Annotated in this window: 171 protein-coding genes and 9 pseudogenes (1 of these 180 cut by a window edge); 93 read left to right on the plus strand and 87 right to left on the minus strand. The window is 61.7% G+C overall.

Annotated features, from left to right (window positions below; translation table 11 throughout):
* Positions 1-839 carry the 3' portion of an NADH-quinone oxidoreductase subunit D gene (locus FJ543_RS23000; RefSeq protein ID WP_140877395.1) on the plus strand. 349 nt of this gene lie to the left of the window's left edge, so the window shows 839 of its 1188 coding nt (coding positions 350-1188); its start codon lies beyond the left edge, outside the window; the stop codon is at positions 837-839.
* An 813-nt stretch (positions 840-1652) separates the two neighbouring features.
* Here FJ543_RS23000 and FJ543_RS23010 read toward each other — a convergent pair.
* Both FJ543_RS23010 and FJ543_RS23015 read right to left on the minus strand, forming a co-directional pair.
* Complete coding sequence (locus tag FJ543_RS23010) at positions 1653-2009, minus strand: helix-turn-helix domain-containing protein (protein WP_224682178.1); 357 nt, start codon at positions 2007-2009, stop codon at positions 1653-1655.
* A gap of 36 nt (positions 2010-2045) precedes the next feature.
* A complete protein-coding gene (locus FJ543_RS23015; RefSeq protein ID WP_140877397.1) occupies positions 2046-2462 on the minus strand; it encodes a metalloregulator ArsR/SmtB family transcription factor in 417 nt (138 codons plus the stop codon).
* Between the two features lie 291 nt (positions 2463-2753).
* Here FJ543_RS23015 and FJ543_RS23020 point away from each other — a divergent pair, with 291 nt between their 5' ends.
* On the plus strand, positions 2754-3002 hold the full coding sequence (locus tag FJ543_RS23020; protein WP_181174073.1) for a hypothetical protein: 249 nt from the start codon (positions 2754-2756) through the stop codon (positions 3000-3002).
* A 101-nt stretch (positions 3003-3103) separates the two neighbouring features.
* Here the strand turns inward: FJ543_RS23020 and FJ543_RS23025 are convergent, their stop codons facing one another.
* On the minus strand, positions 3104-3643 hold the full coding sequence (locus tag FJ543_RS23025; protein ID WP_181174054.1) for a class I SAM-dependent methyltransferase: 540 nt from the start codon (positions 3641-3643) through the stop codon (positions 3104-3106).
* Between the two features lie 745 nt (positions 3644-4388).
* Here FJ543_RS23025 and FJ543_RS23030 point away from each other — a divergent pair.
* From FJ543_RS23030 to FJ543_RS23045, 4 genes are all read left to right on the plus strand, one after another.
* Positions 4389-4772, plus strand: coding sequence for a transposase (locus FJ543_RS23030; protein ID WP_140877403.1), 384 nt, complete (start codon positions 4389-4391; stop codon positions 4770-4772).
* Complete coding sequence (gene tnpB, locus FJ543_RS23035; RefSeq protein ID WP_140877405.1) at positions 4769-5116, plus strand: IS66 family insertion sequence element accessory protein TnpB; 348 nt, start codon at positions 4769-4771, stop codon at positions 5114-5116. Before FJ543_RS23030 ends, tnpB begins: the two co-directional genes overlap by 4 nt.
* A gap of 96 nt (positions 5117-5212) precedes the next feature.
* A protein-coding gene (locus FJ543_RS23040) for an IS66 family transposase (RefSeq protein WP_246678875.1) occupies positions 5213-6794 on the plus strand; the annotation gives its coding sequence in 2 pieces (ribosomal slippage) (positions 5213-5820 and positions 5819-6794; 1584 coding nt in all).
* A gap of 9 nt (positions 6795-6803) precedes the next feature.
* Complete coding sequence (locus FJ543_RS23045) at positions 6804-7100, plus strand: hypothetical protein (RefSeq protein ID WP_224682177.1); 297 nt, start codon at positions 6804-6806, stop codon at positions 7098-7100.
* A 1162-nt stretch (positions 7101-8262) separates the two neighbouring features.
* On the opposite strand, the gene FJ543_RS23050 is transcribed toward FJ543_RS23045, so the two are convergent.
* Positions 8263-8424: a hypothetical protein gene (locus FJ543_RS23050; RefSeq protein ID WP_318012973.1), complete on the minus strand. Its 162-nt coding sequence runs from the start codon at positions 8422-8424 to the stop codon at positions 8263-8265.
* 1596 nt (positions 8425-10020) lie between these two features.
* On the opposite strand from FJ543_RS23050, the gene FJ543_RS23060 reads away from it, so the two are divergent.
* Complete coding sequence (locus FJ543_RS23060) at positions 10021-11556, plus strand: FAD-dependent monooxygenase (protein ID WP_140877407.1); 1536 nt, start codon at positions 10021-10023, stop codon at positions 11554-11556.
* 559 nt (positions 11557-12115) lie between these two features.
* Here the strand turns inward: FJ543_RS23060 and FJ543_RS23065 are convergent.
* The 11 genes and pseudogenes from FJ543_RS23065 to FJ543_RS23120 form a co-directional block, all read right to left on the minus strand.
* A pseudogene (locus FJ543_RS23065) lies at positions 12116-12688 on the minus strand (LysE family translocator); the annotation flags it as partial.
* Positions 12685-13137, minus strand: a pseudogene (locus FJ543_RS31970) (phenylalanine--tRNA ligase beta subunit-related protein); the annotation flags it as partial. The pseudogenes FJ543_RS23065 and FJ543_RS31970, both read right to left, overlap by 4 nt.
* Entirely contained in the window at positions 13118-13510 is a 393-nt protein-coding gene (locus FJ543_RS23075; protein ID WP_140877726.1) for an AraC family ligand binding domain-containing protein, read from the minus strand. The pseudogene FJ543_RS31970 and the gene FJ543_RS23075, both read right to left, overlap by 20 nt.
* Positions 13511-13643: 133 nt before the next feature.
* Positions 13644-14084: a DUF302 domain-containing protein gene (locus FJ543_RS23080; protein ID WP_140877409.1), complete on the minus strand. Its 441-nt coding sequence runs from the start codon at positions 14082-14084 to the stop codon at positions 13644-13646.
* Positions 14081-14443, minus strand: a complete 363-nt coding sequence (locus tag FJ543_RS23085) for a carboxymuconolactone decarboxylase family protein (protein WP_140877728.1) — start codon at positions 14441-14443, stop codon at positions 14081-14083. Before FJ543_RS23085 ends, FJ543_RS23080 begins: the two co-directional genes overlap by 4 nt.
* A gap of 87 nt (positions 14444-14530) precedes the next feature.
* Positions 14531-15442, minus strand: a complete 912-nt coding sequence (locus tag FJ543_RS23090) for a LysR family transcriptional regulator (RefSeq protein WP_181174055.1) — start codon at positions 15440-15442, stop codon at positions 14531-14533.
* Between the two features lie 1008 nt (positions 15443-16450).
* Positions 16451-17044, minus strand: coding sequence for a TetR/AcrR family transcriptional regulator (locus tag FJ543_RS23095; protein WP_224682176.1), 594 nt, complete (start codon positions 17042-17044; stop codon positions 16451-16453).
* A 666-nt stretch (positions 17045-17710) separates the two neighbouring features.
* The gene (locus FJ543_RS23100) at positions 17711-17953 is read right to left on the minus strand and encodes a hypothetical protein (RefSeq protein WP_140877415.1); all 243 of its coding nucleotides are present in this window, start codon (positions 17951-17953) and stop codon (positions 17711-17713) included.
* 308 nt (positions 17954-18261) lie between these two features.
* Positions 18262-18492 (minus strand): DUF6074 family protein, encoded by a 231-nt coding sequence (locus FJ543_RS31975; protein WP_140877417.1) that lies wholly within the window; start codon positions 18490-18492, stop codon positions 18262-18264.
* Positions 18493-19885: 1393 nt separating this feature from the next.
* Positions 19886-20728, minus strand: coding sequence for a YihY/virulence factor BrkB family protein (locus tag FJ543_RS23115; protein ID WP_140877421.1), 843 nt, complete (start codon positions 20726-20728; stop codon positions 19886-19888).
* Between the two features lie 995 nt (positions 20729-21723).
* Positions 21724-22026: a hypothetical protein gene (locus FJ543_RS23120; protein WP_140877438.1), complete on the minus strand. Its 303-nt coding sequence runs from the start codon at positions 22024-22026 to the stop codon at positions 21724-21726.
* A 294-nt stretch (positions 22027-22320) separates the two neighbouring features.
* Here FJ543_RS23120 and FJ543_RS23125 point away from each other — a divergent pair, with 294 nt between their 5' ends.
* Positions 22321-23154 carry a Ku protein gene (locus FJ543_RS23125; protein WP_140877440.1) on the plus strand — a complete coding sequence of 278 codons (834 nt, stop codon included), beginning with the start codon at positions 22321-22323 and terminating at the stop codon, positions 23152-23154.
* 529 nt (positions 23155-23683) lie between these two features.
* Here FJ543_RS23125 and FJ543_RS23135 read toward each other — a convergent pair.
* Positions 23684-23902, minus strand: a complete 219-nt coding sequence (locus FJ543_RS23135) for a hypothetical protein (protein ID WP_140877442.1) — start codon at positions 23900-23902, stop codon at positions 23684-23686.
* Positions 23903-24121: 219 nt separating this feature from the next.
* On the opposite strand from FJ543_RS23135, the gene FJ543_RS23140 reads away from it, so the two are divergent.
* Positions 24122-24463 (plus strand): hypothetical protein, encoded by a 342-nt coding sequence (locus FJ543_RS23140; protein WP_140877444.1) that lies wholly within the window; start codon positions 24122-24124, stop codon positions 24461-24463.
* Positions 24464-24610: 147 nt separating this feature from the next.
* On the plus strand, positions 24611-24928 hold the full coding sequence (locus FJ543_RS23145) for a YMGG-like glycine zipper-containing protein (RefSeq protein ID WP_015316698.1): 318 nt from the start codon (positions 24611-24613) through the stop codon (positions 24926-24928).
* Between the two features lie 351 nt (positions 24929-25279).
* On the opposite strand, the gene FJ543_RS23150 is transcribed toward FJ543_RS23145, so the two are convergent.
* Complete coding sequence (locus tag FJ543_RS23150) at positions 25280-26722, minus strand: PLP-dependent aminotransferase family protein (protein WP_224682175.1); 1443 nt, start codon at positions 26720-26722, stop codon at positions 25280-25282.
* 271 nt (positions 26723-26993) lie between these two features.
* Here FJ543_RS23150 and iolE point away from each other — a divergent pair, with 271 nt between their 5' ends.
* The 7 genes from iolE to FJ543_RS23185 all read left to right on the plus strand — a co-directional run bounded on the left by iolE (position 26994) and on the right by FJ543_RS23185 (position 34119).
* Positions 26994-27902, plus strand: a complete 909-nt coding sequence (gene iolE, locus FJ543_RS23155) for a myo-inosose-2 dehydratase (protein WP_140877448.1) — start codon at positions 26994-26996, stop codon at positions 27900-27902.
* Between the two features lie 28 nt (positions 27903-27930).
* Positions 27931-29022 carry an ABC transporter ATP-binding protein gene (locus tag FJ543_RS23160; protein WP_140877449.1) on the plus strand — a complete coding sequence of 364 codons (1092 nt, stop codon included), beginning with the start codon at positions 27931-27933 and terminating at the stop codon, positions 29020-29022.
* A gap of 1 nt (position 29023) precedes the next feature.
* Complete coding sequence (locus FJ543_RS23165) at positions 29024-30343, plus strand: extracellular solute-binding protein (protein ID WP_015316702.1); 1320 nt, start codon at positions 29024-29026, stop codon at positions 30341-30343.
* Positions 30343-31251, plus strand: a complete 909-nt coding sequence (locus tag FJ543_RS23170) for a sugar ABC transporter permease (RefSeq protein WP_140877451.1) — start codon at positions 30343-30345, stop codon at positions 31249-31251. Before FJ543_RS23165 ends, FJ543_RS23170 begins: the two co-directional genes overlap by 1 nt.
* A 26-nt stretch (positions 31252-31277) precedes the next feature.
* Positions 31278-32066 (plus strand): carbohydrate ABC transporter permease, encoded by a 789-nt coding sequence (locus FJ543_RS23175; protein WP_181174056.1) that lies wholly within the window; start codon positions 31278-31280, stop codon positions 32064-32066.
* A gap of 97 nt (positions 32067-32163) precedes the next feature.
* Positions 32164-33156 (plus strand): inositol 2-dehydrogenase, encoded by a 993-nt coding sequence (gene iolG / locus FJ543_RS23180; protein ID WP_140877455.1) that lies wholly within the window; start codon positions 32164-32166, stop codon positions 33154-33156.
* 24 nt (positions 33157-33180) lie between these two features.
* Positions 33181-34119 (plus strand): sugar phosphate isomerase/epimerase, encoded by a 939-nt coding sequence (locus FJ543_RS23185; RefSeq protein ID WP_140877457.1) that lies wholly within the window; start codon positions 33181-33183, stop codon positions 34117-34119.
* Here FJ543_RS23185 and FJ543_RS31555 read toward each other — a convergent pair.
* On the minus strand, positions 34106-34273 hold the full coding sequence (locus FJ543_RS31555) for a hypothetical protein (protein WP_181174057.1): 168 nt from the start codon (positions 34271-34273) through the stop codon (positions 34106-34108). The genes FJ543_RS23185 and FJ543_RS31555 overlap by 14 nt on opposite strands.
* 655 nt (positions 34274-34928) lie before the next feature.
* A complete protein-coding gene (gene ligD / locus FJ543_RS23190) occupies positions 34929-36701 on the minus strand; it encodes a DNA ligase D (RefSeq protein ID WP_140877458.1) in 1773 nt (590 codons plus the stop codon).
* Positions 36702-37108: 407 nt separating this feature from the next.
* Here ligD and FJ543_RS23195 point away from each other — a divergent pair, with 407 nt between their 5' ends.
* On the plus strand, positions 37109-39319 hold the full coding sequence (locus tag FJ543_RS23195; RefSeq protein ID WP_140877460.1) for an EAL domain-containing protein: 2211 nt from the start codon (positions 37109-37111) through the stop codon (positions 39317-39319).
* A gap of 232 nt (positions 39320-39551) precedes the next feature.
* Here the strand turns inward: FJ543_RS23195 and FJ543_RS31560 are convergent, their stop codons facing one another.
* Positions 39552-39713, minus strand: coding sequence for a hypothetical protein (locus tag FJ543_RS31560; protein WP_181174058.1), 162 nt, complete (start codon positions 39711-39713; stop codon positions 39552-39554).
* Between the two features lie 69 nt (positions 39714-39782).
* The gene (locus FJ543_RS23200; protein WP_140877462.1) at positions 39783-40259 is read right to left on the minus strand and encodes a hypothetical protein; all 477 of its coding nucleotides are present in this window, start codon (positions 40257-40259) and stop codon (positions 39783-39785) included.
* A 538-nt stretch (positions 40260-40797) separates the two neighbouring features.
* Between FJ543_RS23200 and FJ543_RS23205 the strand changes: the two genes are divergently transcribed.
* From FJ543_RS23205 to FJ543_RS23225, 5 genes are all read left to right on the plus strand, one after another.
* Positions 40798-41682: a DUF3991 and toprim domain-containing protein gene (locus tag FJ543_RS23205; RefSeq protein WP_140877464.1), complete on the plus strand. Its 885-nt coding sequence runs from the start codon at positions 40798-40800 to the stop codon at positions 41680-41682.
* A gap of 964 nt (positions 41683-42646) precedes the next feature.
* Positions 42647-43234 (plus strand): hypothetical protein, encoded by a 588-nt coding sequence (locus FJ543_RS23210; protein ID WP_140877466.1) that lies wholly within the window; start codon positions 42647-42649, stop codon positions 43232-43234.
* Between the two features lie 562 nt (positions 43235-43796).
* Positions 43797-43982, plus strand: a complete 186-nt coding sequence (locus FJ543_RS23215) for a hypothetical protein (protein ID WP_140620436.1) — start codon at positions 43797-43799, stop codon at positions 43980-43982.
* 225 nt (positions 43983-44207) lie between these two features.
* Entirely contained in the window at positions 44208-45131 is a 924-nt protein-coding gene (locus FJ543_RS23220; RefSeq protein WP_140877468.1) for a zincin-like metallopeptidase domain-containing protein, read from the plus strand.
* Positions 45132-45541: 410 nt separating this feature from the next.
* On the plus strand, positions 45542-45838 hold the full coding sequence (locus FJ543_RS23225) for a DUF736 domain-containing protein (RefSeq protein WP_140877470.1): 297 nt from the start codon (positions 45542-45544) through the stop codon (positions 45836-45838).
* A 419-nt stretch (positions 45839-46257) separates the two neighbouring features.
* Here the strand turns inward: FJ543_RS23225 and FJ543_RS32310 are convergent, their stop codons facing one another.
* The 4 genes from FJ543_RS32310 to FJ543_RS23245 all read right to left on the minus strand — a co-directional run bounded on the left by FJ543_RS32310 (position 46258) and on the right by FJ543_RS23245 (position 48436).
* Positions 46258-46557: a WGR domain-containing protein gene (locus FJ543_RS32310; RefSeq protein ID WP_348643276.1), complete on the minus strand. Its 300-nt coding sequence runs from the start codon at positions 46555-46557 to the stop codon at positions 46258-46260.
* A gap of 187 nt (positions 46558-46744) precedes the next feature.
* Positions 46745-47227, minus strand: coding sequence for a helix-turn-helix transcriptional regulator (locus FJ543_RS23235; RefSeq protein WP_140877472.1), 483 nt, complete (start codon positions 47225-47227; stop codon positions 46745-46747).
* A 175-nt stretch (positions 47228-47402) separates the two neighbouring features.
* Positions 47403-47738, minus strand: coding sequence for a hypothetical protein (locus FJ543_RS23240; RefSeq protein WP_140877474.1), 336 nt, complete (start codon positions 47736-47738; stop codon positions 47403-47405).
* Positions 47738-48436: a ParA family protein gene (locus tag FJ543_RS23245; RefSeq protein ID WP_140877476.1), complete on the minus strand. Its 699-nt coding sequence runs from the start codon at positions 48434-48436 to the stop codon at positions 47738-47740. The genes FJ543_RS23240 and FJ543_RS23245 overlap by 1 nt, the downstream gene beginning before the upstream one ends.
* 381 nt (positions 48437-48817) lie before the next feature.
* On the opposite strand from FJ543_RS23245, the gene FJ543_RS23250 reads away from it, so the two are divergent.
* Together FJ543_RS23250 and FJ543_RS23255 are read left to right on the plus strand one after the other, a co-directional pair.
* Entirely contained in the window at positions 48818-49105 is a 288-nt protein-coding gene (locus FJ543_RS23250) for a plasmid mobilization relaxosome protein MobC (protein ID WP_224682172.1), read from the plus strand.
* Positions 49105-51249 (plus strand): conjugal transfer protein TraA, encoded by a 2145-nt coding sequence (locus FJ543_RS23255; protein WP_140877480.1) that lies wholly within the window; start codon positions 49105-49107, stop codon positions 51247-51249. The genes FJ543_RS23250 and FJ543_RS23255 overlap by 1 nt, the downstream gene beginning before the upstream one ends.
* A 35-nt stretch (positions 51250-51284) precedes the next feature.
* Here FJ543_RS23255 and FJ543_RS23260 read toward each other — a convergent pair whose 3' ends face one another.
* Positions 51285-53681: a 1-deoxy-D-xylulose-5-phosphate synthase N-terminal domain-containing protein gene (locus FJ543_RS23260; RefSeq protein ID WP_140877482.1), complete on the minus strand. Its 2397-nt coding sequence runs from the start codon at positions 53679-53681 to the stop codon at positions 51285-51287.
* Between the two features lie 124 nt (positions 53682-53805).
* Here FJ543_RS23260 and FJ543_RS23265 point away from each other — a divergent pair, with 124 nt between their 5' ends.
* The gene (locus FJ543_RS23265; RefSeq protein WP_140877484.1) at positions 53806-54279 is read left to right on the plus strand and encodes an Lrp/AsnC family transcriptional regulator; all 474 of its coding nucleotides are present in this window, start codon (positions 53806-53808) and stop codon (positions 54277-54279) included.
* A 350-nt stretch (positions 54280-54629) separates the two neighbouring features.
* Here FJ543_RS23265 and FJ543_RS23270 read toward each other — a convergent pair whose 3' ends face one another.
* The gene (locus FJ543_RS23270; RefSeq protein WP_140877486.1) at positions 54630-55001 is read right to left on the minus strand and encodes an ArsR family transcriptional regulator; all 372 of its coding nucleotides are present in this window, start codon (positions 54999-55001) and stop codon (positions 54630-54632) included.
* A 761-nt stretch (positions 55002-55762) separates the two neighbouring features.
* Here FJ543_RS23270 and FJ543_RS23280 point away from each other — a divergent pair.
* The 3 genes and pseudogenes from FJ543_RS23280 to FJ543_RS23290 form a co-directional block, all read left to right on the plus strand.
* Positions 55763-56263: pseudogene (locus FJ543_RS23280) on the plus strand (helix-turn-helix domain-containing protein); the annotation flags it as partial.
* A gap of 154 nt (positions 56264-56417) precedes the next feature.
* Entirely contained in the window at positions 56418-56669 is a 252-nt protein-coding gene (locus FJ543_RS23285; RefSeq protein ID WP_140620410.1) for a helix-turn-helix domain-containing protein, read from the plus strand.
* Positions 56669-58009 carry a type II toxin-antitoxin system HipA family toxin gene (locus FJ543_RS23290; RefSeq protein ID WP_140877488.1) on the plus strand — a complete coding sequence of 447 codons (1341 nt, stop codon included), beginning with the start codon at positions 56669-56671 and terminating at the stop codon, positions 58007-58009. Before FJ543_RS23285 ends, FJ543_RS23290 begins: the two co-directional genes overlap by 1 nt.
* Before the next feature lie 4 nt (positions 58010-58013).
* Here the strand turns inward: FJ543_RS23290 and FJ543_RS23295 are convergent, their stop codons facing one another.
* From FJ543_RS23295 to FJ543_RS23355, 13 genes are read right to left on the minus strand one after another with little or no spacing between them, the layout of a single operon-like run.
* Positions 58014-59966, minus strand: a complete 1953-nt coding sequence (locus FJ543_RS23295; RefSeq protein ID WP_140877490.1) for a type IV secretory system conjugative DNA transfer family protein — start codon at positions 59964-59966, stop codon at positions 58014-58016.
* Complete coding sequence (virB11, locus tag FJ543_RS23300) at positions 59963-60988, minus strand: P-type DNA transfer ATPase VirB11 (protein ID WP_140877492.1); 1026 nt, start codon at positions 60986-60988, stop codon at positions 59963-59965. Before virB11 ends, FJ543_RS23295 begins: the two co-directional genes overlap by 4 nt.
* Positions 60954-62177: a type IV secretion system protein VirB10 gene (gene virB10, locus FJ543_RS23305; protein WP_140877732.1), complete on the minus strand. Its 1224-nt coding sequence runs from the start codon at positions 62175-62177 to the stop codon at positions 60954-60956. Before virB10 ends, virB11 begins: the two co-directional genes overlap by 35 nt.
* The gene (locus FJ543_RS23310; RefSeq protein ID WP_140877734.1) at positions 62177-62989 is read right to left on the minus strand and encodes a TrbG/VirB9 family P-type conjugative transfer protein; all 813 of its coding nucleotides are present in this window, start codon (positions 62987-62989) and stop codon (positions 62177-62179) included. Before FJ543_RS23310 ends, virB10 begins: the two co-directional genes overlap by 1 nt.
* A complete protein-coding gene (locus tag FJ543_RS23315; RefSeq protein WP_140877494.1) occupies positions 62989-63684 on the minus strand; it encodes a type IV secretion system protein in 696 nt (231 codons plus the stop codon). The genes FJ543_RS23310 and FJ543_RS23315 overlap by 1 nt, the downstream gene beginning before the upstream one ends.
* 45 nt (positions 63685-63729) lie before the next feature.
* Positions 63730-64731, minus strand: a complete 1002-nt coding sequence (locus tag FJ543_RS23320) for a type IV secretion system protein (protein WP_140877496.1) — start codon at positions 64729-64731, stop codon at positions 63730-63732.
* A 7-nt stretch (positions 64732-64738) separates the two neighbouring features.
* On the minus strand, positions 64739-64966 hold the full coding sequence (locus FJ543_RS23325) for a hypothetical protein (RefSeq protein ID WP_140877498.1): 228 nt from the start codon (positions 64964-64966) through the stop codon (positions 64739-64741).
* Positions 64963-65658 (minus strand): type IV secretion system protein, encoded by a 696-nt coding sequence (locus tag FJ543_RS23330; RefSeq protein WP_140877500.1) that lies wholly within the window; start codon positions 65656-65658, stop codon positions 64963-64965. The genes FJ543_RS23325 and FJ543_RS23330 overlap by 4 nt, the downstream gene beginning before the upstream one ends.
* Positions 65655-66731: a lytic transglycosylase domain-containing protein gene (locus FJ543_RS23335; protein ID WP_140877502.1), complete on the minus strand. Its 1077-nt coding sequence runs from the start codon at positions 66729-66731 to the stop codon at positions 65655-65657. The genes FJ543_RS23330 and FJ543_RS23335 overlap by 4 nt, the downstream gene beginning before the upstream one ends.
* On the minus strand, positions 66728-69142 hold the full coding sequence (locus FJ543_RS23340) for a VirB4 family type IV secretion system protein (protein WP_140877504.1): 2415 nt from the start codon (positions 69140-69142) through the stop codon (positions 66728-66730). Before FJ543_RS23340 ends, FJ543_RS23335 begins: the two co-directional genes overlap by 4 nt.
* 2 nt (positions 69143-69144) lie before the next feature.
* Complete coding sequence (locus FJ543_RS23345) at positions 69145-69444, minus strand: VirB3 family type IV secretion system protein (RefSeq protein ID WP_140877506.1); 300 nt, start codon at positions 69442-69444, stop codon at positions 69145-69147.
* A gap of 3 nt (positions 69445-69447) precedes the next feature.
* Positions 69448-69786: a TrbC/VirB2 family protein gene (locus FJ543_RS23350; RefSeq protein ID WP_140877508.1), complete on the minus strand. Its 339-nt coding sequence runs from the start codon at positions 69784-69786 to the stop codon at positions 69448-69450.
* An 11-nt stretch (positions 69787-69797) separates the two neighbouring features.
* Positions 69798-70706 carry a lytic transglycosylase domain-containing protein gene (locus FJ543_RS23355; protein ID WP_140877510.1) on the minus strand — a complete coding sequence of 303 codons (909 nt, stop codon included), beginning with the start codon at positions 70704-70706 and terminating at the stop codon, positions 69798-69800.
* Positions 70707-70854: 148 nt separating this feature from the next.
* Here FJ543_RS23355 and FJ543_RS23360 point away from each other — a divergent pair, with 148 nt between their 5' ends.
* The 3 genes from FJ543_RS23360 (at position 70855) to FJ543_RS23370 (ending at position 72703) form a co-directional block, all read left to right on the plus strand.
* Entirely contained in the window at positions 70855-71469 is a 615-nt protein-coding gene (locus tag FJ543_RS23360) for a hypothetical protein (RefSeq protein ID WP_140877512.1), read from the plus strand.
* Positions 71466-71999, plus strand: a complete 534-nt coding sequence (locus tag FJ543_RS23365; protein ID WP_140877514.1) for a thermonuclease family protein — start codon at positions 71466-71468, stop codon at positions 71997-71999. Before FJ543_RS23360 ends, FJ543_RS23365 begins: the two co-directional genes overlap by 4 nt.
* 164 nt (positions 72000-72163) lie before the next feature.
* On the plus strand, positions 72164-72703 hold the full coding sequence (locus FJ543_RS23370; protein ID WP_246678859.1) for a thermonuclease family protein: 540 nt from the start codon (positions 72164-72166) through the stop codon (positions 72701-72703).
* A 121-nt stretch (positions 72704-72824) separates the two neighbouring features.
* On the opposite strand, the gene FJ543_RS23375 is transcribed toward FJ543_RS23370, so the two are convergent.
* The 3 genes from FJ543_RS23375 to FJ543_RS23385 all read right to left on the minus strand — a co-directional run bounded on the left by FJ543_RS23375 (position 72825) and on the right by FJ543_RS23385 (position 74539).
* Positions 72825-73331 (minus strand): hypothetical protein, encoded by a 507-nt coding sequence (locus FJ543_RS23375; RefSeq protein ID WP_140877518.1) that lies wholly within the window; start codon positions 73329-73331, stop codon positions 72825-72827.
* Positions 73332-73610: 279 nt separating this feature from the next.
* The gene (locus FJ543_RS23380) at positions 73611-73835 is read right to left on the minus strand and encodes a hypothetical protein (protein WP_224682167.1); all 225 of its coding nucleotides are present in this window, start codon (positions 73833-73835) and stop codon (positions 73611-73613) included.
* A gap of 365 nt (positions 73836-74200) precedes the next feature.
* Positions 74201-74539: a glycosyltransferase family 4 protein gene (locus tag FJ543_RS23385; RefSeq protein WP_140877519.1), complete on the minus strand. Its 339-nt coding sequence runs from the start codon at positions 74537-74539 to the stop codon at positions 74201-74203.
* Positions 74540-74994: 455 nt separating this feature from the next.
* Between FJ543_RS23385 and FJ543_RS23390 the strand changes: the two genes are divergently transcribed.
* Positions 74995-75261, plus strand: a complete 267-nt coding sequence (locus tag FJ543_RS23390; RefSeq protein WP_140877521.1) for a hypothetical protein — start codon at positions 74995-74997, stop codon at positions 75259-75261.
* 180 nt (positions 75262-75441) lie between these two features.
* On the opposite strand, the gene FJ543_RS23395 is transcribed toward FJ543_RS23390, so the two are convergent.
* The 4 genes from FJ543_RS23395 to FJ543_RS23410 form a co-directional block, all read right to left on the minus strand.
* The gene (locus tag FJ543_RS23395) at positions 75442-75912 is read right to left on the minus strand and encodes a hypothetical protein (RefSeq protein ID WP_140877523.1); all 471 of its coding nucleotides are present in this window, start codon (positions 75910-75912) and stop codon (positions 75442-75444) included.
* A 290-nt stretch (positions 75913-76202) separates the two neighbouring features.
* Entirely contained in the window at positions 76203-79673 is a 3471-nt protein-coding gene (locus tag FJ543_RS23400; protein WP_140877525.1) for an AAA family ATPase, read from the minus strand.
* The gene (locus FJ543_RS23405) at positions 79670-80929 is read right to left on the minus strand and encodes a DNA repair exonuclease (RefSeq protein WP_140877527.1); all 1260 of its coding nucleotides are present in this window, start codon (positions 80927-80929) and stop codon (positions 79670-79672) included. Before FJ543_RS23405 ends, FJ543_RS23400 begins: the two co-directional genes overlap by 4 nt.
* Positions 80930-81450: 521 nt before the next feature.
* Positions 81451-82359: a nucleotidyltransferase and HEPN domain-containing protein gene (locus FJ543_RS23410; protein WP_140877529.1), complete on the minus strand. Its 909-nt coding sequence runs from the start codon at positions 82357-82359 to the stop codon at positions 81451-81453.
* 335 nt (positions 82360-82694) lie between these two features.
* On the opposite strand from FJ543_RS23410, the gene FJ543_RS23415 reads away from it, so the two are divergent.
* The 5 genes from FJ543_RS23415 to FJ543_RS23435 all read left to right on the plus strand — a co-directional run bounded on the left by FJ543_RS23415 (position 82695) and on the right by FJ543_RS23435 (position 87797).
* Positions 82695-83387, plus strand: coding sequence for a response regulator transcription factor (locus FJ543_RS23415; RefSeq protein WP_181172989.1), 693 nt, complete (start codon positions 82695-82697; stop codon positions 83385-83387).
* A 241-nt stretch (positions 83388-83628) separates the two neighbouring features.
* Complete coding sequence (locus FJ543_RS23420) at positions 83629-84510, plus strand: GHMP kinase (protein WP_140716018.1); 882 nt, start codon at positions 83629-83631, stop codon at positions 84508-84510.
* A gap of 27 nt (positions 84511-84537) precedes the next feature.
* The gene (locus FJ543_RS23425; protein ID WP_140716016.1) at positions 84538-85608 is read left to right on the plus strand and encodes a pyridoxal-phosphate dependent enzyme; all 1071 of its coding nucleotides are present in this window, start codon (positions 84538-84540) and stop codon (positions 85606-85608) included.
* Between the two features lie 208 nt (positions 85609-85816).
* Positions 85817-86383: a GNAT family N-acetyltransferase gene (locus FJ543_RS23430; RefSeq protein WP_140877531.1), complete on the plus strand. Its 567-nt coding sequence runs from the start codon at positions 85817-85819 to the stop codon at positions 86381-86383.
* 76 nt (positions 86384-86459) lie between these two features.
* The gene (locus FJ543_RS23435; RefSeq protein WP_140877533.1) at positions 86460-87797 is read left to right on the plus strand and encodes an MmgE/PrpD family protein; all 1338 of its coding nucleotides are present in this window, start codon (positions 86460-86462) and stop codon (positions 87795-87797) included.
* A gap of 12 nt (positions 87798-87809) precedes the next feature.
* On the opposite strand, the gene FJ543_RS23440 is transcribed toward FJ543_RS23435, so the two are convergent.
* Both FJ543_RS23440 and FJ543_RS23445 read right to left on the minus strand, forming a co-directional pair.
* A complete protein-coding gene (locus tag FJ543_RS23440) occupies positions 87810-88247 on the minus strand; it encodes a MucR family transcriptional regulator (protein ID WP_140877535.1) in 438 nt (145 codons plus the stop codon).
* Between the two features lie 934 nt (positions 88248-89181).
* Positions 89182-89469, minus strand: a complete 288-nt coding sequence (locus FJ543_RS23445) for a hypothetical protein (RefSeq protein WP_140877537.1) — start codon at positions 89467-89469, stop codon at positions 89182-89184.
* 646 nt (positions 89470-90115) lie between these two features.
* On the opposite strand from FJ543_RS23445, the gene FJ543_RS23450 reads away from it, so the two are divergent.
* Positions 90116-90406, plus strand: a complete 291-nt coding sequence (locus FJ543_RS23450) for a hypothetical protein (protein WP_140877539.1) — start codon at positions 90116-90118, stop codon at positions 90404-90406.
* A 22-nt stretch (positions 90407-90428) separates the two neighbouring features.
* Here the strand turns inward: FJ543_RS23450 and FJ543_RS23455 are convergent.
* The 4 genes and pseudogenes from FJ543_RS23455 to FJ543_RS23470 all read right to left on the minus strand — a co-directional run.
* A pseudogene (locus FJ543_RS23455) lies at positions 90429-90652 on the minus strand (SOS response-associated peptidase family protein); the annotation flags it as partial.
* Between the two features lie 789 nt (positions 90653-91441).
* On the minus strand, positions 91442-91981 hold the full coding sequence (locus FJ543_RS23460) for a hypothetical protein (protein ID WP_246678860.1): 540 nt from the start codon (positions 91979-91981) through the stop codon (positions 91442-91444).
* Positions 91982-92108: 127 nt separating this feature from the next.
* Positions 92109-92414, minus strand: coding sequence for a hypothetical protein (locus FJ543_RS23465; protein ID WP_140877541.1), 306 nt, complete (start codon positions 92412-92414; stop codon positions 92109-92111).
* Between the two features lie 757 nt (positions 92415-93171).
* Positions 93172-93891: a Crp/Fnr family transcriptional regulator gene (locus tag FJ543_RS23470; protein WP_140877543.1), complete on the minus strand. Its 720-nt coding sequence runs from the start codon at positions 93889-93891 to the stop codon at positions 93172-93174.
* Between the two features lie 417 nt (positions 93892-94308).
* Here FJ543_RS23470 and FJ543_RS23475 point away from each other — a divergent pair.
* A pseudogene (locus FJ543_RS23475) lies at positions 94309-94907 on the plus strand (N4-gp56 family major capsid protein).
* Positions 94908-95332: 425 nt separating this feature from the next.
* On the opposite strand, the gene FJ543_RS23480 reads toward FJ543_RS23475, so the two are convergent.
* From FJ543_RS23480 to ehuB, 6 genes are all read right to left on the minus strand, one after another.
* Entirely contained in the window at positions 95333-96499 is a 1167-nt protein-coding gene (locus FJ543_RS23480) for a pyridoxal-phosphate dependent enzyme (protein WP_140877545.1), read from the minus strand.
* Positions 96492-97526 carry a succinylglutamate desuccinylase/aspartoacylase family protein gene (locus tag FJ543_RS23485; protein ID WP_140877547.1) on the minus strand — a complete coding sequence of 345 codons (1035 nt, stop codon included), beginning with the start codon at positions 97524-97526 and terminating at the stop codon, positions 96492-96494. The genes FJ543_RS23480 and FJ543_RS23485 overlap by 8 nt, the downstream gene beginning before the upstream one ends.
* A 15-nt stretch (positions 97527-97541) precedes the next feature.
* Complete coding sequence (locus FJ543_RS23490; protein WP_140877549.1) at positions 97542-98339, minus strand: amino acid ABC transporter ATP-binding protein; 798 nt, start codon at positions 98337-98339, stop codon at positions 97542-97544.
* Positions 98340-98347: 8 nt separating this feature from the next.
* Complete coding sequence (locus FJ543_RS23495; protein WP_140877551.1) at positions 98348-99007, minus strand: ABC transporter permease subunit; 660 nt, start codon at positions 99005-99007, stop codon at positions 98348-98350.
* On the minus strand, positions 98997-99656 hold the full coding sequence (locus FJ543_RS23500; protein WP_140877553.1) for an amino acid ABC transporter permease: 660 nt from the start codon (positions 99654-99656) through the stop codon (positions 98997-98999). The genes FJ543_RS23495 and FJ543_RS23500 overlap by 11 nt, the downstream gene beginning before the upstream one ends.
* 101 nt (positions 99657-99757) lie before the next feature.
* The gene (gene ehuB / locus FJ543_RS23505; protein WP_246678861.1) at positions 99758-100639 is read right to left on the minus strand and encodes an ectoine/hydroxyectoine ABC transporter substrate-binding protein EhuB; all 882 of its coding nucleotides are present in this window, start codon (positions 100637-100639) and stop codon (positions 99758-99760) included.
* A gap of 179 nt (positions 100640-100818) precedes the next feature.
* On the opposite strand from ehuB, the gene FJ543_RS23510 reads away from it, so the two are divergent.
* The 5 genes and pseudogenes from FJ543_RS23510 to FJ543_RS23530 all read left to right on the plus strand — a co-directional run.
* A complete protein-coding gene (locus tag FJ543_RS23510; RefSeq protein ID WP_140877555.1) occupies positions 100819-101583 on the plus strand; it encodes a GntR family transcriptional regulator in 765 nt (254 codons plus the stop codon).
* A gap of 33 nt (positions 101584-101616) precedes the next feature.
* Complete coding sequence (locus FJ543_RS23515) at positions 101617-102780, plus strand: M24 family metallopeptidase (protein WP_140877557.1); 1164 nt, start codon at positions 101617-101619, stop codon at positions 102778-102780.
* Positions 102781-102974: 194 nt separating this feature from the next.
* The gene (locus FJ543_RS23520; RefSeq protein WP_140877558.1) at positions 102975-103676 is read left to right on the plus strand and encodes a response regulator transcription factor; all 702 of its coding nucleotides are present in this window, start codon (positions 102975-102977) and stop codon (positions 103674-103676) included.
* Between the two features lie 475 nt (positions 103677-104151).
* Positions 104152-104574, plus strand: a complete 423-nt coding sequence (locus FJ543_RS23525) for a hypothetical protein (protein ID WP_140877560.1) — start codon at positions 104152-104154, stop codon at positions 104572-104574.
* 790 nt (positions 104575-105364) lie between these two features.
* A pseudogene (locus FJ543_RS23530) lies at positions 105365-105562 on the plus strand (helix-turn-helix transcriptional regulator); the annotation flags it as partial.
* A 204-nt stretch (positions 105563-105766) separates the two neighbouring features.
* Here FJ543_RS23530 and FJ543_RS23535 read toward each other — a convergent pair.
* The 9 genes from FJ543_RS23535 to FJ543_RS23575 all read right to left on the minus strand — a co-directional run bounded on the left by FJ543_RS23535 (position 105767) and on the right by FJ543_RS23575 (position 115495).
* Positions 105767-106135 (minus strand): hypothetical protein, encoded by a 369-nt coding sequence (locus tag FJ543_RS23535; protein WP_140877561.1) that lies wholly within the window; start codon positions 106133-106135, stop codon positions 105767-105769.
* Between the two features lie 604 nt (positions 106136-106739).
* Positions 106740-107813, minus strand: coding sequence for an ABC transporter ATP-binding protein (locus FJ543_RS23540; RefSeq protein ID WP_140877563.1), 1074 nt, complete (start codon positions 107811-107813; stop codon positions 106740-106742).
* Entirely contained in the window at positions 107810-108610 is an 801-nt protein-coding gene (locus tag FJ543_RS23545) for an ABC transporter permease (RefSeq protein WP_140877564.1), read from the minus strand. Before FJ543_RS23545 ends, FJ543_RS23540 begins: the two co-directional genes overlap by 4 nt.
* Position 108611: 1 nt before the next feature.
* Positions 108612-109472 (minus strand): ABC transporter permease, encoded by an 861-nt coding sequence (locus tag FJ543_RS23550; RefSeq protein ID WP_140877566.1) that lies wholly within the window; start codon positions 109470-109472, stop codon positions 108612-108614.
* A gap of 57 nt (positions 109473-109529) precedes the next feature.
* The gene (locus tag FJ543_RS23555) at positions 109530-110534 is read right to left on the minus strand and encodes an ABC transporter substrate-binding protein (RefSeq protein ID WP_140877568.1); all 1005 of its coding nucleotides are present in this window, start codon (positions 110532-110534) and stop codon (positions 109530-109532) included.
* Between the two features lie 58 nt (positions 110535-110592).
* The gene (locus tag FJ543_RS23560) at positions 110593-112062 is read right to left on the minus strand and encodes an aldehyde dehydrogenase (RefSeq protein WP_140877570.1); all 1470 of its coding nucleotides are present in this window, start codon (positions 112060-112062) and stop codon (positions 110593-110595) included.
* A 10-nt stretch (positions 112063-112072) separates the two neighbouring features.
* Positions 112073-113110, minus strand: coding sequence for an LLM class flavin-dependent oxidoreductase (locus FJ543_RS23565; protein WP_140877571.1), 1038 nt, complete (start codon positions 113108-113110; stop codon positions 112073-112075).
* Positions 113107-114915 carry an alpha/beta fold hydrolase gene (locus tag FJ543_RS23570; RefSeq protein ID WP_140877573.1) on the minus strand — a complete coding sequence of 603 codons (1809 nt, stop codon included), beginning with the start codon at positions 114913-114915 and terminating at the stop codon, positions 113107-113109. Before FJ543_RS23570 ends, FJ543_RS23565 begins: the two co-directional genes overlap by 4 nt.
* The gene (locus tag FJ543_RS23575; RefSeq protein WP_140877575.1) at positions 114908-115495 is read right to left on the minus strand and encodes an amino acid synthesis family protein; all 588 of its coding nucleotides are present in this window, start codon (positions 115493-115495) and stop codon (positions 114908-114910) included. The genes FJ543_RS23570 and FJ543_RS23575 overlap by 8 nt, the downstream gene beginning before the upstream one ends.
* A 134-nt stretch (positions 115496-115629) precedes the next feature.
* Between FJ543_RS23575 and FJ543_RS23580 the strand changes: the two genes are divergently transcribed.
* The 4 genes and pseudogenes from FJ543_RS23580 to FJ543_RS23595 all read left to right on the plus strand — a co-directional run bounded on the left by FJ543_RS23580 (position 115630) and on the right by FJ543_RS23595 (position 119045).
* Positions 115630-116307: a GntR family transcriptional regulator gene (locus tag FJ543_RS23580; protein ID WP_140877738.1), complete on the plus strand. Its 678-nt coding sequence runs from the start codon at positions 115630-115632 to the stop codon at positions 116305-116307.
* Between the two features lie 624 nt (positions 116308-116931).
* Positions 116932-117408: an Hsp20 family protein gene (locus FJ543_RS23585; RefSeq protein WP_140877576.1), complete on the plus strand. Its 477-nt coding sequence runs from the start codon at positions 116932-116934 to the stop codon at positions 117406-117408.
* An 83-nt stretch (positions 117409-117491) separates the two neighbouring features.
* A pseudogene (locus FJ543_RS23590) lies at positions 117492-118001 on the plus strand (Hsp20/alpha crystallin family protein).
* Positions 118002-118076: 75 nt separating this feature from the next.
* Positions 118077-119045 (plus strand): NADH dehydrogenase ubiquinone Fe-S protein 4, encoded by a 969-nt coding sequence (locus tag FJ543_RS23595; RefSeq protein ID WP_348643272.1) that lies wholly within the window; start codon positions 118077-118079, stop codon positions 119043-119045.
* Between the two features lie 191 nt (positions 119046-119236).
* Here the strand turns inward: FJ543_RS23595 and FJ543_RS23600 are convergent, their stop codons facing one another.
* Together FJ543_RS23600 and FJ543_RS23605 are read right to left on the minus strand one after the other, a co-directional pair.
* Positions 119237-120319 (minus strand): sensor histidine kinase, encoded by a 1083-nt coding sequence (locus FJ543_RS23600; protein ID WP_348643273.1) that lies wholly within the window; start codon positions 120317-120319, stop codon positions 119237-119239.
* Positions 120316-121804, minus strand: a pseudogene (locus FJ543_RS23605) (ATPase domain-containing protein). Before FJ543_RS23605 ends, FJ543_RS23600 begins: the two are co-directional and overlap by 4 nt.
* Before the next feature lie 813 nt (positions 121805-122617).
* Here FJ543_RS23605 and FJ543_RS31980 point away from each other — a divergent pair.
* Positions 122618-123022: a hypothetical protein gene (locus FJ543_RS31980; RefSeq protein ID WP_246678862.1), complete on the plus strand. Its 405-nt coding sequence runs from the start codon at positions 122618-122620 to the stop codon at positions 123020-123022.
* Positions 123023-123267: 245 nt separating this feature from the next.
* Here FJ543_RS31980 and FJ543_RS31985 read toward each other — a convergent pair whose 3' ends face one another.
* On the minus strand, positions 123268-123456 hold the full coding sequence (locus FJ543_RS31985; RefSeq protein WP_246678863.1) for a hypothetical protein: 189 nt from the start codon (positions 123454-123456) through the stop codon (positions 123268-123270).
* A 364-nt stretch (positions 123457-123820) separates the two neighbouring features.
* Positions 123821-125281, minus strand: coding sequence for a caspase family protein (locus tag FJ543_RS23630; protein WP_140877580.1), 1461 nt, complete (start codon positions 125279-125281; stop codon positions 123821-123823).
* A gap of 197 nt (positions 125282-125478) precedes the next feature.
* Here FJ543_RS23630 and FJ543_RS23635 point away from each other — a divergent pair, with 197 nt between their 5' ends.
* The 3 genes and pseudogenes from FJ543_RS23635 to FJ543_RS31990 form a co-directional block, all read left to right on the plus strand.
* On the plus strand, positions 125479-126204 hold the full coding sequence (locus FJ543_RS23635) for a hypothetical protein (protein ID WP_140877582.1): 726 nt from the start codon (positions 125479-125481) through the stop codon (positions 126202-126204).
* A gap of 312 nt (positions 126205-126516) precedes the next feature.
* Positions 126517-129165 carry an autotransporter gene (locus FJ543_RS23640; RefSeq protein WP_246678864.1) on the plus strand — a complete coding sequence of 883 codons (2649 nt, stop codon included), beginning with the start codon at positions 126517-126519 and terminating at the stop codon, positions 129163-129165.
* A gap of 428 nt (positions 129166-129593) precedes the next feature.
* Positions 129594-129710: pseudogene (locus FJ543_RS31990) on the plus strand (LysR family transcriptional regulator); the annotation flags it as partial.
* A gap of 90 nt (positions 129711-129800) precedes the next feature.
* Here FJ543_RS31990 and tssH read toward each other — a convergent pair.
* A complete protein-coding gene (tssH, locus tag FJ543_RS23650) occupies positions 129801-132542 on the minus strand; it encodes a type VI secretion system ATPase TssH (protein WP_140877587.1) in 2742 nt (913 codons plus the stop codon).
* Between the two features lie 332 nt (positions 132543-132874).
* Here tssH and tssA point away from each other — a divergent pair, with 332 nt between their 5' ends.
* The 18 genes from tssA to FJ543_RS23740 all read left to right on the plus strand — a co-directional run bounded on the left by tssA (position 132875) and on the right by FJ543_RS23740 (position 152813).
* On the plus strand, positions 132875-134050 hold the full coding sequence (tssA, locus tag FJ543_RS23655; protein ID WP_140877589.1) for a type VI secretion system protein TssA: 1176 nt from the start codon (positions 132875-132877) through the stop codon (positions 134048-134050).
* Between the two features lie 5 nt (positions 134051-134055).
* Positions 134056-134592 (plus strand): type VI secretion system contractile sheath small subunit, encoded by a 537-nt coding sequence (gene tssB, locus FJ543_RS23660; RefSeq protein WP_140620028.1) that lies wholly within the window; start codon positions 134056-134058, stop codon positions 134590-134592.
* Positions 134593-134595: 3 nt separating this feature from the next.
* Positions 134596-136101: a type VI secretion system contractile sheath large subunit gene (gene tssC, locus FJ543_RS23665; protein WP_140620043.1), complete on the plus strand. Its 1506-nt coding sequence runs from the start codon at positions 134596-134598 to the stop codon at positions 136099-136101.
* Positions 136102-136185: 84 nt separating this feature from the next.
* The gene (locus FJ543_RS23670; RefSeq protein WP_181166515.1) at positions 136186-136635 is read left to right on the plus strand and encodes an Hcp family type VI secretion system effector; all 450 of its coding nucleotides are present in this window, start codon (positions 136186-136188) and stop codon (positions 136633-136635) included.
* Positions 136622-137374 (plus strand): type VI secretion system baseplate subunit TssE, encoded by a 753-nt coding sequence (gene tssE, locus FJ543_RS23675; RefSeq protein WP_140877593.1) that lies wholly within the window; start codon positions 136622-136624, stop codon positions 137372-137374. The genes FJ543_RS23670 and tssE overlap by 14 nt, the downstream gene beginning before the upstream one ends.
* Before the next feature lies 1 nt (position 137375).
* The gene (gene tssF, locus FJ543_RS23680; RefSeq protein WP_140877595.1) at positions 137376-139250 is read left to right on the plus strand and encodes a type VI secretion system baseplate subunit TssF; all 1875 of its coding nucleotides are present in this window, start codon (positions 137376-137378) and stop codon (positions 139248-139250) included.
* The gene (gene tssG / locus FJ543_RS23685; protein WP_140877597.1) at positions 139214-140281 is read left to right on the plus strand and encodes a type VI secretion system baseplate subunit TssG; all 1068 of its coding nucleotides are present in this window, start codon (positions 139214-139216) and stop codon (positions 140279-140281) included. Before tssF ends, tssG begins: the two co-directional genes overlap by 37 nt.
* A complete protein-coding gene (gene tagH, locus FJ543_RS23690; RefSeq protein ID WP_140877599.1) occupies positions 140278-141735 on the plus strand; it encodes a type VI secretion system-associated FHA domain protein TagH in 1458 nt (485 codons plus the stop codon). Before tssG ends, tagH (FJ543_RS23690) begins: the two co-directional genes overlap by 4 nt.
* Positions 141736-141738: 3 nt before the next feature.
* Positions 141739-142191 (plus strand): type VI secretion system lipoprotein TssJ, encoded by a 453-nt coding sequence (tssJ, locus tag FJ543_RS23695; RefSeq protein ID WP_140620055.1) that lies wholly within the window; start codon positions 141739-141741, stop codon positions 142189-142191.
* 38 nt (positions 142192-142229) lie between these two features.
* Entirely contained in the window at positions 142230-143564 is a 1335-nt protein-coding gene (gene tssK, locus FJ543_RS23700; RefSeq protein WP_140877601.1) for a type VI secretion system baseplate subunit TssK, read from the plus strand.
* Positions 143564-144892, plus strand: a complete 1329-nt coding sequence (tssL, locus tag FJ543_RS23705) for a type VI secretion system protein TssL, long form (RefSeq protein WP_140877603.1) — start codon at positions 143564-143566, stop codon at positions 144890-144892. The genes tssK and tssL (FJ543_RS23705) overlap by 1 nt, the downstream gene beginning before the upstream one ends.
* A gap of 1 nt (position 144893) precedes the next feature.
* Positions 144894-148436 (plus strand): type VI secretion system membrane subunit TssM, encoded by a 3543-nt coding sequence (tssM, locus tag FJ543_RS23710; protein WP_140877605.1) that lies wholly within the window; start codon positions 144894-144896, stop codon positions 148434-148436.
* A complete protein-coding gene (gene tagF, locus FJ543_RS23715; RefSeq protein WP_140877607.1) occupies positions 148418-148960 on the plus strand; it encodes a type VI secretion system-associated protein TagF in 543 nt (180 codons plus the stop codon). The genes tssM (FJ543_RS23710) and tagF overlap by 19 nt, the downstream gene beginning before the upstream one ends.
* Before the next feature lie 2 nt (positions 148961-148962).
* The gene (locus FJ543_RS23720) at positions 148963-149796 is read left to right on the plus strand and encodes a PAAR-like domain-containing protein (protein WP_140877609.1); all 834 of its coding nucleotides are present in this window, start codon (positions 148963-148965) and stop codon (positions 149794-149796) included.
* Positions 149797-149802: 6 nt separating this feature from the next.
* Positions 149803-150195: a hypothetical protein gene (locus tag FJ543_RS23725; protein ID WP_140877611.1), complete on the plus strand. Its 393-nt coding sequence runs from the start codon at positions 149803-149805 to the stop codon at positions 150193-150195.
* Positions 150195-150683 carry a hypothetical protein gene (locus tag FJ543_RS23730; protein ID WP_140877613.1) on the plus strand — a complete coding sequence of 163 codons (489 nt, stop codon included), beginning with the start codon at positions 150195-150197 and terminating at the stop codon, positions 150681-150683. The genes FJ543_RS23725 and FJ543_RS23730 overlap by 1 nt, the downstream gene beginning before the upstream one ends.
* A gap of 4 nt (positions 150684-150687) precedes the next feature.
* A complete protein-coding gene (locus tag FJ543_RS23735; RefSeq protein ID WP_140877615.1) occupies positions 150688-151773 on the plus strand; it encodes a DUF2169 domain-containing protein in 1086 nt (361 codons plus the stop codon).
* Positions 151774-151826: 53 nt separating this feature from the next.
* Positions 151827-152813, plus strand: coding sequence for a beta-ketoacyl synthase N-terminal-like domain-containing protein (locus tag FJ543_RS23740; protein WP_140877617.1), 987 nt, complete (start codon positions 151827-151829; stop codon positions 152811-152813).
* Positions 152814-152976: 163 nt separating this feature from the next.
* On the opposite strand, the gene FJ543_RS23745 is transcribed toward FJ543_RS23740, so the two are convergent.
* The 3 genes from FJ543_RS23745 to tssI are packed head-to-tail and all read right to left on the minus strand — an operon-like array spanning position 152977 to position 156911.
* On the minus strand, positions 152977-154140 hold the full coding sequence (locus FJ543_RS23745) for a hypothetical protein (RefSeq protein ID WP_140877619.1): 1164 nt from the start codon (positions 154138-154140) through the stop codon (positions 152977-152979).
* Between the two features lie 7 nt (positions 154141-154147).
* On the minus strand, positions 154148-154600 hold the full coding sequence (locus tag FJ543_RS23750; protein ID WP_140877621.1) for a DUF6484 domain-containing protein: 453 nt from the start codon (positions 154598-154600) through the stop codon (positions 154148-154150).
* Positions 154584-156911, minus strand: a complete 2328-nt coding sequence (gene tssI / locus FJ543_RS23755) for a type VI secretion system tip protein VgrG (RefSeq protein WP_140877623.1) — start codon at positions 156909-156911, stop codon at positions 154584-154586. Before tssI ends, FJ543_RS23750 begins: the two co-directional genes overlap by 17 nt.
* Positions 156912-157138: 227 nt before the next feature.
* On the opposite strand from tssI, the gene tagH (FJ543_RS23760) reads away from it, so the two are divergent.
* From tagH (FJ543_RS23760) to FJ543_RS23790, 7 genes are all read left to right on the plus strand, one after another.
* Entirely contained in the window at positions 157139-158218 is a 1080-nt protein-coding gene (gene tagH, locus FJ543_RS23760; protein WP_140877625.1) for a type VI secretion system-associated FHA domain protein TagH, read from the plus strand.
* 408 nt (positions 158219-158626) lie between these two features.
* Positions 158627-159982: a type VI secretion system protein TssL, long form gene (gene tssL, locus FJ543_RS23765; protein ID WP_348643274.1), complete on the plus strand. Its 1356-nt coding sequence runs from the start codon at positions 158627-158629 to the stop codon at positions 159980-159982.
* Positions 159979-163521: a type VI secretion system membrane subunit TssM gene (tssM, locus tag FJ543_RS23770; RefSeq protein WP_246678865.1), complete on the plus strand. Its 3543-nt coding sequence runs from the start codon at positions 159979-159981 to the stop codon at positions 163519-163521. The genes tssL (FJ543_RS23765) and tssM (FJ543_RS23770) overlap by 4 nt, the downstream gene beginning before the upstream one ends.
* Positions 163522-163656: 135 nt before the next feature.
* Positions 163657-164436, plus strand: coding sequence for a PP2C family serine/threonine-protein phosphatase (locus tag FJ543_RS23775; RefSeq protein ID WP_140877629.1), 780 nt, complete (start codon positions 163657-163659; stop codon positions 164434-164436).
* A complete protein-coding gene (locus FJ543_RS23780) occupies positions 164433-167072 on the plus strand; it encodes a serine/threonine-protein kinase (RefSeq protein ID WP_140877631.1) in 2640 nt (879 codons plus the stop codon). The genes FJ543_RS23775 and FJ543_RS23780 overlap by 4 nt, the downstream gene beginning before the upstream one ends.
* An 82-nt stretch (positions 167073-167154) precedes the next feature.
* A complete protein-coding gene (locus tag FJ543_RS23785; RefSeq protein WP_246678866.1) occupies positions 167155-167580 on the plus strand; it encodes a DUF1036 domain-containing protein in 426 nt (141 codons plus the stop codon).
* Entirely contained in the window at positions 167577-170021 is a 2445-nt protein-coding gene (locus FJ543_RS23790; protein WP_140877633.1) for a M23 family metallopeptidase, read from the plus strand. Before FJ543_RS23785 ends, FJ543_RS23790 begins: the two co-directional genes overlap by 4 nt.
* 24 nt (positions 170022-170045) lie before the next feature.
* Here FJ543_RS23790 and FJ543_RS23795 read toward each other — a convergent pair whose 3' ends face one another.
* Entirely contained in the window at positions 170046-170585 is a 540-nt protein-coding gene (locus FJ543_RS23795) for an OmpA family protein (RefSeq protein WP_246678867.1), read from the minus strand.
* Positions 170586-170762: 177 nt separating this feature from the next.
* Between FJ543_RS23795 and FJ543_RS23800 the strand changes: the two genes are divergently transcribed.
* Positions 170763-171299: a hypothetical protein gene (locus tag FJ543_RS23800; protein ID WP_224720249.1), complete on the plus strand. Its 537-nt coding sequence runs from the start codon at positions 170763-170765 to the stop codon at positions 171297-171299.
* 61 nt (positions 171300-171360) lie between these two features.
* Here FJ543_RS23800 and FJ543_RS23805 read toward each other — a convergent pair whose 3' ends face one another.
* From FJ543_RS23805 to FJ543_RS23815, 3 genes are all read right to left on the minus strand, one after another.
* On the minus strand, positions 171361-172701 hold the full coding sequence (locus tag FJ543_RS23805; RefSeq protein ID WP_348643275.1) for a caspase domain-containing protein: 1341 nt from the start codon (positions 172699-172701) through the stop codon (positions 171361-171363).
* A complete protein-coding gene (locus tag FJ543_RS23810; protein WP_140877637.1) occupies positions 172607-173704 on the minus strand; it encodes an OmpA family protein in 1098 nt (365 codons plus the stop codon). Before FJ543_RS23810 ends, FJ543_RS23805 begins: the two co-directional genes overlap by 95 nt.
* A gap of 444 nt (positions 173705-174148) precedes the next feature.
* Positions 174149-176698, minus strand: coding sequence for a caspase family protein (locus FJ543_RS23815; RefSeq protein WP_140877639.1), 2550 nt, complete (start codon positions 176696-176698; stop codon positions 174149-174151).
* An 825-nt stretch (positions 176699-177523) separates the two neighbouring features.
* Here FJ543_RS23815 and FJ543_RS23820 point away from each other — a divergent pair.
* From FJ543_RS23820 to FJ543_RS23830, 3 genes are read left to right on the plus strand one after another with little or no spacing between them, the layout of a single operon-like run.
* Positions 177524-178282 carry a damage-inducible protein gene (locus FJ543_RS23820; protein WP_140877641.1) on the plus strand — a complete coding sequence of 253 codons (759 nt, stop codon included), beginning with the start codon at positions 177524-177526 and terminating at the stop codon, positions 178280-178282.
* Positions 178197-179720 (plus strand): DNA polymerase Y family protein, encoded by a 1524-nt coding sequence (locus FJ543_RS23825; RefSeq protein ID WP_140877643.1) that lies wholly within the window; start codon positions 178197-178199, stop codon positions 179718-179720. The genes FJ543_RS23820 and FJ543_RS23825 overlap by 86 nt, the downstream gene beginning before the upstream one ends.
* Positions 179717-182989, plus strand: coding sequence for an error-prone DNA polymerase (locus tag FJ543_RS23830; protein WP_140877645.1), 3273 nt, complete (start codon positions 179717-179719; stop codon positions 182987-182989). The genes FJ543_RS23825 and FJ543_RS23830 overlap by 4 nt, the downstream gene beginning before the upstream one ends.
* 45 nt (positions 182990-183034) lie before the next feature.
* Here FJ543_RS23830 and FJ543_RS23835 read toward each other — a convergent pair whose 3' ends face one another.
* Both FJ543_RS23835 and FJ543_RS23840 read right to left on the minus strand, forming a co-directional pair.
* The gene (locus tag FJ543_RS23835; RefSeq protein WP_140877647.1) at positions 183035-183628 is read right to left on the minus strand and encodes an SOS response-associated peptidase family protein; all 594 of its coding nucleotides are present in this window, start codon (positions 183626-183628) and stop codon (positions 183035-183037) included.
* Between the two features lie 178 nt (positions 183629-183806).
* A complete protein-coding gene (locus tag FJ543_RS23840) occupies positions 183807-184442 on the minus strand; it encodes an ABATE domain-containing protein (RefSeq protein ID WP_224682112.1) in 636 nt (211 codons plus the stop codon).
* Positions 184443-184484: 42 nt separating this feature from the next.
* Here FJ543_RS23840 and FJ543_RS23845 point away from each other — a divergent pair, with 42 nt between their 5' ends.
* From FJ543_RS23845 to FJ543_RS23870, 6 genes are all read left to right on the plus strand, one after another.
* The gene (locus FJ543_RS23845; RefSeq protein ID WP_140877649.1) at positions 184485-185432 is read left to right on the plus strand and encodes an EamA family transporter; all 948 of its coding nucleotides are present in this window, start codon (positions 184485-184487) and stop codon (positions 185430-185432) included.
* A gap of 1080 nt (positions 185433-186512) precedes the next feature.
* A complete protein-coding gene (repA, locus tag FJ543_RS23850) occupies positions 186513-187715 on the plus strand; it encodes a plasmid partitioning protein RepA (protein ID WP_140877651.1) in 1203 nt (400 codons plus the stop codon).
* Between the two features lie 80 nt (positions 187716-187795).
* Positions 187796-188761 (plus strand): plasmid partitioning protein RepB, encoded by a 966-nt coding sequence (repB, locus tag FJ543_RS23855; protein WP_140877653.1) that lies wholly within the window; start codon positions 187796-187798, stop codon positions 188759-188761.
* Between the two features lie 156 nt (positions 188762-188917).
* Positions 188918-190258: a plasmid replication protein RepC gene (gene repC, locus FJ543_RS23860; RefSeq protein WP_140877655.1), complete on the plus strand. Its 1341-nt coding sequence runs from the start codon at positions 188918-188920 to the stop codon at positions 190256-190258.
* Positions 190259-190557: 299 nt separating this feature from the next.
* Positions 190558-190893 carry an antitoxin Xre/MbcA/ParS toxin-binding domain-containing protein gene (locus FJ543_RS23865; RefSeq protein ID WP_140877750.1) on the plus strand — a complete coding sequence of 112 codons (336 nt, stop codon included), beginning with the start codon at positions 190558-190560 and terminating at the stop codon, positions 190891-190893.
* Entirely contained in the window at positions 190890-191408 is a 519-nt protein-coding gene (locus tag FJ543_RS23870) for an RES family NAD+ phosphorylase (protein ID WP_140877657.1), read from the plus strand. Before FJ543_RS23865 ends, FJ543_RS23870 begins: the two co-directional genes overlap by 4 nt.
* Positions 191409-191512: 104 nt before the next feature.
* On the opposite strand, the gene FJ543_RS23875 is transcribed toward FJ543_RS23870, so the two are convergent.
* The gene (locus FJ543_RS23875) at positions 191513-192727 is read right to left on the minus strand and encodes a site-specific integrase (RefSeq protein ID WP_140877659.1); all 1215 of its coding nucleotides are present in this window, start codon (positions 192725-192727) and stop codon (positions 191513-191515) included.
* 126 nt (positions 192728-192853) lie between these two features.
* Between FJ543_RS23875 and FJ543_RS23880 the strand changes: the two genes are divergently transcribed.
* A complete protein-coding gene (locus FJ543_RS23880) occupies positions 192854-193804 on the plus strand; it encodes a DUF1403 family protein (protein WP_140877661.1) in 951 nt (316 codons plus the stop codon).
* Between the two features lie 3 nt (positions 193805-193807).
* Positions 193808-194488, plus strand: coding sequence for an SMC-Scp complex subunit ScpB (locus FJ543_RS23885; RefSeq protein ID WP_140877663.1), 681 nt, complete (start codon positions 193808-193810; stop codon positions 194486-194488).
* Between the two features lie 213 nt (positions 194489-194701).
* Here the strand turns inward: FJ543_RS23885 and FJ543_RS23890 are convergent, their stop codons facing one another.
* The 3 genes from FJ543_RS23890 to FJ543_RS31565 all read right to left on the minus strand — a co-directional run bounded on the left by FJ543_RS23890 (position 194702) and on the right by FJ543_RS31565 (position 196094).
* Entirely contained in the window at positions 194702-195235 is a 534-nt protein-coding gene (locus tag FJ543_RS23890) for a hypothetical protein (RefSeq protein WP_140877665.1), read from the minus strand.
* Positions 195236-195237: 2 nt separating this feature from the next.
* The gene (locus tag FJ543_RS23895; RefSeq protein WP_140877667.1) at positions 195238-195741 is read right to left on the minus strand and encodes a GIY-YIG nuclease family protein; all 504 of its coding nucleotides are present in this window, start codon (positions 195739-195741) and stop codon (positions 195238-195240) included.
* 176 nt (positions 195742-195917) lie between these two features.
* On the minus strand, positions 195918-196094 hold the full coding sequence (locus FJ543_RS31565; RefSeq protein WP_181174060.1) for a hypothetical protein: 177 nt from the start codon (positions 196092-196094) through the stop codon (positions 195918-195920).
* 664 nt (positions 196095-196758) lie between these two features.
* Between FJ543_RS31565 and FJ543_RS32230 the strand changes: the two genes are divergently transcribed.
* The 3 genes from FJ543_RS32230 to FJ543_RS23915 all read left to right on the plus strand — a co-directional run bounded on the left by FJ543_RS32230 (position 196759) and on the right by FJ543_RS23915 (position 200651).
* A complete protein-coding gene (locus tag FJ543_RS32230) occupies positions 196759-197181 on the plus strand; it encodes a metalloregulator ArsR/SmtB family transcription factor (RefSeq protein WP_140877669.1) in 423 nt (140 codons plus the stop codon).
* 367 nt (positions 197182-197548) lie between these two features.
* Positions 197549-199318 (plus strand): type I secretion system permease/ATPase, encoded by a 1770-nt coding sequence (locus tag FJ543_RS23910; RefSeq protein ID WP_281405333.1) that lies wholly within the window; start codon positions 197549-197551, stop codon positions 199316-199318.
* Positions 199305-200651 carry an HlyD family type I secretion periplasmic adaptor subunit gene (locus FJ543_RS23915; protein ID WP_246678869.1) on the plus strand — a complete coding sequence of 449 codons (1347 nt, stop codon included), beginning with the start codon at positions 199305-199307 and terminating at the stop codon, positions 200649-200651. Before FJ543_RS23910 ends, FJ543_RS23915 begins: the two co-directional genes overlap by 14 nt.
* A 99-nt stretch (positions 200652-200750) precedes the next feature.
* Here the strand turns inward: FJ543_RS23915 and FJ543_RS23920 are convergent, their stop codons facing one another.
* Positions 200751-205007, minus strand: a complete 4257-nt coding sequence (locus tag FJ543_RS23920) for a calcium-binding protein (protein ID WP_210243716.1) — start codon at positions 205005-205007, stop codon at positions 200751-200753.
* Positions 205008-205053: the final 46 nt, after the last annotated feature.

A 205053-nucleotide genomic window follows, 5' to 3' on the forward strand; every position in this document is an offset into this window, starting at 1 on the left:
CCACCCAAGCCATGGACGTGGGAGCACTGACCCCGCCCTTGTGGGGGTTTGTCGAACGCGAGAAACTGATGGTCTTCTACGAGCGGGCCAGCGGCTCTCGGATGCATGCCGCGTATTTTCGTCCCGGCGGCGTGCATCAGGATCTGCCGCCAGACTTGATCACGGACATCGGCAATTGGATCGACCCGTTCCACAAAACCGTGGACGACCTGGACAGGCTGCTGACGGACAACCGCATCTTCAAACTTCGTAACGTGGACATCGGTCAGATCTCGCAAAGTGACGCCTGGGCGTGGGGTTTTTCAGGTGTGATGGTGCGGGGATCAGGTGCGGCCTGGGACTTGCGAAAGTCCCAGCCATACGAGTGCTATGCCGAGATGGGCTTCGATATACCCGTCGGCAGGAGCGGCGATTGTTTCGACCGGTATCTGGTGCGTATGGAGGAGATGCGCCAGTCGGCCAAGATCATGCGGCAGTGTGTCGACCTGCTGGTAAGCGAGGGACCTGGGCCGGTTTCGAATACCGACGGCAAGGTCGTCCCCCCTAGACGTGCGGCCATGAAGCGTTCGATGGAGGCTTTGATCCATCATTTCAAGCTCTATACCGAGGGCTTTCGTGTGCCTGCCGGCGAGGTTTACGCGGCGGTGGAAGCGCCGAAGGGGGAGTTTGGCGTCTACCTGGTGGCCGACGGCACGAACAAGCCGTACCGATGCAAGCTGCGTCCTCCGAGCTTCGCTCATCTGCAGGCAATGGACCTGCTCTGCCGTGGCCATATGTTAGCCGACGTCACCGCCATACTAGGTTCATTGGACATCGTTTTGGGCGACGTGGATCGATAGCGCTGCGAAGCCGCCCAGCCCAGCCGATAGCTAGCCGCCGGTTGTCTTTATTGGCTCTTCCGCCGGCCGGCAACAGTTCATCTCCATGCTCGCTCGTCGGCGTATGGGGAATCGGATGCGGCCAGATCGTCGAGCAAGGCGAGCCGGACAGCTTCTTCGAGAATCCCCAGCATACGCGGACCAAGCTCGCGATGTTCTTCATCCTGGACGTTTCTGAGCCAGCTTTTGAAGCACTGACACAAACTTTGCCAAGCCGCAGCCGGCGAGTTGATGTGTCCGAGACACTCACTTTCTTATCCTTTCCCTGGACATTCGGGGGGTGGCACAGCGTTCATTGTTGTCGCATGTGAGGGTGAATTGGATATCTTTGGGGGCCTCGAGGTTTTGATAGACGTGCCCAAGCGGCAGCGGTGGAGCACGTGCGAGAGCTGCTAGCATAGCTAAGGGAGAGGTCAGACGCCGCAGCCGACACGATCGAGCAGTTTCTGCTCGACCCGATAGGTTGAACTTTGTCGTCGAGTCCTGTCACCCGCAATTCCATGCGCCGGCCCATAAAATGGCGCGAATTAGACTGACAATGCTCAAATCCCGTGCGGAGCTCCCGTCTAAGGCCGCGCTGCGTTTCCGGCGCAGGCAGCCGCGCGTGCGTGATGTACGGCGCTGTGGAAAACCTCTCCTCGCGATCTGCAGGGCCTACCTCGGACATCGAGGTGGTCGGCCTCCATAGGCTAGCGGTCAAATGGCCGATGATCGCTCGGCGCATGTACGAAGAAGAGGCTCCGAGCGGAGGCAAGGGTCGGTCCACTTCAAAAATCAGCCGCTGGTGATATCGAAGTGATGTTGCTCCTCCTCGCCATAGGCACCATCCGTGAGTTTTATCATTCCGGTACGGTCGACGATCGTGATCTCGCCGCGCTTGGCATGCACCAGCCCCCGATATTCGAGCATTTGGAGGGCGGTGGTAACGCCCGGGCGCCTGGAGCCAAGCATGGTCGCCAGAAATTCATGCGTCAGGTAGATGATATCTCCTTCAGCGCGATCGTTGACCATCAGCAACCAGCGGGCGAGCCGTTCCTCGATTTTGGAATGGCCGTTGACCAGCGCCGTTCGCGACGACTGGACCAGGAATGCGTGGGCGTAGCGAAGCAGCGACGGTCTGGCTCTCGGCAATCGCAATGCGCAAAGGCGCGGCTTGGTGCCCACCGGTTAGCCCGGGCGCCAAGAAGATGACCCCTTTGCCGATCTTTTTCGCAGCGGAAGTTTGTCGCTTTCGGCGATGTCGCTAAGAAAGCCAACCACCATCTTCGCCTGTTCGGACGTACAGGAATAGAAGCGCCGTTTACCTTCGGTACGGGATCGGGCGATTCCGAGTTTGGCCATGCCGCGCAGATGCTGTGAAAGGGCGGTCTGTGTCCCGCCCACCAGAGAAAGTAGGTCCGATACGGATTTCTCGCCATCCATCAGGTGAACGACGATAAGCAAGCGCTTGCTGAAGCCTAGGGCTGCGAATAGCTGCGAGGCAACGGACACCTGCCGTCGCGAAAGTTTTCCTTTAGAGGGGCGGGTGCGAAGGGCGGGATCCGCTTTGATTTCCGCAAGGCGTTGCCGGACGTACGAGGCCAAGGAGGAGCTCCCACAAAGCGCCCGATGTGCCTTGGTGATCGAACGAGTGTCAACACTCCACACTGCAAAAGCCCGCCTTTACGACGGGCTTTCTGACCGGCCTGAGGCCAGGAGAGTGCGGCCAGAACCTCACGGCTATTTCCGCAGCCCGCTTCGGCGTCAGCGGCGTGCTATCAGCAGCCAGAGCTGGGCAGGTCACGATCATAGGTCGCCTTATTACCGACGACGTTGGCACACCACTGCCGTATTAGCCGAGGCGCGGTGCTTTTCGACGGTGCCGATCTTTTGTCAATGAGCGAAGCCCGTCGTCGGCGGCTTCGGGGCTCCCGCATTGCTTATGTGGCGCAAAGCGCAGCCGCCTGGTTCAACCCTGCTCACCGGCTCATGTACCAGGGGCAGGTGGTGGAGCAGGGTTTGAAAACCGAGGTACTCGCGCCACCCCACGCCGCCTACACCGAACTGCTTCTCTCCTCGGTGCCGCAGATGGATCCAGACTGGCTCACGGGCCTGCTTACTCGACGGAAATCAATTTGCAGCTAATCCAGCGCCACCGGCACCCCGACATTCGGCAAAGATGCTCGTAGGCCGCTGGCTCACGCCTGCGGGCCTTTTTCTTGCCGCGCTGCATCGGCTTAGACAGCTCAGTTTCGCACACCTGTCGCGACGACCCATGCCGTTTCCCTGGTCGGTCTTCGAAGCTCGGTCTCGCTGAACCCCACTCCTTGCAAAGCAGCGATGATCTCGTCAGGCTCGCGTGGCGTGAAGATATCTGCTGGCATGTTCATCCGATCCATACGCGCCTTGGGAAGGAAGCCCAACACGATTCGCCCGCCAGGCGTGAGTACTCGTGCCAATTCCGAAGATCCGGCCTTGAGGCTTTCCCAGAAGTATACGGTGTGAACACTGACGGCTTTGTCGAATGTCGCATCCCGCAACGGCAGTTTTTCAACTGCCCCGACGTGAAACTCGGCTCGTCCGGCGCGCACCGCATCGGCAAACTTGCGAGCGGCAGCGCTCGCCACATCCTGAGAGCGGTCAACACCGCAGACGAATGACGCGCCACGAAGGAGCCGCGGCAGTGCTGCGCCGCCGCCGAATCCGACTTCCAGCACTCGGTCTTCAGGAACCAACTGCAATTGGTCGAGAGCGAAGCTGTTCAGTCGGGCGTTGCCCCGGTTCATACCGGCTCGGACGAGCCACCCGCCGAACCCAGCCGGCCAAGAAAGCTGTTTTGCTATGAACCTCGGCGCCATCACATTCCCAACCCGTGCCGATGATAGGGCGCTTGGCGGGTTGCGGGCAACCGATTTGTACTTGATCCGCCGGCTACACGCCACGCGTCGGGCTTTGCCGTTTCCTAGGGGCACAGGTTCGGCACCGAGTGCCTGGTGGCATCTGCCTGGCGTACCAAGGCCGGGCGTCCCTTTACTCCGGGGACGCCTCCGCACGGCCTAATCGAGCGGAGGCAATTTTGCGGCAAAACTCGAAGTGCCATTGCGATCCAGAGTTGACGGAGCCGTCGCATCCGAATTGCTTCCAATCGCGCCTTTGGGGGCAGATGGCGCACATCTGCGGCTCAGCGGGGAATGATGATAAGCGCCGCGGTTGCTGGTTAAGCTCGGTCTTCCTGCCCATGCGCGATCAATCCACCGAGCCGCTTGTCCTGACGAACTGGCCTCCGTGCCCACGTGGGCAAACCTCAGATGAATCGCCGGCCTTGATCCTCGCCAGGTGCTCTCTTGCTTCTTAACGCGGCGCTGGGCGCCTCTTCGATGCCCACGCCGTAGCGCTTGTCCGATGTCCGCTCGACACGTTTCAGTTCCGACTCTGCTTGGCTCACACGCAGCGTACCCCTCCGGTGACGGCCGCCTTGCTGAGGTAGGCTGAAGGGCTGCAAGTGCTAGTGCAATCACTAGGAGTAGCCCTATGACGAAGCATCAGATTGAAGTGATCACCTCGGTCGAGCGGCGCCGGCGCTGGTCACGCGAGGAGAAGGAGCGGCTGGTCGGGGCGACATTTGAGCCGGGGGCCAGTGTTTCGGAGCTTGCGCGATCGGCCGGCATTCATGTGAGCCAGCTTTTCCGGTGGCGCAAGGAACTCTGCCAGATCTCCACGCCACAACTCGTTCCCGTGCAAGTCGTCGAGGCACTGCCAGCGCCGCAACCACCTGCGCAGCCACCACTGATCGTCCGAGCGCGCAAGAAGAGCATGGTGACGATCGAGCTTGGCGGGGCCCGCCGCCTGCGGGTCGAGAGTGATATCGACAGTGAGGCGCTCGGCCGGATCCTGGATGTGCTGGAGCGGCGATGATCCCGGTCCCGCGCGATGTGAAGGTGTGGCTGGCCACTGGTTATACGGACATGCGCAAGGGCTTCCCCGGCCTCGCATTGATGGTGCAGGAGACCTTGAAGCGGGATCCGCACAGCGGCCACTTGTTCTGTTTCCGCGGACGGCAAGGTGGCCTGATCAAGGTGATCTGGCATGACGGCCAGGGGGCTTGCCTGTTCACCAAGAAGCTTGAGCGCGGCCGCTTCATCTGGCCCTCGGCGGCAGACGGGACTGTGGTGATCACGCCTGCACAGCTCGGCTATTTGCTCGAAGGCATCGACTGGCGAATGCCGCAAAAAACCTGGCGTCCAAGCTCGGCTGGATGAGCAAAATCGCTGGCATGGCGAGGGCGAATATGATTCCCTCGCGCCATGACCGATGCGGCCGATCAGCTTCCCGGTGACCTTGCCAGTGCGCACGCGATGATCGTCGCCGAGCGTGCGGCCCGCCGTGAGGCGCAAGCGCTCGCCGCCCGCGCGCAGGCCGTGAACTCGCACTCGGATGCGCTGATTGCGCGGCTCAGGCTGGAGATCGAGAAGCTGAAGCGCGAGATCCATGGCAGCCGCTCGGAGCGGAAAGCCCGGCTTCTCGAACAGATGGAGCTGCAGCTCGAGGAGCTGGAGGCTGATGCCAGCGAAGACGAACTGGCAGCGGACCTGGCTGCGCGGTCTTCGGCGGTCCGGGCCTTTGAGCGCAAGCGCCCGTCAAGGAAGCCGTTTCCCGAGCACCTGCCTCGCGAGCGCGTCGTCATCGCCGCACCGTCAAACTGCCCGTGCTGCGGTTCGGGGAAGCTGGCCAAGCTTGGCGAGGATATCACCGAGACGCTGGAGGTAATTCCGCGCCAGTGGAAGGTGATCCAGACCGTTCGCGAGAAGTTCACCTGCCGCGCATGCGAGAAGATCGCGCAGCCGCCGGCACCCTTCCACGTAATACCGCGCGGCTTTGCCGGTCCGAACCTGCTAGCGATGATCCTGTTCGAGAAGTTCGCCCAGCACCAGCCGCTGAACCGGCAGAGCGATCGCTACACCCGAAGGCATCGATTTGAGTGTGTCGACGCTCGCCGACCAGGTTGGCGCGTGTGCCACAGCGCTGAGGCCGGTGCATGCGCTGATCGAGGCGCATGTGCTCGCTGCCGAGCGCCTCCATGGCGATGACACCACCGTGCCGATCCTGGCCCGCGGCAAGACCGATACCGGTCGCATCTGGACCTACGTCAGGGATGACCGGCCGTTCGGTGGAATATCGCCGCCGGCGGCACTCTACTATGCCTCGCGCGACCGGCGGCAGGAACATCCCGAGCGGCATCTGAAGACCTTTGGCGGCATTCTGCAGGCCGATGCCTATGGCGGCTACAATCCGCTGTTCAAGGGGGACCGCGATCCCAGTCCGCTGACCCAGGCGCTGTGCTGGGCGCATGCGCGCCGCAAGTTCTTCGTGCTTGCCGACATCGCCACCAATGCCAAGCGTGGCAGGGACGCCGCGCCGATTTCCCCGATCGCGTTCGAGGCGCTCAAACGCATCGACGCCCTGTTCAATATTGAGCGCGAGATCAACGGAATTTCCGCCGGCGAACGCATGGAACGCCGCCAGCAGGAAAGCCGCCTTCTCGTCGATGCTTTTGAGGAATGGATGCGGACCGAGCGGGTAAAGCTGTCGCGCAGCTCCCCCGTTGCCGAGCCGATCGACTACATGCTGAAGCGCTGGGACGGCTTCACGGCCTTCCTGAGCGACGGCCGGATTTGCCTGACGAACAATGCCGCCGAACGGGCGCTGCGTGGTTTTGCTCTCGGTAGGAAAGCTTGGCTGTTTGCAGGCTCCGATCGCGGCGCCGATCGGGCCGCCTTCATGGCGACGCTGATCATGACGGCGAAGCTCAATGGGGTGGATCCGCAGGCATGGCTTGCCGACGCTCTCGCTCACATCGCCGACATGCCGATCTCCAGGCTGGAGCAATTGCTCCCGTGGAATTGGGTGGCATCGTCAGTAAAAGCCGTTGCTGCGTAGGCTCAGCTGATGGCTCACAAAACCGACAGAGATCAGGCTGACAAAAACCGAGCTCTTGTTCGCGATGTATTGCTTCGCGATTGGGATCCGATCGGCATATCTGGCATTCCCGAAGCTAAGGACGAATATGACGGCTATGCCGACGTCGTGTTCGGGATGCTGATCAACGAAAACGCGACGGCAGAAGACATCGCCGGCTATCTCTTCAAAACCGCCACAGAGGACATGGCGCTGTCCGATCGCAAGATGGCGAAGCTGTGCGATAGAGCCGCAGAAGCGGTCGTGGCGCTCCGATCAAACTTTTAGGAACAGGTTCAAGCTACCTGCGGTCTTCACCGGATGGGTACCACGCAGCCTGGCCTCGGCTAGTTCCAGTTCGAAATGTCCAACGCTTTGGTTCCAGTCCAGCCTGCGAGTTCAAAGAATGCCCCCAGAGACACACGCCAGTAGGCTCAGCCGGAACAATAGTGTAGGCGGCCCTACAAAGGTGATGTGTCGGACGAGGTACTGAAATCTATCGGGGAAATGACCCCAGGAGCTTCGCACACGCGCGGCCCTTCCGGCCGCTACCAACTGGTATGGCCAGGCCCAGTCAGCTTCGACTGCCGAGAGTTTCCAGCCTCACGTTGACCCTTGGCAAGAATCCCGATCCGCCGCCAATTGTGTCGTTATAATACGCACATTTTGGCACCAGTCTTGCACGGCCACTTCATCTTGGGAGAAGATGAGATGGCTCTATCCAATCAGCTGCTTGACAAAAACCTGACCTTCCAGTGTCCGAGCTGCAAAACACCACTGGTCAGGAAAGGCTCCTGGGTCAAGTCCGTAACGACGTTCACCTGCAAGCGATGCGGCGAAAGGGTAAGGCTCTCTTACAGCGAGAAGCTTGAAATTTTCAAGGTGGGTGCCGCTACGCGCGACACTTGAACCTAACGCCGCGTGTCTTCTTTTGCTCGTGTGTTTGAACGACGCCGGCCAATGGCCACGATGCTAATTTCTCATAAGCTGGCAACCGTTGCCAGTTAGGCTCGGCGGTTTGCCCTGCGAGATCATGCCACCGAGCCGCCCTGGTCAAATGGGCCTTTTCACGCGGGCTGCAACATCTGGCTCCGCCGATGTTCCGGAACACACGAGGAACATCGAACTTCGGCGATGCAGGTCGCAAGGAGCAGAGACGCTCCGTGCGATACTTCAATGCGGCAGCTCACATTGATCCGATCAGCCCGCCAGCAATGCTGGCGCAAGCCACGCAGCCACTGCTGTCGGCGAGAACCCGCACCCTGAGCGTCAATCCCGAAAGGTCCAAGCGGGCCTGAACACCGCCGCAAGGATGGCAGCTGGAGGGACCCCTAGCCAGCAACTCGTCGCGGTCGGGTCCCATGACGGCGATCTGTACGCGGGCAATTCCCGCTGCCACAAGTTCGTCTGCGACTTTGTCGCTGCTTCGGCACGGGAGTCAAAGAGTCGGCTAAATGTCGGCGTGGTCGGCTGCGTTCTCCGGCGAAAGATTGTCGACAAAGGAGGCCGCGATAAGATCGTCGCCATCGATACGGCCTAGTCCGTCCTCCATGATCGCGACGACTTTCTGGAAGGCCATCAATTCGTGTTCAGTGATCTCGGCCGCCTGCATTCGGGCTCGAAGGCTGGCGACGCGCATCCCCAAGGCAGGGGATGTGACAGTTCCACTTAGCATCATTCTATATCCTTTGGCTGGCGGCGGGGAGGGCGGCGTTGTAATCGAACGCCGTGACGTGAACAGGCATCACTACGATGCAATCTGGCGGCTAGCGTGCTGAGCCTCAAGCACTGCCTCCTGCTCATGTTTGGCGAAGAGCGTGAGTTTGTCGGTATAGGTGATCCGAAACTGCTTTTGACATCCCTCGCAGCGGTGCGAGGAAACGACCTGAAACCAACTGCCTGCCCTTTTCAAAGCGAACCGCAATGAGGACATTCGAACGTCATGTTGCACATCAGCAATCGTCGAGAGAGTGCCATCTTCCACAAACACCGCACGTGACAAATTTTTTGGGCTCCGACCCAACATCACGCACAATCGAAAGTTCCGGATGCTGGTCTTCGGTCGGAAGCAACCCGGACCAAAGTCCGGTTTAGAATGCGCACGCTAATGCTCAAGCCTGTCCCAACAAACCCGATGGTCTAGTCGGAAAGGCTGTCGAATCTCGGGCCATCTGACGCGCTCGGCTTGTCCTTTCCACAACTTGATGGCGGTGGCGAGCAGTTCCCGCGAAGCTGGACATTTTCTCCATGTCCTTTGTTCGTGAGCACCGCGATGGCGCAGAAGAATGCTCCCTTTCAGATGAGTGCCGGTCCGGCGGCTCTCGCGGGCAGGTCAGCCGCGTTCCCGGAAACCATTGCCATCGACGATCGAACTGCCCGAAGAGCAGGGCGACCGACGCCGGTTGGGGGGGGCGGGGAAACGTCGGTCGCCATCAAGGACAGGGACCATGGATTCAGCAAACTGCGTTGCGACTGGTCCTTGGAAGAGGAGAGCAGATTCGGACAGGAATAGCAACTGGCCCGTAGTGTTCACTGGAGCGGGATCCTCGTCGCGGCTCCCCGGGTGGCACAGCCAGGATGGTCATTCCCACCCTCCGCTCATGTCACTTGCGGTCATTGTGCCGTGCGTCGGACACTGTTCACGCAATAGTTCTGCACCTGAGTGAAGCGCGGCTGGAATTAGCTCGTTCCATCCACGTAAGCGGTATTGATTTGTACTCTTCGGGCTATGGCACATCGAGGCGATCCTGGGCGCGGCCGCTGCGGGTGCGCTGACGTGAGCGGCAGAGCGACGATTAAGCGTTTTCCCGAACTGGTGCCCGAGAAGATCACCGCACAAGCGCATTTTAAAGACCAGAGCACGCGGTTTGCGCGTATCGAGGAGCTTGGCGACTATGACGTCAACGTCCCGTTCGCTGTCAGGTCGACGCCGCGACATCTCCCCATCTGTCCATCCCCGCTTTGTCCTTCTGCGACGCTCCGGATGTGGCCCCATGCAGTGTCGCGGCAGCGGGCGTTGTGATCCGACGCTTGCGGAGCATTTAGATATACAGTATGTATAGTGGAGCAGTCGGACGCCTGTAAAAGCCGCATGGCCCCGCATCGTGCTGAAGGTCGTGATTTTGAAATGGGCGGCGTAGCAAACTGCTCCCGCGCCCGTCACAGCGGGACCTGACGTGCGGAGGATCATGAATCAGGAAAGGCCGCAATGCCCGCTTTATTGAGCCCACGATCGACGGTGCTGGTCGTAGGAGCGGGCCCCACTGGGCTCGCCTTGGCGCTCAGCCTTGCAACGGCAGGAGTTCCGGTCCGCTTGGTCGACAGCAAGGCCGCCCCTTCGACCACCTCTCGTGCCATAGGTATTCAGGCCCGCACCTTAGAACTGCTCGACCTGTTCGGCTTGGCTGAAGCCTTCGTCTCACTCGGCCTTCGTGCACGTGCCGGCAACATCTACGCACAGTCGCGCCAACTCGTTCATCTCGACCTTAGCTGCCTGCAAAGCCGTTATCCCTTCATTCTCCTGCTCGAGCAGACGGAAACAGAGCGCCTCCTGACGGAGGCGCTCGTTCGAAAGGGCGTGCAGATCGAACGAGACGTCGCGTTGCTGTCGTTCAAGCAGGACGACGGCGGCGTCGATGTGCAGCTCTCTCAGAGCGGGGCCGGACCAGTGGCCAGCCGCTACGCCTATATGGTGGGGTGCGATGGTGCGCACAGTATTACGCGACATGGTCTAGATCTCGGCTTTTACGGGAAAACGCTGCGCCAGAAATTCGTGCTGGCAGACCTCGATGTGCGATGGCAGCTGCCAAACGACCAATTCCATATCTTTACGGCGCCAGAAGGTTTGATGGCGATTTTTCCTATGCGCAGCGGCCATCGGCTGGTCGCGGAAACGCTCAAAGAGCCCACGACCTCTGCCAACCGTCCTACGTTGTCGCAGCTCCAGGACCTTGCGGCACAGCGCACGGCGGTCGAGATGACCTTGTCCAATCTGCGATGGTCGTCTTTCTTCCAAGTGAACAGTCGCCTCGCGACGAGACTGCGACAAGGGCGCGTATTCCTTGCCGGTGATGCGGCGCACATCCACAGCCCGGCCGGCGCGCAGGGCATGAACACGGGCATACAGGACGCCTTGAACCTTGCCTGGAAGCTGGCGTTCGTTCTGCGCGGCGACGCCGCGCCGGAATTGCTCGATTCCTACCAGTCGGAGCGATATCCTGTGGAACAAGGCGTTCTGCGGAAAACGGAAATCCTCACCAAAATGGTATCGCTTCGAGCGCCGCCGTTGCGGTATGTCCGCGATTTAATCGTACCGCCGCTCGCTCGCACCCGCTTGGTACAAAGCGTCGCACGCAAAACAATAAGTCAGATCGGCATCAGCTATCGGCGCGGGCGCCTTCTGGAAGGATTGGGGGCCGGGGACCGGATGCCGGATGCCGAGGTCGAATTGGAAGCTGACGGAACCAGGCCGCTCTATTCCCTGCTGGATGGAGCGCATTTCAAGCTCCTTCTGGTTTCGTGCAACGATGTGAGCAGCTTGGGTGCGAGCATCGCAGCGCTTGTCCCTAACCAGATTGCCCAACTGATCTGCGCACGGTGTGTGCACTCCCACGAGCACCAGGACTTGAAGGGATCTTTCGTCCTGATCCGGCCTGACGCCTATGTCGCGCAGGTCGGGCCGATCTCGCGGGTCGCCGAAGCAATCGATTGGCTGAGTGCTCATCTCCAGGTGAAAAGCCATTGATGTTGATGTGAGGCGTGGCGCCGCCGCAAGCGTTACCATAGCCGCGTGCCGCTCGAACCTTCCCGAATCCCCTTTTCGCCCGAAGATTTCTGCATCAGCGAGCAAACCGCTGCGCAGAGCACCCACAAGCGCGCCGAGGGACCGGCGAGGCTGCCCAGATCGCGGCGATCATCGTAACGACCGCCAGGATATTTGGCGAACCCAATGTCGCTTGCGATTGGCGCGCGGGCAGGCTGCGGCGCCACGTTTCATCCCCAACGCGGACAGCGGAAACGTTCAGCGGCCCGTGCGTACAGCAGCGTGCACCAACTATCGCCCGCCGCACGAGTACGTACAGCACCAAGTGCCGAACATCCCGAAACTCGTTACCCGTCTGGATAAAGGAGGTAAGGGTGCCCAAGTGGGGAATATCATCCGATCAAGGCAATCTTCGTCTTGATGACGAACGAGCTGCCATCAGCCATGCCAAAATTCGGACCACCCCACGGAAATCATCATGGTCAGACTCGCGCGTGGAAGTTTTACCTGGTCGCAAGGGCGAGTTGCAAGCAAGCCCTCCGAACGCGGCCGCAAAGCCGCGCCGCATCCAGCGCTGAACGGCAAGATTCGAAACGATGTGACGGCGCAGGTAAGCGGCAAATACGCCGTAGGCCGCTAAGACGATCAAGGTCAGCGCCATGAAGACAAGGCTGAGCTTCAACATCAAGATGATCGGGCTAGCTTCACGGACCGCGATGAACTGGGGCAGGAGGCCAAGAAGAAGATCGACAGTTTCGGTTTGAGCAGGTTTATGAGGATGGCCGAGACGATTACTTGCTGGTCGCTTTTGGCGACGGGAGCGCCGTCGATGCGCAAAACGTCACGTTCGCGGAACATGGACCAGGCCAAATAAAGCAGATAGGCGACATCGAGCCATTTGAGAATCTGAAATGCGGCGATGCTGGCGTGGAGTAGCGCAGCGAGGCCGCTGACCGCGGCGACGATATGCGGCACTGTTCCCAGCGTGCAGCCGAAGGCCGCCACGAGGCTGGCTCGCACACCGCCGGACAGGCCTGCAGCGAACCTGTAAATGGCCCCTGTGCCGTGGAGAGGCGAGGATCACGAGTGTGGTCAGGAAAAACTCGATGCTCATGCCGCCACCACCTTGCTTGGCGTCCACGATGCGAGGAGCGCAGATTTCAACTCTGCTATTAGGGTCGTGAGATCTCCAACTGCCGTCGAGTGCAAAGCCTCCGCGACGATAAAGGCGGTAGCTGTATCGCTATGAACGGCGGAATAGCCGCTTTGCCGGTTTGTCCAGCGCCTGGTGTGTGCGCGGCCGCCGTTGTCCGCGAAAATTATCTCGCCCGGCTCTGGTTCTCTATCTCACCGGAAAACGTCTCGTAGACTTCCTCGCCGGTCGCGGGTCGGACTTCAAGCACGCCCTCGATCCTGGCGGTGTCGAAGACCGCGATTGGGATCGCGTAAGCAACGGACGCGGCGTTACACAGGTGGAGGAGGGGATGGAGGCGCGGCAGACGGCCTCTTACGGAACCGGCGCAACAGGGCTTCAGACGCGCATCTATATTGCCTCGACTTGATTGTTGTGAAGAAGCCCCTCAAGCATGAGAAATACACACTCTTCGGTCTGCATGTGCTGTGCGGTGCCGGAGCAGGCAGTCACGACGGAGAAAAGCGATCGATATCGGCCTGCTAAAGCCGTACCGCGAACGACGGGATGGGATAGCTCAAAGCCCCTAGCTCGACCCTCCGTCATGTCGTGGAAAATGTTAGAGACGGTCTGCGGCTCAAAATAGAGCATCCGCCAAGCCCGACCGCCATCGCCAATGGGAGCGCCGTCGTGCACTTCGCCGGGGTTGGCGGTGATGACGTCGCCTGTTTCCGCTTCGACGACGCCGCGACCGCTAGGCGAGATCTGCGCGCCGCGGTTATCAATCCCACACCCCTGCGACAGCTCGTGGCCATTCGCGGATGATCGCCATCTCTACCCGCGGCTCGCGATCCCAGCACGGCGCATCACTGAGTTCGGCCCTGCGAAGCGCTGGCTGCGGAGTGGCCGCAACCATGACGGCCCTGTCCGGCTGCCCTTACGTGAGCCTGGCTGCGATAGCAGCGTAGATCAACTCGAACTCTCGGCCCAGTGCCACCAATTCGTCATGACCATAGCGATCGAACAGTAGCCCGGGGTCGGGCCATCTCACGGTAACCGCGTTTGCATCCTCCATCACCACGATCTTCAAGGGCGCCTCCAAGAGCGCGGTCGGATCTGCACCGAGCAGGCGAACCATGTAACGCGGATGAAAGAAAAGGATCTGCCGGGTGCGCGCGATGATGTAGCCGCCATTCTTCAGCAGCATCTGCGGATCGATCTCGTGGATGATCCAGACATCCGCCTCGCGCAGCACCATGCGAATGGTCTCGAGGACCGTTTCAAACGGCGAGTTCGCGGCAACCGCGTAATGAAACGCATATCCCTCTCGCGGCTGACCGTACACGACTTTAACCAAACTTGACGGTCCGTCGCTCATCGAAGCGACTCGGCGGGAGCGGACCCGGACTTCACCGCGACAGCGTCGAGTACGCGGGCCGAGTAGACCATTGCTGCGCCCGCGCCGAGCGCGACCGCCACAGCGAGCGCCTCCGAAATCTCATCTGGCTCAGCTCCCGCCTTGAGAGCCGCATCGGCATGCACGACGATGCAGCCGTCACAGCGCGCGGTGACCGCAACGGCGAGTGCAATCAGCTCCCGCGTCTTTGCCGAAAGCTTCTGCGTCGTTTCACGGGCCGCGCTGAGCGTCCTGTAGCCCGTAAGTGTATCCGGCGAGTGCCTGCCCAATTCGCCGATGCGGCTCAGCAGCTGCTTGTGATAACCATTCCAGTCAATCATCACGACCAAGCTCCGTCGTTGGTGGAAGAGATGATCCACACAAGCGGAGGCGCTGCGCAAATGAAATTGCCGATCCTTGTTTAGCCCCTATGCATTTTTGTGGGGGCGACCGCCGGGATCGAGACCGCAGGATTTCTTCCGGATGGCGGCGGCAAGAATCCGGGCTGCCGCTTGGACGCGGGGCGTGTTGCGAACGTCCGCGTGCATGCCCATCCAGATCTCCCGCGCTGGTACGGACAGGGGCGTCTCCACCCGAGCAACGCCTATCGTGTTGTCACCGATATAGCGCGGTAGGCAGGCAAGGCCGGCGCCGGCAACCGCAGCATGCGCCTGAGCTTCGCGACTTTCCGTTCGTAGCACGGTGCCCGCCGCGTAGGCGTTCTTTTCGAGCCAAGCAAGATCGGCAATCGCGTCCAGCCCGCTCCGCATCGCGATGAGGGCATGACCTTTGCAGCCTGCTCCGATGTCCGGCTCACCATGCCGGCTGAGATAGACCGGCGCGGCGTAAAGGCCAAAGGCCAAGCCACCGAGTCGCCGCCGGAGGACCTCACGTTGTTCGAAACGAGCGAAGCGAAAAGCTATGTCCGCCTCGCCGCGCGCCAGATTGGCCCGACGCGTCTCGCCCAGGAGCTCTGTTGTGATGCCGGGATGGGCCTCGGACAGTTCCGCACAGATGGGAGCCAAAACGCGCGCACAGAACCATTCCGCCGCGCTGACCCGGACGACGCCCTCTGCTCCCGCATCGCGCCCGGAGATCGTTCGCTCGATCGCCAGTGCTTCGGTCTCAATACGCTCGAGCCTTTCCAGGATCGCAATGCCGGACTCGGTGAGCGCTAGTGACCCGGGCATGCGCCGAAAGATTTGCGTGCCAATGTCGGCTTCGAACGCAACAACGCGACGACCCACCGTAGGCTGCGTGGTCCGCAGATGCCGCGCAGCTGCAGAGAGTGAGCCGTGCTTAGCAACCGCGAGCACAAATCTCAAATCGTCCCAGTTCAATGAACCAGCCACCATTCCGGCCGGTCGCATTCCGATCGAAACGACTTCTCGTTGGTCATTGGGCTCAGCCCAACCTCCTTCTGCACCGTCGCATAATCAAATTATGGAGTGCGGCCCAAATACGTATGATATTCGTTCTCTAGATCGACGCTAGCCGAATACGCTCACCGTTGAAGAGGTGCCGGACAGGGCTCTCGGACCGGACGGGCTCATACCCGCGCCGGCCGGCCTCTTAGTCTGGCCCGTCAGCGCTTGCGTTCCTCTGGATGCCGGCCGTGAGGCACTTCAGGTTGAGAGGAGCCTTCAGGAGCCGGACCCTGCTCCCGGTTGGCGTGCATTTCTCGCCTGTTGCTCGGCGGCTTTGTTGGGTAGTGGCTCGGCACCACGCACCTGAGCAGATGGCCGGCTGATCCTGGGCAACACGTCGCCGCAGCTCGGGCCGGCAAGCTATGTCGGCGAGCAGATCGCCGGTGTGCAGCAGGCGCCGGACAGGTCAGAAACCGCCGAGGTGTTCCTCAACAACCGGTTCCCCGCGAAAATGATTGGCGGCCAAAGAACCCGTCATCACTGAATTTCGTGCGATGCTGCTGATGATCGACCGGCGAGGCCTAGCGGGTTGTTTGCGGTGTTCGCGATGCCGACTTTCGGCGCACCCGTAGCATTCATCAACCGGCCCATGATGATTGCCGGCGAGCACGACGCGGTGACGACACCCAGCGACAGGGAGCTGGTCGCCGCGACTGTACCCTGCGCGAGCTAGTTGTTGTGCCCGCGGTGCACCTGTCGAACGACGAAATACCCCGTCCGAGTTCACGGAAGTGATACAGCATTCCTGCGGTGAGGAATAAGATCGGCGGGCGCCATCAGGCCAACAGGGTTCACAATCCGAACCGCGGCGGCCCTTAGGGCTGACATATCCGAGCAAGGCTGCCGCAGGCCAGAGCTCGAACCCAGGAATTTGCGGTGGCGCGGTACCTGCGGGTTGAGAACCGGGGGTTGGGGCTCGGATCAAGCCGCGCCTATCAGCCGGTCGATGGCGTTGTTGCAGGCGCCCTTGATGATCCTCGCCACTGCCCTGCTCGATCGTCCCTTGCTGAGATGCTCGTACATCGCGCAACTCGTCAGGCCGAACATTAGGTCGATCGCCTCGGCACGCGCCGTTTTGGCGGTACCCCCGTCCAAGATGCGGCCCACCAGGGTGGCCAGATTACCTCGGCGACGCTCGTTTCTCTCAAGCAATGCCTGCGCGAACTCGTCGTCAATGGCCATTGCGGCGTGAAGGGACGCTAAGGCGGGATCACTGCCCCAGAAAGCGCAGAAGATGTCGACGAGCTGTTCGACGCCCTTGCGGCCGTCCGGATTACCGGTAGCGACGCTGAGACGCGACAAACCACCCCGCTTGGCGATCTCATCGAATGCGGCCTCGAGCAAGCCTCTCCGGGAACCGAAGTGATTGTAGACGGTGAGCCGCGTGACGCCCGCCGCTTTCGCCACCGAGTCCAGCGAAAAACCGGCAATGCCTGCCTCCCGCAGCTGGCGCTGAGCCGCCTCGACCACGTAATCGCGCTTCTGCGCCGCCGCAGCTGCGCGCAACTCACTCACATAGGGCCTTCTCGTCATTCGCCAGTCCAGCTCCCTATGGATTATCCAGTGTACATGTTGTAAATGCAATTAACAACGAAAGGACGTCCATGCACCTTGCGCTCACGATCGCCACCTCGACCCATGTTCTCGCCGTCGTTTTCTATCCGGGTTCCGGCTTTGATAGCACGCAATGGCGGCGTTGGTGCGGAGGGCCTGCTCCCGCCTCAAATGGGCGCTGCGGCCATCGTGATCTTAGTGGCGGGTAGTTTCGAAGGCGCTGCACGAGGGGGCGTGAGGCATGATGGAGAAGTTTTTTGAACTGGGCGCCGCATGTGCGGTTCTCGCCCTCACGGCATCAGCCCTTCGAACCTTGCCGGCGCAAGGCCCAGAAAAAGTCGCCCGGCCGTCTGCTTCTCGCCAACAGAATCGTAGCGATCCTGCTCGCCGCCGCGATCGTCGCCATGGGGCCGCGCGATACGCCTGACAGCGCCAGAGAGGTTGAAGGCGGTCCTGCAGAGGGAAAGGGAAGGATCGAACGTGATTATCGTCCATCGTTTGGGCGCTTATCTCGGGATGCCCGACGGAAGTCCCTTCGTAATGCGCGGGATACTTCAGCTGCGCCGTGCAAGGCTTGGACGACCGGCAACGATGACAACGCGGTTCGGCTAAAAAAGCGTGGACGGCCTACGCTGGCGCAAGCAGCGACCTTATTATTAGCGTTAAGCTCGCCTCATAAACGCAGCACCCGGTCTCGTCGCGGACCCAGACCGCAAAATCGTTGAGGTCTGCCGGCAAAGGATGATGTGCCACGATTGCAGGCAGAAGCCGCTTCGCTTCCTCGCGCATGTCGCACGGGCTCATGTCGACACCCAGATCATCGCGGGTGATCTGCCCATTCTCGATCGTGTCGAAGAAGTACAGCGGCATAACGTTGGTGAACCTGCCGGCTTGAGCTTGGTTCCATCATGGTATTCTCCGGCACTTACCGCTTCGTATCACCGTCCGCTAGGATTGTCGGGTTTCTGACGGCCCGGTATTCCGATTCCCAAGGCAGCACCTCGAATTCGGGCTGGTATCCAGACGCTCTGTAAACGTCCTGCGATAGGTAACTGCATCTGGTCCCCTCTCTCACGCACGCAATGCTGGGACGCCTGGGCACCGGTAAAGGCCAACGATATACGAAACGAAACTCTCCATAGGTGTAGGCTTTCATAGCCTGCCATTGCCGTCTCCATCTATTTTGATGAAGCCGTGGTTCGCATGCGTTGAACCGCATCGAAGAACCGGACAACCTCAGTGCGCGCCTGGTCTGCGTCATCGCCGCGTTCAATCGCGACTGACAACAGATGCTTAGCCGTTTCGTTCCAAAGCACGGCCGCTTCGTCGTTCGGAAGCCGAGCTATTGCGTCGGCGACGATTTTAACGGAGGGACGCTCTCGGCTGACGGGAAAGGCAGACAATGACATGTGGCTGAACCGTTCGGGCCTGACACACCCCGCGCGGGTATTTCAGGTGGCGGGAGCAGGCTAAAACAACAGTCTGTGCCAGAACACCTCAGCTCGACAACTATCCACCGCTTTTCATCAGCCCCCTGCCACTTGGAGGCCTCCTCATGCTCAGCAACCGCCAGGCCCGCACCGAAAGGCATGCAGCGGCCGCTAACCCAATCGGTCCAGCCGGGATCATCGGCAGGCGAAGCCCGTGCGCGGCGTGCAGGATGTAGCGCTCGCTTCGCACACGTCCACGGGCCGGGCGATCACCGTGCGCTAGTGAGTTCCTGGATCGTGTTGTGAATCTTGGTCAACGGCGTTGGAGTTCCCGACCGCGCGGCTTGTGGCTGATGGGCTCGGGTGCTCGGCCTCACCGAGCGAGGAGGGAGAGACTTGCGATTTCACGCAACCAAGTCAGTTTGCCAGCATTGTGTCTTGAAACGCCGGAGGAGGCTTATGCTACATTATAGCGTGCCCCTGGAATTTGAGATCGGTGACGAGGTCGCATTGACGGGCACCGTCACCTCGATACTGCCTAGCGGACGCGCCCAGATAAGCATTCCGTCGTATGGGCAGCCCTACTCGGTTGATCCGCCACCCAAAACCCACGCTGGAGATGAGATCGTTCTCGTGGGGGATATCATCCGCGTCGACCACGGAGCCGACAAGTTGACGGTGCGGATTGACTGTGGGGGCATAATCACTGTCCGACACTCTGCGATCACCAGGTTTAGAAGACACCGTCGGCCATCGTCGCGCTGACGCCCGCAAGCTGCAGAGTGCCCGCACGATGAGCCGCGCCGGGTGGATCTGCTGGAGCGCCACACCGCGGTAATTTTTCGTCCAGCGTGACGCTCCATGTCGCTTGCCCATCAGTGGCCTGAGGTGGCCGCAGTCTGCAAGGCTAACTTTGTTCGTAGGGCTCACCAGTCTGTGCGCTACCCGCCTCGGAGAAGGAGCGGCGTCGCGGTTGCACTGATGGTGAAAGACGGGCCTGCTCACGGCCTATTTGTTTGCCGAATTTGTAGGCCAGACATAGAGCACCGAATTGAACGAGCAAGCGTATCATGGAGGTCTCCTTTCTCGCCATCAAACCAGCCCTGTGCGTTTAGGTTCCAGTTCGGATTTGCGGAGGACGGCCTCGCCGCGCCATCCTTCGTTGCCTTGAATCGGTGTCGGTATTAACAAGCGGGATACATCGGCATTGGCGGCGGGTCCGAAACGGGCGTGCTTCCAGGTCGCGCGCGTGGTCACGTCGATAGTTCATAGCCTGGACTCCGTGCTCGCACCAGGAACGACAATCCCGCACTTTTGCGATCTTCGCCTCGTGTCGGGTCGCTCTGCGGCCGTCACTCAACCCGTTGAGGCCTCACCCAAGCCGGCTTCCGTGTTCCAAAGAGTAGGCGTGAGTGAATTCGGCACCGAGAAGAAAAATCAGCGAGGAGTAGTAGATCCAGAGCAGCACAATGATCAACGCGCTGGCGGCTCCGAATGAAGACCCCATGGCGCTGCTACCCAGGTACAGCCCGATCAGGCTCTTGCCAACCGTGAAAAGCGCGGCCGTCACAAACGCACCGAACCACACGTCGCGCCATTCCAGATGTCGGTCCGGCAGGACTTTATAGATGGTGGCGAAGAGCACTGCTATCAGCAGGTAGGAGATCAAGACATTCAGCCCTTCGATCAAGACGGATCCGAACGGCAAAAGCCGATTGATCGTGTCGCCTAGCGCAGTGATGGCGGCGCTCACAGCAAGCGAAACGATCAGCAGGAAACCGAGGGCGATCACCAGTCCCAAGCTGGCCGTGCGCGCACGGAGCAAGCGAGAGACCGAGCCTCCCTGGGGTTTGGCTTTCCAGATCTCATTCAAGGCCGTCTGCATCTCACCGAACACGCCCGATGCTGTCAACAACAACGTCACCAGGCCTACAATGGTAGCGATGGCACCAGACGATGGGTTGGATGCACTTTGCAGTGCGCTTTGTATCACATCGGCGCTTTTAGGGCCCATCAGGCCCGTCAATTGTCCCGCGACGGCATTGCGCGCCGCGCTCTGTCCAAATACCAGGCCTGCTACGGCCACGACCAACAACAGAATTGGACCCAGAGAGGTCACCGCGAAAAACGCCATTGCGGCGCCATGACTGAAAGAGCTGTCACCGATAAAGCCGGCCACACTCGATTTCGTAATTCGCCAGGTCTTGTCCAGCATCTTGTTTCCCGCTACCGAATACGAAACCCGAGTGATCAGAAGTTTCGCCCCGCTCGGTGACCGTCTCCAGGCCTCGACCACCTATGGATTTGTTCCGCGGCAGCGCCAGATGGTTAACCGCGATGGCCGTCAAACAAGAAGGTCGGTTGATTGTTCCTGGCGTTAGCCCAGTGCGGTTCAATGGCGCCGGAGAATCCCATGGAGGGCGATCACGCCGGCGCGTCCGCGGGAGTGATACGGCGAGGCGTAGCTGCCAGGTTTCGACATTTTGCCAGTTCGGCGCTGACAAGATCAGGTCTGCGAGCCACCAGTTTGGGAACGCAATTCGACGAGCGGGTTATCAGCGAACGCTGCCCAGCGCCGTGAGCTCTGAGAACTCACAAAATTTCGGTGGTGACGACCAAAACGATACCGATCGCTGCTACGGCCATGATCAAGATCATTGCGGCCTCGAAACTTCCTCCGACCCGGCTTATGTGGTCCATCATTTTGAGGCTCCGCTACGGCGGCCTCTTTCTGTTTGCGACAAGCACGGAAAGCTGCTCCAGCGGAATCACCAATGTTAGCGCCTACGAAAAATCGGGCCGCACACGACTTGGCACTCGCTCACCGCGATCTACCGATCTCTTCGGATAGGGACCACGCCCTGAAGCCACTTCCGCAATACTGTGGGTACATCATCGTGGAGCCGTTGCACTGGCTTTGGTGAACGCCGTGAGGGCAGCATTGCCGGCACTGAACTTCTGACCCTGCCATTTTGCCACCTGGCCGCCGACCGGAGAGGCAAGAACGCAAGCAGGAGGAATTCGTTTCGGCTATAATTCACGTCTCCCGCCACCGCCGTTGAGAGGGTTGGAAGCGGATCTGTGTAGGCGGCGGCTGTTCGCAAGCTGCAAGAGACACGACTGGGAACATAGCGGGTCGGTTCCAGCCGACGAGCCGCGGGGCCTGGGCTTGCCGCACCTCGAGCGCACCGGGGTACTCGGTGTCGGTGCCTATGTCAGTTCATAGTAGAAATCGCAGATCAGGTCCGCCACCTTGACGGCTTCAAAGTCCGTCATATGGGCGGTCGTCTCGATGGCGACCGTTTCAATGTCGTCCTGGTCGGCGGCAAGAAGGTCCAAAATCCTGGCGAACTTGAACTTGAGCGCGCGGTCGCCCGCGAATTCATCGAGCGTGACATGCAAAACATTCAGGTTTGCGTCGATCAATCGTGTTTGGATGGGATCGGAAGAGGCGGCTAGCGTGCGAACTGCCGCGAAAAAATGCTCACGCGCATTGGCGTATTTGTCGTCCATTTTTCAAACCTTAAGGTTAGTAGATGCGCTCTGGACGTGGGCGGGAAAGCCGGCTTACGCTTTGGCTCGAACTGAGTCAAATGAGGCAGCACGGTGCGCCCGTCACCGGCAGACGCCGGTGGTGACCGCGCATGCGCGAACGAGGTCGGCTACCGCTCCACAGCATTCCCCGGGGTGTCACCGCTGTCCTCAAACCAGCCCGATGGCGGCAACCGAGTAGCGGAGCCCGGGTGCGCCGACGGAACGGGTGGCGGCTTCGTGTGTTCTTACTGACGGCAGACAAGGAGCGATGTCATGGCGGCACCCCGCGCGGTTTGGAAAGGCTTTCTGAAGGTCGGGTCGGTTTCGTGCGGCGTGAAGATCGTCGGTGCAACCAGCGAGGCCTCCAAGATCCATTTCAAGATACTGAACCGGAAAGATGGGCTGCCCGTCAAAAGCGCGTATGTCGACGAAGAAACCGGCGATATCGTCGAGGGCGAGGACCAGGTTAAGGGATACGAGGTGGACAAGGACCATTTCATCAAGGTCGAGCCGGATGAGATCAAGAAACTCAAGCTGACATCGGCCCACACACTTGAGGTGGATTCATTTGTCGCAATTGAGGAGGTTGACACTCGATATCTGGAAAAGCCCTATTATCTGATCCCGGCGGACGGCGCCTCGCTCGAAGCCTTTTCGGTTCTTCGTGACGCGATGGCGAACAAGCGCGTGGCCGCGCGCTCTTGCGTGGTGCTCTACCAGCGCGGGCGCGAGGTGCTGATCCAACCCTTCCAGAAGGGGATGCTGCTGACCGAGCTGCGCACTCACAACGAGATGACGTCGGAAAAGACGGTGTTCAATGGCCTGGAAAGCCCCAAATACGATGAAGACCTTCTTGAGATAGCCGGGCTGCTGATCGACAAGAAAGTCACCAAGTTCGATCCGTCAAAGTTCGAAGATACATACGAGGATGCGTTGATTGCCATGATCGACGCCAAGCGCAAGGGCAAAGCACCGCCCGAGCCGGCGCCGGCGCCAAAAGAAAACGTCATCGACTTGGCCTCGGTGCTTCGCAAGAGCCTTGCCAAGGAAGGCATTAAGGGCGGCACCAAATCCAAGGGCCGAAAATCGGGTAGGGATGCTGCGTAACGTGCGTAGCCGATCTGCTCTGTTGCCGTAGAACCTCGCAGGCCACCTACGGAACCGGGTCTGCCGCGGCACACGACAGACATTCGTCCGGCTCCAGTCATACGCGCCCCGAGCGACATTTTCATGGGACGGGTTCCTGCCGTGCGGAAGAGCGCGTCCGGATCAAAAGGCGAGCCGGTGGCCAACTCCGCCCGGAAGGCGACAATTTCAATCGCCGTCTTGTTCGGCCGGCCTCTCTCCGTGGGCTGTGCGGCGCAAAAGCTCGTGACTGGCGCTTATTCCATGTCTGACATCGGCGATGACGAAGAGGGTTGTGGCCGTAGTCGCCCAATGCAGGGTCCGCATCTCGGCTTCAGGCAATCACGCCGACATGCTTCGAGGCGAGCGCCTTGGCGATCCTAATCACCCGCTCCTCGCTTCGCTGATCAGTCGGGCCGTAACCGTGAACAGTTCTCATCCAGTCCGCGGTCGAATGCCACGACAACGATGAGTTTCGGCTCTTTCTGAGAAGGCGGATCGCAGTCGGACATCAATCCAACAACTCGATCGCCGCCTTTTTGGCATCATCCATATCCTCGTCCTGCACGGGAGCTTGATCGTCGTGACAGCACGCATCGCCCCAGTTTTGAACCGCGGACATCCCATTGCTCGGAGGAGATGCGCGCCGCCGCAAACATAGCTTAGCGGCCTCGATGGCGCGCGGCTCCACTGTTGAGGAACCTCCTTCGATCTCCAGCTGAAGCCTCATCGTTCGCCTTCCTGTCGCAATTGGGCCAGCAGTGAACGAAATAGGAACAAAAAGTCAGGATGGGCCTTGACGAGACAGGAATATATTCCTTATTGCTGGAAGCAGATGAGCAGGAGAGGCTTGTGCCGGGCGCCAAAAACGGCGGCGGCGAGGCTAGTTCGAAAGACGTGGTCGTTCGGACCGGAACTCCACCCTCCGGAACCCCACAGGATGTTCAACATGCACGACCTGATCGCCTTCTTCCAAACGAATGCCGCATTGGTCATCGGCAACGCCATAGCGTTTGCCACCTTTTCAGTGCTGTTCGGGAGCGGAGGATTCGTCGCCGGCCGCTACTTTCTGACCGAGCGCATCGCGAACTTGGAAAGCCGCATCACGAGGCGCGATGAAGAAATCGCAGCGCTGAAAACTGGAGATAGGAAAAAGGCTGAAGAGCCGTCGCTCATCCCAATAATTGGCACGTCGGTGATTGAGAGCGATGCAACGCCGCTGCTGGGAAAATGGCCGGACCGGCGCCAATCAGGGAAACTATCAGCGCCGCCACGGGAACGTCGTGCCTAACAATCTGGCTGATTAGGGCCCGTTTTAGATCAACGTTCAACCAGCGAGAAACCATGTCTCACTTCGTGAGACAGCCCGCCGCCGTTCCGCCGCAATGCCGCAGCACTTGGCGCGATCGGCCCTCGCGGCCTCAAGGAGGTTCCTCAGATGAGACTCAACAAAGCGGTTTTGGCTGTCCTGATGACGGCAGCTCTGGCAGGCTGCGAAACGCAGACGGAAGGCCAGCAGCGGGCAACTACGGGCGCTCTGCTCGGCGGCGCCGGCGGCGCCCTGGTCGGCCAGGCTATTGGCGGCAACACGAAGAGCACCGTGATCGGCGCGGCCGGCGGCGCGTTGCTAGGAGCAGTGGTCGGCTCCGCCACCACCCCGCAGCGTCGTGAGGATCAGCTCTGCCGGTACCAGGACCGCTACGGCCGAATTTACACCGCGCCGTGCGATGACCGGTACTACAACGGCAATTATTGAGAAGGCGCGGTAGGCTCGCTCGATGGTATGTTAATGCGCCACGCATCTGTGGCGGATGAACAGAGACACCGCTATGCCTATACAGGAGGGGCACATGCGAGGCGGTTGACTGGATATCTGGTGGGGATTTGCTTGGCCATTGTGAGCCAATCAGGTCCTGGGCCAATGCGATGTTACGATTTGCGCAAGGGGCCAGATCGAACTGAATCGGGACAACTCCGACGTCGGACGCCGGCCCGAGACCGTTCAGCGCCCGTCCCCGCCAGGTGAGGTCAGCAGCCAGGTGTTCGGCAAGCCATGGCGAAGGATTTCGAGGTGATGCCGGATCCCGCTTCCTGGCAGGCCGACGGGTTATGACAAAGTCCGTACCTGCTCGATGGCCTGGCGCAGACGTCGGATTCCCGCTTCGCTGTCGGCCTTGTTGCAGGCGGCATAGCCAAGCACGAGGCCATTCCCGGAGGATGACCAGTAATATTTCGAAAGCGGCGATGCGTTGACACCGAGTTTGTCGGCGCATTGCACGACCGCCCGATCGTCGCAACTTCCGTGAAGCGAAGCAACGACCTGGATTCCGGCTTCCGCCGCCGAAAGGGTCATGTGATCGGCCAGTTCGGTCTGGCACAATTCGTAGAAAAGCTTGCGGCGCTCGGCGTAGATGCGCCGCATGCGCTTCAGATGGCGGGTCATGTGGCCTTCATCGATGAAATCGGCCAGTGCTGCCTGCAGCAGGAGGGGCGCGAACTGCCCAGTGGTGCTCAGCGCATGCGGAATGCCCTCGCACAAGGCGGCGGGCAGGACCATGAACCCCAGCCTGAGCGCCGGAAACAGCAACTTGGCAAACGTACCGACATAGATGACCCGGTCCGCGCAATCCATGCTCTGTATGGCGGGCACCGGCCTTCCTTGAAATCTGTACTCACCGTCGAAATCATCTTCAATGATCCAGGAATTGTTGCGCTCGGCGATTTCGAACAGCCGCAGCCGCTGGTCCATGCGCATCGTGATTCCCAAGGGGTGCTGGCAGGCGGGCGTCACATAGATCAGGCGCGGTGAAATCTCGGGCTGGCTCATTTGCCATCCATCGCGGTCGACAACAAGCGGCACAATGTTGGCGCCAGCGACGGTGAAGGTTGCCTTGGCCGCGTAGTAGCCCGGTTCCTCCAGCCAGACTGTGTCGCCCGGATCGAGCAGCAGACGCGCCAGCAGATCGAACGCCGCCTGCGCCCCCGTCGTTACGACGATCTGTTCGGGAGAACATCGCACCCCTCTGGCCGAGGTCAGGTAGCCGGCAATTGCCTCCTTGAGCGCCGGCAGGCCGGTCACATGATAGGTGCCGAACAACATGTCGGCGCCAAACGTTGCCCGGCGTGCGAGCAGCCTGCCCCAGACGCCAAACGGGAAGTTTTGTGGGTCCGGCATGCCCGGATGAAAGGCGAAGCGCCCTGGCGCTCCATGATGGAAGGGTTGCTGCATCAGGCTCTCGCCGCGCCTCGAAAGCGGGCGGCGGATCGCCACGGCAGTGGGTTTGCCACCTTGATCGGTCGAGTTCACGGGCAGGTTGATGACCACCGGTCGCGCGCCCTGCCGGTTCGTAAGATAACCTTCCGTCGCCAGTTGGTCATACGCAGCCAAGATAGTATTGCGGGCGAGGCCCAGATCCTCAGCCAGCGCGCGCGTCGACGGCAATTCCGATCCCGGTGCCAGACGACGCTCACGGATCATCGCGGCAATCTGCCGGTAGAGCTGGCGATGAATCGGTTCATACACAGTCCGATTGATCATCAGCGCGTCCATCGGAAAGCCTTGGCGCTTACGCCTCGATAGCTGCATTGGAAAAGCCTCGCGGGATGAGAGCGGATCGAGCTTAGACGAGCGCCGCGCGAAGTGAAACTGGCACCCTCACTTCTCACCGAACTGGCTCTCGCGATGGAGACAGATCGGCGCTTAAATGAAAGGAAGAGGGAACAACGGGCCCAGACACCACGAGCCGACGCCTTCACCGACCTGGTTGGTTTTGATGAGGCACCGCCAGCAAATGGCCCGGCCTGTCCGATGAGGAACGATGATGGCTGTCTGCATAGGCATAAATCCGATTACCTGGAGCAATGACGACGTGCCCGAGCTGGGCGGGGATACCCCACTCGAGGTCTGCCTTTCCGAAACGGCCGAAGCCGGCTACGCGGGAACGGAACTCGGCGGCAAGTTCCCGCGTGCCAGCAAGGACCTCGCCGTGGCTCTCGCGACCCATGGTCTTAGACTGGTCTCCGGCTGGTACGATGGCCGGATCTGCGAAAAGGAGGTCGAGGAGGAATTCGACGCCATCCTGCCGCATCTGACGCTGCTGCGCGACCTCGGCGCCAAGCACGTCGTCTACGCCGATACCTCGCGTGGCCGCCATGGCGCCATTCACGATCCGATCTCGCAGCGTCCCAAGCTCGCCGACGACGAGTGGAGATCCTACGGCAAGAAGATAACGCGACTGGCTGAACGGTTCGCCGATTTTGGCGTTGGCATGGCCTTTCACCACCACATGGGGACAATCGTCGAGACGGATCACGAGATCGGCAGGCTGATGGCCGGTTCAGGGCAAGCCGTTGGCCTCCTCTATGACACCGGCCATTGCCTGTTTTCCGGCGGCGATCCCGAGACGTTGCTGCGGCGCCACATCGGTCGCGTCGTTCACGTGCATTGCAAGGATGTGCGGCCCGATGTGCTGAAGCGCGCTCGCGCCCTGGATATGAGTTTCATGGGCGCGGTGATGGAAGGCATCTTCACTGTGCCCGGCGATGGGTCCATCGACTATCCGACGCTTTTAGGGGTGCTGGCTGACAATGGCTATACCGGCTGGCTGGTGGTCGAGGCCGAACAGGATCCGAGTAAGGCCCATCCCCTTACCTATGCGACGATGGGCTATCGCAACCTGCACGACCTGGCCCTCAGAGCCGGTTTCGAGGTCAAGGAACGGGAGAACTGATACGCTTAGGGCGCGCTGGGTAGCGGCAATGAGTTCTGTCCTGTACCAAAGTGTGGTCAAGAACTACGGCGCGCTGAACGTCTTGCGCTCGCTTGACCTCGCAGTCCCCGACCACATGTTCCTGGCCCTGCTCGGTCCTTCGGGTTGCGGCAAGACGACGGCGTTGCGCATCCTTGCCGGTCTCGACATGCCGAGCGCCGGCAAGCTCTTCATCGGTGAGCGTGACGTGACCCGGCTGCAGCCGCGCGACCGCGACATCGCCATGGTCTTCCAGAGCTATGCGCTCTATCCGCAGATGACCGTCGCTGAGAACATCGGCTATCCTCTATGGATTCGCGGCATGCCGGATGCCTCGCGCCGCGCCAAGGTCGACGAAGTCGCCACGGTCCTCGAGATCGGCCACCTGCTCGATCGCCGGCCGCGCCAGCTTTCGGGCGGGCAGAGGCAGCGCGTGGCGCTTGCGCGCGCCATTGTTCGCGATCCGGCCGCTTTCCTGATGGACGAGCCGCTGTCGAACCTTGACGCACGCCTGCGCCTGACCATGCGCGGCGAGATCAAGCGGCTTTGCCAGCGGCTTGGCGCAACGACCCTCTACGTCACGCACGATCAGGTCGAGGCCTTGACCATGGCCGACCTCGTCGCGGTCATGCACGCCGGTGAACTGCAGCAGATGGCGCCGCCGGCCGATATCTACGACCGCCCGGCCAACCGTTTCGTTGCCACCTTCGTCGGCAACCCGCCGATGAACATTCTGCCGGTCGCGCTTGCTGAACAATGCATCGCAGTCGGCGGAGCAATGGTTCCGATACAGGCGCCCCGGCTGGCGACATGCCGCGCTGCCCGCGCGGTCGAGATCGGGCTGCGGCCCGAAGACATGAGTGTTGCAGCACCCGGCACGCGGGCCACGTTGCCCGGCGAGATCTATGTCGTCGAACCGATGGGCAACGAGACCTTGGTCAATGTCCGCATCGCCAGCGGCAATGTCTCGGTTCGTGCCGGCCGCGACTTCCGGGGGGCGGTGGGCGCCAACATCGGGCTCACTTTCGATGTGTCGAATGCATGCTTCTTCAATTCCGCCGGCCTGACGGCCGTCCACAGGGTCAACAGTGATGGAGAGTGAAATGACGCAGTCCAGCATTAGCAGACTTACTCGCCGTACCGTGCTCAAGGGGGGAATTGGCCTTGCACTTGCCACGACGGCCCTTACCGCACTGGGCCTGCCTGTCCCGGCGAGCGCCGCCGGGAAGAAGGTGATCATTGGGGCCTTCGCCGATGGCGGCCTGACGCCGTTCAAACAGAAGATCATCCCACTGGCCAAGGATGCCGGCTTCGACATTGAATTTCTCGAGGATGAATATGGCGTAACGCTGGAGAAGTGGTTCGCCGACGCCAAGAACAGCGCCGGCCAGTACGACCTCTATCTTCTCGATGATCCATGGGTGCCGCAGTTCGGCGCCGCCAATGTGCTCGAGGATCTTGGAGCGGCCGGCATCGATGGCGGCGACAAGGACTGGATCGGCTCGATGATCGACATGGGCTACTGGCCGCCTCAGAAAGGCCCGCGCGTGAAGGGTTTTGAAACCGCCGCGCCGGCGCTCATCTGCGTGCCGTTCGTCGGTGATCTGCAGACGCTGACTTACCGCAACGATGTCTACACAGGCGGCGCGCCGAAAACCTGGGACGAGGTGATCGCAAAGGGCAAGGAAGGCGTGGCGGCGGGCAAAATCAAATATCCGGTCGTCTTCCGTGGCGTTTCCGGTAATCCGATCGTGACCAGTTGGTACCCGGTCTTCCTGTCGTTCGGTGGTTCCTTCTTCGACGACAAATGGAACCCGGTCTTCAATTCCGCCGAAGGCAAAGCCTCGGCCGAATTCTTCGTCGGCACCATGAAGCAAAACGCGCCGAGCGGCGTCGTCGAGTTCGACTCGGACCAGGAAGGCGCGGCGATCCTCGGCGGCGAAGCAGGTGCTATCATCCAATATTCCGGCAATGCGCTGAAGGCCGACGATCCGACGCAGACAAAGGTGGCTGGCAAGCTCGACTTCGGAGTCGTGCCGAAGCAGACTGCGGCGATTGCCCAGATGGGTATCTTCATTGCCGGCATTCCGAAATCGGCGCCCAACAAGGCCAACTCGGTCGAGTTCCTGAAATGGTATGTCAGCGCCGGCGTCCAGGCCAAGCTGTCGGAAGCAGGCTCCATCCCGGTCAAACGGAGCGCCTTCGGCGTCGCCAAGCCCGGCAACCGGCTGATCCCCGTCGCCTTGCAGCAGCTCGACGCTGGCGCGCTGCCGAGGCCGCGCACGCCAGATTGGGCCAAGGTTGAGGAACTGCTCGGCATCGAGCTCAACAAGGCGCTCCAGGCTGGCTCGGGTGGTGGGGCCGCATTGGACACCGCCGCCAAGCAGGTCAAGGATTACCTGTCTTCGGTCGGCTATTACTGATGCCAAACGGCGGGACGCAGAATCGCAAATACCGTCTGCAGGGGGCGGGGCTCGACCTCGCCCTCCCTTATCTCATGCTGGCGCCAGGCCTGCTGATCGTGCTCGGCGTGCTCGTCTATCCCTTGTGGGACGGCCTGCGCGCCAGCACCAAGGCCTATCGTTATGGCTCGGTAGTCGCCGATGTCGGCATGGGGAACTACATCAAACTGTGGAGCGATCCCCAGTTTTTGAATTCGCTGTTGGTGACGGTTAAATTCGTCGCCCTGTCGGTCACCTTCGAGGCAATTCTGGGCTTTGCCCTGGCGCTGTTTTGCCTGCGCGAATTTCGCGGCATCCGCCTGCTGAGAACCATCTTGATCATCCCAATGGTGATAACGCCGGTCGTGGTCGCCATCGTCTTCCGGCTGATCTATGCCAGCGACGCGGGCATGCTGACGGCAGTCTCCGAGTGGATGGGCGGCGGCCAGGTGCAAATTCTCGGAAACCCCGTCAAGGCCTTCCTCGGCCTTGTCGTGCTCGATGTCTGGGAATGGACGCCACTGATGTTCCTGATCCTTTTGGCCGGCCTGCAGTCGCTGCCGCATGAACCCTTCGAGGCCGCTCGCGTCGACGGCGCCGGCATCTGGCGGGTGTTTGCCGATCTTACCTTTCCTATGATGCGGCCCGTGCTGGCGATCGCCATCGTGCTGCGAACGATCGACGCCTTCGGCACGTTCGACCAGGTGTTCGTGCTCACCCGGGGCGGACCGGGCGAGGCGACGCGGCTCGTCTCGATCTATGGCTACGACACCGCCTTCAAATTCCAGCAGACGGGCTATGCGGCCGCGCTGTTCGTCACGATCGGGCTGGTCGTGCTTGCGCTGGCCTTGAGCGCCGTGCGGCTTCTGCGCAGGGTCGATGCATCATGAACAATCGTCTGGCGCGGATCGGGTTCATGAGCGCCGTATTGGCCATCGTGCTCCTGCCCGTCTACTGGCTTGTCTCGACATCGCTTAAGTCCAATCGCGAAATCACCCAGGAAGGCACGCTCTATCCACATGTTCCGACGCTGGATAATTATATCAGGTTGTTCACGGAAAAGCAGTTCGGCGCCTATCTGACCAACTCGCTGGTGGTGACGTTCTTCTCCGTGACGATCGCCTTGGTCGGTGGCGCCCTGGGCGCCTATGCGATCGCCCGCTTTCGCTTGCCTTTCATGATGGAGCGCAAGGTCGGCTTGTTCCTGCTGACGCTGCGCATCGTGCCGCCGGTCGTGATCCTGATCCCTGTCTATTTGCTGATGCTCAAGCTCGGCCTGCTCGACAGCTGGTTGGGTTTGATCGCCACCTACACCGCCTTCAACATCACCTTCTGCGTCTGGATGATGGAGAGCTTCTTTCGGGAAATCCCCGTCGATCTGGAGGAAGCCGCCATGGTCGATGGCGATTCCCGCTTCGGTGCGTTCTGGCGCATCACGCTGCCGCTGGCAGCTCCCGGCCTCGCGGCGACCGCTATCTTTGCCGTGCTTGTCACCTTCAACGAATTCCTTTTCGCTCTGGCGCTGACAGCCACGCCCCGGGCGATGACGATGCCACGCGGCACCGCCACGCTGATCGGCCGCATCGACACCGACTGGGCTTCGATGTCGGCCGCCGGCGTTATCGGCGCGTTGCCGATCGTCGTCTTCGCGCTGCTGGTGCAGCGCCATCTGGTGCGCGGACTCACCATGGGAGCCGTGAAATGACGACCTGGCTGGGCAGCCGCTCACGTCAATCAGTCGCTGTCCCGGCCAGGCTAACGGCCGCCCCGGCACCATGCTGCCTTTTAGGAAAATCAAAGAGATGATCGATGTCTGTCTGTTCGGAGCGGGCCTTATCGGCCAGGTACATGCGGCCAACCTCGCGCGCCACCCGCGCGTGCGCCTGCGCTACATCGTCGATCCGAACCCCGAGGCTGCATCGAAGGTTTCGGCCCTGACAGGGGCCGAAATCGCCGACACCCAGACCGTAATGAATGACCTATCGATCGGCATGGTGTTCATTGCTTCGGCAACGAGAACGCATGCCGACCTGGCCATGGCCGCGGCCGCCAAGGGCAAGGCGATTTTCTGCGAAAAGCCGATCGATCTCGATCTCCAGCGCACCGATCAATGTCTGGCGGCTGTCGAGAAGTCAGCTGTGCCCTTTCAGATCGGATTCAACCGTCGGTTCGACCCGAGCTTTCGGGCGCTGAAGGCGCGACTTGCGCAAGGCGAGATCGGTGCCGTCGAACAGGTCATCATCACCAGCCGGGATCCGGAGCCGGAAACCGAGCAAGCGCTGGCGGGAGGAGGGGGGGTCTTCCGGGAGATGACCATTCACGACTTCGACATGGCGCGAAACCTGTTGGGCGAGGAACCGGTCGAGCTCTTCGCGACCGGGTCGTCGCTTGTCGCGCCGCAATATGCCAAGCTGGGGGACTACGATACCGCGATGTTCGTGCTGCGCACGGCGTCGGGCCGGCAATGTCACATCAATAACAGCGTCAGGGCCGCCTACGGCTACGACCAGCGCATCGAGGTGCATGGCGCCGACGGGATGCTGCGGGCCGGCAACAGGGTGCCGACATCGGTCGAAATGTCAGGCGCGAAGGCGATATCGCACGACAAGCCCTATTACTTCTTCGTCGAGCGCTATGCCGAGTCCTACGCGGCCGAGATCGATCATTTCATTACCTGCGTCGAAACGGGGCGACGGCCCGACGTCACGGCAAGCGACGGCCGCAAAGCGATGATCCTATGCGAGGCAGCGCTTGCCTCCGCCAAGTCGGGCAGGTTCGAGACCGTCAGGTTTTAGATCAACCAAAATGAGGAGCTTCCGATGAAGATCGGCATGATTACGGACAGCCTCGGCGACCTCTCATTCGACGAGATGTTAGCCGCCTCCGCCGAGCTTGGGCTTCAGACATTGGAGTTCGCGTGCGGAAACTGGTCGTCGGCGCCCCACATCGACCTTCAGGCCATGCTCGCGAGCGCTGCCGCGCGCAAGGAGTTCGTCGCCAAGATCCGGGATCACGGGCTGACGATTGCAGCGCTCAATTGCTCGGGCAATCCGCTGCACCCAGGCCCGCAGGGGAAGGTCCATCATGGAGTGACACAGGACACAATTCGCTTGGCCGGCCTGATGGAGATCGACCGTGTCGTCATGATGTCAGGCCTGCCGGGCGGACCGGGTGACGCCAACCCGAACTGGATCGTCACCGATTGGCCGCCGGAATGCCTCAAGATCCAGCGCTATCAGTGGGAGGAGCGCATCATTCCGTACTGGCGCGACCTCGTGGCTTTTTCAAACAACCTTGGCATTCACAAGCTATGCGTGGAACTGCATGGCCACCAGGCCGTGTACAACGTCCAGACATTGTTCAAGCTGCGTGACGCTGTCGGAGAGACGGTCGGGGCCAACTATGATCCCAGTCACCCGCTGTGGATGGGGGCGGATCCGATTGCCGGCATTCGCACGCTCGGCTCGGCCATCTACTATGTCCACGCCAAGGATATCCGGGTCGAGCCCATCGTCGCAGCCATGGACGGCACACTGGACCCGCGCCCACCACACCTCTATGCCGAACGAGCCTGGAATTACATCACACTCGGATACGGTCACGGTGAGACCTGGTGGCGGCAGTTCTGTACCGCGCTCAAGCAGGTTGGCTACGACGACGTCTTGTCAATTGAGCACGAGGACATGATGCTGACCCCTATGGAGGGTATGCGAAAATCCGTTGCGCTGCTGCGCAACGTCGCAATCAACCTGTCCTAATCGGCGACTTGCCGAAGTTGGCTGCAAGCGCATCGGGCGCGACCTCGTCATTGGAACTGACCGCGATGGCAGCTTCCACGGCCGCGATTATGTCATCGGGGTTGGATGGCTTGCCGAACGCAATGCCGCGACTGAATACTTCATCCTGGCCCAAGGGGTCACTGCCGGTGTGGACAATGAACGGCACGCCGCGAGCTAACGAGCGTCTTTGCCAAGGCGGAGCATTCTCCGTCCTTCAACGAGACATCCAGCACGGCGGCGTCTGGTCTGGCTGCCGCCAAAAAAGTTTCACCTTCTGCGCATGACGCAGCACAACCGCGCTGAAGCCACCGTCATTCAGCGCGGACTCGAGATCCAAAGCGATAAGGGCCTCATCTTCCAGGATGAGGACGACGGGTTTTTCCGAAGGCATCCGTATCAGGCAGGCAGGGATTGGTTAATCGAGTTCTGCACAGTCTTGGTTGCCATTTTTCCCGCATAATCCCCATAACAAATGTTAGTATCCAGTTCTCCCGCAGACAAGGAAGATGGTTGTTCGTTTCCAGCCGAGCGCGGCTGCGGGAACCATCGGGCCAATGCACTTGGGGGGTTATCGCCGACCGCTCTGGCAGGGCATCGCTTGCACCAGCCTTGCAGCCGTGCGGACCGGTCAATGATAATTGCCGCGTAGAGGCCGCTCCGGCAGTGCTCGGCACCCGTGCGACCTCATGCGTGACCGAAGCGGCACGATTCCTTACCGCGCCGGAATCGAGGCGGCCAGGGCAGCAAAATCGGACAGCACTGCCACAGCATGCCGCACTGGCTTCACCTCAGGCTGCTTTCCTGACGACTGCCTTGAACGGGTGATCCATGGTGAAGGCGTCTGGACGCACCCCCCGTTCAACCTGGCCCCATGTCACAGGGTGTGCGATGGGAAATCCGAGGCGTGCTCGTGGAGAGAACGCGCCCACGGCCGTGTTGCCTCTCCCGTTGCGAAGATAATCGATGAAAATACGTCCCGTTCTCGCCGCCGGGGCTGCAGACAGGAGGTAGCGGTCGGGATGAGCGTCAGCGAGGCACCGGGCAAGCGATTTGGCGAGTTGCCGGGCGTTGTCGTGGGTCATCTTTGTCTCAAGAGGGGCCATCAAATGGATGCCCTTGCCACCGGTGACCTTGGGCCAACTCTTCAGACCTGAAGCCTCCAGGATATCGCGAAGCGCCAGCGCCGCTTCAATCACCTGCTCCCACTCGACGCCCTCGCCGGGGTCGAGGTCCAGCACGACGCGGTCGGCCCGCTCGATGTCATCTATGGTGGCGTTCCACGGATGAAGTTCGACAGCATCCATCTCGACCAGCCCGAGCAAACCGGCGAGATCATCCACCCACACCCGCACGCCCTCCCCACCCTCGCGCTTCTGGACGCGCAGCTGATGCACGGCGCGCGGAATATCGGGCAAGGGACCCTTGTGATAGAAAGTGGTCCCGCTCGCGTGGCGGACCAGCTTCAGTGGTCGGTGGCAGAGATGGATCAGCGCCTGCTCGGCAACCTGTCCCCAGTAGCGCATAAGGGCTTCCTTGGAAGGCGAGATCGCGTCCGGCAGCAGCTGAAGAACGTTCTCACGGGGCACTGCGTGTCCCTCGGCCCTGTTCCGCCGCTTCGATGCGGCGGGCGGCTTTGCGGGGATCGTGACGAGATCTTCACGAAGGCCCTTGAATACCGCTTCGCGCAAGATGCCACGGTCGGTGGCGCTGCTGAACTGCACCTCGGCCAGAACCTCCGGCCTAACCCAGGTGGCCTTCGGCTTGTCGATCGGCTCCGACAATGGCGAGTTGTCGACAATCAGCGGGTCCAGTCGCTCCCGGACCTGTCGCGCGATGCTCAAGCTGAAGCCACTCTGGGCTTTGCCGGCATAAAGCAGCCGGTCGCCTTCGCGCCTGCCGATGTACAGCGAGGCGATCCGGCGCGGCCGAGCGCCAAGCTTCTCGACGAAAGCCACCACAGGAAAGGTGTCGCTCTTGATGCATTTGACCTTGACCCAGCTTGTCTGGACGCCGGAGCGATAGGGGGAATCGGCGCGCTTTGACACTATGCCTTCCAAGCCCATGCGGCAGGCGTGGGCGAACATCTCCATGCCGCTCACCTCGAGATGTTCTGCATAGGTCAGCGTCGCCGCTGAATTCATGAGCAGCTTCTCCAAGGCAGCCTTGCGTTCCAAAAGCGGTTGCTGCCGAAGATCGCTGCCGTTGAGGTGAAGCAGGTCGAACGCATAGAAGATGAGCCTCGGCGAACGCGGATTGCCCAGCTCCCGTTCCAACGCTTGGTAGTCCGGAAGGCCTGTCTCGCCCAGAACAACAGCCTCGCCATCAATGATCGCGGACTTTGCCGGCAAGCTCGCCGCGGCCTCAACGATTCTCTTATACCGATGTGACCAATCGTAACCCCGGCGCGTGAAGGCTCGCGCTGTTCCGCCCTCCACAATGAGTTGGGTCCGGTATCCGTCATACTTGATCTCGTGAAGCCAGTTGCCGCCGTCAGGAGCTTTCTCGACCAGCGTTGGCGATTGGAACTCGATGAACGGCAGCCGGTATTCGGTCTTGCTCATGCGCACGCGAACTCCTGGAATCGGGAGTCAAAACGTGGGACGGCGATCAGTTCCGATAATTTTAGCGAAATTGCATATACCCGCGGTGGCGATGCGTCCGCTGAGAGACAGGTTGGGCGTCTAACCTAGCCCCGCAGTTTCACCAGGCGCTTGTCCCGATCGACGAACCGAGACGCGGATCGGTCGATCTGAAAAGCTGTTGACATTGTGGTCTCAGATGCCTGCCCGTGGCTGCCGCCGCATCGTCCAGCTCTCGCCGGTTTTCATCCTAGGCGTCGCCGGCCTGACGCGTCGGCTCCGCGGCGATACAGCGACCCCGGACAAGCCTGCCGGGCAGGGCACGCGCGGGCCCTTGTCGCGCAGGGCCTTTTAACGGTCCAGAAGTGTTCATCGCTTATAGCGATCTCATGAAACTGCTGCGACATTTTGCCGAACCGACCCGTCGTCTCTTCCTGATGCGAACGGCTTTGCCCGTCATTGGGCTGACACTGCTCATTGCAGCAGCCGCGGCAGGTCTATTGCTTTGGTCCACGATCCAGACTGACCGCGTTGCCGCGGCGCGGCAGAAAAGTCTGGTTGGACTGATCACGTCAAAGCTGGAGAGCGCAGTAGCGCACGACCAGGAGAGCGTCACGGTTTGGGACGACGCGGTCAACGCACTGCGCAGCGGCGATGCGAAATGGCTCGATACCAACCTCGGCAGCTGGATGCACACCTATTTCGGTCACGACCAGGCTTATATTCTCGATGCCAATGATGCGCCGGTCTACGCGTTCACCGATGGGTCGACGGCTGACCCGGGCAGCTACCGCGCCATACGCGCGACCACCACGCCCCTGGTCCAGACTTTGAGGGCAAGGTTGAAGCGAGGCGATACCGAAGGTGTGACGGAACAGGTGCTCACCATAGGCGCCTCCGATCTGGCCGTTGTCGCCGGCCATCCCGCGGTCGTCAGCATCAAACCCGTGGTTTCCGACAGTGGCCACATCGCGCAGGTGCCAGGCCAGGAATTCCTGCATGTGGCGGTTCGCTATCTCGACGGCAGTTTCCTCACCGCCTTGCGGCAGGACTATCTGCTCGATGGCGCCCGATTCTCCTGGGACAGTAACCTTGCTTCCGGCGAGGCTTCGTATCCCGTTGTCGACCGATCTGGACCTATCGGCTTCTTCGTTTGGCGGCCATACCGGCCCGGAGCATTTGTCCTCTTTCAACTCGTGCCCGTTCTCGTCCCTCTGTTCGGCCTGGTGCTGGCGGGCGTCATCATGGCCCTCGTCGGCTTTCGCAGGCGGACACTAAAGCTGATCGAAACCGAGGATCGGATCTACCACCTCGCTCATAACGATCTGCTTACCGCTCTGCCCAATCGCGGTCAGTTCAACGAGCGTCTGGCAGATGCGCTGGCGCGCCTGCCGTCGACGGACGAGCAGCTCGCGATTCTTTACCTCGACCTCGACCGCTTCAAGCAGGTTAATGACAGTTTTGGCCATCCGGCGGGTGACGAGCTGCTCAGGGAGTTCGCGGACCGGCTAAGACGGCTCACGACTGAAGCCGACACCGTGGCGCGTCTCGGTGGCGATGAATTCATCATCATCCGACGCTCGGTTGGCGGCGAGAATGACGTCAAGGCGCTATGCGAGCATTTGATCGAGTCTGCCCGTCGGCCCTTCGAGGTCGCCGGGGTGCAAGTCTTTGTCGGCGTAAGTGTCGGGGTAGCGGTTGCACCCAAGGACGGGGTGGACACGGTCGAGTTGGTGCGGAAAGCCGACGTGGCGCTCTACCATGCCAAAGCGGGCGGCCGGAGCAGCTACGCCTTCTTTGGGCATGAGATGGATCTGACGCTGGCGATGCGCAAAGGCATGGAACAGGACCTGCGCAACGCGCTGAATGCAACCGGTCGAATCCAGGTCCACTATCAGCCGCTATACGACGCTGACACAAACCGGATGACGGGTGTCGAAGCGCTGGCCCGCTGGTCTGATCCGGAGCGGGGCTGGGTTGCACCGGATTTGTTCATACCGCTATCGGAGGAAACAGGTCTGATTGAAAAGCTTGGCGAACTGGTTCTCAGGCAGGCGTGCCTTGACGCGGCGGACTGGCCCATCGAGACCGTGGCGGTGAATGTGTCGGCCCTGCAGCTGAACAATCCCAGTTTCGCCATGCGGGTGACCAGTATCTTGTTGGAGACGCACATGGACCCGCGGCGGCTCGAAATCGAAGTTACCGAAAGCGCTCTGTCGGAGCGCCGGAGCGAATGCCGAAACAACATCGAGGCTCTGCGCAGCATCGGGGTGCGCTTTGCACTCGACGATTTCGGCACCGGATTCTCCTCCTTGGGAAGACTGCAGACGCTGGAAGTGGACAGGATCAAGATCGATCGCAGCTTCGTGCAGGGCTTTGGCCGCTCCAATGGCGACGAGGCCATCGTTCAGGCGATTATCACCCTGGCTCGTGCGACGGGACTTAGCACCACTGCCGAAGGGGTCGAGACCGAAAGCCAATGCGATTACCTGCGCAAGCTCGGCTGTGACCAGCTCCAAGGCTTTCTACTGTCAAGGCCACTGCCCAAGGGGGAGCTTCAAGAGCTTCTCGGGGTCGTCTCAGCGCGCGCCTCTGCCTAGGAGCCTAGCCGGGCCGAGCCATAGAAGCTGCACCCAGCGGCTGGATGTCTGACCAACGCGCAGCTTAGCGTTCGTTCCAGCAATCGAAACGGCACTCTTCGCCGGGGGTAGTCTGTCCCGCGTCCCGCCTGCGGCGGCGCCCTGCTGACGCTCCTTAGGCTACCCTTTTAACCGGTCTCGTCGTTGCAGTCGGTCCCGCGTCGCGCCTGCGGCGCCGCAAGGGCTGACGCTCCTACGGCTGCCCTTGCATCCGGTGGCCGCTGGCGAGCCCGAGGTGATCGACCTCGCTGGACCCCGCTGGCAGCGCGTAGCCGATCCGCTTGAGCTTGAGCAGCGGCCGAGGCGTCAGTGCTGCGCATTGCGACGGAACAACCAGGTCGCTGACGTTCTGCATGGTTCAACACAGAAGCGAGCCGCCTGTGTCCTAAACCCAATTCGGCTGGCGCGCCAATGTAACCGGCCCTCAGCAGCCCTGGACCTTCAGTGATTTGACCATGCGAATGATAAGCGGATCATAAGGAACCTTCTCGGTGCGAGCATAGTTGACGGTAAACAATGCAGCTCTGTTCCCGCAAATCGCGATAGCCCGGACATAAAGGATCTGACCCTCCTTCACTCCTGAATAGCTGGCCCATTGCGGCGTCACTCGCTTATAGGTCACCTTCCATCCGTCGTTCTCGTTCACGGCAATGCGATGCTCGATCTCGGTGCGAAAGCTTGCCTTGCCGAGTTGCGCCCCCCAGACGGCAAGAAATGCTTTGTGTCGGCCTTCGAAGGCTGCCCCTTGATCGGTGCGTTGGGCAAGTACAAACCCCGGGGGAACGTCGAATACGAATCCGAGATGCTTGATGCCAAAGCCCTCCCATTGTGCCGCACCCAGCAGTGTTGTGGGGATCATCATGGCGCCGAAACTGAGCAGAAAAAGGGGGAGACGTTTCATGGGTGTAATCCTGTCGTCGTGTGGCCTGCGCCTGACGGCGCAGGCCGGCCGGCCCTGGCGGAGGGCAGCCACCCGCGGCTCCAAAGCCAGCGGACCTTTTCAAATCTGACTTGGCGCTCTTTGTTCCATTAGGAATCAAGAATATGCCGGGCAGCCGCGTCGGCCCTAATGGGGCGCGTCTACAGGGTAGCGCTGCGCGCCAGCACCCGGTAGCGCGAGGATAGGGCCGGGTTGCCGCGCTACGCCAAGGTGGCCGCTCAGGAGCCACGGATCGCACTGCGGCGAAAACAGACATCGCCAGTCAGTGTGCAGCGGTTGCTGACCAGGAGTGCTGCCGAAATCATTGGTCATCGCTGCCGCTTGCGTGCTGCGCCCGGCAAGGGAAGCGGCGCCGCGGTCTCGTCTGCCTCGCAAACCCGGCACAAATGCGCATCACGCCCGCGCCCTTGCCTGCCTTGCTCTTCGCGGCCTCCGGTCCCTGTCCAGAGAATATTGGGCGGACTCGAAACAGGGAGCGCGACAAGGTGCGCGAGCGAAGATGGAAAAAGTAAAGCTTGAAGAGCTGAAGGACAAGGTGCCCTGCGCCGCCGTGCTTGAACACGCGGGCTTCGCCCTCGATCTCAAGGAAAGCACGCGCAAGGCGATGAAATATCGCCGCGACGCATCGATAATCATTGTGATCCACGAGGGCAAGGGCTGGTTCGACCCGCTCTCGGATGCCAAGGGAGATGTCTTCGGCCTGCTTGAGCATCTCGAGGGCATCCCCTTCGTCAAGGCGATCAACGAAGTCGCGGACCTCGTTGGTGTCGCGGCTACCACACCGGTGTGGCAGCGCAGCTTCCGTCAGCGGCAGCCCGAACCGTCGATAGCGGATCGCTGGCAGGCCCGGCGCAAGCCATGGCTCGGATCGGCGACTTGGCGCTACCTGCGAGACCGTCGCCATCTCCCCGAGCCGATTCTGCGCGGCGCGATCATCGCCGGTCTCCTGCGCGAGGGGCCGCATGGCAGCATGTGGGCGGCGCACACTGATGCAGACGGCTCCGTCACCGGCTGGGAAGAACGGGGACCGCACTGGCGCGGCTTTGCCACCGCCGGGGCCAAGGTACTGTTCCGCTTCGGCCGCCCGGAGGCGTCCCGCCTCTGCGTCACCGAGGCGGCTATCGACGCCCTAAGTCTCGCTGCGCTGGAACAGCTTCGTCCCGACACCCTGTACCTCAGCACGGCCGGTGGCTGGTCGCCGGGCACGCACGCAGCGATCCACGCGCTTGCTGTTAGGGCAGGTGTCAAACTCGTCGCCGCCACCGACAACAATGCCCAGGGCGAGGTCTATGCCGGCAGGGTTCTAGCGCTCGCCGAGGCGGTCGGATGCAGCGCCGAGCGGCTGCGCCCGGAATTAGACGACTGGAATGCCGACCTGACATGAAGGCGCAAAAGGAGGGGAGGAGCGGTCTTGACCCCTCCGGTCGCGGTGGCAGCCGCAGGAAGCTGTCCGGAAGGGCCGAAGAAGATGGTGAGCCATAGGGGATGTGCCTGCATGAAGCCGGCCATGAGCCGCGGAGTCGTCGCGATCCGGGTCCGCCGCACTGTTCGCCAGGCCCAGCTCTGCGCTCCACCGCCATCGAGCGCCCCGAGATCGATGCGGGTCTTCGACCGGCCCGGCGACTATGTCGAACTCGTTCATATCGGCCCCGCGTCGCGCAGCCGCCAAGCATGGCTTTGGAGCTTGGCTATCCGATTGTGTGACCACAGCGTCTCGTCGGATTAGGCCCGCCGTCGAGGCGGCGTTGCGCGCCCCGTTCACACCCTTCCTGGCGGAGCGGCAGCCGGAGCTTGACGCGTTGCCGCGGCTAGCTGCGCGGCGGACAAGCAATCGCCAAGAGTTGTCGACCTGCAGGGCGAGGCGGCGATATCTGCGAGCAGGTGGGGCGATGCTGTTCTTAGCGCGAGCCCGTGCTCGCTGCCAGCGATACCGCATCCGTCAAGCACACCGGCACCGTCTTGGTAAGGGTGACCGCGTCAACGATGGGACAGGTCCAGTCCGCTGGTCTGGCAAATGGTCTTGCGCGCCTGTCCTTCCCTTTCCGTTTCGATAACCAGGCCCGTGCCGGTCCTCCCCGGGCTTGAGGCGGTCCTGAACCGGCGGTCGTTCACTTCAAGGCCGCGTTCCGCGCCGCCCCGCGGCCGGGCCGATCCAGTCTCGGCATAGCAGCCCCGCGTCCCGCGCGAGGGCTGGGAAGGAGCCCTGCTTGGCCGCAAACCTGCCCTGCTCGCCTCGGTCCCCCCGGACCTTGAAGCGAACGTCGCTCGGCCGGTTCTGTGGGTCCGCGCCCGAGGGCGGGCCGGCACGGAGCCGGTCTGCGCTTCGGAAACCGAAGAAAGGACGTGTCATGATCAAGAAAGCTGCCAATCCTCGCTCTACCGCTCGCGTGGTGCCGCTGCGCAAGGCAACCACCTTGCAGATGGTGCGGTTCGCCTGCCCCGATGCCGCGCAGTGCTCTCTCGTTTCCGAGAGCTTCGGCCTGCCTGTCCTCGACAGCGACGGCATCCGCGACCTGCACGAAAAGCTGATCGTCGACACCGCAGCAGCGCTGGACGAGGGGCTTGGCGAGCGCGCCATGCAGATCCACCTGCAGCGCGTCGTCGGGGCCTTCGTCGGGTCCGCCTACGGCTCCGGCCAGTTCTACAGCCGGGCGGTCTCCCAAGCTCGCGACGCAACAGCCAAGTCCGCCTGTGACGATCGGGACGAAGATGTCGGTGGTCCCGTTGGTTTCGACAGCGCCGCCCAGCGCCAGCGGGAGTTCGCTGCGGACATGGCACTCCAGGCCCACGCTTTGCGCATGGCCGCCGAGGGGGCCATCATCGCCTACGAGCACGTTGTTGGCGAGGTCTGGAAGCCTTTCGAGCGGTCGGTCGAGAACTCTGGCCCCACAGTCGACCGCAAGGCGGCCGAGCTGCAGATGGCAGCTCTCGGGTAGGCGCCTTCAGGGCGGGGCTCTGCCCCGCTCGTCGCTTGCCGCGCCCCAACTTCTCCCGCCTGCCTCGGCGGGGGAGGTCTACTGAACCCGGGACCCGCCAACTCAACGGATGGTCCTAGGGCGACCCGTTGGCTCGAGTGTTGGTGGCGCATGCGGATTTGCCTCAAGGATCGATAAAGATGGGTCAGGCACTACACAGCCGTTGAGAGATCACGTTGCCGCCGCAATCCCAACGCTGCTCAGCTTGGGTCCGGCAGGTCTCCCGGCCGCGCCAAATGTCCGACAGAATGGCCGCCGCGGTCACGCTGCCGATCCATGGAGCCGCCTTCAGGCCAGTGACATCGGATGCGACCGAGCACTGCCGGCCCGGACTTGAGCAATCCAATCCCGCTCTTTCGTGATGGCTTTCCTGGTGCGGCGCGGTCTTCCACGATCAACCCGCAAGGGGTCCGCTAGCAAGCTGCGGCCGCTCGGCTGTCGCCTTCGCGATGATCGCGCCCGCCGCCGCACCCCGACGCAGCCATTGAGCGGGGATTGGCCCGCTCCAAGATGGAGCCCTCAGATGTCGCACGATCTCACTCTTGCCCAGAAGGCCGCCTGGCACCTCGCCCGCACCCTCATGGCCCCAGTCGTTCTCTTCCAGGTCGACGCCGAATTCGGCATCCTGCCCGCCGACGAGCTCGATGACGCAGAGGTCGAAATCCTCTGCGAATACGATCCCTACCGGGGCGGCCGTGCGATTCGCTGAGCCGACCCTTCTTGCGAGACGTATCGAGGCGGCGCCCAGCGCCGCCTCTTTCGCGCCCCGTCTTTCCCCGCGGTCCTGGCGCAGCAAGACAGTCAGCGCAACGGCTGCGCCGTCCTTCGCTGGCGCTATGGGGCCCTGCGGGTGCGCTGCCCGTCTTCCTTCGCCACCGGCGGACCGTGACGGGGCCGCGATCGGCGCGGCCTCCAAAACCAGAGGTTCAGAGAGATGAGCAGAAAAGAAGGAAGAGGGCCGCGCGTCGACATCTATGCGCGGATCACCGATCGGATTGTCGCCGATCTCGAGAGGGGCGTCCGCCCCTGGATGCAGCCATGGCACTGCGCCACCGCCGTCGGTCGGGTGACCCGACCGGTACGGCATAACGGCATGCCCTACAACGGCATGAACGTGTTGTTGCTGTGGTCAGAGGCAATTGCGCGGGGCTTCTCCAGCCCGATGTGGATGACCTTCAAGCAGGCGCTCGAGCTCGGCGGGGCGGTGCGCAAGGGAGAGTCGGGCACCCTGGTGGTCTTCGCAGGCCGCCTCACCAAGACGCAAATCGACGCCTCGGGCGAGGAGTTCGACCGCGAGATCCCGTTTCTCAAAGCCTACAGCGTCTTCAACGCCGGCCAGATCGAGGGTCTGTCCGACCACCTTTATGAGCGGGTTGAGCCGGTTCGTGAGCCGGTCGAGCGTATCGTTCACGCCGACCGCTTCTTTGCCAACACCGGTGCGGTCATCCGACACGGCGGCGATCGCGCTTACTTTTCGCCTGCGACCGACCATATCCAGATGCCGCCGCTCCAAGCCTTCCGCGATGCGGCGGCCTATGTCGCCACGCTCAGCCACGAGGCCACACATTGGACATCGGCGCCGCAACGGGTGAACCGCGACCTCAGCCGATATGTCAAGGATCGCAGCGAGCGGGCGCGGGAAGAGCTCATTGCCGAACTTGGCAGCTGCTTCCTGTGCGCGGATCTGGGCATCGCGCCGGAACTCGAGCCGCGGCCGGATCACGCGAGCTACCTCGCCTCCTGGCTTCAGGTCCTTGCCAACGACAAGCGGGCGATCTTTTCCGCTGCCGGTCATGCACAGCGAGCCGCCGCCTTCCTGCACGATCTTCAGCCCGCGCCCTCAATGCCACCGGACTGAGCCATCCCTTCGCGGCCCCTCCGAGAGACCCGCATTTATCACCGCGACACTTGCCGGGGCCTCACGATCGCGCCTGGACATAGGACATCGCATCGCCAGCGGCGGCTTTGGCCTCGCCGAGGGTCCTCTGCTCCACGCAGTTACCAGAGGAGCGCCCACTACGGCCTTTCTTGGTGGCGTATCTCACACCGCGTCCAGCTGCTGCGCAGCCCGACTTCGATCCCGCAACAGCCCATGCCGACCTTCTTCCCCGCCGTGCTGCGCGCGGCTTCCTCGCGCGCCAAGAAGCTCGGCCCTGCGCTGCCTTCCACCCGCGTTCCAGCCCTACGGGTGCGGGCCGGTCGCGCGGTGCCCTGCGACCGCCATCAAGGCCGCGATGGTCGCGACCTGATACAGCAAGGAGAAAACCCATGGCTCAGATCGGCACTTTCACTCGCAACGAAGACGGTTCGTTTGCCGGTGTTATCAAGACGCTCAACCTCAACATCAAGGCCCGCCTGATCGCGGCCGAGAAGGAGAGCGATAAGTCGCCCGACCTTCGGGCCTTCGCAGGGACCATCGAGATTGGCGCCGGCTGGAAGAAGACGGCCAAGGAAACCAGCCGAGAATACCACTCCGTCAAGCTTGATGATCCAAGCTTCCCCGGTCCGATCTACGCGAGCCTGGTCGAGAATGACGAGGGATACGCTCTCATCTGGTCGCGCTGAGGCGGCCAGGCGTTGGACGCGGCGCTCCCCGGGGCGCCGCGATCCTGCGAAGGGACAAGGCGAGAACTCCGGCGGCGATGATCAAGCTCGACCGCAAGCCTGCTCATCCGACGGGTCGCGAGCCCTTTGTCGGCGAAGGGTCACCCACGGCGCTCAAGCCAACAGGGTCCCCGACGATCCGGGGCGTCAAGCTCAACGATCGTCGCTTCAGCGGCCCAATGCGCCAACCTGTTGGGGACAAGGACGGTAAAGGTTTTCCCTGTTCCGTTCTCAATGGCTGGCACGGCAACCGACCGCGCAGCGCCCCCCGAACAGGCCGGGGCGCTTGGCGCAAAGGCGAGGCATGAGGTCATCTGGAATTGCGCGCAGCATCGATGCGCCACGCCTGCATACTTATTTCCTGCCGGGGGTCGTGGTGATCACCTGTGATCCCTTTCCGGCAAACGGCACCGGCTGGCACGCCGGATCGGGCGCACCTGCCGGGGAAACCTCACGGGGATTGCCCGAATATCCCCGATTGGACTTTTGCGCGGCCAGCCGCCACAGCGCCGCTGCTGCTTGCAGCCATCGTCGAAAAATTCCACTTTCTGACGCCCACGTGTGCCAATGCGGCCCCATTGCCGTACAAGGACACGTCGCCGAACAGCGTGGGTTGCAATGCCATGACATAGTACCGCGCCATGGTGCGGGCACTGTTTATGCGCGCAGGGATAGTGGATGGGTCGCGTGCTTCATGCATTGGATTATCTGCGCTCGCCAAATACCGTCCAATGCATTTTTTGAATCGGTGGTTCGAGACCGATTCAAAACTTTGATCGAATAGCGGGCTTTCGGGCCGGGCCAGTTGCGGCCGGCATGAGCAGGTTGCCGCCGGCCGGGAATCGGGGATAGGGCGCGGCGATCGCATCATCGATCGCGCGGATCGTCTCCGGCATTTGCCCCGGCGAGACCCTCGACAAGGTTCAACAGGCCTGATGCCGACGAAGCCGGCATATCAAGCACACGCAAAATCAGTTTCAGCTTATCGTCAGCTTCTTGCCGGTTCTGGCCAAAAAAATGCGGGGCAGCAAAATGGATCATTTCGATCGGTGAGCAGTCGAGTATCTCGCAAACATGAACGAGTCTCGTGGCATGCAGCTTCGAAAAGGCCCGCTCATAGCGTGCAAAGATAGTCTCATGCAGGCCGACCATGGTTCCCATCTGGGCGCGATTGAGCCGCCTGGCTTCTCGGCGTTCGCGCACGAACCGACCGAAGGCCTTCTCCATATCGCCGAAGCTCCGTACGCCTTCGAAGCCGGGTTTCCTGTAGACCGGCTTTTCGGATTCGGCGTCTTCCGTTTCGGTGAGTCCGTGCTCGTGAATGTACTTCTGGAGGTCCTTGATTGCCATTTCGAGGGCTTTTGCCAGCTCCTGTGCGTGTCGAGGAAGCACGTCGATAGGACGTGCCTTTCCACCTCAAATTGCCCGATGTGAGAAAAATCAGAGCCAACTTGACCGCGAGTCTAGCAGGGGAAGGGGCTGACATCAAATTCCGATCCGCCAAGGAAGAAACCCGTGGCTGGAGTCATAGGCCTAGCTCGTCCAAATACTTGACGATCGCCGCTTCCACGATTGCCTGCATAGTTGTGTCGTCATGGAAGGCTGCCAGTTTCAACCGGCGCTTGGTTGGCCGGTCGAGGTTCACATTGACAAAGCAGCTTTGCCCCTTAACGCGCTCTCGTTTCATCCGGCGCAAGGCTTTTCGGGCCTCCTGTCGAAGGTCGCTCCGGTCCGGCGACGTGCGGTCTGAGTTAGGGTCAGTGCTGACTAGATCCGACCCACGATCTTCATCACCTCTCACCGCTTGCTTCCTGGCAGCGAGCGCGAACTCGTCGAGCGACAGGGTATCCCTGCGGCTCATCAAGCGGGCCCCGCTTCGGCGCCGGAGCTCAGCAGCGCATCGATTTCGCTCACGATCTCTTGGGTCTCGCGCCGCGCTTTGGCGACAGGCTCGGACAGCGTCTGCATCTGGAGAGTGCCGATGCCGTTTTGAATGTCCTTGTACACGTTACGCTCCATAACCTCGGTACGAAACAGATACGTTCCGACCGTGTCCTCGATGATGGGCCTAATCTTGCGATAGAGCTCTGTCTGGCGAACCGTCATCGAGATGCGGGTTCTCAAAACACCATGCCGGCATGCGCTGGCGCGAGCCTCGTTGATCCTGAGTACGGAGTGAAAGCAGTCGATCGCGCCAAGGACCTCGCGTTTAGACGGCTGCACAGGAGATATCACCAGGTCGGACCAACCAATCACCGGATCGATCGTGGAAATATCCTCTCCAGGCGTGTCGATGAGGAGGTAATCGAAACGGTGGCCATGGCGCTCAACGAACGCGTCCAAGGACTTGGCGGTCTTGTGGCTGAACACGCTGATGCCTTCCGGCTGCGCGTTCTTGTCGTGGCACTCGCTCCACCATCTGGTCAGATTGCTTCTCCCGTCCATGTCGACCATGGCCACGGCTGAACCGCGCAGTGCGTACTCGCCAGCAATGTTCATCAAGGCGGTGGTCTTGCCGGCGCCCCCCTTGCCATTGATGGCGGAGATCACGACCGGCATGAGCGAGCTCTCCTCATAAATGTGTGTTCCTACATCCACTTGAATCCAGATCTGTTCGAATGTGGACCAGTGGACAGACGGATTTCCATCAATATAGAAAAACACAGTCGAGACGGCAAGGAGAATTACCTAAATGGCGGGTAAACAGGGAAATTCAATGTCAATTCGGTTGGCAGGATACGGAAAAACGTGATACGTTTTTTCTGACGATCGAGGGACGGGCCCTCGATCCGCGGCTTCGGCCGCGAACAAGGCAGAAGCGTAATGACGAGAGCCGGCGCAGCTATCGCAAGACGGCCGCCGAGGCGGGAGAGAGTCGCGCATATCCGGTTCGCCTCGGATGAGCTTGCCGTTATTAAGTCGGCCGCGAATGGCGCCGGCATGTCAGTGTCCGCCTTCATCCGCACGCTCGCCTGCGAGGGGGCGGGCATCCGCCCGTTTCTCAATGATGCCGATCGCGCGATCCTACAACTCCTCGCTGCGGATCTGAGTGCTGTCGCCAATGCCCTCAATCAAGCCGTACGCGCGCTCAACACGGGGCGGTTAAGCACGGTTTCGGATATCGCCGCAGCTGCCGACGATGCCCGCGCCATTTCATTGACGGTCGCTGCAGAGCTGTCCCAGATGACGAAACGCGCCGGCGCGGCGCGGCGCTCGGGAGCTGGCTAATGGAATTTTTCCTGGGGGCTTTCGAACGGGAGTGGGAACGGCGTCGCGCAGCCCTGCTTCATGAAATGCAGCGGGGGCGCGACGCGCATGACTGGGACTGGCGGCGAAGGGGCGGGGTGGCGTTCGCACCGGACGAAACGACAAGGCGAGGGGACAGGGCGCGCGCTGGCCACAACGCCAGCCTGCGTTCCTGTCGCACCGGAGCTGTCGCGCCGAACCGATCGATGCGTCAACGGTTCACAGCCGTGGCTCAAGGGAGCCAGCCTGCGGTGGTCAAGCTCACGTCCTATGGTCGTGGAGCGCGTATGGGTGCGATGGTGAGCTACGTCTCCCGGAATGGCGAACTGGCCGTCGAAACCGACAAGGGCGAGCAGATCATCGGCAAGGCGGGCCTGCTGCAACTTCGCACCGAATGGGAGCATCTTTTTGACAATCGTGCCTCGAGCCGGGACGTTGGTCTGTTCCAGGTGACGGTGAGCACAAAGGCAAACGATAGCGATCGTGACCAAATGCTTCGCCATGTCCTGCGCGCCGCCTTCGGCGAGCGCCGGTTCGTTTATGCAATCGAGCAAGCGGACGGCGAGCGTTTGCGGGTGCAGGGGGTCCTGCTCCTGCGCGGGCCGGATGGCGAGCGCCTGACCGGCGACGCGAAGGCCGCGGCAATCGCCCAAGAACGGTTGAACAGGAGCAAGATCGGCAGCAGCGTCCAGGCACGCGTTCTGTTCCATGCTCACGGCAATGGCGTCGCCTTCGCAACGAGCCGGATTCGCCAAATGGTGGAGCGCTTCGCAGGGCGGGTCCGCGATGATACGGACAGCCACATCGAGACTGTCAAACAAGCCGGCGAGCTCGTCCAGAAAGACTGGCGCAAGCAGATGCAAAGCCGCACAGGACGCGACGTCATGCATCTGGTCGCCTCGGCGCGTGCGGGCACCGATCAAGCGGCATTTCGAGATGCCGTGCGGGAGTTCCTTGGCGATCAATTCGCCGGGCATCGGTATGTTTATGCTATGCACGATCCGTCTGACGACCCAAAAGTGGCGGGGCAGGGCGGCAAGCGGCCCCATGTCCACGCCCACGCGATCGTCACCATGCGTGCGGAGACAGGAGAACGCATCGAGACGAGCCCCCGGGCGTTTCGGGAATGGCGCTCACTGATAGCTGAGAAGGCGCGGGAGCACGGAATCCGCATGGAGCTGACCGATCGTCGCGAGTTTGCAAGTGCGCCGGCCTATGCTCGTACTCAGGTGCGTCCTGTCAGCTATGTCGGCAGAAGCGAGCATGAGGGCACCAGCCGGCCGGCACAGGCACGCTATGTAGCCAAGCGTTCCAATCTCCGTCACGCGGCGAGGTCCGTCCGCAGTACCACATACTTGACCGAGGTTGGTCAGGCATGGAGCGCACTTGCGCGCGATAGCCAAGAAAAGAAGGTGGCCGAGTTCGCCGCAGGTCAGCTCGAACGAATCCGGGCCGCGTCACGTTTCACCCAGATCGCGACTGCGAATGAATTCTCTCGGCAAACACCGGGCGGGAACGATCCGAAAGTCGTTTTGGCTCGGGAACTTTTTGGAGGCGAGGAAGCTGCCATGCTTGCAATGACACGTCCTGAGTTCGAGGCGTACGAAAAACGGATAGCGACTATTCTGGCGAATATTGAGCGCTCTGTCGAGCCATGGGAGCGCAAACAATTCAACGAAGTCGTTGAAGCCGCGCGCGAAGTGATGACCGTCCGCCGGGAAAACCTCCGCATTTCGGAACAACAGCTTGCCGCCATCGAAGCTGACCACAACATCCCAGTTCGCAGTGGCGAGCTTTCGCAGTTGTTTGAGAGCGGATCTCGAACTCCTCAAACCACGTCGAACTCAAAGCACGAGCCGATTTCAGGGAATGCGCCTGTGGTCCGCAGCCGGGAGGTTGCCCACGAGGATCGGCTGCGCGGCGCCCATCAAGCTCTTGATCCCCTCGATCTACGTGCTGGTGAAAGGACGGGATTGCCCAGGAAAATAGCGGGTCAACCAAGAGGGCTGCCGGAGCCGAGTTCGCCACGACAGGATCCACACCAGCAACCCGCGCAGCGTACGCCAGGATTGGAGCAGGAAATCCAAGAGAGGCACCCGCGTGACCGCAACGAGCGCGAGCGCTAGACCAATGACACCTTCGCGCCTGTAGAGCGGAGATGTTAGACGGCTGCTCGTAGGTGTCGGATTGGCCTTCCAGGTGAAAGCGACTGCGCGGCTCGCGCGATGCTTTGCGCGTCAATTCCATGGTGCCGATAAAGGTCCGCGATCGTGCCCGACTGGCCGAAATGCTCCACGCCCAGTGAACGGGTCTTGTGACCCTCGACGGATCCGAGCCAAGCAAGTGTGGCAGGATGGCCATCAAGCACGGTGATGAGCCCACAATGTGAGGGGACGCTGGCAAGCAGTCGCTCAACGGGGCTTTGCGCCTGGGCGACGCCGTGCTCCCTGGCGCGCTGCGCGGCCGTCCATCCCGCATTCAGGCGATCGGCAGACGTCACCGCCAAAAGGCCCACATCGCGGCGATCCTCTGCGATCAAACCAATTGCATCAATGGCTTCGGGTGCAACCGCTCCCGTATAGGCGATCACAATCTGGGCATTTGGCCCTGGCTTTCGCATCCAATAGCCTCCATTGAGGATGTCTTCAGCCAGCGTCTGGTCAATGACGCGTTTGGGTTGTTCAATCGGCCGCGTCGACAGTCTGAGATATACCGAGCCTCCAGTGGCATCCCTGAGCCAGGTCACGGGATCGGGTTGGGTGTCTCCATCGCGCTGGATGTAGTCGAATGAAAATCGCAGAACGGTTGCAAGCTCGTCGACGAAGGCTGGCTCAAAGCTGGCGAGCCCATCCTGAGCCATGCCGATAAGTGGAGTTGCTATCGATTGATGGGCGCCGCCTTCAGGCGCCAAACTGATACCGGAAGGGGTGGCAACGACAATGAAGCGCGCATCCTGGTAGCAGGCGTAGTTCAGCGCATCGAGCCCACGTTCGATGAACGGGTCATAAAGGGTCCCTATCGGCAAAAGCCGCTCGCCAAATATCGAATGGGAAAGCCCCAGAGCCGAGAGGTTTATAAACAAGTTCATCTCGGCGATGCCGAGTTCGATATGCTGGCCTTTGGGTGAGAATTGCCAGTTGAAGGTCGACGGGATCCGCTCCTTCTTGAACAGATCCGCCTTCTCTTCCCGGGCAAAGAGTCCCCGACGATTGACCCATGCGCCGAGATTGGTTGAGACGGTGACGTCCGGCGACGTTGTGACGATCCGTCTCGACAGATCAGTCTCCGTCTTGGCGACCTCGTGCATGAGAATTCCAAAGCCGTGCTGTGTGGAGACAGGAGATTGCACCTCGATGGCAAACGCCTCAGGGACAGCGATTTTCGGTGCCTGCTGGCGGCCACGGCGCCGGGCATTGAATGGAGCTTCCTTGAGGAAAGCAGCCAGCTCAGCGGCGGGGAGCTGAAGACCTTCAAACAATTCCCATTCGCAGCCCGGCCGTATCCGAAGACGAGCGCGCAGGTCTTCCGTCTGCGCGGTGGTCATCAACCCTGCATGATTGTCCTTGTGGCCCGCCAGCGGCAGGCCGAATCCCTTGATCGTGTAGGCGAGAAAGCAGATCGGCCGGTCATGCTTGCGGGCCTCTTCGAAGGTCCTCAACAACAGGGGCAGATCATGACCGCCAAGGTTTGTCATTAAGCGCGCAAGGTCTTCGTCCGAACGGTTTTCAATTAACCTGGAGATTTGACCCTGGTCACCGATCTCATCGAGCAGGCGTCTGCGCCACGCTCCCCCACCTTGATAAGCCAGAGCCGAATAGAGCTGGTTGGGGCAATTGTCGATCCAGGCGCGTAAAGCCTCGCCCCCAGGCTCCTCGAAGGCTTGCTCGAGCAGGGAGCCGTATTTGAGGATTACCACCTCCCAGCCGAAATCGCGAAACAGAGAGACGAAGCGCTCCCACAAGCCCTCCCTTACGACCGCGTCCAAGCTTTGGCGATTGTAATCAACGATCCACCACGTGTTGCGCAGACCGTGTTTCCAACCCTCGAGAAGAGCCTCAAAAATGTTACCCTCATCCATCTCGGCGTCGCCAATAAGCGCGACCATGCGGCCTTCCGGACGGTCCTTGGCCATGCCTTTTGCTCGAAGGTAATCCTGCACCAATGAGGAAAACAGGGTTTGCGCGACGCCCAGTCCGACAGACCCGGTCGAGAAGTCGACATCGTCCGTATCCTTCGTCCGTGATGGATAGGATTGCGCACCTCCATAAGCGCGGAAGGATTCCAGTTTCGACCGTGTCTGGTTGCCGAAGAGATACTGGATGGCGTGAAAGACCGGACTTGCATGCGGTTTCACCGCGACCCTGTCTTGTGGATGCAATACCGCGAAGTATAGCGCAGTCATGAGCGTGGTGAGCGATGCTGACGACGCCTGATGCCCTCCAACTTTGAGCCCGTCGTCATTCGGCCGAAGGTTGTTGGCGTTGTGGACCATCCATGTGGAAAGCCACAGTACCTTGCTTTCGAGTTCCTTGAGGCACGCGAGTTGAGGATCGTTCATTTTATAACTCCACCGAGAGGAGGCGAGGATAGGAAAATCCAGCGGGCGATTGCGGCTAAAAGCGCGATAAGCTAGAGCCGCTTCGGCCAGACTCAGCCAATTTTCATGCGGGAAACGAAAACTTATGCCAAAAGGTGTGATTGACGATATCGATCGAAAGTTGCTGGCTGCACTTCAGTCGGATGCTCACGCAACAACGGAAAATCTCAGCGAGATCGCCGGGCTCTCTCCATCGCCTTGCGCGCGCCGAGTGCGGATGCTCGAAAAATCAGGCGTGATCAGAGCCTACGTGGCAATCGTTGATCAGGTGAAGGTTGGATTGCCCGTTAGCGCCTTTGCTTCCGTCAAGCTTGAGCGACAACGGGAGGAAGAGCTCGATGGTTTTTCGAGCGCGGTCCGTCGTTGGCCGGAAGTCGTCGAATGTTATTTGATGACCGGAAAAATGGATTTCTTGCTGCGTGTCGTCGTCAAGGATCTAGAGGCATATGAAACCTTCCTGAAGCAGAAACTCACCAGGCTCGACGGCGTGGCCTCGATCGAATCCAGCTTTGCGTTGGGCCAGGTGAAGCATGCTCACGGGTTGCCTATCGGCGTCTGACAGCCGGCCTGTAAATCTCGCGGGCGACCAGGGCACGGTAAGCCTATGGTGCCAGATATCGAACGAATCCTATCGGGCTACGATATTGGCGACGTCGATGCCGGCGCCGTTTCGTATTTGCGCTATTGCTAATATTAGTTCATGATCCTTCTGCCCGGGGGGATCGCCGGCATGGCCCGGTCGCGGACCTTCAAGCCCAAATCAACCCCTCGGTAGCCGGGCCGCTCATCATCAATTGGTTGACGAAGGCCGCCGCACAGGCCCGGTGGTATTCCAATGGATGACTCGCTTCCTTCCCTGTCGATTCCCGCATAGACTTCAACAGTCCCTCATGCGGGGTCCGCAAGGGCTCAATCTGGAATTCCCAAGTCTGCGTTTTGCTTCGAAGGGCCACTTTCATAAGCGTGGTCCAGCATGGCAAGCAGTTTGCGGGCCGAGTCATTGCAACAGGAATAGTGAACTATGTTGTCACGGTCGCGGCGGACGCGGACCAAGCCGAGTGCGCGTAACTTGGCCATGTGCTGTGACAGTGCCGACGAGCTAAGCCCCAGTTGCTCTCGAAGCGCCTCAGCCGGCAATTCGCGGTCGAGCACGAGGTGCATGATCAACAGGCGTCGAGCATTGGCCATCGCCGTCACAAATCTTGCAGCCTCTTTAGCTTTAGTCCCAATTCGTTTCACGCGCGCCCCTGCCGAGCGAAGTTCGGCGACCGATATGCCCATGTCACGTCGGCGGGCGCCCGTCTTTGAGCCCTGTAGCCACGCCATAGGGGTCCGTCGGGGAGCGCGCGGCGGCCTTCCTGAACGCTGTTTCATCGCGGTACGCGTAAGGGCTGGACGCCTTGCCCATGAAATGCTGGTCGATGTTCCCCTACCCACTGGCGTCCTACCCACTGGCGTGCCATTGGGGCGAAGGGGACAAGGAAGTCTAGGTTCACGATTGTTCTACATTGGCTTACGGTGAAGGCATGTTCGGCAAGCATGGACCCGACGGATATGATCAGGAGCGGCGCGGTCCAAGTCCAGAAGGAATGCAAGGCGAAAAACGCCAAGCCGGCGACAGCGGCCGAAACCGCAAAGATCGCGAACCGGATCATCTGGGCCATCGTTACTCCCCGTCCAATTAGCATGATCGAGGATTAATGCAGCAAGGGGTTGCATTAGCAATGATTAAAGCAAGCTGGAAGGCCGCAGGAGCGTCATCTCAGTCGCCGAGCTGACACAAAAGCTTTTCGCTGACGCCAAAAAGGTCGGCATCAGCAGCACTGAGATCGAGGAAGATACTGGCAGCCCTCACTTGGCAGTCGGGCACGACTTACAGGCGGCGACCAGCTCAACTCTCTATCCAGTTGAATCTAAACGACAATATTCGGTTCCATAATGTATGTTATGCCGCAAATAGTTATTGCCGCAAAATAGAAATGTCTTGATTCCGCAAAGTAGGAATGTCGCCCTGCTCGTCGATGAGCGAGGGAGACGGCGGGTTGGGACTGATTTTGATGAGCGAGCGCGAGCTGCAACGCATCGAGGTGCTGTCGAAGGTTTTGGAGCGGCGCATGACGGTTGTCTCGGCCGCGCATGTCCTGGATATGACGACGCGTCAGGTCCAGCGTCTGCTGAAGGTGTTCCGGGCCGAAGGCGCCGCAGCACTTCGGCACAAGGCTCGAGGCCGACCGTCGAACCACCGATATGTCGCCGGCATCGGCGATCTGGCGGTTCAGTTGGTTCGAGAACGCTATGTCGACTTCGGGCCGACCTTGGCGGCCGAGAAGTTGGCGGCGAACCACGGCCTGGTCGTGTCGCGCGAGACACTACGCAAATGGATGACGGAAGCCGGAATCTGGACTTCGCGCCGTGAGCGGAAGCGCCAACTGCATCAGCCGCGCGGTCGGCGTGACTGTCTGGGCGAGCTCGTGCAGATCGATGGCTCTCACCATTGGTGGTTCGAGAGCCGCGGCCCCAAATGCGCCTTGCTCGTCTATATCGCGACGCGATCAGCCGAGGCATTAAGGGGGTTCCCGTGGGAGCATCTGTTATGCGCTTCCTTGGAAATTGCGTATATCCGACTTAGCAGATAAGTTCAGGATATTCGATCTAACACATATTTACAAAATATAGAAGCTGACGCATAATTCGAGCATGGTCCTCGCCCGTACCCCTGAGCAAATCGGAAATGCCATCCGCCGCGCTCGCAAGCAGAAAGGCCTCAGCCAAGCCGCGCTTGGCGATCGTGCCGGTATGCGGCAGCCCTCCGTTTCCATTATTGAGAGCGGGAACCCAGCCGCCCGACTTGACAGCGTGCTGGCTTTGCTGGCAGCCCTCGACCTGGAGTTCCAAGTCGCGCCGCGCTCCAAGCGGTCCTCCTCTGAAATAGAAGACCTGCTCAGCTGATGGGTCGGCGGCCCCTTCACGTGCCGTTGCGGGTCTATCTGAACAACCGCCTTGTCGGCCAGCTCAGCAAAGAGTCCAGCGGCGCCGTTCGCTTCCGCTACGAGGATGACTGGCTTGCGCGGCGGGGCGCGTTTCCGGTCTCCCTCTCCCTGCCTTTGCGCGAAGATGCCTACCGGGGTGAACCCGTCAACGCCGTTTTCGAGAATCTGCTGCCTGACTCGGACGCGCTGCGCCGCCGTGTGGCCGAGAAAGTCGGCGCGCGGGGTATAGACGCCTACAGCCTGCTGGCGCGGATTGGCCGCGACTGCGTGGGCGCACTGCAATTCATTGCCGGAGACGATGACTTACCAGATATCGAAGCTATCAGCGGCGAAGCCGTCGATGACAGCGAGATTGAGAAACTCCTCAAGAACCTGGCACAGGCTCCGCTCGGCTTGAGCCGCGATGATGACTTCCGCATCTCTGTCGCCGGCGCTCAGGAGAAGACGGCCCTGCTCCGGCATGACGGACGGTGGCTCAAACCGCACGGCACCACCCCCACCACACACATCTTCAAGACGCAGATCGGCACGCTGCCTAACGGCATCGACCTCACCAACAGCGTCGAGAACGAGTTTTACTGCCTGGCGCTGGCCGAAGCGTTTGGCCTGCCCGTCAACACGGCGCGCATTGCCACCTTCGGCAAGACCAAGGCGCTGGCCATCGAACGCTTCGATCGACGCTGGACCGAGAGCGGACGCCTCATCCGCCTTCCACAGGAAGACTGCTGCCAAGCCCTCTCTGTGCCGCCGACCCTCAAGTACCAACACGAGGGCGGGCCAGGCATGGCGGCAATCCTCAATCTCCTCAAAGGCAGTGATACGCCGGCAGAAGACCAGAAGACCTTCCTCGCCGCCCAGATGTTGTTCTGGATCCTAGGCGCGACTGACGGCCACGCAAAGAATTTCAGCGTGTTTCTGGCGCCCGGTGGCGGCTACCAACTGACCCCGCTCTACGACATCCTAACCGCTCAGCCGAGCCTCGACTTGAACCAGATCACGCGCAAGCAGATGAAGCTGGCAATGGCAGTGGGAACGAACCGTAACTACCGGATAGACCAAATTCACCCGCGGCATTTCCTTCAGACCGCCGCCGCGGTCAAACTGCCGGCCAGCGTGGTGAATGGGGCCATGGCGCATATCGCAGAGCGTGGCGAACGCGCCTTCACCCGGGTAACTGAACTCCTTCCTCGTGACTTTCCCGAAGCGATCCACGCCAGCGTCAGTGCCGCCGCCCTACCGCGGCTGAGGGCGTTTGAAGAGGCGGTCCTGAGTAGGACAAGAACCACCCCGGATGGATAACAAGTTAGCTCGTGCCGAAAGTTGACGGGCCCTGACTGCATGCATCGTCTTCCTGCCCGGTCGGATCGTCAGGCACGATCTCATCAAAAAGCGCGGACCAATTCCGCTTTGCCTTGCCGCTGGATCTCTCGGATGCCGTGGTGGTCAGTTGTTTCAGTTTTCGAGCTGCAGCAACAAAGCGCGCCTCTATCGCAGCTCCGGAGGGAGGCGTAGGCGGATGAGCTGTGCCGAATGCTGCAATGCGGCGATCTTCGGACGCGCCCGACTGGGAATAGGCGTCTGTGAGCGCGGGTATCGCAGCCCGCGGCAGCAGCTCCGTCGCTGGTACATCGGGGGTAGTGGATCGCGAGAACCGCTCCATTGCCTTGAATGGAGAAGTCGCAAAAAAGCGCAACTTGTCTGCCAAAACAGGCGCCTGCCCTTCTACGAGGATGACCATCTTGTCGGCGGGCATTTGCCTGACCTCCTGAGGCATCATCAGATCGCGTTCGCGCACCTGTTCGACTTTGGTGCGGCGATGCAGCCCCATCAGTTCGATCGTTCTCGACTCCGTCCTGTAACGCACTGTCTTCTTGCCCAGTCCCCTTGAAACGCTCTCGGCCGTGACCTGGTCGTTTGCGCCAAGCACTAGCTGATATCCGCAATTGCCCATAAGCGAATGGCGGGCGGTTTCGCCGTAGATCTCATCCAAGTTTTTGAGGTCTTGGATGATGAAGGCCATTTTTATGTTGTAGCCGGCCACATAGGGCAGTTTGCTGGTGATCTCGGAGACTTTTCTCAGCTGCCGAAACTCGTCCAGCAGGAAGTAGATGGGCAGCGAATTCTGGTCCTGGGTGAGCAGCAGCGTGTCCAGCGACTGTTGGACAAAAAGCGATAGCAGCGGTTTCAGCATCGCCACGTCGGTGATGTTGGGCGCCAGGTATATCGAGATCGGTCGATGCTTCAGCGCACGAAGATCCATGTCGGTGACCTCGGTGGCTGCGACCACGCGCTCGTTGCGAAAGGGACGCAGGGCCTTCTGCACGTCGAGCAGCGCGGACGCAGCGGCGCGCTCCGACAGCGCGATATAGGCGTTGAAGCTTTCGAGCGTAAAGCGCGACAGGTTCGGCTCCTTTTCTTTGATGAGGCTCATCAGGGCCTGCAGATCGACGCCGCTGTTGAAGAATGAAATCACCTCGCCAAGATTGCGGCGGCCGCGATAGGAGTCGCTCTCGTTCACGTAGCTGATAGCCCCAGCCAGGACCAGCTGCGCGGTGGCCTGCCAGATCGCGTTCTCGGAATCGGCACTCTCGGGGACGAGAATGCTTGCTATGTTCAGAATGTCCGTTGTGCGATCGCCCCGGTCGGGCCTGATGAAGTCGAGCGGATTGTAACGATGTGTTCTTTCGCTGCCCGGCGCGAACAGGAAGACCTGGTTTCCGGTTGCCTTGCGATACCCGGCCGTTGAGCGAAAGATTTCGCCTTTCAGGTCGGTAACGATCATCGACCCTTGATGAGTGAGTGCGTTCGGGATGACGTAGGAGGTCCCCTTGCCCGAGCGCGTCGGACCGATGACCAGGTGATGGCGCTCGTCTTGGACGCGAAGGACATGGCGCCCGTAACGCCCCAGAATGTGTCCGTGGCGCCGGAACCATCTGCCATGCCGCAGCGAGGTCGTATTTTGGAAACGAGCATTGCCAAGCGGTTCGGAAGCACGCTTCAAACCGAGAGAGGCGATCGCACCGGCGATGAGGACCGACACGGCGGCTGCCCCCAGACTGGTCCGCTGCAACACGGCGTTGTGAGGGTAACGGGCAAGCTGCTGGAGCGCTGCGAACGGATTGGTTGTCGCGGTGACCTGCAAGATGCGGCCGTCGCCATACAACAACTGTAGCACCACCCCGTAGGCGAGCAGCCAGACGACAAAACCAATCGCGAGGCAGAAAACGAGATAGGTGATGCGGAACGTGCCGGTCATGATCGATCCATTCTTGAGAAATAGATCTCCGACACGCCACGACGTCCGCCCTCGCGCCTCAGCTGGACAACGATCGGAATGACGCTGCGAATGTAGGAGATAAGGTCGGCTTTCGAGTAAGCTGCCGACAGACCCGATTGCGTCACCATCATGGCGAGCTGCTCATAGGCGCCGCGAGGCGTGTCGGCGTGGACTGTCGACATCGAGCCTGGATGGCCCGTGTTGATCGCACGCAGGAACGAGAACGCCTCACCTCCCCTCACTTCGCCCACGAACAGCCGGTCCGGGCGCATGCGCAACGAGGCCTCCAGCAGGTTCTGGATCGTCACACTCGCCGTGCCTTGGTCGCCTTTGGATGAAAGCAGGTGCACGGTGTTGCGGTGGGGAGGAAACAGCTCGCGCGTATCTTCCAACGTGATCAGGCGTTCGCCCTCGTGGACGGCCTTGAGGCAGGCGTTCATGAATGTGGTCTTGCCACTTGAGGTGCCACCACTGATTAGGATGGAGACGCGGCTGAAAATGGCGCTACGGACAAAGCCATAGGCGTCGTCCCTCCGCAAAAGCTCCGTCAAGCCGCGATCGGCATCGTTCATGCCGCTGGTGGCAACGGATACCTTATTGAAGGCGCCAGCGTCGCGATAATCCTCGAGCGTGAACTCGCCAACGACTTGCTTGCGGATCGAAACCGCGCCCCCCTCGGGCGCTGCCGGCGGCAGCACGAATTGTATGCGCTCCCCAGTTGGAAGGGCTGCGCTGAGGATCGGGTTTGCGGGACCAATGAACTGATTGGTGGCAGCCGCGACCCGTTCGCCCATATGGACGATTTCGGAGGCTGTCAGCTTTGGAATGTGATGGTATTCCATGTGACCGGCACCAAGGCGCTCGACATAGACATGGCCCGGTTTGTTGATCGAGATCTCGACAATCTGTGGATCTGTCAGCAGCGGCTTGAGCGGTTCGAGAGACCGGTGAAGGAAATAGTGCCGGTCATTGTTGCCAGGCTCGATCGAAGCCGTGCTCATGACGAATTTCCTCCAATGCCTCTGAAACCGGATCGTCGTAGACGGCGGAAAAGTCGAGGTCCTGGCGCACGAAGACGAAGATCCGCTCGCCTTGCGGCACGCTGATCGTCGGCGGGATTTTCAGGCTCTCGCCAAGCGCCTGGTTGGCCATGTCCGAGAACGTCTGAGCAATCGTCGAGCGTGCGATATCCTCAGCGCGCCTTGCCTCGTCGCTGCCTGTCGCGGTCTGGCTGCCGTAGCCGGTCAGGTAACTGGCGCCGCCGCCGACGATCGAAAGCAGGATGGCCGCGCCGAAGCGCTCCCGAAACTTGGTGTCGACCCGGCCGGTAAGCCCGGAGCGGCCAAGACTGTCGGCGCCGATCGAGTTCAAGCGGACGCTCACACCGTCATCGCGAAGCAATCGCGTCCAGATCACGAAGATGCGCTTCTGTCCGCGGGTGATTTCGGACTGGTATTCACCGATCAGCCGCGTGCCTGTCGGGATCAGTACACGACGGCCGTCGAATGAATAGACGTCCTCGGCGACGATGGCGCGGATCTGACCGGGAAGGTCGCTGACAACCGCGGTCTCAAGAATGCCGGGAAGGAGCGTGCCTTCCGCAATCAGTGCATCGACCCGGGCGATCTTCCTGGCCCGTGCCGAGCGATCGCCGACGTTAGCCGCTGCAGCGAGAAACTTGCTGTTACGGTCTTCGCCGGCAACGGCGCGCGCTTGCGCATCGCCGGCCGAGGCGCCTTGCTCGTCGCTGGTCGCCCCCTTTTCGTCGAAGACGATCATCTTGGAACGAAAGCGTTTGGGAAACTCATCGCCTCGGGCTGCCGGGGCGTCGGGAGCGGATACAGGCGCTGGGGGCGGTGGCACATCGAAAGGCGTGACATTGGGACTCGGCACTGGCGGCGGTGGTGGCGGTGGCGGCAATTCGATCACTTCGGGCGCGGTGGGCTTCGCCGGCTGTTCTCGCTCACGCATGAACGAAGGCGGCCGAAAACTGGTGGTCGAGAACTCCTCGTCACCGGCTGGCACGTGGCCTTGCAACGGTTGACGCCCAGCCAAGGTAAAATAGCTCGCCACAACGCCCAGCAGGATCAGGACGGCACCACCGGCAAGCTGCTTGCGACGTACGGACCCGTCCGCAACAGCGGGGTCGTCATTGCCGGCCAAAGCCTCCAGTTCGGGACTTCGCTGGATCAATTTCCGCTCCTCCTGCGGACCGTTGCCATGTCGTCCCGCACTGGCGCCAGCGCGTCGGCATCGGGCGCGCCGAAATCGGGCTTTCGAAGATTGAAGATGCACAGCCACTGATTGCCGTCGCGCAACGTGTATTGGGCGGCGACACCGTCGACGACGATGTACTCGCCTTCCTTGCGGAAGTTCCTCAGCGTCTCCGAGAAATCGGAATTGACGGCGAAGATCGCCGCGGCACGCCGGCCCAAACGGAAGAAAGTCTTTGTGCCGTCATCGAACACCAACGCCGGCTTCAGACCCGCATCGCCGGAAAATGAATAGTCGATGTTGACATTGGCCTTGTCGATCGCGGCGATGTTGGGCCAGGCCGCGCGCTGCTCAGCTTCACTCCTCAGCGCGGCGTCGCGGTCCTTCTCCGGATAAGCGAAACGAATGCCGAACACCTGCCGGCCTCCTGCGGGAGCACTATCGTTCAGCTCCAGAAAGTAAATGCGCCTGCTGGTCACGACGTTCATGTTCGTCGTCACGTTCCTGGCGATGGGCTTGACGAAAAGGATGTTGCCCTGCTCAGCCGGAACGACCTGCCAACTTTCGCTGTCGCCGAGCGATATGGTCTGAAATTTCTCCTCTTCGTCGAAGACGATCATCGTCGATATGCCATAGCTTGCATGCACTTGGACGACGTTGTTCTCCTGATAGGTGACGCTGGTGATGCGCGCGTCCAGGCGACCGGCCTTCGGCGTCTGCGCGCCGAAGGCCACAGCGGTGAACTCGAAGACGATCAGATAAGCGACCACGACCAGACCGCGTGCCATCATTCGGAACCGCCCGGTGTCACCGTTTCCTGGTCCCGGCGGTAGCTGTAGACCTGGAAGCCGAGCGGATTTTCGAAGCGCCATTCGTTCTTGAGCGGGCTCTCGGTGTAGCGGAATCTCACCACCGAGATCCAATGCCTGTCGATGGCTTCCGTCTCGCTCTTTTCTGTGGTCGAGAAGCGCACGATCGCCGTACTGGCGTTTGGGAAGGTGACGGACTTGATATCGACAAGCACCCGCTTCAGCCGGCCATAGATCTTCGCCGGATTTTGCGCGTTGGCGGCGCTGAACTGCATCTGCAGGTCGCGCGCCGCCTCGTCGGTCGACAAAAGCGCTGCGATCCCGAAATATTCGTCGATGGCAAAAGGATCATATCCCTCGCGGTTGCGGATGTAGCGAACGACATTGGCCTGGGTGACAGCCTCCTGATCGGTGAGATCAGAAGTCCTCGTCAATCCCGACTTGACCTCGACATAGCCGGTGTTCCTGTCGACCTCGACCACATAGGGCTCGAAGCTCTTCAGCGGCACCATCAGCACCAGCGCCAACAGCGCAAGGGCCGCGATCGAGGCAAATAGCAGCGTGAAAAACCAGGCGATGCGGCTGGAGCGCATGGCGCGCTTGAAGATCTCGTGCTCCCAGACGTCACCGTCCTGAAAGTAGGATCGCAGCTTTTCGTCGAGGGGTTCTGCCATTGGACGTCGCGGAGCGTTGGAGGACAATTCTGTTGCGTTTTGGTGTTACCGCGTCTGCGCATTGGCGGTGATGGCGCGCTGCATGGCCTCGCGCGAGGGCGTTTGAGGGCTGCGCAATCGAGCCTGCACACGATTGACAGCGGCCTGCATCTGTGTGGCCGAGCCGGCAACAGCGGCGCGCCCCGACAGGACGCCGCGGCCGGTGAGGGCTCGCGAACGCTGACCAACCGGCATCGCGAGCCCGCCGACAATGCCTTGCGCCAGCGACTGGATCTGCAAGAGAACGAAACTGCCGGCCAGGCACAACATCACGAAGGCTGCAAGGTCGCTGAGCTTCAGCTCGCGATTGCCCGAGATCTGGTTGATCTTGGTCAGTTCCGGCGCCATCGCCGCGATCAGGAAGGCGGCGATCACGTAGACGAACAACGGGATCAGTGCGTAGAGCAGCGACTGGTTCAGCCATCCCATCGCGTAGTTGCGCGTCACATCAAAGAACATGCAGGCGATGAAGATCGGCGCGGTGCCAAGCAGAACCCATAGGATCACCTTGGCCAGGACCAGGATGCCCAGCGCCACGGAGACGAACAGCCCGGCAAAGGCCATGATGATCATGCCGATCAAGGCCGGCAGAACGGAGAAATAGCCGGCCTGCTCGGCAAATGTGGACGCTGCCAGATTGGCGGTCTGCCAGATCTCCGAGAGGCCGTTGCTGGGTTCCGTCACCCCTGTGCCCGATGCGGCCAGTATGGCCCGCCCCGCCGCCTCCGGGACTTTTGTGATCCAGGCGTAGACGAGAGCCTGGAAACGCGACCAGGTGCTGACCAGAACGAGGATCAGCATGACGCGGGCGACGCGGCCCACGATCTCGGCAGCGCTGAGCCTCGACGTTCCCAGCACCAATTGCACTCCGTAGAAGAGCACGACCAGCATGAACAGCAGCCGAAGCAGTGGCTCGATGTCCCTGCTCAGAACCTCGAACGCACGCTCGGAGAAATTCTCGCCCGAAGCATCGATGCGCTGCAGCAGTTCGCCTATGAAATTATCCACGTCAGCCCTATTCCGTTCGAGAGGGAAAATCGCCGCCGATCATTGCCCATGCCGCCGCTGTGTCGGGGTTGACCGGCCGCATCGGCCCGCACTCAAGGTGGGTGGCTTGTGCCGCGTAGCTCATCACGGCGGCCGGCCGTTTGCAGGGCGCGGATTTTTCCTTGGGCGTGGCGCACCCGGCAAGCAGCAGCGCCACGACGCTAAGCGCGATCGGTTCGTGCCGGCCTCGTGTCATTCGTAGGTCAGCGCCTTCTTGGTGTTTGAAATATCAGTCAACCTGCGCTGGTTCTCCGCCTGCAGCGCCTGGACGGCACCGTTCATGACGCCGATCATCTCGTTCAGGGTCAGTCCGGTCTGCACCTGCAATTGTGTGTTCTGGTCAATCGAGCCCTTGATGTCCTGAGCCTGGCCGATCCCCTGCCCGGCCCGCTCGAGCGCGGTACGCCGCGTTGCGACAGCCTGTCGCGAGCCAGTGATCAGAGCCGACACGCCGAGCACCGTCTTGACCATCTCCTCGTAGGATTTGTCGCTCGCCAGAGGACTGTGCTGTTTGCCAGACAGCGATTTCACCAGTTGCATGCCGTTGATGAAGGTCGTCGCTGCCTTGGCGATCTCCGGACTCATGGAGCCAAAATCCGGCACGCCATTTTGAAGCACGCTGTCGAAGGAAGGCACCGAGGAGACGCTGAAACCATTGCCGATCGCCAAGTCCTTGAGCGAGCCGGCGTCGCTGCCGCGATTGCCGGTAACCGCCTGCAGGGTCTTTTCGACGGTGGTCAGAATATCCCTGTTGGTGTCCAGGATTCTCGCGGTTTTGTCCGCGGTGTCCTTGGCGACGGCATAGTTCGTCCTGTCGATCACCGGAATGTCGGCTTTGGCCGAGGTGACCATCACAGTCGCGGCGACCAGCACAAGAGCACGTTTCATTGGAGACCTCCTTGTTGCGGGTTGAAGAACAGCTCGACCTCTTGCTCGAGCTTGTGGACGCAGGCTTGCGCCTGCCGGCTCCAGACCAGACCGGCGCGCGCATCGCAAAACCCGCCTGTCGGCGGCTGGTGGTCGGGCTTCGGACGGCTACCCGAACGGCTGGCGCCTGAAAGATCGCTCAGCGTCACCGCGTTGCTCGAGTTGACCAGGTCTGCGAAACTGGCGCCCAGTTGGATCAGCCGGTTGAGCATTTCGACATTGGCGTTGCGGGCGCCGGAATTCTTGTCCCAGCTGTCTTGAACCGTGCCGGTGGCAGCCGAGCCGAATTGCTCAAACCAGGACGCCACATCGCTTGAGCCGTCGCCGACCGCGCTGGTCAGCCCCATGGCGTCCAGCGTTGCGGTACGCATGCCCTGGAAGGCGGCACCCGTTCCGCCATAGTTCAATGGAATGCCCGACTTGTCCGAGCCGCCAAAGGCCGGCAGCCACTTTTGCGTTATCGCCGCGACATAGCCCTGCGTTTCTCTGAAGGGCGGGATGCCGCCGTATTTTTCGACGCTGCCGGCACCTGCATTGTATGCGGCCAGTGCAAGCGAGGCGTTTCCGTTGAAGCGCTCGAGCTGCTGCTTGAAGTAACGCGCCCCGCCACGCAGATTCTGCTCGATGCTGTTTGCGTCAACGCCAAGCTCCGCCGCCGTTCCCGGCATCAGCTGCGCCAGCCCGATGGCGCCAGCGCTCGATCTTGCACAGGGGTTAAACCTGCTCTCCTGGTAGACCAGGGCCAGAAACTGGTTCTCGTCGACGCCCTCCTCGCGGGCCACCCGCCGGACGAGGCCGGCGATGGTTGGGTTGGCGTTGGCGGCGGCAAGCGGATCGTCCTTGCGGCCCGGCCGATACATCGCGCATGTGACGCTTTGATCGACGCTGTAGCGATCGCGATCGGCCTTCTCGAGTGCCGTGACATTGCCGTTGCGGTCCTTTCGCCTTTCCAGCACCGAGCCGTCGATGGTCGCCACATCGGCTGCCGAGGGCGAGGCAAGAAGCAGCAAAAGCAGGGGGAGACGCCGGATCATGTCGATTGCCTCCAACCGCAGAATTCCGCCAGCCAGAGTGCCGGATCATCACCCAGTCGCGCCCGCAGGGCTGCGCATGCCTCGACCGTTTCCTTGCGGCCCGACAGCACTTTGAGGATGTCAGGCATGGTCGAGAGATCAAGGCGGGCAATGACGGAATCGTTGCCGTGCTTGATCAGGAACGTCCGCCGCTCCGGTGGCGTGTTCCTGACAAAGGCAAACTCCTTGGCCGTCAGCCCGAAGCGGCCGACATAGCTCTCCTCATCGGCGCGCGGATTTGGAAAGTGCAGGTTAGTGGAGGACTGCTCGATGAGGGTGTGCGATTGTGGTGCCTTGGCGATGTCGGCCGCCGACTGCGTGCCGAACCCGACGATCCCGTTCAGCTTGCGGATCGTCTTCATCTTGTCGACAATATAGCCGGAGAAGGTCTTGTCCTGCAGAAGCTTCCAGCCCTCGTCCATGAAGATCAGGACGGGATTGCCGGTGAGCAGCTCATCGAGGCGGTGGTAAAGATACATCAGTGCAGGCGTGCGCACCTCGGCATTGTCCAACACATGCGTCATATCGAAACCGAAGATGCGGCTGCCGGAGAAGGACAGGACATCGCGCGGCGCATTGAACAACCAAGCCCTCTCCCCCTCGAACCATGGCCTGAGGCGTGATTGGAGGTCGTTGGCGTCGGAGCGCGATCGCCCCATCAGCAGAGCCGAGAGGTTGCCGAAGGTGCGCTGCTGCGCCGGCACCTGGCAAATGCGCGCGATCGCGCCTTCGAGCGTATGCTCTTCCTCCTGCGAGAAGCCGCGGCCGTCGGCGGGTTGCAGCATCGCCTTGACCAGCCGCAGCAGGAATTCGCGGTTGGCCGGCGTATTGTCCATCTGCAGCGGATTGAAGCCGGTGGCGACGCCGGGCTCCAGCACTTCATAGGTTCCACCGACGGCGCGAATGAAGATCTCGGCGCCGCGATCCTTGTCGAAGAAGACCGCACGCGGCTCTGGCGAGATGCGAAGCGCCTGCGCGAGCAGGAAGCTAAGCACCACGGTCTTGCCGGATCCGGTCGGCCCGGTGACCAGGAAGTGGCCGATGTCGCGCTGGTGGAAGTTGAACCAGTAGGGTGTCTGCGACGTCGTCTCAAACAGCGCGATCGGCAAGCCCCAGTGATTTCCCGTGGCCGTGCCGGTGGCGAAATTGTGCATCGACGAAAAGCCGGCGAAATTCGCGCTCGACAGCATGGAAGAACGGGCGATGTAGCTGTGGTTGCCTGGCAGCTGCGCCCAGAATGAGGCCTCCATATTGAGGTCTTCGCGCAGCCAGTTGATGTTCATGTCGGTGAGGCAGGCGCCGAGTTCCGAGACGGATTTGTCGACGCCGGCAAGGTCGTGCGCCAGACACAGGAGGCTGAAATGATGATAGCCGAACACGGCCTCCTGGTTGACGAGGCTGTTGAAGGCAAAATCGATGTCGGTCTCGACCGTGCTGCCGGCTTCGTCGGACGCCTGGATCTGCCGCTGCAATCTTGCGATCCGTTCTTGCGCGATCGGCTTGTCGGCGATGGTGAAAGATTGCGTCAGGATGAATTCGTGATTGAGCTGCAGCAGCCCATCCAGCATGCCCGGTCCTGAAAAAGGCGGGTATTCCTTTATCGAGAGCATGGCGCCGAAGCGGTGGTCAGCCGTCGTCGGACCCTGCGCCTGCAGCGTCCTTTTGGAAAAGTGCAGCCGCGAGGTGCCGATATAGTTGCGGATCGCCATGCGCGGCAGCCGCATGGGGGCAGACGTCCCGCAGGTCAGAAGCGTGTTGAAGAACCCGCACGGCTCCGAATAGGGCTGGCCGTCGCGGTAGACGATGCCAAGCGGCCGGGCTCCATATTTCTGCAGGTCGCGTGCGACAGTGGAGACAATTTCCTCCAACTCGTTGATGCGCTCGAGCACCTGCTGTTTCTGGCTGTCCCTGTCACGCGTCCGGCTGAACACGGCAGAAAGGCTATCGGCTACGCCCAGCGCGCCACGCATGCGGGAGCGAACGATGGTGAGGTACAGCTCGTTTGTGAACATGCGGCGCTGCTTGAGTTCGGCCATGTAGCGTGTGTTGAGGAGAGCGCAGAACGGATCCGAGAAAGAACCGCCGATCTCTGGAATGACTTGCCTGCGAATGACGGTCGACCACAGCGAAAACCTGCTCGAGCCTAGGGCCCGGATCATGGTGTTCTGCACGCTGGCCCGCATGTTGAGCTCGGCCTGGTCCTCGGTCTGGAAGAACAAGCCATCGAGCTTGATGACGCTGAGCAGCGCCCCGCTTTCCAGACCGATCACCGTGTTGGCGAGGTGGCGCATGTAGGGCACGTGCATGGCCATTGGTCTGTCGCGGCGCCGTTGGCGTCCGAAGCCCAGTTCTTCGGCGACAATGTTGAGCATGATCAGGGCCCGTAGGAATTGGTTTGCCAAAAGATCCTGTTTGGCGTGCGCGGTGTGCGGCGCCCCGCGGTCTGGGCCAGATCGAGGATGCGCAGGTCACGGCTGCAGAGCGCAAACAGGGCGAGATAGGTGACAGGCGCGATTGCGGCTGCCCAGAAACTGCTGGTCACCAGGAACGCGATGAGCGTGATGCCGAGGATGAGGTAGAAGGCGCTGAGCGGGACTCCCCACATCATCGGCGGCCGGGTGAGCCCGATCACCAGAGGTGTCAGTTGCGGCCTGTCGTCAGAATGACCGCTCATGGCTTACTTGCCGACAGCCGATATCATCTGATCGACGATCGCCGGCGCCCCGAACACCAGCCCGATGCCGATCACCACGGCGCCCGCGGTGAACCAGGAGAGGCGTCCGGCGAAGGCCAGAAAGCCAAGCCCGATGACGGCGATGATGGCGAGCAGCCGTCCGAAAGGGCCGGTTATGAAATCGACAATCATTTGCACCGCGGTTTCGAGCGGTGCAAATGCGCCGGAGGTCTGCGCCAACGCCGGCTGGGCAATGGCGCACAGCGATACGCCAAGGACCAGGGCGGTGCCTGCAATTCGAAATGCCCGTGTCCGTCGAGCGTTCGAGAGGGCTCGCTTCATGTCTTCCTCCGTCAAAATTGCAGGACGCCCCCGACCCACTGCCGCGGCTTGCCTGTAGAGTTCGCTCCGATGAGAGGAGGCGCCTTGCCGGTGTCAGCAGGATTAGCCGCTATGCCGCTGCCGGCCTGCCGCCCGAGCGCTGGCAGCTTCAGCTGCCGATTGATAACGTCGGCGACGAACCGGACCGTCTCCGGGAAGGGTGGCACGCCGTCATATTGAAGGATCCTCGCCTCGCCGGCGTTGTAGGCGGCGGCAACGATCAGCGGGTTGCGATAGGTGGCAAACAGATCCCGCAGCAGCCGCACGCCGCCGTCGATGTTTTCGGCCGGATCACATATGTCGCTGACGCCGAGATGGGCTGCCGTCGACGGCATCAATTGCATCGGGCCACGCGCCCCTTTCGGAGAGTTGCGGCTGTCGTCGAGGCGGCTTTCAGACATGGCGACTGCAAGTGCGAAATCGCGATCGACGCCATACCTGGATGCAGCCTCTGCCACGAGCCGTGCGATCTCTTCCGAATTGAGGGGTGATGGCCCGCATTCAGCGTCGCCGGGAAGTCCGTTGTTAGCCGATGCAAAGTCAATTTGACTATGTTCGATGGAGCGCGATGCGCTCGCCGTCTGCCCCGCCGGCTTCACATCCACGTCATCGCGCGTGGGAGCTTGGGTTTGACGAATTCTGCCTTGGGCATCGAGCACATACTCTCCCGCCCCCTCCGCCCAGCGGCTATGGAAAACGCTGTCGATTATGCCGGGCTCTCCCGCGCTGACCGCGGAAACCGTTGAATTGCGCGGCGGCTGGCGCAGGTCACGGGTTTCCGCCGCGCTGCTTACAGAATATGCCGAGGGCCAACTCACGAGGGCCGAACTCAGCAGCAGGAGCAGCCGCCGGTTTGCCGATATGAACAATGGAGAAACCATCGCAAGTTTCCACGCCGCTGGGTTGAAGTTTCGATGAATCGGTAGCTGACAGAAAAAAGAATGTCAAATCGATATTGTTTTTTGTTGCGCAAAGGATCCGGAATTGGCAAGCTGGATCGAAACGGCATGCTATTTGGGAGTGTCAAACATGAGAGCCAGCGTCGGCGGCAGCTTCGTCCTTTGCCTGGCGTCATTGGGTCCGGCCATCGCGGCCGAACCCGTCGATCAGGCCTACATCAGGTCACTCGCCGCGCCGGGAAAGACGGTCCTGGTCGTCGAATATTACGATGGCCAGGGGAGCATCGCCGAGCGCAAGGGCTTCGCTTCGACGACCGGCTTCAAGGCCGTCTCGCCGATCGACTTCCGCGTCGATTCAAAAACGGTACTCCGCCTCTATGGAATCGAGCCCTGCGAGGGCGATCTGGTCAACCGCCGCGAGGATTTCTCCGGCACCTGCGCCGACTATGCCAGGAAGGGACTGGAGACGCTGTTGCAATCGCCAAAGGTGATCTTCTGCCGTGCCTTCGTCAGCGAGGCGAATGCGCCGCTTCAGGATGCGACCTGCTACGGCTACTACAATTACCCCGGCAGCCTCGACACGGTGGACATGTTCGAGGAGCAGCTGGTTTCGGTTGGTAGCCACTGGGTGGCAAGGAACCCTGACGGCACTGCGGTGCGCAAGGATCTCGCAGAAGCAGAAAAGATCGGTCGCCGCGGTTATGGCATGTGGGCCGATCCCAGGATCAAGGCGCAAGCGCAATGAGGACCGTTCGTATTCTCCTGGCCGGCGCGCTCGCCGCAGGCCCGGCAGGCGCCGCGCAGCCCGGATATTTCGACCTGCGACCGGGCGTGACGCTCGAGACTGGCGATAGTTGGGTCGAAGCCGGCACCAAGTATCGTCTATACGGCACCCAGGCGTGCCTTCGCGGAACTTTCTACACCGATGCCGCCGGCCGCCGTGCCGATTGTGGCGAGGCTTCGCTCGCGGTGTTCGGCGCCCTGATCGCCGACACCAGGCCTGAATGCGCCCCTGTGCTGAGGGTCGGCGACACCGTGCATGTTGCCTGTTTCGTCATGATCGAGGGCGATCGGCTTGATCTCGGCAATCTCATGATCACAAGCGGCTTTGCCTTCGCGGCCCTGCGTGCCGACGGATTGCCCTACCACGCCGGCTACGCCGTCGCCGAGCAGGCGGCGCGCGCCAGACACGCCGGGCTGTGGCAGTTCAAGGACGTCCAGCATCCGGCGATCCTGCTTGGTCAGGCTGCCGGCGCAAAAGCGTCGCGGCCATGACCGCGAGGCATTTGCTTTGGGCGCTGACCGCGCTGGCTTGCTCTTGCCTCCCCTCTCCTTCGCCCGGCGCCGATATCGCCAGAGCGGCTGGGAGCGGGCAAAGTGGTGAGCCTGCTTCCCTGACCACTGGGCGATCTTCAAAGGCGATTGCGGGACGGGCCAGCGTGATCGACGGCCGCACCTTGTGGTTTCCTCGATCGGCTCAAAAAGTTCGCCTTGCCGGCATCGACAGTTGCGAATTGCCGCAATGGGCCTTCGATGCCAAGCGGCGCGGCGAAAGTGCTGTTCTGAAGCCGGTTCCGTGCGGGGCCTTGGCAAAAGCCTGGCTGAAGCGGATGGTCGGCGACAGACAAGTTGTCTGTCTCCTAGGCGAGTTCCCTGATCGCGACGGTGCCCTCAAAGGCAGGTGTGTCGCCGACGGGCACGACCTTGCCGTGGAGATGCTGCGCGTCGGCTGGGCGCGGGTGGAGACCGGCTCCCCGGTCCACTCGCACTATTTGAAATGGCAACGCTACGCCATGTCGGCGCGCTATGGAATGTGGTCTACATACGTCCTCGACATGGACGAGTGGCGCGCCAAGGCCATCGACAGGAGTTTGGCGCGAAGGCCAGTTGCAGATTCCAATCTAATCGCCGAGCGCAAATATGAGATCACGCCGCCTTTTGTGGACGCCAGAAGGCGCGCTTCCAGCTCGGTTCGGTAGCGCCGAGCCCTCGCAAGTTCGCAACAGCCAAAGTCGCCGCTTTAGATGTGACGCCCACCCACCGGGCACAGTCGAACGGCCACTGACGCGATGAGTACGGCCTCTGGCTCACATCAGAGAGTCACGGGTCTTTTCTCCGCAGTAAATCAGCAATGCCCGACTGGAATTCCATGACACTGGCTTTGACTTCGTCGACCTCCGCAGGTCGCAAATGCGTCTTCCGCGCCAGGATTGCAGCAATCAGATAAAGAATTTTCTGCTCGGCCTCGCAGCTTTCAACAGGCTTGCGCTGGACCAGTCGGCGCCACGCAGATCGTTCAAGAGGCCGGCTTACGACCAGAGCCAGCCAGGCGGCAGCCGACAGCAGGCTAAAACGGCTGGCGCACCGTTTCCGGGAGAACCTCTCAACGGCGGCCACGAGGCGCCGGTGGCGTTCGATGCAACGTGCCATCCCGATGGCAGGATTCCCGATTTTGGCGCGGCCGACGTCCGAAGCGGTTGGCGAAACCCGCTCAACGCCCCTGAACGGGTCGCGCTGGGTGGCCGTGTTCCCACTGTGCTCTTGTCCCGTCATTCTTCCCGTCGACCTGAACAGATTGGCACCAGAAGCGATCATCGTGGCCGACATTCCTGTGAAATGAATTTCCTCGCATGCCGGCTTTGGATCTGCTCCGGCCGAAATCGGATGAAAGACATTCTTCCTCCGGGCTCGGCGTCGGTGAAGGATAGCGCAGTCACTCCCGGCGCTGTACTAAAGTTAGATGAAATGGCGTTAAGCGCCGGAAACATGTTGTTCGTGCATTAAGTATTCAGGCCTGTCCGCCACCTGTCTCGCCTCCAGTGAGGCGGCTCGGGGACGTTGCACATCGACTGTATCGGAACGGGGACATTCGTTCTTAAACAGAGTTCAAGACTGGAGTCTGTTGCCCAGTTTTGAGAAGACCGTGCACCAGAAGCGATAGTCCTCCTCGCGCCCGTCGAAGTTCGCAGTCAGCGCGCACCATGCCGCGGCGGTCGCCGCGTCCGGGCCGTAGAGTTCGACCGCAGCCTCTACCGTCGCTGCTGGATCCGCCAATTCCCAGAGCGTCAATTCGCTGTAGCTGGCGGCGAAATCAGAGTGGATTTTTGGCATGCCAAAGGCCTCCCGCGGATCGGTCCGGCAGGGGCAGCGGTGCGCTGCGGGCCGGACGTTGGGGAACCCACCTGGAGTGAGCCACGATCCCGAGCGGCTACGCTCAGACACTCGTCGTGTCGTCCCTGGCCTTCTACAGCTTCACACGGTGATCGCGGAAACTGGCGCAGATGCAATTGTTGCAGAGCCTTCCTATAAAGACAACTGGTCTGCGCGCGCTGACTTGTGACTGCCCTATTGGCGACCAGCGACAAGACTGGGCTTTGCCTGGCGATGCGATTGCGAGGCGTGGAAAAGGCCTTAGCCGATCGCACAATTCGCGAGGCGCTCGACAGCTTGCGCCATCTGAGATTCGAAGCGCTCTCTCATCCCAAGAGCCTGGTTAGCTTTCCGCATGGACTGAAGCGCCTCGTCACGCGCTTGCTCATCGCTGAGCAGCCGATCGATTGCCGCGGCGAATTCAAAAGCATCGGATGTCGGCTTCGGCGCAGGTGCTGGAAATCCGGAGGAAGCCCACGAAAGCCAAGTGGCGACGCGACGATCGGACGCCCGGCGGCGAGAGCTTCCAGCGCCTTGATTGCGATCCCCACGCCGGCAATGATCGGCATGGCGACAAGACGCGCCGATGCATAATGAGGCGCCAGGTTCTTAACGACGCCAAGGTATTGAACCTGGTCGTGCAGGAGGCCCTCCCGCTGCGCCATCGTATGCTCGACGGCCGCAAGGCCAGGGGCTGAACCGGGTTGCGAACAAGGCGCCGCAAAGAACTGCAAAGGGCCGACAAGCACGGCTGAGGATTTAGGATCAGGCCTGAGGACATCACATTCCCGCTGAGGTCCCTTGTGATCGGACTTAAGTCTGAAACGACAGACGAAGAGGTCCCACTCTCGAAAGCGCCTGGAACCAGCCTCGCTTCGGAATGTTGTCGCTACGAAGGCGGGAGATTCCAACTGAACAGCAGTATTGACTGAGGCGGCGGTTGCTCGCCCCCGTCTCTATCACCGCATTCAGCGTCAAGTGTGGGCACGATCTCTTTGATAACGAGGGTGATGTAGTTAATTATTTACGCAAGGAAACGACATGAACAGATTGATTTGGATCATCGGAGCGGTAGTCGTGGTCATCGCAATCCTGAGCTTTCTTGGTCTGCGATAACGCGATGATCGTCCAGCAGGCCACCTCCCCGGCAGAGAACGACATTCCGAAGCTCAAAGCTGGACAGCCAGCGAGGCGGAGGGCTGTCGAGTCCTCCGAAGGCGGTCGGCCCGGCCTTCCTATTCCATCCGAAGAAAAGCGTTTTCGGGTCATGCTCCTGTCCCGGGAAACCGGCATCGACACCGAGCAAGCGCGGGTCCTTGTCGATAGAATCGAAATGGATGGAGCCGCGCTATTCGATGCTGCCCGGCAAACCAAGCGATTGGACTAGAGGTTGAAGCTGAAGAGCAGCCCCAACCTCCCACATGGGTCTCGTGTGCCGCCAATGGCCGTCCGGTGAAGGCTCCCTCGGAAGGCAAGCCTTATGGGCCTTGCTGGCTCCGGGTGGCCGCCACCAAGCGTCATCGGCCGTCACCGTGCGCTTCACGCCGGATAGGACGAGAATGACTAATCATTGCTTGGTCAACACGCCGGTATAGGTCATACCGGCAAGCGCGAATGTTTCGGCCAGGGTTCCATCGGGCAGCATCTGAAAACTGACGTCCGCGCCATTCGGAAGACGGCCAAGCCTCAACGCATTCCCTACGATCTTTCCTGTGCCGGCAGCCTCACCTGGATTGTTATCGTCCAGGACGCCCCATGCGTAGTTGACGGTCACCTTCCCGTTTGAGGAAACGGACTGAACATCGAGCCTTCCTTCAGATGTGCTCTCCAACCTGCCAACCCAACTGCCCGAAAAGGCGGCATACTTTGCCGGCACGTCCTTTCCAGGAGGAGTGATTGTCGGCGATTGAACCATCGTTGCCGCAGGCAGAACAGCCGGACTCGATGCTGGTTCAACAGCGACGGATTGCCGAACTTCTTGAGGTGATTGGCATGCGGCCAAGGCAAGTGCCGCGAAGACCAGCATAAGATTCCGCATCTCGTTCTCCCCGTATTGCTGGTGAAGGAGGGCAATGAAACACCTGTCCGCTTCAACCCAATCTTGCGTGCCTCGGCCCTGACCTCAAGCTCAATGAGAGCCATCGCCCATAGCAGACTATCTGGAAGCTCGCCGATGGGCCGAAGTTCCATGTCTCACTCATGCCGAACCGATGCAACACCGCCGAGCTTATTGGTCTCTGTGTTGCCCTTAGCTAAGCAAATCTCGGCCGAGCCGTGGTGCAAGCCACAACATCGCAGGCACAAGTCCGCCTTTGGCACAGGTCGATGCTATCCGAGTTCGTGGATCATCACGCCCGGCACCACCGTCTTGGCTATCTCGCACAGATGCTGGTGGTGTGTGAGGTAGATCACCTGGCCGGCATCCGCCATTTGACCAAACAACCTGAAAACCTCCTCTGAGCGGACGTGGTCGAACGTCTCCATGATGTCGTCGGCGATGAAGGGGACCGAGGGGCGAAACTGCGCGAATTCGTAATAGCCGGCAAGCCTGAGCGCCAGGTAGAGCTGAAAACGGGCGCCCTTCGAAAGCGCCTCGGTCACTTTCGACTGCCCGTCGCTTTGCAAGGCGATTAGGACTTCGCCACCTTTCACCGGTTGGGTCGTCAGCCCCGAGTAGCGCCCGCGCGTCATCAGCGCGAATGCATCGGAAGCCCGCGCCATCATCCCGGAGCGATGGCGCTCGCGGTAGGCGCGCAAGGCATTTCCGGCGGACATCACGCCCAGCTTCAATTCGATGTAGCGGACCGCCCTGTCCTCTATTTCCAGCACGATCGTGCGTCGTTCGGCGTCTATTCGGGCGACGGCGCTGTCGCCGCCAATGGCATCGAGCTTGTCGGCGGCACGCGTCTGCCGGATCAGCTGCTGCTGGATTGCTTCGTCAAGGAGCTGAATCCGTTGCTCCCCTTCCGCTTTCTCAATCGCTATGCCTCCGAAATCGAGCGCATCGAGGATCGAGCGCGCCTGCTCGAATGTCTGAACGCCGAGTTCGGCCGCCAGCTGGTCCTCCAGTTCGTTGACTGTCGCGTGTAGACGGTCGCGCTCACGCAACTGCTCGTCGCGTTCCACCACTTCGGCAAGCGTCGTAACGCCAAAGGCGCTCAGCACCTCGTTCTTGCGGCGCTCGTGTACCGAGATCTCGGCGTCAAGGAGCTCACGGCCGTCGAGGAGGCGCTGCAGATCCGCAGCGAGATTTGCCTTCGCCTCGCGCGCGCGATCGGCATCCGCCAAGCGCTCGCCCAGCCGGATCGCCAGCTGCTCGGTGTCTTCGTCATTTGCCGGCTCGCCGGCTTCAGTTGCTGCCGCGGCGACCTCGACCACGAAATTATCCCGGTCGGCCTGCATCTTGTCGATGCGCAGTTGCATCGCGTCGCGTTCCTGAAGGTTCCTGGCCAGCTCAGTCAGCTGGTCGAGAACGGTGCCGACGCCCGTTGCGGACAGCCCGTTCTCAAGCCAGGTGCCTCTCAGTGCCTCGACAATGCCGGCCAGCCATTCTTCTTCACGGCGCTCGGCCACGCCAACTGCCCGGCGCCGGGTGGCCAGCTCTTCCTGTCTGGCGGCGACTGTCTTGAGCGCCTCGGCATGTCCGGCGTCCACCTTGCGTTGCCGGTCCAGAAACAACTCAGCAACGCCCATGATCGTCTCAAGACTGTCGCCAGGATCCGAACCAATGCCGACGCTCTCCAGCGCCGTGGCGAGGTCCAGCCTCAGCCGTGCCTCGTCTTCGCTCGCCCGGCCGACCTTCTTGGCGGCCAGTTCGATCTCCTGCCAGGCGGCGAGCGCATCAGCGCGAGCCGAAGTGCGACGCTCGATCAGTTCGATCAGGTCCTCGAGCGATGCCTCCACACGTTCTCCAAGCAGGCCGCTGGCTGCCGCGCGCATCTGCGACGATGCGGCGTTGACCTCCATGTCGACTCGCGCAAGCTTGTCGCCGATACGCGCGATATCGGCCGCGGCTTCCGCAAGGCCGTGCGTTATGGCTCGAATATCGGCGAGCGCGCCCGCGCCAGCCAGCCTGCCTGCATTGACGTCGTCGTCGCGTTCCAACGCCGCGGCGAAGGCGTCGGCTGTTTCGCCGCTCAGCGCCGCACGATGCCTTGTCCACGCTTCGTTGCGGCTACGCCGGCTGGCGGCGGCCACCTCATCGTCGGCGACATCGACCGAGGCGCGAAGCGCGCTTAGACGCGCCGCTAGCGTTTCGTGGTTGGCCTGGTGTTCGGCGAGACGTTCGGACAGGACGGCTTTGTTCTTACCAAGCTGCGCGGCAAGCGTTTTCCAGACGCCAACCTGTCTGGCGCTCGGAACGGCGATGCAGGCCAACGCCTGCGCGTCGCCAGACCACGCATGCAAACCGCCGAGGGCGCTCTCCCATTTGACCTCGCCAGCGTCCTGCGCCTCGCGTGCCGCCTTCATGTCACCGAGGTGGCCGCTCGCCCTCGCCTTCGCCAGGGCCGCGTTCAGCCTGGCCCTGGCCGGCTCGGGCACTGCCCGCTCCTCGCCAACGCGATCTTGCGCCGCCTGCAGCGCATCGAGGGCGGCTGTGGCCTCATCACGGGCAACGCGTGCAGCAGTGGCGATCCCGGACCGTTGCTCGACCATGGCGCGAACAGCTCCTATAGTAGCGGCCGGCAACAGCAGTGCGGTGGGATCGGTCTCTGAAGACCGTCCGAGCGCGGCAAGCGAGGCCGCAACCGCATTGTCGAGGATTTGCAGGTCTATCCTGCGATTGGGAAGGTCCAGGCCCGCCGAGACGTGGCGCACCTTGCTTTCCGCCAGGCCGCGGATGCGCTCGGAGATGCCGAGGATCGCCTCGTCGACATCGACCGCGGCAATCTTTGTTTTCAGTCGCTCGACCTCATCGAGATTTGCCGACAGCCGCGTTCTCAGGCTGGCATCGTCATCGATCAGTCGGGCAGCACTGCCGGTCCAGGTCCGCGCCGGTGAAGCCATGTCGGGCAGCTCGGCCAGCCGAGCGGCCTTGCGTTGGACGTCGGCTAGGATCGGACCGGCGCGCAGGTACTTGGCAATGGTGCCAACCCTGGCCGACAGCAGCGATCGCTCGGCGATGGTTCGATCATATTGTTGCGCCGCCTCACGACGTTCGGTCTCCAGGCTCTCGTAGGCCGAGGCCAAAGTGTCGATCTGATCCCTGCTCGATTTCAGCTCGGCAAGACGCTTCTTGAGCAGCGCAAGCTCGGTACCATGCGCCTGTTTCCGGTACAGCCCATCGGCTTCGGCTTCGAGTGCGCTCAACGTGTCGCTGGCATGTCCAAGGCCGGCACTGGCGGTAAACAGCAGCTTGCCGAGATCGCCGCGCGACTCCAGGATCGACTTTCCGCCGGCTTCCAGCGTTTCGTCGTCCAGGGAAAACATGGTCTGATAAGCATCGCGCGACAGGCCGGCCAGGTGAGCCGATATGGCCATTTCGCTCACCGGTTGGCCCATGGCGTCCAAGAGCGAGTTGCTGCGCTGTTTGGTGCGTGTGAAGGCATGCTCCGTGCCAGCCAGCTCGAGCAACCCGCCGATGCGCATGGCGCTGTACTCGTGCAGGAAATTGTAGCGGCTGCGCTCCTCGACGCCGAACAGCAGGTCCAGATAGCCCGACAGCGCCGTCGACTTGCCGGCCTCGTTGAGGCCGAACACGATATGCAGGTCAGGTCCCGATTCCGGCTTGGGTCCGAAATCGATCACGCTGTCGGTGAACTTTCCATATCGGATGAGGTCAAGACGCCGCAGCCTCATTGCGCGCCGCCTGCCTTGAGACGGGCCGTGACCAGGTCGGCGCCGCCGGCCAGCACCTTGTCGAGGAAGAGCTCCAGCCCGGCCTCGTCCTTTCCGGCGAAGTCGCGCCCTTCGGCAGGAAGGTCCGCTATCATTTTCTGCACGAACGCCCTCGCCTCGGACCGGAAAGCCTGCGAGCCGGCATCAGCACGCATCGACTGAGCGAGCTCCAAGATCGGATCCGCGCCCTCCCCGGCCGTTCCGGCCCCGGTCGGAGCAACATCAAGCTCCAACTTTTCCACCCATGTGTCGCCCACCTGTTCGGCTGCCTGCTCGGCCTCGGCGAGCAGCAGGTCGCGGTCGCGGATCAGCGCCCAGGACACAGGTGACGCGCCCGTCAGGCTGAGGCGGATAACGGCATGACGCGACCCAACAAAGGCCCGGGCAGCTTCTAGGGCGGAACGGACACGCCCGACGACGTCAGGCCATTCGACCGTACCGGTCAGGTCGACGCTTGCGCGCTCGAATTGCGCCACACTGGTCAGCCTTTCCTCGATCTCGATCGAACGGTCGTCTCGTATGGTCACCAGGGTAATGGATTTTGCGCCGGCTTCGTTGATGTCCCTGCCCTGCGGTATTCCCGGCATCACCACAGTGCTTGTTCCGGGATGGACCTGGCGCACATGAATGTGGCCAAGCGCCCAGTAGTCGAAACCGTAGCCGTGCAGATCGGCGACACTGCATGGGGCATAGACGTCGTGACCCGGCGACCCGGCCAGGCTGGTGTGCATGATGCCGACATTGACGGCCCCCTCGCGGGCGGGCGGATATCTGGGCAGCAGGCTTTCCGGCGCCTTGGGGTTGGCAAAGCTCAAGCCATGGAACATCACCTCGAGCCCGCCGGCTTTCTGCAGGACGGATTGGGGCCGGCCGCCGAAGATCGTCACGGTGTCGGGAAACACCAGCTGTTTTGATATTCGCGACAGCGCATCATGATTGCCGCGGATCTTGTAAACTGTGATGCCGGCCTGATGCAGGCGCGCCATCTGGGACGCAAGGAAGCGCGCCGTTTTCATCGACGTCTGGTCGCCATCATAGAGATCGCCGGCGATAACCAGCGCATCGACATGCTCGGCAAGACAGAGATCCACGATCGAGACGAATGCCTGGCGGCTGGCGTCGCCGACGAGTTCGGCAAGCTCGGAGTTTCGCAACGCGAGCGAACGCAGCGGCGAATCGAGATGAATATCGGCGGTGTGTACGAATCGAAATGCCATGGGCGGTCTCCGACCATGGAACATAAGGGTGTTCGACGGAGGATCGAGCAAAACTTTCGCTGCGCGGGAATGTCTTGGGGCCTAGCCCACCGGCGCTTTTTTCGGACGTGCTTGTCAGCCGTTGTAGTGTTGATGTGCGCTTGATGCTGGGTCAAACGCGGCAATTACCTCGAAAGGCCAGCTGCCATGCATTAGCCCCGTCGATTGCGACCAGAGGAGCCTCGGCCAACCGGAAGGCAAAGAACCACCATCTGGTGGCCCTGATTAGACGATCGATGAAGAAACCGCGCGGGTGAAGCGATTCGAACGCTCGACCCCAACCTTGGCAAGGTTGGTTGAAGGTTGAGGCAGCCCTCATTCACGACGCGTGGCCCCGACGAGAGGTCAGAAAAGGCAAATATGTGAGTCCGGCGGAGTGCAGGGTTTGCGAACGTGCCACAGGCTCGAACGAGCTACATCAGGGCGCTTAGCGGACTTCAATTTTGGGGGTCGGCGGCCGCCCCTCGGTAAAAACTTGCCGCCTAGACGCCTGCTGCCTCCCCCATCCGCACCAGATGCTCTAAGCAGGTCTGTTCAGCGCATTTTTGGAGTTCCGCAGTTTGTTCGCCTAACCAGATAAGTGCCTCTTCGCTAATCTCGTAGTGCTTTGAATAACGGGCCTTCACATAGGCTTCGTTCAGCGTGTTGAACCAAGCACGATGGCGCTGCTGATCGCGTGGCCAGGCCTCTGACAGTCTTCGATCCTGGTCCTCCGCCAGGGCTCGCAGAAACGTAAGCTTGTGCGACGGTGGACTGTAATTCGTAAGCACCAGCAACAGTGTTGAGTAAGTGTGTTCGATAGCTTGGTGAAGTTGAAACGCCGCTTCTTTCTGTCGATCCTGCTTCAGAACATACAGGAAGGTGTCGAGGAAACCTTTCGCTCCAGGAAGTCGGCTTTCGAGATGTTCTTTGGCTGTCTCATACGCCGCTCTCGGCGTAAGTGGTTTTGGTTCAGCCAGAGGCTCTTCATCGAGGTCGTAGAGGACGACGCCCTCCCGGCGGATGTCCGTGAAAAAATACTGCCCCTGTCGCAGCGCCGTGTTCACGAAGCGGCGGCTGTGGACGATGAAGCTGGTCGGCGTCTTGATGGCGCGGTCGCGCTCCAGCCGGTCCTTGGCCTTGTACCAGTAGGCGAAGTCGGACAGCTTGTTGTTGTTGACGATCACCAACAGATCGAAATCGCTGCGATACCCCTTCATCGTCAGCGGCTCATCGACCCAGTCGCCGCGGGCATAGGAGCCGAACAGGATGATCTTCAGGATGCGGCCGCTCTTCTTCCATTCGGCGGTGCTCTCCGCCAGCGCGTCCTCGAACTCGGCATGCAGGATCTCGACCACGCGGGCGAGCTCCTCCTGCTTGTGCTCCGGCAAGTGGTCGATGCTGGTTTTCATCCTGGTCTGTTCATGGTTTGGTGAATGCTGGCGCGCGGCGACGCGCTGGTTATAGCAGGCTTCGTAATATCGAAAAGACTATGGCGGGTGCATCGGATCACCAGAATCTAGCATGAGAAAATGCCCTTCGCCAAGTCTATGTGGTACGATTGAGTGAGAGTTTGAGGCCGGTTCGCAAGCTTCTGACGTCGAAGCGGCGAACACGGGCATGAGCTTTGATCCGGAGTTATTGCCATCGCCGACCCAATCTGCCATCCTGCCCCCCGGCACGCCGGATTCGATCTGCCAAACTGCTCTGTATCGCGGGCGAAAGACTGGGTGGCCTCATGAAGCCATTGATCGCCATCTGCTCGCAGGATGCCGACTTCTATCTTCTGCTGAGCCACATTCTTGAGGTCGACGGTTTTACTCCCATGCTTGCCGCCTCCATCGACGACGTGTTGGCGCTCGTCTGCGCAAAACCCATCGCGGCGGTGTTGCTGGACTGCAGGGCGGACAACCATTTGGCGGCACAAAGTGGCCGGCTCAAGCAGGATACCGCGGTGGGCGCCCTCCCGTGTGTGGCCCTGGTCCATGCGGGCGCGGAAGCGCAGCTCATCCAGCTCTTGCAGTCAGGGATTGACGAGTGTTTTGTCAGGCCTTTCGCGCCAGCCAAGCTGCTCCAGGACCTGCGCTCCCGGCTCGCCATCGGCCTGACGCCAGAGCCGGCGACGCAGGATGGCCGACCCCTTGCTTACGCCGATGTCGAAATGCGGCTCGATACCCATCGCGTTTCCTGCGCCGGCAAGGAGATCGCGCTCGGGCCGATCGAGTTCAAGTTGCTGCGCCACATGCTGGAGAACCCGGAGAGGGTGCTCAGCCGTGCCGAATTGATCGGCGCTGCCTGGGCGCGCAACCGCGGCGTCGGCGCGCGCACGGTCGATGTCCACATCTCCCAGCTGCGAAAGCAGCTTAGCCAATGTTCTGGGGACGCCGCTATCCGAACCGTCAGGCTCGCCGGATACGCGCTGGCACGCAGCCCGTCCTGATCATCCCAGCAGCTTCCACATCCCGGCTGATGCGCCGCCTGTAACCCCGATATCTTTGGAGTGATCGCCGTGTTCCTTTATCGGTTAGGCTTAATGCTCTTAACATACTAGACAAACAAGGTGTAACGTATATAGCACAAAAGCTTAGTTTGTTTGTTGTTGCGCGCCGGCGCCTAAAATGAAAGTCTCTGGCAGAGTTTACATCAGGATAATCTAATACGTTGTTCTTAGGGGTCGTCTCATGCTGGACGGAGCTGGAATTGGCGTGGCCTTCGGCCACCACGGCGAATTGGTTCAGGGCCTGTTCGAGGACGACGGCGCTCGGCTGCGGCGCGCGCTGGTCTCGCTCCCCTGTCGTCAGCTGCAATCGAGGGCCAGGTTCAGCGCAGGCGACGGCGATCTCGTGGCTGTGACGCCGGAATCGTGCGACAAAGCCAGGCGCGCCGCGGAATTGACCATCGCAAGGTTTGGCCAAAGGGGCACCGGCGGGAATCTCGCCATAGACAGCAACGTCCCGGTCGGCCGCGGTATGGGATCGTCCACGGCCGACGTGCTTGCGAGCATCCAGGCTGTGCTGGGGTGGCTGGAGATCGAGGCGGCGTCGGACGAGGTCATGCGCATCGCGGTCAGCGCCGAGACGGCCTGTGACTCCACCCTCTTCAAACAACAGGCGGTGCTGTTCGCCCATCGTGACGGGATCGTCCTGGAAGCTTTCCGCAGACCTCTGCCTCCTGTCGATCTGATCAGCGTCGACACAACGCCGGATGTGACCGTCGACACACTCGAATACCAGCCGGCGCGCTACGATGCCTCGGAAATCGAGACCTTCCGGCCGCTGCGCAGCCTGCTGCGCACGGCCATCAAGCATGCGGATATCCGCATGCTTGGCCGAGTTGCGACGGCAAGCGCGCGCATCAACGAGCGCTTCCTGCCAAAGCCCGGTCTGGACGAGATCGAAGCCATCGGCTGCCGTTTCGATGCTGTCGGCATCCAGGTCGCCCATAGCGGCACGGTCGTCGGACTGATGTTCGATGGGCTCGATCCAAAAGCCTCGGCAAACATCGATGGCGCGGCGGACGCTTTGAGAGGGTCTGGTTTCGACCCGGCAATCTTCCGTCACTGACCACTTTGGGGCGCGGGGAGAAGCATGATGTCTGTCCACATGTTGATGCGCAGGCTGGAAGAATTCGAGGGTCCTCGCCTCGTTCCGCTCAGCGCCACTCTCTTCAGCGCCTCTTTCTTCCTGATGAAGCTTCTACCGGCTCGCTTCATGCTCGAACGCGCCGTCGAACAGGGACGGTTGAGACCGGGAGGGATAATCTGCGAATCCTCGTCTGGAACCTTTGGCCTTGCCCTCGCCATGCTGGCGGTACAGCACGGCTACAGGTTGATCCTGGTCAGCGACTGGGCGCTCGATCGCCATCTTCATCGGCGCCTTATCGAACTCGGCGCCGAGGTGGCGATCGTCGACAGCCCAGCGCCTGCGGGCGGGCTGCAGCAAGCGCGCCTCGATCGTCTGCACGAGTATCTGCGCGATATTCCCGGCAGCTACTGGCCCTCGCAGTACGACAATCGCGACAACGCGCTCTCCTACGGCAAGGTCGCCGAAAAGTTGATCGACAGGGTCGGCAAGGTGGACTGCCTGGTCGGCCCGGTCGGATCGGGTGGTTCGATGAGCGGCACATCGCATTACCTGCGCACGCTGTTTCCCGATCTGCATGCGATAGGCGTCGATACGCCCGGCAGCGTGCTGTTTGGCCAGCCGAGTGGTAGGCTCAACCTGAGCGGTCTGGGCGGCAACATCCTTCCCGCCAATGTCGATCACAGCCAGTTCGACGAGGTCCACTGGCTGACGCCAGTGGAGGTCTTCCAAGCCACCCATCAGCTTCATCGCCAGCACGGGCTTTTCATGGGCCCGACCAGTGGCGCCGCTTACAGGGTTGCCCAATGGTGGTCTCACAACAATCCCGACAAGAAGGTGGTCGTGCTCTTTCCAGACGAGGGCCACCGCTATGTCGAGACTGTCTACGACCAGCAATGGCTTGCAACGATTGCTGGCTGGCCGAGTCCACTGCCTGCCTTCCCGGTCACTGTCGGCGCGCCGAGCGAGCCGATGTCAGCATGGTCCCGCTTCTCCTGGAGGCGCAGAACGCTGCAACAAGTCCTGGCGCGGGCCGATGATGGGCTTAACCTGGGCGGCGGACAAAGCAATGGATTTTGAGGCTTTCGTGCGCCGATGATGCAATGGCCGGGGTGTGGTGGGCGCCCCACATGCCATGCCGGTCCGCCACCTCTTCCGGGTCTCGCCGGCCTGTTTGCGGCCGCAAGCTGCGCAATCCTGTGATGCAACGGCGCCCTGCTAGCCCCATCGATGCGCCCAGCGACGATGATCGCCGGCTGACCGGGCCATGTGAAGCGAGGACAAAGCCATGAGATCGCCATCGACATCCGGCGCGACGACAACTGGGAAGGTGCGGGCCACGTCGATCGTGTCGCGCCTGGACGGGATCAGCCTGCAGCGCGTGGCGCTCTGCGATCGGGCTGCCATCAAGACGTTGCTGCTCGATCCTGAGCAGGAACAGTTCGCCGGCGACGTGGATGTGGTCTTTGACGGACTGCAAAACAGCCGCTATCCGCAGTTTGAGCACCCCCTAGCCATTGTCGCCGCCGACAAGACGGTCGGCTTCTTCATTCTTCGCGAGAGACTTGCATTGCCCCTGTGGGCGCCAAACGACGCGGTCACATTGCACAGTTTCCGCGTTTGTCGCACCTTGCAAGGTAGGGGTTACGGCCGCGCCGGAGTGGATCTGGCGATCTCGTGGCTGCGGCGGAAGCGCCCCGGGGTCAAGCGGCTGATGCTTGCCGTCAACATCCGCAATGCGACGGCGAAATCGGCCTATCTCAATGCGGGTTTCAGCGACACTGGTCAAATCTTCCACGGCCCAATCGGCGATCAAACCATTCTGACGGTAAGGATTCCGCGCGGCTGCGGCTGAGCGTCGCCGCGAGTGCGGGCTTTCCATTTTGGCAATGCAGGTATACTAGGTATATTATGATTGATGGGAGGAAGCTATGCGACTCGTGACGCAGCGGTTTGCCGATTTTGCCTGTGATGCGGGGCGCCGGGACCTGCCTGATATGGTCATCGAGAAGACGCAACGCGCCATTCTCGATACGATCGCGGCTCTCCTCGGCGGCGTGCCGACCGAGAATGCGCGGCTGTCGCGCATTGCCGCCAGAGCCTGTTTTGGAGCAGGTGCGGCACATGCCTGGTTCGCCGAGGCCGGGCTGCATCCGCTCGGCGCCCTGTTTGCCAATTGCGCTGCGGCGAGTTCGCTCGACGTCGATGACGGCCATTGTCTTGCGGCGGGTCACCCGGGTGCTGCCATCGTCCCGGCCGTGCTGATGGAAGCGGCAAGGCTGGGCAGCGATGGTCGTGATGTGCTCACCGCGACCGCGCTAGGCTATGATGTTGCCCTGCGCATCGCCGCCGCCCGCCGCTTCACCGATACGATGAGCTTTGCCAGCGGCCAATGGACTGGCTTCGGCGTCGCGGCCGCCATCGGATGGCTGCGCGGTATGCAAGTCGACCAGCTCGCCCATGCACTCGCGATAGCCGGCCCCGAAGCGCCGCAAAACCTGCCGCAAGGCGATTGCCAGGCAAGCTCCGTCAAGGGCAGCAGCCCGTGGTCGACGGTCTCGGCGGTCTTCGCCGCCGGCCGGGCCGAGGCCGGCATGAGCGGCTCGATCGATTTGCTGGACCGGGCCCACGCCTATGATGTCGGCGCCCTAACCGCCGACCTTGGCAGCCGCTGGCTTATCGCCGAGACCTACCTCAAACCCTACGCCGCCTGCCGCTATACGCACCCGGTCATCGATGCCGTGCTCGCGCTCGTTGCGGATCGTGATCCAGGGCTGCCGATCGACCGCCTCGTCGTGGAGATCTTTCCAGAAGCGCGGAAACTGCCCAACGAAATCGCACCGAAGTCGCTCGAAGGCGGACAGTTTTCAGTGCCTTTTGCCGCGGCATTGGCCGCACTGCGCGGCGCGGCCGCCTTCCGCCCCTTGCGTCCTTGCTCGCTCATGGATCCGGAGGTGGTGGCGCTCGCGGCGAAAGTCGAAATCCGCTACCCCCACGACCTGGCCGGGATTTTTCCGCGGCGCACGCCAGCGCGAGTGACCATGGTTGCTGGAGCGCGCGAGCGCGTCATTGACGTGCCCCTACCGCTTGGCGACGCCAACAACCCGATGGATGACTTGGCCGTAGGCGAAAAGCTGCACGACCTCGGCCGCGACATCCTTTCGCGTGCCGAGCTCGATCAACTCATCCGGTCCGTGGGTTTGCTCAAGCAGGGAGAGATCGCTCCGTTGCTCATTTGCCTGGCGGCTCAACCAAGCGCCGAACAATGAACGCCCTGCCGCTTATGCATTCGCTTTCCGCTTCGCCCGCGCCGGTTTGGGCGGGGCGGCTTTGCGGCCGAGCCCGATCGATTTCGCCAAGGCGGACCGTTGGGCGGCATAGCTTGGCGCGACCATCGGATAGTCCTTGGCCAAGCCCCATTTGGCCCTGTATTCATCGGGCGTCATGCCAAGCAGACCCAAATGACGCTTCATCGACCTGAATTTTCGGCCGTCCTCCAAACTGACGATGTAGTCGGGAAAGACAGACTTCTTTGGGTTCACAGCAGCGACCGGCGCTGGTTTGGCGGCGATCTCCGGCTGCTCCAGCTTCAACAGCGCGGCATGCACGCCGGCAATCAGATCAGGCAAGCCTGCGGTCGGAACCGGATTGTTCTGGACATAGGCGGCCACGATCTCGGCCGTCAAACCTATCGGGTCAAAGCTCTCGGTATTGGTCAATTGTAACTCCTGTATTGTCCCCTCGACTTCCCTATTGCGGAATTCAAGGATGCGCAACGACCGGACTTCTGATGGTATGGATCAGCAATGAAAATGAGCCGCACGGGGATTCGAGACTTCCGCCTAGCAGTCAGACGAACAACCTGCCGGCGCATATCGACATTCCAGGTGCCAAAGGCACCGCGCCGGGGTCGACTTGTGATCTGGGCCTCGACTAAGCGGCGTGCCGGCGGCATGCCCGCTCGATGCGCATGTCAGAGGGCATTCCCCAGTGCGATGCGCGATGTCGATGTCGTTCGGTCCGCCTGACGATGAATGAAGCCTCGCTTACGCATTCGTCCTGGCCCTGACCCAGGAATGACGTGCCCTCACCGCGCGTAAGCTTTTTCGGGTTGCCATAAAGATCAAGCGAGCCCGGTGTCGCGTGCCCTTCAGGGCGATACCAAGCGGCTCATGCCAGCTGTACAACACCCTCAACGACGTCGCTCGACAGCACTGCGCCATCCAGGCATGCGCCACGGTCATTTGAATATCCGGACGGTGTCTCCATCTCGGGGCAGCGAGGCCATCGACGGTGTTGATCAGGACCGGCTCACGCCAGCTACCTTCGATTCGCTGCTAAGCTTTGCGTGGTCCAGCTGCCTGTGAAGTCGCGTCGAGGGCTGGTTTGAAATCAAGTGAAGCGGAAACCGCCCAGCAGCTGTTGCCCCCGTGTTCAGTGAGAACGTCAACACGAGAGCGGCATCTAGTCGGCAACCATTCGGCCCCGAGCCAGTCACTGCAGTCGCGTTTGAGAGGCTGATGGACACAACACTTGCGTCACGCGCCGGCTTGAGCCAGCCCGGACTTTCCTGATGGCATTTCGCGGTCCGCCTTACCGGCACTTGATTGCCATTCAGGAAGAGCAGCGTCATGACTCGGCATCGAGCGCTGTTCACAAACGCTGCCGAATGACGTAAGCGAAGGTCCGCCTCTCGCCTTTCAACTCGGTTACCCTCAGCCAGTTTTCTTCCTGTCGCCGGAACATGACAGGCTGGCCAGCCTGTGCTTCTGCCGCTTTGAATGGCAACTTTGCCATCACCATAGTTGAGGACACAACCGATGACCCAGTCATCACCTCGACATTTGGCATGGCCGGATGTTGCAGCTCCCCTGACGAAGCCTCTGGTGTTGGGCCGCCGGTCCCCGGCAAACTCCATTGGAGCAGCATATTGAAGAGCATCTTTCTTCTGCAACCGCCCTGCATGTGGCCATTCGGTCGACCAGCGCCAAATCTTTTGGCATGCGTGTCAACCGCCTGCGATCACCAGTTCGGCAGCCAGCCAAAAGCCGCTCCCCATGAACAGCAGCACCACAATTGCAAATAGAATGACCCGCATGCGACGCCCCCGTCCCATTGCCGAGCGGTCATATTAGCACGTCTGAAAACAAAAAGCTCACCGGCTTGAGCCAGCAATCAACGCCAGGAAGAAGACCCCTTGAAGCGTTCAGTTATCAAGTGTTCTTGCCGCCGATTTCACGGGCTTGTAGTCATCCGCCACTCCGCAAGGTGCTCGGGGTGCAGTTCCAAATGCCTGGCGTTGATCTGCGGCTTGCACCGGCTGCAGTCAAATTTCAGCGCCAGCGGGTCGCCGCCGCCGCCGTGGCAATCATGAGATCGGCCGCTCTGCAGTGCCGGACTGGCCGCAGCTGCATTCCACTTTCGCAAGCATAGTGTGCCCAGTCTCCTTTCCCGACCTGTCGGGTGGATCGTGCGCCATGCTCCTCAAGGAACATTTCGTGCCTCGTCAAGCCACACTTGACTCTTTTGTTCTCATTTCGTTCACTTACGGACGGATAGTCGCAGGAGGCGAGTGATGAGGCCTCGGTTGGAAATCAAAGGGGCGTCTGCGGAAGAGAAACAGCGCGGCATCGAGGCGGCGAAGAACGTCTTTGCAGTCGCCGGTCTTGCACCCGAGCAGGCCGCAGATGGAATGTTTGCGCTGGAAGGCTGTGACGACGCCAGCTTTCAGGAGGAGATGGAGCCGGATGAAGACCAGGATCCTGCGGCCAGCGTGTGGATGGACGCAAACAAGGCTGCGATCGAGGCGTGTTGCGCCGATTGGGCCGTTGATATGGTGCCAGAAAACTATCTATTCCTTGAATTGGTCGATGAATGAACGACGGACCGATCAGCCTGGGTCAAACCTTGAACAAGTCGCTCGGCCGCTGCCCGATTCCATCCTCGGGCGTGTTGTTGCGCGGCGAACCGACCATGCTGTCGATGGGCCACATCTTCATCAGGTCGGAAGCGAACGGCTTCATCAGGTCGCGCGGATTCGGCTCTGGACCCAGCCAGCGCATGTAGTCGGCCGGCGCCAGGATCACTGGCATGCGTTGTGAAATGTCGCCATCAGATGGCTCGGACGACCCAGCGCTCTCGCAGACGTCCCTTCCTCGCTGTTGGCCACGCGGGCAGCTTGGCCGGCCCGCGCCTTCTCTTTCGAGGGTGCAGGCCCCTCGTAGCCCAATGCCTGCTGCGGGCGCACGTTTTTTCACGCAGCAAGTGTGGCCACGCGGCCGGATTTTGCTTCATGCGGTGCCACCGCGAAGCCTGCTCGTCTGTTCGAATGACGCACCGAGCTTAACTGGCAACCGCCGCCAGCTTAGACGAACTAGCATTGTGGTTGTGGACTGGCGGTTTGGCCCTTTGCGCTTGCGAACGACCGAGCCGCCGCTATGGCTAAACGGATGCCGAGGCCCCGCCGTGAAGAGAACTATGAAAAGCCTGTTCTGACCAGGCGTGAGCGTTTGTCCGCTGTTTCGGCCGCGATCCCGCCGTCGGTTATCATACTCACTCCACCCGGCTAAATGGCGCCCGGAACATCGCTTGGCGGCGGAGGTTTTCGAGGGGTGCGAGGTACCGCAGCATCGGGTTGAGGTCATGGCCGCGGGCTCAGCTGTGTCATCGAGGATGGTCACAGCCCCTTGCCGTTCAACGCGGCAGAAGCACACCTTGGCCAGCCCGGTACATTCGCGCGACAGGAAGAAAACTGGCTCCGTGTCATTGAGACGAAGGCGAGAAGCGGACTTTGCTTGCGCGGCCCGCGCGAAGCCCGCCGGTGATAACGTTCCAAGAACGCCATTGTCTTTTTTTGTGCAGTTGCCTCCACCGGGCCGCCAAATCAGTTGGTTTTGACGTCGGATCTGCTGCTTCACGGCGCCGGGAGAGACAGGGTGAAACAATCTTCTTGCAGCCGGCATTTCGGCGCGACGCTCGACACGCCACGCTGGAGCCAGAGGTCATCGATCATTGCCGCGGCTATATCCGCGAGGAGATCCCCAGATTCCCGTAACCAGGCGTCAGGTCGCCGGCTGCAGGTCCCCGCTGGGAGTTGATCAGCGTCGATATTGCCGTGACTATCTGGCCATAAAAAACGGTTTCCAGATGATGATGCTATTCGACACCCCTTCCGCACCTCAGTGTGAGGTAGTGTCGCCGGTGGCGTAAACGACTGGCAAGCTGGGATTTGCCTGCCGAAGATGTCGAGCGACATCCCAACCTCGCTTTCCCGGCCCCAGATGAATGTCTGCGACGAGAGCCGGATTGTTGACGGGTCGTTGTCGAACGCCTCAATCGCGCCTGCGGCGTTGTTGGTAGCAACGACGTTGAAGCCGGCGTTGGTCAGCGCGAAATCGAGGTCAAGCAATATGACAGGCTCGTCTTCAACCACAAGGACTTTGCCGTCATGCAATCATGGACCATTCATTATACGTTGGCCGCCCTAACGATGAGAGGAGGGCTAAGCTCCGCCCCTGTTTGTGAAATCCCGATAGCCGCCGCCACGTCCGGGCAGGATCATGATGCACGATGGGCCGGCCTCATGTCGGCTTTTCCACCAGCGGCGCCCTTCTGGTTGGCGGCTTGTAAGCGCTCACCAGCCTGACGACAGCGGCGTCGACTGTGACTGGAGCGCCCAGGTTCACCGTCACGCGGTTTTCGTCAATGTGGGTGACGTTGCCAATTAACTCGATATGCTGCCCCTTCTGTACCTTCGTTGCGAGGTCGATCACCGAGTGGGGTTGGCCATAGGAGGGGATGGAAACGCTCACCCGGTCCTCAGTGACCCGCTTGCGCACCGTGGCGGTGATTACGACCTCGTCGCCGATATTGATGGCCTTTGCCATAACTATGACTCTGGGGCGGCCAACCGTTTCGTCAAGCTACCGCTAATATATTGCGTTCTCGCAGCACCAGGGGCACAGCTTAGAGCCGCCAGGTCATCGGGGCCAAAACATTCCCGCTCCCGGACCATGGAAACTTCGGGCGCCGCCGAAGCCCGTAGCCAGGAACCTGATTTTCGAGTTTACCGGGTGCGAACTTCTTGACGACGGTTTGTTGGACTGGATCGTCAGGAAAGTAAGGCAGTAACCATCCGCGCGGTGCAGCTTAGGTAGAAGGAACAAAAACCTGCGACTTTCCGTTTGCGACGATGGCTGTCTATTATTTCGATTTAACCGACAACGGAACCGCCTAGCCGGACACTGAAGGAACCGACCTTCCGAGCCTGAAATCCGCTGAAGACGAGGCGGCAAAGGCACTGTTAGAAATAGCCAGGGACAAAATGCCGGACGGCACGTTCCGAGAGGTCGCCTTGCACGTCCATGATGGTTCGAGCGAACCAATTTTTGTGGTGAAGGTTACGTTCGAGCTAGTTCGAAACAGGCGCGATAACGATGGACCCTTGGGAGCCTGACGATTACTTCAATGTTACCGCGCGCCTCTATCAGCAACGGGCGGTGGCACACGTTGAGAATCTGCGCTCAGACATCGATGAGACGCGCCGCGTAATCGAGGAATCCCGCAAGCTGCTAGAGCGGCTTGCCGCCCGCCACGCCGTCCAACCGTAGGAGCAAGGCCTGCGCTTTTGGTCCTACCGGAGATTCAACCGGGAGCTAACACTGTGACCAGTCGTCGGTACTGGGCCTCTGGCGGACCGTAACCGGGGCCCGCCAGGGCCAACAGCCCCGCTCGATCCCGTATTGTGACCTCTCCTCGTCGGGCTTGAATCAGTCCCTGTCCCTCCAGGATCTGTAGCGCTAGCGTCACGCCCGGGCGCCTCACCCCAAGCATGATCGAAAGAAAGGCATGCGTGATCGCAAGCCTGTTGCCAATGACGCGGTCTGCACACATCAGCAGCCATCTTGCCAGTCGTTCATCAATCGTGCAGCGCACATTCAGTAGCGCGGTGTATGTCGTCTGGAGATGAAGGGCGTGAACATATCGCAGGAGGAATGTCCGAAGCGTGTTGCTTTGGCTCAATACCGCCACGAACGCCGACGCTTGCATCCGCAGCGCCTCGCACGTCATTTGCACAAAGCAGTCGTGCGTGGCCTGATGATCGCCCATGATCAAAGCCGACCCGGTCATGCCTTCGAACCCGATCACGCCAACTTCGGCCTCGTAGCCTCCCCCGGTGCTCGCGACGACCGAGGCGAGCCCGCTTTCAACGAAGTAGACAAATTGGATCTCTTCGCCGGCTTTTTCCAATGACGCGCGCAGATCCAGACGAACGCTTTCGAGATGTGGCTCCATTAGCTCGAAGTCGGCCAGGTTCATCCGTTGCAGAAGCAAACTTCTGCTTCGCTCGACCTGCTCGTGCATGGCTCTCGCTCCAAAGGGGGCAAGAGCACGCGTTCTCCCAGTCGTCCGCGCCCAAAACGTATCAAACGATGCTGCTGTATACGCCCTACGAATTCAGAAGTCCGCTCGTGTACGATTGAGACATTCCAGCCCGTCGTGTACGAAACCTTCGTGCGGGTCAGGTAGCTATGGCGATATCGAGCCTCCTTGCCGGCTGGCTCAGCGCCTCCCTCTCAATCGTCGACCTGACCCCCGGTTGCGGGAAACTGCAATCCATCGTATCAAGGCTCGATTGCGCATGACGTGCTAAATCCTCAACGGAGAGGCACGTCATGGCCGGTCCTACGACCATCGCATTCGGCGACCCGAAAGCCCAAAAGAAGTGGTCGGGGTCTCTCTTCCTCGACACGACCAAGAAAAGACTTCGACCGCAAGTTCGTGTCGGAGAGCGACAACGCTGTCATCCAGCGCCGCACCGATCTCGAATCCGACGCCGGCGACACCATCGACTTCGATCTCTCGGTGCAGCTGCGCCAGAAGCCCACCGCCGGCGACGCGCGGCTGCAGGGCAAGGAAGAAAACCTCCGCTTCTTCTCCGACCAGGTGAGGATCGATCAGCTGCGTCACGGCGTCTCCGCCGGGAGCAAGATGAGCCGCAAGCGCACGGTCCACAATATCCGCAAAATCGGCAAGGACCGCCTCTCGGACTACTGGTTCAAGACGAGCTCAACCTCATCTACCTGTCGGGCGCCCGCGGCATCGACGAAGACTTCACCGAGGAGCTCACGTATGTGGGCCTCGCCGGCAATGCCATCGACGCGCCCGACGCTGCGCACCTGATCTACGGCGGCACCGCGACCTTCAAGGCCACGGTCACCGCCACCGACAAGATGTCGAAGCTGGTGGTCGAAAAGGCCGCCGCCAAGGCCCGCACGATGCGGACCACGGACCCGACCACGGCCAATATGATGCCCGTCATGATCAATGGCGAGCCCCACCACGTCCTGCTGATGTCCGTCTTCCAGGAGTTTGGCTGACGTGTCAGCCCCTTCCTTAGGCTCATGGTCGGTTCCCGGGTCCGAGCGTCCCCGACGCGGACGGGCACCGGTTTGCCGCGCCAAGCGCGGCGAAACTCCGGCGCCAACCTCTAGCGTATTGGTACTGACCGCAGCCAATGCCGTTCTGGGCCCATTCTGTCCCACTTAAGCACCCGGTGGACGTGCCGCGAGCCCGCCGACGCGGCTGTTCACCCACAGGGTCCTCAGCTTGCACTGTGAACGGGCGGGATAGGCGCAAGCCGCCGTTCGGCGCGGAACACCAAATGCAGCCCAGACGAGACAGCCCGATCGGCTGCGGGCAGGCTGAAGATGATCATCGCCGTTGCTGGTCTAGCGCGTTCTGCATAAGGCGGAAATGCCCTGATGTGACCGCAAGCCGCAACGAAGCTCTGCTAGTCTCTAGACTAGTCGGCAGAGGCAATGGCATTGGGAAAAGCGCGATATTCTGAAGCGCCGCTCGAAGTGCCGACCAGCACGACCGCGGCTTCCCGCCCGACCGTGCGCTGCGCGACCAACTTTCGCAAGCCGGTCAAGGCTGCCGCGCTCGACAGTTCGAGATAAAGACCGTAGCGCGCCAGCCGCGCTTGGTCGTCGTAGGTCGGTTCCTCCTCAACGGCAACTGCCGATCCCCCGCACGCGGCAATCGCCTCAACGGCCTGGTAGGTGACCGTCGATCCGCCGATCGACGTCAAAGCCGAATGACCTTCGAAGTGGCCGCGGTAATCGGCGCCCGCAAGTACCCTTGATATGCGTGCGAAGGGCTCGACGGCATGGATGCGGGGCGGCTCGCCGCTGAGACCGGACCTTTGCAGATCGCGGTAGCCGCGCGCGATGCCCCAAAGCAGATCCGCCCGCGATGTCGGAACGACAACGTCGCTGCATGCCTGGGCGCCAAGCTGAAGAAACAGCTCGAAAGCAAGCGATCTGTAGCCATCCACCCCGAACGGATTGCTGCCTACTGCCGGAACAATGAAGTTGGTGGCCGGATACCAGTCGCCGGCGCGGACGCGATCGGCGAGCACCTGCCAGCGGCGTTGCGGTGTTTGCGCGGCCAGCAAGGTCGCGCCGTGCATTTCGATCGCTCGCCGCCAGTTCGGGTTCATCTCAGGCGTGGTGACGATCACGCAGTCGAGCCCCGCCTGAGCCGCGTAGGCGGCAAGTGACACGCCGGCATTGCCGCTGGAGGCGGCGGCAACCGTCGAGGCGCCGCTCTGCAACGCGCGCTGGACGACAAACCGGCTCATGCGGTCTTTGTGCGACCCGGTTGGATTGGTGCCCTCGTTCTTGACATGGAGCGCGCGGACGCCGACCTCATGTGCAAGCTCGTCCATCCCCACCAGAGGTGTGTTGCCCTCACCCAAGGTCGGACAGGACGGGTAGACCTGCCATTCAGAAGGCCGCTCGAGGCAGCAGGGGAATTCCTCATACTCTATCGCCAGGCTTGCCGGCATGTTCTGTTCAAGACAGGCCGGGCAACCTTCGAAGTAATCCGCCACGGCAAACACGGCGTGGCAGCGAATACAGCGCATCCCACTCACGCGCGGATTGAGCCGAGGCTCCGAGCTAAGCATGTGCCAGCCGATTTGGTCGGGCGTCCAGGTCGGCCATCACCTTGAACAGGCAGTCGCCGGGCTCGGTAAGCGATGGCGCCCTGCGGCACGCGACGAGTCCGGAGCTTTCGAAGAGCAGCGTTTCGGGTTCGCGCGTCGGCAGGTCGGGAAAGTGAATGTGGCCGGCAAGCTGGCCGCCGACCACCTCATCGCAGATATCGGCGGCCGGCTCGAAGATACCGCGCTCGCGGGCGTAGACGAAGGCGCTATGGCCTTTGACGGTCATGACCCGCGTCGGCGGAGCCGGTTGGACGACGACCTCGCGCAAGATTCCGTGGCCTTTCAGCAGGCGCTTCAATCCAGCTTCGGCGAGCGCCAGACCTTCTTTGGACAAGGTCGCACCGCCGCCAAGCTCGGTGGTTAGAACCAGCGCGCCCCTGTCCTGCGCCGCCGCCGCCAGGGTGGTCAGTCCGCCACCCCCCGTGCCATCGCTGACAAAGCTTATTGGCGCGCCAAACAGCCGCAATAGACGCAGCAGTTGTTCATGTTCCTCGGAGGTCCGCCCCGGCCGCACGAGCGCGCTCGGCACATAATCGAGAGAGCGCCCTCCAGAGTGAAGATCAACGACGATGTCGGCCATCGGGATCAACACCTCGCACACGTAATGGGCGATCATCTGGGTGGGCGAACCGGCGGCATCGCCGGGAAACGTACGATTGAGATTGCCTTGATCGAGCGGCGATACCCGGCGGCCGGCGGCGACGGCGGGAAAATTAAGCGCCGGAAGGATGATCAGCCGCCCCGAAACCTGGTCACGGCGAATCTCGCGGGCGAGCTTGCAGAGGGCGATCTGGCCCTCATACTCGTCGCCATGATTGCCAGCGATGAGCAGCGCCGTTGGGCCGCCGCTATTTTTAATGCAGACCAGCGGTATGGGTACGAAACCGTAAGCGGACAGGTCGGTCGAATGCGGCAGCCTCAGACAGTCCGACTGCTTGCCGTCGGCCTCGTAGTCAACCGGGGTCCAGATCCGTGTCTCAGCGGCCATGTCTACCTTCTCCATTCAGCGAAGCATCTTTTCCAGGAAAAGCCGCGTCCGCTCCTGGCTTGGCGCGGTGAAGAAGGTTGTCGGGGACGCGAGCTCGACAATGCGTCCCTGGTCCATGAAAACGATCTGGTCGGCGACCTCGCGGGCAAAGCCCATTTCATGGGTGACGCAAAGCATGGTGGTGCCGTCCCTGGCGAGGTCGGTCATGACGTCGAGCACCTCCTTGACCATCTCCGGATCAAGCGAAGAGGTCGGTTCATCGAACAGCATGATCTTGGGATTCAGGCACAGCGCGCGAGCGATGGCAACGCGCTGCTGCTGGCCGCCGGACAGCTGGCTGGGATATTTGCGTGCCTGGTCGGCAACCCTCACCCGTTCGAGATGGCGAAGCGCCATGCCTGCGGCCTCGGTCTTCGACTGCCCGAGCACGCGCTTAAGAGCGAGGGTGCAATTGGCCATCACCGTTAAATGCGGAAACAGGTTGAACTGCTGAAACACCATGCCGATCCCGCGCCGCAGTCTCTGCAACTGCCTGCGGTCTCGACTGAGATCCACGCCACCGACCCGAACCGCGCCTTTCTGAAAGGTCTCCAGACCATTCAGGCATCTGACGAGCGTCGATTTTCCCGATCCGGAGGGACCGCAAATCACGATCCGCGCGCCCTGCGCCGCAACGAGGTCGACGTCCTTCAGAGCCTGAAAGCTGCCGAACCATTTGTTGAGCGCTACCGTCTCCAGCGCTGGCGGCTGGGCGGATTTTGGCGCGCCAGCTGCCTGCCCGATATCGGTGGTTTGGGAGCTGCCCTGTCGCATGAGCTCATTCATCTTCTAGTCGGCCCAAGCAGCTGGCGTTCAATCCGGCCGACCAGCCATGCGACCGCGAGCGCGAGGAGAAGGAAGGCAATGCCGGCCACAGTCAGCGGTTCGGCATAGCGGTAGGTGTCCGAGGCGATATCCAACGCCTTGCCCAGCATCTCCGGTACGGCGATGACGGCGAGGTAGGGCGTAGCCTTCAGGATCGAGACAAAGTAGCTGCCGACCGGGGCCGCGACGTTGCGCAACATCTGGGGAGCCAGGATGAACACCACGATGTCAGTCTGGCTCAGTCCCAGCGCCTTGGCGGCTTCGGCCTGGCCTGCAGGAATAGCGTCGATGCCCGCCTTGAATACCTCGGCGAGATAGCCGCTGAAATAGACGCTCAGTGCCAGTGTGCCGACCAACAGCGCCGGCAGCGTAATCCCGTAGTGCGGCAGCACGAAATAGAGAAAATAGAGCCATGCCAGCACCGGCGTGGACCGGATGAAGTCGATCATGAAGCGCACCACATAGCCGGCAACGGACGCCGCCCGCCTGGTGATCTCGAGGCAGAAGCCCAGCGCCGAGGCCCCCGCGCAACTCGCCAGCGCCACGCCGATCGTGGTTCCGATAACGCTGAGGATCGTGGGGACGGTCGAGAGGGCGAATTCGAGATCAAAGGTCACTGGATAACCTCGTTGCCACGCCGATGCGCTGCTCGACCCATCGGCCAAATAGCGCGACTGGGTAACAGACTACGAAATAGGCGAGCAGAAGCGATGTGTAGACGCCGACGGGATTGTATTGGAGCTCGGCGATCTCCTTTGCCCGAAAGGTCATGTCCGTCAGCGTAACGAGGGAAACGAGCGCCGTTCCTTTAACCAGCTGGATGAATTGGTTGATGAAGGTCGGTGCCATCCTGGTCAGCGCTTGAGGGAGCTCGATCAGTACAAGGATATGGCGTCGCGGCAGTCCGAGGGCCGCGGCAGCTTCGATCTGCCCCCGGTCTAGCGACTGAAGTCCGCCTCTGACGGCCTGGCTGGCGTATCCTCCCGCATTGAGCCCCAGCACCATGGCGCTGACAATAGTCGCTGGCATTTGGATACCGATGACAGGCAGCGCATAATAAAAGACGAACAGCAGTATGATGACTGCGGAACTGCGCCAGAATTCGATGATGGCGCTGACGGCGATACGGGCGATGCCGCGTGTCAGATACTGCGACACGCCGAAGATCAAGGCGAAGGGCACGGCAAACAGCAGGCCCAGTAGGGTTACCGTTGCCGTGGTCCGGAAGCCGGCGAAAATTCCGACCAATATCTCAACGATAGTCACGCCTGCACATCCCTGATCCTGCACGCTCCGTGCTCCGAGAGCCTGACCGTCTCGCGCTGATGCCGCGACGTGTCTTGCCGCCGATCCCCGGGGCGTCCGGGTCAGCCCTGCCCCGCGCAAACCTGCTCACTGGTCAGATCCGGTGCTGCCTCCTCATGGCTGAAGCCGTTCTTGGCCATGATGTGGGCCAGGGTTCCGTCGCTCTTCAAGAGTTTGAGACGGGAATTATACATGTCACGAAGGTCACCATCCTCCTTGCGGAAGGCGATAGCTGAATAGCCGAAGCGTTCCTTGCCGTTCTCCTGCAGGCCTTGGAATGGCAATGCGCGTTCGATGCCTTTGACATTTGGGTCGGACAAGATGCGAGCCACCGTCGGCGCTGAAAATGCGGCGACGTCGATCCTGCCTGTGAGCAGAGCCGAGACATTCGACTGTATGTCGGGAAACAGCAGCATCGTGCTTTCGGGGACACCGGCGGCCGCAGCATTCTTGGCCGTCACGCTGCCTCGCCCAATCCCAAACCTTATCTGAGGATTTGCTGCGATCTGAGCATAGCTGTGGACGTTCTTCGGATTGCCCTTGGCGACCAGGGCGGCGTCGGCGATCTTCAGATCGGGGTCGCTGAAGGCGACGAGCTCACAACGTTGCGGCGTGATGGCGAGTCCGGCCGCGATGGCATCGAACCGCTGCGCCGTCAGGCCGGGAATAAGGGCGCCGAACTCGGTGACCACGATTTCCACCCGATCGACGCCGAGGCCTTTGAACGCAGCTTTGATCAGGTCGGGGTGAAAGCCTTCCGGCTCGCCGTCGGCACCGCGGTATCCCCACGGCGCGCCATTCGAAATGCCGATTACGATCTTCCCCTCGCGCAAGACCCGCTCACCTGTCGTTTCAGCCCGGAGGCTGTTGGCGCCTGCAACGAGAATGGCGCACGCCGCCACAGCAGTCGCCATTTTCCTGAGCAGTCCGACCGTGTTGTGCATGCGGTGTTCTCCACGTCAACGTTGCGTCAGGTAGACCAGGTATATCAGGTATGTCAAGATCAGGTGAAGGATAAGTTTTATTTTTGTTAAATCCGCGTTCGGCGCTCCGGCCTGCGTGGGGTATGGACATCGCTTTCTGGCTGCGGTAGGTATTCCTAGTATACCTTGCGAGGGCGAGAATGGCCGGACAGATCGGGACTGCTCTTCATGAAACCGTACGGCAGGAGATCACGCGCCGCGTGCGGGATGCGCAATATGGTGCCGGTCAGCCGCTGCCTTCCGCCGCAGCGCTGGCCGAGGACTTTGGCGTCAGCGCAATCACCATCAAGCGGGCGTTGCGGGATCTTCAGTCGGCCGGAATCCTGCGGTCGGTACCCGGGTTGGGGACCTTTGTCCGGGAGCAGCGACGGTTCATTCGCGATCTCGATTTTTCTCTTACCTCCTATGAAAACGCCCTGCGGCTCGGCCTGAAGCCGTCCATTGAGCTCATCTCGTTGACGCGCGAAAAAATACAAGACCCAGCCTTCGACGTGCTTGAACCGCCCACTGGATTGATGCTGTGCGTGCGCAAGGTGATCTTAGCCGACGAGACACCAATCATGTACGACACATCCTACCTGCCTCACCCGGTGAGCGATCAGATGCTTGACGAGTTCAGGGACAAATTCATCGGCGATGTCCTGCGCGAGCACGGCACGCGTTTCACCAAGACCAAGCTGCTGATCGATGCCGCGCCGGCCTCGAATGAAGCACAGCAGACATTCGCCCTTCCGAACGGATATCCGACCCTTCGTCGCCTCTACAGGCTGAGCACGACCGAAAGATCTGTTTCGGTGTTCGGCATAACCGAATCTCCGTTCGACCGGCTGGCTTGCGTGGTCGAAATCGACGCCGATCACCCAACCCCTAAGCGGCGGACGAGAACCGACCCGGCGTCCGGCTGACGCTACGAGCTTTAGAATAAGGAGCAGGCAATCATGCTTCCAGTTCCACCCTCGCCCGATGTTGCAGTGGCCGAGCTGACCAGGCGGCTTGCCGCGGTGCGACGCGAGATGGCAGACGAAGATATTGACGCGCTGGTCCTCACCGACCAGAAGAATGTCGAATACTTCACCGACTACAGGACCTTGTCCTGGGGCTATCACTCGCGCCCCTTGTTCCTGGTGATCGACCATCAGGATGTCCGCGTCATCGCCAACAGGATCGAGACCAGAAACCTCGAAGCGCGGCACCGACCTTTCGCGATCGTGTACTACGCGGGGTATCTGGCCGAAGGTGCGCAAACCATCGTCGAGGCGGTCCGAGCCCGCGACCTGGCCGCCACTGGCAGGGTCGCGGTTGACTATGGACAGGACATGGCCGGTCGCGGTTCGCTGGAGATCGTCGACGGCTTGAGGACGCGCGGGCACAGGCTGGAGAGCGCGGTCGATCTGCTGTGGCGCACGCGCATGATCAAATCGCCGTTCGAAGCGGATCTCAAGCGCGTTTCCTTCGAGATCGTCAATGCAGCTTTCGACAATGCTGTTTCGCAGGCGCGTCTCGGCATTACCGAGGTCGAGCTTTCCCGCCAGATCCAGGCGCGCATCATCATGAACGGCGCCGACCGTGCCGATCCGATTGCCATGACATTCTGCAGGGGCGAGTTCAATTACGGCCGCCCGCCAGGCCTGCATCCCCTGCAGGCTGGCCAGTATGTGTGGACGGATTTTCGATCGACCTATGGGGGCTACCCTGCGGACAGAAACCGCATCGCTCGCGGCGGGGCGCCGGAAAACTGGGAGATAGACGCCTACGAACGAACGCGTGCGCTGACGGTGGCCCTTGCAACGAGCGTCAGGGCGGGGATGACATGCGGGGACGTTTTCGGCGCCTTCGAGCAGCTTTGGTCCGACGCGGGCCTGCCGCCCGCCTATGGGCTTGTTTCACGTATCGGGCACGGTGGAGGTCTCGATGTGACAGAACCTCCGTCCATCTCCAAGGCCAATCCAGAAACGATAAGACCTGGCATGATCTTGCACCTGGAGCCCAAGCTGGAAATCAATGGCGCTGTCTTCCAGTTCGAAGAGGTCATCTATGTCCGCGAGGCCGGGGTCGAGTTTTTGAGCGAGCTCTCTCCAGAGCAGTTGCCAATCATCAACTGAACCAGGTTGGCTGGCCTACAGAGGTGCGGGACCAGCAAAGCACCCGCGTGCTTAGGAGCTGACTGTCGTCAGGCCAGCGACAGGATAAAAGGTCGAAGCCGGATGTTGTGGGACCCCGGTAAATGGTTGGGTAAGCGGGTGCGCACGAGGGACGAGCAACCTACCCAGCGACCCGCCGAAACGCGAGCGACGCCATGAAGCCACTGATCATCATATGCTCGGATCACGCGGAATTCTATCTGATCCTGAGCCACATTCTTGCGGTGGACGGCTTTGAAAGCGCATTAGCAACCAATGCCGACGAGATGCTCGAGTTGGCCGGCCAACTGTCCGTTCAGGCCTTGCTGCTGGACTGCCGGCCGGACAATCAGATGGCGGATAGCTGCGCCCGGCTTAGACAGGACGACAGGACCAGCACCCTTCCCGTCATCGCCTTGATTGCGCCCGGTGCGGAACCCCAACACATTGTGCTGCTGAAATCGGGGATCGATGAGAGTTTCATCAGACCGCTGGCGCCAGCCAAGCTGCTGGACTACCTGCGATCCAGGCTCGGAGCCGAGCGGCGCTCGCGATTGCAACTGCAGAGCGCGATATCGCTGAGCCATGGCGACATAGAAATGCAGATCGACACGCATCATGTGCGCTGCAGCGGTCGGGAGATCGAGCTGGGGCCGATCGAGTTCAAGCTGCTGCGGCATATGCTTGAGCACCCGGGGAAGGTGCTCAGCCGTGAAGAACTGATCGGGGCTGCTTGGCCCAGCAATGTCTATGTCGGCCCGCGCACGGTCGACGTTCACATCAGTCGGCTAAGAAGATCGATCAAGCAGTCTCCTCACCACGACGTCATTCGCACCGTCAGACTGGGTGGATATGCGCTTGAAAGCCCAACAGTCTAGAGAGTTCCTTCGGTGCCTCAATGGCCCGGCGACCGAACGGAACCCGAAGTAATAAGGCCGCGCGGTCGGCGGCCAACCGTAGAACCGTGTGTGGGCCGAAATCGAGAGTCCACCTTGTTGGGCGAGCGGGACTGCCCCGTTGCCTCAGGTATATTCTTGTCCCGCCAATCGGATTCGCTCCGCGCGCCCGCGGTCCCTCAGATATTTTGCAAGCCGAACCGTATCGCCTCCCAATGGGTTCGGCAGGACCAGAGCAGATTTTGCCAGCCTGGTGGCTCGCGCCTTCAGAGCCTGCGGCTCGATGAGCCTGGTGACGGCAACTTCCGGGCTGACATCGAGGCTCCGCCAGCGGTACCCAAATTTTCGACGCCATGGAACTTTGCCGAGAAAGCAAGGTTCGGGACTTGGCGATGGCGACGGGGCCTGTCGCGATCTCGGAAAGCAAGGAAAACCTGCCCAATGGGAGCAGCTTGCTATGAAACACCAGACACTTGAACAACTGAACGTTATCGCGGAGGTGAACGCGGAATATCCAGCAATGACGCGTAGGCAACGCCTTGAGCGCTGGGCAAACCTCCTTGAACACCAACCAGATCGATGCCTTGGAGCGCTCCCGGGCACCGAATATATGAGCCCCGATGAGCGCAACGAAGCGCGTTGCCTTTCGTCGCCGATCAGCGTTGCGTTCGAAGACCCAATTCTGAGGGCGCAGGGTCTGAAGGACGATACTTATGGTGCGGCCCGGAAGTTTTTCGAACTGTCCAACTGGCAACTGCACGACATTGTTTGCCATTGTCATGTCGGCGCAACGATGAAGGCCGGATGGGCAGCACTTCGTGTGCGCGCCGCTATGAATGGCGGCATCTTTGCAAGGCTGGGTGCGTTGCTTAGGCCTTGATGAAGGGATTCGACGGGGTTCATTCCTCAAGTCGATGCTCGACCACCGCCGAAACGTCAGTGATCGCCCACGGCTGCGACCAGGCGCCGCTCACCTGTCACCTGGGCGGAGATGAAGGGAATCGGTGCGCCCTCACCGGCGCCGACAGGGTTCGTCCGCCCACCCTTTCCACGCCCAGTGTCCCCGCCTGAAGCGGCTGGATCGGGGATTTGGCGGACAACTGAGGGATCAAGCCAGCCCGCCCAATCGTACCGCCCCTAGCACGATCCGCCGATCGTGATACGCGGCTGTGTCCGGACCGGGTTGCGTCGCGAGGTGGTGGCGCCTCCCCGACGTCGTCGGTCTCGCGCCAGATCCCCGCCGCGATTTGTCCCAATCAGGCAAGCCTGCATCCGTGCCTGGGCATGCGAAAGGACTGCCATGCCCACTCGAAGATCAGTCGCAACGTTAAGGATCTGAATTTACCGACCAAAATATTTTCTCGATTTCCGCATACCGTCACATAGGCCGTCAAAAGCACCGGTATCTGAAATCATTGGCTTTTTCCGCCAGATCGCGACAGTCGTGGTTTCGCCATCTATCGGCAGGCAGGCGGCGGCGACACCCCGAAAGTCACTTCAGCCCGCACCGCCGTCTCTACGCTAGACAACGCCGGCCACGATTCAGACTCTCGGAATTATACCGTCAGGTGCCTGGTTCGCCCCCCTTAATGGGATGGCTATCGCGCGAGGGCTAGAAAAAAAATTGTAAGCTTCGTGCTACATATCTCGCCAATCTGCGAAGGCTTCAAATGCCTACACCACATAACCCTCCCAACGCTGTGAGGCGCTTCCTGCGCAAGCTTGGTGCAGACATCCACGATGCCCGTCGGCGTCGACGGCTGCCAATGGCTGTCGTCGCAGAGCGCGCCTTCACTTCCCGCTCGACCCTGCAAAAGGTCGAGGCTGGGGACACCAATGTCAGCATCGGCATTTATGCAGGCGTCCTTCACCGCAGGCCTCGAACACTTCAATGCAAGGCAGAACCTCGCCGTTCAGCATCACGACCATGCTATCCATCACAGCCTCCCAGGAAACCAACGGCAACGTCGATTTCTATAGGTCCGCCGAAATCGGTCTTTCATTAAAAAAGACATCCCGCGTCAGTTTCTGGCGAATCAAGGTAGAGATTGCAAACTCAGTGATGCCAGGGATCATTTTCTGACCATCCAGTCTATCAAGCCGGATTGAAGCCGCTTACAGCCGGTAAACTCGTAGACAAGGGTCTGGGCGAGGTCGCGCCACTGACCCTCCTGTGCCTTCGTTTCCAAGACCAACTTCTGAAAGACGCTGCGGAGAATGTCGGCATCGAACGCGGACACCGGGTGTTGCTCAACGTTTCTGTTCGCCTCGTCTATCTTGCGCTGGCGCAACCGCTTAAGAAGCGCGCGGGATGCAGCAACTGCCCGCCGGGACTGGTCCAGATCACGTCGGATTGAGGCGATGTCGTTTATGGAGCGGTGGCGCGAAATAAAGGTCGCGTCGATCATCGCCCGTGCGATGTCTGTACGGCTTTCGATCATAGCTACCTCCCAATAGCTAAGATTGTAAGAACCTCTTTCTAAAGCCGATCCGCGATGCGTTAAATGTCGGTTTGATACCAAGCAAGCGCGTCGATTTCAAATTTATGTGTAACTGCCTTAGATTGGGTTTGTTAGCCATAGAATTGCCAGTCGCGATGGGTGATGGGTCTCGTGATTGCTGTCACCGCGCCCTGCCGACGGCTCCGAACGTCCCGGCAATCGCTATGCCTAGCCCCTCCAAGGCCCACTTTGAATCCATAAGCGTCTGGGCCTCAAACCAATCGCGCTCCGATGCGCACCGCCCTCGGTCCAAGGTACCTTCGGTTAACGGCGTCCCGAACGTAGACGGTAACCGTGGGCTGAATGCGGTGGCCGCGACTGCTCGGCCCCGACTCGGAGGAACTGCCTTCATCTGCGTAGCCGTTGCGCACTGCTCCTGCCGTCCGGCAGCCAAGCTTTGGCGAACGACCGCGCTACTTTGAGGACATGCAGGGGGCGCAAACCAGTCATGTCGGCAAAGGGCTGGAAGCAGACGGGCAACCATTTGCGGACACAGTCTTTCTGCGACCGTCGGGGATGGACTTGATCCGACTGATGCAAGCCTTCAGGCTGGAAAGAGGAAGGCTGCGGCGGGATCGAAAAAGATCTGGCGGCCCGAGTCGAGGCCGTGTGGCTCCGTCGCGTCTGACGTCGGCCTGACGTCGAGTTCCTGTCCGCCGACGGTCCGCGCCACGACGCGCCTGCGGTCGCCGAAGAAGGCGGTATCGATGAATTCCACCGCGAGCGCGGCGGTCGCCGGTCCAGGGGTGAGCCGGAACGCTTCGGGGCGCACCATCAGCCGCGCCTTCTGGCCGCGATCGAACGCCTGTGTTGTCTTGACCCCGCTCACGACTGAACCGTCGGCCAAGCGCACGGTCGACGCGCCATTGGCGCTGTCCAGATGCTCGGCGGGCAGGAAATTCGAGTTGCCGATAAAACCAGCGACGAATTCGCTGGCTGGCCTCAGGTAAAGGTCCTCACCCGTGCCGATCTGTTCGATGCGCCCTTCCCTGAACAGGGCGATGCGGTCCGACAGATGGAGCGCTTCCTCCTGATCGTGGGTGACATAGAGAATGGTGACGCCGGTCTCACGGTGGATTCGGCGGATCTCGGCCTGGATTTCCTGGCGCAGCTTTTTGTCGAGCGCCGATAGCGGCTCGTCCATCAAGAGAATCGGCGGATCATAGGCGAGCGCGCGGGCCAGCGCCACGCGCTGCTGCTGGCCGCCCGAGAGTGCGCCGGGAAAGCGGCCGGGGAAATTCTCCAGCCGCACGAGCGCCAGCATATCGGCCACCTTCTTTTTCACTTCGGCGTCGGGGCGGCCGCGCACACGCAGCGGAAAGGCGACGTTCTCGGCGACGCTCAGATGCGGAAACAGCGTGTAGCGCTGGAAAACCATCCCGATGTTGCGCTTGTGCGACGGCACTGAAAGCAGCGACTTGTCCTCCAGCACAACATCGCCGGAGGTCGGGTCCTGAAAACCGGCGATCGCGTAGAGCGTCGTCGACTTGCCGGAGCCGGACGGCCCAAGGAAGGTCAGGAATTCGCCCTTGGGCACATCGATGCTGACATCGTGGACGGCGACGAAAGCGCCGAACGTCTTTCGCACTGCTCGTATGGACAGGAATGGCCGGCTCATCTCGATAAATTCCTGCGCAGGAGTGCGGTCGCGATCATCAGGCATAAGGTCAGGCCGACGAGCAGGCTGGAGGCGGCGGCGACGACTGGGCTGAGGTCGGCGCGCAAACTGCCCCAGATCTTCACCGGCAAGGTCTGCAAGGTCGGGCTCGCCATGAAGATCGCCACCACGACCTCGTCCCACGAGGCGAGGAAGGAAAAGATCGCCGCCGAGAAGATGCCGATCCGAATCGAGGGCAAGGTGATCCGCAGCCGCGCCTGCAGCGGGCTGGCGCCGCAGACGATGGCTGCATCTTCGATCGACTTGTCGAAACCCTCCAGCGCGGCGACGATCGGAATGATAGCAAAGGGCAGTGCCAGGACGGTGTGCGCGATGACGAAGCCGAACGTGGTGCCGGCCAGCCCAATGCGCAGGAAGAAGGCGTAGATGGCGACGGCGAAGACCACCACGGGCAGTACCATCGGCGTCAGCAGTAGCCCGCGCAGGAATTGCCGCCCGCGGAATTCTCCGCGGACCAAGGCGAATGACGCGAACAGGCCGATGACGACGGCGAGGATGGCGGCCATGGTGGCGATTTTCGCGCTGGTCAGCGCGGCATCGATCCAGGTGGGGTCGGCGAGCAGCTGCTCGTACCATTTCAGCGTCCAGCCGGGCGGCGGAAAGGCAAGCCAGCGCGAGGAGCCGAACGACAAGAGCACGATGAAGATCACCGGTAGCAGCAGGAAAGCCGCAACCAGCGCAGTGAAGCCGGCAAGCGCCACGCGCAGCCATCCGAGCCTGTCATAGTCGAGCAGCATGTCAGATCCCTCCGCTGGGGCGCTTGGCGCCGACCAAGCGAAGCTGGAGCGCGTAGAGCGCCATGGTGACGACGAGCAGCACGAAGGCGGCCGCACTGCCGAGCCCCCAGTTGAGCAGCGATTGCACCGTCTGGGCGATCATCTCGGCGAGCATCATGTTGGACGTGCCGCCGAGCAGGGCAGGCGTCACGAAGTAGCCAAGCGACATGACGAAGACCATCAGCCCGCCAGCGGCGATGCCGGGAAGCGACAGCGGCAACAGGATACGCCAGAATGCCTGGAACGGGGTTGCCCCGCAAAGCGCGGCGGCGCGCAGCGTCATCGGGTCGATGGCGCGCAGCGTACCGACCAGCGGCAGGATCATGAAGGGCAGCATGATGTAGACCATGCCGATGGTGACACCGGTGAGATTGTTGATGAGCGGCAATGGCTGATCGATGATGCCGAGATCCATCAGCGCGCGATTGATGACGCCGGTGCGCTGCAGCAGCACCATCCAGGCATAGGTGCGGGTTAGCAGGTTGGTCCACATAGACAGGATGATGATGCCGAAGACGAGCGAGCCGAGGGCCGGCGGCATGATCGCCAGCATCCAGGCGACCGGAAATGCCACAGCGATTGTGACGGCGGTGACGACGGCGGCGACCAGGAAGGTGTTCAGGAACACCCGCACATAGGTGCCGCTGCCGAACAGCGTGGCGTAGTTCTGCAGACCCGGCGCGGGATCGGTGATGCTGCGCAGCAAAAGAGCGACGACCGGCACGACGAAGAACAAGCCAACCAGGACCAGGGCCGGCAGGGCGCCGCCGCTGCTGGCCGGCAGACCGGCTATGGGGCCGCGTTTAAGGGAATTTCCGTGCATCGGCCGGTTCCATTATCCGAACGGGGCAAGGTTCCGCGCCCCGCCGGGTCTGTGGCGCTACTTGGTCTGCCAGGCGTACCAGCGCGTGGCGATCTCGTCGCGATGCTCGGCCCAGTAGTTCATGTCCAAGTTGATCTGGCCGTCGACATGAGTGTCGGGCAAGGCCTTGACCGCTTCGACCGGCATCCCGGCCTTGGCCTTGGTGTTGATGGGCGCATAGCCGCTCGCCTCGGCGAATTTCGCCTGGCCGGTCGGGCTGGTGGCGGCGGCAAGGAACTTCATTGCGCTATCCTTGTTCTTCGCCCCTTTCGGTACGACGAGAACGTCGGCGGCGGTGAGGTTCTGGTTCCACGACACGCCGACGTCCGTTCCGTCCTGCTGCAATGCGAAGACGCGGCCATTCCAGAGCTGGCCGAAGGCGGCCTCGCCGGAGGCGATCAGCTGCTGCGATTCGGCGCCACCGCTCCACCAGACAATATCCGACTTGATGGTGTCGAGCTTCTTGAAGGCGCGGTCAAGGTCGAGCGGATAGAGCTTGTCCGCCGGCACGCCGTCTGCGAGCAGCGCGATCTCGATGACCCCCGGCGCCGACCATTTGTAGAAGGTTCGTTTGCCGGGGAACTTTTTGGTGTCGAACATGTCGGCCCAACTCGCCGGTTCGCCGGAGACGGCGCCCTTGTTCCAGGCGAGCACGAAGGAATAGTAGAAGCTGCCGACGGCATGCTCATTGCTGAAGCGGGGGTCGAGATCGGCTTTGGGCACGATCGCATAGTCGATAGGCTCCAGCAGGCCATCCTTGGCCGCCTTGATGGCGAAGTCCATCTCCACGTCGACGACATCCCAGGTGACATTGCCAGCGTCGACCATGGCCTTGAGCTTGCCGTAGTCGGTCGGCCCGTCCTGGAGGACCTTGATGCCGGAGCTGGCTTCGAACGGCGCCGCCCAGGATTTGGTCTGTGCTTCCTGCGTGGTGCCACCCCAACTGGTGAACGCCATCTCATCGGCCTTGGCGGCGGTGGCCGCGAGCAGTCCGGCCAGAAGGCCGGTCAGGATCAGTCTCATTTGGTTCTCCTCTGTTGGTCTGGTCTTGTTTTTCTCAGTGCACCTTTGTCCTCGCGCCTCAGCGCATGACGAAAGGATCGGGGATTGGTTCGTCCGACGTCTTGATCCAGACGGATTTGGAGCGCGTGTAGTCTCTGATGGCATCGAGTCCGCCCTCACGGCCTAGCCCGGAATGGCCGTAGCCGCCGAAGGGAACCAGCGGCGACACGGCGCGATAGGTGTTGACCCAGACCACGCCGGCATGGATGTCGCGCGCCATGCGGTGCGCCTTGCCGAGATTGCTGGTGAACACGCCGGAAGCCAGGCCGAAGGGTGTGCCGTTGGCGAGAGCCAGCGCTTGTGCCTCTGTGTCGAAGGCCTGCACACTGAGCACCGGCCCGAACAATTCCTGGCGCACGCAAGGCAGGTCGGCGCTGCCGGCGTCGACGATGGTCGGCATATAATAGAAGCCGGGGCCACTGAGGCTTGCGCCGCCGGTGATCAGCTTGCCGCCCTTTGCGAGGCTTTCCGCGACGGTCTTCTCGATCCAGTCGCGCTGGCGTTGCGTGGCCAGAGGGCCCATTTCGGTGGCCGGGTCCTGCGGATCCCCGATCCTGATCGCCTCGGCCTTGCGCTTCAGCCGGGCGAGGAACTCGTCCTTCGCCGAGCCTTCGACCAGCAGTCGCGAGCCTGCGACGCAGCTTTGGCCGGTCGCGGCAAAAATGCCCGCCACCACTGCGTTGGCGGCGCTGTCGAGATCAGCATCGGCGAAGACCACGACCGGGCTCTTGCCGCCGAGCTCGAGCGTCGTATAGGCGAGATTTTCCGCCGTGTTCCTGACGATCGCACGGGCCGTGGACGGGCCGCCGGTAAAGGCGACGCGCGAGACCAGCGGATGGCTGGTCAGGCGGCGGCCACAATCGTGACCAAAGCCGGTGAGAATGTTGACGGTGCCTTCGGGAAACCCGGCTTGCTGAACAAGTTCGGCGAAGGCGAGCAACGGCGCCGGGCCGTCCTCGGAGGCCTTGAGCACGACCGTGCAGCCGGCGGCCAGCGCTGGGCCAAGCTTGACTGCGGAGAGGAAGAGCTGCGAATTCCACGGCACAACGGCGGCAACAACGCCAATCGGCTCGCGGCGGATGGTGACGTCGAGGTCAGCCTTGTCGATCGGCACATGCGCGCCTTCATGCTTGTCGGCGAGCCCGCCATAATAGCGGTAGTAGTCGCCGACATAGGCGATCTGAGCACGGGTCTCACGAATGATCTTGCCGGTGTCGCGCGTCTCGAGTTCGGCAAGACGCCCGGCACTGGCAGCGACGAGGTCGCCAAGCTTGACCAGCAGTTTGCCTCGCGCGGTGGCGTTCATCACCATCCATGGGCCCGAACGCAGTGCCCGGTGCGCCGCCTCGACGGCACGGTCGACATCGGCTTCGCTCGCCGCCGGCATCCTGGCCCAAGGCACGCCCGTCGACGGATCGATGCTGTCGAAAGTGGCGGACGGCTCGTCGAAGCGGCCGGCGATGAAGTTCCTGAAAAGAGCGTCGGTCATGGGCTCGCTATCAGAGGAAGGCCGGCATCACCCGGTCGATGAACAGTTGCAGCGATTTCTTCTTGCGTTCGTGCGAGAGCCCGCTGTCGATCCAGATCGAATACTGGTCGTAGCCGAGTGCCTCGTATGCCTTCAGCCGTGCAATGACTTCGTCGGCTTCGCCGATCACCAGATTCTGCCGGATCTTGTCGGGCGCGTATTGCGGCATTGCGGCGATCTCATCCGCCGTCAGCGGCTCCAGCACGCCTTGATGCACCGGCTTCTTGTTCTGGAACCAGGCGCCGAACTGGCAGTAGAAGGTCGACAGGTCCCGGGCGAGGCGATCGGCATCGGCCGCGTCCATGGCGACGAAAGTGTGCATCAAAAGCATGATTTCCGGCCGAGGGACGTCGGGGTGCGCGTCGCAGGCGCTGGTGAAGCGTTGCATCAGGGTCGCCACTTCCTCGTCGCCCGAGGCCAGGGGCGTGACCTGGACCTTGCAGTTGTTGGCAACCGCAAAATCATGCGAGTTCGGGTCGCGCGCCGCCACCCAGATCGGCGGATAGGGTTTCTGCAGCGGCTTGGGCGAGGAGGTGGTCGGCGGGAACGACCAGAATTCGCCGGAGAGTTCGAAGTCTCCGTCCCATAGGCCACGGATCGCCGGCACCATCTCGCGCATGCGCTGCCCGGCGCCCCAGGCGTCGAGCCCCGGGAAAAGGCGCTGGTATTCGTAGCTGTAGGCGCCGCGCGCGATGCCGATGTCGAGCCGGCCGCCGCTGATGACGTCGGCCATGGCCGCTTCGCCGGCAAGCTTGATTGGATGCCAGAACGGCGCAACGATCGTGCCCGTGCCGAGACGGATGCGGTTCGTCTTGGCCGCCAGATAAGCGATGTTGATGAACGGGTTCGGCGAGATGGTGAATTCCATGCCGTGATGCTCGCCGATCCACGCGGTCTCGAAGCCTGCATGCTCGGCCTGGAGGACCAGTTCCTGAAGTTCGCTCACCAGCTCCGAATGCGGCTTGGCCAGATCCGACCGTTCCATATGCACGAAGAGCGAGAACTTCATTTGTGGTCACCTGTGTCGGACGCAGTCGGCATAGACGCTTTGCCCAGGGGTCGGACTTCGCCTTCCATTTCATTGCCGACATAGACGCCGAAGGCGTCCTGCGTGCATTCCCTGACATAGCGGGCAAGCATCGAGCGGACCGCCGGATCGAGGATCTTCAAGCCTTCAATCGCCTTGAGATCGACCAGCCGGATGCCACGATCGCTGGCGGCTGGCACATCAAACGTGCCGCGATAATAGACATGCGTGAGCGACGAATTGACGGCGTCGTCCCAGACGGCGAAGAGGAAGCCGAGCTGGGCCTCGATGGCCTTGGCGGCAAGCAGCCCCCTGAGGCTTTTGCGATCGCTGACCGAGCCCAGTCCCCGGCCGCGCGGCAGTTCGAAGCCGTCCGCTGTTTCCAGGAACAGGACCCTGCCGCCATTTTCAAGGATGGCACCGACATCGGTGCCGGGCTGGGTGGCGGCGAGCGCCTCCTGGCTGAGGCCAGGCGCGATGTAGGCGCCGCGGCAATAGCCGAGAGGCTGCGAGGAATTGTGCTCGAAATCGCGGACGCGGCCGATTAGGATCGAATGGTCGCCGGCGTCGACCAGCCGCTCGACGTCGCAGTCGAAGGACGCAACGGAGCCGTCCAGCAGCGGACTGCCGGTGCGTCCCGGCCGCCAGGCCACGGAGGCGAATTTGTCGGCCGCTTTCGATGCGAAAATGCCGGAGGCTGTCTTCTGATCCTCGCTGAGCACGTTGATTGCGAAGCTCCTCGAGGTGGTGAAGACGGGATGGCCCAAGGCCCTGTGAGCGATGCAGACAAGTACCAGCGGCGGATCGAGCGACACCGAGGTGAAGGAGTTGGCGGTGAAGCCGCGCGGCTCACCTTCGGGTCCGATCGTGGTGACGACGGTGACGCCGGTTAGGAAGCAGCCGAGCGCTCGGCGGAACTCGCCGCTGTCGAAACCAGGTATCGCCTCCGCGGCACCGTCCCGCTCGGCTGTACCGCTCTCCCCGAGGAAGTCGACGATATGGCGCGTGGTCAGGTCGGGTGCCGCCACGGCCATCATGTGCCGTTCGCCTGGGAGCACGGTACAGCGGCCACGCGGCGCCAGCCGTGCCATGGCGGCCGACATCGCCGGCGATGAGTTCCGGTCCTGCGACCCGGTCATGAACAGGGCCGGCACGGCGAGCGTTTCTAGGCGCTCCGCGTGGTCGTTGTCGGCGCGGGCGAACAGCCGATAGGTGCGGGCGTAGCCTTCGGGGTCGACCGCGCTGAGCGCGGACGCCGCCTTGTCAGTCGCCGCCTTGAGTTCGGACGGCACCGGATCTCCGAACCAGCGGGCGATGGTCAGTGCCGTGCCAGCAGCACCGCCCCGGCCGGTGAGAGCGGCCGCGCGCTGACGGACGGCCGCGGCCAACTCGGGCGGGCGCCGGAAGACGGCATTGAGCGAGACGATGCTGCGCACGCGCTGGGGTGCCCGCAAAGCGAGTTCCTGGGCGACGAGCGCGCCCATCGAATGACCGACGACCGACACTTTGCCGAGGCCCAGATGATCGAGCAGCCGAATGGCCTGATCGGCATAATCGGCCAGTTCCGGACTTGGCGGCGGCAGCGGCGACTGTCCATGGCCGAGCATGTCCATGGCGATCACATCCCAATTGCCGGCCATCCGTTCGATCTGTGGCTGCCAGATCGCGGCATTCATGCCAACGCCGTGGATGAAAAGCACCGGCGCGCCCGAGCCGGCTCGAAGGAAGCCCGTCCCATCAGGCGCCATATCCTGTCGTGCCCATGCCGATGCGGGTGCGTCAGCCATGCAGGTCGCCCAGATCCTTCAGATCCTGGTACCGGTCGCCGATACGATGGTGCGGCCGGCCGCCAATCGAGGCGCCAAGCGCCACCACCAGTTCGTCCGGCGCTGGCGCGTCGCCGATCTGGAAATGAACGGTTAGGTAGTGCGAGCGCCGGCCCTCGTCATTCTTGTCCATGAGCGGGATCATGATCGGCGTGTTCGGGCCGCCGCGCAGATTGGTAAAGGCGAGATAGGTCTTGGCGGCGACCGCGCGGCGATAGTGGTTGCCGAAATGCAGTGTGTGGATCAGCGCCGATGCGTGCTCGATCTCGCCCGCCGTGCCGCAGAGGGCGGCCTTGCCGTAGCCCTCGATCGCCTCGCCCGAACCGGCGACCGCGATGATCTCGCGGGTCAGCAACTCTCCCAGCACGGGCGCACAGGCACGGATCTCGGGAGACAGATCTTCGGTGAAAGCGCGTCCGGCCCACGGATTGGTGAGCACCGCCGCGACGCCAATCAGACGCAACGGCCGGGGTGCGTCCTTGCCTCCTTCGATCAGCGTGTTCTCACTGTACGTGACGATTTTTCGAATGGCCGGCTGCATGAAATCCTCGGTCGGATGACCGCCCGAGCAGGCATCACCCTCATTTGGTCTTATGGTATACCATGCTATGGACTACCGGGAAACTTGTCAATTGGCCATCGAATCTGTTTTCGTGGCATCGCATGGAGGCAGATATGACAGAAAACTCGCTTCGGATTGACCGCACCGCCAAGACCTTGAGAACGCTGGCGCTGGCGCGCATGCGCGAGGCGATCATGGATTTTCATTTCCAGCCCGGCCAAAGGTTGATTGAACGACCGCTGTGCGATCAGCTTGGCGTCAGCCGTTCGGTCGTGCGCGAGGTACTGCGCCAACTGGAAGCAGAAGGCCTGGTGCAGATGATACCGGGGCATGGGCCGGCCGTAGCCAAGCCGGATCTTGGCCGTACCGATGAAATCTATGAATTGCGAGCGCTGCTCGAAGGGATCGCGGCACGTGCGTGCGCACTATCAGCTACTGACGAGCAATTGGTCTTGCTCGACCGCGCCCTGGCCAACCTCTTCGAAACGTGGGCGATCGGCAAGCCGGCCGAGGTGATGCGGGCGACGACGAGATTCTATGAGGTGCTTTTCGAAGCGGCGGACAAGCGAGTCGCCTGGGAGATCGTGACTGGCCTGAATGTCCGCATCAACCAGCTGCGTTCGATGACCATTCTTTCCGCCAACCGTCGCGAGCCGGCGATCGCCGAGATGACCGAGATCATGGATGCCATCCGATCGCGCCAGTCGGATCAGGCCGAGGCCGCTGCGCGGCGGCATGTCGAATCCGCTTGGCAGATCGCACGAGAAAAGTTGCGCCTTGACTCCGTCTAGCTATCCGCCGGATGTCAAAAAAGGCGCAACGCGATCCTGAAGGCGCTCAGTGCGGGCGACCGCTCGCTGGCCCGTGCAACCAGACCTCCAGGGTGTGCCGGAGATGTCACTTCAGGGCAACCAAAAGCCACCACGATGAGGCGCGGTGCAGACATTCTTGGTCTGACCGCCTACGCGCTGGGAAGTGTCATCCCACCACATCGCAGAGCGGAGGGCCTGCATGTGATCTGGAAGGTAAAGCTCACCGCGCGGCTCGATCTCCAGAGACATTGGGCCTTTGCCTAGCGATCGCTTCTCCTCCTCTCGGTCAACCGTCGCGGCTTGAGTACGGTAGCGGGCGCGTTCTGGTCTGCTCATCGCAGCGGTGCTGATCTCTTCCCGTTGGGGGGTCGCCAAGGGGGTCCGATCTTATATCAGTGGCTGAGGTCCGGCTGGTGAAGACGTGCCAAGACATTAATCCAGTCCTTCAAGTTAAAGGCTGCGTAGTAAGACGCCGGCCTCTTGAACAGCCAATCCAGTGAACTAAATCATGACCGCCGGCGCCATCGGGGCCGGTGTGCCGGCCGGACAGCATCCGGTGGCAGAAGAACCTTGTATCCATATTGCTCAAAGGAGGATGTGGCTATGAGAACCACTCTCGACTTTTCTCCCCTGTTCCGGTCGAGCATCGGCTTCGACCGAATGCTGAACGCGCTGGAGGCTGCGAGCCGCGTCGCAACTATCGACAACTGGCCTCCCTATGACACAGCCAAAACTGGCGAGGACGACTACCGCATCACCATGGCGGTGGCCGGTTTCTCGCAGGACGATCTGACCATCACCCAGGAGCAGAACATGCTCATGGTGTCCGGCCAAAAGGCTGGCGAGGACAACGGCCAGTATCTGCATCGCGGTCTGGCTCAGCGTTCTTTCCAGCGCCGGTTCGAGTTGGCCGACCATGTGAAGGTCATAGGAGCAAGCCTTGTCAATGGCCTGCTGTCGATCGATCTCAAGCGCGAGATACCCGAGGAAATGAAGCCGCGCAAGGTCGAGATTGCGGCCGGCGCGGCGCTGCCCAAGGCCGAGACGAAGCAGATCGAGGCCGAGAAGCAGGCTGCCTAAAGCCGCACCAACAGCGCAAATTGGGCACGGTGTCGGGCACTCCCCGGCGCCGGAGGAAACAAACGAACAGAAGGAGAAGAACAATGAATGTCCGTGATCTGACCCCCTGGAACCGCGGCAACGGCCATCAGGCTCCAACTGTGTTCCGCGATAGCGAGCGCGACCCGTTCCTGTCGCTGCACCGCGAGGGGAACCGGCTGTTCGACGACGTCCTTCGCGGGTTCGGCTCGAACCTTCCCTCTTTCAACACTCCTTCCGCCTTCAGCGGCGGTTGGCCGAGCGTCGAGATTTCCGACAATGAGACGGAGATCAAGGTGACAGCCGAGATGCCTGGCCTCGAAGAGAAGGACATCGAAGTCCTGCTCGACGACGGTGTGCTGACGTTGAAGGGCGAAAAACACTCCGAAACGGAGGACAAGGACCGGCAGTTCTCCGAGCGTTTCTATGGCCACTTCTAGCGGCGCATCCCACTCGGCTACGAGGTCAAGGACGACAAGGTCGACGCCCGCTTCAGCAATGGTGTGCTGACCGTGACCTTGCCCAAGAGCGAGAGGGCGCAGTCGCAGGTCAAGCGCATCGCCATCAAGAGCTAACGCATGGCACGCGCCGGCGGCGGGCCAGCTGGCCGCCGCCGGCAGCATCCTTCGCCAGACAGGGAGGGATGAACAATGGAGACGACGAGACAGGTCGACAGAGTAACCAGAATGACAAACCCGCAGGGGTGGCCGTCGAACGACAACCTGCACAAGCACCTTTCGATGGGGTGCTCGCTCTTCCCGGACGACGCTGTCGCGCGCATCTACAGGCCGTCGCGCGCGGTGGCCACGTCGGGCAAGGCACGCTCGAAGGGCTGGCGCCTCGTTTTCGAGCGCCGCACTGCGCCGTCCATCGAGCCGCTGATGGGCTATACGAGCGGCCATGACGCGCTGGCCCAGGTCGAGCTTGGCTTTCCGACATTGGAATCGGCCATCCGCTACGCCGAGCGGCAGGGGCTGACCTATGTCCTCCAGACGCCGACGGGGCTGGTCGGCAAAGGCTGTTGCCTGCGGCTCGATGAGATGCCTGCACAGGCCGGGAGTTCGACGCGCGCTTCCTCGGATGCTGTGCTCGATCGGCTCGGACTTGCCGTCCTTCAGGAAAGCTACGGGCGCGCCCTCGATAGTGCGGCTAATCGCAACGATCCCTCCGGATCGGATGGCTGGACATCGCCTATGGAGCTGGCCCGCGATCTGACGCTGCCGCTGGAGGCGAAGCGCTCGATCCTGATGAACTGGGCCTTGACGGAGTACCTGATCGACCAGGCGACCAATGAGGGCATGCCTGAGAACAGTCGGCCCTCGCGTCTCCATGAGGTCGAGCAGGCGCTGCTCGCGCTCGAACGCGAGGTTGCCGCCGACCGGGATGGTTCTGGCACAAGAGCCTCACTCGCAGTGCAACGGCAAATGGCTGATCGGCGTGGCGACTGCGGACTGTCGCGTCCTCCGCTTTCTCACGACAGTGCCCCCCGCGTCTCAGCCGACGGCTACGCTCTCATCGAGGCAGCGGGAGCCGAAATGGGCTGGGGCTGGGCGGCGGTGCAGATCCAGCATGCCGAGCGCTCGCCTGTCGACCGACAAGGTCTGGTTCGACCATGGTGACACCCTTCTTGCCAGATTCTCCCCTCGCTGCCGGCGGATCGAGCCAAACCGGCAGCATCATTGCCGCGGTACAGCCCGCCGTCGAAAAGCTGCATCGCAAATTGCGTGGCCCGCGAGCGCGATCTTGACGGAGTTGGCGAGAGCGAAGCTGGCGAGACCTGCGCATCGCTTGTCCGAGCTCGATCCCTATCTCAGCCCGACGAGAGAATTGAGGTAGTCGCGTCGTCCCTATGAGTAAGCAGGGACGAGCCGGGTATCTCGCACCGGAAGCTCCATGTCGAACTGCAACCCATCGGGGTCGTAGACCAAATTGATCTTCGCTTGGCACTGTACGGCGACAACTTTTTCCAGCAGTACCGTGCCAAAGGGCCCTTTCGCTTTGGCTCCAGTACTGCAGGTCCATCCTTTTCTCGCCGATGCAATGCAACGACCCGGTGATCGCCGACCCGTTCTATCGACCAACTTACCTCCAGCCGCCCTTTAGGCCGCGACAAAGCTCCGTACTTGGAGGAATTGGAGGCGAGCTCGTGAAATGCCATGCCGACAGGAATGGCAATGTCAGCGACCAGCGCTACATCGAGCCCCTCAAGCACGACCCGGGAAGAGCCGCTCGTGTCGTAATGGCGAAGTTCTCCCTCAAGAAGCTGGCGCAAAGACGCGGTCTGCCAGTAGTAGTCAGTCAGAATGGAGTGTGTGTCCGCGAGGGAGACAAGTCGTGCCGAAAAGTCGCGAACAAAGTCTTCGACCCGCCCGCTCGTTCTCGCTGTGGCGCTCATCATGGCGCGAACGTTGGCAAGAGTGTTCTTGACCCTGTGACGCAGTTCGCGGATCAATAGTTTCTGGCGGTCAGCCACTTCTTGCTTCTGTTCGATGTAGGACTTGACTTCTAACTGGCGGCTGCGGGCGCGTAATGCCGAGCGGACCGAGTTGACCAAGCTCGAGGCCAGGAACGGCCGCTCAAGGACGATCAAGTGCCGGTCGAGAAAATTTAGCCGCTTGTCGAACTCCGTCTCCCGCATCACCAGCAATATGACCGGATAGTCCGACCAAGCCGGCTGCATGTCGAGCCAGGCTGCCAACGCAGTACGATCAGCGTTAAGCAAAGCTTCCTCGGTGACGACGAGACATCTGGCAGTCTCGAGTGTCGCCACCACGTCATCAAGGGTTTTGCAGATTTGGGTAGAGATCCCGCTTTGGGCGAGAATGGAAGCCGCTATCTTGGCATCTCGCCCGAGCGGAGCAAGGATTAGCACGTCTCCCTCACGGGCGTTCATGCCCGGTCCTTATCTTCCAGAAGTTCCGAGGAATTTCCCTCGAAAAGTGGGACGCCCGTCAAAATCCCGCGGAACTGCGCCAGTGGCTCCCCCACAGAAAGACCCTGGCTACCGATCCTGAATTCCCGGATGGTGTCCTCATGCGGCCCGACCCGTTTCTTGACAACAGAGATCGCGCGTCGGAGCCGACCGCCGCTCTCAAAGAACCTAAGCAGCATAACCGCATCGCAGAGGTAGGTGACGTCAATCGGCACGGACATGTTGCCAATGAGCCCGTGATTGGCAAGCAGCAGAATGGTCACAACGCCTTTTTGATTGAGGTAAGTAAAAATTTCATGCATTTGCAGCACAAGATACTGTTGTTCCGCAAGGGCATTCAAGTATCCGGTGAGGCTGTCGATGACAACAATGCGCACGTCTGACAATTTGACGGCCTTTTGAATCAGGGTGGACAGTTCGCCCGGCGACAAATCGGCTGGATCAATCTGTTCAAGGAGAAGTGCCCCTTGGTCAACAAACTTCTGCAGATCCAATCCAACACCGGCAGCACGCGTCAGAAAGATGCGCTTGGTTTCGTCGAATAGAAGCACCAGCACGCGCTCACCCCGCAACAACGCAGCATGGCCATAGGACGGCGATTGTGGATTTCCCAACACCAGAGGGGCCAATCAACAGTGTGCTGGTACCCCTGTCGAGCCCGCCTCCGATGAGCGCGTCGACCGAACTATCGCTGGTGGCTGGTGGACCGTGCAATCCTTCTTCGTGTTCGGCCGCGACAAGCCGCGGAAACACAGTCACTCCGCCGGGGCGGATGACAAAATCATGGAACCCACCTCGGATCTCAACACCGCGCATCTTGATGACCCGCAGACGGCGGCGTTCACTGCCATAGATTGGCGATAGCTGCTCCATGCGGATCACGCCGTGGCTAATGGAATGCAGATTGAAATCGTCATGCTCAGCGGTGAGATCGTCGAGAAGCAGGACCGTCGCGTTGTTGAGCAAGAAAAAGCTTTTCAAGGCCAAAACCTGCCGCCTATATCGCAAAGAACCTTGTGAAAGAAGGCGAATCTCCGAAAGCGAGTCGAAGACAACTCTATCAGGCTTCAGCGTTTCTATCTCCGCGAGCGCGGACCGAACGGTTTCGCCGAGTTCCAGGTCGGAAGAATGCACCAGCGTCTGCAACTGTGATGGATCGAGGCTCAATTCCGGAGGCACAAGTTCAAGGATTACGATGCCGTCGAGGGGCCAGCCGTGACGAGTTGCGACCGCAAGCAACTCACGTTTGCTCTCAGAAAGGGTGATGTAGAGACAGGTTTCGCCTGCCGCGACGCCTTCGACCAAGAACTGAAGGCCGAGCGTCGTCTTGCCTGAGCCTGGACGTCCCTCAATTAGATGCGATCTGTATCTGGCATATCCCCCGCGCAGGACATAGTCCAAGCCAGGTACGCCAGTCGGTGTCGGTGCCGCGTCATCCTGGTCCAAGGGGTCCCCTTTGTGGTCTGGTGGACCGCCAATAACGGCCAGTTTTCTTAAAGGTTCCTATGAGGCGATCGTGCGTCCGAGGGGCGCTGGGACTTGTCGTAAAGCCGCTCATCGGCAGACCATGTCGGATGTCGCCTAACGAGGTTGCCTGGTGTTCTGCCCGGTCAACAGGCCCCATCGTTCAACTAAGCTCAAAGCGTTGCAGGTCGCAGTAGCAGTAGCTCCCGGGGTTCAAGCGGTTGTCTATTGAAGGAGCAACAAGCCGCCGCCAAAGCATCCTGGCATTGCCTAGACCGGCAGGTTCCCGATCCTGCCCTACCCCGAAACGAGGATGCAGAGTATCGCGCGCCTGCCAAAGGTGCGACTGCGACGGCGCGTCCTCGCTATCGCCAGGATCGTTCTATTTGCGACGACGACATCGACGGGCGCTGCGTCAAACCAGCGCGCCTTGCCTGCCCCGGAGTACCCTTCCCACCAAACAGGCTTCGCAATATCCAGTAGCGTCTGAGCCGACCTAATTACGTTGGGTAAGACCAAAATGGGAACGCAACGGGAACCAGGAAGAGAACGTAGCGCCATCGGCCCCCGGCAAAGTGCAGAGTCGCATCGAGGAAAGGACCAAGGCGATCGACCCCTCTCCTCACGGCCCCATATTGGCCTGCAGTAACGGACATTGCCGCAGCTGCATTCCACCTTCACAAGCATATTGTGCCGCGTCCCCTTTCCCAGATTGTCGATCGGATCGTGCGCCATGAGAACAGAAAAGGAACAAATTTCTTGCGCGTCAAGCGGTCTCATGGAATCTTTCCGCAGATGAGCGACGAACCAATCAGGCTTCCTGACGGCATGATGCCGTCGCCGCGCGAGCGCGCCAGAGTGCTAGGGCACATGTGCGAGCACAAGGATGCACTAAGCACACCGGCTTTGGCTTTGCCCGCTTGCGGCAAGAACCTCACTGGTTCTGTTCGAGCAGCGAGGCAACGGAGAAAAATACCTGTAAAGGAGAAGGTCATGGCAGACAGACCGCCGTATATGCCCACAGGAATTGGCATGGGCATGCTGGGGGATGACGAAACGAAGATCGGCGTCCTGATTTTCGAGACGGCGGAAGGCAATTTCGATTTCGCCATCAACCAACAGGCGGTCGACGTCATTCGGAAGGCACTCAGCAAGATCGAGACGCACCTCACGAACGGCAAAATCTCGGACGTGGATTAGCTCCAGTGAAACTAATTTATGCCCCTGACGTTCTTGCCGTCTCAGGTAGGTGGGCAGGTGGTGCTTGGCAGGATTTAGGAAGTTCGGGTGTCGGCAATGTCTCGGCGCCGGCAAGGTTTTTCAATGCACAAAGTGGCTGAGCTCAAACGGCACTTGTTGCCCACAAGGCGTGCACCGAGCTGGGTGCAAAGGGTCTACGATCAGATGCCCTGTGTGTCGTGGCAGCGGCCTGCAAAGCCCGGAACCTATACGTCAAACAGATCAGTAGGCCCGCGACCGATCTCGTCGATGATGTCGGGCGTGTTGTTGCGCGGTGAACCCACCTTGCTGTCGATCGGCCACATCTTCATCAGGGGGCAAGTTTCTTCGATTGCGGCGCCGTCAGAGCTGTATCGAGCAATGCGTCGCGGCGTCTTCGTTTTGCTGAAGGTCACGCACTCTCGACGCGCGAGTGCCCCTCCGTACTCAGGAGCACCGAGACATTATCGGAAGGCGAAACGCAAAAGATTGTGGCTGCTGTTGGGATATAACCTGCTGCATCGATGCCGGGTGAATTAAGTGACCGCAGGCCGGTCGCGGCATAAACCTCGTCGATTACTGCAGCGAACCGTTCACGTTGCCAACACCGCCCTTCGACCTTGCTCCAGGGTGTACAGCGACGAAAGCGTTTATAGCCAGCTTGCTTTGCGCCAGAACCTGGGTAGACGCGCTTCGCCCAACCGGTGTGGGTTCAAGCCTCGGCGTCGCTTCGCGTAATTCTACCCCAAGGGCTTCAAGCGGGGACAAAGGCGGCCGCACCTAGAATACACCGCCAATGCCTATGCCCCCTGAGATGTCGGGTGGGGGAGCCGCGGGACGTCTCGGCGCGGCTGGCGAGCCTTTTGCAGTCATCCCCCTGGGGGTGTTGCGCGACGGGGCGGCATCCGACGCCACTTTAGCCGGCTTGGCCTTGACGATGACCGGTTGCTTGCAGATTCTGCCTGAGCGCAGAAAGAGATCGCCGAGCAGTCCGACGCTCGGCTCAGTCGTTGCTGCGACCTGCTTGGTGTTTTTGTAGTAGTCAGTGAGAGCACGAGTTGAGCCCGTGCCCCAATCCCCATCAACCTGCATCCGGTAGCAGCCCAGGCGACGAAGTTCCGTCTGAACGTTGCGTGCAAGATCGGCCGTCTTGTCCTTGTCCCCCACGCCCGCGGACGCGCCGATTATAAGCGTTTCGAGGCCGGAGACGACACTTTGGCGAGCGTCTTCAACCCCTTCAGCGGGCGACAAATTGGCAACGTGAGTGCCAACAGGCTGCGCCAAACTGGACGACGGTGCGGGAATCTCGACCGACCGCAACGTCTGTCCAACGATGACCACGGCTGTTTGCAGGTCATTTGAGGCAAGTTCGACCTGCAACCTCTTCTTTGCTGTGGGATCTGCCAGGATGCGTGAAAGGCTTGCGCTCAACTGTCCCGGATCGAGCACCTGTTGCTCGGTGAAATAGAACTGCTCGCGCAGGTTCGATTGATCCCAAGGCACTTGACGGCCGACCGTCAGCGCCTCAGTTTCGTTGCGCACGCGGATCATCATGTCCGAAATGCTGAGCCCGGGGATCTCGACATTCTTCAGCAGTGCGGTGGTGAACGGGCTGTTTTCGCCGCCGCCATCTGCCGTGACATTTCCAGGCTGAGTGGCAAAGGCAACGAATGTATTTTCACCGACTTCAACTTGCGCCAGACCATTGCTCGCGCCGCTGCCGGAACCGAGCGGATTGTTGCGGCAGGCGTCCAGGAATATGAACGTCTGGCGGTCGCGTCGCGCGAACCGCGCGATCACATCATTTAGCTTGATGGCGCTGCCCGTCAGTTTTTCCAGGCTTTCAGGATCGGGCGAATCAACCGAGAGCAGGTAGTTTTCGCCATTCAGTTGGACGCCGTGACCGGCATAGAAAATCAAAACGGCACTGGCGCTCGGTAACCGCGCTTCAGCGTCTTGCAGGAGTTTGGCAAAACCTTGGGTCGAAAGATCGGTCCCAGTCAGGACTTCAAAATTCAGCCGCTTCAAGCTCCCTGAAAGCCTTATGGCATCGTTTGTTGCATTGGGGAGATGCTCAAGCCGGGTGCTTTGATAGTTCGAATTGCCAATGACGATCGCCAGCCGGTTGCGTGGTTGCGGCGACGCGGTCTGTTCGACCGCCGCGCGAGCGCCGGCCGAGCCAAGGAGCATCAGAAGCAGAAGCAGCGGGATACGAAACAAGAGTCTGAGGCGATGGGTCATGTCAGCATGCTCGGTCCGGCCTGCGTCAATGTTGATCTCGCAGCCTTCCAAACAGCGCAACACGACGCAAAACGCAATCCTGCCCGAGCGTCTGGACCTGCGCCCCCAAAGGCCAGCAGATTTTTATACCAAGAATCATATCAAAGATAGGTGAAAGGGATTTGTATGCGCTCAGTCGCTGGATTGTGGAGGACAAAATGCCAACCAAGATCAACCTTGCGCTACCGGTTTATGGGGCCGCCTACAAAAGCGTGTTCGTCCGCAGCCTGTTCGCGGCCCTGACCCACAAGGGCCTGTCCAGTTACGCCTTCACGCTGTCCGAAATCGAGTACACGGATATCCCATTTTCCCGGAATTATTTGCTGACGAATTTCTACTACAACAAACCGGATTGCAGCCACATGCTGATGATCGACAGCGATATGGGCTTTTCGCCTGATCTCATCGCCGCGATGCTGGCACTTGAAAAGCCGGTGGTCGGCACTTTGTATCCTCGGCGCCTGATCGATCTCCGCAAACTTCACTCGCTGTCGAAACTGCCCTTCCAAAAGGCCTTTGCACGGAGTCTGGAGTTCGTCGGCACCATTATCGAACCCCGCCAGGAGATGAGCGGCTTCGTCCGGGTGTCGCTATGCGGCACGGGCGTCTTTTTGGTGTCCCGCGACTGCGTCACCGAGATAATCGAGAAACTTCCAGAAACGGTGAACCGGTCTCGCTACAAAAACAACAAATACACCGCACAGTTCGACAGCTTTCTGACGCCGTTTTCAAAGATCGTGACGCCCGATGTGGATTTGCCGACCGATTTTTCTTTCTGCCACCGCTGGGCGCAGCAATGTGGCGGCGAAATATGGGCAAGCTTTGACCGCAAGGTCGCCCATGCAGGAGATATGACCGTTTCGGCAGCCTATTCTGAGCTGTAACAGTCTCCTCTGACGTTGATGTACTGCCATGTCAGCAGTTCGATCGGAGTTTTCGATAGTGACCTTGTGGCCACATATGGCGTTACAATGGTCTGAGGGCGAACGCCTTTCCATTGCCATAGGGCAGCGCGCCGCGTACACTTCCGGTCAGCAAGGCATCGAACCCACCAGATGGGTCGCCGAGCGATTTTAATAGCCTAATTTGTGACGGTATCGATTTCTCGTAAGTGAGGTCGAATGAGAGTGCCGCGCAGGGTTTATCAACTGGGGGGTGTCCCGTTGCTTGCGTTAGCGGCAGCGTCCACGTTCCAAATGTCTGGCGCGGCAGCCTGCACCGCAACCGCCGAGGGCGCCTCGACAACAGTCGGGTCAGGCACCTCCGCCGTAACGACCTTCCAAACGACGTCGGTCACGGCCTCGTGCAACACAGCCGGAACTGTCCAGGACGTCGGCGGCGTATTCACGACGGCGTTCGAGGGTTACCAAGGGCAAGACAACAGTTCGTCGACTGTCATCGTCAACGACTATGACGGCAATGGCGACGACGTTGTGAACATCGTTGGCGGCATCCTGAACAACAGTACGGCGACACCCAGCGTAAGTGGCCTGCCGCCGATAAGCTCGGAGGTAACGACCTCCTTGCAGCCGGGCACGGGGACCATTCAACTCCTTGGCGGCAACGACCGGTTCGAGATGTCCGATGGGGTTTTCAACAGTGAGCCGTTTGCGCCGCAAGTCGATGCCAACCTCGACGCTGGGGCGGGCGATGACACTGTCACCATCCACAGCGGCAGCATTCTGAGCATCTACCTTGGCGAAGGAAACAATTTGCTGGAGATGACCGGCGGTGAGATTGACGGCTCAGTCATAGGTGGCGGTGGCATCGAAACCATCACCATAGGAAACGATACAAGCGTCGCCGATGGCGACGGCGGCATTGTCGCGGGTTCTGTTTTGACAAATGGCGGCGCCGACAGCGTCACCATCAAGAATGGCGCCATTGTTCACGGCGATTCGGAAGGAGGAGGTGCCATCGGGCTTGGCGACGGCGACGACCATTTCACCATGACCGGGGGCGTCCTCGACGCTAGTCTGAGCGGTGACAATGGCAACGACACGCTGGCTATCAGCGATGGCACGGTCCACGGCTCCGTGACCGGAGACGCAGGCAATGATACGATCACGGTCTCAGGCGGCACCGTCGACGGCAATGTCAGCGGCGGAGCCGGGTTCGACCAAGTTTCGGTTTCCGGCGGCACCATCAAGGGTGGCATCGACGCAGACCACGTCCAGCTCTCCGGCGGAACCATCGGCGGTGACATCACCGGCCTTGGACCCGACACGCTCATCATCAACGGATCCGGCGCGGTCGATCCGCTCAATCTGAGCGATCACGTTCTTTTCAGCGGAACCAATGCCAATGGCACCGTCACCGATACCGACCTTGCTGCCGGCGGCAAAAGCCAGAATTTCGCAGGGTTCGATAGTTTCTCCGCCGACCATTCCACGCTCCGTTTCAGCGGTGGCACGCAAGGCATCAACCAACTCAATCTCGGCAATGGCTCGACGCTGTTCATCAACGGCAACGTCACTATGCCAGGTTCGATCATCGCGACGAATTCGCTGATCAACCTGACGGACGGTGCCGCCGATGACGTGTTGACGCTGGGCGGCCTCACCCTCAATGGAGCAAGCATCGGCCTCGACATCAATCAACAGACGCTGCAGTCGGATCAACTCGTCGCCAACGCATTTTCGGCCACCGGGGTCAACACAATCATCGTCAACCTGCTGGGCACGCCCCAATTCACGCAGGCGACCGATATTCCGATCATCGTCTCGACCGGCGGGCCGATTGCCGGGATTTTCAACATCCAAGGCACTCCAGGCACCCTGGGCTCACTTTTCACCTATGCGATCGTCACTGGCCCGAATGGGGGCTTGTTCCTGCGCGCAACGCCGGCCAATTTCGGTATTGCGGCGGCGCCGATCAGCGCCACCAACGCCGGGGCGGTGACGGTGGCAATCGATGCTCTCTACGGCATAAACCGCGACGCGATCGATGCTGACCTCCCCCTTTCGCCCGCATCGGGATCTGGAATGGTGCCGGTTTCGTCCAGCTTCGGCGTCTTTGCCTCCGGCCAATTCGCTCATACCGAGCATGACGGCTACACTATCAGTGGCGGCGGTTTGAATGGCCCCGGTCCGAGCTTCGATGCCAATGATTTTTCGGCCGCGATCAGCCTGGATTTTAATGCCGCCAAGCACTTCCAGTTCGACAATGAGTATGGTCTCAACATCGGTGTTTTCGCCGGCTATGCCTCGACAGATGTCAACCTTGGCGCGTTCCGAGGATTTGACGCCATAGGCGAAGGCACCAACAAGGCCGGCATGTTCGGCGGCTACGCGCTGTTGCGCAAGGACGCCAATTACGCCCTGGTCTCCGCCTCCGGTTTCTTCGGCGGAAGCGACGTGACCAACGGCGTGCTCGGCACCACAGGCAGCTATGACACCGAGGGCTATGCGGTTACGGGATCGGTCGGCCACATCTTCACCTTGGGCGAGCGCACCCGTTTCGACCTGCGTGGTGGCCTGCTTGGCGTGTCATTCCGCGGCGATTCCTTTACCGACAGCGGCGGCAACCAGTTCGGCAAGAGCCGGCTTTCCTTTGGCGCGTTTAAGATCGAGCCTGGGATCTATGGCGACTACAAGCTAAGCAACGGGATGGTGTTCAGCCCCTATGCACGGGCCGAATTGCAGCAGCGTTTCGGTTACAAGAACACGACCGAAATCGACACCAGGACGATCTCCTTTGACGATGCCGATTTTTCCGCGGCGCTGTCGGCCGGCTTCAACCTGAAGGTCTCGGAGTTGACGACCGTCAACGGCGAAGTCCGTGGTAAGGTGTCGTCCGACAGTTCCACCATCGGCGCCAAGCTCGGACTGAAGGTCGCCTTCTAGTCGCGTGACGTATCCGCGATCCGAATGACCGTGGCGCGGCGCGCGCATTCGCGCCAGCATTTCGCCACTGCTACCAGATCGCCACCTCCCACTGCTCATTGAGCCGCGCGAACCGATTGCTCGGCCTGCGGTGTCGCACCCGGGTGAAGGCGCAGGGATCAGCCGGGCGCTTACGCGTTGGAGGGAGAGGACGGCCCCCATGGTTCGAGCGCGTCCGTCGAGAGTGAACGCTGGTCCAGCACTGCTCAAGGGTGAGCGTATTTGTCTAGCGTCGATCCAGAGAACGAACATCATACGATACGAGTTACGGATGGCGCTCCTTTGTTCGTTGATTCTGTGACAGTGCGGAGAGGAATTGGGCTGAGGCTCGCCTGACGAATGAGACGCCGTTTCGGCCGGGATGCGAGCCGACAGTCCAAGCCGCAAAGGTGGCGGGCACATTGAACTGGGATGATTTGAGATTTGTGCTCGCGGTCGCCAAGCACGGCACGCTCTCTGCGGCTGCGCGTCATTTGCGGACCACGCAGAGCTCCGATTGGCGGCGAAGGTGCGTTGATCAACGGCGTCCGTGCCATGAATGGTGCTTCAAGATCTTAGATTGCGCGAATGCGTGACCGCGAATCTCATCTCAAGGTCTATTCGAACAAGTAGGTAAATCCCTGCGCCGAGGCGCCGACGGTGACTTTCGTCATCTTCTTGCCCTCGAGCGTGCGATTGAGCACGCTGCGGCTGAGTTCCGGCAGCAGCGTGTTGGTGAGAATGGCGTCGATCATGCGCCCACCAGATTCGATCTCGGTGCAGCGCGCCTTGACCATGTCCATGACACCCTCGCCGATCACCAGCTCTGCTTGGTTGCTGGCTTTGAGACGCCGCGCGATCTTGCCGAACTGGTGTGTGGTGATCGCCTCGATCATCGTGTCCGAAAGCGGGTAGTAAGGGATTGTCACCACGCGGCCGAGGAAAGCGGCCGGAAAAACTTTCAGCAGCGGACCGCGCAAAGCAGTGTCCAGATCGTCGATGCCGGTGCGCAGGGTGCCGTTCCTCGTGCGGTCCATGATGACCTCGGAACCGACATTCGAGGTGAGCAGGATCAGCGTGTTCTTGAAGTCGATCCTGCGCCCTTCGCTATCGTCCATCATTCCCTTGTCAAAGACCTGGAAGAAGATCTCGTGCACGTCGGGATGCGCCTTCTCGACCTCATCGAGCAGAATCACCGAATAGGGCTTGCGCCGCACGGCCTCGGTCAGGATGCCGCCCTTGCCATAGCCGACATAACCGGGCGGCGCGCCCTTCAGCGTCGAGACCGTATGCGCCTCCTGGAACTCCGACATGTTGATCGAAATCAGGTTCTGCTCTCCGCCATAGAGCGTCTCGGCCAGCGCCAGGGCTGTCTCGGTCTTGCCGACGCCCGAGGGGCCGCAAAGCAGGAACACGCCGACCGGCTTTTCCGGTGCGCCGAGACCGGCGCGGCTGGTCTGCACGCGCCGCGCGATCATCTCCATCGCATGGTCCTGACCGACCACGCGCTCGGACAAGGTAGCCGCGAGCTTGAGCGCTTTCTCGGTCTGGCTGGACAGCATCCTTCCGGTCGGAATGCCGGTCCAGTCCTGGACAACCGCCGCCACCGCGTTACGGTCCACCGAGGGCAGGATCAACGGCGTTTCGCCCTGCGCTGCGGCGAGTTCCGCCATCAATTCGCGAAGCCGCGTAAGATCAGCGGCCGAATCGGGCGCAGGAGCAGGCTCGTGGGCAGCCTGTGTCATAGGCGCCTTGCCCGCTGGGGCGTCGACAGCTTGCCCCGGAGCAGCTTCCCCGCTTTCCTGCGCCTCAAGGGGCATGCCCTCGCCACGGAGTTTGGCGCGCAGGTCGAGAATCGCGCTCACAAGCGCCTTCTCTCGGTCCCAGCGCTCTTGCGCTGCCGCAAGCGCGGTCTCGGCTTCCGCCAACCCGGCCTTTACGCGCGCCTGTCTGTCGGTCACGTCGATGCCGATCGCCGCCTCGCGGGATATGATCCCTTCCTCGACCTCGAGCGCCTGGCGACGGCGCAGAATGTCCTCGACCTCGGCAGGCGTCGCGTGCTGCGAGATGGCGACGCGTGCGCAGGCGGTGTCAAGTAGGCTGACCGCCTTGTCGGGCAACTGCCTGGCCGCGATGTAACGGTGCGAAAGCGAAACCGAGGCCTCGATCGCCTCGTCGAGGATCTGCACCTGGTGGTGCTGCTCGAGAACGCCGGCGACACCGCGCAACATCAATACGGCGACCGTTTCGGAAGGCTCGTCGATCTTGACGACCTGGAACCGACGGGTCAGCGCCGGGTCCTTCTCGATGTGCTGCTTGTATTCGGCCCAGGTCGTGGCGGCGATGGTGCGAAGCTCGCCGCGCGCCAGAGCGGGTTTGAGGAGATTGGCGGCGTCGCCGGTTCCCGCCGCGCCACCGGCGCCGATCAGCGTGTGGGCTTCGTCGATGAACAGGATGAGCGGGATCTCTGACTGCTGGACCTCGTCGATGACGGCCTTCAGCCGCTTTTCGAACTCGCCCTTGACGCTGGCGCCCGCCTGCATCAGCCCGACATCGAGCATGTGTACGCTGACGTTCTGAAGCGCCGGCGGCACGTCGCCCTGGGCAATGCGCAGGGCAAAGCCCTCGACGACCGCCGTCTTGCCGACGCCCGCCTCGCCGGTCAGGATCGGGTTGTTTTGCCGGCGCCGCATCAGGATGTCGATGATCTGGCGGATCTCAGCATCGCGTCCGACGACCGGATCGATCTTGCCGTCGCGGGCGCGCTGGGTGAGGTCAGTGGCGTATTTGGCGAGTGCCGAATCGCGCCCCGGGCCCCGATTCATCGACGTTTCGGCGGCGACTGCGGCAGGCGGTGAGCCGGCTTCGAGAGAGCCTTCGACGACATCGGAAAAGCGGGCGATAACCCCATCCGCGTCGATCTTGTCGAATTCGGCGCTGATCTTCGAAACCAGCCCTTCCAGCACCGGTGTCTTCAGGCATGCGAGAAGAATATGCGCGCTGCGCACCTCCTCGACCCCGAATTCCAGTGTGGCCAGGTTCCAACCTTCCTGGATGGCGTGGAAGATGTGATCGGAGAATTCCTCCAGCGAGGTCGCGCCATAGGGCAGCTTGTCGACGGAACGGGTCATATCCGCGGTCAGCCGGCTGACATCCAGCCCCGCATCAGCGACGATCATCTGCACGTCCGAGCGCTCGGACAGCACCAGTTGCTGGACGAAGTGGACCAGCTCGACATAAGGGTTTCCGCGCAACTTGGCCGTGTCGGCGGCGGCCTTGAAGGCGCGCACCCCCGTGGGATTGAGCTTCGCAACGAGTTCCTTGCGCTTGAAACTCTGCGACGACCGGCGCTGTTCCATTCGAACCTGCCCCCGAAATCTGCTGACCCTACCCTGCCACAGAAGCGGCTGCTTGACAAAGCCATGTGAAGAGCGGGCCCTTTTTGCCCCGTTCGGGCGGCACCTTGTGGTTACACAAGGCTAGCAAACTCCCGCAAGGAACCAGCACTGCGATGCCAACGACGTGACCCATTGCGCATACCCGGTCCGCCGATCGCCCAGGGGTTTCGTTGAAAGATAACCGAGCATTCAGCTTCTGTGAGTTTTCGAGCATCTGCTCAATTGTCGTGGCACGGGACCGATGATAACGTTACGTCACATGGGGGGCACGGGGCGGCTTGCGGGGGGTAGGTGTGATTGATCTCGCACTCTGGCTGAATCCTCTGGACGGTGACAACCCGTCGGGAGCGGATTTGCGCAACGACCCGGCTTTTCACGAGCTGGAGCGGCTTACGGAAGCCCAGATCAAGGTCGTTCATGAGGGCGGCAACAAGGCTTCGCAGTCAACCATTTCGGTCGACTGGGCGACCGTCCTGCAAAAAGCCGAAGAATTGCAATCGCGCGGCCGGGATTTGCGCCTTCTGGTGATCGTCACGCGCGCGCTGGCCAACGAAGAGAGGCTCGCGGGCCTCGCCCAGGGGCTGAACCTGATCGCAAGGACGTTCGACCAGTATTGGGATACGATGCACCCGGCTTTGCGCACGGCCGCCACGCGGCGCGACGCGGCGCTGCGACGCGTCAATGCGCTGCTTGACCTCCAAAACGGCCAGGACGGCCTGCTGGCGAACCTGAGGCAGACCGTGTTCTTCTCACCGCGTGCGATCGGGCCGATCAGCGGGCGAGACCTCGAACAGGCCGCGCTCGACGAGCGCGTCATGCTCCAGGAAGCTGCCTCCGGCCTGGGGACGAGCGAAAGGGCGGCGCTGACTTCGGCCCACAACCAGATGCTGAACCGGGTACGCACGGGATGCGCGGCGCAGGCCGATCAGGACGCCGACGCCATCATGACGATTTTGAGCGATGCGCGCGCCGCCATTTCGGGGTTGGAGGCGGTGGATGCTGCGCTCAATGCCCGCATCGACGGCAATGGTGCAGCCGTTCCGGAATTGAAGAAGTTCCTGCAGCGACTGCTGACGACGCTGGAGTGGAATACCAGTGCCAGCGCGGTCGCCAACGGTGCCGCAAAGCTTGCAGCGCAGCCGTCTCAATCGGCATCGACGCCCACCCGAAATGGCCATGGAGCCGAGACGATGGCAAGTGTGGCAAACTTGGCGGAAACCAGCATCGGTCTGCCTGAGCGCCTCAATTCGCGCGACGAAGTCGTCAAATGCCTCGACCTCGTGGTCGCGTTCTACGATCGCACCGAGCCGTCCAGCCCCATCCCGCATCTCGCCCGGCGCGTGCGCCGCATGGTGCATATGGATTTCGTGGAACTGATGGAAGATCTCGCCCCGTCGGGGCTGAAGGAATTCCGGCTGCTTGCCGGCGTTCCCGATCCCAAGAAGCCGGCCCAGAAGGATGAAAGGTAACAATCATGCCAGCAGAGAGCAAAGCGAAGGTCATCGAAAGAAACCGCGCCCCGCGCGTGCAGATCGCCTATGACGTCGAAACCTACGGCAGCCCGACGACCATCGAGTTGCCGTTCGTCATGGCTGTCATTGCCGACCTTTCCGGCGCCTCGCAGACCAAGGAAGCCTCAAAGTCGGTTCTGGATCGGAATTTCGTCGAAACCGACGCCAACCGGTTTCCCAAATTCATGGAAGCAATGGGACCGCGCGTGAAGGCGCGGGTGAAGAACACGTTGCCGCAGGCCGAAGGTGCCGAGCGTGACGAGGAAATGGCGATCGATCTCACCTTCTCCAAAATGGGTGATTTCGCGCCCGACAAGATCGCCGAGCAGGTGCCGCAACTGGCCGAGATCCTCAAGATGCGGCGGCAACTTGAGGAACTGCTGGGCTTCATGGATGGCCGCGTCGATGCTGAAAAGCGCATTGCGCAGCTTCTCAACAACGAGCCTTTGCTGAGCAAGATCGCCAGCCAGGCGATGTCCGACGGCAAGGGCGAGGAGTAAGTCATGGCTGAACAGCAAAAGACCGCAGTCGCAACCGCCGAGGCGGAAGCCATAGATCTGGGTGAATTCAGCGGCCTGCTTGAAAAGGATTTCAAGGTCAGGAAGGACGACACTGAGAAGCTGCAGCAACTGGTGCGCAACCTGGCGCTGGCCGCTCAGTCCCGATCCGAGACGACGACCATCTCGTCCAACGCGATCAAGTCGATCAAATCGCTGATCGCGGGCATCGACAAGATGCTGACGACGCAGGTCAACGAGATCCTGCATGCCCCCGAAGTGCGGGAGATGGAAGGCACCTGGCGGGGCCTCTGGTACCTCATCAACAACACCGAGACGGATACCAAGCTGAAGATCCGGGTGATGAACATCTCCAAGGAGCAGTTGGCCGACACGCTGGAAGACTATGAAGGCCAGATGTGGGACCAGAGCCCAATCTTCAAGAAAGTCTACACCGACGAGTATTCGATGCTCGGCGGCGAGCCGATCGGCTGCATCATCGGCGCCTACGAGTTCTCCAACCACCCGCGCGACGTCGGCCTGCTGCGCAACATCTCGGGGGTGTGTGCTTCGGCACACACGCCCTTCATCGCGGCCGCCTCGCCGCGGCTGTTCCGCATGGACAGCTGGCAGGAACTGCCGAACCCGCAAGACCTGCAAATGATCGTGAACAACCCGGCCTATGCCTCATGGCAGTCGCTGCGCGAGAGCGAGGACGCCCGCTATATCGGCCTCACCATGCCGCGCGTATTGGCACGCCTGCCCTACGGCTCGGAGACCGTTCCGGTAAAGGGCTTCACCTTCGAGGAAGAGGTAAGCGGCGACCACAACAAATATGTCTGGATGAACGCCGCTTTCCCGATGGGCGTCAACATCAACCGCAGCCACAAGCTCTATGGCTGGGGAACGCAGATTCGCGGCGTCGAGAATGGCGGCACGGTGCTCAACCTGCCGGTGCACGCGTTCCCGACGGACGACGGTTCGATCGCAATGAAATGCCCGACCGAAGTTGCCATCGACGACCGGCGTGAGGCGGAACTGGCGAAGCTCGGTCTGATGCCGATCTTGCACCGCAAGAACACCGATCTCGCAGCCTTCATCGGGGCGCACTCGCTTCAGGACGACGAGACCCGTGCCGGGCGTCTGGTCGACCCCGACGCCCAGTCGAACGAAAGGCTGAGCGCCAACCTGCCCTATCTCTTCCCTGTCTCGCGTTTTGCGCATTACCTCAAGGCGATCGCGCGCGACAAGATCGGCTCATTCAAGGAACGCACCGACATGGAGACTTGGTTGACCGAATGGATCAACCGCTACGTGCTGGCCAATCCCGCCTTTGCCGACGACAAGGCGCGAGCCAAGCGACCGCTCGCCGCGGCCGAGGTTCAGGTCGACAGCGTCGAAGGCAGACCCGGTTACTACAACGCCCGTTTCTATCTGCGTCCGCATTACCAGTTGGAGGGCATCAACGCCTCGCTGCGGTTGGTGTCGGAACTGCCGTCCGTGAAGGGCTGAAGCGCAGCGAAGTCATCATCCTGTTTCATTTGAAAGCGGTGGAGAAAGACAATGCCGACCACAGACAGAAACGATGCTCCTTCAATGAAGATTGATGGTTTTTTGAAAGTTCCCGACATCAAGGGGCCCAGCAAGCGCGACGGGCATGAAGACGAGATCGAAGTGCATGGCGTCGATTACAAGATGATGGCGCCTTATGATCCGAATTCGCTTTCGCGACGCGGCCGTGTGTCGATGGGAATGATCAAGTTCTTCAAGCACTACGACAAGTCGTCGCCTTATCTGAAGAAGGCGTTGTTCGAGAACAAGGCGCTCGACGAGGTGGTGTTTTCGGCACGCCGCACCATTGACGGCGAAACCAGCGACTATCTGGTCGTGACCCTCACCGATGCTTCGATCATGGAATACGACATGCGGCAGGCTCCCGACGAGGCGGACCTGATCGAGGAAGAAGTCAGCTTCGCCTACAAGAAGATCAAGTTCGTCTACGACAAGGACGACGAGATCGAAATGGACGTCTATGTCGGCAAGTGAGACCAGGTGGGCTGGCGCGAGAGCGCAGCCTGGCGGCAGTTCGCGGGCAAGGCGCGAGGCGGTCCAGCCTTCCCTTTGGGATCGCCTCGTCAACGACTTGCCTGGGCTGACGTCGGAGATCGAGGCGCTGCGCCGTCTCTTGGATGAAGAACTCGGCGCCGAGCGCGTCGAGGCTCTTCTGGCCGGCAGCGCACGCGCCATCGACACCGACGCCGAACTCACATCCGAGCACAAACGGCGCCTGCACCGGATGGTCTTCCAGAGCCAGCATCGCGCCGAGATCGAAGGCCGCGGCGTGGTCGTTTCGGCACGCGTGTTGAGAGAGGCCGTTCGCCGCGACATCGAGGCCCTGTTCAACACCGAGCGCTTCGAATCCGTACCGATGCTCTCCGACGCCGAACACGAACAGCCCCTGGACGAACTGCCCTCGCTCGCTGACTTTCCGCAGGTGCGCCGCAGCGTGGTCAATTTCGGGGTGCCGTCCTTTTCCGGCCGTTCGTCGCGGGATTTCGACCGCGATTCCCTGGCACGAGAGATCCGCGCGGTGCTGGCCACGTTCGAGCCGCGCCTGAAGGAGAGTGCCACGATCATCAACGTCACGCTCGGCGACAAAAACATCGGCCTCAAGATCGAGATCGACGCGGTGCTGATCATGGCCCCCACACCGGAGCGCATGCGGCTGCGCACCACGATCAATCTCGACAACGGGCTGGCACGAACCGAATTCAGGGAGACCTGAGATGGATCGGGTCTTTGTGGAGTATTACGAAGAGGAGTTGACCCATATCCGCGCCCTGGCGGCGGAATTCGCAGACATGCATCCGGCTGTCGCCCGCAATCTTTCCCTCGACACGGTCCCATGTCCCGACCCTTACGTCGAACGCCTGCTCGACGGCGTCGCCTTCCTGGCAGCGCGGACCCGTCTGAAGGTCGACGCGGAGCGCTCGCGCTTCTCGCGCGCCGTGCTCGAAGTGCTTTACCCCGATCTGGTCGCGCCGGCGCCCGCGACGGCGATGGCGGTCCTGAAACCCGGCCAGCAAGTGCAGTCGATGCTCGCAGGTCACGCCATCGCGCGCGGCGCACGACTGGTCTCTGCCCTGCATCCAGGGCTTTCGACGCGCTCCACCTTTACCACCGCGCAGGAGGTGACGCTGTGGCCAATCGCCGTCACCTCGGTCAGCTATTTCCAGGACCGCAGCGCGCTCGCCGCCGCCGCAATCACGCCGATCGGCGACGTGCGCGCAGAGGCGGCGTTCCGGGTCACGCTCGCCCGGACAGGAAAAGGCAAGCTCAGCGACTTGTCGCTCGACCGTCTCGACCTCTATTTCGCCGGTCGCGCCAAGGCGCCGGTGCTTTTCGATGCAATCTTCGGCGCCTGCTCGGCGCTCGGCGCGCGCGCGCAGGGCAAGGCCAATCCGCTATCAGCGCTGCCCGACCCCGAAATGATAGGCATTCGCGACGACGAAGCGTTGATGCCACGCACCCGTGCGACCTTCGAGGGCTATCGGCTTCTGCGCGAATATTTCATGATCCCGGAGCGCTTCCATTACGTACGGGTCGCTGGCCTCCAGCCGGTGGTGCGCACATCTGAGGCGGCGGTCGAGATCATCTTCCTGTTCCGCCGTGCGGTGCCCGAACTCGCCGATGTGACGACTGCCGATTTCGAGCTGTTCGTTACGCCGGTCATCAATCTCTTCGAACGCGAATGCAACGACATCGAGATCGATCCGCGCAAAACCCGTCAGGTGCTGCATGCCGACCGCACCCGGGCGCGGGATTTCGAGATCTTCCGGGTCACCCAGGTTGAGGACGCCGACGCCGAAAGCAGCGAGGCGACCATTCCCGAATTGTTCAGCCTCGGGCAGAACCGCGGCAGCGGCTGGGTCTATTCGACCGAGCGGCGTCCGCGCCGGGCCACCGAGGACGAGCGGCGCGACGGCCTGACCCGCACCTCCTACACCGGCGACGACGTCTTTATCGCCGTCTCGCGGCCGGCAGGAAGCGTGCCAAACCGGCTGGTCAAGCGTCTCGGCATCGTGGCGCTTTGCACCAATCGCGACCTGCCGATCCTGGACGACACGCCGACGCTGACGCTGGAGACGGCAGATCCAGTCGAAGCGGTGCGCTTGCTTGGAGCGCTGCGGCCGCCGCAGCCGGCCATCCCCGCATCCCTGCCGGGCGGTGCTGAAGGTGAATCGCGCGCCGACAATCTCGCCTGGCGTCTGGTGGCCCAGCTCTCGCTCAACTTCCTCAGCCTTGCCAAGGAAGGCCGGGGTGTCGATCCGCTGCATGCCTTGCTCGACCTCTATGCCGATCGGGGCGATCCGGCCCTTGCCCGCAACGTGCATTCGATCGTGCGCATCGATTCGCGCCCGGTGATTGAGCGGCTGCAGATTGACGGGCCAATGTGTTTTGGACGCGGCACCGAGGTAACGCTGCATGTCGACCAGTCCGTGCTGGCGGGGCAAAGCTCACTGCTGCTTTCGGCCCTGCTTTCGCGGCTGTTCGCCCGCCATGCGGGGATAAACGGTTTTGTGCGGACCCGTACGCGGTTGCTGCAGAAGCAGGAGGATGTGCCATGGCCGATGACGCCCGGCAATCGCTACCTGATCTAGCGCAGCCCGCAACGGTCGCGGCCGAAATGTTGTCGGAGGACTTCGACTTTTTCGAGTTGCTGCGACGGCTGGAGCAGCGCCGCGGGTTGTTCGGCCATTCCGGAACGGCCGAGCGCGAGCCGGCGAGGCTGGGCCAGCATGTGCGGCTGAGCTTCTCGGCGCGCGACGTCGTCAAATTCCAGGAGGGCGGGGACAAGGCCCTGGCAAGGGTGACCGTCGCCAATCTGGGGCTGCTTGGACCGGAAGGACCGATGCCGCTGCATCTGACGCGCTGGGTGCTCGATCGGCTTTCGCAGCGCTGGTTCACCGGAGCCGACGCCGAGCAGACCAGCGACACGACCTTCGTCGATTTCGTCAACATCCTGCAGCACCGCATGATGGCGCTCTACTACCGCGCCTGGGCCGACGCGCATCCAGCGGTGCAGGTCGAGCGTTCCGTCGGCGGGCGCGTTCGCGCCATGCTGGAGGCCATGTCCGGCATCGGCCTGCCCGGCACGCAGGATCCCGAACTCGACGCTGTGCGACTGCGGCAGGCTGGGTCGCTGGCCAGTCAGGTCGACGGCGTGGAGCGGCTTACTTTGTTCCTTACCACCGCCTTCAAGGTTCCGGTGCGGATCAAGGAGTTCGTTGCCGCCTGGATCCCCGTACCGACCCCATTGCAGACGCGTCTCGGCAAGGCCTATGCCGGACTTGGACGCGGCGCGACGATCGGGCCGCGGGTGTTCAGCCGCCAGAGCAGGATCGAATTGCGCGTCGGTGCGTTGAGCCTCGACGAGTTCAAGTCGTTCTTGCCTGGCGAGCGGCGTCTCGGCCTGTTCAAGAAGGCGGTGCGCGATATGATCGGCGAGGCGCTCGATGTCGATTTGCGCATCGTGCTGGCGCGCGATGCCGTACCGCCGCCCCGGGTCGGGACCGTCCAGCTTGGCCGCACGGCCTGGCTGGAACGGCCCGCGAATATGGGCGACGCCGACGATCTGACATTGCACACTATCGTCGGCTGGCGGCCGCAAATGCCGGAGGCGGCCGCATGAGCCTGCTGCTGACCCTGGAACAGGGCCCCCGCTCGCAAGTGGTCCGGCAGAGCCGGCTCGACGAGGGCGAGTTGGTGATCGGGCGCAGCGCAGATGCGGGCTGGCAGATCGACGACCCGGATATGTTCGTCTCGCGCGCGCACTGCACGATCAAGGGCGACCGGGACGGCTATTTCGTGACCGACACGTCGAGCAGCGGATTGTTTGTCGACGAAGCCGACAGCCCTCTTGGACCTGGCAGGTCGATGCGGCTGCAGAACGGCATGCGGCTGCGCATGGGCGACTATGTGTTTCATGTCGAGGTTCAGTCCAAAATGAGCCAGACCGCAGTCGGCCAGGCCCCGGCCGCCAACCATCCCACGCCGGCATGGTCGCCTCCGGGAGCACGAACGCCAGCCAGCATCGGCGGCGACGACTTCTTCTCGGTCAAGATCGAGGAAGAGCCGCGCAAACCCCGCCCGGCGGATCTGCCGAACCCGTTCGAGCAGCCTGTCCCTGGGGCTTACGATCGCGCATCGAACCAGCGCAGTTCGCCTGCCTTCGATGACCCCTTCAGCCTCGATCCGGTGGCCACGCCGCAGGCCGGTGACGGCCCTGCTGCGGGTCAGCCGGATCCGTTTGGGCTGGGTGACATGTCTTCGCGCAACGATGCGTCCTGGCAGCCGGCGAAGCCGGCCAGCTTCGATGACGATTTCAGTTTCGGCCCCCCCGCTGCGCCGCCTGTCACCAACGGCGCTGATCCGGCAGGACGTGCCCGGCACCACGTTGAAAAGCCGCGTGCCGACAATCCTTGGGACATGCCGGTGCAGGCAGCCGCATCGCCGGCGCCGCGCCGCGCAGCGCCAGCGTCGAAGCCGGCGCCCGCTGCGCAGCCAGCGCAGAGCGATATGGCGCTTCGTGCCGCGTTCTTGCGCGGCATAGGCGTCGAGGAGGCTGATTTTCCCGGGCGCGATGCGATCGCCGAAATGGAAAAATTCGGGCGTGAATACCGGCTGATGCTGGATGGCTTGATGCAGCTGCTCCGCAAACGCGCCGAGGAGAAGGGAAGCGCGCGCGTCGCCCAGACTGTCGTCGGCGCCTCCGAGGTCAATCCGCTTAAATTCCTGCCGACGGTCGAGGATGTCGTCGTCACCATCATCTCCGAACGCAGCCCGGGCTTTCTCTCCGGCGAGGCGGCGATCAGCGACGCGGTGAAGGACCTTGCACAGCATCACGTACGCGCCTGGCGGGGCGTTCAGGCGGCACTTAGACGCATGATCGACCGTTTTGATCCTGCCGCCATCGAAGAAGAGCTTAAATCCAATTCCGCCATCGGCAATCTGCTCTCGGGCGGGCGCAACGCCAAGCTGTGGGAGCTCTATCAGAAACGCCATCGCGACATCGCCCAGAGTGCCGAATCGAGTTTTCTGGGCGAGATCGGCGCAGACTTCAGGGACGCATATGAGGAGGAGTAGAACATGATCGACAGACGCGAATTCGTCGTTGCCCTCGGCGCTACGGGGCTACTTGCGGCGTGCCAGAGCGGCCCGCCTAAACCATCGGTTATCTCCGTCAATGTGACCGGCGGTGCGGGGATGAATCCAGGGCCGGGCGGCGGCGACCGGCCGGTAACGGTGCTGGTGATGCGGCTTGCCAGCACCGGCAAGTTCAACTCGGCCGACTATTTCGCGCTGCAGGGCGACGCGGGCTCGGCCCTCGGTGCCGACCTCATCGGCTCCGACGCCATCTCGGTTGCGCCTGGCAAAACGGTGGCCAAGACCATCACGGTCGAGCCGAACGCGACGGCGCTCGGCTTCGTGGCGCTGATCCGCGAGCCAGGCGGACGCAACTGGCGCACCACCAAGTCGGTGTCGCCAGGGTCGAAATTCACCGTCAACGTCAGCTTGGGCAAGGGCGGCATTTCCGCCTAGCGGCAAGGCAGCTATAGTTGCGTGCAGAAAGTAGCGGCATGAGCGATGCAAACAGGGTGCTGTGGTCGGAGGGCCTGTTTCTCAGGACCCAACACTTCCAGCAGCAGGATCGGTTCTTCGAAGGCATGGTGCGCGGCGCATTGCGGGCGGGCCAGCTCCATACTTTCGGGTTCCAGCAACTGACCCTCGACCAGTCGCTGCTCGACGCCGGTCAGGTTTCGATCGTGTCCGCCCGGGGCATTCTCCCGGACGGCACGCCTTTTTCCATTCCCGACCTGATGGATGCGCCGAAGCCGCTGCCGGTGACGCCCGACACGGGCGCTGGGCCGGTGCTGGTCGCATTGCCGCTCGAGCCCCCCGGAGGCGTGGGATTCGACCCGGCGCATGCGGCGTCGACGGGCGCGCGTTACCACGGCAAGATCGTATCGGTGCGCGATGCCGTCCAAAGTGGCGGCGATCCCGAGGAGATCGAGATCGCAAGGCCGCGAGCGGCGCTGCTTGCGCCCGGCAAATCGGTCGGCGGCTATACCGCCTTGCCGATCGCCGACATAAAAGGTGTACGCGCCGACGGCGGCATCTTGCTGGACGAGACGTTCCTGCCGCCGACGCTGATCACCGGCGCGGTCCACTGGTACAGGCAATTGCTGCAGGAGGTCGTCACCGGCCTCGAGCAAATCGGCGAAGCGCATGGCAAGATGGTGATGGGCGGCGCCGGCCGCAGCGTAGAAGACCTCTTGATGCTGCACCTGGCCAATGCCGCTCGCCCGCGCCTTGCCCATATGTTGGCGCAGGATGTCTTTCATCCCGCCGAACTCTATCTCGAACTTGCCGGACTCGCCGGCGAGATGGCAACCTACGGCTCGAGCTCGCGGCGGCTCGGCGACCTGCCGGCCTACGACCACATGGCCCCCGGCCCCGCCTATATGGCACTGGCCGACGCCTTGCGTTCGCTCATCCTCAGCCTGCGCTACATCGAACCGAAATCGCGCGCGCTGCCGGTCATGCGGCACGCGACCAATGTCTGGAAAGTACGCATCGACAACCCCAAGCTTTTGCTCGCCAGCCGGATCGTCATCCGCGTCGGATCGGAGCTTTCGGAAGACGCGCTGCGCAAGATCTTCGTCAACCAGGCAACAGTCGGCGCCGCGGACCAGTTCGAAGGGCTTTGGAAGTCGCGCCTGCCGGGCATTCCGCTCAAACCGCTCCATTCGCAGCCACGCGAGATTCCTTATGATGGCGACCGACTGTGCCTGGAGCTCGATCAGAAGAGCGAGCATTGGGCCTCCTTGCTCGACGCGCCCGGATTCGTCATTGGCGTTTCCGGTGTCCTGGACAGCGAGCCCCAGGTCGACTGCTATTCGGTGAACAGGTGATGAGCCGGGATGATCCTTTCGGCCTGTCGGAGGATCGCGAGCGCACGCGCATCAGGCTGGCGGGCGTTACGCCGCGGCCGCTGGCGCCCCTGACGCCAGGCGCACCGGTCAAGAGGGCGCGCGTCCATCCCAACCCGCTCATCAACATCTTCGCGCCACTGCTCGAATTCGCCCCCGAGCTCGAAAGCGCGCTGGCGCCGGAAAACCCCGAAGCAATGCGCACACGCCTGCTCGACGAGTTGGTTCAGGCGCGCGACGCCGTTATGGCAGCGGGCTCCTCGCTGGAGCGCGCCGATCAGGCGGCATGGGCCGTGGCGGCATTGCTCGACGACCTCGCGCTCAACACGCCGTGGGGCGGCGCCAGCGCCTGGCCGCGCCAGCCGCTGGTGGTCATGCTGCGTGGCGACGTCGATGCCGGCACCCAGTTTTTCACCCGCCTCGACGAGCTCGAGCGCCACCCCAACCGTGACCGCGAGATGCTGGAGCTTCAGTATTACTGCCTGGCGCTCGGCTTCCGCGGCAAGTATCGGGTGCCCGGCCGAGCCGGCGACCGCTCGCTCAATGGCGTGCGTGTGGCAGCCGCGCGCGTCCTGCGCAATGCGGACGCCGACAGCGCGCCACTGTCGCCGAACTGGAAAGGCGTGATCGCTTCCGACGAGCCACAGCGCTTCATCGTCCCGATATGGGTGATGGCCCTTGCTGCAATTGCCATTGCCGCCGCCGCTTATATCGGCCTATCGGTGAGCTTGAGCAGCCAGGCGGTTGAACTGTCGGCACTGGTCCGCACCCTGCCGCCGGCTTCTCGGCCGGACGTTACCCGCGCCGCACCAAAGCAGGATGCGCCCGAACCTGAACCGCCACAAGCGGTCGATTTCGCGCTTTTGCCCGCATTCAAGGCCGAAGCGCCGGCGGGCCTTAAGGGCGCGCTCAGCGGCACCGAGAGCGTTTCGCTGGCCAAGCTGATCATCCAGTCCTCCAACCCAGAGCTCTTCCAGTCCTCCCGGCCGACACTGTCCCAAGGCTATGAGCCGCTGATCGCCTCGATCGCCAAGGTGATCCTCGCCAACCAGGAGCTGACTGGAAACATCACCATCATCGGCCATACCGATAATGTGCGCCTGCAGCGGTCAAACCCGCTGGCAAGCAACCAGCGACTCTCGGAGGCACGCGCGCAGACCATAGGAGACCTCCTGGTGCAGGCTGGCGTGCCACAGGGGCGCATCCATTCCGAAGGCCGCGCCGACACCGATCCGGTGGCCGACAACTCGACGCGCGAGGGCCGCGCGCTCAACCGGCGCGTTGAGGTCCTAGTCGAGAAGAGGCTCTGAGATGTTCATCCTGCGCTTCCTGTGGGCGGTCATCACCTCGCGATTTCTGTGGACCCTGATCGGCATTGCACTGCTTTCGCTGTTGATCTGGGTGTTCGGCCCGATCGTAAAGGTCGGTCCTTACGCGCCATTCGAATCCGACAATGTGCGCATCGCCATCGTGGCCGGACTGATCATCTTATGGCTGATCTGGCTGATCATCGCGCAGCGACGCGCCATCCGCGCCAATCGCATGTTCGTCGCCGAGATCGCAGCTCCGGTAGCCGAAAAACAGCTCACCCCTGGCGAGGAGAGCGTTGCAGCCGTCGGGGCCAAATTCGGCGAGGTGATGGCCGAGCTCAAGCGGCGCAAGCTCGGCGGACGCAAGTTCCTGCGCGAGATGCCGTGGTATGTGATCGTCGGACCTCCGGCCACCGGCAAGACCACGGCGTTGCGCCAATCGGGTCTCAATTTTCCGATCGACCTCACCGATGATTTGCAAGGCGTTGGCGGCACGCGCAATTGTGACTGGTTCTTCTCCGAAAACGCGGTGCTGATCGACACCGCGGGCCGCTACGTCCAGCAGGAGAGCCAGCCGGACGTCGATGCTGCGGAATGGCTGGGCTTCCTTGACCTTTTGAAAAAGCACCGCGGCCGCCGAGCGCTCAACGGCGTCATTGTCGCGCTGTCGATCGACGCGCTCTCGGAGGGCGAGGAAGCGATCAAGGCGCACGGCCGCAAGATCCGCCGCCGACTGGCCGAGCTGAATGATCGGCTGGAGATCCGCCTGCCCGTCTACCTGATGCTGACCAAGGCAGATCTGATCAAAGGCTTCGAAGCCTTCTTCGGTGGCTTGTCGACAAGCGCGCGCGAGCAGGTGTGGGGAACAACCTTTCCGCTCGAGGCCCAAGTCAACGCCGGCACGATCCAGGCGGAGCTATCCAGGCTCGCCACCGAGCTGGAGCGGAGGTTGGTGCCACGCCTGGAAGACGAAGACAAGCTCGCCTCGCGCGCCGAGATCTTCCGCTTTCCAGCCCAGCTGGCGACCCTCGGCGAGCCGATCAAGACATTGATCGAGGCAATATTCGGCGAAAGCCGCTATGAGGAAGCCGCCTGGTTGCGCGGCCTTTATCTAACATCGGCGACCCAGGAAGGCGCTCCCATGGACCGGCTGACCGCGGCGTTGTCGTCCTCCTTCGGCCTGCCGCCGCGCCGCGCCATGCCGGCGGCGCGCGTCGAGAGGCGCAGCTTCTTCCTCAGGAACCTTCTGACCGAGGTGATCTTCAAGGAGGCCGGCCTTGGTACATTCGATCCCCTGGCGCAGCGTCGCCGGGCCTGGATCTGGCGCGGGGCTGCCGCCGCCTGTGCGCTCGCGGCTCTGCTGGCTGGCGGCCTGTTCACCTGGTCCTACCTCGACAACCGCAATGCGATCGCCGAACAGGCCGGCCAGTTCGAAGCCCTGCAGCGGCCGCTCACCGAGGTGGCCGCCATGCCTGCTGCGGTGGAGCAGCCGACCTTGGATGGCGCGCTGGCGGCGATGGGCGCAGTGGCGACGGCTCGAACGCCGCCGCCAGACGGCGTCCACAACCTGCTCGGGCCGACCGCTTCGGCGGAGTTGATGCGCGCACAGACGGATACCTACGACCATGCGCTGCGCAACGTGCTCGAGCCGCATATGGTCGCCCTGCTCGAGGCTACGATGTGGCGGCAAATCCGCGATCCGGATTTCATGCTTGGCGCGCTGAAGACCTACCGGATGATGACTGGCCTGTCGCAAATGGACACCGATTTCGTCCAGAACTGGTGGGTGAACAGTCTGCCGCAATTCGCGCCGGCTCCGCCCTTCCCCACGGCCGACGCCGAAGAGCACCAGCTTGCCGCTATCGGCCGCATGGCAGTCGATGACAGCTACATCGCCCCCGACAAGCAACTGGTCGCAGAGGCGCTGAAGACTGTGTGCACGATCTCGCTGCCCGAGCGCGCCTACAGGCAACTCCTGGCCGACCCGGAAGTGGCAGCCGTCAAGGAATGGGTGCCGGCCAATTTCGCCGGGCCGAACGGCGCCAAGGTGTTCGCGCGCCGCTCCGACAAAACACTGCGTGTCGGCGTTCCAGGCCCCTATACCTATGCCGGCTTCCATGACGCGGTCCTCGACCGGGTCGAGGATGTCGCCGGCCAGGCCGCCTTGGACCGGGCGGTGTTTGCCGGCGGCTGCGCGGAGAATTCGGAGACGTCGGTCTCGGCGCTCTCCCAGGACATCCTGAAGCTCTACTACGACGACTATATCGCGCAGTGGGACTCTTTCCTGCGCGACATGCGGCTTTCACCGCTGACCGATCTCAACATTGCCAGTGAGAACCTCAAGGATCTGTCAAGCGCCGACTCCGCGCTGAAGCGCCTGTTGACGGCAGTGGTGCAGGAGACTGACCTCACCCGCTCCGACGAGGCGCCGGCCGAGGGCCAAAGCGGCGCTGCCGCCAAGACCGGTTCGAAGCTGCTCAGCAAGCTTGGCAAGCTCGGCAAGGTGGTGACCTCAGGCGCCAAGCTCCTGCCTCGCGCCGGCTCCGCCAACCAGGTGGACATGACCGGCAGCCTGGTGGCTGACCATTTCAAGCCGCTCAAAGGCACCATCGCACAGGTCGACGGCCAGCCGCCGGCGCTCGACGCGGCGATCGTGGCGCTGACGGCTCTGTCTAACGTTCTGCAGACGGTCACCGCCAATCCCAACCCCCAGGATGCGATCAAGAAGCAGGGCGGCCTTGCCGAACTGACGGGCGCGGTTGCGAGACAAGCACAGATCCTGCCCTCGCCGGTCAACGACTGGCTGGGAGGTATTGCCGGCGATACCAGTGGCTTGTCGCAAAGGGCTGTAACCAACGAGCTCAATGCCATCTGGCGGGCCGACATACTCCCCTTCTGCCAGGCGGCGCTCAACAACCGTTATCCATTCAGCGCCGACAGCGCAGTTGACGTCAACGTGCGCGACTTCCAGCGCCTGTTCGGGCCGACCGGCCTGATCGATGCTTTCATCAACGACCATCTGATCAACTATGTCGACACCGCCAGCGAGCCGTGGAAATGGCGGGCCGATTTCGGCCTCGACCCGGCGGCGCTCGCAGCGTTCGAGCAGGCCAGGCATATCCGCGACGACCTGTTTCCAGGCGGCACCGGCCCGGTGATGAATTTCACCCTGGAACCCAAGGACCTCGCACCCGGCGCGGCGCGGGTGACGCTCAACCTCGATGGCCAGAACCTCGTCTACTACAACAATGCGACCAGGCCGCAGCCGATGACGTGGCCCGGCAAGGATGGGACCGGGGTGATCTCGCTCGCCTTCCAGCCGGTCGACGGCTCGCCCGAAGTGATGCTCAACGAGACCGGCAGCTGGGCTTGGCTCAGAATGCTGCGCGGCGGCCGCTTCGCGGCGACCAAGCTCACCGACGTCTATAGCCTGCGGCTCGGCACGAAGGGGATGTGGGGCGACTTCGAGCTCAAGGCGGCCAGCGTCGAGAATCCATACACACTCGAAATGTTCAAGAAGTTTACATGTCCGCCGCAGATCTGATCATCGGCTTTTTTGGCAAAATCCCGGCGACAGGAGATTTCGTCGCCTGGAACCTGCCGCGGCTATTCATCGACCGCTGGGACCGATGGATGTCAATGGAATTGCGCGCGCGACCCGATGAGCACGAGGAGGTTGACGATCGGACCTGGCGGTTCGTCGTCCAGGGCGCGATCTTTGGCGAACAACCATGCGCCGGAGCCTGGCGCATGAGCCGGGACAAGGTCGGTCGCCGCTATCCGTTCGCCGTTGTGGGTGTCGGTGCGATGCCGGACACAGCCGACCCCTGGTTCGAGGGTATGGCCAACATCGCCAAGTGGGCGGTCAACGAACTGTGGGACCAGCAACATATCATTGCGCGCTTGAAGACGCTGGAGCCGCCAAGGCAATTTAGCACGCTCGACCGCATAGTGTTCTGGACGGACGACTGGGAGGTGCGTGAACTCGCCTTCGCCGACATTCACGACCTTGCCGACAACGCGCTGCCGGCCATGCGTTGGGCGCGCGCCGTACCTCAGGAGTTCTGACAATGGCTCTGAGCGTCTATGCCGAGAAAATGGGCTTCTTCCACAAGGGTAGCAACGGCCAGGGCATCGCCCCGGGCGACGTGTGCCTCTCGCCGCCCTCCCCGCCGGCGGGTCCTGTTCCGGTTCCTTACGTCAACATGTTGTCGTCATCGGACCTCACCAAGGGCACCAAGAGCGTCAAGATCGACGGCGAGCCGACGGCAATCGAAAATGCATCGGAAATCTCAACCAGCACCGGTAACGAACCGGCCACACAAGGCCTCGGTGCAGGCGTCATTACCCACAAGATAAAGGGAAAAGGCGTCTTCAAGCTTTGGTCATTCGCCGTCAAGGCGGAAGGCAAGGGCGTCGACCGCCATGGCGATACCATGGACCAGAATACTGCGAGCGACCCGCCGCCCAACTGCATCAACCCAGCCGCCTTCAACAAGTTCCTGGCTACGTTGACCAAGGATCAGAAGACCACGAAGTGTGCGCAAAAATATGACCGTGTAGCACACCGTCCCGCACGTACGGACGACCAGGCGGCCAAGGTGAACGGCAAAGCCTGCTGGCAATGCAAAAAAGCCAGACGGGGCCGCTATTCGAAGCTGGTTTCAACCCCACCGTCGGGCGAAATGAAACAGGAGATGGTCCATGATCATCAACCGCCTCTTTGCGTTGCGTGGGAGATGGGCGGATGTAACATGCAGAAATCACCGGACGCATTCCTGGCTCATTTTTCGACGCCACAATCGGTCAAGCCCCATTGTGGCAGGTGCTCAACGTCGCAAGGCTCCCCGGCAGCGAGTTATGCAAAGAACTTCATTGACGACGTCCCGGTGAAGATTGGATGACGCCCAATGCGCAGCATAGAGGAAATCAGAGACAGCTATATCGCCGAATTGCTCGCTATCCAGCCCGAGCTGGAGGATTGGTGGGATGACCTGATTGCCAAGGAAGGGGAGGCTGTCTGGAAGCGCTGGCCGACAGGAATAGCGGGGCACCCGCGGATCATAGCGATCTTTCGCAAGCATTATCTCGAGATTGTTGCCTGGAACAATGCGCAACGCGCCGAGGGCGACGAGCCGGAGGAGAAGTGGGGCATCGACAGCGGTGGCAAGAGCCAGAATTTCGAGTGGCCTATCGAAATCCTGATCATAAACGTCCGGCATTTTGCGCCGGAGCTCCAGCCCATTACCGATGGTTTGTGTTTCGTGCCGATGGCGATGAATCTCCAAGACGAGGTCGAATAATGGCTCTCATCACGCGCTACAGTTCCGAACTCGGCATCAGGCGCCTGCTCGCGCAGCCACTTGACGTGGCGCCACCGTCGGACGTCCGTGCCGTCCACAGTCACGGCGAGGCCAGCCCGGCGCACAGAACATTGTTCGTCGAGTATGTGGCGGAGCTGAGGGAAGCCTACGACGTCGCGTCCGATTGGTGGGCAGATATAGTTGCCACAGAAGAAGAGCGTCAAGGCGGGCGCGAGAAGGCTCTGGAGAAAGCCTTCGATGACCGAGTAGCCGGAGCTGCGTCCAGTCCCAATGTGGTGTGGGTCATACGCCGCTACTGGTTGAAATGCATCGCGGCCAACGACGCTGCAGGCGAGGAGGCCGGTGTGGCCGCCGAAATCTTCCTGCTGCAATGGCTTATCGACGCGGAGGAGAAGGAACTGGTCAAGCTGGTCGCCTGCATGCCGTATTGGCCGATTGGCCAGGACGAAAACGGCAACTGGTGCTGACCACATGTTTGCGGTTTGGGTCGAGAATCGCACGCCGTTCCTTGCCGGCACCTTTGTGCAAGCGAATGCCGAGGGCAACGAAATTTTCCTGGCCGTTTTCTCGGCCAGCTTCGATGTCGCGCAAGGGGCCACCCAATTTCAGCCGGCTGTCGACCAACTGCCCGTAAGCTTCGGCGACATACCGTTCGGCAACCCTGCTTGCTCGTCGGTCCGCTATGAAGGTGAGATCGCATGGGTTAAGCCGGGTGTCGATGTTGTCTTGAACGGTCAAGCACACGCGCCGCGCGACAGACCTGTCCATGAGATGCAAGTCGGGTTGAAGGTCGCTGGCATCCGCAAGGTGCTTAACGTGACCGGCGATCGCCTTTACGATACGGGCGCCTATAGCAAGCCATATCCGTTCACCAGGATGCCCGTCATCTACGAACGGGCGTTCGGCGGAACCGACGACAAGGGCAGGACCGATCCACGCAATCCGCTGGGCGTCGGCTTCAACCATGCCCGCTCCGCGGACAAAACAGTGAAGACGCATGCGCCCAATATAACTTACGTTAGTGAGCCGTTCCTCAGCGTATCCGATCGTCCAAAGCCGGCTGCGTTCGGGGTGATCGGCCGCGGCTGGCATCCAAGGCTGCCGCTGGCGGGCACATATGACCAGGCTTGGATCGACAATCAGTGGCCGCTGCCGCCGACGGATTTCGATCCACGCTATAATTTGTGTGCGCCAGCTGATCAGCAATTGCCGGGGCTGAACGACGGCGAAGACGTCAGCGTCATTGGCATGACGCCCGATGGTCGCTGGAACTTTCGTCTGCCGCGTGTCGTGGCGCCGATCCGCCTCCTTTTCGACGACCGAGCGGAGGATCGTGTCTTCCAGGTAGACACGGTCATCATCGAGCCGGACCTGCGTCGCGTCACGCTGAAGTCGCGCTTGGCAATGGTCACCAAGCGGAACGCGCCGGCGCTTAGGGAGATCATTTTCGGCCATGTTACACCCGCGTTTCTGCTCGCGCGGCGCAAGCGCAAGGTCTATGTCGGTCCACGCGGCGATGGCGGACTGACTGCGCGGAGGGCGACGTGGCTGGCCTAAAGGCCCCGATCTACGTCACAGGCGGTGGCGCGGTAACGCCCGCCGGTCTCAATATGCGCCAGACACTGGCCGCCATCCGGGCCAGTCTTTCGGCGTTCCAGCGGCGCACGCTCGCGGACCCGTTCGGCGAAGATCAAACCGTTTCGCGCATACCCTCGCATTACTCCCTTCGTCTCACGGAAAACGCCTGGTTAACCAGCATGGCCGCGCGTGCGGTCGAGGAGGCGCTGCAAAAGGGCGCCACAGCCGCCAGTGCTAGCGCCCTGCTGCTCGTGACACCTGAGAAATTCCGGGAACATCCGGCCTTTTGGGAGGTGCCGGCCAGCGGGTTCCTCGCAGGTCTGGAACGCAGTTTGGGCAAAAGCTTCCATCCTACTTCGCGCATTGTCGACGGGGGCGCCGCGGCTTGCCTCGGATTGCTGGATCATGCGGCGCGGCTCCTGGCATCCCCGGGCGTCGAGCAGGTTCTGCTGGGCGGCGTCGACAGCCTAGTCAACGACAAGGATATCGCCCGACTGATGGCCGCTGGCCGGTTGAAGAGGGAGGACAATGCGCAGGGTCTCGTGCCGGGTGAAGGCGCAGCCGTTATCTGCCTGCGCCGCACGCCTGGTCGCGATTTGACGGCCCAATGTGCCATTCACGGCGCTGGAGCAGCGCTTGAGGAGAACTCAGTGCTGTCAGAAAATTACAGCCAAGGTAGGGCCTTGGTGGCAGCCTGCCGCGCCGCTATGGAAGGCAGAGGGCCGACGGAGTCCGACATTGCATTCATCGTCAGCAACGACAATGGCGAGCGCTATAGCGCTTGGGAGGGATTGATAGGCCGTCCGCGCTTCTACCGCACGCGCCGCGAAACCCTACCAATGGCCTATCCGGCGATGACGGTTGGGGACATCGGCGCCGCGGCCGGCGCGCTCACATTGCTCATTGCCGCCGACAGTTTCGCCAAGGCCTATGCTCCCGGCCGTGTCGCCATGTGCGAGGCCACATCCGAAGCCGGCATGCGTGCCGCGGCGCTTGTCAGCGCGGTCGTCAACGCCTAGCCACAGCGCTTCGCTGTCACATGGCAAGCCGCTCTCCCTCTCTCCTTCCGTTTGCGCGCAATTCCGGGCGGAGATCCACGTCACACTCTCTCCGTGGTTGCCCAGGGCAGACCTTGTGGGACAACTCGCTTCGAGGCCCATAGTGGATTCTCTTATGCGGTCCTCACATCCACGCCGGAATCGGGCGCGAGTGGCGCCAGTTGGTCAGCGCCATCTCGGCATTCGCAAGCGCAGCTCTCATAGCGTCGAGTTTCAGGCGCCGCATCGAATGAAATCGGTCGAACCTGGACGGGCCTCTCCCCTCCTCCCACCAAGCTGCCGCCCGCGACGCGGAAGGTAGCGGCGTCGCTTCGACAGTGTCGAATTCCGGCCCGAGTTTGGCCGGATCCGTGACGAAAACGTCAGTGTCGTTGAAGTCGATCTCGACCAGGTCTCTCAACGCGAGCCCAGCCGCATAGGCAAGGTCTGGCGAGCGCATCATCTCGATCAGCCAAGGCATGATCCCCATGTCGCCCAGCAGCCCGCTGGAGGCCACGGCCACTTCCCGCGCAGCGGCATAGGAGATGCGTTTGTGCCACCACGATCGCGCCTCGATCGGCGGTGTGGCAAGCAGCCGGACTTCCATCGCTGCGGCCGCAAGCTCCGGATGATTGGTGAGCATCTTGTCGAGCACAGGTTGGGCCAGCCGGACCTGCCCGAGCAAACAGGCCGCTACAGCAGCTTCTAGCCGTTCCCGTGCGTCACGCGCTTCCAGGCAAGCAGCAACCTGCACTATCACATCGCGACGCCGTCGCGCACCCGCGAGCCTCAGAGCCCTGCGCCGCACTTCGCTGTCACCGTCGTTCAGCAACTCCTTAAGTCTGGGGCCGGGATTGGCCCCGTGATGATGCAGCGCGCCGACGGCCAGAGCTCGCTCCATCGCGACCGCCGAATCCAGCCAGCGCGCAACAAACGGCTTCAATCGATCCGGCGAGCTGCGAGCGACGGCGCCCGACAAGGCCGACAGTCCGGCCCCCCCAAGCAACATCGCGCTGTCAAAGACAAACTTGATGGCGGGAGCTGATTGCCATTCCAGCGCCAAGGCCGCCAACACGAACAATTCCGGTGGCTCCTGGTAATCGGCGAAGCGAGCCGTCGCGAGATCCCATGCCGCCCGGCCGGCGGCGAACAATCCGTCAAGATTGGCGTCGAGCCGTTGATCGATGCGGCCGATGTCGAACGCGCCCATCACGGGTCCGTCGATCTCGCGCGCGCGACGATGCCACAGGAACGCGGCATCCTCTAGATGCTGCTCGATGATCGATGGGATCGTCGCGGTCCGCTGCATCGACTTTTCAGTTGAGGTGGACAGCCGCACCCCGCACGCGGTTTACGCCGCTTGCCTGGCTGCTCAACTGACTGCCCCGGATCGAGATGCGGCCATTCTTCTCAAGAATGATCGAGGCCAGGCCGCAACGCAGTTCGATACGCTCCTTGGCATTTAGCGTCACCGCTTCGCCGTCGCGCATCACCTGCACCTGCTCGCGCGCGTGCACCGGATCCACAATGCGCCCTACGACGAGCGGGCGGCCCGGATCCCCGCCTTCGAACAGCAGCGCCACTTCAGCGCCCACAGCCGAGGCGTCGAGATTTGCCAGGCTGCGCGCCTTGAGCGCTGTCTCGCCGGGGTTGCCGACAAACACAACCAGCGGCGCCCCCTCCTCGAAGCCGATCAGGAGCCCGATGACGACGCCTTCGATGCATTGGACAGGTTCTTCGCGTCCCGTGATTTCAGTTGTTAAAGACATTGCTACCCTTGATCTTGACATCGCCGTCAGCCTTGACCTGGACATCGCCGCTGCCCTGGATGCGGATGTCCTTGCCTTTGATGGAAATCGTTCCGTCCTTCTTCATGTTGATCGACGCATCCCCGCATACCAGTGTAATCTCGTCACCGGCGTCGATCATCAGCTTTTTGCCGACCTTGTGGGTGCTGTCTTCCGCAATCTGAACGCCGCTGCCCTTGCCGACCTTCAGGGCATGAGCGCCGCCGACGTCGGTCACATCGTCGGCACCGATGGCGGCGCTCCTTGCCTTCCCGATCTGGGACGACTGTGCCCCGCCAACCGCGAAACTCTGATCCGCGCCGACATTGACGGTCTGCGCGGCACCGATGTCCCAGCTGTCCGCCGCGCCAATACTGTGACTTTGGCTGATACCTACGCTGACCGACCGCGAAGCCCCTATCGTGTTCGTCTGCGCTGCCCCGACGCTACGTGTCTCGGTGGCGCCCACCGTGTCCATGCGCGCTGCGCCCACCGTGACGGTCTGCACCAGGCCAACCGTCTGAGAATGGTTGGAGCCGATTGTTTCCGACGAATTGGCGCCGATATGGATGGTCTCATTGGCGCCGACCGTCAGCGAACGGTTCGCGCCCACCGTCTCTGTGTCATTGCTGCCGATGTTGGTGGTCTGGTCGACGCCGACCTTGACCGTCTTGTTGTTGCCGACGTCTTCATCAAGATTATGGCCGACAGAGTGCTTGGCGTCGTGGTCGATGCGGTCGGACTGGTCGTGCTGAACGGTCTTGTTGCGATCGTGCTTGATCAGCAGGTGGTGGTCCTTCTGCGCCTGGAAATTGACCAGCTCGGAACCAGCCTTGTCCTCGAACATCAGCTCGTTGTAGCCGCCGCCGCCTTTCGAGGAATTGGACTTCCAGCCTGATTGCGTGGCGTTGCCCGGCAGCGCGTAAGGCGGCATCTCAGCGGCGTTGTAGACGCGACCGGTGATGATCGGCAGGTCGGGGTCGCCTTCGATGAAATCGACTATGACCTCCTGCCCGATGCGAGGAATTTGGATGAAGCCCCAGCCGCTGCCGGCCCAGGTCTGCGACACACGCACGAAGCAAGACGAGTTCTGGTCTTTCTTGCCGAGGCGGTCCCAATGGAATTGCACCTTCACCCGAGCGTACTTGTCGGTGAAGATCTCCTCGCCCGACGGGCCGACCACGGTCGCGGTCTGCGGTCCGCGCATGATCGGTCGCGGCGTGATCCGCGGCGGCCGGTAGGGCAGTTTGGTGGGCGCGATGCCAAGCACGACCTTGAAATTCTCGCTGTGGGCTTCGTTTTGGGTCCGGTAGCCCGGATCGAACAGCCGGTATTCGGCGCTGATCACGAGATAGTCCTGGTTCTGGTCGTCGCGCGGGAAACTTTCGAGCGTGAACTTGCAGCCTGAAAAAAGGCCCCGGACGGTTCCCACCGCCGTGCTGTGCTGGTGCACAGCCTGGAGTTCCTCACGGCGGATACCCGCAATCTTATCGCCCCGCCCGACATCGAGATGCGCGCCGGGCTGACGGTAGTTTTCGCCCGAAGCCTCCTGATGGGCGAAGGGCTGAGCGGATTTCGCCATCAGGTCAGCGCCGGGCTTCTCGAAATCATAGTCTGTATGAACGTAGGCGCCTGGACGCACGGCGCTGCCCGGAATCCATTCGGTAATGTATTCAACATCACGGCGCGAGCCGTGGCCTTCGAAATTGTAAAGCACCTTGTCGTAGCCTGGCGCCGGCTTCAGCTTGCTCATGGCATCGCACAGCACCAGCGTGTGCTTGCCCTCGTTGTGCTCGAAGAAATAGAAGATCCCTTCGTGCTCGAGCAGCCGCTGCACAAAATCGAGATCGCTCTCATCGTACTGCACGCAATATTCGCGCGAGGGATAAGACCCCTGCAGCCGCTTCTCGAACTTGGCGATGCCGTATTTCGAGAAGATCTTTTCAACGATTTCGACAGCGGTCATGTTCTGGAAAATGCGGCAGTCGGTGGTGTTGCCGAGGAACCAGAGCCATGGCCTGACACTGGCCTCGTAATAGGTCAACCGATCCTCTATGCGGGTAAGTTTGAAATCCGACACCAGACCGCTGAACCAGCGCTTTGGATCGGATTCGCCTTCGACGGAAACGACGCCGCCTAGCATCTTCAGCGGATCGATCTCACGGCTCTTGCTGACGAACCCCACGGTATAGACGAAACATCGGCTGATCTCATCCCGGCCGACGAGATGGGTAAAGGTCAGCACATCGGCCCCAACCGGCGTCTGTAGAACCGTGGCACGTTCATTCGGCATGGGTCGTGCCCCTCCTCGACGCGGCCGCCGGGATGATGGATTGAAGCCCCGCTCCGTGAACGGCATTACGTTCACAGCATCTGACCGCCGCAAGCTAGCATACCTTCGACGGAGACCAAATAAAAGCAACGCATGAACCTGGCGAGCATTGTTCGTGAAACCCGCCTCTCCCACTGCGCCGGCAAGCTGCTAGAATGCCTTGGGATTTCAGCGGACAGTGGCTTTCAATGTTCATCTCGCTTCAGATCAGCAATGTCGACCGGCTACCGCCAGGGGTCGCCGCGAGCTATGCCGCCCGCGACCGTGGCTTCGAAATCGGGCGCGAAAACTGCGACTGGACGCTGTCCGACCCTGCCAAATTCATCTCGGGGCGGCATTGCGAAATCCGCTATCAGACGGGATCGTTCTGGCTATACGACCTGTCGCGCAACGGCACTTTCGTCAACGGCTCCAGCCAGCGCCTGACTGCGCCGCATCGATTAACCCGAGGCGACCGGCTGCTGATTGGCCACTATGTCATCGCCGTTTCGATCGACGAAGAGCGCATTGGCGCCGGTCATCCGCAAGCCAGAATCGGCTCGACGCAACGCGAGTTGCCGGCCTCGACGGGACGGTCGCTTGAGCCCGGCAGCGCACCGTTGCCCACACCGGCAGAACACAGCCCTGGCCAGGCAGCGAAAATGTCGATGTCGTCGGCGCCGACGCCCGGCCCTGATGTCCCAGTCAAGCAGCCGGCGGAAGCCGACAGGATACTTGGTGATATCGCCAGGGCGGCCGGCTTGTCGCCGGAGCTGTTGGCGTCGCGCGATCCGCACGATGTCGCTGCCGAGATCGGCGCCGTCTTGCGAACCACAGTCGAGCAACTGTCCTTGCTGCTCAAGGCGCGCGCGGCGGCCAAGGTCCTCGCGAAAAGCGCGAATCGCACGATGATCGGCGCCGCGGACAACAACCCGCTGAAATTCGTGCCGGGCACCGACGATATGCTGGAAATCATGTTTGCCAAGCGGCGGGCGGGTTATCTGGATGCCAGACGCAGCATCGAGGATGGGTTCGACGACCTGAAGACCCACGAAATCGCAACCTACGCAGCCATGCAGGCCGCGCTCTCAAGGCTGCTCGACGACCTGTCACCGGAGGCAATCGCCAGAAGAAACCCACCTGCCTCCTTTTCATCGAGGAAGAGCCAAGCCTGGGATGCGCTCGTCGCGACGTGGCGGACGATGGAAGACAAGCACGAAAACGGCATGCTGGATGTCTTTCTTGCCTATTTCGCCGAAGCCTACGCCAAGGCTGGCAAACAGAAATAGCCTTGCGCCATATCGCGTTGGCAGCACTCGTTAATGAACCTCAAGGAAAGCCATTTCCTTGACATCCTGCTTTCCGATTTCAATCGGCTTCCTGTGCGACTAGAATAGCATAGGAGCGCTTGCCAAGGCTGGCAGAGCGGCGCGGCTTGGGGCGTGTGCAGGAATGTCATGTTTCGGCAAAATCAGACCTTCCATCCGGCTCGCTGCTGATACTGAGCGTCGTATGCTTTCCTCCTGCCAGAGAGACGCCCGTTCGATATCGGCGGTGGTGCGCCGATGAGCTCGAAGGACGATTCCTCCGAGTCTCCGGATAAAACCGTCATCCGCGCGCCACGGCCAAGGCAAAAGCCCGCTGGTTCCGGTCCGCAAAGCGTGCACCCTCTCCCCTCACTCACCAGGGAATCGACCGTGTTCGACCCCGGCGCCGGCCGCCAGTTGCCCCCCGGCTGGTCGTCGGGAACCGTGGTTGTTCAGGACAACGAAGCGGTTGCTGCAAAAAGACCGGTGTTGCAGCAGGATGCCTTGCTCCACGCCACCGCTGGCGTGAAGTATGCCGCAGCCAATCCCATCCTTGCCGCCGCAGCCCCCTTGCTCATGCTGTTCGGCCAGTTGCGGCTGATGCCGGTCGAACGCCAAGCGGCCGCGTTGGCCGAGCATATCGCGGACAACATCGATAGCTTCGACCATGCCACGGCCAAAGCCGGAATTGCCGAACAAGACGCGCGGATCGCCAAGTTTGCGCTTTGCGAAACCGCCGACGACCTCATCGGCAATCTGCCCTGGCCGGACAAACATACCTGGCTGCGGCACAGCATGGTGATGAAGTTCTTCCACACGCAGCCGACAGGGACCGGCTTTTACGAGGCGCTGAACAATATCCTCCCCAAGCCTGAAGGGCATTGCGACCTGCTCGAATTGATGCATGCCTGCCTTTCGCTAGGCTTCCAAGGCCAGTATCGGGCCTTGTCGGGTGAGCGCAACACGCTGGAGCGCGTCCGGCGCGATGTATATGACACGCTGCGCTATTTCAGGCCACGTGCCGCAGACGAGATTTCGCCCAGGTGGCAAGGCATGGCGGCGGCGATGCCCAGGCCAGCAAGGCGGCTGCCGCTGTGGGCGATCGCAGCCGCCGCCGCGACCCTGGTCACGGTAGCCTTTTTCTGGCTGAGGATATTGATCACCGACGAAGGCGATGTCACTGCCAGCGAGTTGCTGGCGCTCAATCCATCCAGCCCGGTTATGATTGAACGGGCCAGCGTAGAGGCGCCCGCCGAGCCGGCGCGAGCCGACCCGCCACCACCTGCGCCTGCGAACACCACGCAGATCGACCGCATCCGCACCGCACTCGCCAAGGAGGTCGCGGGCGGTGGACTGAGCGTCGGCACCAAGGGCGACTTCATCGTCGTCGAGATCAGCAGCCAGCTCTTGTTCCTATCCGGCCAGGCCGGGGTAACGGCACAGTTCCAGCCGATCGCGACAGACATCGCCTCGGCGCTCGATGCCGAACCCGGACCGATCAAGATCGTCGGCCATACCGACAACGTGAAGCCGAAGAAATCGAGCACATTCAAGTCAAATTTCGATCTTTCTGTTGCACGTGCAAAAGCGGTGCAGGCCATGATGGCCAAGCAATTGAAGGACCCGTCGCGCCTGAGCGTCGAAGGCAAGGGCGAAGACGAACCCATTGCCGACAATGCGACCGCGGACGGCAGGGCCAAGAACCGCCGCGTCGACGTGATACTCCCAAAGCAGGACGCGTTATGAGCGGGCCCGGCGAGGAGCTGATCGGCTGGGTGCTGCGGATCTTCAGCGCGCTTGCCCTCGTCGGCTTCTCGGCCGCCGTCTGGTATGCCGGACCCCTGATCCGCTTCGCCGACACCCGCCCGCTTGGGTCGGTGTGGCTCAGGGCACTCATCATCGGCACGACCGCCATCGTGCTTGCGTCTTTCTATGGCATTCGCTTCTGGCAAAGACGCAAGGCGCAACAGGCGCTCGAAACGGCCATTGTGCGCGGCGACGAGCGCAACGACGATTCACTGGTGCTCGAAGTGCGCATGAGCGAAGCCATCGCGACGCTCAGGCGGACGAGCCGCAAGCGCAACTTCCTTTATGATGTCCCCTGGTACATCGTCATCGGTCCGCCAGGCGCCGGCAAGACGACGGCGCTGGTCAACTCCGGCCTCAACTTTCCGCTTGCGGGCTCCGGCAACGCCCAGCCGGTGACTGGCGTCGGCGGCACGCGGTCATGCGACTGGTGGTTTACCGATGAAGCCGTGCTGATCGATACGGCTGGCCGCTACACGACCCAGGAATCGGACCGCGAACGCGACCAGGCGAGCTGGCTTGCATTCCTGGGATTGCTCAAGAAAAACCGCCCCAGGCAACCAATCAACGGCGTGATCGTCGCCATCAGCCTCGCCGATCTCATCAGCCTCGACGACCAGCATATCGATGCGCATGTCACCGAGATAAGGAGCCGTCTGCGCGAATTGCACGAGACGCTCAAGATCCAGTTTCCCGTCTATCTCCTCTTCACCAAGGCCGACCTCTTGTCGGGTTTCATGGATTATTTCGGTGGCTTTGATGACGCGCGCAGACGCCAGGTATGGGGCGCGACGTTCCAGACCGCAGATCGCACAAGGAACATGGCCGGCGAGGCAGTGGCCGAATTCGACGCTCTGGCGCAGCGCTTGGCAGAAGAACTCGTCGACCGTTTGCAGCAAGAGGCCGACCCGGTGGCGCGCATCGCCATCTTCGACTTCCCGGCGCAGTTCGGCGCCCTCAGGAACCGGACCGCGCATTTCATCGGCAGTTTGTTCGATGCCTCCCGATCACGGGTGAATGTCAGCTTGCGGGGCCTCTATTTCTCCTCGGGTACTCAAGAAGGAACACCGTTCGACCAGGTACTGGGCACGATCGGGCGCAGCTTCGGCACGGCCTCGCAGGCGCATCTTTCGGGCACCGGCAAGAGCTTCTTCCTGCACGATCTCCTGACCAAGGTGATCTTCCCGGAATCAGGTTGGGTATCTTTCGACCGGGCGGCCGGACGGCGCGCCAGACTTGCGAGATTTGGTGGCCTCGCCGCGATTGTGCTGGCGACGTTGACGGCGCTCGGCGTGCTTGGGCTGAGCTTCTTCGCCAACCAGTCCCTGATCACGTCCACCAGGCAGTCCATGGCCCACTATCGCGACAGCGCCGATGCGCTGCTCAAGAGCACTATGGTGAGCGACGTCGACCTCGAAAATGTCATCGGTCCGCTCGACCAGTTGCGCAACCTGCCAGCGGGATTCGAGACCGGCGACCAGGGAAAGCCGATCGAGGAGACGTTCGGGCTCGGGCAGCGCGATAGGCTGCTGTCGGCCTCCAAGGATGCCTATCGGCAAGCGCTCGAGCGGACATTCCGCTCGCGGCTTCTGGTGCAGGCGGAGCGGACCATCCAGGCCAAGATTGCCGATCCAATCGCACTCTACGAGCCGCTGAAGATCTACCTGATGCTCGGCGGAAAGGCTCCTAAGGTCGATAACGAGTTGATTGTTTCCTGGATGAAGCAGGATTGGGAAGTGAACCGCTATCCGGGCGAGAACAACCGCGAGGGCCGCGCGCAGCTCGAAAAGCATCTGCGCGCGATGCTTGCCCTGGACGACGCCTACGATCCCGTCTTCGAGCTCAACCAGCCATTGATCGAAGCTGCGCAGCGCTCGCTTGGCCGCATGAGCCTTGCCGACCGCGCTTCGGCGCTGATCAAGTCGGCGGTATACGCGGCAAGGCTGGAGAGCTTCCCAGTCGCAGCAAAAGCCGGCCCTGAGGCACAGCTCGTGTTCGAACGCGCGGATGGCGGCGATCTCGCGGATCTCGACGTTCCCGGGCTTTACACGCGGGACGGCTTCAACCGTTTCTTCCTGCCGCAGCTCTCGCGCATCGCGCAGATTCTCGTCAACGACCAATGGGTGCTTGGCGGCGGCGGGGAACAGGGCGGCATTGACCAGGACCTGCCCAAGCTTGGTCCAGAACTGATCGACCGCTACGGCAAGGAATTCTCCGCCGCGTGGAACGGCGTCCTTGACCAGCTGATGTTCAAGGCATTGCTCGAAGACAAGCCGCGATATCTGCCGCTTTCCGCTCTCGCCGCGCCGGACTCGCCTCTTGCTCAGCTCTCTACGGCGATTGCCGACGAGACCGCGTTGACAAAGGATAAGATGGTCGAGGGCGAAGGCGGCGCGGCGCAAGAGGATCTCGCCAGCATGGCCAAAGGCCTGGCTCGCATCGGCCTGCAGATCGCCGGCGGCAAGTCGCAGAGCCGTGCCGGCTCTGGCTCGGCTGTCGCACACAGTGCCGGGGCGAACGTCGAGGCGCAGTTTCGATCTTTCCAGTCCCTGGTCAGCGGCGCAAACGGAGGGCGGCCAATCGATGCGTTGACGCGGAATTTCCGTGATATCTTCCAAAGCCTGAGGCTTTCGGCCGATGATCCTTCACAGACCGAACGCGTCAACGCCAACCTGCAGCTGCAGATCTCCACGCTGCGCGCCAATGTCTCGCGTCTTCCGAAGCCGCTTGCGCGCATGGTCAACGCCGCAGCGGACGAGTTTGCTGGCAGTGTCGCCAAAGCCTCGCTGGCCAACCTCAACCAGAGCCTCGACCAGACGGTCACACGAGCCTGCGAGGAGGCGGTCGGCGGTCGCTATCCCTTCGCAAGGGACGCCACGCAAGAGATCTCGATAGCGGATTTCGCAAGGCTTTTCGCGCCGGGCGGGCTGATTGACCGTTTCTTTGCGCAGAACCTTGCGTCGCTCATCGACATGAGCGGCCAGGAATGGACCTGGAGACAGGATGCCCGCGCCGGCCACGACTTGGCGAAATCGACCCTGAAATCCTTTCAGTCGGCCGCAGAGATCCGCAGCGCCTTCTTTCCGTCCGGCGGCTCAGTGCCCTCGGTTTCGATGACCATTACGCCGTCTACGCTCAATGGAGACGCAGACAACGCCGTTCTCAGCGTTGACGGCCAGACTATCCAGAGCAGCCAGACGGGCAACGCGCCGAGTACGGTGACGTGGCCAAACAGCACTGCCTCGGCTTCCGCCAGCCTCACCTTGATGCCGCAAATGCCCGGCCGCGACTCGGCTATCAATTTCGAAGGACCGTGGGCGTTCAAGCGTCTGCTGGAAAAGGCGACCATCACCGCCAGCGGCGAAGCCCGCTTCGTGATCGGAGGACGCGACGTCGCTTACATGATCCAGACCGGACCGGCGGCAAATCCCTTCCTGTTGCCAGCCCTGGCCGACTTCAGCTGTCCGAAGGCGTTCTGACACGGCTTTGTTCAAGCGCAGCGGCGGCTGCGGCACTCATTTTGGTACTCTAATGGATGCGCTTATGGCAAAGTGGCCTGGGCACGCTGCCCGGGGTTGGTCACAGGGGACGCTCGCGAAGCGCTAGGTGGCAAATTGAGCACTGTCGCCCTTTCCATCGAAAGCTTCGGCGTGACCCATAGAGGCTGCGTGCGCGACCACAATGAGGACAACTACCTGATAGAGCCGCAGACCGGTCTCTGGGTGGTGGCGGATGGCATGGGCGGGCACGAAGCCGGCGAGGTCGCGTCGGCCAGCATCGTCGACCATCTGGCAACGATCGGCATAGCGAGCTCGGCACCCGACCTTCGTGCGCGGTTCGAGGACCGGCTGAGCCGCGCCAATTCCGAGATCCGCGAGATCTCGCGATCCCGCGGCATCACCATCGGCTCGACCTTCGCCGCCTTGCTTGCCATGGATGGACGGTTTGCCGGCCTGTGGGCCGGCGACAGCCGCATCTATCTGATCCGTGACGGGACAATCTTTCAGGTCTCGAAGGATCACACCGAGGTCCAGGAACTGGTGGATCGCGGCATGATCAGCGCGCAAGAGGCGCTTACCTGGCCGCGCCGCCACGTCATTACCCATGCAGTCGGGGTGAGCGACGAGCTCGAGATCGATTTCCAGCAGGGCGAGCTGATGGCGGGGGATGTTTTCGTCCTGAGCACCGACGGACTGACGGCTCATGTCAGCGACGCCGAGATCGAAGCCGCAGTCAGATCGGCAACGCCGCAGGCGGCGTGCCGGAGCCTGCTGGAGACGGTGCTGGCGCGGGGCGGCACCGACAATGTGACCATCGTACTCGTGAAGATCGGCGGCGGGCGCAACGGTGCGCCCCATCCGGATCGGTCCGGACCGGAGAGCCTGGCGAGATGAGCGACGACGATAAAACGCGGATATCGGCCAACGTCACCTATGCCGGCGCCGGCACGCAGCTCAGCGGCATCTACGAACTCGACGAGAGGATCGCGTCCGGCGGCATGGGAGAAGTCTATCGCGGCCACAACATCCAAACCGGCGATCACGTGGCGATTAAGATCGTCCTGCCCGAATTCGCCCGTGACCAGACGATCCTGTCGCTGTTCCGCAAGGAAGCATCGATCCTCAACCATCTGTCGCATGATGCGGTGGTTCGCTATCACGTCTTCACCATCGATCCGAAGATCGGCCGCCCCTACCTGGCGATGGAGTTCGTGGACGGCCAATCGCTGTTTGATGTGATGCGTCACGGAGCGATGCAGGGGGAAGACGTGCGGCGCCTTTGCCATCGCTTGACCTCGGGGCTGGCGGCTGTGCATCAGGCGGGCGCGATTCACCGCGACCTTTCGCCGGACAACATCATCCTGCCTGGCGGGCGGGTGGAGCACGCCAAGATCATTGATTTCGGTATCGCTCGCTCGGCGACCGCAGGCGGTGAAACGCTGATCGGTGGGAAGTTCGCCGGCAAATACAATTACGTATCGCCCGAACAGCTCGGCCTCTATGGCGGCGAGGTCAGTGAGCAGTCCGATATCTATAGCCTCGGCTTGGTACTCGCCGCCGCACTGCGCGGAAAGCCACTCGACATGAGCGGCTCGCAGTATGAGGTCATCGAAAAACGCCGGAACGTCCCAGACCTGTCTGACATCGATCCCGAGTTCCACGATCTCCTCGGCGCCATGCTGCAGCCCGACCCGCGCGATCGGCCGGCCAGCATGGCCGAGATCGCCAGGGCAACGCGTGGCGAGGATGTCGAGCTGACATTGCCGCCCGTATCGTATGGTTCGCGCGAACGCTCGGGCTTGCCGCGCGCCGGCTGGACGGCACTGCCCACCTCCAGGCTCGAGCGTTCGGCATCTCCGGGCGAACAACGCTTTGTCGAGCATGTGCGGCCGGCGCATCTGTCGCAACCAGAGTCGGCGCCGACGCCCGGCACGGCCGTTCCGGCTAAGCCGCGAAAGCCGGGGCGGATGCCGGCCATCGCTGCCGGCCTGGTAACGCTGGCGGTCCTGTTTGGGGGCGGCCTTTATGTCAGTGGCATCCTGGCGCGGCCGCCGGCCGAAGAGATCCCCAAGCCTCTGACATCAAAACCGGTGGTGCAGAAGCCGCAACCGGAAGCATCGCAACCGCCGCCATCATCACCGCTGCAGCCGGAGCCGTCAAAACAAGATAACGCTGCCACCGACCAAACGGCAATGCCACCTGCGCTGCCGGATGCTCAGGTGAAGACCACAATACCGGTCGCGGACCAGGCGGACGCAGCAGGCGAGCAGAAACCGCAGCATGCCAAGCCCTCCGAAATGCCGGTGCCGACCCCGCGCCCCGCGCTGCCATCGGCAACAAAATCACAGCAGGTCGCCAGCCAGGAGCCGACGGGCCAGCCGGTGACCGCACCATCCATGGCTCACCCCGAAGCAACGGCTACTCCGCCGGTCGAGATCAAGCCTGCCGAGACGCCGACCGCGACCCGGTCAAACGCGGTGTCGGTGCCGAAGCCCGAGGCGAACGCGAACCCGCCGCAGCCAGTCGGCGAGCCGCCGGGGACGTCGGCGGCAAGCCAGACGCAGACAGAGGGCAAGCCGGCGCGGGAAGCAAACCCGCCGGCGACGAAACCAAGCGCAACCGAGTTGGTCGATAAGCTTTCCAAAATGGCCGAGCCGGAGGCTTCCTCGCCGACGATTGCGGAAAGCCCAGTGCCGGCGCTGCCGGTCAGCCCGCCGGCTCAGCCGGTGCCGCCGACTGCGATCGCTAGCAAGCCGCTGCCAGCCGCGCCGTCCGAAGCGGCGAACACGCCGCAATCGTCCCAGCAACCGCGGCCGCCGTTGACCACGCAGCCCGAAAACACCACCGTCGCCATCAACATGCCCAAGCCGGCGGTGCCGCCAGCGGCGGCAGTCGACGAGACGGCGCAACGTGCGTCGTGGGTGCGCGACTTCAGTGGCGGCGACTGTTTCTACGCGTCGCTGACATCCCAAAGCGCCAGCGCCGCCGCAATCGAAGGCTTCGCAACCGCCGTGCAGCCCTTCGAGCAGATGCTCAATGACTTTCAATCAAGGTTCCATCTCGAGCCCGATATCAGCGTCCGTGTCATCGACCAGCCCCAGTGTGAAGTGACCAGGTTCCTGCGCTTGCTCGACCGCAACCAGGTGGAAAGGCCGCAACTGGTTCTCGACCGGACGGCGGTGCCGGACGGCGCGCCGATCAGGGGCACGCTGGCAACCCATGGCGGGCTGGTTTCTAACGTCATGCTGATCGACCACAGAGGCATCGCCTTCAACCTTGATGACCGCATGGTGGCGCAAGCCGACAAGGCGATTTTCAGCATACCGATTGGTTTGGGCGCCGCCGACAAGGCGGCCGGCAAAGCCCTGCCGCAGATCATGCTGGTGATCACCGGACCGCACGACATTCGGGCCGCGAGCTTCTCCAGGCCGACACCAGCCTCCGACCTTTTGCCAAAGATCCTCGAAGAGATCGAGGCCGACGGTTCGCAATTCTCCGCCGCCGCGAAGTATTTCAGGCTCGGCGGATAGATATGTAACGCCGATGGACCTTCGCGCCTTGCATTTATTCTGCCCGCCTTCCGCACGCATAAAGCGTAGCTGGTCTGGACGCTTGCTGGCCAACCGCGTCGCGTTTTCCGTGCTGTCGGGCGCAGCACTGCTCCTTGCCGTCTCAACCGACAGCGCGCATGCGGAATTCACCGTCTGCAACCAGACCCTCGACGTCGTCAATCTCGCCGTCGGACAGAAGATCGACGATTCCGACCAGACCGACGGCTGGTGGACCATTGGCGCCAACCAATGCGTGAACGTCATCCGCGAGGAACTGACCAACCGGTACGTATACCTCTATGCAACCGACGTGTTCGGCCATGCGATCCTCAGCGGATCGACCGAAATGTGTGTTGATCGACACCGCTTCTCTATCCGTGGCATCGACGAGTGCTGGCAGCGCGGTCATATCGCGGCCCGTTTCGTCGAAGTCGATACGCTCGAGCAGGTGCGCTGGACCTATTTCCTCACCGGAAACGGCCCGTGACGCACAGTATCGACACGAGCTTCAAACAAAAGAAGCTGGCGCGCCAGAGCGAGCGCAGGCGCAAAGTTTGGCACCGCTTTCTTGCCGGCCTTGCCGCGCTCACCGTCATCGCGATCGCCACCGGGTTTTATCTCACCCGGGATGATTGGTCGTTCGGCGACGAGAATGAAGAGCTGCATCCCGTCGAAGGTATGGATGACATACCCCCCGACGCCTCGGTCTATGTGCCGGCCATCATCGATCTTGCCGGCGACCCGATGTGGATCACGCTGGCACCCGATGACGAGACCGCCACGAAGGGCCGCACGATTGCGCGCCCGGCCGAACTCGACAGTTCCGGGGCTTCGCCGCAGATCGAGATCCTGTCCGACGTGATGTTGAGCGCCAGCGAGAAGTTCATGACGACGATCCCCTCCACGCAGGAGGATTTTGCCTTCTTCCAGGCGCAGCGGCAGGCTGCTCCGAAGCCCTCCGCCGCGGCACCCGAGGGCCACGAGCCGACCGCGCCCGAACCTGCCGTCGCGTCCGAGGATCAACGCGATGATCTGGCGAACGACCTGCAGGCGGCGCCTGAAGGGGGGGAGATGTCCCCGGGTTCGGCGCTCAAAGCTGACGCGGACGACCCCGAGGCCGGCTGGGGCGAGACCATTGACCAGGGCGAGAAAGCGCTGCCCGCCTTTGAGAAGACCGCCATTGAGAACAACACGACGGTCGCGACCGTCATCAGCGATTATCAGCGCTACGAGGCGACAGAGGACACTTTCGTGAAAGTCCTCAACGAGCGCAGTCTGGACAGCGTCGCGCTCGACGCGCATTTCTCCGCGGATGATGCCAGGCTTGCGGGCGAAGCGCTGAAAGCGGTGTTCAACCGCGATCGGCTGGAGCCTGGTTTTGTGGTCGCCCTGCGCGGTTTCCGGCCGAACGGTGAGACGACGACCATGTCGCTGATGCAAGTCTCCGTCTACGCAAGGAACCTTTACGTCGGCACACTGACCCGCAACGCCGGGGGCGCCTTTGTTGCAGGCGTCGATCCCTGGGTGCGCGAGGACCTCTTCAACTATTCCGGTGGCTCGGATCAGGGTGGGCCGAAGCGGCAGTACCGTCTGCTCGACGCAATCTACTCGACGGCGGCGCGCAACAAGGTGCCGACGAGCGTGATCGGCGAAGCCATCATGTATCTGTCGAGAGGACAGGATCTGGACGCCTTCGCCGGCGAGGACCAACGCCTGGTGCTGATCTACTCGCAGACCCCGCGCGGCCAAGGCGAGATTTCCGGACGGGTGCTTTACGTCGGCGTCCTGGGTAAGGACAAAAACCTCGACTGCTTCGTCTACCAGCAAGCCGACGGGCAGTATGCCTGCGTCACCGGCGATGATCAGGTTCGTTCGCAGACCGTCACCAACGGCATGATCACGCCAGTGAGCGGGGTGATGACGTCGACCTTCGGCCCGCGTAGACATCCAATCCTCGGCACGGTTCGAATCCACAAGGGCGTCGACTGGGCAGCCCCGGTCGGCACGCCCATCATGGCGGCCTACGACGGCGAGATCAGCTTCCAAGGCGACGGCGGCAGCTATGGCAATCTGGTCAAGATCACCCATTCAAACGGGCGCGAGACGCGCTACGCCCATATGCAGAAATTCGCCATTGCCAGCGGCGTCGGCACCAAAGTGAAGGCAGGCGACGTCATCGGCTATATTGGCACAACCGGGCTCTCGACCGGACCGCATCTGCATTTCGAACTTTATCAAAACGGCGAGGCGATCGATCCGCTCGGCACCGTCACCACGGTTGCCAGCGCTGAGTCCCTCAGCTCTGGCCGATCCGCAGGCTCTGGCGATGCCGCGGTCGAAACGCTAACCGACCGGATCGTACATGTTGAAAGCGGCGGCAGCGCCCGCGCCAAGAATCCCAACTCGTCGGCAACCGGGGCTGGCCAGTTCATCACCAAGACCTGGATCCGGATGATGAACACCTATCGTCCCGATCTAGCCCGTTCGCTCTCGACCGCCGACCTGCTCGCGCTTCGCTATGACGTGACGTTGTCGCGTGAGATGGTGCGCAATCTGGCGCGCGAAGGCGAAGCCTATCTGCGCGCCCGCGGCCACCAGATAACCGCAGGTCGCCTTTATCTGTGCCACTTCCTTGGCATGGAAGGAGCGCATCAGGTGCTGGCCGCGTCCGGCACGTCGCAATTGAGCGCCGTTTTGGGTTCAGCGGTGATCGAGGCCAATCCCTTCCTCATCCGCAAGACCGCTGGCTATGTCATCGACTGGGCCGAGCGGAAGATGGGTCAAAAAGTGCCGCGCCTGGTGACGGATGCGGGCCAGCCGGCGACGACCACGACCGAAGTTCGGCAGACGTCACCGGAGTTCGAAAAATACAAGCAGGCGATAACAGCGCTGCTCAATTCGATCCAAGGTGTGCTTGAGCCAAGCTAATTAAGGATCGGCCGGTCGGCGAGCCTACTCGGTCCTGACACGCATCTCCACGCGGCGGTTGACCGGATCGTAAGGGTTGGCGACCCGCGGATGCGATTTGCCAACGCCGATTGCTTCCAGTCTGGCAGGTTCTACCCCGTTGGCTGTCAAGAATGCCGCCACCGATTGCGCCCTTCTCTGCGAAAGATCCTGGTTGTACCGATCCGAGCCGGTCGCATCGGTATGCCCCTCGACGACAAAGCTGAACGTGCTCAGCCGATTGTCCTTGAGGGCCTTTGCGAACTCATCGAGTTCGGTGCGCGCGATCTGGTCGAGTTGAGCCGAATCAAGGGCGAAATTGATCATCATGTCGAGACCAGCTTTTTGTGGGGCTGAGCCGGTCTTCTCCGCCTTGCTCTTGCACTCTTCCTCCGTACCGACGCAGATGCCGCGCGAGGCACCGAGATTGCCGGGCTGATTGGCGAAGAACTTCACGATGTCTTCCGACTTTTGAAGCGGATCGGCACAGACTTGCGTTGCAAGAAGCATGGCCGCCAATGCCAAGGCTGAACTGACCCATCGCATGACCGTCACTCCAGTGTGAGTGGATTTCGCTGGCGCCTACCATAGCAAATCAGGAAGCGATTGTCTGTGAACAAACGCATGCTGCTTGTGACGACCACCTGTTAATGTCGGACGCTTGACCGGCGCTCGCTCACGGGCTTGGGTGCTTGTCTGCTGGCTCGTGGGGATGTGGCAGCCATGGCTAATGAACTCGGGTACAGAACGGCACGGGATCTGTTCATTGCTTGTCCCGCCATCGCCAGGGACATGAAATCGCTGGCCACGGGTCAGCCGCCCCTGGATTTTTGCCGTAGCCTGCTTGCCGGGCGCGTGCCGGAAGAAGCAGTCACGTTCTGTGCCTACCTGCTACCCGAGCGAGCCGCCGTCTGGTGGGGACATGAATGCTTGAGCAATGTCGCCGAGCTGCTCGCTGGCCAGGACCTCGAATTGCTGGCGCTTGTCCATGCCCGCGTCGGCGAGCCTGACAATCTTCAACATCAAGCAGCCTTGAGCAATTCCTTGCAGCTGCCGCCGGCAACCCCGGCCGCCTGGATCGCACTGGCAGCGGTATGGCGTCATCCGACGCTCAAAATGGAGTCCAGCGGATTCCCCGCCGCCCATGCCGTCAACGCCGCAATCCTGGCGGGACTGGCCCGCGCGGCGCTGGCGGACCGATTTACCTTGCTTTCCGCCTTTGTCGAAATGGGCATCGAGATGGCTCAGCTTGAGGCGTAACGAGTTCGCCGTTCGCCTCCCCTGCTTGCCCTCCCTCGTCGCTGACACCAGCCCAGCACTACTACTGGCAGCCGCCTTGCGCCCATCTGGCCAGCGCGACCTTGAATCGGGTACCCAGCGGATGCTGCAGGCGAAGGACCGAGACGCCGTTGGCAGCGAAATTCTTCGCCTGGTCGCAAAGCCGGGCCTCGTTCCACTCATGGCAGCTGTCGCAGTGCTTGCCTTCCCACACCGACTTGTCGAGACCTTCGACCGGACTGAAAAGCGGTTCGCCCTTGATCAATTGGGCGATGCTCTTGCCGTCGATCGCCGGATCCCCGAACGTGACCGGGCGATCGAAAAAGATTGGCCCGTCAGTGGCAAGCTTCGGGATCTTCGCTCGAAGAACATCGAGCGCAAGCTGGTCGTCAGTCTGGGCTGACGAGCCGCCGGTGTTGCGCGTCCCGGAGCTGGCTTCATCAGGCGGGGTGCTCGCTTCACCCACGATCAGCGGCGCGTTGAGATCGACCTTGTGCAGGACAACCTCGGTGGTCAGGGAGACATTGGTCCAAGGGCGCTGCTTACCGCCTGTCGCCCTAAAAACGTCGCTGGTCACCCTGTTCATCGCTTCGCTAATGGAGACATTGGATTCGCCAATGTGCTGAAGCAACGCGGTCGTGAAGGGCGAGTGGTCGCCGGAGCCATCATAGGCGAGCTGGTTGGGACTGGCAGCGAACGCAATGAGCGTCCCGGCACCGCCATTCTCAATCCCAATTTCCGCAAGCCCGCGGCTTGCACCTTTGATGCCCGCGGTCTTGGCCAGCAGATCGACCAAAGGATTGTCCCGACAAGCGTCCAGAAACACCAGCCTGATGCTGGTCTCGCGAGACATCTGGCGCAAAATGAAATCGACCGACACGGCCTCAAAGTCGAGCGAGGTTTCGTCCTCGAGTGCTGCATCGACCGGAAGCAGGTAATTCTTGCCGGAGACCTGCAAGCCATGTCCGGCATAGAAGAACAGGGCGATATCGGCGCCGCGCACCTGCTTGGCGAACTGGGCGACGGTCGCTTGCGTCTGCTGCTTGGTGAGGTCGAAACCGGAGACCACCTCGAAACCAAGGTTCTGCAGGCGCTCGACCATGGCCTGCCCGTCGCGCGCGGGATTGGCGAGCGGCGCGGCGTGCTGATATTGCGAGTTGCCCAGCACCAGCGCGACACGGCGCTCGGCAGTGGCGGCGGTCAAGGTCAAAAGCAAGACCATTGCGACAAGCCCCGTGCCGCGAAACAAGCTTGCGCAAAACGCCAATGGACGGGAGCCCACCCTGCCCTCAGTTCGCGAGCTTCGTGGCGGAGAATTCGATGCGCCGATTGAGCGCCTTGTTCTTTGCCGTATCGTTGGCGGCAACCGGCCGCTCCTCGCCATAGCCGGTGGCACTGATCTGGCGGCGCTGCAGGCCATCGGCGACCAGCGCATCGGCAACCGCCCTGGCGCGCCGTTCCGATAGCGTCTTGTTCGCCTCTGGCGAACCGTCCGAGTCCGTGTAGCCGGTGACCTCAACATTCAGGGTCGGGCATTTGCCGACCACCCCCTCGACCTCGGCGAGCAACGGACGGCTCTTGGCATCAAGTCGGGCGCTGGCTGCACGGAAGTAGATGGCTCCGGTGCGCGACAAAACAGCAAACCGGTTGAGGCACTCCTCGTCGCTGAAATTGGCTTTCGCAGCGTCGGTGGCCACGGGGCCGACTTCGGCGGCGTTGGCTGCGACTGTCTGCACAGCACCCGGCTTGCTGCCCTCGGCAACAAAGACGAAGTCGAAGGACACCGACGCAGTGGGCACTATGTTCGTCACATTGGCGGCCTGCTGCAGCTTGTCGACGTTCGGCAGCAGGCCGAAGTCCTCCACGTGCACCGCAACGGGAGCCTCGGAAGCAACCGAGACCTGAGTATCACTGATCATGGTGACGACGACGCTCGCCTCCAGATCCTTGTCGACGCCATGCAGGCTGAGCCGGAAGGGCAAGCTTGCCTTGATGCGGCGCTTGGCTGGCAAGTCGGCAAAGGCCGCCGGGTCCACCTTTGCCGTCAGCTCGGCCGTCGGGTACTTGAACGTTTCGAAGAACAGGAAGCGCATGCGCACATTGCGGAGGTCGACGCCGGTGTCGACGGAATTGAGATCGAAGCTGACCTTGGCATCACCGGCGGAAGTCAGCGTGCCGGTAATATTCCTGATCTTGTTGGTTTCGACGATCGTGTTCTTCTTGACCGACTGATAGGTAAGCACCGAAGCGTCCGGATCGAGCATCCAGTTCGGCGCGGCACTCGCCGATTGCGGTCCGAGGAATAGCAGTCCCAATATCGCTATGACGACAAAGCCAGGACGCTGCGCTTTTGCTCGCGCTCGCCAGAATGCAACGACTTCGAACATGGAACGCCCCCGCCAGGCAACCCGATCCAACTAACGGCATCGGCGCAACCATAGAGCACTTGTCCCTGATTGGCGAGCGCTTCGAGTCGGCCATGGCAGCGGCAATGCCAGAATATGAAGTTAGCTGCTGGTGACCGCCGTCACCAGCTGCTACCGCCGCCCGAACTGCCCCCACCGCTACCGCCACCCAAAGGAGTGACGACCGGCGGGGATTCGTTTTGGGCCGGTTTGATCAATTTCGTGGCCGTCACCTTCTTGCGCTTGATGGTTTTCGGTGCAGTCGTCGTCCGAACGGCCCTGGCCCGATGTTGGTGTTTCGTCGCCGGGGTCGGCTCGACCGTGGGCGTCACCGTTGTGCAACCCGCCACGGCCAGAGCGCCGGATAGAACTGTTGCGACAATTGCCTGCTTCAATGCCCAGCCCACCACATTGCCTCCTTGTTGTTCAGAACAGGTCTCGGCGCGGATTATCTTGCTCCCAGACGGCTCTGGCCGTCTTGACTAGTTGCTCGTCGACAGAGCCGCCCGCCGGAATTTTCGATCTGAGTTCCGAGCGCAGCTGCTTCAAGGCGGCTGTTTTCGGCTTCGCACCGAATTGCGCCAGCGTTGTGCGAGCACTCGGCAATTCGTTGCGAAGATCGAGCCCTATGCTGAACGCCAAATAGCGGACAACCAGAGCCTGATCGGCCTTGTCGCCCTTCTGCATCTCGATGGCCGCGCGGTCATACGCGCCGGAATAATCTCCGCGAGCGCTCGCAAGCTCGAAAAGCCTTGTCGCCTCATCGAGGTTCTGCGTCACGCCAACTCCATCCCGATACATGCGGCCGAGACTGCCCGGCGCATAGGGTTGGCCGAGATCCATCGCTTTCTGGAAAAGCGCCTGTGCCTGCTTCGGATCCTTCTCGACGCCACGTCCGCTGAGATAGCTGCGGCCTAGAAGGTTCATCGAGTACATATCTTGCCGTTCAACTCCCGCTTTGAGAAAGGCGACTGCGCGATCATAATCCGCGGGCACGCCGCTACGACCTTCGGTGAAGATCGAAGCAAGCTCGTTCATAGAATAGGTATGCCCCATAGCGGCCGCCTTCAGCAGTAGATCCAATCCCTTACGGGTATCGCGTTCTACTCCCAAACCATTGAACAGAGCACGTCCCCAGGCAGTCATCCCATAGGGGTCGCCTTTGTCGGACGCCTTCGCATAGAAGCCATTCGCCTTTTTGGGATCCACGGCAGCCCCTATCCCTGAGGCGGCAATATAGCCCAGCTCGAACACTGCGCGCACATGCCCCTTGTCGGCAGCATCCTGGATCGCCTTCTTGGCCTCGTCGACCTTACCAACTGCAAGCAATGCCCGGCCGAGCTGGTAGTGGAAGCGAGGGACATCGGGATAGGCTTTCACCGCCGCTCGGCAGACGTCTACGGCGTTGCTGCTGATCTCATTCGGCAACAGGCCGGGGACGACGCCCTGCAGGTCAAGTGGCTCACCCGCCTCCCTGTCGCAGGGGTCGACGCTTGGCGAGAGCTTCATCGTCGCCGGCTTCGACGACGTGTTGTCGGCCCTGATTTCGAAGCCGACGATCAGTGGCTGGACGGCGCCGATCTGGGGTTCATAGCGCAAGTGGTCGACTTCATCGGCCATCAGGCTCGAATCTGGCGACAAGGTCCGATCCGGCAGCGACAGCGTTCCCGTTGCCGGATAGCCTGCAAGTTTCAGGCTGACTGCCGGATCCGCGGTTGGGAAATCCAGTTGCAACGGGACCGGGCCGACGCCAACTGGAACATGGACCTCACGATTCTCGATGGCTTCGGCGGCGCCGGCAATGTGAATGCCGCGTTCCACCGCTTGCTGCTTCTGTTCGGACTCCAGCGAGGCTATAAGTTGCTTGCCCTCGGCACCCTCACCATTCTTGACCCGGAACACCAGGATGCCCTGGGATTCGCCGCCCCAATTGTCGCGCGTTGAATAGGCCAGCATGTCGACTTCTTCCTGGGCACCCACACCTTTGGGCACGTCCATTCGCAATCGCGGGAGATCCTTGCCGGCAATCGGCTCCCCCGCCGCAACCGGCTTCCCGTCCAGAATCAGATGCCCCAGCGCCGGCTGCCTGTCGATGCTGACGGTGACCGCACCGCCATCGACATCGACCGGCTCCGGCAGGTCGAGCGCGACAGGCCCGACGCCGGACGGCACGACCTTTTCCAAGACGGGCGGCAGTGCAGGCCGGTTGGCGCGACGCATGAGGACGACCTCGTCGATCAGCGATGAGTTTTCCCAAGGCACTTGCTTACCGGCCGTAGCCTCGACCACATCCCTGCGAACGGCTGCCATGACCGAGCGTATCTCCTGGTTCGGCGCCAGCGCGCGACGAGAGAAGGCGGAGGAGAAGGGGCTGAGGTCGCCATTTCCGTCATAAGCGACAGCACCGGGCTCGGTGGCGAAGGCTATAAGCGTGTTCAGCGAACTTTTCACCTGTGCAAGCCCGGTGTTGCCAGCAACGATCAGCTGGTCTCGCAACCAATAGTCCTTGCGCGGAAACGGATTGTTGCGGCAGGCATCGAGGATGATCACCTGGATCTTTGATTTCGTCCGCAACTGCTGCAGCACATCATCGAGCTTGACGGCCTGGACCTCAATGTCGGCCGCGTTCTTGAGCGACGCATCGACCGGGATCAGGAAATTTTCTCCGCCGATCTGAAAGCCGTGGCCGGAATAGTACACGATCGCCAGATCGGCACCGTCCGCCGCCGCGAGGTAGTTGCGGAACTGTTTTTCGAATTCGATCTTGGTGAGATCCTTGGCGACGAACACATCGAACCCGGCCAGACGAAAGGTGTTCGACACGTCCTCGGCATCCTTGTCCGGATTCTTGAGGGCCGGAATCTCGCGGTATTCGGAATTGCCGATGACAAGGGCCACCCTACGATCGGCACAAGCTTGGAATGCCGTGAAGCTGGTGAGCATCAGGGCCGCAATGAACGCAAAACATCGCAGCATGGCGCATCCTTAACTGCTCACGACCTGAAGGGTACAAGACACAGCTTGCGACAACCAGGTCTGTTAAAGACTTCACAATCTGCCCAAACGGCAAGGTCGCACCCGCGATGGATGGCAGGTGCTGTTCCCACACTCCTAAAATAACCCAGTGGCGTGGGTACCGCAATAAGCCGGGCGAATGCGAACCAGTCTGCGGCGTGATCGGACTGCAGGGCCTTGCTGTCGCCCGGTCAGCTATGTCGACAAAGCACCGGGCCGGTTGACACTATCTCGCCTCGGCCCGTTGCTTCGCGGGCGGAGCCCTCCCCGCTTTGGGAGCCATTTAGACCAGCCCAGGCTTCTCGCACGTCCTGTGTCCGTTTCCTCGCCTTCGCGGCCGAGACAATCCCGCCTTCGCGCCGATCAACGAGCGCACCGTCGCGAGCATCCGCCACAACTCGGGTCGGCGACCGGTCATCTGAAACTGCCCAAGCGATCTGGCGGGTGGCCAAACGATCCCTGTGCGCCGCTGCGCATCGCAGCCGCTGCCGATGCGTGCCCGTGGATGGCAGCGCGCTCGGGCTGCCAATTGGCAGGAGAAGCTATCAACGCGCCTGCTCTTGCGGGGAGGACTTCTTCCGGCACTCCTTGGCTGATTACGAGATGCACGAGCGGTCGCGCAGACGCACCGGCACTCGGGGCGGGGCTGCAGTTCGGCACAGCTCACCTGGCGCGTTGCTTCAAACCGTCCAAGGCCTGCTCGGGACACCCGCCCTGCCCTACCTCTTGACTCTTGATCCGTGTTGGAACAAATAGAGAACAAATTCCTATTCTGCTGAAGGTTCGATGAACGTGCGGCGACAACCCGCTATCGGTACATTGCGCGCGTCGATCGAGAAAATCGAAGGCCGGAGCCGACCTACTAAGTCGGTTCTTCCCTTCGGAATCCCCGATCTCGACAAGCGGCTCCCCGGGGGCGGGCTGGCGCTCGGTGCCCTTCATGAGATCGCCGGCGGCGGCACCGGTGCGATCGATGCCGCCGCCGCGGCCCTTTTCGCCGCGGGCATCGCCGCCCGTACCAGGGGCAAGGTTCTGTGGGTCATCACGCGCTCCGACCTCTTCGCGCCCGCTCTGGCGCAGGCAGGCTTGGCGCCCGACCGGGTCATCTATGCCGAAGCCGGTGACGATAAGACCATTCTTGCTTGCGTGGAGGAAGGCTTGCGGCACGGTGGGCTCGGCACCGTGGTCGGCGAAGTCGCCCGGCTCGACATGACGGCCTCCCGGCGGCTTCAGCTTTGTGCCGAAGAGACCGGCACCATCGGCATCGCCCTGCGGCGCTGGCGACGGCAGGCCGAGGCGGCTGATTTCGGGCAACCGACTGCGGCTGTGACCCGATGGCGCATCTCGGTGCTGCCTTCGGCTTCATTGCCGGTGCCCGGGGTCGGCCGTCACCGCTGGCTGGTCGAGCTTATCCGGGCGCGAGCTGGCGGAAGTGCGGATTTTGAACTGGAGGCCTGCGATGGCAAGGGTCGTCTCGCTCTTCCTTCCCAGCTGGTCGACCGACAGGCTGCGGCGCCTGGCTGGCGACGCCGCACCGCCCGCTGAGGCGCCGCTCGTGCTGACTGGCCTGCACGGGAGGCGGGAGGTGGTGCTAGCCGCGGACGCGGCGGCCTGGGCTGCGGGCGCGCGCGTCGGCATGCCTGCCACCAAAGCCCGTGTTCTTGTCCCCAAGCTGGTCGTTCGAGATCATGATGCTGCGGGTGACGCCGAGGCGCTCGGCCGGCTGGCCGTCTGGATGTTGCGGCGTTACGCCCCGATCGTCGCGGTCGACGTGCCGGACGGCATTGTCCTCGACACCACGGGCGCCGATCATCTGCACGGCGGCGAGGAAGCGATGCTCGCCCGCCTGGTTGACCGGCTGGCTACGTCCGGGTTCACCAGTCGGTCGGCGATCGCCGACACCTGGGGAGCAGCGCACGCGCTCGCGCGTCATGCGACCAGACCGGCAATCGTCGCCCCGCCGGGACACAGCGCCTCAGCGATCGCACAACTGCCGCTTTCGGCGCTGCGCCTGCCGGCTGATACGATCGAGGGCCTGCGCGTCCTCGGCTTCGAACGCATCGCTGATCTGCTTACGCAGCCGCGTGCGCCTTTGACGTTGCGGTTCGGCCCCCAGCTTGGGCGGCGGATCGATCAGGCACTTGGCGTCCTCAACGAGCCGATCGATCCGATACGCGGCGAGGAGCTGACCGAGGTCAGACGCAGCTTTGCCGAGCCGATTGGGGCGGCCGAGACCATAAAACGCTTCATCGGTGAGCTCGTCGCTGCCCTGCGCCAAGCGTTGGAAGCCAAGGGGCTTGGGGCCAGGCGTCTTGATCTCATCTGCCACCGCGTCGACAGCAGCGCCCAGGCCATTCGCGTCGGCACCGCCCTTCCCGTACGCGATGCCAAGCGCCTGACGCGGCTCTTGACCGACAAGGTCGAAACCATCGACCCCGGCTTCGGGATCGAGGTCATGACACTGACGGCGATACTTGCCGAGCCGCTTGCCGCCAAGCAGCTCATGACCTCGCTGGTCGACGATGCGGCACCGGACGTGTCGGACCTGATCGATGTGCTGGCCAACCGTGTCGGCGAGCGCTCGCTCTATCGCGCCGCGCCGGTCGCCACCGATGTTCCGGAGCGATCGGTGCGCCGCATTCCCGCAATGGCGCCGGACTCCGGCGCCACATGGCCGGGTGATTGGCCGCGCCCGGCCCGGCTCCTGCCCTCGCCCGAACCGATCGAGACCGTTGCGCTGTTGCCCGATCATCCACCGGTGTCCTTTACCTGGCGAGGCATCCGACGCCGTGTTCGCCGCGCCGATGGACCGGAACGCATTTTCGGCGAGTGGTGGCGTTGCGACGCGGAACTGGTGGCTGTGCGCGATTATTTCCGCGTCGAGGACGATGCCGGCGAGCGCTATTGGATCTTCCGCTCCGGCGATGGCGAGGACGCGGCCACCGGCTCGCATCGCTGGTTTTTGCATGGGGTGTTCGGATGACCGACCGCCACCGCTACGCGGAACTACAGGTCACCTCGCATTTCAGTTTTCTGCGTGGCGCCTCATCATGCGAGCAATTGTTTGCCCAGGCCGCGGTGGCCGGGATCGAGGCGATGGCAGTGGTCGACCGCAACTCGCTCGCCGGGATCGTGCGCGCCCACGAGGCCGCCAAGGCCACCGGCGTCCGCCTCGTCGTCGGCTGCCGGCTCGACCTCGCCGACGGCATGTCCGTCCTGGTCTATCCAACCAATCGAGCCGCTTATGCGCGGCTCTGCCGGCTGCTGTCCCTCGGCAAGAAACGCGGCGGCAAGGCCAAGTGCATCCTCGACTGGGCAGACCTCGTCGCCTATGGCGAAGGCCTACTCGCCGTGCTGGTTCCCGACGAGGCCGACGAGTGCTGTGGCCTGCGTCTGCGGCGGCTGCGCGACGTCTTCGGCGACGGCGCCTTTATGGCGCTGACCTTGCGCCGGCGGCCGAACGATCAGCTGAGGCTGCATGATCTGGACACCCTGGCAGATGATGTCGGTGTGGCGACTGTTGTCACCAACGATGTGCTCTTCCACGCACCGGACCGCCGGATCCTGCAGGACATCGTCACCTGCATCCGTTATAACGTCACCATCGATGAACTTGGACACCGACGCGAGCGCCACGCCGATCGCTATCTGAAGCCTCCGCAGGAGATGCACCGGCTGTTTGCGCGCTACCCGGAAGCGGTGGCTCGGACAGTGGAGATCGTGTCACGCTGCCGCTTCGATCTCGCCGAACTTGCCTATCAATATCCAGAGGAACGCAGCCACCCGACCCTGACGCCGCAGCAGACGCTGGAGAAGTTGACCTGGGAGGGCGCCGATGAACGCTATCCCGAAGGCGTGCCCGACAGCGTGCGAGCCTCGCTCAGGCACGAACTGCGGCTGATCCAAAAGCTGCGCTACGCGCCCTACTTCCTCACCGTGAACAGCATCGTGCGCTTTGCGCGATCGAAAGACATTCTGTGCCAGGGCCGGGGCTCGGCCGCTAACTCAGCGGTGTGCTACGTGCTCGGCATCACCAGCATCGATCCCGGCCGCAACGATCTGCTGTTCGAGCGCTTTGTCTCCGAGGAGCGACGCGAGCCGCCCGACATCGATGTCGACTTCGAGCACGAACGGCGCGAGATCGTCATGCAGTGGGTTTACGAAACCTACGGCCGCGACCATTCGGCGCTCTGCTCGACGGTGATCCGCTATCGCACCAAGGGAGCATTGCGCGACGTCGGCAAGGCGCTTGGGCTCACCGAGGATCTAATCAGAACCTTGTCCGGGCAGGTCTGGGGTTGGTCGCAGGAAGGTGTCGAGGCCAGGCATGTCGAGGCGCTCAACCTCAATCTCGGTGACCGACGCCTGCGCATGGCGCTTGATCTCGCCCGCCAGTTGATGGGCGCGCCGCGCCATCTGTCGCAGCATCCTGGTGGCTTCGTGTTGACCCGTGACCGACTTGACGAGCTGGTGCCGATCGAGCCCGCCGCAATGGATGATCGCCAGGTGATCGAATGGGACAAGGATGATATCGATGCGCTGAAATTCATGAAGGTCGATGTCCTGGCGCTGGGCATGTTGAGCTGCATGAAGCGCGGTTTCGATCTTCTTGCCCATCACAAGGGCATCAAGCTCGATTTGGCGACCATCCCCGCCGAGGATCCGCGCACCTATGCCATGATCCGCAAGGCGGACACCCTGGGCACCTTCCAGATCGAGAGCCGGGCGCAGATGTCGATGCTGCCGCGCCTCAAACCCCGCACCTTCTACGATCTCGTGGTCCAGGTCGCGATCGTGCGGCCCGGACCCATCCAGGGTGACATGGTCCATCCCTATCTTCGGCGCCGCCAAGGCTTGGAACCGGTCCATTATCCCAAGCCCGAACTCGAGAAAGTTCTGGGCAAGACGCTCGGTGTTCCCCTGTTCCAGGAGCAGGCGATGCGGGTGGCGATCGAATGCGCCGGCTTTACCCCCGGTGAAGCCGACATGCTGCGCAAATCAATGGCAACCTTCAAATTCACCGGCGGTGTGTCCTCCTTCAAGCAGAAGCTGATCCGCGGCATGGTCGACAAAGGTTATCAGCGGGCCTTTGCCGAAAGTACGTTCAAGCAGCTTGAGGGCTTCGGTTCCTACGGTTTTCCAGAAAGCCACGCAGCCTCCTTTGCCCTTATCGCCTATGCCAGCGCGTGGCTGAAATGCTGGCACCCAGATGTGTTTTGCGCGGCCCTCCTCAACGCCCAGCCAATGGGCTTTTACGCGCCTGCCCAGATCGTGCGCGATGCGATCGAGCACGGCGTCGAGGTTCGCCCCGTCTGCGCCAATTCCTCGCGATGGGACTGCGTGCTCGAGCCAACGGAAAATGATAGCCGCTTTGCCGTTCGCCTTGGACTTCGCATGACGCGCGGGCTCGCCAACGCGCATGGCGCCGCGATCGTTGCCGCGAGAGCCGATCGGCCCTTTGCTTCGATAGATGATTTCTGGCGGCGCGCCGGCGTGTCCTCAGTAGCACTTGTCCAGCTTGCCGATGCAGATGCATTCCGTCCGTCCCTGGGCCTGGCACGCCGCGAGGCGCTCTGGGCAATCAAGGCGCTGCGCGAGGAGCCGCTTCCTCTCTTCGCCGCCGCCTCCGCTCGCCAGGCGCGCGCCGATCCCGAAATCGAGGAGCCGGCCGTCTCGTTGCGGCCGATGACGGCAGGTGGCGAAGTGGTCGAAGACTATGGCCATGTCGGCCTGTCGCTGCGTGCCCACCCGGTATCCTTCCTGCGCGAAGATCTGCGCCGCCGGCGTCTGGTCACCTGCAGGGAAGCGATGGAGGCGCGCGATCGGGCCTGGCTCGAGGTTGCGGGCATCGTGCTGGTGCGTCAGCGCCCCGGCAGCGCCAAGGGGGTGATGTTCATCACGCTGGAGGACGAGACCGGCATTGCCAACCTGGTCATCTGGGTCAAGGTGTTCGAGCAGTATCGGCGCGTTGTGCTTTCAGCCGGCATGATCGCTGTGCGTGGCCGCATCCAGCGCGAGGGCGACGTCGTCCATCTCGTCGCGCAGCGGCTCACCGACCTGTCGGCCGACCTCGCCAGCGTCGGCCATCGCGAGGGCGCATTTCCGCTACCGCACGGGCGCGGCGACGAGTTCCATCATGGCAGTCCGACGCTCGATCCGCGCGGTCGTCCCGCCAGCATGCGCAGCCGCGATATCTATATCCCGGACCTGCATATCGACACGATTCGCGTGAAGCCTCGCGATTTCAAATGAAGTCCTCGCGTTTGGCCGCAAATCGCCAGCGCCGAGCAGGGCTCGTCAGTCGCTTCCTGGCCGAACCGTTTCAACGTGCAGCGTGCCTGCAGGCGACGGTTGAAGCAGCTCCGCTTCGCTCTTGGTAAGGTAGATCCAGTGCGCCCAGTCCTGCGGGCGCAACACGACGACCTGCCGGTCATGATAGGGCCCAACGTCTGGTCCCGGATCGGTCGTCAGCATCGTGAAGGCCGCTGGCGCTGTGCCCTGCCCTTCCCGCCAGGTGCCGGCGATGGCCATGAACGGCTCATCAGTCATTGTGAAGCGATGCTTGGCCTTGGGATATTTCTTGCCCGTGAACTCGAAGAAGGCCGAGGCCGGAATGAGGCAGCGATTGCTCTTGGCAAAGCTTCGACCTTCGGAGCGGAAGTTGAAAACCGGACCGCTGCGCGGGTTCGATGGCGGGAAGCTGAAATTCATGGGCACCAGCTCGATGCCGTTGCCCGCTGCGCGCATCACCGGGCCGACATCGTTGACCTTGATGTCGTCTGCCTGGGGGAGATCGCCTTCGCTCTGCTGGGTCGGTATCCCGAGTTCGAGCCTCTGCATCATCTTGCAGTATTCAGCCCAAAGAATGTGTTGCTCGTAGTCGTTGCACATAATGATTGATCCGGCTTTGCGTGATGACGATACGACCTTACATCCGTCCGGCAAACCTGATGCCACTCGTATCCTGCCACTGAAGTGTGGCCAAACCCACCACAGTTGACGCCATGGTTGGCGCCCGTGCTTCAGCCACCTGCTTGTACAGCACCATCGGCGGATGGCTGCCGCGTCGTCATCTCCCGTCTCTCGTCCCGCGGACCCTGGCGTAATGGCGCGAAGCCTTGGCGCGATTGCCGCAATCTCCCATGGAACACCAACGCCGGTTTTGTGCCCGGCTCCCGTCGACGAACAGCCAGCCGCAGCCTCGATCGTCCTGGCATTGCTTGACCCGCCCTGCCTGCGGGCCGGTCATGAGCTCAGCCGCGGAGACGGCGATCGGCGTGCAGAAAATGAACACGCCTGGTTCGGAAGCGTTCCAGCCGAATTTCCCGCCCTGCCATTCCAGCAAGGCCGCTGGCCTGTGTTGCAGAAAGCGATTGAACGCCTGGACGTGGTCATCAGCGGGTGGGATCTTTCTGATCTGTGCCACCAGGAGTTCATAGATCGTCTCGCGCAGCGCTATGGCGCTTCCATAAACGGCTTGGGCCCGTTGGAGGTGCCCTCCCCTCCCCGGCGTCAGTTCAGCAGGATCGTTGGAAATGCGCACGCCGTTTTCATCAAGCCAATCCAGCAGTGCGGCCGGCGTGGGAAGCCGCTCCTCGGCGGCTTGCCGCAAGCGCCAGGCAGCCGTGTTGACAAAGCGGATCGCCAGATCCTCTTTCGCGACATTGCCGGGCTGCCGCAATTTCAGGAGGTGCGGGGAACTCAAGCTCGATCTCCGAATTCTAACCTCATAAGAGGTTTTAAGCCAATGAAGCTCTCCAATGCAAGTTTTCTCGTGATTGCGGCCTTCGGCGCCATCTACTTTATCTGGGGGTCAACCTACCTGGCACTGGCGCTGGCGCTGCAATCACTGCCGCCGTTCCTGCTGATGGCGGCGCGCTGCCTGGTTGGCGGCCTGATCCTTTTCGTCGGTGCCGCCGCCTCCGGTGCGAAGGCCCCATCGAGAAAGTCCCTGCTCTATGGCATCGTATGCGGATTGCTGTTCTTCGTCGGATGCCACGGTATCCTTGCAAACGTTCAACAGCGGGTTCCAACGGGCCTGGCTGCAATTATGCTGGCGACCATTCCTTTGTGGATTGCTGCGCTGCAGACAGGCCTCAGACGCCCCAATCGTCCGAGCGCGCTGTCCTTGACCTTTCTCGCCCCAGGTGTGCTTGGAGTTGCGCTGATAGCCTGGGAAGAAGTTGCCGGCGGAATTGAGAAGGTGCACCTGATCGACATCTTCTTGCTGCTTGGTGCGTCCCTGTCCTGGAGCATCGGAACGGTGGTCTCCGAACAGTCTCCAACCTCCAGCAGCCCATTGGTGATGTCGATCGTCGAATTATGGGCCGGCGCTGCCGCATTGGCCATTGTCGGTGCCGCCGACGGTGAAGCGAGCCTTGTTCACCCCTCCTCCATCACGGCGTGGTCGATCGCTGGATGGGCATACCTCACCATCGCCGGAACGGTGATTGCCTTTGCTTCCTACATCTGGCTGCTCCGCAAAGTCACGCCGACCTTGGTAGCGACCTACACCTTCGTCAACCCCATCATCGCTGTGATGCTCGGCTGGGCCATTCTCGGCGAGGTCCCGTCGATGTGGATGGCGAGCGGCGCACTCCTTGTCATCCTTTCCGTGAGCGGCCTGCTTTTCACCAGCTCCGCTCGACGCTCCAAGCAACCAAACAATGCCGGGGCAGAATTTGCTGTCGACTAGCGGCACGTCGCGATTGAGGCTCGACATCGCAACGCCGCTGTCGGGCGGGACTGGGCTGCTCGGCGCCGCGATGCGAACGCGGGCCAGAGGCCGCAGTGAAGCGTTGATCCGGACTGCAGCAGCTCACCGTCGAGGCGATTGCAGATGACAGAGGTGAGGAGGCACAAGGCGACGATCGCCAGGTGCTTTAACGTCCACAAGTCGGTAGTCGCCTTCAGCGGCCACGACAGCAGCAATGCTATCTGCGCGTAGCGCCGGCTTATGACACGGCGGCAACCGCTCTCGCCGGCACGTGTCGCACGGGCTGCCAAAACGCAGGGCAGTAATCGTCGCCACAGACACCGGGGAAAGAGTGTGTGAGCCATCACTTGGCAACGAGCGCATTTGTGAAAGCCGGCAGGGTGGTGAGCGCGTCGCACAGCTCGATGCGCGGGTGTTCCCCGACCCGATGGCCCGATTTCCATCACAAGGTGATCTGATCCCCTGGCAGCATTATAGAGGCGCTCCATCTCCGTGCTATCCGCGCGCCTGCTACAAGCGGCTTCTGTCAGGGGCGACGGCTGCCGAGACGCTGGAAAGTTTCCTGGCCTGGCAGGCGGAGCGGGGAGAAGGGAGAAAGAGTCCTTGTTCTGTCCGCCTGTCAGGCAGCGGGATACCTGCCGCCGGCACGCGTTCGCGCTGTTATGCCATTCGTCGCTTCAGCCGCGAGCTTGCAGGGCTGCTCCTGATCACGCGCGTGGCCGCCTGGCAATGGCGTGGGATGACACCAGGACCCGCTGCCCGCATCCACAGATGTCTCGACCCTAAAGCGGGGTCGAATGACGCCGTCTTCCTCCCTCGCGCGGCGACTGTGGTGGCAACATCCACCATCTGTACTTTACTGCCGTAAATTTCGGGAAAAACATGAATCGAAACAGTGCGGTAGCTCTTTCTGGCAGACGTTTTTTGCGGCGTGTTGACGGGACAGGCCGTTAACTTCCTGTTAACCCAAAAGCTCTTGCCCGGGATGGCGAATCGGAGCTTAATGGCGGTTGTTGGTCTGTTTCCCAGCAAAAAGCGCCAATTCAGGTTTCCGGAAGTATGAACATCGCGATGCGGCTGCCCAGCTTCGAGTTTGACGACAAGATCCTCGATCACGGGGCGGAGATATCGCGTCGGCTCAATCAGCTGCGCATGGAGAAGTTTCCTCCCAACGCCACGAAGACCCTGCGCACCTTCTCCATGGCCGAGGTCGCGCACTATCTTGGTGTGTCGCAAAACAATCTGAAGCGGCTCCATCTCGAAGGCAAGGGGCCCCTGCCCGAACAAGCGCAGTCGGGTCGACGCTCTTATACTGCGGACCAGATGCTGGAGCTCCGCCATTTCCTCGATCAGCATGGCAGGACGGAGGTCAAGAAATACGTCCCTCACCGCAAGCCCGGAGATAAGCTGCAGGTCATCGCGGTGGTCAATTTCAAGGGAGGAAGCGGCAAGACCACGACCGCGGCTCACCTCGCCCAGCACCTGGCACTTACCGGCCATCGTGTGCTTGCCATCGATCTCGATCCGCAAGCGTCTTTGTCGGCACTCCACGGCTTCCAGCCGGAACTCGACCGGAACCTCTCGCTCTATGAGGCGATTCGCTATGATGCGGAGCGTAGGTCCATAGCCGACGTCATCGTTCCGACGAATTTCCCCGGCCTCGACATTGTGCCTGCAAATCTCGAACTTCAGGAATATGAGTACGATACGCCGTTGGCGATGCAGGACAAATCATCCAATGCCGGCCGTCAGTTCTTCTTGCGCATAGCCAGGGCCTTGAGCGACGTCGACGATCGCTACGACGTCGTGGTCGTCGACTGTCCCCCACAGCTCGGCTATCTGACCTTGACCGCCATGTCGGCCGCGACGTCGGTGCTGATTACGGTTCACCCGCAAATGCTCGATCTCATGTCCATGAGCCAGTTTCTGCTGATGCTCGGCGGCATTCTGAAAACCATCAAGGGAGCCGGAGCCGAGATCCAACTCGACTGGTTTCGTTATCTGATCACCCGTTACGAGCCCACCGATATCCCGCAGGCCCAGATGGTGGGCTTCATGCAATCGATGCTGGCCGGCCAGATCCTTGAGCATCCGATGCTGAAGTCGACCGCCATATCGGACGCCGGGCTGACCAAGCAGACACTCTACGAGGTCGAGAAATCATCGTTCACCCGCACGACCTACGATCGGGCCATGGAATCGCTCGATGCGGTCAATTCCGAAATCGTCTCGCTCGTCCATCGCGCGTGGGGGAGGGCGTGATGGCGTTGAATTTTACTGCAGTAAAAACGCAGGTTTTTGTCCACAAAATCAGACGAGTAGCTGATTTGAGGAGGGGCTGAATGGCGCGCAAGGACGTTTTCGATAGCGTGATGGGCGCCACTGCGGTGGAGCAGACCAGGGATGTGTCGAGCTACGCTGTTCGCGGCGCGTCGCGATCCATTATCCAGTCCTTTGAAGAGCTGTCGAAAAGCTCGGTGGTCGATCTCGACCCAGAGCTGGTCGACACCTCGTTTGTGTCGGACCGGATTGGCGAAGACGAGCAGGAGTTCTCCGAGTTGGTGCGGGCGATCCAAGAGCGCGGACAGGATTCGCCCATTCTGGTCAGGCCGCATCCGGCGTCCCCCGGCCGCTACCAGACCGTGTTCGGGCATCGGCGCGTCAGGGTTGCACGTGCGTTGGGGCGCCCAGTGCGGGCTGTCGTCAAGCAAATGGACGATCGCGATCACGTCGTCGCCCAGGGCCAGGAGAATGCGGCGCGCGCCAACCTGTCCTTTATCGAGCGCACGCTGTTTGCCGAGCGCCTGCTCAAGCAGGGCTATTCGGCCGACATCGTCAAATCGGCCTTGGCGCTCGACGATACGACCTTCTCCAAGATGCGGTCCGTGTCGAGCAACGTCTCCGAATCCATCATCATGGCCATCGGTGCGGCCAAGGGGATCGGCCGTGACCGCTGGTGGCAGTTGGCCAAACTCATGGAGCATCCGGCCAATGCCGCCAGGGCGCAGGCGCACGTCCGGTCCGGCCAGTTCCAGCAAGCCAGCAGCGATGCGCGGTTCCAGGCGCTCTATGAACTGCTGGCGGCAACCGTCAACGGTGCGAAATCGGTGCCGACGCGCGCGCGGGAAAGGGCCTGGGCGACAAAAGACAATTCCGTAAAGGCAAGGATCACCGATACGGGGAAGGTTTTCACCCTGGCTTTTAAATCCAGGGAGGCCTCAGCGTTCGGTGCTTTCATTACCGGCAGGCTCGAGGAGCTGTTCGAGGCGTTCCGAGAGACGGAATCCAGGAAGACAACAGGAGACTGAACCGCAAAAGAAAAAGGCCCCCGAACGTCACCGTCACGGAAGCCCTTCTCAGGTCTGTAGCAAGCCGAGAATCGCAAATCCGCGAATCACTGTCAAGTGCTATTAGGCGTCGTTTGGCGAGCAGATTTCTTTTGCCTGACTAGAGGCAGAGGGAAAATGGTTACGCATATTTCGACGACGCCATTTGGGCGGCGGCCGATGACGCTTGCCCAGATGGCAAGCCAGGCAGGTGCAAAGGCGATCGACCGAACGACGGCTGTGCCGAAATGGCAGGCGTTTCGAGACATCACAGAGGCCAGGGACGCCATAGGCGCGACCGATCGTTCGCTGGCGATCCTCAATGCGCTGCTGTCGTTTCACCGCGAGGACGATCTTTCCGGGGAGGGTGGGCTGGTCGTGTTTCCCTCCAACGAGCAGCTGATCCGGCGTGCCAACGGCATGTCGCCGGCGACGCTTAGGCGCCACCTGTCGGTCCTGGTAACGTGCGGGCTGGTGATCCGTCGTGACAGCCCGAACGGTAAACGCTTTGCTCGCAAGGGGGAGGGCGGGCAGATCGAGCAGGCCTACGGCTTCGACCTGGGGCCGATTGTGGCGCGCGCCGAGGAGTTCAAGCAGTTGGCTGCGGCCGTGCAGGCGGAGCGGAAGGCCTACAGGTTGGTCAAGGAGCGTCTCACCATCTGCCGGCGCGACATCGTCAAGATGATCGATGCAGGGGTCAATGAACAGGTTCCGTGTGATTGGCGCCGATTTCAAACACGGTATGAGGCGGCCGTCGCTCGATTGCCGCGGACAGCCTCACGCCAGTTGCTGGAGTCTGTTGCCGACGAGTTGGAGGACATCTGGGCCGAAGTGCATCAGCTGCTGGAAACGTTCGTTAAATCACAAAATATGAACGCCAATGAGTCCCATTTCGAGCGCCACATACAGAATTCAAACCCAGACTCTCATTCTACCGATGAAACTGAAGATCGCTACGAAAGCGAGCAAGAAGCGAGCGGCAGTGCCGGGTACGATAACAATGTGCATAGCCTGCCCAAACGGGAGTTGCCCCTGGGAATGGTGCTGGACGCCTGCCCGGAAATCCTGAACATGGGCCGCGGCGCCCAGATTCGAACCTGGCGTGACTTTGTTGCGGCGGCCGAACTGGCCCGGCCGCATATGGGGGTCAGCCCCAGCGCATGGCAGGAGGCGGTCCAGGTGATGGGGCCTGAAAACGCGGCCATCACGATAGCTGCGATGCTGCAGCGAACCGACCAGATCAACAGTCGGGGCGGCTATCTCAGGAACCTGACGGAGCGGGCTCGCAACGGCCAGTTTTCGGTGTGGCCGATGGTCATGGCGCTGCTGCGCGCAAGGCTTGATGCAAAGACCAGCCAGAACGCCGGCAAGCCGCTCTGGAAGGACAGCGCGCATCAGGATGGGCTGGCCAGCGCCCCAAGATCCGCTGAGATCAGCGAGGCGCTGCGGCTCAGCATGAAACGGAAAGGCTGGGATTGATTGAGGAGGGACGGCCTCGTCGTGCCTACCGATCAATCCCGCTCAAGGCCCAAGCTGTTGGCCGGTGTACTGGGTCGCGTGCTGTCACGTCATAAGTCGAGGCAGGGGAGTGCTTTGATCGGCCGGGGACGGGCCATCCAGCAGCCTCGTCGGTGGTCGCCTTGGTTCCGAGACTTGATGCTAGCCGTAAAGTGCCCTATGTTTTGCCTGGTATTTGTGACGTCGGATATGACAGGATGTGAGCTGTGGGCCACGCACTCAGAAAAATAGCCCCGAATGAACCGTTGGTTTTGCTTTATATGGATCCGGCCGGGAACATTGCTATCGACCAGGTGGCGGATGGCTTTGGAATGTCCAAGGGTCAATTGGCCGACACGGCCGGCCTTGCCCGCGAAACCCTGTATCGATTGGAGCGCAGCCGCGCCGCCAAAACACAGGGGCGACTTCGTGAGATGCTTGAGATCATCAGCCGCGTGACGGATTGGGCGGGGGGAAAGGACCAGGCGATGGCGTGGTATCGAGCCCAGCCGCTTGCGGCATTCGGCGGGCGCACCGCCGAGGCGCTGGTGAAAGAGGGCAAGGCTGGTGCCGTTCGTGACTATCTCGATCACATGGCGCTTGGCGGCTTTGCTTGAGGTTCGTTGGAACCTGCTATAGGGCACATGATCCGCGTTGGGCTTTCAAACCGACTTCCGGTGAGGGAGCCGCGATCAGGGGGGCGCGCTTCAATCCCAAGGGGGTGCCAACGCTGTACCTGGCGCTGACCATTATGACGGCGGTCAAGGAAGCCAATCAGGGCTTCGCGCATCGGATCGATCCGTGCGTGCTGTGTTCCTACGAGGTCGATTGCGAGGCCATTGTGGACCTGACAACCGAGAAGGGGAGGGGAGAAGCGTCCGTCACGCTCGACGAGATGTCGTGCGCCTGGGCGACAGCGCTCAGCAACGGGGAACGCCCGGCTTCTTGGAACGTCCATGACCGCCTGCGTTCTCGAGGCATTGCCGGCATTCTGGTTCCAAGCTTTGCGCCGGGCGCCGAGGCAGAAGATTGCAACCTCGTGCTTTGGGATTGGGGGCCAGATCTGCCGCACAAGGTGACCGTATTCGATCCGAGCGGACGGTTGCCGAAAGACCACCTATCCTGGCTATGACAGCCCTTCAAGGAGTTTGACGGCCTGCGGCGCCAACCCAAACCAGATTGTCATCTGTCTTGCTGGGACGTCTGGTTCGGGGCAGGGGAGGGCGCTTTTTCCTCCTACAACCCGCTCGCTTTGGTGAGATTGACGCGGAACCGATCGCGACGGCGCTGGTATATGCGGGTCATTTCAGCCGAGGTGTGGCCGAGCTGCTTTTGCACATGGCGCTCGTCGACCTCGGCTGAGGAGGCCAGTCCGGCTCGCAGCGAATGTCCCGAAAACCTTTGGCCGCGTTCGCCTTCCGGCAGATCACCCCGCACGCCGGCAGCAAGTGCCGCGCGCTTGACCAGCCGTGCCACCTCCTGGTCATTGAGCCGCTCGGCGCCGACCGCCTTGCCTTGGGCGGTGACACGGCGAAACAGCGGCCCATAGCCTACTCGTGCCAGTCTCAGCCACGTCTCCAGGGCCACGATAGGGCAGGTGGCGTCCGCCGAACCGCGGCCAATCTCAACTTCGCGCCAACCGGTCTTGCCGCGCAGCGTGACCAGGACGCCTTTGCCAGGGAAGAATTCGATCCAGCCACGACCGTCTTCGGTCTGGCCACGGGCCACGTCGAGCCCGACGATCTCCGAGCGGCGAAGTCCGCCCGCAAAGCCAAGCAAAAGCATGGCGCGGTCGCGCAAGCCGCGCAGCGTGCCTCGATCGAGCGTCTCCAGCATGGCAATGAGATCTTCGGGCAGAATGGCCTCCTTCTGCACTGGTGGCTTGGCGTGGCTGTTGCGAATGCCGGCCAGCACAGTGGCGATGTGCCGGTCTTTTCTGTCCAGCGGCTGACCGCGCTGGGCATAATTCCAGGTCAGGGAGGACAGACGCCGTTCAATCGTCGCAACCGTTTTTTTATCCCCTCCAGACCCAGAAGCCAGCGCCGTGATGTAGAGCCCGACCAGCTGCGGATCCGGCGGCATCGGGTCAAAATATTGCCGGCGGCACCAGGCGCAAAAGTGCTTCCAGTCTGCGGCGTAGGCGCGGCGGGTGTTGGCCGCGCTTGCCGCCTCGACATAGTCACGGGCGCGGCCAGCAAGCGCCTCAAGATGCGCCGGCAGGCGCGGATTGGCGACGGCCGGAAGAGGGGAGGGAGCTTCGGCCGGCGGTTCTTCCGGCGTTGTGCCCATCGCCAGGACGACGTCGATGATGTCGGGCAAGTCCTCAGCGATCGCGTCCTGCGGCTCGACCGACAGCCGCGCGCCCGCATCGTCGTGCGCAGCCGTGCTGTGGGACGGTCGGGAGCTCTCCTGAGAGTGCTTTGTGGGCTTTTGCTCGATGAAAACAGCCATTTCTCCCTTAGAGAGCAAAACGAACGATAATGCAATATTATCATTCGTTTTTCTCAGACGACAAGCTGTGCGTTTGTAACGCCCAAGCGTGGCAACAAGCGCACATCTCTGTTACGCTTCGTCCCCATGATTCCGACCGTCGCGCCGCCGCCATCCCCCTATCACCCCCCGGCCGTACCCGCCTGGGCACTGCCGCGCGGGCCCGTCACCGGCGACGCCGAGGCCGCCTTCCTCGCCGGTGCAGCCTTGAATTCGCTCGACAATCTCGCGCGCGCCGAGCCGGTCTGGGCCGGCGCCTGGCGTCAGCGCCTTGCCCTCAAAGCGGCCGCCGCCGCCGTCCGCCTCGCTGGCCGGACGGAAGACGAGGCGGCCCTGCGCGACGCCTGGTATCTGCGCCAGCTCGGCGACGTTGCGGGGCCCGGCGGCAACATTCTCGCCGCGTGGAAGCGTCTCGCCTCCCGATCGCCGAAGATCGACGGCGAAAGCCTGCGCGGCATCATCGAGCTGCTTGGCCTGCGCTGGAGCGCCGAGCTTGCGACGTTCCCGGATCGTATCGACGACCTCGTTCGCTCTGGATCGCCGGCGCCGTTCGCGGCCGCGGTGATCGCCGGCCAGCTGCAAGCACTCCGTCCGGACGGCGCCGTGCTGGCCTGGTGGCTCGCGGACCTGACGCTGGCACAGCGCCTGCGCTGGCCGCGGCCGGTGCCGCTGCTGGTGACGCAGGTGCACACCGCGGCGTTCCGCGCCACAGGCGGCCGTGGTCGCATTCGTCCGGGAGACGAAGGGTTTGACCGCGCGGTCTGCACCGCGCTCGCGCAAGCCGCGGCCGAAGCCTGCCGCCTGGCGGCGGACATTGCCCGCTGCGCTGAGCGGTTGGCAGTGGTGATGCCAAAACTCCGGGCCAAGGGGGCAGGGGAGGCCATCCGTCTTCTGCTCGCCGAGGACGCTGTGTCAGGCTCGTTGGTAACGCCGAGGCTGTCGCGCTTTGCGTCGCGCCGGCTGTTCGAGCGGCTGACCAAACTCGACGCCGTGCGCGAGCTCAGTGGGCGGCCGGTCTTCCGCCTTTACGGGCTTTAGACCATGGCGCGGCGGGAGCGACCAACAGAAGGACTGGATACCGAACTCGCGGACCTGCCGCCCGAGCTGCGCTGGCGCGAGTGGATGGGCCGGATCGAAGCGGTGATCTTTGCCGCAGCCGAGCCGGTGTCGCGCGACGTGCTGGCGCGGGTCGTGGGGAAAACCTGCAACATCGAGCTGGTCATCGACGACATTCGCGCCGAGCTCGCCGGCCGCCCCTATGAGCTGGTGTCCGTCGCCGGCGGCTGGCAGCACCGCACGAAGAAGAGTTTTGCCGTGGCGATCCGCGCCGCAACCGGGCTCGGCGACAATCTCCGACCTCTGTCTTCCACGGAGAGCCTGGTGTTGATGTGCATCGCCTACTTTCAGCCGATCACCCGCGGCGAGCTCGGCCTGTTCTTTGGCAAGGAGGTCAGTCGCGATCTGATCGGAACGCTGCGCGCGCAGGGCTTCATCGCATCCGGACCGCGCAGCCCGACGCCCGGCGCACCTTACACGTTCGTCACGACGCCGGTGTTCCTGTCGCACTTCGGATTCGAGACCTTGCGCGAGCTGCCAGATATGGAGGCGCTCGAGGACGCTGGGCTCCTCAGCAAAGACAGGCTGCTCGCTGGCGACATTCCACTGCCGGACACGGACGACGACGATGAGATGGCTAGCGAAATTGACATCGAGGAGGTCTGACGTTGGACCGAACGAAATTTGGAGCGGTGCGCGTCATGCTGCCCTCTGACCTCTGCTCCGCCTGAAGGCTGCTGTTGATGACTTCACCTCCGGCCATTGCTGCGAGAGCAGCGGCGATCTGAAATCCGGGGGCATTCAGCGCGATCCCAAGCGTCGGTGCTGCCTGGGCGGCAATCAGCACCTCAGTCTGCATTCCGGGGATTGCCGGCCTTGTCAGCCGAGTTGGCCGTGCCGTTCGAGCAACCGCATGAGGACCGTGTTAGCGTGGCTGAAATTCTCGCGTTGATCGCGAAGCCGATACGCCCATTTGGCGCCATGGAAGAGGTTGTTGCGCAAGCGCCAGACGATCATCAGCAGCGCAAGCATCCGGTCGCGAGGATCATTGTTCGCTCCCTCGACGACCGCTTGAACGAGGTCAGGGTGGTCCGATCGCCGAAGATCGAGAAAAGGAAAATGGCGGGTCAGCTTGCCGTCGGCGAAGTAGCGCCTCCGGAAGTAGGAAAGTTCGGCGTCATAGAGGTCGGCCCCAAGCGTTCCCGCCGCTGCCCATGCATCCACCTTTTCGCGGATACGGTCGGCGCGGGCGAAATTGCCCATGACCTGCGCTTCGAAGAGGCTCCACAGGAAGGCGAAGTCGAAGATGGCGCGGCGGTCCGGCTCGGGAAGATCGCTGAAGCCCGGCGCACGCGCCTCCAACCACTCTTCGCTCACACCACGTTCCTCCTTTTCATCGTTGCAGATGGTCATAGCTAATCCTCCGGTTCTTCGCCGCGCAGATCGAGCTCCGAAAAGTCGGTCAGGGTGTCGCAGCTTAAGCAGTGGTACATCTGCGAGGCGTCCTGGAAATGCATGCCGCAGAGGCATCCGCAAAACGGGCAGCATTCGTCGATTTCAAGATCGGCCCAGTCCCACACGCCGAGATATTCGGGAATGGCATCACGGTCATATCCGACGATCTGGAAGGCGTCGGCATTCTTGGCGACAAACCCGTCGCGGCCCGCCCGCATGAGCAACGGCAGAATGTCGGCTGGCTCGAGAGCGAACCACTCACCGCGCACGCGCGCGGCGTCGAAGCGCCTCTTGAGGTCGCCCTCGAGCTTGAAGTCTTCGGACGCCTCGATCCATCCGAGCAGACGCAACGTCGAGGGATTGCCGGTCTGAAGATTGCGTGTGCGCTTCTCGATGTTCTTCGCGACCCCGATTTTGATCGGGGAGCATCCATTCTCGTCTTCACCTAGGAAATAAACCGGCACCCAGTTGCGCTCCTTATGGAAATCGTCAGCGAAGCCGGTCCATCAACATCTCGACCACTTCCTGATTTGAGCTGGCGACGATGTCGAGCGGACGGCCTTCCTGCCGCATGTGCGCGATCAGCAGGCACCCCGCGACAGCCAGAACGGCGAGCCGGCGGAGAGATTGTGACCGCTGATCATCGCCGGCAGGCGCTCGGCGATCGGCGGATATTGCCGATTGCCAAATGTGCGTGCGTGGGGGTCATCGCGTGGATGGTCAGCGCGGCGAGCGCTATCCCCATCGCTCGCTTCTCATGGACCTGCGCATAGCTGTGGCCCTTGTCCTTCGCGTAGGCCGCAAGACCGCTCGTCATGAAGTCGCGTGCCCAGGTGTCGCAGGCGCAGCGTCGCGGGCGCGCTGCTGTCGACGGAATATCTGACGTGCTGGAATTCGTGGAGTAGCGCGAAGGCGAGCGCCAGCGCGACCAGATCGAAGGCGGCCATATGTTGCGCGTCGCCCAGCCCGTCCCGGTCTGGGGTCGGTTTTGGGCACGTCGGCCGGCCAATCGATATCGGCTGTCTGTTCGGCCGCGATGAGGGATTGCGCGCTGGCGATGCGCTGCCTGTAGTCAAATTCGAGGGGCCACTGTGCGCGCCGCCTTCGATACCGCGGTCAAGATGCGATAGGCGCCGAACACAACGTTGAGGGAGCCGACGCCTACGAGGCAATCGCCACCTACGGTCAGAACACCTCCTTTCGCGCGCTTTGCCACCTGCTACAGAACTGCGCTGCCGCCACCAGCGGCGAGGACAGCATTCGTCTTCCTCGGATCGAGACCATGCTTCGCGGCATGTCGTGCGGCAGCGACGCGCTCAAGCTTCTACACGAGCGCCGAAACGACTTCGCACACGACGTCAGCGGCCCCACTTAATTCCGGACGACGACAGATAATTCCGGACATCACACCGTCCTTTAGCATATGCTTGACTAGAGAAGCGTCGTAGTGCTTCTGCTTAGCTGGGGTCGGATGCACGTGCATGACTGCATATGTTAGACAAGGTCTTGTGGAAATCGGGGCCAACCCTGCTCCGCGGCGGCGTCCGACCAAGCGCCCTTCCTTCCCCGAACAGGTGGCGGTCGCGGCGCGGTTGCTTGCTGCCATCGCCAACGACAAGCGCCTGTTGACACTCATTCATTTGATGGATGGCGAAAGAACGGTGTCAGATCTGCTCGCCCCAGTGGGCTGCACTAAGCACTCCATTTCGCTACATCTAAGAGAGCTCGTCGAACATGGAGTTCTCGAGTGCCGCGCCGAAGGCTCCTGGCGGTACTATTCCTGCAAGTCCGAAGAAGCCAAGGCTATCATCAGGTTGCTTGATGATCTGGCCAGAAATAATGAGCTTCCAGCATTCCCATCCGGGGTTCCGCAGCGACCTTGCAGAAAGAGGCGATCAAGGTAGGCCGTCCGATTGGCTTGACAACGAGCGTTCCCCAACGAGTTGCGAGCGCGTTAGAGAAATCGAAACACACCATGGGACAAGCTTGATCAAGGCCGGAAAAAAGGTGTGGTCACCGCGCGCAGGAAGGGTAAGGACATCAGGTTTGTCGAGCCAGTTGATCGAGAGCCTGATTGATGCGTGCGCGCAGCGGCCGGCGAGCATTCCTCAAATGCATCGATTTTTGGTGGCATAAGCGCCTCAGTCGGCGTCGGCCCTCTTTACTATGGCTCTCAAAAGAATCGCTGCCGATAGCGTGATACCTCCCAATCCTATATAAAGACTGTCTAATGTGATGCTTGTCCTGCGGGGGGAAAGGCGATTCTCGGGGATGTCCGGTTATACAAACAGAACGGTGCTATCGAGGAGCGTGGTCGAAATGGGCCTCTTCTCCGCGGTCATGAACACCCTGGTGTTAATTCTGCCTCTCTACATGTTGCAGGTCTATGATCGCGTCTTGCCTGCGGCCAATCTGGATACTCTCACCTACCTAACATTGCTTGCGCTTTCGTCGCTCTTGCTCTTCGGCGTGCTCGAAGTCGTGCGGGGTGTATATGCAAGCCGGCTCGCGGCGCGACTGGATGTCTCTTTGGGCACATCGTCTTTTCTCGCTGCAATGAGTGGCCCCCGAGCTGGGCTCGGCGATGTCCAGGCCTTACGTGACTTGGCAACCCTGCGGGGATTTATCGCCTCGCGAACCATTTTCTTTCTCTTCGATCTTCCTTTTGGGCCCATCTTCGTAGGGCTGCTTTATTTCATCCACCCGTTGCTGTTTCTTGTAACGGTCGTCGGGGCGGTTCTCATGGTTTTCATCGCCGTAATGAACCAAGTCGCCAGTTCGCGGTCGGGCAAAGAGGCGGCAGAGAATCTAAGCGGCGCAATGAATTCGGCACAGGCCTTCGCGCGAAACTTCGAAACCGTTCGCGCACTCGGCATGGTTTCCAATGCGATAGAGTTCTGGGGCGCCCGTTTTTCCGGCTCTCTGCACGCTTCCGATGGGCTCGCTCGGACCAATGCATTTTATGGCGGTGTTTCTCGAACGACGCGATCAATATTGCAAATCGCGATATTGGGCGTCGGTGCTTATCTGGTTCTGCACAACGAGATGACCGCCGGTATGATATTTGCGTCCTCGATGATATCCGCGCGCGCCTTGCAACCTCTTGATCAGATCATAGGAAGCTGGCGGCAGATCATCGACGCCAACCTTGCTTGGAAGCGGCTTTCAGCTGTACAATCGAGGTCCGGACCAAAGGAAAATGTCGCATTGCCAACGCCCCAAGGAGCGTTGAGCGCGGATCAGTTAGTCTACCATCTTCCAGGTTCGGCTGACGGCTCGCTACCGCTGATAAAGCGGGTGACCTTTGAAGTCGCCGCTGGGGAAACAGTCGCGATCGTCGGGCCAAGCCAGGCTGGAAAATCGACTCTGGCGCGCCTCATCGTCGGTGCCGTCGAGCCCCGCTCGGGGGTAATCCGCATGGACGGCGGCGATATTCGAAACTGGGATCCGGAGGAGCTTGGCCGTTATATTGGCTATCTTCCGCAGGATGTAGAGCTTTTTCCAGGAACCATTGCTCAGAACATTACGCGTTTCGAGCCGGATGCGCCCGACGGGAAATTGGTTCAAGCAGCTCAACAGGCCCAGGTGCATGAGCTCATCCTAGGTCAGAGGGATGGGTATTCGACGTTGATCGGCCCGACCGGCGTTCGGCTTTCGGGTGGCGAGCGTCAGCGCATAGGCCTTGCGCGCGCCTTTTACGGCGATCCCAAGCTATTGGTTCTCGACGAGCCCAATGCAAATCTCGATTCCGACGGCGAAGCCGCTCTCGAGCGGGCGATCATCCAGGCCCGTTCACGAAAAACGACCGTGCTCGTCATCACCCACCGGCCCTCCCTCGCTTCCAAATGCGATCGCATCCTCATGCTTCGAAATGGTCAGGTCGAGATTTACGGTTTGACCAAGAACGTCCTCGACCAACTTGCCCAGCGACGGGGCCAAGCGGCAGCGGCGGCGGCCGCTCCGTCGCATGACAATGAAGGAGTGGTGCCTTTCCCGTCACCGGCTCGCGTCGACATAAAGGTCGCCAATGATGGTTCCTAGCCAAGCCATTCAAGCGCACGCCAAGGTGTATCGCTGGCAGCGCAATGTCGACACACGCACGAATCGGATCACGCTGGCCGGCTATGGAAGCGTGGCCGTTTTCGTGCTCGGCTTCGGCTTCTGGGCGGCCACCGCACCAATCGGGGGAGCGACGATCGCGCCGGGTGTGGTGGCTGCAGCTGGGCAAAATGTCATGATCCAGCACCTCGAAGGAGGCGTGGTCAGCAGCATCAAGGTCCGGGAGGGCGACAGGGTCTCAAGAGGCCAAGCCCTGATCGTGCTCGATCCGACGGTCGCGCAATCCCAACTGAACCGCGTTCTAAAGCAGTGGGTTGCACAAAAAGCCGAAATTTCGCGGCTCGAAGCAGAGCGGGACGGACTTGTGAAAATTGTCTTGTCCAGTGACCTCGGAGCATATTCGGGGGCTTCCGAATATAGCGATGTCTTCGGAGAGCAAAGCAAGGAATTTGAGGCGCGGCTAGCGCGTTACGCCGCGGAACAGGGGATTCTGAAGCAACGGGTAGCAGCACTTCAGGATGCCATTGTTGGGCTCAAGGCCCAAAAGGAGGCCGCGGAAAACCAGCTCGCAATCGTCAATGCGGAAACCGAACGCAAAAAGCGTCTGCTGGAAAGAGGACTGACAAATCGTTCGGAATACACAGATCTTCTACGCAGCACCGCCGACTTGGTAGGCCAGGCAGGGTCTCTAGAGGCGCAGATCGCCAGTTCTGCAACCCAGACCGTCGAAGCGCGTCAACAGATTGAACGGCTAACAACCAGCCGGGTCGAGGATGCCGTGACCGAGATGAACAAAGCACGGGCACAGGTCGCGGACCTGGAGGAACAAATCAACGCTGCTCGATCGGTCCTGGACCGGACGATCATCCGGGCGCCGGTGGACGGCATCGTCGTTCGATCCCTCTACAATTCTCAAGGCAGCGTCATCAGAGCGGGAGAGGTTGCGATGGAACTCCTGCCGACCACGAACGAGCTCATCGTCGAGGCCAGGATAAAGCCCGAAGACATCGACTCGATCCGGGTGGGGCAGGATGCGAATATGATGTTTACGGCGCTCAATGCGCGCACGACGCCGAAAGTACCCGGAAAGGTGTTCTACATCTCGGCAGACCGGCTGATTACCCCCAGCACGGGGCTGCCTTATTTCACCGTACGGCTGAAAATGGCCGACAAGCTGCCACCGCAGGTCAAGCCCGAGCAGATCTATCCGGGCATGCCGGTCGAGACATTCATCTCAACGGGCGAGCGGACGTTTCTGGCCTACCTCACCAAGCCACTGGTCGATTCGTTCCAGCGGGCATTCCGCGAGAAATAGGCCCCGCCCTGCGTCTTTGATGTCCGAAATTCAGATATGAAGCGGGCGCCGGTTTGATCCGGCGCCCGCTTCACATTGGTCCTTGCGGCCGTTGAACTGTCAGACGAAGTGGAATTCGTCCGGATGATAGCCAACCACGGTCCGGCCAGTGCCATCGTCGGCTACCGTGAAGCTGTCTGCATCGTACGCTCCGATGATGTGGAGCGTGGCATCATGGGTACCATCCGAAACCAGCAGCGTTCCTCCGCTTCCGTCCTGGTTCATATGATAGACGGCGGATGTTGCTGTGCCGAACAAGATGTCTCCGAGGTCCACCTTGTCATCATTGGTGATGCCGGCGATGCTTCCGCTGAAATCGAATGAATCATCCAGCTGCAATGTGCCGGCAGCATCCGCCGCAAAGGCGACGTTGGTGGAAGAGGCTGCGTGAAATTCCAGCTGCGACATGTTGCCGATTATGGCATCGCCTTCCCCGGTGACTTGACCACCTATCACAATGTCACCGCCATTGGCCCAGATCAGTCCGGAATTGGCGACGGCACCATTGACCGTCAGGCCACCCGAACCCGTCGCCTCCAGAATCCCGGAGTTGGCGACTGTGCTGCCGCCAGTGTCGATGACCAGCGCGTGGATGCCGGTGGCGAGGATCGTGCCCTGGTTGTCCAGGGACAGCAGGCCGCCGCCGAGTTGACCGGCGCCGGAGATGGTGTTGTCGACATTGGTCAGGGTGACATCGGCTGCGGTGCCGGAGATCACGTTCGCTTCGCTGTCGGAAAGGACGATCTGTCCACCGCCCTGCAATGTTACGCCGTGCTGGATGAGTTGCAGCAGCGTATCGCTGCCGGTCGAGTCGAGCGAGATGAGGCCGGTATTGTTGACCGTGCCGCTCAGCGGCAGCAATGCGCCGTCGCCGATCGTCATGGTGCCGGCATTGTTGACCACCGGCGTCTGGTCGAAGACGAAATTGCTGCCGGTCAGCGCATTGGAATGCACACCGTCGAGCGTGATCGATTGGCCATCCGCAAGTGTGATCATCGCATTGCCGTTACCATCGTCGGCCATATGCGCCTGGACGTCGGCGAAGCTCGCGAAACCGGAATAGCCGATGAGATCGATATGGTCCGCGGCCGTGTCGAAGCTGTGCACCGTGTCATTGCCAATCGGCTGCGAGAAGACGAAGAGGTCGTTGCCGTGCGAGCCGGTCAGCACGTCGTCGCCGGACCAGGCAAAGATCGGCGAACCCGGCGCGTAGGCTTCGACATTGTCGGAAACCAGCTTGGCCCCCGTGTTGCCATCCGCTCCCGTCCAGGTCTCGGCGATGTTCAGGACGACCGCACCCGCAAACCCGGTTGACGAGGTGATCGCCAGGGAACGCACATCGTTTGTTTGCACGGTCCAGTTGCCGTCGCCATTGTTCGTCCCCGCGTTCAGGCTCCAGCCTGAGGGAACGCCGGTGACCGTGAGCGTGATCAGGTCGTTCGGATCCGCCGAAGGGTCGGTCAGAGCCAGGTTGATGGACTCTCCAGCAACGCCTGCCGGCTTGACATGCGTGTTGGTGATCAGGGTTTGCAGGCTGGTGCCGCCGCTCGTCAGCGTCACGCCTGAAAGGTCGACCAGGATGTCATTTGCGGGGTTCTGGGTTGCCCCGACTTGTTCATAGACATAAGTGTGGGCCACGCCATTGATGGTTGCGGAGAACGCCACCGTCGCACCGGCATTTCCAATATCGTTATTCTTCAAATATTGAACGACTGCCGCAACGCGCGAGGTGTCGGTCCCGTCCAAGCTTAGCGCGGCACTATAGGCGTCCGCGTCGTCGAAGGTAACCATGCCGTTCGAAATCGTATGTGATTTCACGGTTTGACCGCCGATGGTCAAAGTGGAGTTCGCACCGTCAATATTGGTGCCGGTTGCCGCGGCGGGTGCGCCTTGCAAATCGAGGAAATCGGCAGCTCCGACGAAGTCGGTAATGACGTCATATCCGGTGACGGTCCCGGCATCGCCGCTACCGCCGATGATCGCCAAGGACTGCGCACTGTTGATGATAAACGTGTCGGCGCCTCCGCCGCCCGTCATTGTGTCCGCATCGAGCCCGCCGGTAATGGTATCTGCCGCGGATCCGCCGATCAGCACATTGGCGCCGCTTGAGCCGGTCAAGGTCATCACGCCGGACGAAAGGCTCGCGTCGATGTTTTCCATGCCGTCGACAGTGGTATTGGCGGCGGTTGTTTGGTTCGCATTCGCTAGGTTGATCGTGGCTGACGTCGTCTGAATGAGCTTGAGCGTGTCACTGTCTATGCCGGCCGCCGCCGCTGCGGCGTCACCATGGATTACGACCTGCCCGCTTCCGCCGTTTACACCCACCTGATAGACAATTATGTCGTTTCCACTGCCTCCGATGTAGGTGCCACCACCTGCCTTGCCTATGATGATGTCGTTCCCTGCGGCTCCATCGAAATTATCCTTGTTGCCGGTGCCTATCATGATTTCACCAGCAGAGGTCCCGATGATCGTGTTTCCACTGCTACCCCGATTGTCGATAGTGACGGTCGCCACTGGCCCTGAGGCGGTTCCGTCTGTCACTTGGTATTGGAACGACCCCGCCGCATTCGCGTCATCCTGGAACGTAACAAACCCGTTATTGCCCGCACCCTGGGTGTGTGATGTTGTTCCACTTGTAGCGCTTCCGACGCTTCCTCCGAGCACGTCAAGAATGGGGTTGTCTGGGTCCGTGTCGTTGGCGACCAGGGCCCACTCGGGAATATCAAACGACTGATTGTTCCCCGCGCTGGTGATAACGAGGTCGGCCGCGGTTACCGGCGCGTCGTTGGTGCCGTTGATCGTCACCGTCACCGCCTGGATATCGGATACCGCATGATTGTCCGTGCTTTGCACGGTGTAAGTCAGCACCAGTGATTGTCCTGCCGCGAGATAGTTGAACGCCTGGGTGCCCGAGTTGAACGTCCAGCTCAGATTGTGGGTGTCAGCGGGATCCGCGGCAAGGCCCGAGATCGGCGTCACACTCAGCATCGCCAGCAGCTGTGCGTTGGTCAGCCCAAGTCCGGTAATGGCGCCCGAGGCCACGACTGTCGTCACCGAAGAACTCACGGCATCGGTAAGGTCCGAATCATTCACGGTGAGCGTGCCGGATGTCAACAGGCCCGCGTTTGTTTCGGTCAATGTCGCCGCCGCGCTGTCAGCCGTTCCAGTCGCCACCAGATGGATGTCGGGCGCGTCGTTGGTGCCGGTGATGGTGACGCTGACGGTGCGCGGCACGGAACCGCCGTGGCCGTCGAGCACGTTGAAGGTGAAGGTCTCGACCTTGGTCTCGGTAGCGGCGAGGTACTCGACGGCGCTCGCCGCCACACTGTAGTTCCAGGTCACCACGCCGCCCAGGCCGCTGCCCGTGCTGTCGGTCGTGACGCTGGCCGTGAGACTGCCGAGCGCGCCGCCCGAAGGTGTCACGGCGCTGATGCTGTGGGCGTCGGTGAGGTCGACATCGGTGAAGGCAATGGTACCGGTGTCGGTGAGGTTGCCGACCGGGGTGACCAGCTCGGTGACCGCCCCGGTGACATCCGCCACGGCGACGACAGGCGCGTCGTTGGTGCCGGTGATGGTGACGCTGACGGTGCGCGGCACGGAACCGCCGTGGCCGTCGAGCACGTTGAAGGTGAAGGTCTCGACCTTGGTCTCGGTAGCGGCGAGGTACTCGACGGCGCTCGCCGCCACACTGTAGTTCCAGGTCACCACGCCGCCCAGGCCGCTGCCCGTGCTGTCGGTCGTGACGCTGGCCGTGAGACTGCCGAGCGCGCCGCCCGAAGGTGTCACGGCGCTGATGCTGTGGGCGTCGGTGAGGTCGACATCGGTGAAGGCAATGGTACCGGTGTCGGTGAGGTTGCCGACCGGGGTGACCAGCTCGGTGACCGCCCCGGTGACATCCGCCACGGCGACGACAGGCGCGTCGTTGGTCCCGGTGACCGTCACCGTCACCAGCTGGTCAACCGTGCCGCCATGCCCGTCGGCAATCGTGACCGTGAAGTTTTCGGTCGCCGTCTCGCCCTCCGCCAGATACTGCGTCGCGCTGTTGGCAACCTGGTAGGTCCAGCCAACCGTGCCAGGCTCCGTGGTCGCCAGTTCGCTCACCGCGCCCATCGTCAGCGTGCCGCCCAGCGTGTTGGTGCCGGCCGCCACCACGCTCGTGGTGTGCACGTCGATCAGATCGATGTCGTTGAACGCAATCGTCCCGGTGTCCGACAGCGTCGGGTCCGCGGCATCTTCCGTCACCGCCCCCAGCGCATCCGTCGCCGCCGCCGTGATCGTCGGATCGTCGTTGGTCCCGGTGACCGTCACCGTCACCAGCTGGTCAACCGTGCCGCCATGCCCGTCGGCAATCGTGACCGTG

It is taken from the genome of Mesorhizobium sp. B2-5-7 (genome assembly GCF_006440875.1).
GTDB classification, from domain to species: Bacteria; Pseudomonadota; Alphaproteobacteria; order Rhizobiales; family Rhizobiaceae; genus Mesorhizobium; species Mesorhizobium australicum.

Coding starts and splice junctions, on each gene's coding strand:
- FJ543_RS23020 (WP_181174073.1), top strand. CDS start 2,754: ATGAGCGAAGCCCGTCGTCGGCGGCTTCGGGGCTCCCGCATTGCTTAT.
- FJ543_RS23025 (WP_181174054.1), bottom strand. CDS start 3,643: ATGAACCGGGGCAACGCCCGACTGAACAGCTTCGCTCTCGACCAATTG.
- FJ543_RS23030 (WP_140877403.1), top strand. CDS start 4,389: ATGACGAAGCATCAGATTGAAGTGATCACCTCGGTCGAGCGGCGCCGG.
- tnpB (WP_140877405.1), top strand. CDS start 4,769: ATGATCCCGGTCCCGCGCGATGTGAAGGTGTGGCTGGCCACTGGTTAT.
- FJ543_RS23045 (WP_224682177.1), top strand. CDS start 6,804: ATGGCTCACAAAACCGACAGAGATCAGGCTGACAAAAACCGAGCTCTT.
- FJ543_RS23050 (WP_318012973.1), bottom strand. CDS start 8,424: ATGCAGGCGGCCGAGATCACTGAACACGAATTGATGGCCTTCCAGAAA.
- FJ543_RS23060 (WP_140877407.1), top strand. CDS start 10,021: ATGCCCGCTTTATTGAGCCCACGATCGACGGTGCTGGTCGTAGGAGCG.
- FJ543_RS23080 (WP_140877409.1), bottom strand. CDS start 14,084: ATGAGCGACGGACCGTCAAGTTTGGTTAAAGTCGTGTACGGTCAGCCG.
- FJ543_RS23085 (WP_140877728.1), bottom strand. CDS start 14,443: ATGATTGACTGGAATGGTTATCACAAGCAGCTGCTGAGCCGCATCGGC.
- FJ543_RS23100 (WP_140877415.1), bottom strand. CDS start 17,953: ATGCCGCTGTACTTCTTCGACACGATCGAGAATGGGCAGATCACCCGC.
- FJ543_RS31975 (WP_140877417.1), bottom strand. CDS start 18,492: ATGTCATTGTCTGCCTTTCCCGTCAGCCGAGAGCGTCCCTCCGTTAAA.
- FJ543_RS23115 (WP_140877421.1), bottom strand. CDS start 20,728: ATGCTGGACAAGACCTGGCGAATTACGAAATCGAGTGTGGCCGGCTTT.
- FJ543_RS23120 (WP_140877438.1), bottom strand. CDS start 22,026: ATGGACGACAAATACGCCAATGCGCGTGAGCATTTTTTCGCGGCAGTT.
- FJ543_RS23125 (WP_140877440.1), top strand. CDS start 22,321: ATGGCGGCACCCCGCGCGGTTTGGAAAGGCTTTCTGAAGGTCGGGTCG.
- FJ543_RS23135 (WP_140877442.1), bottom strand. CDS start 23,902: ATGAGGCTTCAGCTGGAGATCGAAGGAGGTTCCTCAACAGTGGAGCCG.
- FJ543_RS23140 (WP_140877444.1), top strand. CDS start 24,122: ATGCACGACCTGATCGCCTTCTTCCAAACGAATGCCGCATTGGTCATC.
- FJ543_RS23145 (WP_015316698.1), top strand. CDS start 24,611: ATGAGACTCAACAAAGCGGTTTTGGCTGTCCTGATGACGGCAGCTCTG.
- FJ543_RS23150 (WP_224682175.1), bottom strand. CDS start 26,722: ATGGACGCGCTGATGATCAATCGGACTGTGTATGAACCGATTCATCGC.
- iolE (WP_140877448.1), top strand. CDS start 26,994: ATGGCTGTCTGCATAGGCATAAATCCGATTACCTGGAGCAATGACGAC.
- FJ543_RS23160 (WP_140877449.1), top strand. CDS start 27,931: ATGAGTTCTGTCCTGTACCAAAGTGTGGTCAAGAACTACGGCGCGCTG.
- FJ543_RS23165 (WP_015316702.1), top strand. CDS start 29,024: ATGACGCAGTCCAGCATTAGCAGACTTACTCGCCGTACCGTGCTCAAG.
- FJ543_RS23170 (WP_140877451.1), top strand. CDS start 30,343: ATGCCAAACGGCGGGACGCAGAATCGCAAATACCGTCTGCAGGGGGCG.
- FJ543_RS23175 (WP_181174056.1), top strand. CDS start 31,278: ATGAGCGCCGTATTGGCCATCGTGCTCCTGCCCGTCTACTGGCTTGTC.
- iolG (WP_140877455.1), top strand. CDS start 32,164: ATGATCGATGTCTGTCTGTTCGGAGCGGGCCTTATCGGCCAGGTACAT.
- FJ543_RS23185 (WP_140877457.1), top strand. CDS start 33,181: ATGAAGATCGGCATGATTACGGACAGCCTCGGCGACCTCTCATTCGAC.
- ligD (WP_140877458.1), bottom strand. CDS start 36,701: ATGAGCAAGACCGAATACCGGCTGCCGTTCATCGAGTTCCAATCGCCA.
- FJ543_RS23195 (WP_140877460.1), top strand. CDS start 37,109: ATGAAACTGCTGCGACATTTTGCCGAACCGACCCGTCGTCTCTTCCTG.
- FJ543_RS31560 (WP_181174058.1), bottom strand. CDS start 39,713: ATGCAGAACGTCAGCGACCTGGTTGTTCCGTCGCAATGCGCAGCACTG.
- FJ543_RS23200 (WP_140877462.1), bottom strand. CDS start 40,259: ATGAAACGTCTCCCCCTTTTTCTGCTCAGTTTCGGCGCCATGATGATC.
- FJ543_RS23205 (WP_140877464.1), top strand. CDS start 40,798: ATGGAAAAAGTAAAGCTTGAAGAGCTGAAGGACAAGGTGCCCTGCGCC.
- FJ543_RS23210 (WP_140877466.1), top strand. CDS start 42,647: ATGATCAAGAAAGCTGCCAATCCTCGCTCTACCGCTCGCGTGGTGCCG.
- FJ543_RS23215 (WP_140620436.1), top strand. CDS start 43,797: ATGTCGCACGATCTCACTCTTGCCCAGAAGGCCGCCTGGCACCTCGCC.
- FJ543_RS23220 (WP_140877468.1), top strand. CDS start 44,208: ATGAGCAGAAAAGAAGGAAGAGGGCCGCGCGTCGACATCTATGCGCGG.
- FJ543_RS23225 (WP_140877470.1), top strand. CDS start 45,542: ATGGCTCAGATCGGCACTTTCACTCGCAACGAAGACGGTTCGTTTGCC.
- FJ543_RS23235 (WP_140877472.1), bottom strand. CDS start 47,227: ATGGCAATCAAGGACCTCCAGAAGTACATTCACGAGCACGGACTCACC.
- FJ543_RS23240 (WP_140877474.1), bottom strand. CDS start 47,738: ATGAGCCGCAGGGATACCCTGTCGCTCGACGAGTTCGCGCTCGCTGCC.
- FJ543_RS23245 (WP_140877476.1), bottom strand. CDS start 48,436: ATGCCGGTCGTGATCTCCGCCATCAATGGCAAGGGGGGCGCCGGCAAG.
- FJ543_RS23250 (WP_224682172.1), top strand. CDS start 48,818: ATGTCAGTGTCCGCCTTCATCCGCACGCTCGCCTGCGAGGGGGCGGGC.
- FJ543_RS23255 (WP_140877480.1), top strand. CDS start 49,105: ATGGAATTTTTCCTGGGGGCTTTCGAACGGGAGTGGGAACGGCGTCGC.
- FJ543_RS23260 (WP_140877482.1), bottom strand. CDS start 53,681: ATGAACGATCCTCAACTCGCGTGCCTCAAGGAACTCGAAAGCAAGGTA.
- FJ543_RS23265 (WP_140877484.1), top strand. CDS start 53,806: ATGCCAAAAGGTGTGATTGACGATATCGATCGAAAGTTGCTGGCTGCA.
- FJ543_RS23270 (WP_140877486.1), bottom strand. CDS start 55,001: ATGGGCATATCGGTCGCCGAACTTCGCTCGGCAGGGGCGCGCGTGAAA.
- FJ543_RS23285 (WP_140620410.1), top strand. CDS start 56,418: ATGGTCCTCGCCCGTACCCCTGAGCAAATCGGAAATGCCATCCGCCGC.
- FJ543_RS23290 (WP_140877488.1), top strand. CDS start 56,669: ATGGGTCGGCGGCCCCTTCACGTGCCGTTGCGGGTCTATCTGAACAAC.
- FJ543_RS23295 (WP_140877490.1), bottom strand. CDS start 59,966: ATGACCGGCACGTTCCGCATCACCTATCTCGTTTTCTGCCTCGCGATT.
- virB11 (WP_140877492.1), bottom strand. CDS start 60,988: ATGAGCACGGCTTCGATCGAGCCTGGCAACAATGACCGGCACTATTTC.
- FJ543_RS23310 (WP_140877734.1), bottom strand. CDS start 62,989: ATGGCACGCGGTCTGGTCGTGGTCGCTTATCTGATCGTCTTCGAGTTC.
- FJ543_RS23315 (WP_140877494.1), bottom strand. CDS start 63,684: ATGGCAGAACCCCTCGACGAAAAGCTGCGATCCTACTTTCAGGACGGT.
- FJ543_RS23325 (WP_140877498.1), bottom strand. CDS start 64,966: ATGACACGAGGCCGGCACGAACCGATCGCGCTTAGCGTCGTGGCGCTG.
- FJ543_RS23330 (WP_140877500.1), bottom strand. CDS start 65,658: ATGAAACGTGCTCTTGTGCTGGTCGCCGCGACTGTGATGGTCACCTCG.
- FJ543_RS23335 (WP_140877502.1), bottom strand. CDS start 66,731: ATGATCCGGCGTCTCCCCCTGCTTTTGCTGCTTCTTGCCTCGCCCTCG.
- FJ543_RS23340 (WP_140877504.1), bottom strand. CDS start 69,142: ATGCTCAACATTGTCGCCGAAGAACTGGGCTTCGGACGCCAACGGCGC.
- FJ543_RS23345 (WP_140877506.1), bottom strand. CDS start 69,444: ATGAGCGGTCATTCTGACGACAGGCCGCAACTGACACCTCTGGTGATC.
- FJ543_RS23350 (WP_140877508.1), bottom strand. CDS start 69,786: ATGAAGCGAGCCCTCTCGAACGCTCGACGGACACGGGCATTTCGAATT.
- FJ543_RS23355 (WP_140877510.1), bottom strand. CDS start 70,706: ATGGTTTCTCCATTGTTCATATCGGCAAACCGGCGGCTGCTCCTGCTG.
- FJ543_RS23360 (WP_140877512.1), top strand. CDS start 70,855: ATGAGAGCCAGCGTCGGCGGCAGCTTCGTCCTTTGCCTGGCGTCATTG.
- FJ543_RS23365 (WP_140877514.1), top strand. CDS start 71,466: ATGAGGACCGTTCGTATTCTCCTGGCCGGCGCGCTCGCCGCAGGCCCG.
- FJ543_RS23375 (WP_140877518.1), bottom strand. CDS start 73,331: ATGTCGGCCACGATGATCGCTTCTGGTGCCAATCTGTTCAGGTCGACG.
- FJ543_RS23380 (WP_224682167.1), bottom strand. CDS start 73,835: ATGCCAAAAATCCACTCTGATTTCGCCGCCAGCTACAGCGAATTGACG.
- FJ543_RS23385 (WP_140877519.1), bottom strand. CDS start 74,539: ATGGCGCAGCGGGAGGGCCTCCTGCACGACCAGGTTCAATACCTTGGC.
- FJ543_RS23390 (WP_140877521.1), top strand. CDS start 74,995: ATGATCGTCCAGCAGGCCACCTCCCCGGCAGAGAACGACATTCCGAAG.
- FJ543_RS23395 (WP_140877523.1), bottom strand. CDS start 75,912: ATGCGGAATCTTATGCTGGTCTTCGCGGCACTTGCCTTGGCCGCATGC.
- FJ543_RS23400 (WP_140877525.1), bottom strand. CDS start 79,673: ATGAGGCTGCGGCGTCTTGACCTCATCCGATATGGAAAGTTCACCGAC.
- FJ543_RS23405 (WP_140877527.1), bottom strand. CDS start 80,929: ATGGCATTTCGATTCGTACACACCGCCGATATTCATCTCGATTCGCCG.
- FJ543_RS23410 (WP_140877529.1), bottom strand. CDS start 82,359: ATGAAAACCAGCATCGACCACTTGCCGGAGCACAAGCAGGAGGAGCTC.
- FJ543_RS23420 (WP_140716018.1), top strand. CDS start 83,629: ATGCTGGACGGAGCTGGAATTGGCGTGGCCTTCGGCCACCACGGCGAA.
- FJ543_RS23425 (WP_140716016.1), top strand. CDS start 84,538: ATGTCTGTCCACATGTTGATGCGCAGGCTGGAAGAATTCGAGGGTCCT.
- FJ543_RS23430 (WP_140877531.1), top strand. CDS start 85,817: ATGAGATCGCCATCGACATCCGGCGCGACGACAACTGGGAAGGTGCGG.
- FJ543_RS23435 (WP_140877533.1), top strand. CDS start 86,460: ATGCGACTCGTGACGCAGCGGTTTGCCGATTTTGCCTGTGATGCGGGG.
- FJ543_RS23445 (WP_140877537.1), bottom strand. CDS start 89,469: ATGCTCTTCAATATGCTGCTCCAATGGAGTTTGCCGGGGACCGGCGGC.
- FJ543_RS23465 (WP_140877541.1), bottom strand. CDS start 92,414: ATGGCAAAGGCCATCAATATCGGCGACGAGGTCGTAATCACCGCCACG.
- FJ543_RS23470 (WP_140877543.1), bottom strand. CDS start 93,891: ATGCACGAGCAGGTCGAGCGAAGCAGAAGTTTGCTTCTGCAACGGATG.
- FJ543_RS23480 (WP_140877545.1), bottom strand. CDS start 96,499: ATGCTTAGCTCGGAGCCTCGGCTCAATCCGCGCGTGAGTGGGATGCGC.
- FJ543_RS23485 (WP_140877547.1), bottom strand. CDS start 97,526: ATGGCCGCTGAGACACGGATCTGGACCCCGGTTGACTACGAGGCCGAC.
- FJ543_RS23490 (WP_140877549.1), bottom strand. CDS start 98,339: ATGCGACAGGGCAGCTCCCAAACCACCGATATCGGGCAGGCAGCTGGC.
- ehuB (WP_246678861.1), bottom strand. CDS start 100,639: ATGCACAACACGGTCGGACTGCTCAGGAAAATGGCGACTGCTGTGGCG.
- FJ543_RS23510 (WP_140877555.1), top strand. CDS start 100,819: ATGGCCGGACAGATCGGGACTGCTCTTCATGAAACCGTACGGCAGGAG.
- FJ543_RS23515 (WP_140877557.1), top strand. CDS start 101,617: ATGCTTCCAGTTCCACCCTCGCCCGATGTTGCAGTGGCCGAGCTGACC.
- FJ543_RS23520 (WP_140877558.1), top strand. CDS start 102,975: ATGAAGCCACTGATCATCATATGCTCGGATCACGCGGAATTCTATCTG.
- FJ543_RS23525 (WP_140877560.1), top strand. CDS start 104,152: ATGAAACACCAGACACTTGAACAACTGAACGTTATCGCGGAGGTGAAC.
- FJ543_RS23535 (WP_140877561.1), bottom strand. CDS start 106,135: ATGATCGAAAGCCGTACAGACATCGCACGGGCGATGATCGACGCGACC.
- FJ543_RS23540 (WP_140877563.1), bottom strand. CDS start 107,813: ATGAGCCGGCCATTCCTGTCCATACGAGCAGTGCGAAAGACGTTCGGC.
- FJ543_RS23545 (WP_140877564.1), bottom strand. CDS start 108,610: ATGCTGCTCGACTATGACAGGCTCGGATGGCTGCGCGTGGCGCTTGCC.
- FJ543_RS23550 (WP_140877566.1), bottom strand. CDS start 109,472: ATGCACGGAAATTCCCTTAAACGCGGCCCCATAGCCGGTCTGCCGGCC.
- FJ543_RS23555 (WP_140877568.1), bottom strand. CDS start 110,534: ATGAGACTGATCCTGACCGGCCTTCTGGCCGGACTGCTCGCGGCCACC.
- FJ543_RS23560 (WP_140877570.1), bottom strand. CDS start 112,062: ATGACCGACGCTCTTTTCAGGAACTTCATCGCCGGCCGCTTCGACGAG.
- FJ543_RS23565 (WP_140877571.1), bottom strand. CDS start 113,110: ATGAAGTTCTCGCTCTTCGTGCATATGGAACGGTCGGATCTGGCCAAG.
- FJ543_RS23570 (WP_140877573.1), bottom strand. CDS start 114,915: ATGGCTGACGCACCCGCATCGGCATGGGCACGACAGGATATGGCGCCT.
- FJ543_RS23575 (WP_140877575.1), bottom strand. CDS start 115,495: ATGCAGCCGGCCATTCGAAAAATCGTCACGTACAGTGAGAACACGCTG.
- FJ543_RS23580 (WP_140877738.1), top strand. CDS start 115,630: ATGACAGAAAACTCGCTTCGGATTGACCGCACCGCCAAGACCTTGAGA.
- FJ543_RS23585 (WP_140877576.1), top strand. CDS start 116,932: ATGAGAACCACTCTCGACTTTTCTCCCCTGTTCCGGTCGAGCATCGGC.
- FJ543_RS23595 (WP_348643272.1), top strand. CDS start 118,077: ATGGAGACGACGAGACAGGTCGACAGAGTAACCAGAATGACAAACCCG.
- FJ543_RS23600 (WP_348643273.1), bottom strand. CDS start 120,319: ATGAACGCCCGTGAGGGAGACGTGCTAATCCTTGCTCCGCTCGGGCGA.
- FJ543_RS31980 (WP_246678862.1), top strand. CDS start 122,618: ATGAGCGACGAACCAATCAGGCTTCCTGACGGCATGATGCCGTCGCCG.
- FJ543_RS23630 (WP_140877580.1), bottom strand. CDS start 125,281: ATGACCCATCGCCTCAGACTCTTGTTTCGTATCCCGCTGCTTCTGCTT.
- FJ543_RS23635 (WP_140877582.1), top strand. CDS start 125,479: ATGCCAACCAAGATCAACCTTGCGCTACCGGTTTATGGGGCCGCCTAC.
- FJ543_RS23640 (WP_246678864.1), top strand. CDS start 126,517: ATGTCTGGCGCGGCAGCCTGCACCGCAACCGCCGAGGGCGCCTCGACA.
- tssH (WP_140877587.1), bottom strand. CDS start 132,542: ATGGAACAGCGCCGGTCGTCGCAGAGTTTCAAGCGCAAGGAACTCGTT.
- tssB (WP_140620028.1), top strand. CDS start 134,056: ATGCCAGCAGAGAGCAAAGCGAAGGTCATCGAAAGAAACCGCGCCCCG.
- tssC (WP_140620043.1), top strand. CDS start 134,596: ATGGCTGAACAGCAAAAGACCGCAGTCGCAACCGCCGAGGCGGAAGCC.
- FJ543_RS23670 (WP_181166515.1), top strand. CDS start 136,186: ATGAAGATTGATGGTTTTTTGAAAGTTCCCGACATCAAGGGGCCCAGC.
- tssE (WP_140877593.1), top strand. CDS start 136,622: ATGTCGGCAAGTGAGACCAGGTGGGCTGGCGCGAGAGCGCAGCCTGGC.
- tssF (WP_140877595.1), top strand. CDS start 137,376: ATGGATCGGGTCTTTGTGGAGTATTACGAAGAGGAGTTGACCCATATC.
- tssG (WP_140877597.1), top strand. CDS start 139,214: ATGGCCGATGACGCCCGGCAATCGCTACCTGATCTAGCGCAGCCCGCA.
- tagH (WP_140877599.1), top strand. CDS start 140,278: ATGAGCCTGCTGCTGACCCTGGAACAGGGCCCCCGCTCGCAAGTGGTC.
- tssJ (WP_140620055.1), top strand. CDS start 141,739: ATGATCGACAGACGCGAATTCGTCGTTGCCCTCGGCGCTACGGGGCTA.
- tssK (WP_140877601.1), top strand. CDS start 142,230: ATGAGCGATGCAAACAGGGTGCTGTGGTCGGAGGGCCTGTTTCTCAGG.
- tssL (WP_140877603.1), top strand. CDS start 143,564: ATGAGCCGGGATGATCCTTTCGGCCTGTCGGAGGATCGCGAGCGCACG.
- tssM (WP_140877605.1), top strand. CDS start 144,894: ATGTTCATCCTGCGCTTCCTGTGGGCGGTCATCACCTCGCGATTTCTG.
- tagF (WP_140877607.1), top strand. CDS start 148,418: ATGTCCGCCGCAGATCTGATCATCGGCTTTTTTGGCAAAATCCCGGCG.
- FJ543_RS23720 (WP_140877609.1), top strand. CDS start 148,963: ATGGCTCTGAGCGTCTATGCCGAGAAAATGGGCTTCTTCCACAAGGGT.
- FJ543_RS23725 (WP_140877611.1), top strand. CDS start 149,803: ATGCGCAGCATAGAGGAAATCAGAGACAGCTATATCGCCGAATTGCTC.
- FJ543_RS23730 (WP_140877613.1), top strand. CDS start 150,195: ATGGCTCTCATCACGCGCTACAGTTCCGAACTCGGCATCAGGCGCCTG.
- FJ543_RS23735 (WP_140877615.1), top strand. CDS start 150,688: ATGTTTGCGGTTTGGGTCGAGAATCGCACGCCGTTCCTTGCCGGCACC.
- FJ543_RS23740 (WP_140877617.1), top strand. CDS start 151,827: ATGCGCCAGACACTGGCCGCCATCCGGGCCAGTCTTTCGGCGTTCCAG.
- FJ543_RS23745 (WP_140877619.1), bottom strand. CDS start 154,140: ATGCAGCGGACCGCGACGATCCCATCGATCATCGAGCAGCATCTAGAG.
- FJ543_RS23750 (WP_140877621.1), bottom strand. CDS start 154,600: ATGTCTTTAACAACTGAAATCACGGGACGCGAAGAACCTGTCCAATGC.
- tssI (WP_140877623.1), bottom strand. CDS start 156,911: ATGCCGAATGAACGTGCCACGGTTCTACAGACGCCGGTTGGGGCCGAT.
- tagH (WP_140877625.1), top strand. CDS start 157,139: ATGTTCATCTCGCTTCAGATCAGCAATGTCGACCGGCTACCGCCAGGG.
- tssM (WP_246678865.1), top strand. CDS start 159,979: ATGAGCGGGCCCGGCGAGGAGCTGATCGGCTGGGTGCTGCGGATCTTC.
- FJ543_RS23780 (WP_140877631.1), top strand. CDS start 164,433: ATGAGCGACGACGATAAAACGCGGATATCGGCCAACGTCACCTATGCC.
- FJ543_RS23795 (WP_246678867.1), bottom strand. CDS start 170,585: ATGCGATGGGTCAGTTCAGCCTTGGCATTGGCGGCCATGCTTCTTGCA.
- FJ543_RS23800 (WP_224720249.1), top strand. CDS start 170,763: ATGGCTAATGAACTCGGGTACAGAACGGCACGGGATCTGTTCATTGCT.
- FJ543_RS23805 (WP_348643275.1), bottom strand. CDS start 172,701: ATGGCGAGGAGCGGCCGGTTGCCGCCAACGATACGGCAAAGAACAAGG.
- FJ543_RS23810 (WP_140877637.1), bottom strand. CDS start 173,704: ATGTTCGAAGTCGTTGCATTCTGGCGAGCGCGAGCAAAAGCGCAGCGT.
- FJ543_RS23815 (WP_140877639.1), bottom strand. CDS start 176,698: ATGCTGCGATGTTTTGCGTTCATTGCGGCCCTGATGCTCACCAGCTTC.
- FJ543_RS23820 (WP_140877641.1), top strand. CDS start 177,524: ATGAACGTGCGGCGACAACCCGCTATCGGTACATTGCGCGCGTCGATC.
- FJ543_RS23825 (WP_140877643.1), top strand. CDS start 178,197: ATGGCAAGGGTCGTCTCGCTCTTCCTTCCCAGCTGGTCGACCGACAGG.
- FJ543_RS23830 (WP_140877645.1), top strand. CDS start 179,717: ATGACCGACCGCCACCGCTACGCGGAACTACAGGTCACCTCGCATTTC.
- FJ543_RS23835 (WP_140877647.1), bottom strand. CDS start 183,628: ATGTGCAACGACTACGAGCAACACATTCTTTGGGCTGAATACTGCAAG.
- FJ543_RS23845 (WP_140877649.1), top strand. CDS start 184,485: ATGAAGCTCTCCAATGCAAGTTTTCTCGTGATTGCGGCCTTCGGCGCC.
- repA (WP_140877651.1), top strand. CDS start 186,513: ATGAACATCGCGATGCGGCTGCCCAGCTTCGAGTTTGACGACAAGATC.
- repB (WP_140877653.1), top strand. CDS start 187,796: ATGGCGCGCAAGGACGTTTTCGATAGCGTGATGGGCGCCACTGCGGTG.
- repC (WP_140877655.1), top strand. CDS start 188,918: ATGGTTACGCATATTTCGACGACGCCATTTGGGCGGCGGCCGATGACG.
- FJ543_RS23865 (WP_140877750.1), top strand. CDS start 190,558: ATGGATCCGGCCGGGAACATTGCTATCGACCAGGTGGCGGATGGCTTT.
- FJ543_RS23875 (WP_140877659.1), bottom strand. CDS start 192,727: ATGGCTGTTTTCATCGAGCAAAAGCCCACAAAGCACTCTCAGGAGAGC.
- FJ543_RS23880 (WP_140877661.1), top strand. CDS start 192,854: ATGATTCCGACCGTCGCGCCGCCGCCATCCCCCTATCACCCCCCGGCC.
- FJ543_RS23885 (WP_140877663.1), top strand. CDS start 193,808: ATGGCGCGGCGGGAGCGACCAACAGAAGGACTGGATACCGAACTCGCG.
- FJ543_RS23890 (WP_140877665.1), bottom strand. CDS start 195,235: ATGACCATCTGCAACGATGAAAAGGAGGAACGTGGTGTGAGCGAAGAG.
- FJ543_RS31565 (WP_181174060.1), bottom strand. CDS start 196,094: ATGACGAGCGGTCTTGCGGCCTACGCGAAGGACAAGGGCCACAGCTAT.
- FJ543_RS32230 (WP_140877669.1), top strand. CDS start 196,759: ATGACTGCATATGTTAGACAAGGTCTTGTGGAAATCGGGGCCAACCCT.
- FJ543_RS23910 (WP_281405333.1), top strand. CDS start 197,549: ATGTCCGGTTATACAAACAGAACGGTGCTATCGAGGAGCGTGGTCGAA.
- FJ543_RS23915 (WP_246678869.1), top strand. CDS start 199,305: ATGATGGTTCCTAGCCAAGCCATTCAAGCGCACGCCAAGGTGTATCGC.